Source organism: Shewanella sp. GD03713 (assembly GCF_029843705.1).
In the GTDB taxonomy this organism is placed as follows: Bacteria; Pseudomonadota; Gammaproteobacteria; order Enterobacterales; family Shewanellaceae; genus Shewanella.
Genome location: NZ_JAOCIW010000001.1, coordinates 2,707,885 through 2,938,570, shown reverse-complemented (window position 1 = coordinate 2,938,570; position 230,686 = coordinate 2,707,885). Strand labels below are relative to the sequence as shown.

206 protein-coding genes, 8 tRNA genes and 1 riboswitch (1 of these 215 cut by a window edge) are annotated in these 230,686 nt (G+C 47.6%); of the genes, 130 read left to right on the top strand and 84 right to left on the bottom strand.

From position 1 onward, the window contains the following. Window positions 1–334: 334 nt before the first annotated feature. From N5E87_RS13010 to purM, 4 genes are all read right to left on the bottom strand, one after another. The gene (locus N5E87_RS13010; protein WP_086904703.1) at window positions 335–2,008 is read right to left on the bottom strand and encodes a M28 family metallopeptidase; all 1,674 of its coding nucleotides are present in this window, start codon (window positions 2,006–2,008) and stop codon (window positions 335–337) included. 197 nt (window positions 2,009–2,205) lie between these two features. Further along, window positions 2,206–2,952, bottom strand: coding sequence for an HAD-IIA family hydrolase (locus N5E87_RS13005; RefSeq protein ID WP_011626525.1), 747 nt, complete (start codon window positions 2,950–2,952; stop codon window positions 2,206–2,208). Between the two features lie 140 nt (window positions 2,953–3,092). Then, window positions 3,093–3,737 carry a phosphoribosylglycinamide formyltransferase gene (gene purN, locus N5E87_RS13000; protein ID WP_086904704.1) on the bottom strand — a complete coding sequence of 215 codons (645 nt, stop codon included), beginning with the start codon at window positions 3,735–3,737 and terminating at the stop codon, window positions 3,093–3,095. Continuing rightward, window positions 3,737–4,774, bottom strand: a complete 1,038-nt coding sequence (purM, locus tag N5E87_RS12995) for a phosphoribosylformylglycinamidine cyclo-ligase (RefSeq protein WP_011623139.1) — start codon at window positions 4,772–4,774, stop codon at window positions 3,737–3,739. The genes purN and purM overlap by 1 nt, the downstream gene beginning before the upstream one ends. A gap of 327 nt (window positions 4,775–5,101) precedes the next feature. On the opposite strand from purM, the gene upp reads away from it, so the two are divergent. Together upp and N5E87_RS12985 are read left to right on the top strand one after the other, a co-directional pair. After that, complete coding sequence (upp, locus tag N5E87_RS12990) at window positions 5,102–5,728, top strand: uracil phosphoribosyltransferase (protein WP_011072698.1); 627 nt, start codon at window positions 5,102–5,104, stop codon at window positions 5,726–5,728. Window positions 5,729–5,930: 202 nt separating this feature from the next. Next, the gene (locus N5E87_RS12985) at window positions 5,931–7,337 is read left to right on the top strand and encodes a GGDEF domain-containing protein (protein WP_176370368.1); all 1,407 of its coding nucleotides are present in this window, start codon (window positions 5,931–5,933) and stop codon (window positions 7,335–7,337) included. Window positions 7,338–7,420: 83 nt separating this feature from the next. Here N5E87_RS12985 and N5E87_RS12980 read toward each other — a convergent pair whose 3' ends face one another. Then, window positions 7,421–8,740 (bottom strand): Na+/H+ antiporter family protein, encoded by a 1,320-nt coding sequence (locus tag N5E87_RS12980; RefSeq protein WP_011717451.1) that lies wholly within the window; start codon window positions 8,738–8,740, stop codon window positions 7,421–7,423. A gap of 370 nt (window positions 8,741–9,110) precedes the next feature. Between N5E87_RS12980 and N5E87_RS12975 the strand changes: the two genes are divergently transcribed. Then, window positions 9,111–9,716, top strand: a complete 606-nt coding sequence (locus tag N5E87_RS12975) for a peroxiredoxin C (protein WP_011623136.1) — start codon at window positions 9,111–9,113, stop codon at window positions 9,714–9,716. A gap of 74 nt (window positions 9,717–9,790) precedes the next feature. Here the strand turns inward: N5E87_RS12975 and rnt are convergent, their stop codons facing one another. Continuing rightward, on the bottom strand, window positions 9,791–10,459 hold the full coding sequence (gene rnt, locus N5E87_RS12970; RefSeq protein ID WP_086904705.1) for a ribonuclease T: 669 nt from the start codon (window positions 10,457–10,459) through the stop codon (window positions 9,791–9,793). A 142-nt stretch (window positions 10,460–10,601) separates the two neighbouring features. Between rnt and motY the strand changes: the two genes are divergently transcribed. The 15 genes from motY to N5E87_RS12895 all read left to right on the top strand — a co-directional run bounded on the left by motY (window position 10,602) and on the right by N5E87_RS12895 (window position 22,121). Next, complete coding sequence (gene motY / locus N5E87_RS12965) at window positions 10,602–11,471, top strand: flagellar protein MotY (protein WP_086904706.1); 870 nt, start codon at window positions 10,602–10,604, stop codon at window positions 11,469–11,471. Window positions 11,472–12,508: 1,037 nt separating this feature from the next. Next, the gene (locus N5E87_RS12960) at window positions 12,509–14,689 is read left to right on the top strand and encodes a prolyl oligopeptidase family serine peptidase (protein ID WP_086904824.1); all 2,181 of its coding nucleotides are present in this window, start codon (window positions 12,509–12,511) and stop codon (window positions 14,687–14,689) included. Window positions 14,690–14,859: 170 nt separating this feature from the next. After that, the gene (ybgC, locus tag N5E87_RS12955; RefSeq protein ID WP_086904823.1) at window positions 14,860–15,261 is read left to right on the top strand and encodes a tol-pal system-associated acyl-CoA thioesterase; all 402 of its coding nucleotides are present in this window, start codon (window positions 14,860–14,862) and stop codon (window positions 15,259–15,261) included. Next, a complete protein-coding gene (tolQ, locus tag N5E87_RS12950; RefSeq protein WP_011623131.1) occupies window positions 15,251–15,937 on the top strand; it encodes a protein TolQ in 687 nt (228 codons plus the stop codon). Before ybgC ends, tolQ begins: the two co-directional genes overlap by 11 nt. Further along, a complete protein-coding gene (tolR, locus tag N5E87_RS12945) occupies window positions 15,937–16,371 on the top strand; it encodes a protein TolR (RefSeq protein WP_011623130.1) in 435 nt (144 codons plus the stop codon). Before tolQ ends, tolR begins: the two co-directional genes overlap by 1 nt. Then, complete coding sequence (gene tolA / locus N5E87_RS12940; protein WP_011717445.1) at window positions 16,372–17,394, top strand: cell envelope integrity protein TolA; 1,023 nt, start codon at window positions 16,372–16,374, stop codon at window positions 17,392–17,394. A 9-nt stretch (window positions 17,395–17,403) separates the two neighbouring features. After that, window positions 17,404–18,732, top strand: coding sequence for a Tol-Pal system beta propeller repeat protein TolB (gene tolB / locus N5E87_RS12935; RefSeq protein ID WP_011623128.1), 1,329 nt, complete (start codon window positions 17,404–17,406; stop codon window positions 18,730–18,732). 46 nt (window positions 18,733–18,778) lie between these two features. Next, complete coding sequence (gene pal, locus N5E87_RS12930) at window positions 18,779–19,315, top strand: peptidoglycan-associated lipoprotein Pal (protein WP_086904822.1); 537 nt, start codon at window positions 18,779–18,781, stop codon at window positions 19,313–19,315. 24 nt (window positions 19,316–19,339) lie between these two features. Beyond that, window positions 19,340–20,092, top strand: coding sequence for a tol-pal system protein YbgF (gene ybgF, locus N5E87_RS12925; RefSeq protein ID WP_055648393.1), 753 nt, complete (start codon window positions 19,340–19,342; stop codon window positions 20,090–20,092). Between the two features lie 142 nt (window positions 20,093–20,234). Continuing rightward, window positions 20,235–20,310: transfer RNA gene (locus tag N5E87_RS12920), tRNA-Lys, on the top strand. Window positions 20,311–20,364: 54 nt separating this feature from the next. Further along, window positions 20,365–20,440, top strand: a tRNA-Lys gene (locus N5E87_RS12915). A gap of 35 nt (window positions 20,441–20,475) precedes the next feature. After that, window positions 20,476–20,551: transfer RNA gene (locus N5E87_RS12910), tRNA-Lys, on the top strand. A 37-nt stretch (window positions 20,552–20,588) separates the two neighbouring features. Further along, window positions 20,589–20,676, top strand: a tRNA-Lys gene (locus tag N5E87_RS12905). Window positions 20,677–20,714: 38 nt separating this feature from the next. After that, a tRNA-Lys gene (locus N5E87_RS12900) sits at window positions 20,715–20,790 on the top strand. A gap of 167 nt (window positions 20,791–20,957) precedes the next feature. After that, window positions 20,958–22,121 carry a DcaP family trimeric outer membrane transporter gene (locus N5E87_RS12895; RefSeq protein WP_086902148.1) on the top strand — a complete coding sequence of 388 codons (1,164 nt, stop codon included), beginning with the start codon at window positions 20,958–20,960 and terminating at the stop codon, window positions 22,119–22,121. Window positions 22,122–22,179: 58 nt separating this feature from the next. Here the strand turns inward: N5E87_RS12895 and N5E87_RS12890 are convergent, their stop codons facing one another. The 3 genes from N5E87_RS12890 to acs all read right to left on the bottom strand — a co-directional run bounded on the left by N5E87_RS12890 (window position 22,180) and on the right by acs (window position 26,452). Continuing rightward, complete coding sequence (locus N5E87_RS12890) at window positions 22,180–22,440, bottom strand: GrxA family glutaredoxin (protein WP_011072684.1); 261 nt, start codon at window positions 22,438–22,440, stop codon at window positions 22,180–22,182. Between the two features lie 60 nt (window positions 22,441–22,500). Beyond that, the gene (locus tag N5E87_RS12885) at window positions 22,501–24,273 is read right to left on the bottom strand and encodes a DEAD/DEAH box helicase (protein WP_086902147.1); all 1,773 of its coding nucleotides are present in this window, start codon (window positions 24,271–24,273) and stop codon (window positions 22,501–22,503) included. 226 nt (window positions 24,274–24,499) lie between these two features. After that, window positions 24,500–26,452 carry an acetate--CoA ligase gene (gene acs / locus N5E87_RS12880; RefSeq protein WP_086902146.1) on the bottom strand — a complete coding sequence of 651 codons (1,953 nt, stop codon included), beginning with the start codon at window positions 26,450–26,452 and terminating at the stop codon, window positions 24,500–24,502. 175 nt (window positions 26,453–26,627) lie between these two features. Between acs and N5E87_RS12875 the strand changes: the two genes are divergently transcribed. Next, window positions 26,628–30,068: a NahK/ErcS family hybrid sensor histidine kinase/response regulator gene (locus N5E87_RS12875; protein WP_126511525.1), complete on the top strand. Its 3,441-nt coding sequence runs from the start codon at window positions 26,628–26,630 to the stop codon at window positions 30,066–30,068. Between the two features lie 18 nt (window positions 30,069–30,086). On the opposite strand, the gene bioA is transcribed toward N5E87_RS12875, so the two are convergent. Next, complete coding sequence (bioA, locus tag N5E87_RS12870) at window positions 30,087–31,445, bottom strand: adenosylmethionine--8-amino-7-oxononanoate transaminase (protein WP_279775355.1); 1,359 nt, start codon at window positions 31,443–31,445, stop codon at window positions 30,087–30,089. Window positions 31,446–31,567: 122 nt separating this feature from the next. On the opposite strand from bioA, the gene bioB reads away from it, so the two are divergent. The 4 genes from bioB to bioD all read left to right on the top strand — a co-directional run bounded on the left by bioB (window position 31,568) and on the right by bioD (window position 35,815). Then, window positions 31,568–32,620 (top strand): biotin synthase BioB, encoded by a 1,053-nt coding sequence (gene bioB, locus N5E87_RS12865; protein WP_011623120.1) that lies wholly within the window; start codon window positions 31,568–31,570, stop codon window positions 32,618–32,620. A gap of 216 nt (window positions 32,621–32,836) precedes the next feature. Next, the gene (locus N5E87_RS12860) at window positions 32,837–34,057 is read left to right on the top strand and encodes an 8-amino-7-oxononanoate synthase (protein ID WP_126511523.1); all 1,221 of its coding nucleotides are present in this window, start codon (window positions 32,837–32,839) and stop codon (window positions 34,055–34,057) included. A 133-nt stretch (window positions 34,058–34,190) separates the two neighbouring features. After that, a complete protein-coding gene (gene bioC / locus N5E87_RS12855; RefSeq protein WP_086902141.1) occupies window positions 34,191–35,066 on the top strand; it encodes a malonyl-ACP O-methyltransferase BioC in 876 nt (291 codons plus the stop codon). A gap of 53 nt (window positions 35,067–35,119) precedes the next feature. After that, window positions 35,120–35,815: a dethiobiotin synthase gene (gene bioD / locus N5E87_RS12850; protein ID WP_086902140.1), complete on the top strand. Its 696-nt coding sequence runs from the start codon at window positions 35,120–35,122 to the stop codon at window positions 35,813–35,815. 82 nt (window positions 35,816–35,897) lie between these two features. Here bioD and N5E87_RS12845 read toward each other — a convergent pair whose 3' ends face one another. The 3 genes from N5E87_RS12845 to pepE all read right to left on the bottom strand — a co-directional run bounded on the left by N5E87_RS12845 (window position 35,898) and on the right by pepE (window position 40,246). Continuing rightward, window positions 35,898–36,866 carry a DUF3187 family protein gene (locus tag N5E87_RS12845; RefSeq protein WP_086902139.1) on the bottom strand — a complete coding sequence of 323 codons (969 nt, stop codon included), beginning with the start codon at window positions 36,864–36,866 and terminating at the stop codon, window positions 35,898–35,900. A 677-nt stretch (window positions 36,867–37,543) separates the two neighbouring features. Next, complete coding sequence (locus tag N5E87_RS12840) at window positions 37,544–39,127, bottom strand: glucan biosynthesis protein G (RefSeq protein ID WP_086902138.1); 1,584 nt, start codon at window positions 39,125–39,127, stop codon at window positions 37,544–37,546. A gap of 408 nt (window positions 39,128–39,535) precedes the next feature. Beyond that, complete coding sequence (pepE, locus tag N5E87_RS12835; protein WP_086902137.1) at window positions 39,536–40,246, bottom strand: dipeptidase PepE; 711 nt, start codon at window positions 40,244–40,246, stop codon at window positions 39,536–39,538. Between the two features lie 287 nt (window positions 40,247–40,533). Here pepE and htpX point away from each other — a divergent pair, with 287 nt between their 5' ends. Both htpX and N5E87_RS12825 read left to right on the top strand, forming a co-directional pair. Further along, on the top strand, window positions 40,534–41,397 hold the full coding sequence (gene htpX / locus N5E87_RS12830; protein ID WP_011717429.1) for a protease HtpX: 864 nt from the start codon (window positions 40,534–40,536) through the stop codon (window positions 41,395–41,397). Between the two features lie 324 nt (window positions 41,398–41,721). Continuing rightward, window positions 41,722–42,072, top strand: coding sequence for a cytochrome c3 family protein (locus N5E87_RS12825; protein ID WP_086902136.1), 351 nt, complete (start codon window positions 41,722–41,724; stop codon window positions 42,070–42,072). A gap of 71 nt (window positions 42,073–42,143) precedes the next feature. On the opposite strand, the gene N5E87_RS12820 is transcribed toward N5E87_RS12825, so the two are convergent. Further along, complete coding sequence (locus tag N5E87_RS12820) at window positions 42,144–42,890, bottom strand: cytochrome b/b6 domain-containing protein (protein WP_086902135.1); 747 nt, start codon at window positions 42,888–42,890, stop codon at window positions 42,144–42,146. Between the two features lie 295 nt (window positions 42,891–43,185). On the opposite strand from N5E87_RS12820, the gene N5E87_RS12815 reads away from it, so the two are divergent. After that, on the top strand, window positions 43,186–43,821 hold the full coding sequence (locus tag N5E87_RS12815; protein ID WP_011717426.1) for a LuxR C-terminal-related transcriptional regulator: 636 nt from the start codon (window positions 43,186–43,188) through the stop codon (window positions 43,819–43,821). A 169-nt stretch (window positions 43,822–43,990) separates the two neighbouring features. Here N5E87_RS12815 and N5E87_RS12810 read toward each other — a convergent pair whose 3' ends face one another. After that, the gene (locus N5E87_RS12810) at window positions 43,991–45,757 is read right to left on the bottom strand and encodes a PDZ domain-containing protein (RefSeq protein WP_086902134.1); all 1,767 of its coding nucleotides are present in this window, start codon (window positions 45,755–45,757) and stop codon (window positions 43,991–43,993) included. A 145-nt stretch (window positions 45,758–45,902) separates the two neighbouring features. Here N5E87_RS12810 and hinT point away from each other — a divergent pair, with 145 nt between their 5' ends. From hinT to N5E87_RS12750, 12 genes are all read left to right on the top strand, one after another. Then, a complete protein-coding gene (gene hinT / locus N5E87_RS12805; RefSeq protein WP_011623075.1) occupies window positions 45,903–46,259 on the top strand; it encodes a purine nucleoside phosphoramidase in 357 nt (118 codons plus the stop codon). Continuing rightward, window positions 46,256–46,783 (top strand): PaaI family thioesterase, encoded by a 528-nt coding sequence (locus N5E87_RS12800; protein WP_011623074.1) that lies wholly within the window; start codon window positions 46,256–46,258, stop codon window positions 46,781–46,783. The genes hinT and N5E87_RS12800 overlap by 4 nt, the downstream gene beginning before the upstream one ends. Continuing rightward, window positions 46,770–47,234, top strand: coding sequence for a PaaI family thioesterase (locus tag N5E87_RS12795; RefSeq protein WP_011623073.1), 465 nt, complete (start codon window positions 46,770–46,772; stop codon window positions 47,232–47,234). The genes N5E87_RS12800 and N5E87_RS12795 overlap by 14 nt, the downstream gene beginning before the upstream one ends. A 113-nt stretch (window positions 47,235–47,347) precedes the next feature. Further along, on the top strand, window positions 47,348–47,740 hold the full coding sequence (locus N5E87_RS12790; protein WP_011626478.1) for a YcfL family protein: 393 nt from the start codon (window positions 47,348–47,350) through the stop codon (window positions 47,738–47,740). Window positions 47,741–47,911: 171 nt separating this feature from the next. Continuing rightward, window positions 47,912–48,022, top strand: a riboswitch (TPP riboswitch). 53 nt (window positions 48,023–48,075) lie between these two features. Then, window positions 48,076–50,274, top strand: a complete 2,199-nt coding sequence (locus N5E87_RS12785; RefSeq protein ID WP_086902133.1) for a TonB-dependent receptor — start codon at window positions 48,076–48,078, stop codon at window positions 50,272–50,274. A gap of 95 nt (window positions 50,275–50,369) precedes the next feature. Then, window positions 50,370–50,630, top strand: a complete 261-nt coding sequence (locus N5E87_RS12780) for a YkoF family thiamine/hydroxymethylpyrimidine-binding protein (protein WP_086902132.1) — start codon at window positions 50,370–50,372, stop codon at window positions 50,628–50,630. Between the two features lie 68 nt (window positions 50,631–50,698). Further along, window positions 50,699–51,364: a nicotinamide riboside transporter PnuC gene (gene pnuC / locus N5E87_RS12775; protein WP_086902131.1), complete on the top strand. Its 666-nt coding sequence runs from the start codon at window positions 50,699–50,701 to the stop codon at window positions 51,362–51,364. Window positions 51,365–51,454: 90 nt separating this feature from the next. After that, window positions 51,455–52,711, top strand: a complete 1,257-nt coding sequence (locus N5E87_RS12770) for a phosphotransferase (RefSeq protein ID WP_086902130.1) — start codon at window positions 51,455–51,457, stop codon at window positions 52,709–52,711. A 110-nt stretch (window positions 52,712–52,821) separates the two neighbouring features. Then, the gene (locus tag N5E87_RS12765; protein ID WP_086902129.1) at window positions 52,822–53,694 is read left to right on the top strand and encodes a DUF6279 family lipoprotein; all 873 of its coding nucleotides are present in this window, start codon (window positions 52,822–52,824) and stop codon (window positions 53,692–53,694) included. 50 nt (window positions 53,695–53,744) lie between these two features. After that, entirely contained in the window at window positions 53,745–54,338 is a 594-nt protein-coding gene (locus N5E87_RS12760; protein WP_086902128.1) for a DoxX family protein, read from the top strand. A gap of 128 nt (window positions 54,339–54,466) precedes the next feature. Next, the gene (locus tag N5E87_RS12755) at window positions 54,467–55,015 is read left to right on the top strand and encodes an NAD(P)H nitroreductase (protein WP_011626471.1); all 549 of its coding nucleotides are present in this window, start codon (window positions 54,467–54,469) and stop codon (window positions 55,013–55,015) included. A gap of 34 nt (window positions 55,016–55,049) precedes the next feature. Beyond that, a complete protein-coding gene (locus tag N5E87_RS12750; RefSeq protein WP_011623064.1) occupies window positions 55,050–55,547 on the top strand; it encodes a GNAT family N-acetyltransferase in 498 nt (165 codons plus the stop codon). A gap of 97 nt (window positions 55,548–55,644) precedes the next feature. Here the strand turns inward: N5E87_RS12750 and N5E87_RS12745 are convergent, their stop codons facing one another. After that, window positions 55,645–57,873: a M3 family metallopeptidase gene (locus N5E87_RS12745; RefSeq protein ID WP_086902127.1), complete on the bottom strand. Its 2,229-nt coding sequence runs from the start codon at window positions 57,871–57,873 to the stop codon at window positions 55,645–55,647. A gap of 273 nt (window positions 57,874–58,146) precedes the next feature. Here N5E87_RS12745 and N5E87_RS12740 point away from each other — a divergent pair, with 273 nt between their 5' ends. Beyond that, window positions 58,147–59,748, top strand: coding sequence for a dipeptidase (locus N5E87_RS12740; protein ID WP_086902126.1), 1,602 nt, complete (start codon window positions 58,147–58,149; stop codon window positions 59,746–59,748). A gap of 526 nt (window positions 59,749–60,274) precedes the next feature. Here N5E87_RS12740 and N5E87_RS12735 read toward each other — a convergent pair. Next, window positions 60,275–61,888: an IS1634 family transposase gene (locus N5E87_RS12735; protein ID WP_218558478.1), complete on the bottom strand. Its 1,614-nt coding sequence runs from the start codon at window positions 61,886–61,888 to the stop codon at window positions 60,275–60,277. A gap of 172 nt (window positions 61,889–62,060) precedes the next feature. On the opposite strand from N5E87_RS12735, the gene N5E87_RS12730 reads away from it, so the two are divergent. From N5E87_RS12730 to N5E87_RS12715, 4 genes are all read left to right on the top strand, one after another. Continuing rightward, window positions 62,061–62,525: a hypothetical protein gene (locus tag N5E87_RS12730; RefSeq protein ID WP_086904952.1), complete on the top strand. Its 465-nt coding sequence runs from the start codon at window positions 62,061–62,063 to the stop codon at window positions 62,523–62,525. Window positions 62,526–62,621: 96 nt separating this feature from the next. Continuing rightward, window positions 62,622–63,077: a hypothetical protein gene (locus tag N5E87_RS12725; RefSeq protein ID WP_086904951.1), complete on the top strand. Its 456-nt coding sequence runs from the start codon at window positions 62,622–62,624 to the stop codon at window positions 63,075–63,077. Window positions 63,078–63,163: 86 nt separating this feature from the next. Then, window positions 63,164–64,275, top strand: a protein-coding gene (locus N5E87_RS12720; RefSeq protein WP_279775354.1) for an IS3 family transposase whose coding sequence is annotated in 2 segments (ribosomal slippage) — window positions 63,164–63,416 and window positions 63,416–64,275 — 1,113 coding nt in all. Because the reading frame shifts where the segments join, the coding sequence is not laid out codon by codon here. Between the two features lie 16 nt (window positions 64,276–64,291). Continuing rightward, entirely contained in the window at window positions 64,292–64,807 is a 516-nt protein-coding gene (locus N5E87_RS12715; RefSeq protein ID WP_086904398.1) for a ClbS/DfsB family four-helix bundle protein, read from the top strand. A 378-nt stretch (window positions 64,808–65,185) separates the two neighbouring features. Here N5E87_RS12715 and N5E87_RS12710 read toward each other — a convergent pair whose 3' ends face one another. After that, window positions 65,186–65,395: a hypothetical protein gene (locus N5E87_RS12710; protein WP_086904402.1), complete on the bottom strand. Its 210-nt coding sequence runs from the start codon at window positions 65,393–65,395 to the stop codon at window positions 65,186–65,188. Window positions 65,396–65,752: 357 nt separating this feature from the next. Here N5E87_RS12710 and N5E87_RS12705 point away from each other — a divergent pair, with 357 nt between their 5' ends. Both N5E87_RS12705 and N5E87_RS12700 read left to right on the top strand, forming a co-directional pair. Continuing rightward, window positions 65,753–67,219: a TonB-dependent receptor gene (locus N5E87_RS12705; protein ID WP_279775353.1), complete on the top strand. Its 1,467-nt coding sequence runs from the start codon at window positions 65,753–65,755 to the stop codon at window positions 67,217–67,219. Next, window positions 67,161–67,838: a TonB-dependent receptor gene (locus N5E87_RS12700; RefSeq protein ID WP_347881491.1), complete on the top strand. Its 678-nt coding sequence runs from the start codon at window positions 67,161–67,163 to the stop codon at window positions 67,836–67,838. The genes N5E87_RS12705 and N5E87_RS12700 overlap by 59 nt, the downstream gene beginning before the upstream one ends. A 265-nt stretch (window positions 67,839–68,103) precedes the next feature. Here N5E87_RS12700 and ggt read toward each other — a convergent pair whose 3' ends face one another. After that, window positions 68,104–69,843 (bottom strand): gamma-glutamyltransferase, encoded by a 1,740-nt coding sequence (ggt, locus tag N5E87_RS12695; protein WP_086904397.1) that lies wholly within the window; start codon window positions 69,841–69,843, stop codon window positions 68,104–68,106. Window positions 69,844–69,952: 109 nt separating this feature from the next. Here ggt and N5E87_RS12690 point away from each other — a divergent pair, with 109 nt between their 5' ends. Then, a complete protein-coding gene (locus N5E87_RS12690; RefSeq protein ID WP_086904396.1) occupies window positions 69,953–71,218 on the top strand; it encodes a GNAT family N-acetyltransferase in 1,266 nt (421 codons plus the stop codon). 112 nt (window positions 71,219–71,330) lie between these two features. Here the strand turns inward: N5E87_RS12690 and N5E87_RS12685 are convergent, their stop codons facing one another. Further along, window positions 71,331–71,954 (bottom strand): LysE family translocator, encoded by a 624-nt coding sequence (locus N5E87_RS12685; protein ID WP_011626464.1) that lies wholly within the window; start codon window positions 71,952–71,954, stop codon window positions 71,331–71,333. 324 nt (window positions 71,955–72,278) lie between these two features. Here N5E87_RS12685 and N5E87_RS12680 point away from each other — a divergent pair, with 324 nt between their 5' ends. Further along, window positions 72,279–72,842, top strand: a complete 564-nt coding sequence (locus tag N5E87_RS12680; protein WP_086904395.1) for a sugar O-acetyltransferase — start codon at window positions 72,279–72,281, stop codon at window positions 72,840–72,842. A gap of 180 nt (window positions 72,843–73,022) precedes the next feature. After that, the gene (locus N5E87_RS12675; protein WP_086904394.1) at window positions 73,023–74,426 is read left to right on the top strand and encodes a diguanylate cyclase; all 1,404 of its coding nucleotides are present in this window, start codon (window positions 73,023–73,025) and stop codon (window positions 74,424–74,426) included. Between the two features lie 187 nt (window positions 74,427–74,613). Here the strand turns inward: N5E87_RS12675 and hppD are convergent, their stop codons facing one another. Continuing rightward, window positions 74,614–75,654, bottom strand: a complete 1,041-nt coding sequence (hppD, locus tag N5E87_RS12670) for a 4-hydroxyphenylpyruvate dioxygenase (protein ID WP_037425350.1) — start codon at window positions 75,652–75,654, stop codon at window positions 74,614–74,616. A 115-nt stretch (window positions 75,655–75,769) separates the two neighbouring features. Further along, window positions 75,770–76,930: a homogentisate 1,2-dioxygenase gene (locus N5E87_RS12665; RefSeq protein ID WP_086904393.1), complete on the bottom strand. Its 1,161-nt coding sequence runs from the start codon at window positions 76,928–76,930 to the stop codon at window positions 75,770–75,772. Between the two features lie 216 nt (window positions 76,931–77,146). Here N5E87_RS12665 and N5E87_RS12660 point away from each other — a divergent pair, with 216 nt between their 5' ends. Both N5E87_RS12660 and N5E87_RS12655 read left to right on the top strand, forming a co-directional pair. Beyond that, the gene (locus N5E87_RS12660; RefSeq protein ID WP_086904392.1) at window positions 77,147–78,061 is read left to right on the top strand and encodes a LysR family transcriptional regulator; all 915 of its coding nucleotides are present in this window, start codon (window positions 77,147–77,149) and stop codon (window positions 78,059–78,061) included. A gap of 148 nt (window positions 78,062–78,209) precedes the next feature. Beyond that, on the top strand, window positions 78,210–79,004 hold the full coding sequence (locus tag N5E87_RS12655; RefSeq protein WP_086904391.1) for a TIGR00266 family protein: 795 nt from the start codon (window positions 78,210–78,212) through the stop codon (window positions 79,002–79,004). A gap of 66 nt (window positions 79,005–79,070) precedes the next feature. Here the strand turns inward: N5E87_RS12655 and N5E87_RS12650 are convergent, their stop codons facing one another. Both N5E87_RS12650 and N5E87_RS12645 read right to left on the bottom strand, forming a co-directional pair. After that, window positions 79,071–79,403 (bottom strand): hypothetical protein, encoded by a 333-nt coding sequence (locus N5E87_RS12650; protein ID WP_011623049.1) that lies wholly within the window; start codon window positions 79,401–79,403, stop codon window positions 79,071–79,073. A gap of 80 nt (window positions 79,404–79,483) precedes the next feature. Continuing rightward, window positions 79,484–79,945: an EVE domain-containing protein gene (locus tag N5E87_RS12645; RefSeq protein WP_011623048.1), complete on the bottom strand. Its 462-nt coding sequence runs from the start codon at window positions 79,943–79,945 to the stop codon at window positions 79,484–79,486. A 315-nt stretch (window positions 79,946–80,260) separates the two neighbouring features. Between N5E87_RS12645 and N5E87_RS12640 the strand changes: the two genes are divergently transcribed. Both N5E87_RS12640 and N5E87_RS12635 read left to right on the top strand, forming a co-directional pair. Continuing rightward, window positions 80,261–80,626, top strand: coding sequence for a DUF6508 domain-containing protein (locus N5E87_RS12640; protein ID WP_086904390.1), 366 nt, complete (start codon window positions 80,261–80,263; stop codon window positions 80,624–80,626). Between the two features lie 128 nt (window positions 80,627–80,754). Further along, window positions 80,755–82,467 carry an AMP-binding protein gene (locus tag N5E87_RS12635; protein WP_086904389.1) on the top strand — a complete coding sequence of 571 codons (1,713 nt, stop codon included), beginning with the start codon at window positions 80,755–80,757 and terminating at the stop codon, window positions 82,465–82,467. 230 nt (window positions 82,468–82,697) lie between these two features. Here the strand turns inward: N5E87_RS12635 and N5E87_RS12630 are convergent, their stop codons facing one another. Continuing rightward, on the bottom strand, window positions 82,698–82,964 hold the full coding sequence (locus tag N5E87_RS12630; RefSeq protein WP_086904388.1) for a PGPGW domain-containing protein: 267 nt from the start codon (window positions 82,962–82,964) through the stop codon (window positions 82,698–82,700). Between the two features lie 264 nt (window positions 82,965–83,228). On the opposite strand from N5E87_RS12630, the gene N5E87_RS12625 reads away from it, so the two are divergent. From N5E87_RS12625 to N5E87_RS12615, 3 genes are all read left to right on the top strand, one after another. Continuing rightward, window positions 83,229–83,981, top strand: coding sequence for an ABC transporter substrate-binding protein (locus N5E87_RS12625; protein WP_086904387.1), 753 nt, complete (start codon window positions 83,229–83,231; stop codon window positions 83,979–83,981). A 106-nt stretch (window positions 83,982–84,087) separates the two neighbouring features. Further along, the gene (locus tag N5E87_RS12620) at window positions 84,088–85,113 is read left to right on the top strand and encodes a M14 family metallopeptidase (RefSeq protein ID WP_086904386.1); all 1,026 of its coding nucleotides are present in this window, start codon (window positions 84,088–84,090) and stop codon (window positions 85,111–85,113) included. Continuing rightward, the gene (locus tag N5E87_RS12615; protein ID WP_086904385.1) at window positions 85,113–85,982 is read left to right on the top strand and encodes an alpha/beta hydrolase; all 870 of its coding nucleotides are present in this window, start codon (window positions 85,113–85,115) and stop codon (window positions 85,980–85,982) included. The genes N5E87_RS12620 and N5E87_RS12615 overlap by 1 nt, the downstream gene beginning before the upstream one ends. 62 nt (window positions 85,983–86,044) lie before the next feature. On the opposite strand, the gene N5E87_RS12610 is transcribed toward N5E87_RS12615, so the two are convergent. Next, window positions 86,045–86,452, bottom strand: a complete 408-nt coding sequence (locus N5E87_RS12610; RefSeq protein WP_011626453.1) for a YccF domain-containing protein — start codon at window positions 86,450–86,452, stop codon at window positions 86,045–86,047. Between the two features lie 284 nt (window positions 86,453–86,736). On the opposite strand from N5E87_RS12610, the gene N5E87_RS12605 reads away from it, so the two are divergent. Next, window positions 86,737–87,684 carry a 1-aminocyclopropane-1-carboxylate deaminase/D-cysteine desulfhydrase gene (locus N5E87_RS12605; RefSeq protein ID WP_086904401.1) on the top strand — a complete coding sequence of 316 codons (948 nt, stop codon included), beginning with the start codon at window positions 86,737–86,739 and terminating at the stop codon, window positions 87,682–87,684. A 3-nt stretch (window positions 87,685–87,687) separates the two neighbouring features. Here N5E87_RS12605 and N5E87_RS12600 read toward each other — a convergent pair whose 3' ends face one another. From N5E87_RS12600 to N5E87_RS12580, 5 genes are all read right to left on the bottom strand, one after another. Further along, the gene (locus tag N5E87_RS12600) at window positions 87,688–87,948 is read right to left on the bottom strand and encodes a hypothetical protein (protein WP_011717391.1); all 261 of its coding nucleotides are present in this window, start codon (window positions 87,946–87,948) and stop codon (window positions 87,688–87,690) included. Between the two features lie 277 nt (window positions 87,949–88,225). Further along, window positions 88,226–88,399 (bottom strand): hypothetical protein, encoded by a 174-nt coding sequence (locus N5E87_RS12595; protein ID WP_023265706.1) that lies wholly within the window; start codon window positions 88,397–88,399, stop codon window positions 88,226–88,228. 534 nt (window positions 88,400–88,933) lie between these two features. Continuing rightward, on the bottom strand, window positions 88,934–89,629 hold the full coding sequence (locus tag N5E87_RS12590; protein WP_086904384.1) for a ChrR family anti-sigma-E factor: 696 nt from the start codon (window positions 89,627–89,629) through the stop codon (window positions 88,934–88,936). Next, on the bottom strand, window positions 89,622–90,290 hold the full coding sequence (locus N5E87_RS12585; RefSeq protein ID WP_164717867.1) for a sigma-70 family RNA polymerase sigma factor: 669 nt from the start codon (window positions 90,288–90,290) through the stop codon (window positions 89,622–89,624). Before N5E87_RS12585 ends, N5E87_RS12590 begins: the two co-directional genes overlap by 8 nt. Window positions 90,291–90,406: 116 nt before the next feature. Continuing rightward, window positions 90,407–90,964, bottom strand: a complete 558-nt coding sequence (locus tag N5E87_RS12580) for an LON peptidase substrate-binding domain-containing protein (RefSeq protein WP_086904383.1) — start codon at window positions 90,962–90,964, stop codon at window positions 90,407–90,409. A 96-nt stretch (window positions 90,965–91,060) separates the two neighbouring features. On the opposite strand from N5E87_RS12580, the gene N5E87_RS12575 reads away from it, so the two are divergent. Together N5E87_RS12575 and N5E87_RS12570 are read left to right on the top strand one after the other, a co-directional pair. After that, a complete protein-coding gene (locus N5E87_RS12575; RefSeq protein ID WP_086904382.1) occupies window positions 91,061–91,675 on the top strand; it encodes a class I SAM-dependent methyltransferase in 615 nt (204 codons plus the stop codon). Window positions 91,676–91,876: 201 nt separating this feature from the next. After that, the gene (locus tag N5E87_RS12570) at window positions 91,877–92,821 is read left to right on the top strand and encodes a chemotaxis protein CheV (RefSeq protein WP_011717385.1); all 945 of its coding nucleotides are present in this window, start codon (window positions 91,877–91,879) and stop codon (window positions 92,819–92,821) included. Between the two features lie 185 nt (window positions 92,822–93,006). On the opposite strand, the gene N5E87_RS12565 is transcribed toward N5E87_RS12570, so the two are convergent. Next, on the bottom strand, window positions 93,007–93,648 hold the full coding sequence (locus N5E87_RS12565; protein WP_086904381.1) for a hypothetical protein: 642 nt from the start codon (window positions 93,646–93,648) through the stop codon (window positions 93,007–93,009). A gap of 57 nt (window positions 93,649–93,705) precedes the next feature. After that, the gene (locus N5E87_RS12560) at window positions 93,706–94,065 is read right to left on the bottom strand and encodes a DUF2750 domain-containing protein (protein ID WP_011072081.1); all 360 of its coding nucleotides are present in this window, start codon (window positions 94,063–94,065) and stop codon (window positions 93,706–93,708) included. Between the two features lie 406 nt (window positions 94,066–94,471). Here N5E87_RS12560 and N5E87_RS12555 point away from each other — a divergent pair, with 406 nt between their 5' ends. The 3 genes from N5E87_RS12555 (at window position 94,472) to N5E87_RS12545 (ending at window position 97,838) form a co-directional block, all read left to right on the top strand. Next, complete coding sequence (locus N5E87_RS12555) at window positions 94,472–95,764, top strand: lytic murein transglycosylase (protein WP_232015299.1); 1,293 nt, start codon at window positions 94,472–94,474, stop codon at window positions 95,762–95,764. 208 nt (window positions 95,765–95,972) lie between these two features. Continuing rightward, a complete protein-coding gene (locus N5E87_RS12550) occupies window positions 95,973–96,461 on the top strand; it encodes a peptidylprolyl isomerase (RefSeq protein WP_109285728.1) in 489 nt (162 codons plus the stop codon). 148 nt (window positions 96,462–96,609) lie between these two features. Next, window positions 96,610–97,838 (top strand): IS3-like element ISShes2 family transposase gene (locus N5E87_RS12545; protein WP_279775352.1). Its coding sequence is split into 2 segments (ribosomal slippage): window positions 96,610–96,961 and window positions 96,961–97,838, totalling 1,230 coding nucleotides; the frame shifts between segments, so codons are not numbered across the junction. A gap of 212 nt (window positions 97,839–98,050) precedes the next feature. Here N5E87_RS12545 and N5E87_RS12540 read toward each other — a convergent pair. After that, on the bottom strand, window positions 98,051–99,979 hold the full coding sequence (locus N5E87_RS12540) for a M1 family metallopeptidase (RefSeq protein WP_126511505.1): 1,929 nt from the start codon (window positions 99,977–99,979) through the stop codon (window positions 98,051–98,053). 386 nt (window positions 99,980–100,365) lie between these two features. Between N5E87_RS12540 and N5E87_RS12535 the strand changes: the two genes are divergently transcribed. The 3 genes from N5E87_RS12535 (at window position 100,366) to ushA (ending at window position 103,427) form a co-directional block, all read left to right on the top strand. Continuing rightward, entirely contained in the window at window positions 100,366–100,593 is a 228-nt protein-coding gene (locus N5E87_RS12535) for a DUF3389 domain-containing protein (RefSeq protein ID WP_086904880.1), read from the top strand. 52 nt (window positions 100,594–100,645) lie between these two features. After that, window positions 100,646–101,311, top strand: a complete 666-nt coding sequence (locus tag N5E87_RS12530) for an alpha/beta hydrolase-fold protein (RefSeq protein WP_086904881.1) — start codon at window positions 100,646–100,648, stop codon at window positions 101,309–101,311. Between the two features lie 364 nt (window positions 101,312–101,675). After that, window positions 101,676–103,427, top strand: coding sequence for a bifunctional UDP-sugar hydrolase/5'-nucleotidase UshA (gene ushA / locus N5E87_RS12525; protein ID WP_086904882.1), 1,752 nt, complete (start codon window positions 101,676–101,678; stop codon window positions 103,425–103,427). A 126-nt stretch (window positions 103,428–103,553) separates the two neighbouring features. Here the strand turns inward: ushA and N5E87_RS12520 are convergent, their stop codons facing one another. Continuing rightward, window positions 103,554–103,913, bottom strand: coding sequence for a TraR/DksA C4-type zinc finger protein (locus N5E87_RS12520; protein WP_011717378.1), 360 nt, complete (start codon window positions 103,911–103,913; stop codon window positions 103,554–103,556). A gap of 239 nt (window positions 103,914–104,152) precedes the next feature. Here N5E87_RS12520 and N5E87_RS12515 point away from each other — a divergent pair, with 239 nt between their 5' ends. Next, window positions 104,153–105,766 carry an IS1634 family transposase gene (locus tag N5E87_RS12515; protein ID WP_218558478.1) on the top strand — a complete coding sequence of 538 codons (1,614 nt, stop codon included), beginning with the start codon at window positions 104,153–104,155 and terminating at the stop codon, window positions 105,764–105,766. A gap of 38 nt (window positions 105,767–105,804) precedes the next feature. Here the strand turns inward: N5E87_RS12515 and N5E87_RS12510 are convergent, their stop codons facing one another. Beyond that, window positions 105,805–106,752 carry a tRNA-dihydrouridine synthase gene (locus N5E87_RS12510; RefSeq protein ID WP_086904623.1) on the bottom strand — a complete coding sequence of 316 codons (948 nt, stop codon included), beginning with the start codon at window positions 106,750–106,752 and terminating at the stop codon, window positions 105,805–105,807. A 259-nt stretch (window positions 106,753–107,011) separates the two neighbouring features. Here N5E87_RS12510 and N5E87_RS12505 point away from each other — a divergent pair, with 259 nt between their 5' ends. From N5E87_RS12505 to nadE, 15 genes are all read left to right on the top strand, one after another. Next, a complete protein-coding gene (locus tag N5E87_RS12505; RefSeq protein WP_086904622.1) occupies window positions 107,012–107,443 on the top strand; it encodes a hypothetical protein in 432 nt (143 codons plus the stop codon). 134 nt (window positions 107,444–107,577) lie between these two features. Continuing rightward, on the top strand, window positions 107,578–108,417 hold the full coding sequence (locus tag N5E87_RS12500; protein ID WP_011626438.1) for a DUF692 domain-containing protein: 840 nt from the start codon (window positions 107,578–107,580) through the stop codon (window positions 108,415–108,417). Next, on the top strand, window positions 108,417–109,157 hold the full coding sequence (locus tag N5E87_RS12495) for a putative DNA-binding domain-containing protein (RefSeq protein WP_086904621.1): 741 nt from the start codon (window positions 108,417–108,419) through the stop codon (window positions 109,155–109,157). The genes N5E87_RS12500 and N5E87_RS12495 overlap by 1 nt, the downstream gene beginning before the upstream one ends. A gap of 156 nt (window positions 109,158–109,313) precedes the next feature. Beyond that, window positions 109,314–109,436 carry a hypothetical protein gene (locus tag N5E87_RS12490; protein WP_011623018.1) on the top strand — a complete coding sequence of 41 codons (123 nt, stop codon included), beginning with the start codon at window positions 109,314–109,316 and terminating at the stop codon, window positions 109,434–109,436. A 100-nt stretch (window positions 109,437–109,536) separates the two neighbouring features. Next, window positions 109,537–109,905 carry a YbaN family protein gene (locus N5E87_RS12485; protein ID WP_011626436.1) on the top strand — a complete coding sequence of 123 codons (369 nt, stop codon included), beginning with the start codon at window positions 109,537–109,539 and terminating at the stop codon, window positions 109,903–109,905. 181 nt (window positions 109,906–110,086) lie between these two features. After that, on the top strand, window positions 110,087–110,638 hold the full coding sequence (apt, locus tag N5E87_RS12480; protein ID WP_011623016.1) for an adenine phosphoribosyltransferase: 552 nt from the start codon (window positions 110,087–110,089) through the stop codon (window positions 110,636–110,638). A 129-nt stretch (window positions 110,639–110,767) separates the two neighbouring features. Further along, window positions 110,768–113,884 carry a DNA polymerase III subunit gamma/tau gene (dnaX, locus tag N5E87_RS12475; protein ID WP_086904620.1) on the top strand — a complete coding sequence of 1,039 codons (3,117 nt, stop codon included), beginning with the start codon at window positions 110,768–110,770 and terminating at the stop codon, window positions 113,882–113,884. Between the two features lie 169 nt (window positions 113,885–114,053). Then, complete coding sequence (locus N5E87_RS12470) at window positions 114,054–114,383, top strand: YbaB/EbfC family nucleoid-associated protein (RefSeq protein ID WP_047540411.1); 330 nt, start codon at window positions 114,054–114,056, stop codon at window positions 114,381–114,383. A gap of 12 nt (window positions 114,384–114,395) precedes the next feature. After that, entirely contained in the window at window positions 114,396–114,995 is a 600-nt protein-coding gene (gene recR / locus N5E87_RS12465; protein ID WP_023265729.1) for a recombination mediator RecR, read from the top strand. A 314-nt stretch (window positions 114,996–115,309) separates the two neighbouring features. After that, on the top strand, window positions 115,310–117,223 hold the full coding sequence (gene htpG, locus N5E87_RS12460) for a molecular chaperone HtpG (protein ID WP_086904619.1): 1,914 nt from the start codon (window positions 115,310–115,312) through the stop codon (window positions 117,221–117,223). Window positions 117,224–117,340: 117 nt separating this feature from the next. Beyond that, on the top strand, window positions 117,341–118,204 hold the full coding sequence (locus N5E87_RS12455; RefSeq protein ID WP_086904618.1) for a tetratricopeptide repeat protein: 864 nt from the start codon (window positions 117,341–117,343) through the stop codon (window positions 118,202–118,204). 141 nt (window positions 118,205–118,345) lie between these two features. Then, window positions 118,346–118,990 carry an adenylate kinase gene (gene adk, locus N5E87_RS12450; RefSeq protein WP_011623010.1) on the top strand — a complete coding sequence of 215 codons (645 nt, stop codon included), beginning with the start codon at window positions 118,346–118,348 and terminating at the stop codon, window positions 118,988–118,990. Window positions 118,991–119,069: 79 nt separating this feature from the next. Beyond that, entirely contained in the window at window positions 119,070–120,116 is a 1,047-nt protein-coding gene (hemH, locus tag N5E87_RS12445) for a ferrochelatase (RefSeq protein ID WP_176370366.1), read from the top strand. A gap of 190 nt (window positions 120,117–120,306) precedes the next feature. Next, entirely contained in the window at window positions 120,307–121,611 is a 1,305-nt protein-coding gene (locus tag N5E87_RS12440; protein WP_086904617.1) for an inosine/guanosine kinase, read from the top strand. Window positions 121,612–121,821: 210 nt separating this feature from the next. Continuing rightward, window positions 121,822–122,652 carry an ammonia-dependent NAD(+) synthetase gene (nadE, locus tag N5E87_RS12435; RefSeq protein WP_041413069.1) on the top strand — a complete coding sequence of 277 codons (831 nt, stop codon included), beginning with the start codon at window positions 121,822–121,824 and terminating at the stop codon, window positions 122,650–122,652. A gap of 180 nt (window positions 122,653–122,832) precedes the next feature. On the opposite strand, the gene N5E87_RS12430 is transcribed toward nadE, so the two are convergent. Beyond that, a complete protein-coding gene (locus N5E87_RS12430; RefSeq protein ID WP_086904835.1) occupies window positions 122,833–123,354 on the bottom strand; it encodes a hypothetical protein in 522 nt (173 codons plus the stop codon). 164 nt (window positions 123,355–123,518) lie between these two features. Between N5E87_RS12430 and N5E87_RS12425 the strand changes: the two genes are divergently transcribed. Beyond that, window positions 123,519–124,985 carry an alpha/beta fold hydrolase gene (locus N5E87_RS12425; protein ID WP_086904836.1) on the top strand — a complete coding sequence of 489 codons (1,467 nt, stop codon included), beginning with the start codon at window positions 123,519–123,521 and terminating at the stop codon, window positions 124,983–124,985. Here N5E87_RS12425 and N5E87_RS12420 read toward each other — a convergent pair. After that, window positions 124,982–127,162: a diguanylate cyclase gene (locus N5E87_RS12420; protein ID WP_086904837.1), complete on the bottom strand. Its 2,181-nt coding sequence runs from the start codon at window positions 127,160–127,162 to the stop codon at window positions 124,982–124,984. The genes N5E87_RS12425 and N5E87_RS12420 overlap by 4 nt on opposite strands. A gap of 361 nt (window positions 127,163–127,523) precedes the next feature. Here N5E87_RS12420 and N5E87_RS12415 point away from each other — a divergent pair. Continuing rightward, window positions 127,524–127,600 (top strand) — tRNA-Pro (locus N5E87_RS12415). A 384-nt stretch (window positions 127,601–127,984) separates the two neighbouring features. On the opposite strand, the gene N5E87_RS12410 is transcribed toward N5E87_RS12415, so the two are convergent. The 4 genes from N5E87_RS12410 to N5E87_RS12395 all read right to left on the bottom strand — a co-directional run bounded on the left by N5E87_RS12410 (window position 127,985) and on the right by N5E87_RS12395 (window position 129,565). Further along, window positions 127,985–128,395, bottom strand: coding sequence for a hypothetical protein (locus N5E87_RS12410; RefSeq protein WP_086904838.1), 411 nt, complete (start codon window positions 128,393–128,395; stop codon window positions 127,985–127,987). 99 nt (window positions 128,396–128,494) lie between these two features. After that, window positions 128,495–128,914: a hypothetical protein gene (locus tag N5E87_RS12405; RefSeq protein WP_086904839.1), complete on the bottom strand. Its 420-nt coding sequence runs from the start codon at window positions 128,912–128,914 to the stop codon at window positions 128,495–128,497. 81 nt (window positions 128,915–128,995) lie between these two features. After that, complete coding sequence (locus N5E87_RS12400; protein WP_086904840.1) at window positions 128,996–129,295, bottom strand: type II toxin-antitoxin system RelE/ParE family toxin; 300 nt, start codon at window positions 129,293–129,295, stop codon at window positions 128,996–128,998. Beyond that, a complete protein-coding gene (locus N5E87_RS12395; protein ID WP_086904841.1) occupies window positions 129,296–129,565 on the bottom strand; it encodes a type II toxin-antitoxin system Phd/YefM family antitoxin in 270 nt (89 codons plus the stop codon). A 483-nt stretch (window positions 129,566–130,048) separates the two neighbouring features. Between N5E87_RS12395 and N5E87_RS12390 the strand changes: the two genes are divergently transcribed. Then, entirely contained in the window at window positions 130,049–130,213 is a 165-nt protein-coding gene (locus tag N5E87_RS12390; protein WP_218558506.1) for a hypothetical protein, read from the top strand. Window positions 130,214–130,717: 504 nt separating this feature from the next. Here the strand turns inward: N5E87_RS12390 and N5E87_RS12385 are convergent. Together N5E87_RS12385 and N5E87_RS12380 are read right to left on the bottom strand one after the other, a co-directional pair. Further along, the gene (locus tag N5E87_RS12385) at window positions 130,718–131,620 is read right to left on the bottom strand and encodes a GGDEF domain-containing protein (RefSeq protein WP_256657284.1); all 903 of its coding nucleotides are present in this window, start codon (window positions 131,618–131,620) and stop codon (window positions 130,718–130,720) included. A gap of 195 nt (window positions 131,621–131,815) precedes the next feature. Beyond that, entirely contained in the window at window positions 131,816–132,682 is an 867-nt protein-coding gene (locus N5E87_RS12380) for a LysR family transcriptional regulator (RefSeq protein ID WP_086904932.1), read from the bottom strand. A gap of 100 nt (window positions 132,683–132,782) precedes the next feature. On the opposite strand from N5E87_RS12380, the gene N5E87_RS12375 reads away from it, so the two are divergent. Then, on the top strand, window positions 132,783–133,895 hold the full coding sequence (locus N5E87_RS12375; protein ID WP_086904217.1) for an NADH:flavin oxidoreductase/NADH oxidase: 1,113 nt from the start codon (window positions 132,783–132,785) through the stop codon (window positions 133,893–133,895). Between the two features lie 135 nt (window positions 133,896–134,030). On the opposite strand, the gene N5E87_RS12370 is transcribed toward N5E87_RS12375, so the two are convergent. Both N5E87_RS12370 and N5E87_RS12365 read right to left on the bottom strand, forming a co-directional pair. Further along, window positions 134,031–135,821 carry a DUF3413 domain-containing protein gene (locus N5E87_RS12370; RefSeq protein ID WP_011717356.1) on the bottom strand — a complete coding sequence of 597 codons (1,791 nt, stop codon included), beginning with the start codon at window positions 135,819–135,821 and terminating at the stop codon, window positions 134,031–134,033. A 66-nt stretch (window positions 135,822–135,887) separates the two neighbouring features. After that, the gene (locus N5E87_RS12365) at window positions 135,888–136,106 is read right to left on the bottom strand and encodes a YejL family protein (protein WP_011622981.1); all 219 of its coding nucleotides are present in this window, start codon (window positions 136,104–136,106) and stop codon (window positions 135,888–135,890) included. A 77-nt stretch (window positions 136,107–136,183) separates the two neighbouring features. Between N5E87_RS12365 and yejK the strand changes: the two genes are divergently transcribed. After that, window positions 136,184–137,212, top strand: a complete 1,029-nt coding sequence (gene yejK / locus N5E87_RS12360; protein WP_011622980.1) for a nucleoid-associated protein YejK — start codon at window positions 136,184–136,186, stop codon at window positions 137,210–137,212. A gap of 137 nt (window positions 137,213–137,349) precedes the next feature. On the opposite strand, the gene N5E87_RS12355 is transcribed toward yejK, so the two are convergent. Then, a complete protein-coding gene (locus N5E87_RS12355; protein WP_086904216.1) occupies window positions 137,350–138,351 on the bottom strand; it encodes a cytochrome-c peroxidase in 1,002 nt (333 codons plus the stop codon). A gap of 583 nt (window positions 138,352–138,934) precedes the next feature. On the opposite strand from N5E87_RS12355, the gene N5E87_RS12350 reads away from it, so the two are divergent. After that, window positions 138,935–139,810 (top strand): 6-carboxytetrahydropterin synthase, encoded by an 876-nt coding sequence (locus N5E87_RS12350; protein ID WP_086904215.1) that lies wholly within the window; start codon window positions 138,935–138,937, stop codon window positions 139,808–139,810. Between the two features lie 68 nt (window positions 139,811–139,878). Next, window positions 139,879–140,790, top strand: coding sequence for a M23 family metallopeptidase (locus N5E87_RS12345; RefSeq protein ID WP_176370353.1), 912 nt, complete (start codon window positions 139,879–139,881; stop codon window positions 140,788–140,790). A gap of 70 nt (window positions 140,791–140,860) precedes the next feature. Here N5E87_RS12345 and N5E87_RS12340 read toward each other — a convergent pair whose 3' ends face one another. The 3 genes from N5E87_RS12340 to N5E87_RS12330 all read right to left on the bottom strand — a co-directional run bounded on the left by N5E87_RS12340 (window position 140,861) and on the right by N5E87_RS12330 (window position 142,565). Next, on the bottom strand, window positions 140,861–141,121 hold the full coding sequence (locus tag N5E87_RS12340) for a DUF5062 family protein (protein WP_011626406.1): 261 nt from the start codon (window positions 141,119–141,121) through the stop codon (window positions 140,861–140,863). Window positions 141,122–141,357: 236 nt separating this feature from the next. Beyond that, entirely contained in the window at window positions 141,358–141,966 is a 609-nt protein-coding gene (locus tag N5E87_RS12335; protein WP_086904214.1) for a VOC family protein, read from the bottom strand. An 83-nt stretch (window positions 141,967–142,049) separates the two neighbouring features. Further along, a complete protein-coding gene (locus tag N5E87_RS12330; protein WP_086904218.1) occupies window positions 142,050–142,565 on the bottom strand; it encodes a L,D-transpeptidase family protein in 516 nt (171 codons plus the stop codon). Window positions 142,566–142,722: 157 nt separating this feature from the next. Here N5E87_RS12330 and N5E87_RS12325 point away from each other — a divergent pair, with 157 nt between their 5' ends. After that, on the top strand, window positions 142,723–143,592 hold the full coding sequence (locus N5E87_RS12325) for an ion transporter (protein ID WP_086904213.1): 870 nt from the start codon (window positions 142,723–142,725) through the stop codon (window positions 143,590–143,592). 79 nt (window positions 143,593–143,671) lie between these two features. Here the strand turns inward: N5E87_RS12325 and ppx are convergent, their stop codons facing one another. Together ppx and ppk1 are read right to left on the bottom strand one after the other, a co-directional pair. Continuing rightward, window positions 143,672–145,228, bottom strand: a complete 1,557-nt coding sequence (ppx, locus tag N5E87_RS12320) for an exopolyphosphatase (RefSeq protein WP_086904212.1) — start codon at window positions 145,226–145,228, stop codon at window positions 143,672–143,674. A 42-nt stretch (window positions 145,229–145,270) separates the two neighbouring features. Next, entirely contained in the window at window positions 145,271–147,433 is a 2,163-nt protein-coding gene (gene ppk1, locus N5E87_RS12315; RefSeq protein WP_086904211.1) for a polyphosphate kinase 1, read from the bottom strand. A gap of 324 nt (window positions 147,434–147,757) precedes the next feature. Here ppk1 and yegD point away from each other — a divergent pair, with 324 nt between their 5' ends. Beyond that, on the top strand, window positions 147,758–149,212 hold the full coding sequence (gene yegD, locus N5E87_RS12310; protein ID WP_086904210.1) for a molecular chaperone: 1,455 nt from the start codon (window positions 147,758–147,760) through the stop codon (window positions 149,210–149,212). 27 nt (window positions 149,213–149,239) lie between these two features. Next, window positions 149,240–149,737, top strand: a complete 498-nt coding sequence (locus N5E87_RS12305) for a CreA family protein (protein ID WP_083757983.1) — start codon at window positions 149,240–149,242, stop codon at window positions 149,735–149,737. A 111-nt stretch (window positions 149,738–149,848) separates the two neighbouring features. On the opposite strand, the gene N5E87_RS12300 is transcribed toward N5E87_RS12305, so the two are convergent. The 3 genes from N5E87_RS12300 to pdsR all read right to left on the bottom strand — a co-directional run bounded on the left by N5E87_RS12300 (window position 149,849) and on the right by pdsR (window position 154,057). Then, a complete protein-coding gene (locus N5E87_RS12300) occupies window positions 149,849–151,048 on the bottom strand; it encodes a cystathionine beta-lyase (RefSeq protein ID WP_086904209.1) in 1,200 nt (399 codons plus the stop codon). Window positions 151,049–151,172: 124 nt separating this feature from the next. After that, window positions 151,173–153,332 carry a proteobacterial dedicated sortase system histidine kinase gene (gene pdsS, locus N5E87_RS12295; RefSeq protein WP_086904208.1) on the bottom strand — a complete coding sequence of 720 codons (2,160 nt, stop codon included), beginning with the start codon at window positions 153,330–153,332 and terminating at the stop codon, window positions 151,173–151,175. A gap of 32 nt (window positions 153,333–153,364) precedes the next feature. Next, a complete protein-coding gene (pdsR, locus tag N5E87_RS12290) occupies window positions 153,365–154,057 on the bottom strand; it encodes a proteobacterial dedicated sortase system response regulator (RefSeq protein ID WP_011622965.1) in 693 nt (230 codons plus the stop codon). Between the two features lie 245 nt (window positions 154,058–154,302). On the opposite strand from pdsR, the gene pdsO reads away from it, so the two are divergent. From pdsO to N5E87_RS12275, 3 genes are read left to right on the top strand one after another with little or no spacing between them, the layout of a single operon-like run. Then, a complete protein-coding gene (gene pdsO, locus N5E87_RS12285) occupies window positions 154,303–155,097 on the top strand; it encodes a sortase-associated OmpA-like protein PdsO (RefSeq protein ID WP_086904207.1) in 795 nt (264 codons plus the stop codon). Between the two features lie 45 nt (window positions 155,098–155,142). Further along, complete coding sequence (locus N5E87_RS12280) at window positions 155,143–157,407, top strand: marine proteobacterial sortase target protein (RefSeq protein ID WP_086904206.1); 2,265 nt, start codon at window positions 155,143–155,145, stop codon at window positions 157,405–157,407. 9 nt (window positions 157,408–157,416) lie between these two features. Then, on the top strand, window positions 157,417–158,100 hold the full coding sequence (locus N5E87_RS12275) for a class GN sortase (RefSeq protein ID WP_086904205.1): 684 nt from the start codon (window positions 157,417–157,419) through the stop codon (window positions 158,098–158,100). Window positions 158,101–158,233: 133 nt separating this feature from the next. Here the strand turns inward: N5E87_RS12275 and N5E87_RS12270 are convergent, their stop codons facing one another. After that, complete coding sequence (locus N5E87_RS12270) at window positions 158,234–159,259, bottom strand: GGDEF domain-containing protein (protein ID WP_086904204.1); 1,026 nt, start codon at window positions 159,257–159,259, stop codon at window positions 158,234–158,236. A 160-nt stretch (window positions 159,260–159,419) separates the two neighbouring features. On the opposite strand from N5E87_RS12270, the gene N5E87_RS12265 reads away from it, so the two are divergent. Further along, entirely contained in the window at window positions 159,420–161,045 is a 1,626-nt protein-coding gene (locus N5E87_RS12265; protein WP_176370352.1) for a M28 family metallopeptidase, read from the top strand. Window positions 161,046–161,105: 60 nt separating this feature from the next. Here N5E87_RS12265 and N5E87_RS12260 read toward each other — a convergent pair whose 3' ends face one another. From N5E87_RS12260 to N5E87_RS12250, 3 genes are all read right to left on the bottom strand, one after another. Beyond that, window positions 161,106–161,969 (bottom strand): DUF481 domain-containing protein, encoded by an 864-nt coding sequence (locus N5E87_RS12260; protein WP_041413063.1) that lies wholly within the window; start codon window positions 161,967–161,969, stop codon window positions 161,106–161,108. A 299-nt stretch (window positions 161,970–162,268) separates the two neighbouring features. Then, the gene (locus N5E87_RS12255; protein ID WP_086904202.1) at window positions 162,269–163,285 is read right to left on the bottom strand and encodes a RimK family alpha-L-glutamate ligase; all 1,017 of its coding nucleotides are present in this window, start codon (window positions 163,283–163,285) and stop codon (window positions 162,269–162,271) included. 20 nt (window positions 163,286–163,305) lie between these two features. Further along, entirely contained in the window at window positions 163,306–163,758 is a 453-nt protein-coding gene (locus N5E87_RS12250) for a DUF413 domain-containing protein (RefSeq protein WP_086904201.1), read from the bottom strand. 108 nt (window positions 163,759–163,866) lie between these two features. On the opposite strand from N5E87_RS12250, the gene hdfR reads away from it, so the two are divergent. After that, entirely contained in the window at window positions 163,867–164,724 is an 858-nt protein-coding gene (gene hdfR, locus N5E87_RS12245; RefSeq protein WP_086904200.1) for an HTH-type transcriptional regulator HdfR, read from the top strand. Between the two features lie 167 nt (window positions 164,725–164,891). Here the strand turns inward: hdfR and N5E87_RS12240 are convergent, their stop codons facing one another. After that, complete coding sequence (locus tag N5E87_RS12240) at window positions 164,892–165,263, bottom strand: diacylglycerol kinase (protein ID WP_086904199.1); 372 nt, start codon at window positions 165,261–165,263, stop codon at window positions 164,892–164,894. 252 nt (window positions 165,264–165,515) lie between these two features. Between N5E87_RS12240 and N5E87_RS12235 the strand changes: the two genes are divergently transcribed. The 6 genes from N5E87_RS12235 to N5E87_RS12210 all read left to right on the top strand — a co-directional run bounded on the left by N5E87_RS12235 (window position 165,516) and on the right by N5E87_RS12210 (window position 174,960). Continuing rightward, window positions 165,516–166,430 carry a DNA ligase gene (locus N5E87_RS12235; protein ID WP_086904198.1) on the top strand — a complete coding sequence of 305 codons (915 nt, stop codon included), beginning with the start codon at window positions 165,516–165,518 and terminating at the stop codon, window positions 166,428–166,430. A 101-nt stretch (window positions 166,431–166,531) separates the two neighbouring features. Beyond that, window positions 166,532–167,554: a hypothetical protein gene (locus N5E87_RS12230; protein WP_086904197.1), complete on the top strand. Its 1,023-nt coding sequence runs from the start codon at window positions 166,532–166,534 to the stop codon at window positions 167,552–167,554. A gap of 71 nt (window positions 167,555–167,625) precedes the next feature. Continuing rightward, window positions 167,626–168,075: a low molecular weight protein-tyrosine-phosphatase gene (locus N5E87_RS12225; RefSeq protein ID WP_164717958.1), complete on the top strand. Its 450-nt coding sequence runs from the start codon at window positions 167,626–167,628 to the stop codon at window positions 168,073–168,075. An 820-nt stretch (window positions 168,076–168,895) separates the two neighbouring features. After that, on the top strand, window positions 168,896–169,918 hold the full coding sequence (locus tag N5E87_RS12220) for an IS110 family transposase (RefSeq protein WP_279775347.1): 1,023 nt from the start codon (window positions 168,896–168,898) through the stop codon (window positions 169,916–169,918). A gap of 303 nt (window positions 169,919–170,221) precedes the next feature. Continuing rightward, window positions 170,222–173,044 carry an AAA family ATPase gene (locus N5E87_RS12215; RefSeq protein WP_086904868.1) on the top strand — a complete coding sequence of 941 codons (2,823 nt, stop codon included), beginning with the start codon at window positions 170,222–170,224 and terminating at the stop codon, window positions 173,042–173,044. A 14-nt stretch (window positions 173,045–173,058) separates the two neighbouring features. Next, window positions 173,059–174,960, top strand: coding sequence for a hypothetical protein (locus N5E87_RS12210; RefSeq protein ID WP_256657286.1), 1,902 nt, complete (start codon window positions 173,059–173,061; stop codon window positions 174,958–174,960). A gap of 412 nt (window positions 174,961–175,372) precedes the next feature. Here N5E87_RS12210 and N5E87_RS12205 read toward each other — a convergent pair. The 6 genes from N5E87_RS12205 to N5E87_RS12180 all read right to left on the bottom strand — a co-directional run bounded on the left by N5E87_RS12205 (window position 175,373) and on the right by N5E87_RS12180 (window position 182,283). Beyond that, a protein-coding gene (locus tag N5E87_RS12205; RefSeq protein ID WP_086937296.1) for an IS3-like element ISSpu6 family transposase occupies window positions 175,373–176,928 on the bottom strand; the annotation gives its coding sequence in 2 pieces (ribosomal slippage) (window positions 175,373–176,466 and window positions 176,466–176,928; 1,557 coding nt in all). Window positions 176,929–177,154: 226 nt separating this feature from the next. Then, window positions 177,155–177,565 carry an ion channel gene (locus N5E87_RS12200; RefSeq protein ID WP_086904866.1) on the bottom strand — a complete coding sequence of 137 codons (411 nt, stop codon included), beginning with the start codon at window positions 177,563–177,565 and terminating at the stop codon, window positions 177,155–177,157. Between the two features lies 1 nt (window position 177,566). Further along, a complete protein-coding gene (locus N5E87_RS12195; RefSeq protein ID WP_086904867.1) occupies window positions 177,567–178,592 on the bottom strand; it encodes a DUF2955 domain-containing protein in 1,026 nt (341 codons plus the stop codon). A gap of 8 nt (window positions 178,593–178,600) precedes the next feature. After that, the gene (locus N5E87_RS12190; protein ID WP_086904103.1) at window positions 178,601–179,695 is read right to left on the bottom strand and encodes an HlyD family secretion protein; all 1,095 of its coding nucleotides are present in this window, start codon (window positions 179,693–179,695) and stop codon (window positions 178,601–178,603) included. Next, window positions 179,688–181,241, bottom strand: a complete 1,554-nt coding sequence (locus N5E87_RS12185; protein WP_086904104.1) for an efflux transporter outer membrane subunit — start codon at window positions 181,239–181,241, stop codon at window positions 179,688–179,690. The genes N5E87_RS12190 and N5E87_RS12185 overlap by 8 nt, the downstream gene beginning before the upstream one ends. Next, on the bottom strand, window positions 181,231–182,283 hold the full coding sequence (locus N5E87_RS12180; RefSeq protein WP_256657287.1) for an AI-2E family transporter: 1,053 nt from the start codon (window positions 182,281–182,283) through the stop codon (window positions 181,231–181,233). Before N5E87_RS12180 ends, N5E87_RS12185 begins: the two co-directional genes overlap by 11 nt. A 672-nt stretch (window positions 182,284–182,955) precedes the next feature. Here N5E87_RS12180 and N5E87_RS12175 point away from each other — a divergent pair. Next, the gene (locus tag N5E87_RS12175) at window positions 182,956–183,396 is read left to right on the top strand and encodes a hypothetical protein (RefSeq protein WP_086904106.1); all 441 of its coding nucleotides are present in this window, start codon (window positions 182,956–182,958) and stop codon (window positions 183,394–183,396) included. A 298-nt stretch (window positions 183,397–183,694) separates the two neighbouring features. On the opposite strand, the gene ylqF is transcribed toward N5E87_RS12175, so the two are convergent. Next, a complete protein-coding gene (gene ylqF / locus N5E87_RS12170) occupies window positions 183,695–184,636 on the bottom strand; it encodes a ribosome biogenesis GTPase YlqF (protein ID WP_086904107.1) in 942 nt (313 codons plus the stop codon). 135 nt (window positions 184,637–184,771) lie between these two features. Next, complete coding sequence (locus N5E87_RS12165; RefSeq protein WP_086904108.1) at window positions 184,772–185,611, bottom strand: 2OG-Fe(II) oxygenase family protein; 840 nt, start codon at window positions 185,609–185,611, stop codon at window positions 184,772–184,774. A 377-nt stretch (window positions 185,612–185,988) separates the two neighbouring features. Between N5E87_RS12165 and N5E87_RS12160 the strand changes: the two genes are divergently transcribed. Then, window positions 185,989–186,894: a bifunctional methionine sulfoxide reductase B/A protein gene (locus N5E87_RS12160; protein WP_086904109.1), complete on the top strand. Its 906-nt coding sequence runs from the start codon at window positions 185,989–185,991 to the stop codon at window positions 186,892–186,894. 84 nt (window positions 186,895–186,978) lie between these two features. Here the strand turns inward: N5E87_RS12160 and hemB are convergent, their stop codons facing one another. Beyond that, window positions 186,979–187,977, bottom strand: a complete 999-nt coding sequence (gene hemB / locus N5E87_RS12155; RefSeq protein ID WP_086904110.1) for a porphobilinogen synthase — start codon at window positions 187,975–187,977, stop codon at window positions 186,979–186,981. Window positions 187,978–188,367: 390 nt separating this feature from the next. Here hemB and tsaB point away from each other — a divergent pair, with 390 nt between their 5' ends. The 7 genes from tsaB to rnd all read left to right on the top strand — a co-directional run bounded on the left by tsaB (window position 188,368) and on the right by rnd (window position 195,116). Continuing rightward, window positions 188,368–189,078 carry a tRNA (adenosine(37)-N6)-threonylcarbamoyltransferase complex dimerization subunit type 1 TsaB gene (gene tsaB, locus N5E87_RS12150; protein ID WP_069454863.1) on the top strand — a complete coding sequence of 237 codons (711 nt, stop codon included), beginning with the start codon at window positions 188,368–188,370 and terminating at the stop codon, window positions 189,076–189,078. 143 nt (window positions 189,079–189,221) lie between these two features. Beyond that, on the top strand, window positions 189,222–189,530 hold the full coding sequence (locus N5E87_RS12145) for a hypothetical protein (protein WP_086904111.1): 309 nt from the start codon (window positions 189,222–189,224) through the stop codon (window positions 189,528–189,530). Then, window positions 189,523–190,230 carry a M50 family metallopeptidase gene (locus N5E87_RS12140; protein WP_086904112.1) on the top strand — a complete coding sequence of 236 codons (708 nt, stop codon included), beginning with the start codon at window positions 189,523–189,525 and terminating at the stop codon, window positions 190,228–190,230. The genes N5E87_RS12145 and N5E87_RS12140 overlap by 8 nt, the downstream gene beginning before the upstream one ends. 131 nt (window positions 190,231–190,361) lie before the next feature. Beyond that, the gene (locus N5E87_RS12135; RefSeq protein WP_011717317.1) at window positions 190,362–191,174 is read left to right on the top strand and encodes a class I SAM-dependent methyltransferase; all 813 of its coding nucleotides are present in this window, start codon (window positions 190,362–190,364) and stop codon (window positions 191,172–191,174) included. A 21-nt stretch (window positions 191,175–191,195) separates the two neighbouring features. After that, window positions 191,196–192,062 (top strand): alpha/beta hydrolase, encoded by an 867-nt coding sequence (locus N5E87_RS12130; protein ID WP_086904113.1) that lies wholly within the window; start codon window positions 191,196–191,198, stop codon window positions 192,060–192,062. 199 nt (window positions 192,063–192,261) lie between these two features. Then, entirely contained in the window at window positions 192,262–193,935 is a 1,674-nt protein-coding gene (gene fadD / locus N5E87_RS12125; protein ID WP_086904114.1) for a long-chain-fatty-acid--CoA ligase FadD, read from the top strand. Window positions 193,936–194,006: 71 nt separating this feature from the next. Then, on the top strand, window positions 194,007–195,116 hold the full coding sequence (gene rnd / locus N5E87_RS12120; protein ID WP_176370349.1) for a ribonuclease D: 1,110 nt from the start codon (window positions 194,007–194,009) through the stop codon (window positions 195,114–195,116). A gap of 160 nt (window positions 195,117–195,276) precedes the next feature. On the opposite strand, the gene minE is transcribed toward rnd, so the two are convergent. Genes minE through minC form a run of 3 tightly spaced genes read right to left on the bottom strand, consistent with a single transcriptional unit; the run spans window position 195,277 to window position 197,039 of the window. After that, window positions 195,277–195,534: a cell division topological specificity factor MinE gene (gene minE / locus N5E87_RS12115; protein WP_011622938.1), complete on the bottom strand. Its 258-nt coding sequence runs from the start codon at window positions 195,532–195,534 to the stop codon at window positions 195,277–195,279. Window positions 195,535–195,536: 2 nt separating this feature from the next. Then, window positions 195,537–196,346 (bottom strand): septum site-determining protein MinD, encoded by an 810-nt coding sequence (gene minD, locus N5E87_RS12110; protein ID WP_011717313.1) that lies wholly within the window; start codon window positions 196,344–196,346, stop codon window positions 195,537–195,539. 27 nt (window positions 196,347–196,373) lie between these two features. After that, window positions 196,374–197,039, bottom strand: coding sequence for a septum site-determining protein MinC (minC, locus tag N5E87_RS12105; protein WP_011717312.1), 666 nt, complete (start codon window positions 197,037–197,039; stop codon window positions 196,374–196,376). Window positions 197,040–197,162: 123 nt separating this feature from the next. Between minC and N5E87_RS12100 the strand changes: the two genes are divergently transcribed. Genes N5E87_RS12100 through N5E87_RS12090 form a run of 3 tightly spaced genes read left to right on the top strand, consistent with a single transcriptional unit; the run spans window position 197,163 to window position 198,965 of the window. Further along, on the top strand, window positions 197,163–197,441 hold the full coding sequence (locus tag N5E87_RS12100) for a YcgL domain-containing protein (RefSeq protein WP_011717311.1): 279 nt from the start codon (window positions 197,163–197,165) through the stop codon (window positions 197,439–197,441). A 24-nt stretch (window positions 197,442–197,465) separates the two neighbouring features. Further along, window positions 197,466–198,467 (top strand): lytic murein transglycosylase, encoded by a 1,002-nt coding sequence (locus tag N5E87_RS12095; RefSeq protein ID WP_086904115.1) that lies wholly within the window; start codon window positions 197,466–197,468, stop codon window positions 198,465–198,467. Between the two features lie 57 nt (window positions 198,468–198,524). Then, the gene (locus N5E87_RS12090; protein ID WP_086904116.1) at window positions 198,525–198,965 is read left to right on the top strand and encodes a YcgN family cysteine cluster protein; all 441 of its coding nucleotides are present in this window, start codon (window positions 198,525–198,527) and stop codon (window positions 198,963–198,965) included. Window positions 198,966–199,210: 245 nt separating this feature from the next. On the opposite strand, the gene N5E87_RS12085 is transcribed toward N5E87_RS12090, so the two are convergent. Both N5E87_RS12085 and N5E87_RS12080 read right to left on the bottom strand, forming a co-directional pair. After that, on the bottom strand, window positions 199,211–199,711 hold the full coding sequence (locus tag N5E87_RS12085) for a peptidylprolyl isomerase (protein ID WP_086904117.1): 501 nt from the start codon (window positions 199,709–199,711) through the stop codon (window positions 199,211–199,213). A gap of 45 nt (window positions 199,712–199,756) precedes the next feature. Further along, a complete protein-coding gene (locus N5E87_RS12080; protein ID WP_086904118.1) occupies window positions 199,757–201,232 on the bottom strand; it encodes a DEAD/DEAH box helicase in 1,476 nt (491 codons plus the stop codon). 311 nt (window positions 201,233–201,543) lie between these two features. Here N5E87_RS12080 and N5E87_RS12075 point away from each other — a divergent pair, with 311 nt between their 5' ends. Further along, entirely contained in the window at window positions 201,544–203,334 is a 1,791-nt protein-coding gene (locus tag N5E87_RS12075) for a DUF885 domain-containing protein (protein WP_086904119.1), read from the top strand. 201 nt (window positions 203,335–203,535) lie between these two features. Here N5E87_RS12075 and N5E87_RS12070 read toward each other — a convergent pair whose 3' ends face one another. Beyond that, window positions 203,536–203,856, bottom strand: a complete 321-nt coding sequence (locus tag N5E87_RS12070) for a hypothetical protein (protein WP_086904120.1) — start codon at window positions 203,854–203,856, stop codon at window positions 203,536–203,538. A 219-nt stretch (window positions 203,857–204,075) separates the two neighbouring features. On the opposite strand from N5E87_RS12070, the gene N5E87_RS12065 reads away from it, so the two are divergent. From N5E87_RS12065 to N5E87_RS12055, 3 genes are read left to right on the top strand one after another with little or no spacing between them, the layout of a single operon-like run. Continuing rightward, window positions 204,076–204,570, top strand: coding sequence for a putative 4-hydroxy-4-methyl-2-oxoglutarate aldolase (locus N5E87_RS12065; protein WP_086904121.1), 495 nt, complete (start codon window positions 204,076–204,078; stop codon window positions 204,568–204,570). Between the two features lie 42 nt (window positions 204,571–204,612). Beyond that, window positions 204,613–206,433 carry an AsmA family protein gene (locus tag N5E87_RS12060; protein WP_086904122.1) on the top strand — a complete coding sequence of 607 codons (1,821 nt, stop codon included), beginning with the start codon at window positions 204,613–204,615 and terminating at the stop codon, window positions 206,431–206,433. Window positions 206,434–206,435: 2 nt separating this feature from the next. Further along, complete coding sequence (locus N5E87_RS12055; RefSeq protein WP_086904123.1) at window positions 206,436–207,095, top strand: BsuPI-related putative proteinase inhibitor; 660 nt, start codon at window positions 206,436–206,438, stop codon at window positions 207,093–207,095. Between the two features lie 263 nt (window positions 207,096–207,358). Here N5E87_RS12055 and N5E87_RS12050 read toward each other — a convergent pair whose 3' ends face one another. Further along, window positions 207,359–208,906 (bottom strand): LysM peptidoglycan-binding domain-containing protein, encoded by a 1,548-nt coding sequence (locus N5E87_RS12050; protein WP_011717301.1) that lies wholly within the window; start codon window positions 208,904–208,906, stop codon window positions 207,359–207,361. A 252-nt stretch (window positions 208,907–209,158) separates the two neighbouring features. Further along, window positions 209,159–209,962 (bottom strand): hydroxyacylglutathione hydrolase, encoded by an 804-nt coding sequence (gene gloB / locus N5E87_RS12045; protein WP_011717300.1) that lies wholly within the window; start codon window positions 209,960–209,962, stop codon window positions 209,159–209,161. Window positions 209,963–210,137: 175 nt separating this feature from the next. Between gloB and N5E87_RS12040 the strand changes: the two genes are divergently transcribed. Both N5E87_RS12040 and N5E87_RS12035 read left to right on the top strand, forming a co-directional pair. Beyond that, window positions 210,138–210,872 carry a class I SAM-dependent methyltransferase gene (locus N5E87_RS12040; RefSeq protein WP_011717299.1) on the top strand — a complete coding sequence of 245 codons (735 nt, stop codon included), beginning with the start codon at window positions 210,138–210,140 and terminating at the stop codon, window positions 210,870–210,872. Between the two features lie 23 nt (window positions 210,873–210,895). Beyond that, complete coding sequence (locus N5E87_RS12035; protein WP_011717298.1) at window positions 210,896–211,795, top strand: LysR substrate-binding domain-containing protein; 900 nt, start codon at window positions 210,896–210,898, stop codon at window positions 211,793–211,795. Between the two features lie 36 nt (window positions 211,796–211,831). Here N5E87_RS12035 and rnhA read toward each other — a convergent pair whose 3' ends face one another. Then, complete coding sequence (gene rnhA / locus N5E87_RS12030) at window positions 211,832–212,308, bottom strand: ribonuclease HI (RefSeq protein ID WP_011717297.1); 477 nt, start codon at window positions 212,306–212,308, stop codon at window positions 211,832–211,834. 70 nt (window positions 212,309–212,378) lie between these two features. Between rnhA and dnaQ the strand changes: the two genes are divergently transcribed. The 5 genes from dnaQ (at window position 212,379) to N5E87_RS12005 (ending at window position 217,362) form a co-directional block, all read left to right on the top strand. Then, window positions 212,379–213,107 carry a DNA polymerase III subunit epsilon gene (gene dnaQ / locus N5E87_RS12025; RefSeq protein ID WP_011717296.1) on the top strand — a complete coding sequence of 243 codons (729 nt, stop codon included), beginning with the start codon at window positions 212,379–212,381 and terminating at the stop codon, window positions 213,105–213,107. Window positions 213,108–213,117: 10 nt separating this feature from the next. Continuing rightward, window positions 213,118–214,686: a TIGR03503 family protein gene (locus N5E87_RS12020; protein WP_086904124.1), complete on the top strand. Its 1,569-nt coding sequence runs from the start codon at window positions 213,118–213,120 to the stop codon at window positions 214,684–214,686. A 167-nt stretch (window positions 214,687–214,853) separates the two neighbouring features. Then, a tRNA-Asp gene (locus tag N5E87_RS12015) sits at window positions 214,854–214,930 on the top strand. Window positions 214,931–214,986: 56 nt separating this feature from the next. Continuing rightward, window positions 214,987–215,063: transfer RNA gene (locus tag N5E87_RS12010), tRNA-Asp, on the top strand. A gap of 286 nt (window positions 215,064–215,349) precedes the next feature. Then, complete coding sequence (locus N5E87_RS12005) at window positions 215,350–217,362, top strand: sodium:proton antiporter (RefSeq protein WP_086904125.1); 2,013 nt, start codon at window positions 215,350–215,352, stop codon at window positions 217,360–217,362. Between the two features lie 139 nt (window positions 217,363–217,501). Here N5E87_RS12005 and fadE read toward each other — a convergent pair whose 3' ends face one another. Continuing rightward, window positions 217,502–219,949 carry an acyl-CoA dehydrogenase FadE gene (gene fadE / locus N5E87_RS12000; protein ID WP_086904126.1) on the bottom strand — a complete coding sequence of 816 codons (2,448 nt, stop codon included), beginning with the start codon at window positions 219,947–219,949 and terminating at the stop codon, window positions 217,502–217,504. A 243-nt stretch (window positions 219,950–220,192) separates the two neighbouring features. Here fadE and N5E87_RS11995 point away from each other — a divergent pair, with 243 nt between their 5' ends. Next, window positions 220,193–220,972: a class II glutamine amidotransferase gene (locus tag N5E87_RS11995; protein ID WP_086904127.1), complete on the top strand. Its 780-nt coding sequence runs from the start codon at window positions 220,193–220,195 to the stop codon at window positions 220,970–220,972. Window positions 220,973–221,129: 157 nt separating this feature from the next. Here the strand turns inward: N5E87_RS11995 and N5E87_RS11990 are convergent, their stop codons facing one another. Next, the gene (locus tag N5E87_RS11990) at window positions 221,130–221,942 is read right to left on the bottom strand and encodes a DUF3108 domain-containing protein (protein ID WP_086904128.1); all 813 of its coding nucleotides are present in this window, start codon (window positions 221,940–221,942) and stop codon (window positions 221,130–221,132) included. A 129-nt stretch (window positions 221,943–222,071) separates the two neighbouring features. After that, window positions 222,072–222,512, bottom strand: coding sequence for an MGMT family protein (locus N5E87_RS11985; protein ID WP_167373698.1), 441 nt, complete (start codon window positions 222,510–222,512; stop codon window positions 222,072–222,074). Between the two features lie 210 nt (window positions 222,513–222,722). On the opposite strand from N5E87_RS11985, the gene def reads away from it, so the two are divergent. From def to N5E87_RS11960, 5 genes are all read left to right on the top strand, one after another. Further along, a complete protein-coding gene (gene def / locus N5E87_RS11980; protein ID WP_011626351.1) occupies window positions 222,723–223,214 on the top strand; it encodes a peptide deformylase in 492 nt (163 codons plus the stop codon). Window positions 223,215–223,424: 210 nt separating this feature from the next. Further along, window positions 223,425–224,273, top strand: a complete 849-nt coding sequence (gene rhlP / locus N5E87_RS11975) for a rhombotarget lipoprotein (protein ID WP_086904032.1) — start codon at window positions 223,425–223,427, stop codon at window positions 224,271–224,273. A gap of 125 nt (window positions 224,274–224,398) precedes the next feature. Then, entirely contained in the window at window positions 224,399–224,839 is a 441-nt protein-coding gene (locus N5E87_RS11970; protein WP_086904031.1) for a DUF4274 domain-containing protein, read from the top strand. Between the two features lie 434 nt (window positions 224,840–225,273). Beyond that, entirely contained in the window at window positions 225,274–226,038 is a 765-nt protein-coding gene (locus N5E87_RS11965) for a hypothetical protein (protein ID WP_086904030.1), read from the top strand. Between the two features lie 387 nt (window positions 226,039–226,425). After that, window positions 226,426–228,039, top strand: a complete 1,614-nt coding sequence (locus N5E87_RS11960; RefSeq protein ID WP_218558478.1) for an IS1634 family transposase — start codon at window positions 226,426–226,428, stop codon at window positions 228,037–228,039. 167 nt (window positions 228,040–228,206) lie between these two features. Here the strand turns inward: N5E87_RS11960 and N5E87_RS11955 are convergent, their stop codons facing one another. The 3 genes from N5E87_RS11955 to N5E87_RS11945 all read right to left on the bottom strand — a co-directional run. Beyond that, window positions 228,207–228,416 (bottom strand): hypothetical protein, encoded by a 210-nt coding sequence (locus N5E87_RS11955; RefSeq protein ID WP_089067671.1) that lies wholly within the window; start codon window positions 228,414–228,416, stop codon window positions 228,207–228,209. Window positions 228,417–228,625: 209 nt separating this feature from the next. Beyond that, window positions 228,626–229,009, bottom strand: a complete 384-nt coding sequence (locus tag N5E87_RS11950; RefSeq protein WP_086903983.1) for a VOC family protein — start codon at window positions 229,007–229,009, stop codon at window positions 228,626–228,628. Between the two features lie 117 nt (window positions 229,010–229,126). Beyond that, on the bottom strand, window positions 229,127–230,686 hold the 3' portion of the coding sequence (locus N5E87_RS11945; RefSeq protein WP_089067672.1) for an alpha-amylase family protein. It continues 570 nt past the right edge of the window; only the last 1,560 of its 2,130 coding nucleotides appear in the window; the start codon falls outside the window, past its right edge; it ends in the stop codon at window positions 229,127–229,129.

The window sequence follows — 230,686 nt, the reverse complement described above, 5'->3', positions numbered from 1 at the left end:
TGCATGTAAAATGGTTATGGCTGATGGTTGTTTAATTTATCGTGCATTTTTATGAATAAAATGTTTTTGGTTATTGGTTGCGAAGCGGGATATTGGCAAATACATAATGTTCACTCAATAAAATCCGTTTTTGGCAAAATCATGATAAATGTGAGCAAGATAGTGATCCAATCACAAATATTGCTGATTTAATGAACAGTTTGTCGGCGGTCATTGCACGTGTTGTCACAGCCAAGGTCAAACTGTGAGTCTAAAGTGGGGCGGCTGATAAAATAATAAGGCACCTCTCAAGGTGCCTTATGGGATGTTTCAGCGATGAATCGTTTTCAAGTGTTTACTTTGCGGCCGTGGCAAGTTCCGTTTTGGCAGGACGCAGGCTGTTGAACTCAGTGCCTTGATAATAGCCAGGCCAATCTTGGCTGTTACCTAAGGTGCGAGTCACTTGATAGTAAACTTCGAGATCTTGAATCGCACCGCTCAGATCCCAGTCTTCATGGTATTCATCGCAGACATTGTGGTAGCAGCCCTTCATGGTCGCTTGCATTTGAGTCTTATAGCTTGCGGTTGCAGCATCTATGGGTTCGCTTCCTCCACCGGCAAAGACCGCAGGCACGCCAAGTTTGGCAAAGCTGAAGTGATCAGAGCGGAAGAATCCGCCCGACGCAGGATTCTTTTCACCCAAAGCAATACGGTTTTGCTGTTTGGCGGCATCGACTAAGTAGTTTTCAAGCTCGGACTTGCCTTTACCGACGATAGTGAAGTCCTTGGTTTTTCCATAAATATTGGTGCTATCTAAGTTGAGTACTGCCACTGTTTTATCAATGGGGTAGATTGGGTTGGCAGCGTAATAGCGTGAGCCGAGTAAACCTTGCTCTTCACCTGTCGTCGCGATAAAGGTCACCGAGCGCGCTAAGCCGTGGCCCTGTTTGGCGTTATCGGCCAGTTGTCTGGCGATTTCTAAAATGCCCGCAATGCCCGATGCGTTATCCATGGCACCGTTGTAAATCTTATCGCCTTCTTTACTGTCATCTTTGCCAATATGGTCCCAGTGGCCGGTAAATAGGATTTGCTCATCGGCTTGCTGAGTGCCGGGAAGGGTGGCGACAACGTTATAGCTGTTGGCGTATTCGGCTTTGTTTTTAAAGGCGATATTGGCCATTTGCTCAAGGGGTAAGTTAATTGGACTATCGGCGGCGCGCGCCATCAGCGTTGGTAGGGATAAACCCGCTTTTTCAAATAATTGTGTAGCAGCATCTAAGGTTAACCAGCCTTCGACTTGCACGCGGCTGTCTTGCTCGGCTTTGCTGAGGACTAAATCTTGCTGCGCGCCAGTCCAGCTGTTTTCAACCACGGACCAAGGGTAAGAAGCAGGCTCGGTATCGTGAATGATCAACGCCCCGAGTGCGCCTTGACGGCTGGCTTCTTCAAATTTGTAACTCCAGCGACCATAGTAGGTCATATCTTTACCGTTAAACTTACCAGAGTCAGGGCGGGCAAAGCCGGGATCGTTCACAAGGATCACCGCAATTTTGCCTTTCATATCCACATCTTGGTAATCGTTCCAGCCATATTCCGGCGCATTTACACCGTAGCCAACAAACACTAAGGGGGCGTTTTCGATATTGACGCCGCCATTATCGTGACGACTGTTTAAGACGATATCTTTGCGATAGGTTAACGGCAATCCTGCCAAGCTGATTTGCTGCACATCGTAGGCGGTATAACTCACCATAGGTACAGGTTGTAAAAAACTGCCTTGATAGGCGCCTTTGAGTCCCATTTCGGCAAAGGCCTTAGACAGGTAGTCTAAGGTGAGCTTTTCACCGTGGGTAGTGGGGGCGCGGCCTTCAAACTCATCGGAGGAAAGGTTTTTAATGTCGTTTCTAAAGCGTGCTTCATTCATTTGCACGGGTTTCAGTGCTGCACTGCTGTTGGCATCGGGCTGGGCCGAATTAGGGCTGCAGGCGCTGAGCATGGCTAGCGCGCAGACAGGATACAAACGTCGCATAGGTTAATCCTACTGTTGTTTTTAGGGCGTATTTCACGCATATATCAAAGGGGTATGTCGTGCCTTATCATGAAGCAAGCGCTATTGGGGGACAAGGGAGAGCCAAGGGGAAAAATGTTACTTAATGTTGCTTTACCGTATCGAGTCTGTTGTGGTTCTCAGCACGCTAAGGTGCTGAGAATCGGGCGATTTAAGGATTAAACTACATCAATATCGCCGGCGCAGGCGAATACATGATTTGGGCGGAAAGGCTCTTTATCGATATCTTCAAGCTTACTCACGCCGCTGGTGACCAGAATAGTCTCAAGCCCTGCTTGAAAACCCGCCAGAATATCGGTGCGCATATTGTCGCCAATAATCACGGTATTTTCGGAATGACCGTCGATATGGTTGAGCGCTGAGCGGATAATCCACGAGCTGGGTTTGCCCACATAAAAGGGCTTTTTACCGGTAATGCGCTCTATTGGTGAACACAGGGCGCCGCAGGCCGGACTGTAAGCGGGGCCGTGAGTGTCGGGATTGGTGGCGATAAAACGGGCACCGCGGGCGACGAATCCGGCGGCCTTATGGATCATATCCCAGTTATAGGAGCGGGTTTCACCGACAATCACGAAGTCGGGATTAATGTCAGTAATGGTAAAGCCAGCCTTGTAGAGCTCATGGGTGAGGGCGCCTTCGCCAATCACAAAAGCTTTACTGCCTTCCTGATGCTTTAAAAAATCGGCGGTGGCCATGGCCGAGGTGTAAAAACATTCTTCTGGTACGTCTATCCCGGCGGCGCTGAGGCGGTTTTGCAGATCTTTACCCGTTTGTACTGGGTAATTGGTCAGAATAACGAGGGGATTGCCTTGGTCGAGAACGCGGTGGATAAATTTATCACTGCCGGGGATCAGCTTATTGTCGTGCAGGAGTACACCATCGATATCGCAGATAATATTTTTCATCTAATAGTCTCTTGTATGCCGAACAAAATCACTTTTCGTTAGCTTATCTAATGCCACATTAGGCGAGAAAACAATGATTTTGTATTACAAGGCGAAAAAAAAGAGACCCTTAAGGTCTCTTTTTTTTCGCGAGGCAGTGTTTAATCGGGGGCGTAGCCGTTAGGTCCGATTAAGGTGCCATCGAGATAGGCTTGGCCGTCCTGCATCTTGAGGCGTTGATGGCTGAACCATTTCACCACCAAAGGATAAATCGCATGCTCTTGCTCATGGACACGAGCGGCGAGCATCTCAGCAGTATCATCCTCATAAACAGGGACTTTTGCCTGTAAAATCACTGGGCCAGCATCCAGCTCTGGGGTGACAAAATGCACACTGGCGCCATGTTCAGTGTCTTTCGCATCAATGGCGCGCTGGTGGGTGTTTAATCCGGTATATTTAGGCAGCAACGAAGGGTGGATATTGATCATGCGTCCTAAGTAACGATTCACAAAATCGTTGGTCAGAATACGCATAAATCCGGCCAACACAATCAAATCGGGTTGGTACTTTTCAATTGTTGCCATTAACCGTGCATCGTACTCAGAGCGAGATTCACCTGAATGAGCAATCACGCAGCTGGTATCAATTTCACTATGATGGGCGCGAATTAAACCGTAGGCATCGGGTTTATTACTGATCACTCCGACAACTTCGGCCTGCAGATTATCGTCACAACCGTCGATAACGGCTTGCAGGTTACTGCCATTTCCGGAAATTAATACAACTACACGACAGCTTTGGGGCATTACAGGATCTCCACTTGCTCTTCATTGCCTTCGCGAGCAGCGATAGCACCGATTAGCCAAGCTTGTTCGCCTTCGGCGGCGAGCAGTGCCAGTGCGGCATCGACCTTATCGGCTGGCAGCGCAACGATCATGCCGACACCACAGTTAAAGGTGCGGTACATTTCATATTCTGCAATGTTACCGTTTTCCATTAACCAATTGAAAACGGCAGGCCATTGCCATGAATCACCTTGGATAACGGCTTTGCAGTTTTCAGGCAGTACGCGGGGGATATTTTCCCAGAAACCGCCGCCAGTGATGTGCGCCATTGCGTGCACGTCCGATGCTTCGATCAGCTTGAGCAATGATTTAACGTAAATTTTGGTTGGTTCTAACAGATGTTGGATCAATGGCTTGCCATTGAGATCCTGTTGAGGATCCGCTTGGCTGACTTCTAATACTTTACGCACTAATGAGTAGCCATTTGAATGAGGACCGCTTGAGGCTAAGGCGATTAAGGCATCACCCGCAGCCACTTTACTCCCGTCAATGATGTCAGCCTTTTCAACCACGCCCACACAGAAACCTGCGAGGTCGTAATCTTCGCCTTCATACATGCCTGGCATTTCAGCGGTTTCACCGCCGATTAACGCACAACCAGATTGGAAACAACCTTCGCCGATGCCGTTAACAACCGAGGTTGCGGTTTCTACATCGAGCTTGCCTGTTGCGTAGTAATCGAGGAAAAACAACGGCTCAGCGCCTTGAACGATCAAGTCGTTCACACACATAGCCACTAAGTCGATACCGACTGTGTCGTGTTTTTTGTAATCGATAGCTAAACGCAATTTAGTACCAACACCGTCGGTGCCTGACACTAAAACAGGTTGCTTGTATTTAGTGGGTAATTCACACAATGCGCCAAAACCACCTAAGTTGCCCATTACCTCTGGACGACGGGTACGTTTAACAGCCGCTTTAATGTTACTTACCAGTGCATTACCAGCATCAATATCAACGCCAGCGTCTTTATAGCTCAGTGGGGTAGGAGTGCTCACGGAGGATCCTCTCGGGTACATCGTTATTGGATTTTTATGCGGCGGTATTCTACCAGCTTGTGCTAGGGGTCGAAAGCCATGATTTGGATTTATCGACTTGCGGGGAGTATTTTTAGCTTCACAGGGGGATATTTCACATTTTCTATCCTGCGATTGGTCATAAAATAGTAGATGAATGGGTGTATCTTAAGCGATAGGCAATAATTCTTGGGATATTGCTCACGATTAGCTCGAATGGCAAAACTTTATGTTTTACCCAATAAACAAATCATCTAAAATCTGAAAAATTTGCCTAAGATATTTCGCGAACAACAGTAGGAGAGAAAAATGAAAGTTGTCGAGGTTAAACACCCGTTAGTGCGTCACAAAATCGGCCTGATGCGTGAAGGTGACATTAGCACTAAACGTTTCCGTGAGCTAGCCGCCGAAGTGGGCAGCTTGTTAACCTATGAAGCTACCGCAGATTTCGAAACCGAAACTGTTACGATTGAAGGCTGGAATGGTCCAGTGGATGTGGACCAGATCAAGGGCAAAAAAGTGACTGTTGTGCCGATCCTGCGTGCGGGTTTAGGCATGATGGACGGCGTGCTTGAGCATATTCCAAGTGCGCGTATTTCGGTTGTGGGTATTTACCGCGACGAAGAAACCTTAGAGCCAGTGCCATATTTTGAAAAGCTGGCCAGCGACATGAACGAGCGTATCGCACTGATTGTTGACCCTATGCTGGCAACTGGCGGCTCTATGATTGCGACTATCGACCTGCTGAAAAAACGTGGTTGTACGTCGATTAAAGCCCTAGTGTTAGTTGCCGCGCCTGAAGGGATTAAAGCCCTTGAAGCGGCTCACCCTGATGTAGAGCTGTATACTGCGGCTATCGACAGATGCTTAAACGAGAAGGGCTACATTCTGCCTGGTTTAGGCGATGCCGGTGATAAAATCTTCGGTACTAAATAAAAACGAGATGACTTAACCGTCATTAAGATTCGATAGGGGAGCTTAGGCTCCCTTTTGTTTTTGGCGTTCGCAATACAATATTCATCGCCCCTTCCCGGTGCTTGAACTAGAGTTAACAATAAGATTTATTTCAATTTAATACTTGAACAATACAATTGTTCGTTATATTCAATTCATTTTAAGTAAGATGATGGCAGGGATTATGATTAGTACAAAACTCAGTTGGGCACTGGTTCGTCAATCCTGTTCACTGGCAACATTGATATTTGTTGTCCTGCTGCTGATCCTCTTACCCTTCAAAATCGACAAGGAACATAAGGCTTTCGTTCATTTCCTGAGGGCAAAACACACTGTGCCAAGTTATGTGGAGCTGCTAGGAAAAGGCTTATCGTTACACGATATTATTGATTTCGATAGCGCGCTGCTTGCGCCTTTTAAGCTCGACCCTTCGCGCTTATTATTGCCTCCCGGGAGCCATTTGCTACCGGAAGAAGAGCAAATCATTCGTTATTTTGACTACCTCTATTCGAGTCGCAAGAATGCGGTTCGCGGGGCTTTTGTCTATATCGGCTTATATAAAAGCAATGCCTTGTATGTGGCATCCCCAATTCCGGAAGAAGTGAAAAACCGATTAATTCACGATCACATTTTGACCAATGAGTTTTGTCAGCGGCTGCATTATTGCAGTAAGGACGCGTCGGCGGAGTCCTTGGCGGACGGTATCGTGTTATCGATTCCTTACGTCGATGAAATTACAGGAAATGTTATTTTCTCTATGGCGGCGCCGATTTCATCTTCCCACGATCCTGCGCATATGTGGGGGGATGTGATTGCCGATACGGCATTTATGGCATCGGGATTTATGCGGGGTAAAGACTATGAGTCGGTGATGACCCCTTATGGCACCGATATAGTGATCACTGGCGACAGCCTCTGGACGCGTATTACGCCCGAGTTCTTGTTTTATCCCATGAGTAATCATCTGGATAACCTCACCACATTAACCTATAAAGTCAGTGTATTACGCTTTGTGGTTCAGTATGTTCCCCTATGGTTCTTGTTGTGCGTGTTAACTGTTATCTTCCAACTCAGGTATATGCGCCTTAAACAGCTGCGAGCAGAACGTCAACGATTCGGCGAGGCGATGCTGCAGGATCCTTTTACTAAAACCTACAATAAGAAGGTCTATGAGACGCTGACATTTAAGTCGGCGACTGAGGGCCTGTATGCGGTGATCTGTATCGATGGCGATAAAATCAAAACCATTAACGATACCTACGGTCATAAACTGGGCGATATGGCAATTCTGCAAATTGTTGAAGCCATGCGAGCGGTATTTCGGGAGAATGACTTGTTTATCCGCACTGGTGGGGATGAATTTGTGGTGATCCTCAGTAATTGCTCCCAGGATAAAGCGTTACAACTTGCTCATAAGCTTAAAGAGAATGTTGAGCAGCGCCAGTTCTTAAGCATGCTAACGGTATCGTGCGGGGTGGCTGATTCGAGCGGCTATCCATCCTTTGACTCAGTGTTACAGGCGGCGGATAAGGCTTTATACGTGGATAAGGCCAAAAAGGGTGAGCATGTGTCCGATAATAGCCTGCGCTGAGTTCCTTTTACTGAGCTAGCTAGACATTAAAAATTAGGCATAAAAAAGCGTGGTCTTGCCACGCTTTTTTATTACTATCTGCCTTAGAGTACCATGGCGGCAATCCAACCAAAGACCAGTAAAGGGATATTGTAATGGATAAAGGTTGGGATCACACTGTCGCGAATATGGTCGTGCTGACCATCGGCATTTAAACCCGAGGTCGGGCCTAATGTTGAATCAGATGCAGGTGAACCAGCATCGCCCAAGGCCGCAGCGGTGCCGACTAACGCGATAGTTGCAGGCACTGAAAAACCAAAGCTTAAGGCTAAGGGCACGTAAATCGTCGCGATAATCGGAATGGTCGAGAAGGACGAGCCAATGCCCATGGTGATCAAAAGGCCGACCAGTAACATCAAAAAGGCGGCAAGGGCTTTATTATCCCCAATCAATGAACTCAATGACGAGACAAGTGTGCCGACTTCGCCGGTTTCTTTGACTACCGCAGCAAAACCTGCGGCGGAGATCATGATAAAGCCGATATTGGCCATCATGCGCACGCCTTGGGTGAAAATATCTTGATCGGCAACGTGCTTGAGCGCGCCCGAAAAACTGAAGATCATAAAGCCGACTAAGGCGCCGAAGATCATCGAATCGGTTTCAAGTTGCACAAACAGAGTCGCCAGAATCGCAAACGCAGCGATAACGATATTGCGTTTATTGAGGCTTTCTTCAGGCTCGGCGGTCAGTACCTTAGCTTCATCGTAAACCCTAGGTTTGCGGTAACTGAAAAATACTGCGATCAACAAGCCAACCACCATACCGGCGGCGGGGATCAGCATTGCGGGGGGAATTTGATCGCGTACGGCGACCAACCCATTGCCCGTCAGGTTAGAGAGCAAAATATCATTCAAGAAAATCCCGCCAAAGCCCACGGGTAAAATCATGTAGGTGGTCACAAGTCCAAAGGTCAGCACGCAGGCGACAAGACGGCGGTCGATATTTAGCTTGGTCATCACATGCAGTAGCGGCGGCACGAGTATCGGAATAAAGGCAATATGGATCGGCAGGATATTTTGCGATGCCATCGACATAGCGAGCAGGGATAACAACAATAACCAGCGGACCCAGTTGGTGTTGGTAGCATTGGGATCTTTGCCAAGGCTTTTAATGATGGAGTTGGAGATCAGTGTCGTTAAGCCCGAATGGGATAGTGCCACAGCAAACGCACCAAGTAAGGCATAACTGAGGGCGATTTGTGCGCCGCCACCTAATCCCGTATTGAAGGCATCAATCGTTTGATGCAGATCCATTCCCCCGACCAAACCGGCAACGAGGGCACTGATAGTGAGTGCAATCACCACATTCACCCTCGCCAAACTGAGGGCTAACATTAAACACACTGCAATAACGACTGCATTCATAGACAATATCTTAATTCTGTAAACCAAAGGGACTATTTTTGACTGCAAAGGCCGTGTCTGTCCAGTTTACGGCGGCTTAATCTGAAAAATATCTGAAAATGTGAATTGGGTGGGTTTTTACTGTTAGACGAATGTGTTCTCGAACGCTTACCACTCGCCCAGATTGCTCTATCCTTAAGCAGTAGTGTCAAAATGCCCTTGAAAAATGTGATATTGGTCTTAAATAGGTTGTAAGGCAAAACGCACGACTTATAATGCCTAAAGATTTGATTGGTAAGCTCCCTCAAAGACACTCGTGCAAATCAGCGCAAGCGTGTTTAAGGGATGTTTTACTTTAATAGTTAGTTCAACTCATAGATGGAGATATAAAATGAGCGTATTAGTAGGCCGTCCGGCTCCTGATTTTACTGCTGCAGCTGTATTAGGTTCTGGCGAAATCGTAGATAGCTTTAACTTAACTGCGGCCATCAAAGGTAAGCCAGCGGTTGTTTTTTTCTATCCACTTGACTTCACTTTCGTTTGTCCATCAGAGTTGATCGCTTTCGATCACCGCATGGAAGAGTTCACTAAGCGTGGTGTTGAAGTGATCGGTGTATCTATCGATTCTCAATTCACTCACAACGCATGGCGCAACACCCCAGTAGAAAAAGGTGGTATTGGCCAAGTGAAATACACTTTAGTTGCTGACGTTAAACACGACATCTGCAAAGCATACGATGTTGAGCACCCAGAAGCTGGCGTGGCCTTCCGTGGTTCATTCCTGATCGACAAAGAAGGTATGGTACGTCACCAAGTGGTTAACGATCTACCATTAGGCCGTAACGTTGACGAAATGCTGCGTATGATCGACGCTCTGCAATTCCACGAAGAGCACGGTGATGTATGCCCAGCGGGTTGGGAAAAAGGCGACAAAGGTATGAACGCAAGCACTGAAGGTGTTGCGGCTTACTTAGCAGAAAACGCAAGCTCTCTGTAATTTGCGGATTTTCGCGTAATAAAAAAGCTGCCCTTGGGCAGCTTTTTTATTGGACGGTCGATAAGCATTAACGCTTATTCCTCACCATCTGCATCCTCTGACTCACCCGCGGCTAATAATGGCCAACCGCCTAAATGCTTCCAGCGGTTGACGATATGGCAAAACAGCTCTGCGGTGCGCTCGGTATCGTAAAGTGCTGAGTGAGCCTCTTTATTATCGAAGGGGATCCCCGCCATAATGCAGGCTTTGGCCAGCACGGTATGGCCAATCGCTAAGCCCGCGAGTGTTGCAGTATCAAAGGTGGCAAAAGGGTGGAAGGGGGAGCGTTTTAAGTCACAGCGCTCAATCGCTTTACTCACAAAGCCATGATCAAAGGCGGCATTGTGCGCCACGATAATACTGCGGTGACAATCTGAGGCCTTCTGCGCCTTTTTAACGGCTTTAAAAATCTCTAAGAAGGCTTCTTTTTCGCTTACGGCGCCGCGTAATGGGTTGGTGGGATCAATACCATTAAAGGCCAGCGCCTCAGGTTCTAAGTTGGCGCCTTCAAAGGGCTCAATATTGAAATGCAGGGTTTTATCAATGCCGAGCAAGCCTTCATCATCCATTTTTAACAGCGTGACGGCTATTTCCAGCAACGCATCGGTTTGAGAGTTGAAGCCCGCGGTTTCGACATCTATCACTACCGGAAAGTAGCCTCGAAATCGGTGTTTCAATTTGTTTGCGTCGCTAATATCGCTCATTAAAGTACCCAAGAAAAATGATAGGGCGCTATTATGCTAAATGTACTAGGATGTGTCATGTTTGATTGGTGGTTTTATGAGCTAAAGGAACTAAAAAGTTTGCCGATAAAACTTCGTAACCGAATAAACACGAGTAAGGGCTATGTGGCGAAAACTGATATTAGTATCAATTTTATGCGTTCCAGCAACTGCAATGGCAGAGTTGCGCCACTATGTGGCCTCTTTGGGCGAATCCCAATGGCGAGTCAGTCAAAACAGCCCCATCGTATGCCGTCTTGAGCATGATATTCCATCTTACGGTAAGGCAATTTTCACCAGCGAAGCGGGTAAACAGTTAAATCTTAACTTTACCTTGGACATGTGGGTGAAACCGGACCAAGTCACACAGGCGACCTTGATGAGTCGCGCCCCCCAGTGGCGTCCTGGTGTTGTATCGAAAGAAATCACTTCACTACGTTACCAAAAGTATTTTAATGGTGAAGTACCAAAGCGTGCCGCTTGGTCGATGTTGAGCGAACTGAGCCGTGGCATGGAGCCGACGTTTTATTATGCCGATTGGTATAACGAATCGAATAAAATTGCGGTAGGGCTGTCGGCGGCGAACTTTGGCCGTAAATATGCTGAGTTTAAGTCGTGCCTATCACACTTATTGCCATACAGTTTCGAGGATATCGCCTTTACCGTACTGAATTACGAAGAAGGCGGCACCGATTTAACCCGTTTCTCACAGCAGCTTTCCCGCATTCAGGAATACTTGTCCTACGATCCGGATGTGGAACTGGTGTTAGTCGATGCTTATACCGACAGTTACGGTGGTCGCTCCGTTAACCAAAAAGTCTCGGATAAGCGCGCAGAATCGGTAAAAGATTTCTTTGTCGCCAGCGGTATTCCTCAGGATAGAATTGTCACCGTCGGCCATGGTGAGCGCCGTCATGTGGCGTCGAATGATGATATTGAGGAGCGAGCACTCAACCGCCGCGTCGTTATCCGGATCAGTAAGCCGCTGATGTGATATTTGGCTCTAAGTTCTAGTTTCGTTCAGTTTAAATACACCTCATTTAAACCAACAATGCCAAGTATTCGGACTTGGCATTGTCATTTCTGAAGCGTGCATCTCGTGAACGCATGAATGTTACTCCAATCTCAGTCATTCAAGCTTATGGCTTATTATACCAATCGTATTAAATATCTGTTCATTCAGCGGGAGTTAAACGGGCTTTAGACAAGGCGAAGGCTTGAAGGCATAGTGGCGCTCTGTCGAAAGCCTTAAACACAGTATAAAGCCCATTCAACCCCGCCCTTCGGGAGCCTCACAGGCATCTCACTCCCGTGTTACATTGACTTAAAAGGGAATAACCATTTCTTCGTCAATGCGCCTTGGATTGAGAGGCCTGTGAGGCTCTGAACTGATTAGATATTTAATGTGATTGGTATTAAAAGTGCGGCAATGCTAAGAGTGACGTCAAGGCATAAGTTTATTGCTGCGTTTTTAGGGAAGAGGATTAGATTTTTATGTAACAAAAAACGACTGAAAATCGCTAGAATTTCGCGGTGTGTTTGAATCGAGATAAAAAAAAGCCCGCTTAATCTAAGCGGGCCGCAAAAAATGCATTTGCAATCAACAAATTGAAGGAAGGAAGTCAAGCATAAGAACCAGGGATGAACTGACATCTTAAAAAGACACCAGTTTAAAAGTTCTTTGTTTTCCATATCCGCTAGCGGATATCTCCTGAAAACAAGCACATTCTAGTGCGTCCCAAGGGCTCAAGCAAACGAGAAAAATTGCCTAGACACATTAGTAAAACTAATGACTAATTAAGTGATTTAGCTCACTTAAGTCACTATTTAGCTTGATTAACAGCTTGTCAGTCAGAATTAATGCATAAAAATACACTTCAATAAACTCATCATTGCTACCACTTTGTTAAATCTTGCCTCTTAGCGAGAAAAGCTCATCTTTTGCTGCGGCATTGCCATGAAAAATTTTGCTTGTATAGTACTTGCTGCAAAAGAGCGTTAAGCCGGATATCACTAAAAGGACGATAAAAGATGGCATTAAGATTTCGCCTTGCCCAGCAAGGTTTATTAGTGGCCACATTGGGCATGGCGTTGGCCGCCTGCCAGAGTGGCAATACGCCAGAAGAGGCCGCACAGCAGGTCAGCGCCAACAAATTGGTTTACCCAGAAACCCGAAAAGACAACTTAGTCGAGACGATTCACGGTGTTGCAGTGGCGGACCCTTACCGTCACCTTGAAGAAAACACGCCAGAAACCGAAAGCTGGGTCAAAGAACAACAGGCCTTTGGTCAAGCATACCTAGCGAAGATCCCCAACAAACAAGCCGTGGTTGACCGTATCACAGAGCTGTGGAACTACGAGAAAATCTCTGCTCCTTTCGAGAATGGCGATAACCAGTTTTATTACCGTAACGATGGTTTACAAGCGCAATCTGTACTCTATGTAAAAGGCAAAGATGGCGTTGAGAAACCTGTACTGGATCCAAATGGTTTTTCAGCCGATGGGACTGTGGCGCTTTCCGGCGTATCAGTCAGTAATGACGGCAAGATTTTAGCCTATGGAGTGTCTAAGTCAGGCTCTGACTGGCAGCAGTGGCAGTTTATCGATATTGCCACGGGTAAAAAGCTTAAAGATGAACTCAACTGGATTAAATTCTCCAGCGCAGTGTGGGATAAGGAAAACCAAGGTGTTTTCTATGCCCGTTACGATGCACCCGCGGGCGGTGATTTACTGGCTGATGTGAATTTTAATCAAAAAGTGTATTACCACAAGTTAGGCACAGATCAGCGCCAAGATTTATTGATTTACGAACGCCCACAAAATAAAGACTGGGGCTTCGGCATCGATGTGTCTGAGCAGGGCGAATATTTACTGTTGTCAATTTCCCAAGGCACAGACAAACGGAATCGTTTCTTCTATAAATCACTGTTTGAACCTAAAGCGCAGGTGGTGGAATTAATCCTTAACCTCGAGGCGGAATATGAGTTTTTAGGCAATGATGGCGCCGTATTTTATTTCAAGACCGATTTAGATGCGCCAAACGGTAAAGTGATTGCCATCGATACCCGTAATAGTGATAAATCCCAGTGGCAAACCATTATTCCAGAATCGAAAGATCCTATTAATAAAGTGGCCATTATTAATGACCATTTAGTCGTGAGTTATTTGCACGATGTATTGGGACAGTTATCGATTTTCAGCATGGGCGGACAAAAGCGTCAGGATGTCACTTTACCTGGTAAAGGTAATGTTGCCGGACCTTTCGGCAAGGCGAGCAAAGACTATTTCTACTATGTCTTTAACAGCTATATTCAACCCGAAACTACCTATAAGTTCGATTTTAAAACGGCAGAGTCGACAGTGGTTGCTAAGCCGCAGGTGTCGTTCAATCCCGATGACTATGTGTCTGAGCAAGTATTTTACACCAGCAAGGACGGTACTCGCGTCCCTATGATGGTGTCCTACAAGAAGGGGCTGGTGAAGAATGGTCAAAACCCAACGCTACTCTATGCCTATGGTGGTTTTGCGATTTCAATGACTCCGCGTTTTAGTCCTGCCAACATCGCTTGGTTAGATATGGGCGGCATTTACGCCGTACCAAGCCTACGTGGCGGCGCCGATTACGGTGAAAGCTGGCACCAAGCTGGGATGTTCGATAAAAAGCAAAATGTGTTTGATGACTATTTTGCGGCGGCCGAATACCTAATCAACGAAAAATACACTAACAGTACTAAGTTAGGTGCTTATGGTCGCAGTAACGGTGGTTTGTTGATGGGCGCTGCTGTCACTCAACGTCCTGAACTGTTTGCCGCCGTGTTACCGGCCGTGGGGGTGCTGGATATGTTGCGCTTCCACAAGTTCACCATTGGTTGGGCTTGGACCAGTGAATACGGCAGTGCCGACAACGCTGAGCAATTCCCTGCCTTATTGGCTTACTCGCCTTACCATAACGTTAAAGTCCAGGCCTATCCTGCGACTATGGTGATGACGGCCGATCACGATGACCGCGTAGTTCCGCTACACAGCTTTAAGTTTGCTGCCATGATGCAAGAGAAGCAGCAGGGCGATAAACCCGTCATTATACGCATTGAGTCTAATGCAGGGCACGGTGCCGGCAAACCAACAGCGATGAAGATCGACGAGTTTGCCGACATTTACAGCTTCCTGTGGCAAAGCTTCGGGCTGACATTGCCGCAAACTCTCGCAAAATAGCGAACTATGTTAATGAAATGGGGTCGTTTGACCCCATTGTTATTTACAAATCCCTCAATTGCGCTGAAACCCGCGCTATCCCTATCTATATCTTCGTCGGGTCATTCACAAGTCTTGTTTCCCTAGGTATAGTAAGCGTCAATTTTTCAACCAAAATTTGCTGATTTCAAATGACGTTTAATTGGCCCATTTCAGTCTATTACGAAGACACCGACGCAGGCGGCGTTGTCTATCATTCGAACTATCTCAATTTTTTTGAGCGGGCGCGAACCGAGTGGTTAAGAGCCTTAGGCGTAAGCCAGACTGCACTGTTAGCCGATGATACGGCGTTTGTGGTTAAGCGGGCGGAATTGGATTTTAAAAAAGCCGCGCGTTTTGAACAGAACCTTATTGTAGAAACTAAGGTCATAGAGTTGAAAAAGGCCTCGTTGGTATTTCATCAACGTTTGGTTGATCATCTGGGAGACTGTTATTGTGAAGGTACAGTGCTAGTGGCCTGTGTTGCCTTATCACGAATGCGTCCCCGAGCTATTCCCTTAAATATTGTGCAGGAGTTTGACAGTGCAAGCTGATATGTCGATTGTTGGGTTATTTTTACAAGCCAGTTTATTAGTGAAATTTGTGATGTTCACTTTACTTTGCTTGTCTGTAATGTCTTGGACGGTGATTTTACAACGCCGTAGCTTATTGACATCTGCAAAAAGTAAATCGGCAAAATTTGAAGATAAATTTTGGTCAGGCGTTGATTTAAATCGTCTGTATAAAGAATTATCGGCTCGTCCAGATAATACTGGCTTAGAGTCATTATTTGTGACGGGTTTTAAAGAATATTCACGTCTAAATAAATTAAATAACAAAGTGCCCGATGCGGTGATGGATGGGACTTCACGTGCCATGCGCGTCACCTTATCTCGTGAATTAGAAAAGTTAGAAGCCAACTTACCTTTATTGGCAACTATTGGTTCGACTAGCCCTTATATCGGTTTGTTTGGTACGGTATGGGGTATTATGAATTCATTTATCGCTATCGGCTCAATGGAAAACGCGACGCTCGCCATGGTGGCGCCAGGTATTGCAGAAGCACTGATTGCAACCGCAATGGGTCTGTTTGCGGCCATTCCAGCCGTTATCGCTTATAACCGTTTTGCGACTCAAGTTGAAAAGCTGGAAATCGGTTACGCTAACTTTATGGAAGAGTTTTCTAGCATCCTGCATCGCCAAGCATACAGTGAGAAGGAAGGCGTATAATGCAAGTCGGTTATCAGCGTAAACGTCGTCGCCCCGTTGCCGAAATCAACGTGGTGCCTTATATCGACGTCATGCTCGTGCTGCTGATTATTTTTATGGTAACAGCGCCGATTGTGACCCAAGGGGTGAAAGTGGAGCTGCCTCAAGGGGCGGCCGAGGTTCTGCCAGCGGACAGTAAGCCGCCAGTGGTCGCGTCTATCGATGCTGACGGTGCTTATTTCCTCAATCAGGGCGGTTCTAATAACGAAGAGATGGAATTGGATGAGTTAGCCACCGCCGTCGCGGCGATCATGGTGACAGAGCCTGAACGCCCAGTGGTGGTGAAAGCCGATAGAAATATTCCTTACGATAACGTGATCCAATTGATGGTGACCCTGCAGCAAGCAGGCGTTCCCTCAGTCGGTTTGATGACGGATTCACCCAAGGAGAAATAGGTGGCGGATAATTCAAATGTTGCATTACCTCTGTCAATTTCAGCAGGTATTCATATTGGCGTGATAATTATTCTGGCCATTGGCATAGATTTCACCCATAAACCTGAACCTGTGCAACAAGTTAGCGCCCCTGCAGTAAAAGCTGTTATGGTTGATCAGCAAAAAGTGGCTAATCAAGTTGAAAAGCTTAAGCAGGAAAAGCGCGATGCTGAGCGCCGCGAACGTGAGCGCCAAGCCGAACTTGAACGCAAAGCACAGGAAGCAAAGCAAGCCCGTGAGCGTGAACAAGCACAGTTGAAGAAACTGGCGGAAGAACGTAAGCAGCAGGAAATTGAGACCCAAAAGGCCAATGATGCCGCGAAAGCCGCGCAGGTGAAGCAGCAGCAGGAAAAGGAAAAAGCGCAGAAAGCTGAAGCCGACCGCAAGCAGAAGGAGCAAGAACGTAAACTTGCTGAAGATGCAGCTCAAAAAGCGGCGGAAAAACGCAAAGTAGAAGAGGCCGCAGCCGCGAAAGCCGAGGCAGACCGTAAGCAGAAGGAAGCCGAAGCCAAGGCGAAAGCAGAGGCAGACGCTAAGGCCAAAGCGGAGGCAAAAGCCAAGGCAGATGCTGAAGCGAAAGCAAAAGCCGAAGCTAAGGCAAAAGCGGATGCAGAAGCTAAAGCGCGTGCCCAGCAAGAGCAGGAAATGGCTGATGCGTTAGCCGCCGAACAGGCTGCATTATCGCAAACCATGAATAAGCAAATGCAGACGGAAGTGGGTAAATACACCGCGATGATTAAATCGACGATTCAACGCAACCTGGTGGTTGACGAGTCGATGCGTGGTAAAACCTGTACTGTTTCTGTGCGTTTAGCCAACGATGGTTTTGTGATCAGCAGTCAGACACAGGGTGGCGATCCTAACGTTTGCCGTGCAGCAAAAGCGGCGATCTTAAAAGCGGGCAAGTTACCAGTGTCTCCGGATCCTGCGGTTTATAACTTGATGAAAGAAATTAACTTAATCGTTGAACCAACGTTTAATTAAAGGAGTCCCATGAAAATTTTGGCAAAATGGTTAGCATTGGCGGTTCTGCTTTGCACTATGCCGGCAAAAGCGGCGCTGGATATTGTGATCACTGAGGGTGTGGATGCGGCGCGTCCAATCGCAGTGATGCCATTCCAATGGCAAGGAGCGGGTGCACCACCTCAGGCGATCGCCGATGTGGTGATGTCAGATTTAATACGTAGCGGTACCTTCAAACCATTAGATGAATTAGGGTTACCACAACGTGGTATCGGTGCTTTAGCCCAGTTTGACGCGAGTGCGTGGGCCAATGTGGGTGCCGAAGCCGTTGTTGTAGGATCGGTAAAACCCTATGGCACAGATCAGTTTTTGGTGAGCTTTGACCTTATCGATTTGGTTAAAGCGCAAAACCAAGCGCTAAAAGGGCCTACCAGTGCGACAGAGTTTTTGATGGATAGTCGCCAAACGGTGATTTCTGCGGCGCAGTTCCGTCAATATGGCCACCGTATCAGCGATATCGTCTATGAGAAGCTGACGGGTATTCGTGGTGCTTTCTTAACCCGTATTTCCTACGTGGTGGTTAACCACAGCCAGAAAGCGGCTTATTCACTGATGATCGCCGACTATGACGGTTACAACGAGCAGATGTTGCTGCGCTCTCCAGAGCCGCTGATGTCTCCTTCTTGGTCACCCGATGGCCGTCGTTTAGCTTATGTCAGCTTTGAAAACAAAAAGGCTGAGATTTTTGTTCAGGATCTTTACACCCAAGTACGTACTAAGGTGAGTAGCTTCCCTGGCATTAACGGTGCACCGACATTCTCGCCCGATGGTAAATCCTTAGCTGTGACCCTCTCAAAGGATGGTCAACCTGAGATTTACGTTATCGATATCGCCACAAAGGCTGCAAAACGTATTACCAACCACTATTCCATCGATACTGAGCCATCTTGGTATCCCGATGGCAAGTCATTGTTGTTTACCTCCGAGCGCGGTGGTAGACCACAGTTATATCGTGTAGATTTAAATTCAGGCAAAGTGACCCGTGAAACCTTTGAAGGTGAATGGAATTTAGGTGGTTCAATTACCCCTGATGGTCGCAGCATGATTTTTGTGAATCGCACAAACGGTAAATTTAATATTGCACGTATGGATTTAAGTACGCGCTTTATGCAGGTGCTGACATCGACACGTTTGGACGAATCTCCAAGTGTGGCCCCTAATGGTACTATGGTGATTTATGGCACTACGTATCAAGGCAAGCAAGTTTTAGCAGCTGTTTCTACGGACGGACGCTTTAAAGCGAGATTACCGGTAGGTCAGGGCGAGGTAAAATCACCTTCTTGGTCTCCGTTTCTCTAATGTATTAGCTAGATTTATTCACATTTAATTTTATAAGGAACAGATAATGGATCTGAACAAGTTGTTAAAAGCTATGTTGGTAGCACTTCCAATTATGGCTATTAGTGCGTGTAGCTCAACTTCTGAATCAGAAACTGATGCAATGGGCTCTACAAGCGGTTCTGGTAGCGAACTGAATGGTGGTGGCGTTCAAACTGGCGGTATTGGTGGAATGTTGTCACCTGAAGAGCAACAACGTCAGCAACTCGAGCAGTTGAGAAAAGAACACATCATTTACTTCGATTTCGACCGCAGTGAAGTTCAAACTGAATATGCCGCTGTACTCGAAGCACACGGTACTTATTTAGTTGAGCACCCAAGCGTACGCGTATTGATTGAAGGTCATGCCGATGAGCGTGGCACACCAGAATACAACATCGCACTGGGTGAGCGTCGTGCTAAAGCTGTTGCTAAATACTTACAAGGCATGGGTGTACAACCTAGCCAAATGAGCATCGTAAGCTATGGCGAAGAGAAGCCACTTGACTTCACTCGTACCGATGAAGGTTTTGCTAAAAACCGTCGTGCAGTTTTAGTTTACTAAGATTGAATTACGGAGAGTAACTAGATGAAACGTGCCGTCTTAATTACGGCAATGTTCTTCGGCGCAGGAGCTGCAGTGGCAGCTCCTGCTCCTGTTGAAGATATTGCTGGTGGTTCAGGTGATGACAGACTTGCTCGTTTAGAGCGCATTGTAAAATCGAGACAACAAAGCGAAATTGATATGCAGCGCCGTCTGGATACTTTGCAGCAAGAAGTTCTCGACTTACGTGGTTTGACCGAACAACAGAATTATCAAATAGAGCAGATGCAACAACGTCAGCGTCAGCTTTACGATGAAATTGCCAATTTATCCTCCAAAGCCGCTGCCGCGCCAGCTGCTTCTACCCCTGCAACGCCCGCTGCTGCCGCAGCAACCGCTAATGCCGCCGCCAGTAGCTTAAGTGAAACGGCCAGCTACGAAGGTGCGGTGAACTTAGTGCTGAAAGAGCGCAAGTATGACGATGCTATCCCAGCGTTTCGCGCCTTCATTAAACAGTATCCGGATTCAGTTTATGCTGCCAATGCCAACTATTGGTTAGGACAGTTACTGTTTAACAAGAGTGAATTTGCTGAAGCCAAACAAGCCTTCAATACCGTCGTGACCCGTTTTAGTGATTCCAACAAACGTGGTGACAGTTTAGTGAAGCTTGGCATGATCGCAGAGAAAACCGGTGATAAAGCCGGTGCGACTCAATACTACCAACAAGTGGTAAAAGACTACGCCAACAGCGCTGCAGCACGCATTGCCCAACAACAATTGGCTGCAATTAAAGCATAATTAACTAAAAAACATACTCTTAGTCTGTTTTTCATGCAAACGACAAAAAATTGGGAATTTACGCTTGCATGGGAAAATGAAAAAGGTATTATAGGCGCCCTCGGAACGGCGAGGTCGTTCGGGGCGCAAAATACCAGTAAATGGGTCGTTAGCTCAGTCGGTAGAGCAGTTGGCTTTTAACCAATTGGTCGAAGGTTCGAATCCTTCACGACCCACCACTTACTCTAGTAAATAGAATAAGTTAGCGGTATTTGAAGTGTTGTAAATAAGATGGGTCGTTAGCTCAGTCGGTAGAGCAGTTGGCTTTTAACCAATTGGTCGAAGGTTCGAATCCTTCACGACCCACCACTTTTCTGACAGTGTAAAATTCAGAATCCTTAGATGGGTCGTTAGCTCAGTCGGTAGAGCAGTTGGCTTTTAACCAATTGGTCGAAGGTTCGAATCCTTCACGACCCACCACTTTACTGAAAGTGAATAAATCAGTGCAAAAACAAATGGGTCGTTAGCTCAGTCGCTTATTTTATAAAGCTAGGGCAGTTGGCTTTTAACCAATCAGTCGAATGGTTTAAATCCTTCACGATTCAGCACTTTTCTGACAGTGTAAAATTCAGAGTCCTTAGATGGGTCGTTAGCTCAGTCGGTAGAGCAGTTGGCTTTTAACCAATTGGTCGAAGGTTCGAATCCTTCACGACCCACCACTCTTAAATTCCCTAGTAAACTCTTCCTCAGCCTGTAATCACAAAGCATTTTCGCTTTATTTTTAGCATTTTCTACTTTTGTCTCATAGACTTATTGCCAATGTTGCTCGCTTGTTAAATTGTCCATATTGGCTGCGGACAAATAATAACAACTGGGGAAACATAAAATGAAACAAGCAAAACTTAGCTTGCTTTACTCTGCAACCTTATTGGCATTTATGGGCTCTGCCAATGCGGCTTCTTTAAAAAATACTGACGTTGAATTTGGTGGCTATATCAAGGCTGATGTAATGTTCAGTGATTATGGCAATGGGGCGCCTGATTCAGGGGATTTATCCCGTCAGTTTTATGTTCCGGGTACCATTTACGGTAAAGAAGGCAATGGTAACCAAGTGGTGGATTTCCAAGCCCGTGAGACGCGATTCAATTTTAAGGCGGTAACGGATCTTGATGGCCATAGCTTATCGGGCTTTATTGAGCTGGATTTTATGACCCACACAGATGGCAATGAGCGGGTGTCTAACAGCTATTCACCACGTATCCGCCATGCCTATGTGTCCTATGATAATTGGACCGTAGGTCAAACCTGGACCACATTCCAAAACCCTGCGGCCTTGCCCGAAAACCTCGACTTTGTGGGTGCCGCAGATGGTACGCCCTTTGTGCGCCAATCCTTACTGCGTTATACCCATGGTAATTTCCAATTTGCGATAGAAAACCCTGAAACAACGGTAACACCGAACCAAGGTGGTGCACGCATCACCAGCGGAAATGGTGTCGTGCCTGATGTGGTGGCTCGATACAATCTCAAGACGGACGGCGGCGCTTCATTCTCGTTTGCAGGTATTGCTCGGCAACTCAATTTAGAAACCAAAATCGGTACGACTCAAATCGATAGTTCGAGCTTCGGTTACGGCGCCAGTGTGGCGGGGATTATTCCAATTGGTAAAGATGATCTGCGCTTTACCGCAACCTATGGTGACGGTTTAGGGCGTTATATGGCGCTTAACTATATTAATGCCGGCGTGTTAGATGCGAGCGGCGATATTGAATCCATTCGTACCTTCGGCGGCTTTGTGTCTTACCGTCATTGGTGGAACGAACAGTGGCGCACCAGTGTGACATTCTCAGGCATGCAAGCAGATAATGATGTGGCCTTAACGGGCACAGGGGTGAATAAGGATGCTTATTCTGGCTATATCAACCTGTTGTATTCCCCTAGCAAACCACTGACCTTTGGGGTGGAATATATGTATGCCCAGAATAGTAAAGAGAATGGTGATGATGGTGATTTAAGCCGGATCATCTTCTCGGCGAAGTATGTGCTCTAAGGTTTTATAGAGATAAATAAAAAGGAGACCTCAGGTCTCCTTTTACATCACATTAGGATTAACCTAACAGATTGTTATCGCGAACATATTGTTCGAAATCGGTGCAACCACCTACGTGTTTTTCATCAACGAAAATCTGTGGCACAGTTTCGACTGGCTTGCCGACAGTCTTCTCGAGATCCGCTTTAGAAATCCCTTCGGCGTGAATATCCACGTATCTAAATTTAAAGTCATCACGTTTTTCAACGAGTTGCTCTGACAGTTGTACTGCTCGCACGCAATAAGGACAGCCAGGACGGCCAAAAATAACAACGTACATAATAGCTCCTTAGGATTACTTTAAGCGTTTTATACCATAGCGCTAACCGAATTGATAATGTCAGATGTGTTTATTTTCAGTTTGATAGCGCCCTTGGTAATCGAAATAGCTTTCGAGCAGATCCCAGCCTTTTTTATGCTTTTTCAGCAGTAACAGATCTGGCATCCGAAAGGAGGCACTATCGGCAATGAGCTCAGACACTTTTTTGTATTGCTTAGGTTTTAGGCCCAGCGTGCGACTATGGGGGAAAATAAATAGCGCATACAAGGCACGCCATTGGGCGGGCGTTTGCAGTTTAAAGCGTCGATTAAACTCATTTCCCTCAATGTCCAGATATTGCACCTTAAGATCGCCCGCATCATCCATTAACGTCATATGCTGGCAGCGGAACAGATGATGGTGTTGTTTATTCAATACTTGCTTAAGACGTTTATCGGGGTCGATTAAGGTCGACTGGCAATGCTGGCAAATACGCGCTGCTATGTCGTTCTCTTGTCCGCAATCTGGACAGGATTTAGATCTAAATCGAAAGTCACATTGCTGCTTTTGCCCATGATGCTCGACTATGCCCTGACAGCGACGGCCAAAGTGTTCGATAATATCGCCATCATTGCCGGTTAATCCCCAAAAGATATTGGCAAACTGGCAGACAGGGCAGTGCACTTGTACCGGAACCGACTTGCTATTGGGTTTGGCTTGACCTACTTCTGGAAAATACAAATCATAGCCATTGGCAGCGTAATCAATCACTAAACAATCTTTTTTACCTTCACAGATCCTAAGACCGCGGCCAATCATTTGCTGAAACAAACTCACCGATGCGGTGGGGCGTAAAATCGCAATCAAATCGACATGGGGCGCATCGAATCCGGTGGTCAATACCGCGACGTTGACAAGGAACTTAAGCTCCCTCGCTTTAAAGCGCTCGATAAGTTCATCACGTTCGTTATCTGGCGTTTGCGCCGTGACGATTGCCGTTTGCTCGCCGTGCTCCTTGTTAAGCTGGCTGACAATTTCCTCAGCATGGCGCACTGTTGCCGCAAAAATAATGATCCCTTGGCGATGGTGACTCAGTTCAATCAGTTGCTTCACAATCGCCGTTGTCGCGCGTCCAGCGTGGTTCAGCAGCGCATTGACTTGGGTTTCGGGATATTCGCCATTGTCATTGGGCTTGATTTGGCTGAAGTCATATTGGGCGCTTAAACCATCAAATAAAGTGGGCGCGGTTAAATAGCCTTGTTTAATCAGCGGACGGATGGGGAGCTCGAAAATACACTGCTCGAAGATCCCAAGTTCAGGCGAGCCGACTTTGCCGTGGTAGTGGTGTTTGTAAATCCAACCTGTCCCGAGCCGATAGGGAGTGGCTGTGAGGCCTAATAATTTGAGCTTGGGATTACGCTCTTGTAAATGACTTAAGAGCTGCTGGTATTGGCTGGTTTTTTCGAGGCTGACTCTATGGCACTCATCGATAATCACCAGCGAGAAGGGCTCATCGAATTGAGTTAAGGCGCGCGCGGCGGATTGGATACTGGCCACGACGGTTTTGCCGTCAGTCGATTTTTGATTTAACCCAGCGGAGTAAATGCTGGCCTCAGTCGTCAGTAATCCGACCTTTTGCGCGTTTTGGGCAACCAGTTCCTTCACATGGGTTAAAACCAGCACTCGTCCTCTGGCGATGCGGGCCAGCTCGGCAATAACGATACTTTTTCCTGCACCCGTTGGTAGCACTAACACGGCGGAATCGGTGCTTTTTTTGAAATGCTCGATGGCGGCATCGACGGCTTGTTGCTGATAATCCCTGAGGGTAACGCTTGGGCTGGAATTAACTGACACGCTATTAGATATTCTTGGTCGACTGAGTTTGGTGCCAAGCTTAACACAGAACCAAAAAAATGCCCCTTGGTTGGAGGGGCAACTAAGAGAAAGGGGCAATCAGGCACTTTCTCAACAGGGTTTGCTTCATTTAAAGGAACCAGTACTCGATGGAGTCAGGTTCAAACGTACAGGAGCTAAAGCAGCGCTTAACCGTGATAAATCACGATTAAGCGCGGGATAACGATTACTCGTTACGATTCAAGCGAGTTTCAATCAAGGTCTCAATCACGGCTGGATCGGCCAGTGTTGATGCATCACCTAAGTTGGTCACTTCGTTCGCGGCAATCTTACGCAGGAAGCGGCGCATGATTTTGCCTGAACGGGTCTTAGGTAATCCTGTTGCCCACTGGATAAGATCCGGTGTGGCTAGGGCACCAATTTCTTTGCGAACCCATTGGCGCAGCTCTTGGCGAAGTTCTTCACTCTCTTCTGTTCCGCGGGTTAAGGTCACATAGGCGTAAATACCTTGGCCTTTAATATCATGGGGATAGCCCACAACAGCGGCTTCAGCGACCAGTTCGTGTGATACCAGTGCACTTTCTACTTCAGCGGTACCTAATCTGTGGCCGGAGACGTTAATCACATCGTCCACACGGCCGGTGATCCAGTAGTAACCGTCTTCATCGCGGCGCGCGCCGTCACCGGTAAAGTACATGCCACGGAAGGTTTTGAAGTAGGTCAGTACGAAGCGTTCATGGTCGCCATAAACGGTACGCATTTGGCCTGGCCATGAGTCGAGCAGTACCAAGTTACCTTCGGTTGCGCCTTCTAAAATGTTACCCATGTTGTCCACGAGCGCCGGTTGTACTCCAAAGAAAGGGCGAGTTGCCGAGCCGGGTTTGGTATCGGTTGCGCCGGGTAATGGCGTAATTAAGATGCCGCCGGTTTCGGTTTGCCACCAGGTATCGACAATCGGGCAATGTTCATGGCCGATGACCTCGTGGTACCAGCGCCAAGCTTCAGGGTTGATAGGTTCACCCACTGAGCCCATGATGCGCAGCGAGCTGCCATCGTACTTATCAAAATGCTGTTTACCTTCGGCCATCAAAGCACGGATAAGTGTCGGTGCGGTGTAGAGAATATTCACCTTGTGGCGGTCAATCATCTCGCCTAAACGCGCAGGGCTTGGGTAATTAGGGATCCCTTCGTGGATTAGCACGGTCGCACCGTTCGCCAGTGGGCCGTACACCATGTAGGAATGACCCGTGATCCAACCCACATCTGCGGTACACCAGTAAATCTCACCGGGTTTGTAATCGAACACATACTCGTGGGTCATTGAGGCATAGACCATATAACCGCCAGTGGTGTGCAATACGCCCTTAGGATTACCGGTTGAGCCTGAGGTATAAAGTAAGAAGAGCGGATCTTCGGCGCCCATTTCTTCAATGGCGCAGTGCTCGGATGCGGTTTCAACCAGAGAGTGCCACCACACATCGCGGCCTTCTACCCAATCAACCTTGCCGCCAGTACGTTTAAGTACGATTACCTTCTCAACGCTGGTGACATCGGGATGCTTGAGCGCATCGTCGATGTTGCGCTTGAGTGGGATCGCACGGCCACCACGCATACCTTCATCGGCGGTGATAACCACTTTAGATTTACCGTCGATGACCCGTGAAGCGATCGAATCGGGTGAGAAGCCACCAAAGACGACCGAGTGCACGGCACCGATGCGGGCACAGGCCAGCATAGCCACCGCCGCTTCTGGCACCATTGGCATATAAATGGTCACAATATCGCCACGACGCACGCCTTGGCTGCGTAGGGCGTTGGCAAACTTACACACTTGAGTGTGCAGCTCACCGTAGGTGATTTTACGTTGTTCGCTGGCGTTATCGCCTTCCCAAATGATGGCAACGCGGTCGCTGTGCTCTGCTAGATGGCGATCTAAGCAGTTGGCTGAGGCGTTAAGGGTGCCGTCGTAGAACCAGTTAATCGATAAGTTATGATCGTCAAAAGTGGTTTTTTTGATTTTAGTGTATGGCTTTATCCAATCGATCCGTTTGCCGTGCTCTCTCCAGAAACCCTCTGGATTGACAATCGACTCTTGGTACATTTTTTTATATTGATCGTTATTTACAAGTGCATTGGCAGCGATATTGCCGGAGACTTTGTAGAGAGACTGCGAGCTCATAGGGCTTCCCTTTCTAAAAATTGCGTAGTCTGAGTATGGTATGCAAGGGGCTGGCAACTCCATTAGACCTTGGTCTAGTTTTAAAATTTCCTTTATATTTAGGCTGTTGCACTCGAAAATCTGGCTAGATTTCAGCCATTATTTATCGCACAATAATGGAAAAAAGAGCAAAAATATGAATCTAACCTTAGTCGTCGCCGTTATTGCTATTTGTTATGTCTCACTTTTATTCCTTTTAGCCTGGGGCGCGGAGCGTTGGTTTAGCGGCGTGACCAAGAAGCTGCAGGTCGGCATTTATGGCTTAAGTCTGGCGGTTTATTGTTCTTCTTGGAGCTTCTTAGGCACAGTAGGGCAGTCGGCTAATGATTTTTGGTCCTTCATCCCAATTTTTATCGGCCCAATTATTATTTTCACCTTAGGTTTTGGCATGCTGCGCAAGATGGTGCTCGTGTCTAAGGCGCAAAATATTACCTCGGTCGCCGACTTTATCGCCGCCCGTTACGGTAAGTCACAAACCTTAGCGGCCATTGTTACCCTCATCGCGCTATTTGGCATCATGCCCTACATTGCCCTGCAACTTAAGGCGATGGTGTTTAGCCTTAACTTGTTTCAGCCAGCAGACGATCCTTTAAACGGCATTACTATTCCTTTACTTATCACAGCGTTGCTGGCGATTTTTGCCATTTTATTTGGGACGCGTAAGCTCGACGCCACCGAGCATAACCCCGGTATGATGCTGGCGATTGCCTTTGAATCGTTAGTCAAACTGGCGGCATTTTTGTTGGTGGGGATTGTGATTAGCTTTGGCGTGTTCGATGGTTTTGGTGATATCTGGCAGCAGGCGAGCGAAAAAGCATTAATTAATTACCCAAATCCTCGAATCGAAGCCTTAATGCCTGAGCTGCTCGTCGGCATGGCGGCATTTTTATGTATGCCGCGGCAATTCCACGTGATGGTGGTGGAGTGTGCCGATGAATCGGTGTTGTCCAAGGGGCGCTGGTTATTCCCGCTGTATTTGGCCTTATTTGGCTTATTCGTTGGGCCACTGGCTTTAGCGGGTAAAGTGATCCTCGGTGATAGCGTTGCCGCCGATACTTATGTGATCAATTTACCGCTTGCCTTAGATCATCCACTGCTTGCCGTCATTGCGCTGTTAGGCACTTTATCTGCGGCAACCGGCATGGTGATTGTGGCGGTAGTGACGATAAGCGTGATGGTGAGTAACGAGTGGTTGGTGCCAGTGATGCTGCGCACGGGCAATATCCGTGAGAAAAACTTCAGCCAGTTTTCGCAGATGCTGTTAAATGCGCGCCGCCTTGCCATCGTTATCATCCTTGGTTTGGGTTATGGCAGTTATCTGGCGCTCGCCGACAGCGACTCGCTATCGCACCTTGGGATGTTATCCTTCGGGGCGTTTGCCCAGCTTGCTCCCGCGCTGGTGGGCGGGCTCTATTGGAAACACGGTAATCGTGCCGGGGTGTTTTTAGGCTTGAGTGTGGGTTTTGGTCTGTGGTTTTACATCATGCTAAGCGGCATGAATGATGGCCAAAATGTGGCGACCTTATTGTCGAGTAATATCGATCTGTTAGATGCCATTACCCCCAATGTGCGCGATGCCCTCACAGCCTTGTTCGCCAATATTGCCTGCTATATCTTAGGCTCGATTTGGTTTAGGGCAGGGGTGGCCGAGCGTATTCAGGCTAGCGCTTTTGTCAGCCCGGGTAAGCTTAAAAATAATGCCAATAAGAAAAATGGCCCTATCTCTCAGCAGGATTTGCTGATCTTAGCCAGCCGCTTTGTTAGCCCAACCCGCGCCTATGAAAGCTTTAGCCGATTCTCCACCGAGGCGGTTAAGAGTGATAGCTGGCACAAGGCTGCGACACCTGAGCTTATCGCCCACACCGAACGTTTACTGGCCGGTGTGCTTGGCGCTTCCAGTGCCTCCTTGGTGATGGACTCGGTTTTACAGGGGCGCGACTTGGCCTTGGATGAAGTCTTTAGCCTAGTGGATGAAGCCTCATCCAAAATCATGCTCAGCCAAGATATGCTGCGCGGGGCTATCGAGCATGCCTATGAAGGGATGAGCGTTATCGACAGCGATCTCAACTTGGTGGCATGGAACTACAAATACGTCGAGCTGTATCAATATCCTGAAGGATTTTTACAGCAAGGCATGCCGATTGGCGAAGTGATCCGCTTTAACGCGGCGCGGGGATATTGCGGCGAGGGGGATATTGAGTCGCAGGTCGAAAAACGCGTGCAGCATATGCGCAATGGCACGCCGCATACCTCAGAGCGGCAACGTAAAGACGGCAAAGTGATTAAAATTCAAGGTAATCCTATGCCCGATGGCGGCTTTGTGATGACCTTTACCGACATTACTCAATACCGTGAGCAGGAGCGCGCTTTGCTTGAGGCCAATGAAACCCTCGAATCGCGCGTCAAAGAGCGAACCTACGAGTTAGCCATGCTAAACAGTGAGTTACTTGAGGCCAAAGCGCAAGAAGAAATGGCGAACGCTTCTAAGAGTCGTTTCTTAGCGGCGGTAGGGCACGACTTAATGCAACCCTTGAATGCGGCAAGATTGTTTACCGCATCTTTGTCCCAGTATCCTAATTTGGACCGTGAGGCGCGCACCACCTTATCTCATGTGAATAGCTCGCTCAAAACCGCTGGCGAGTTACTCACCGACTTATTGGATATTTCGAAGCTGGATTCCGGCATGGTGGAAGTTAATCGCCGCGATTTTGCCATATCCGAGCTGCTCAATGGTCTGTCGGTCGAATTCGAGGCGATGGCGGCGGACAATCAAATTCGCTTTAAGATGATCCCCTGTAGCGCGACGGTTAACTCCGATCCTTCGCTACTGCGGCGCGTGTTGCAAAACTTCTTAACCAATGCTTACCGTTATGCCCGCGGTGGACGGGTGCTGTTTGGCTGTCGCCATCGCGGCAGTGAATTAGAGATCCAAGTATTGGATACGGGCTGCGGGATTGATGAGCACGAAACCCGCGAAATTTTCAAAGAGTTTAAGCGCTTAAATAATCCACGTAGTAAAAGTGTCAGCGGCCTCGGCCTCGGGCTGGCGATTGCCGATAGGATCAGCCGAGTGCTGAATCACGGGATCCAAGTGTCGTCGCAATTGGGTCGAGGCTCAGTGTTTTCTATCTGCGTGCCCCTAGGGGAAACCGTGCGTCAGCCGCAGGTGAAAGCATTGCCATCCTTATTGCAACCTTTGTCAGGGATTAAAGTTCTGTGTATCGACAACGAAGAAGCCATTTTAGCCGGGCTTGAGAGTCTACTCAGCCGTTGGCAGTGCGAGGTGATATGCGCCAAAGACTTGTCCGATGCGCGAATAAAATTAGGCCTAAAAGGGGTTGCGCCGGACATAGTGTTAGCGGATTTCCACTTGGACGATGGCCAAAACGGCGTCGATGCGATGGACGGGATCCGCGCGCTCTATGGCAAAGAGTTACCGGGGATTTTAATCACCGCCAATACTCGTAAAGAACTGGTGGAGGATGTGCAGCGCCGCGGTTATCACTACATGGCGAAAATGATTAAACCGGCGGCGCTGCGAGCCTTGATCTCAAGTCTTGTCAAAAAGGCTCAGTGACCAATGTGTTAGCCACATTTAACCGTGACTGATGGTGATGCTTTCATTCGCAAGCGCCTCGGTTTGAGCGGCCTGTGGCGGCGTAATCGTCGCTGCCACTTGCTTCATCGCCCGAGTCAGTTGTGTCAGCTGCTCGGGGCTTATCACATAAGGCGGCATAATATAAATCAGGTTGGCAAAGGGGCGAACCCATACGCCTAAGTCGACAAATTGCTGCTGCAGCGCCGCGGTATTGACCGCTTGGTGCATTTCAAGCACGCCGACCGCGCCGAGCACGCGCACCTCTTTCACGCTGGGAATATTGATGGCATCGGCAAGCTCGCGCTGCATTTGCTGTTCGATGGCGGCAACCTGCGCTGGCCACTCCTGTTGATTGATCAGATCTAAACTTGCGCAGGCGGCAGCGCAGGCGAGGGGATTGCCCATAAATGTCGGGCCATGCATAAAGACACCTGCGGGCGATTGGCTAATGCCTTGGGCGACGTTATCCGTGCATAAGGTGGCGGCAAGGCTGATATAACCCCCCGTTAAGGCTTTGCCTAGGCAGAGAATGTCGGGCGTGATGTCGGCATGTTCATAGGCAAATAACTTACCGGTTCGGCCAAAACCCGTGGCAATTTCATCGAGGATAAGCAGCACATTATATTCATCACACAGGGCACGCAGGCCGCGTAAATATTCGCTGCTGTAGAAGCGCATGCCCCCTGCGCCCTGCATAATCGGTTCGATAATCACGGCAGCAATGTCTTGATGTTGCTCGCGCAATATACGCTGCATGGGTGCTAAATCGTCTTGGTGTAACGATTCTCCAAAGGGCGTTTGCGGCGCGTCGACAAAACATTGTTTCGTTACGGCCTCGCCAAACATGGTATGCATGCCCCCTTCGGGATCGCAGACACTCATGGCGGCAAAGGTATCGCCATGGTATCCCTTTTTCACCGTGAGAATGCGCTGTTTTTGGGCCTTTTGCGCTAAAGGCAAATCTTGCCCCTGCCAATATTGCAGCGCCATTTTGATGGCAACTTCAACGGCAATTGAGCCCGAGTCGCACAGAAAGACTTTAGTAAGGGGCTCGCAGGTCATCGCCAGCAGTTTTTTACAGAGTGTAATGGCGGGCTTGTGGGTAATGCCGCCAAACATGACATGGCTGAGTTGGTGCAGTTGCTGCTCCATCGCCGCTAATATCGCCGGGTGTCCATAACCATGTACGCAGGCCCACCATGAGCTGGTGCCATCGATAAGCTTACGGCCATCGACCAATTCCAGCTCGCAGCCTTGGGCACTGTGTACCCCAAAAACAGGAAGTGCGCGGGTCATGGAAGTATAAGGATGCCAAATATGGGCGCTATCAAAATCAAAATCGAGTAAATTGCGCATAAAAGCTCACAGTGTTGATTGAAAGTTAATCAGTGGTAAACCTGTATCACTGGTTGGCGTTGACAGTTTAAGGGCTGAGGTTATCCTAGCCAAGGTAAAATACAAAAATAAAAGGGTGTTCAATGTCGCAGTTGCAAGTTCGTCATGATTGGAAGCGGGAAGAAATCGAAGCCTTATTTGCGCTGCCGATGAATGACTTATTATTTAAAGCACACAGTATCCACCGTGAAGTGTACGATCCTAACGAAGTGCAGATCAGCCGCTTATTGTCGATCAAAACCGGTGCTTGTCCTGAGGATTGTAAATATTGTCCGCAGAGTGCGCGTTACGACACAGGCCTTGAAAAAGAGCGTCTCTTAGCGATGGAAACCGTATTGACCGAAGCGCGCAGTGCTAAAGCTGCGGGCGCTTCACGTTTCTGTATGGGCGCCGCTTGGCGTAACCCGAAAGATAAAGACATGCCATACCTCAAGCAAATGGTGCAAGAGGTGAAAGCCCTCGGCATGGAAACCTGTATGACCTTAGGGATGTTAAGCGCCGAGCAAGCCAATGAGCTGGCCGATGCCGGCCTTGATTATTACAACCACAATTTAGATACCTCGCCTGAATACTACGGCGATGTGATCACCACCCGTACCTATCAAAACCGTTTAGATACCTTAAGCCACGTACGTGCATCTGGCATGAAAGTCTGCTCTGGCGGTATTGTTGGTATGGGCGAAAAGGCCACAGATCGAGCGGGTTTATTGCAACAACTGGCGAATTTGCCTCAGCATCCTGATTCTGTGCCCATTAACATGCTGGTCAAAGTAGCGGGCACCCCCTTCGAAAAACTCGATGATTTAGATCCGCTAGAGTTTGTCCGTACCATCGCTGTGGCGCGTATTTTAATGCCTAAGTCCCGTGTGCGTTTATCCGCGGGCCGTGAAAACATGACTGACGAATTGCAGGCCATGTGTTTCTTTGCGGGCGCTAACTCGATTTTCTACGGCTGCAAGTTACTGACGACGCCAAACCCTGAAGAAAGTGATGATATGGGCCTGTTCCGCCGTCTGGGCTTACGTCCTGAGCAGGGCGCTGCCGCGACTATCGATGATGAGCAAGCAGTCTTAGCCAAAGCTGCAGCGCACCAAGATAAAGCCTCGGCACCTTTTTATGATGCGGCGGCGCTGTAACCAAGACTTATCGCCTCAGTAAAACTCGCTTCTTTGGACTTGCGCTTCGTTAAGGCGAAGCGCTGGCCCCAAAGAGGATGCGGACGGTGAGACTCTGCGAGCATTTAGCCGTCGTTATGCCAGAGGCTAAGCGAAAAAGAGTTAAGACTCCGAGTAAATCAGCAAAGTAAAATGCAGAGCAAGACAAGTTGAGCAAGAAAAGTTGAGTAAGAAAAAATGAGTTCACCACTCACTTCAAAACTGGGTGCAAAAATCCTCGCCCGTCAGCAGGCGTTAGCCGAGCAAGGCTTACTTAGGCAGCGTCAGGCACTGTCGTGCGCGGCAGCACTCAGTGAGGATGGCCCTCAGTTTGACTTAGCGGATCGGCACTATCTTAACTTCAGCAGCAATGATTACTTAGGGCTATCCCGTGCTCCCGAATTGGCCGAGGCGCTGCACCTTGGCGCTAAGCAATATGGCGTTGGTAGCGGCGCATCACCGCTGGTGACGGGCTACAGCGAGGCGCATTTGGCGCTAGAAACTAAGCTGTGCCAGATGACGGGATTTGAGGCGGCACTACTCTTTAGCTCAGGGTTTAGCGCCAATACCACCTTGTGTAAGACCTTATTCGATAAGCAGGATGTGGTGCTGGCCGATAAACTGGTCCATGCATCGATTATCGATGGATTGCGCGACAGCGGTGCGGATTTTAAGCGTTTTTTGCATAACGCCACCGATAGCGCCGAGCGCCTATTAGCGAAAAACGCCGTTTCAGCCTTGATCACTGAGAGTGTGTTCAGCATGGATGGCGATATCGCGCCGATTCCGGCGTTATCCGCACTTTGCCGAGCACATAAGGCTTGGTTAATTGTCGATGATGCCCATGGTTTTGGCGTGGTGGATGCTGTGAGTGCTCAAGTTGAGTCGACTTTAGCTTCCAACCTTATCGATATCCAGATAGTGACCTTTGGTAAGGCGTTAGGTTGTCAGGGAGCCGCGATCCTCGGGAGTCGGCAGTTGATTGAATTTCTCGTAAGCAATGCGCGGGAATATATCTATTCCACCGCCTTGTCGCCCGCCAATGCGGCCCTTGCCTTGGCCGCTGTTGAATACGCAGAGGCCCATCCTGAGCTTAAGCAAAAATTGCAGAGCAATATCTTATTGTTCAAGCAGTTGTGCCAAGATGCTGACATTCCACTCTTAGGTAGCGACACTGCGATTCAACCTTTGATAATTGGCGATGCGGCGCAAACCTTGCTGGTGGCGGAAAAGCTTAAAGCATTAGGCATTTGGGTCGGCGCCATTCGTCCACCCACAGTGCCCGTCGGCTCGGCAAGATTGCGCATTACCTTAAGTGCATCCCATAGCGAGGCTGCAATACGGCGCTGCGTCAATGGGATTGCCACTGTGCTGGCCGAGTGCGTACTGCCGAGGGTATCTGAGCGGCCTGAACGGTAAGCCAGTGTTTGATTCAGAATATCCGGTGAATGGCAGGGCACTTCAATGCTCGAGTATTGAGAGCTTGATGATAAGAGCTTGAACGTAAAAGCTTATAAGTAACAGTTTGATGTTAAAGTGAGAATAATCTGTGATGTCTATGCCGCTTGGCGTGAGTGTTAATTCCCATCAATCTGCCAGTCAGGTCGAGCATATTGCCGATCGGTTTTCTGCTGCTGCTAAGCACTATCAAGAGCATAACTGTTTACAGCGTTTAAGCGGCGCGAGTTTGTTGCAGGGATTTGCTGCCAAGGGCGCAATTCTTGATATTGGCGCAGGGCCGGGAACCGATTTCGCCAACCTAGCAATGGGCAACAAGGAGATGAGGGTTTATGCCCTTGATATCGCCCTAGGGATGCTGCAACAACTTAAAGCGACTTTTGCTAGTTACCTATGCGTGTGCGGTAATGCTGAGCAATTACCCTTTGCCGATGGCAGTATCGATAGTATTTACTCCAATTTAGCCCTGCAGTGGTGCCAAGATTTTTCGGCTGCGACCAGTGAAATGGCTAGAGTCTTAAAATCCGGTGGAGAAGCGCATCTGAGTATCGTGGCCGAAGGCAGTCTGGCGCAGTTATCCCATCTTGGTTTGAGGGTGAACGATTTTCTCTCCCTTGAAAGCTTAAAAGCGGCCTTTGATACCTCTGATTGGCAACTGTTTGATGTCCAACTTGTGCCAATGACCGTCTATTTTCAAGATCTTAAAACCTTGCTCTATTCCATTAAAGGTGTGGGCGCATCGGTACAATCCTTTGCCCAATCATCTGTACAGTCATCAATGCCTGAAGAGCAGGGGAGTGATATGTCTTCATCTGACTCTCACTCCCACTCCCACTTAAGCAAATTGCGTGGCCGCCGCGATTGGCAGGCTTTACAGCAACGTGCTGAGCAGTTTCGTGAAACACAAGGCCTGCCTTTAACTTATCAAATTGCCCAATTTCGTGTACGTCGCCAAGGCGGCTCGGTATAAGACGCTAGGCCATGACTTGGCGCGTTATTGGTACAGCTTTACAAGGAAAAATCATGTTTTTTGTAACGGGAACAGATACCGACAGCGGTAAAACCTTAGTGTCGACGGCGCTTTTAACCGCATTCAATCGTGAAGCGGCTCGTACAGGCGCTGCATACTTAAGCCTTGGGGTAAAACCTGTGGCCTCGGGTTGTGAAACCACAGAGCTGGGTTTACGTAACAGTGATGCGTTGAAACTGATGTCGGCCTCATCTTTAAAGCTTAGCTATGAGAAGGTCAACCCAGTGAGTTTTGAGCCTGCCATCGCACCGCATATAGCCGCAAAACAGCAGGGGATTAACATATCGCCAGAGGCGATTTTGGCAAAACTCGACAGACAAGCCTTTGAACAGGCTGATTTTTGCTTGATAGAAGGTGCGGGCGGCTGGCGTTTACCCTTAGGGGACGGACGCTATTTATCGGAATTAGTGCAGCAGCTTAATTTAGAGGTGATCTTGGTCGTGGGGATGAAACTTGGCTGCCTAAATCATGCCTTATTAACCCAAGAGGCGATAATAGCCGATGGTTTAACCGTTGCGGGTTGGGTGGCAAACTGTGTCGATCCCAATATGAGCGTGTTCGATGAAAACTTAGCATCGCTCAAAGAGATGATGACAGCACCATTCCTTGGTTGCATTCCTCATCTTACACAAGCGGATGCGGAACATGCCGCCAACTTTATCGATATCCAGCCCTTATTGCTGAAATAAGCTTATTCAAATAATAAGTTTGATATAAAAACAGAGGCTATATCGCCTCTGTTTTTGTTAGCATAGCTTTAAAATATTGTGATTATAATTTAACGCGATACCCAATATTAAAGGCAATGTCAGTGCTGTTATCCATATTGAAATAATTTTCAACGATGGCGAACTCTATTGCACTATTGTCTAAGTAATAGCGGTAGCCGAGTAATATCTCATTTGAGGCTTTTGAAAAATCATTTTCGGTTTCGAGTAACCCTTGGTAATGATGCAGTTCAATTAACCAGCCATGGCGCCCCGTGATATATTCATAGCCTAAATTAACGGTATAAGCATGATTATCGTAGCGGATCCCAGACAGCACCTCATTCCCCTGCCTAAAACTGACTGCGGCAGTGGAGTGAAAATAATGATTGGCATAGCGGAAACTGTAATTAAGCTGCAGTGCCTGTTCAAAGGCCTCATTTTCAAAGGGGCCAGTGTCGACATAGTTATAATATAAACTGCCGCCAAGAGATAAGCCGTGGTGTGAGTTTTCAAATAATTGATAGCCAAGATAAAGCGTTATCGCATTATTTAAGGTTTCCCCCGAAATGTTTTGCTGATTAATTCCATCCTTGGAGAAGATTTGATTCTGATGTTTAGCGGCATCTTCGCGGCCATTTTGGCTAAATCCAAATGCATCATGGAACCACATAGTCACTGAGTCTAAGTGATTATCACCACTAAAGCGCCAGTGATAGCTTGTGTCTAACAGCCATTTATCGTTGATTTGCCAGGAGAGCCCGCCTTCGAGGGTGTTATGGTAATAATCGGCAAAGTAATCATCGGTTTCAGCCCAGACGCTGGCGGCACTGGCGGAGAGGTGTAACTCTTTTTGTCCTTCGGGTAAGGAGAATCCCGAGCGTAACATTGGGGTCAAACTGCCCGCTTGGGTCGGGGATTGCGCATAGCTGCGTAGTGGGCCGTAATCGTGATAATCGACAGTGTTAGCAAAGGCATTAGGCACTAGCAACAACGAAAGTGCGAGTGTTGGTTTTAGAGGTAACAATGGCATAGCGTAAATATCCACCCACTTTATTAAAAATAGAGTCGGTTCGATGGTTGATGAAACTGAATATTGCGAGCAAAGAAAGTGCGCACGCAATAGAAATAAAAATGTTAACTATTGCGGCGGAATTAACATTTTAATTTCATTTAAAGCAGTGTGTAGCAAAGTAATACGATCGCAAGCCAAATAACACGCCCCAGCATGGGGAGTGAATAGAGTGCGAGTAATACACTCATAATTAACAATATTGTTGTTGGCTTACGCAAATATGCAGCCGTTAATATGGGTAACTTCATTTTATCTCTGACATATTCATGATGCGAAATATAACAAAAACTGAATATGGTGAGCGCAATAGATAAATATCTTGGGAAAACGTGCTTTGTGCGAGTATTCAGTTGCTTTGAGGGGCTAATATAACGCCGTAGGATTGGGGAGTAAATCTTATGAGCCGTGAAATAGGATTCAAAAACTGGAACTGAAAATCCCTATTTTTGTTAGATAAAAATAATCCTATTTATTCCGCAAAATACTGTGATAAGTCAGCGGAAATATTATACCGCTTAACTGTAAGGTTATTAACCTGAGTATTGCAATATCAATTTTACCCATAAAAAACGCCGGACTTCCGGCGTTTTTTTATGGTGTTAAGTAAAGCGATAATCGAGTGTTAGCTTATTGGCCTAGGGCCAATCATCACTGTTCCAGCGATACAACCAAGTAGCGGCAAGGGGTTTTTCATCTTTACGCAGTTGAATTCTGAGCTCTGCCACATTGGTGCTTTCAGGTTCAAAGGTCACGAAAACGCGAGCACCATTGATATCGGGATGAGCCACTATGCGGGAAGACAGAATTTTGCCTTTGCTGATACTGGCATCAATGGCAATTTTTTCAATCTCTTGCGGCTTGATATTGCTGTAATCGATCAGCAATTCTTTACCTTTCGCTTGTTTTTGTCCCTTAGAGCTGCGAACCACTCGCGCCTTAGTGTTGGCACTGGGGCTATCGTTAGATGCCGTGATGCGATAGGAATAACGATAGGGCTCGCCTTGCTTTAAGCCGCCCTGAGGCTCCCAGTAGGTGACGATATTGTCGTTGGTTTCGGCGCTCGATGGGATTTCCAGCAGCACTAACTGGCCTTTACCCCAATCGTTTAGCGGTTCAATCCAAGCGGAAGGACGTTGCTGATAGTTTGCGCTCAGATCTTCATAGTAATCGAAGTTACGATGACGTTGGATTAAGCCAAAACCTTTGATGTCTTCGTCGCCAAAGGCGCTGATCTGCAATTTATTTGGGTTATTAAGTGGGCGCCATAAGCGCTCGCCATTTCCGCGATCGATTTGTAATCCTTCGGAGTTATGTACCGCAGGACGATAGTCTGGCTTATCTGAAGTATCTAACCCGCCATAGAGGAACATAGAGGTCAGCGGGGCGAGACCCACATGGGCGATGTCTCGGCGTGGGAATAGCGTGACATCCACTTCGACCCGCGTTGGCGCGCCTGGGTAAATACCAAAGCGGTAGGCCCCAGTAACGCTCTGACTGTCTAACAGCGCATGCACCACAATGGCGGTTTGATACTTAGAGGGGCGCTCTACCCAAAAACGCTTGAATAATGGGTATTCTTCACCTTTGGGCTGGGCCACATCAATAGCCAGTCCACGGTTGGATAAGCCATAAATTTGTCCTTTAGACAGCGCTCTAAAATAGCTCGCGCCTTGGAACATGATGAACTCCTCTTTCACCTCATCGTCATTGATAGGGTAGTGCAGGCGCACGCCCGCATATTGGCCAACTTGAGTGAGTAATTTTTCAATGGCGCCATTAGGGACACTAAAGGAAGACTCAGTTAGCTCGATGGGCAAGGCTTGGCTGTTTTCAACCACATCGATATCCACGAGGTTTTTGTATAAAAAACCGGGGGCAAAGAGTTGTACCGAAAACTTAGTGGGGGTGCCGCCCCAAATCGCGGCGTTTTCTTGATAATTGATTTTGCCGTAGGTGGCGTAATCTAGATCAATGAGCTCTTTGGGGGCTTTTCTTGCTTCTTTAAACGGTTTTTGAGCCAGTTGCTGAGCCAGTTCAATGACAGTGTCATGGGAGAAGGCCTTGGCTTTTTTCTCTGGGGTCGAGTCGGCGCCATAGGCTGGGACTAAACTGCTGATGCCCATCAAACAAGCGAGTAAGGAACCGAGAAAAAACCGCGGTTGGTTCGTTTTTCGCTGTGTGATAGGGGCTAAATGATTGATTGTTGGATGCAGTCGCAAAATAGGTACTCCTCACTTCAATGGGCTAAGGTGCAAGATTGGCACCCGTAACGTGCCCAAAACTCCCGATTTATAAATCACTTAGAATGCATTAGTTCGGGAAGTGTTTAGGGGTGGATAAAAATTTAATCTTGTTAATCAAAGTGTTCGACAACGAAATTAGAGCAGTTACTTAAGTGGTGCAAGTATTTTCTCCCGCAGGATAAGTGCTGATCTTATCGGTTAAAGCATCAGGTAGCTTGGGTGTTAACTTGGGATATTACTGCTATCCTGTTTCACCGCACGAGGTATAGAGGCCTCTTTTATATGATATTTTGCGGCATTTTATCGGCCAGCAAGTCTGATGACAAACTCACACTCGGTGGCCGATATTAGCAGATTAGCTGAGGCAATGCCGCCGAATAGATCTTATTTCAGTAAATGGGATAAATCGCTTCCTACAGGGATAGGGATCTCTTGCTGCTCACCACTGAATAAATAGGCTGGGTTGTCACCGAGCAGGGATAAAGTGTCTCCTTGACGCCAGAGTGCGCTGCCTTCGACGATACCAACAACTGGGGTGATAGGATCGACACGGGTGAATTCGAGTAAGCGTTGGGCGCGGGTTTCGCCGTTATGCCCAGGAGCGCGGTAGTTCGAATAATGTGGATTTAACTGAAATGGCACTATATTTAACGCGGTAAACGACGGCGGCTCGATAATCGGCATATCGTTGGTGGTGCGAATGCTCAATCCCGAGACGTTAGAGCCCGCGCTCCAACCAATATATGGTTTACCATTCAGTACTTCTTCACGGATCAGATGCACTAAATCGTACTTATAGAGCTCGTGTAGTAAATGGAAGGTGTTGCCGCCACCGATCAAAATGCCGTCGGCATCTTTAATCGCTTGGCGCGGATCAGGATGTTGATGAATGCCGCTGATATCGAGCCTGAGTTCGCTTAATCCCGCCACGACTGAGGCCAAATAAGTGTCGTAACTCATGCTGACACCGGCATAGGGGATAAAGATCCATTTTTGGGCGTTAGCGGTGAGCGGTTTGATAAAGGGAATCGCATGGGAAAGGTAAGGCGTATCACCGACGCGAGAACTGCTCAGTAGTAGGGCATTAACTGTCATTTTTTTATCCTGAAATCTCGGAATGTGCTGGCATGTTAACAAAGTTTAATCGCGATAAACATAGATAAACACACATGAATTTGGCTGTAATGCTGACAGAGCCTAGATTTAAGCTTGGATTAATATACTGTCCCTAGACTCACGAGCCATGAAAGGCAATGTCTAAATTGAGAGAAAAATTAGCGAGTAGAAAAACTCTTATCTTTACCCCTTGAATTTCGATTAATTGGACATATTATGTCTTTGAGCAAAGTTAAATGGCATGTGTTTGCCGTAAAGGAGCTGAAATGAAGCGTATTTTTTTATTGATTGCGACTAACCTAGCCGTGTTGCTGGTAGCCTCAATTGTGATGTCTATTCTGGGCGTGAATACGTCTACTATGGGTGGACTACTTGTGTTCGCTGCGATTTTTGGATTCGGCGGAGCCTTCATCAGCTTAGCCATTTCAAAATGGATGGCGAAAAAGACTATGGGCTGTGAAGTGATCACCACGCCACGTGATAGCACCGAGCGTTGGTTGTTAGACACTGTTGCACGCCAAGCGCAGCAAGCAGGGATTAAAATGCCAGAAGTGGCAATTTACCAATCGCCAGAGATGAACGCTTTTGCCACTGGCCCAAGTAAAGACAACTCATTAGTTGCCGTGAGTACCGGTCTGTTGTACGGCATGAGCCAAGATGAAGTTGAAGGGGTACTTGCCCACGAAGTGAGCCACGTTGCTAACGGCGATATGGTGACACTGACCTTAATTCAAGGCGTGGTGAACACCTTTGTTATCTTTGCTGCGCGTGTTGTTGCGGGCATTATCAACAACTTCGTCTCGAGCAACGACGAAGAAGGTGAAGGTTTAGGCATGTTCGCTTATATGGCGGTCGTGTTTGTCCTCGACATGTTGTTTGGTATCTTGGCCTCGATTATCGTGGCTTACTTCTCACGTATCCGTGAATACCGTGCAGACGAAGGCGCAGCACGTTTAGCGGGTAAGCATAAGATGATTGCAGCGCTTGAGCGTTTACGCCAAGGCCCTGAAAGCTCAGCAATGCCTGCGCAAATGTCTGCCTTCGGTATTAACGGCAAGCGTTCAATGGCAGAGCTGATGATGAGCCACCCGCCATTAGAGAAGCGTATCGCCGCTTTACAGACCCGTTAATCGAGGCTGTAAGATCAAAAAAGGAGACCTAGTGTCTCCTTTTTTATTGGGGCTTTTCTTTTTCTACGGATTAGGCTAGGGCCGTTTTTAGTTGTGAGCGATAGGTTAAGTCAATGTAAAACTCTTATATAAGCATGTGGTTACATGATGCAGCGCACATTTTACCCCTTGGTATATTGATAAAGTTACTTTGCATTAAGATTGGGTTGCTTATTGCTCAATCCTTAGCTAAGTTAAATCGAGTCGTGCTATTTACATTGGTTGCGAGATGGAAGTCACCCTGACAAGAATTTCCACTGTCAATCGCCATTGGAGGATACAATTGTGAGCAAAAAACTATTAAGTGCGCTTTTCGGGGCAAGTCTTGCAGCGCTGGCGCTGTCACCAACCGCATTTGCCGCGGATCAAAAATTATCAGACTTCCATGCTGAGTCAGGTGGTTGTGAAAGCTGTCATAAGGATGGTACGCCTTCTGCTGATGGTGCTTTCGAATTTGAACAATGTCAAAGCTGCCACGGCTCTTTGGCTGAAATGGACGCAGTACATAAGCCACACGATGGCAACTTAGTTTGTGCTGACTGCCACGCTCCACATGATATGAACGTAGGTCAAAAACCTACCTGTGAAAGCTGCCATGATGATGGTCGTACTCCAGACTCTATCCTGAAGAAGTAATCCCTACTTCGGTATAAGCTTGATAAAAAATGCCAGCAATTGCTGGCGTTTTTTTATATACATGATTTATCTCACTCGTCCTTGGGTTGCCCTTGGATCAGTTTTTTACCGGAAAACATGGCCGAAATGATCCCTGGTTGACGTTTGATTTCGGTATAGACCACCGCAAACACATGCAGCACGATAAGAAGCATTAATAAATACACTGCGTATACGTGGACTTCACCGGCCAGCCCCTTCATGGGCTTGATTGCATTGGCTTTATCGGTATCTACGCCCGTGGCATCGTAGGGTTTTAAACTACTCGGGTCGACATTCGCTGCCGCTAAATACTGTTGTACTGTGCTGCCGAGCGGTGGATAGTAAATATCAGTGCCGGCGCGAATCAGGCCTGTCGCCATTATGGTGACCAATAGGAGCATGATGGCGAGCACTGCGAATTTCCCCTTAGGATTGTGGCCTAGGTATTGGGGGTTTTTACCCGCGGCAAGCTCTGCTTTATAGGTTTGTAACTCGGCCTTACTATTGGCATTGGGGAACATATGGCTAAAGCGGGCGTATTTATTGCCCATAAACCCCCACACTATGCGGGTAAGTAAATTAATCGCAAAAGCATAGCCAATGATGACATGCAGGGTTTTAAGCCCGATTTTGCCGGAGAGTTCGGTTATGCCTAAGTCGCTGCGAAACATCATCATGCCACCCACAATCAGTAGGGCGAGCACGAGGAGCAGATTGATCCAATGAAACAGGCGGGTCGGTCTGTCCCATACCCGATATGATTTCATTTCGACTGGGATTGGTGGTTGATTGGACATAATATTTCCTTATTATTTGTGTTGATTTATCTTACGCCTTTCAATCATGAATAGCGCATTATTTTCAGTTTAGATTCAGCCTTCTGATTGACAATACTCAATGCTAAAGTTGCAGAAGTTTTTGATTTGCGTACGGTAAATATTTTTATCGTAAGTCTTTTGAATCTGTTTTATCTAATGCTAATATCGTGTGCACGGTAGACTTGGAAGTCTATTGAACGGATGTTGAAGTGGTATTGAGAGATGTTTCTCCTCTCAAAATGAATAATCGTTAACCAGACAGGGAGTGAGCAGGATGTTCAAAATATTACATTGGATTGTAGTGTCAAGATCGCAAGTTTTGATGGAATTACTGGCCGGACGCTGGCCGCAGGAGTTTCTCGTTAAGCTGTCCCAAGTCAGCCCAGACGAGATGTGCGATCAAATCAAAGATAACCAAGCCTCTATGGTGGTGATTGACCTTTCCACCGTCGATCTTCAAAAAGCCTATCAATTTCAACGCTTGCTTGCCCGCGAACACCCGAGTGTGCGAGTCGTTTATATCCAGTTCCCTAAACAGGTTGATGCCCGTTTCTTAATGCAAGCCTCGACTACGGCAGGGGTGTTTTATCTGGATGCAGGACTGACTGAAATCAGCCTTGGCCTCTCCAACATCCTGCGTGGGCACAGAGTGATCCCTATCCAATTGGTGAACGGGGTGAATGATGACTTTGGACTGTTCGAAGATACCGAGCCATTAACTATCCGTGAGCGCGAAGTGTTACAAGCCCTGCTGTCTGGCAGCACTAACCTCGATATCGCCAATCAATTGTTTGTGAGTGAAAGCACCATTAAGACTCACTTGTACCGTGTCTTCCGTAAGATTGGTGTGTCGAGCCGTGGTCAAGCCATCGCGTGGGCGCAAACCTATTTACACGATGTGGTGGTGTAACCCATTGTTGATGGGTCGCTAAGCTAATATTCAATTGCACAAACAAAGAAACAAATAGAAAGGGGCAATCGTCGATACGATTGCCCCTTTTGTGCTTTATGGATTAAGACTAATGCACTAAAAACTAGTGCATTAAAGACTATTGCATTAAATATAAATGCATTAAAAATTAGCGACCTAGCCAAGCCTGCAGTTTGTCTTTATCTGTGATGCTTAAGGCAACCGTATCTTTTGGCGCCTCGGCAATAATCAGTTCTCCCGTCATCAATTCATCGCGTCTAAACCAATGCAGGGTTAAGTGTTGTCCGAGTGGATATTGCTGAAGCTGCGCTTCAAATTGACCTGTCACCTGCAGATTATCCGCCGCAATTAAGATATCTCCGGCGCTTAAGCCCGCAAGATGTGCAGGGCTGCCTTGGGCGACCGTGGTCACTTTAAGGCCGATTGGTGCGGCTTGCGTCTTAGCCCCAAAGGCAATCTCATACCCTTTGGCCGAGCCACCGCCGACATCCTGCGCGCCTTGGCTCGCTCTCTGGGTCAATTCAACGCCAAACTCGGCCAGTAGCGGTGCCAGCGGGATATCGTCGGTATTGTCTAAATAGGCGAAGAGATCTTGGCAATCGCGCCCCAATAAGCGTTCAACAATCCTTTGATGACATTCATCTGTGGTGCCGCGATTTTGCAGGGCATATTCCTGCCACAGAATGGTCATTAGATCGTCGAGGTTGTATTTTCCTTGAGTCTCGCTTCTGAGGGTTAAATCCAGATACAGGGCAAACAGGGCGCCCTTAGTGTAATAACTGATAATGGCGTTTTGGGCGTTCTCATCCTGTTTGTAGAACTTAGTCCAAGCGTTAAAGCTCGAGTCCTTAATGCTTTGTTTAAAGCGGCCTTGACTGCGGTATACCCGGGTAAAGGTTTCGCTCAGCATATCTAAGTAGCTTTGCTCATCGACTAAGCCTGCGCGATAGGTGAGGAAATCATCATAATAGGAGGTGATGCCCTCATAGGCCCACAGCTGCGGCGTATAGGTTTCCGCCTCAAGTTGATAGGGTAAGAAGCATTCTGGCTTGATGCGCTTGACGTTCCAGCTGTGGAAATATTCATGGCTACAGAGCGATAAATAGGTGCGGTAGTCATTATTAATCGGCGCATCCATCGATAGCGGTAAATCCTTGCGCGAGCACATGAGTGCTGTCGATGCCCTATGTTCCAAACCTCCAAAGCCATTGTCGAGTACTGTTGTCATAAACAGATAACGTTCAAAGGGCGCTGGCGTACCAAACAGCTTGATTTGATACTCGCAAATTGCCTTTAAATCTAGGCAGAGTCTCGGCATATGAGCGCGGTGGCGACCGTTTAGTACGATATCGTGTCTTACGCCGCAGGCTTCAAAACTGGCGTGGGTGAATAGCCCCATCTCAACTGGATGATCGATAAGTTCGTCATAGTTTTGCGCGCAAAACTCACCAAAGGCAAATTCATCACCGCTTTGACGTGTCATGCTAGTAGCGAGTCGCCATTCGTTTAGGCTTGGCTCGGTCGGCGCCGCCATTGTTACTGTGTGTAAACCTGCCTCAAAGCCGTGGGCGGCTAAAAACACACTGCTGCCGTTAAAGAAACCGTGGGTCATATCGAGGTGCGCGGTGCGTACCGACAAGTCCCAAGCATATACTTGATAGGTTAAGGTGAGTTGGGTGCTTTGATGTTCGACCGACCAGGTTTGTTTATCCAGCTGAGTGAGCTTAAGCGGCTCGCCGTTATCGCCTGTGGCTTTAAGATCGATAATATTCTTGGCAAAATCCCGCACCATATAACTGCCGGGAAGCCACGCGGGCAGGCTAAAAACTTGCTTAGGGTGAGGCTTTTGTACCGTCATGGTGACGGCGAACAAGTGCGCCTTGGGATCGACGGGAATGATGTGATAGTGGAGCATAATTTATCCTGTAAAACCGATGCGTTTTAATGGGCGTCATGCTGCCAAAAATGCGCACAACAGGCAAATGAAACGCAAAATATCTGGAGACACAAAGCGTTGAATTGCTAGTATACTATCCCAATTAACCCAAGGAGGACTCCCCATGGCCGAAGAAACCATTTTCAGCAAAATTATCCGCCGCGAAATTCCCGCCGACATTCTGTACCAAGACGAGCTGGTGACCGCATTTAGAGACATCTCACCAAAGGCGCCAACCCATATTCTGATTGTGCCGAATCATTTGATCCCAACTGCAAATGATATGAAAGCCTCGGATGAGCCTGCACTCGGCCGGATGATGACAGTGGCGGCCAAATTGGCGGCAGAGGCGGGGATTGCCAAAGATGGTTATCGTTTGATCATGAACTGCAACAAACATGGCGGACAGGAAGTGTACCATATCCATATTCATCTCGTTGGCGGAGAGCCATTGGGACCCATGCTGAGCCAAGGTCAATGAAGGTAAATCCTGATTTTTTTCCGCTGACTCAAATGGCGCAGCGATTTGTCGATCAGCTCGCCCAGTGCCGTCGCTTAGGGTTAACCGTGCTCGAAGCCAGTGAGCACCATGTATTGATTGAGTTGCCCTATAGCACTGAGTTAATTGGTTATCCCGATACGGGCGTTATCCACGGCGGGGTGATCACTACCCTGATGGACACGGCCTGTGGCAGTGCGGTGGTGAGTGCGATTTTTCAAAAATATCAATCCTTAGAGATTTCGCCCACCCTCGACTTACGGGTCGATTATATGAAGCCCGCGCAGCCCCATAAGCCGGTGTATGGTTTTGCCGAGTGCTATAAGTTGTCATCTAATATCGCCTTTACCCGCGCCATCGCCTATCAGGACAGCATCGATGATCCTATCGCCCATGCGGTGGGCTCTTTTATGCGTATCAGCCCTGAAATGGTGGGCGATGCCTTTAGACAAGCCTTGATGGGAGAAGCCGTGCCGCCCTTAGGAGAGACTGATGAACTCAAATAAGCCGACCGAGCAGAAAACCCTCGATGTGCAGGGAATTGTAAAACGCGCCACCGAGCTGAACGACTTTGGTCATCTACTCGAACATGTTCCTTATGCTAAGTTTATTGGCATGAAGGTCGAGCGCTTTGGCGACGAGCTGATTTTCAAACTCCCCGCTAAGGACGACAATATCGGTAATCCCATCCTGCCCGCGATTCATGGTGGCGTGATTGCTGGTTTTATGGAAATGTCGGCCATAGTGCAATTAATGGTGTTTATGCAAACGGCAAAAGTGCCAAAAGTCGTTGATTTCTCGATTGATTACCTGCGAGCAGGCCTGCATAAGGACAGCTTTGCAGAATGTCGTATCACCCGTCAGGGGCGACGGGTCGCCAACGTGAATATCAATTGTTGGCAAACCAATCGTAAGCAGTTGATCGCTACCGCAAGGGCGCACTTTTTGATCGATTAATCGCGAGGGTGGGGCAAGATGAGTACGTTAAGCATAAGTTCAGCTGGCGTCGCGTAGTGTCATTGCCCATCCGTTGTTCGGCACCTAGGTTTTTGTGAGTGAGGGAAAACAAAATGAAAGCAATTTACAGTGGAGTAATCTTGGCTGCAGCACTGACACTCGGTGCCTGCACTAATACGGCGGGCATTTCGGTGAACTCACTGGGAGAAACCCGCGTCGATAACAACAGCTTCGCCCGTGATATCAGTGTTGAAGGGGTTGAGGCGCGCCGCGTTGGCGATCTGATCCAAGGTTCGGCGTTGATCGTCAGCAAGTCCTCAAGCGATATGCGAGTGCAATATAAGTTTACTTGGTACGACGCCAGCGGCTTTACCATCGAAGATGAAGCCACCAGTTGGAAATCGGTGAAATTACACGGCAAACAACAGCTGCAAGTGTCGGCCGTGGCCCCAAATGCGCAAGTGGCGAAATTCGATGTTTATGTGCGCGAGACTTATTCAAACTAACGTTTTGCGAGTGTTAGTGTGAATGTGAGTGTGGGCTAAAGAATACCGCGGTATTTCGTTACGCTAACACCTAGTCGATATCGATTAAACGGCCATTAAGCCAAAAAATGCCAGCAATGCTGGCATTTTTCATTTCAAAGTGTCGTTCTTTCCTGCTTGTCATGTATACTAAGCGCCGCCAAGGGGTGTTTGCCAACAAAGTGGCAGACTGAGATGTCATCAGACGAACCCTTAGAACCTGATCCGGCTAATACCGGCGTAGGAATGGGCCAATCAACAGCACACTTCTGAATCGCTTATTCGTTGCCGGATCTCAAACATGTATTTGAGGTCCTATGTCTAACAAAAAGTCTACCAAGAGTTCCACCTTCTCCTTATCGTTAACGCGTGCGCCATTGGCGCTGGCCATTTCGGCTGCGTTAAGCACGGCCGCATGGGCGCAAACCGATGCTATCGATAAACCTGAGCCTAGCAATGATATGGAAATCATGGTGGTGACTGCAGATTTTCGCAGTGCCAGCTTAGAAAAAATGCCATCGAGCATTACCGTTATCGATGCCCAGCAAATCCAAGATGAAAGCGCCCAACACTTTGAAGACGTGATGAATTCCATCGCTAACTTTAACTGGTCGGGTGGCAGCTCACGTCCTAAGTATTTCCAGATCCGTGGCGTAGGGGAGCAGGAGCAATATCAAGGTGCACCTAACTCATCTGTGGGTTATATCATTGATGATATTGATTTATCTGGTATTGGCATGGTGTCGAGTATGTACGATCTGCAGCAGGTCGAAGTGTTACGCGGCCCGCAGGGTACCCGCTATGGCGCCAATGCGTTAGCGGGCTTGATTTACCTTAAGAGTAATGACCCGACCGATGTGTTTGAACATGGCGCCGAGGTCTCTTTAGGCAATGACGATTTACAAACCTTTAGCGGTTTTAGCTCAGGGCCGTTAACCGATTCGGGTAAATTGTTGTACCGCGTGTCGCTGCAGCAACATCAACAAAACGGTTATCGCGATAATCTGTATTTAAATAAAGAAGATACCAATGGTCGTGATGAATTTACTGGTCGCGCTAAATTACGCTGGTATGTCACCGACAATCTGCAACTCGATTTAACTCTGCTGCATGCCGATTTTGATAACGGCTACGATGCCTGGAGCTTAACCAACGATCCTAAACATACTATTTCGGATCAGCCGGGTGTCGATAGCCAGCGCACCACGGGCGCAGGATTTAAAGCAACTTACTCGGGCGCTGAGTCGTTTGAGTTAACCTCGCTGACTTCATTTGCCAATACCGATCACCATTATAGTTACGATGGCGATTGGGCGAACCCTGAATATTGGGCCTCCAAGCAATGTGAGGATGAGGGCAATCTCGCCCCTTGTCAGTACGATTACTTCTGGGACAAAACCGGTCAGCGTAAGACCTTATCCCAAGAGTTCCGCTTAAGCTCGACCGACCAAGGGCGTATTTTTGCCGGCTCAACCGACTGGTTACTTGGGGTTTATGCGATGAGCCTTAAAGAAGATAACCAACTGTATTCTGAATATAATACTTGGCCCGATGAGGTGTTAGATTCTGAATATGAAGCAACCAATTACGCCGTATTTGGTCAGCTGGATACGGATTTAGGCGCCGATTATGCCTTGTCTGTGGGGCTGCGTGTTGAGCGTCGCAATAGCCACTACTCAGACACCAATAATGATAATTTTGACCCGAGCGAAACCATGTGGGGCGGCCATATTGCGCTGAGCAAAGTGCTGAATGAATCCCATAATGTGTACGCCCGTGTGGCGCGCGGTTACAAGGCGGGCGGTTTCAACATGACCTTGCCAGTCGAACTCAATGATAAAAAAGAGTTTGATACCGAAACCCTATACAACTACGAAATCGGTCTTAAATCCCATTGGTTTGAAGGGCTTATCGATACGAATCTGGCGCTGTTCTATATGGACAGACAGGATCAGCAAGTGGCCGCATCCCAGCAAGATCCTAACAAGCCACAACGCTTTATCCTCTACACTGAAAATGCGGGTAGCTCACACAACTACGGTGCCGAGTTGGACGCCACTTGGTATGCCACCGATAATCTCCAGTTTTACTCAAGCCTAGGTTGGTTAGAGACGGCGTACGGCGATTACCAGTACCAAGATAAATACGGTAGCGATGTGGATTTAACTGGCCGCGATTTGGCCCATTCACCACAGTTAACCTACAGCTTAGGCGGCACCTATCGTGCGAACTCGGGTTGGTTTGCCAACGTCAACATGAGTGGTAAGAGTGAGTTTTACTACTCAGACAGCAACGACTCGCGCTCTGAGCCATACACCATTGTGAATGCGCGCTTAGGTTATGAGGCGAGTGCTTGGTCGGCATATTTATGGGGCCGCAACCTGTTCGATGAAGAATATGGTGTGCGTGGTTTCTATTTTGGCAATGAGCCGGATAACGGCTGGGCGGAAAAGCAATATATCCGCTACGGCGATCCACGCCAAATTGGGGTCACACTAAGCGTTAAGTTTATGTAATCCCTTAAGAATGATACATCAGATGTCAGGCTGTGCTCGCTCATTGCGTCACCGCCTGACGATTGCATTATTAGCATTTGACCCAAGGAGTGAAGATGAAACTCACCGCCGAAATTAGCATGTATCCCTTTAATGAAAATTATCTCGATCCGATCAAATGGTTTATCCATCGCTTGGACAATTACCCCACGATTCAACGTGTTACCAATGCCATGGCGACGCAAGTCTGTGGCGACTATCAAGACGTGATGGCCATGCTCGCGACCGAGATGCAAGCCGCCCATGAGAAATGGGGCAAAGCGGTGTTTGTATGTAAGTTTATTGGTGGTGAGCTGAATTTAGCCCACAGCGAGTAACGCCCTGAGTTAACTTGAACGCTAAAGCTAAGTGGTTCAAGCAAGCGATATAGAGTGAGAGTAAGGCAATGACAGAATTATGGTTAACGCTGGCCAATAGTGTTAATGCGGCCCTAGGGGAAGTCCATGTGATGACCGCATGGGAAGCCTTAGCCGTGGTATTGGCCATGGCCTATTTGCTACTGGCCATGAAGGCAAGCGTTTGGTGCTGGGCGGCGGCATTTACCAGCACGGCCATTTACACTGTCTTGTTTTGGAAAGTGGCACTGCTGATGGAGTCGGTGCTGAATATTTATTATATGGCCATGGCACTCTATGGATACTGGCTCTGGACCCAAGGCGGCGACAAACATCAAGGGGTGAAAGTGACTACTTGGCCGCTGAAAACCCATTTAAAGCTGATTGTCGCGACTGGTATTGTCTCCCTTGGTGTTGGGCATGGGATGGCAACCTTTACCCAGGCTTCCTTTCCTTACCTCGATGCGGCGACCACTTGTTTTGCAGTGATGACAACCTATTTAGTCGCCAAAAAAGTATTGGAGAATTGGCTGTATTGGGTGGTTATCGATCTGGTATCGATTTACCTTTACCTCAGCAAGGGACTGATGCTGACCTCCTTATTATTTGTGCTCTATGTTGGCCTGGCAGTTGTCGGCTATTTCCTGTGGCGCGCTGCCCTTGCCGATAGCCGCAATCCCCATCTGGAGTCGAGCGCCGCAAAACTACTCGGCTAACGGTGGCAGATATCAATAGATGATGGCCAATACACAAGGGCTGCAAATGCCTAATACGCTATTTAACACGATTGTTGTGGTAAGCCGCTAATGCCGCCGATTATTGGACAGCACAAGGATACGCTGCTTGCGGTATTAGCACAGGCAGGCCTTACTGATATCAGCCAAATCCAGCCGTTAGCGGATGGATTAAGTAACCACAACTATCATATCGAGACGCCGACGGCCCATTATGTCTTGCGTGAAAACGCCGATGCCGCCGACAGCTTTTGTTCGCGGGAGCAAGAGTTGTTCTATTGGCGCCATCTTGCCAAGGCAAAGCTTGCCCCCGAGTTGCTGTGGGTGAGTGGCGATCAGCGTTATTACCTAAGCGAGTTTATCTTTGCGCAATCTCTCCCAAGCCTTCCTATAGCATCTCAGTTTGCGCCGCTGATGGAGGATGTTGAGGGCAGGGCAAATCTGCTTACCGAAGAGCCTATTGCGGCAAGTGGTATTGATCGACTTGATAACCTAGTGTCACGCGAGCCAAGTATGGCATCAGGTTATCAAGAACTGAGCCTGCCAAACTTAAGCCGGCCAAACTTAAGCTCGAATGAATTAAGCTGGAAAGAACTAGAGTCTCAATGCTGTGCGGCGACCTTTTGCCTAGGTGAAGCGCATATTGAGGCTTGGTTGCAATCTCATGCCGATATCAAGGGTGCAGCAGACAAGCAGGCTTGGTATCCGTCCGAACGGCTCGCCGTATTGGAAGCCATAACACCGAATCGCGCCCACAGCCTGTTACTGCAATTGCTGCAACAGCTTCGCGAGCAAGCGACTGGGCCGTACCACATCAGTATCACTGAGCAATGGCAGGAATATCACGCGCAGTTGTTAGACTTTGCCGCAGCGGATAAGGGCGAGGCTTGGCAGAGCCGATTGGCGCAATTGCTCAGCATACAAAGGCAGATCCATGGTTGGATGGCAACCTTAGCCGATTGTTTAGTCAAACCGCAGTTTTGCCATCGCGACTTAAATCCCCATAATCTGCTGCTTAAAGATAACCAGTTGTATTGCATAGATTTTGAGTATACAACCGCTTCCCATCCACTGTGTGAACTGGCCGTTGTGCTCGCCACGCACCAATTAACACCTGCGCAGCGGCATCTGTTAGTGCGACAGTATCTGGCAGGACACCCCGGCTTAACCTCGGATGCCATCAAGGCGATACCCGCTGCCATCGAGATGTATTGGGTGTTTGCCGTGTATTGGGCATTATTGATGGCGGCGCACACCCATGGCGAGCGGCAGCAGGAATACTTCGACTGGTTCGATCTTTTTTGGCCACTTATCAGCCACGCATCCTAAGTATTTTGTTTCTCACCGCCACGGCTTGGTTAAGGTTGTTGTGTTAAAAAAATAAACTTTCTATTAACCTCAGTGTCATAGGATGACCAAGGCTGAACGGATGCAAATTGATGAAAAAAGGTGTGTTGTTACTGGTGTTGCTGTTTGGCTTAACGGCCTGCTCGACCAAATTTAGTTATCATTTTCTCGACTGGGCCATAGGTTGGGAGCTGGATGACTATGTCAGCCTTGATAAAAACCAGCAAAAGGTCGTTGATGGGCTTATCGACAAGTTTGTACTTTGGCACCAATCCGAAGAACTCGGCCATTATGTGGCGCAGCTAACCGAAGTTGAGCAGCAGATCCAAACCAATACCTTAACTCCCGCATTGTGGGCCGAGCACGTCACACTCGCCAAACGGCATTGGTTTCGGTTATTTGAGTTTGCACTGCCAGAAATGTTGCCGATCATCTCATCATTAACCGATGAACAGGTGAAGCAAATTCTTGCCCAGTCGCGAAAAGACGAGCAGGAATTGATTAAGGAATTTGCCGGTAAAACCCCCGAGCAGTTACAGCAAGAGGCCGATGAGAATCTTATTGAGCAATTTGATGACTGGCTGGGTAGCGTAACGGATGAGCAAAAAACGCTTATTCATCAATATAACCAGCAGCGACTGTCGACCTTAGATATGTGGCTCGATTACCGCCACGAATGGCTGCGCCAATTTGAGGTTGCCCTTGGGCAGCGCAGCGATATTCCGCTGCTGACCGAACGATTGACCCTGCTGATGACGCGCCCTGACGAGCTTAAGTCGGAAAAACATCGCGCCATTTTAAGGCAAAACACCGAAGCCTTCGGTGGCTTGTTACTCACGATCAATGCTAGTCTGTCAGCGAAGCAGTCCAAGCATTTTTATAAAAAGCTGAATAAGCTTATTCAGGATCTTCGTGAATTAAATCAAGAGGGGATCGAAAAAGTGGCAAAAGTCGCGAAAGATTAATCTCTAAGCCAAGGTCTATTGGGCAACTCCATCTAATGTTGAGATTGCCCATGTCCCTTGTGAATATTTATCAAAAACTCCTCAATGCGAGCCGTTATGCTGAGGGGCTTGCCCCCTTAGCCCTTAGGCTCTATCTCGCGCTAGTGCTAATGCAAGCTGGCTATAACAAACTCGTGCACTTTGAAGACACAGCGGCTTGGTTTGCTAATCCCGATTGGGGATTGGGTTTGCCTATGCCGACGTTAATGGCTGCCTTGGCGGCGGGCACTGAGTTTTTTGGCGCATTTTTATTACTCGTTGGCTTAGCGACGCGGCTGATTTCTATCCCTTTGATGATAACCATGCTGGTGGCGGCGTTTACTGTGCATTGGCCTAATGGTTGGCTGGCGATTGCCGATGGCAGTTCATGGCTCGCCAATGAACGGGTGCTTGAGGCGGGTGATAAGCTGGATAAGGCCAAATCCCTGTTGCAGGAATACGGCAATTACGATTGGTTGACCAGCTCGGGTAACTTGGTGGTGCTAAATAATGGTATTGAGTTCGCAGCGACCTATTTTATTATGCTGCTGGCACTCTTTAGCCTTGGAGGCGGGCGTTATACCAGTCTCGATTACTTTATCGCGAAGCGTTATAACGTAAAGTAAGCCAAGTGACTTTGCTTTTAACACTTTCAATCCCACCTTTGCGTGGGATTTTTTGTACCTCTTTAGCCGCAATTTGCTATGCTTGAGCCAATTTACACGCACCTATTTTTCAGAACAGGGATAATCACTTGGACGCTATCGAACTTTTACTCACCCGCCAATCCACTCCAAGATTAACCGCGCCAGCGCCCAACGAGCATGAGCTTAAAATCATTTTAGATGCGGCGATTCGAGTGCCAGATCATGGCGCCTTAGCACCGTGGGAATTTATTATTGCCACAGGCCAAGGGTTAGATACCTTAGCAGATATCTATGTTAACGCGGCTAAAGCCAGCGGTGCCGATGAAGATTTTATCAATAAAGCCAAAGGGATGCCGATGCGCGCTCCTATGGTGATTACCGTTGTGGCGAAAACCCAACAGCACCCCAAAGTGCCAGTACTTGAGCAGCAAATCGCAGCGGGCTGCGCCACGATGGCGATGCAGCAAGCGGCATTCGCGCTAGGATTAGGTGCAGTGTGGCGCACTGGGGATTTTGCCTTCGACGCCAACGTGAATGCGGCATTAGGCTTAGCGCCAGAGGATCAAATCGTCGGCTTTTTATATGTGGGCACCCCAGCGGTAGCCGCACCGAAAAAACCGCAAAAGGATGGCAGCCAGTACGCCCGCTACCTATAACCTAGTTTATCCCCTCTGAATGGGAGTCCTTAGTATGCAAGTTGCCCAAACCCCAAGATTGCTGCTGCGGCAGTTAACGCCCGATGATGCGTCATTTATTTTGGTCTTACTCAACACCCAAGGATTTATCGACAATATCGGTGATAAGGGTGTGCGTAGTTTGCAAGATGCCAAGGACTATATCGCCAATGGACCCGCGATTAGCTATCGCGAGCATGGTTTTGGCTTGTTTGCCGTGGTGCTGGCCGAAAATGGTTTTCCGATTGGCATTTGTGGCCTGATTAAACGGCCGACGCTGGCGGATGTGGACTTAGGCTATGCCTTTTTGCCGCAGTATTGGGGTAAAGGTTATGCGTTTGAAGCAGCTAAGGCCTCACTGGAATTCGGTAAAACCCTAGGGATTGAACGGATTGTCGCGATCGTTAGCCCGCATAATCAGGCCTCTAAGTCGCTGCTGAATAAATTAGGCATGTCGTTTGAAACCCTGTTGCAGCTTACTCCTAACGATGCGCCGGTGGAGTTATTTAGCTAAGCAGTGGTTTTATGTGCGGTGAGTGCGTTTACGCGCAATAAAATGGGGAGCTTAGCTCCCCATTTTTATCTGTTCGCTTTTCCCCATAGGGATGCGATTACTCCGCTAACAGACCACGGCTACGCAGCAGCGGCTCAATGCCAGCTTCTTTACCACGGAAGTTTTTATACATCAGCATAGGGTCGTCACTGCCACCCTTAGATAAGATGTTGTTACGGAAGGCATCGGCCGTCGCTTTATCGAAAATGCCATTTTCTTTAAAGGCTTCGAAGGCATCGGCACCTAAAATATCTGACCAGAGGTAGCTGTAGTAACCGGCTGAATAACCGCCCGCGAAGATATGCGAGAAGTAAGTGCTGCGGTAACGTGGGCTGATCTCATTAATCAATCCCATGGCAGCTAAGGAGTCAGCCTCAAACTTGGCGGCATCCTTAGGCGTGGTATCGGTTAGGGTGTGCCAATCTAAATCGAGCTTAGTGGCGGCCATATATTCAACGGTCGCAAAGCCTTGGTTGAATTTGCTGGCGGCTTGGATTTTTTTCACCAGTTCCTGCGGGATCACTTCACCAGTTTTGTAGTGTTTAGCAAATTGCGCGAGCACTTCAGGCTGAGTCATCCAGTTTTCGTTGACCTGTGAAGGGAACTCCACATAGTCGCGAGGAACTGCCGTTCCGCCTTGTGAGCGATATTCGACATTGGATAACATGCCGTGCAGCGCATGGCCAAACTCATGGAACAGGGTGCTGGCTTCATCGAAGGTGAGCAACGCAGGCTCATTACCCGCAGGACGAGGGTAGTTCAACACGTTGACAATAATGGGTTTTGAATCGACACCGTTCATATGGTATTGCTTGCGGAACGAGTTCATCCAAGCGCCGCCGCGTTTGCTATCACGGGTAAAATAGTCGCCCATAAAGATGGCCATAAGTTTGCCGTCTTTATCGTACACTTCCCAAGTACGTACTTCTGGGTTGTATTTAGGTAAGTCGGTACGTTCTTTAAAGGTTAAGCCATAGAGGCGATTGGCCGTATAGAACACGCCTTTTAGGGTGCTGTCGAGGGAGAAGTAAGGGCGAGTTTGCTGCTCGTTAAAGCTGTACTTCGCGACACGGATTTTATCGGCATAGTAATCCCAATCCCAAGCTTGCAGCTTAAACTTGCCGCCTTGGCTGTCGATTAACGCCTGCATATCCACGACTTCGGCCTTGGCTTGGGCAAGGGCTGCTGGCCAAACTTTATTGAGTAAGCCATAGACATTTTCAGGCGTCTTGGCGGTGCGCTCTTCTAACACAAAATCCGCATGGGTTTTATAGCCCATGAGCTGTGCACGTTCGGCGCGCAGTGCGGCAATTTTTGCCAGAATGACTTTGTTATCATTGGCATTATTGTTGTTACCGCGCTCGATATAACCCTTATAGAGCTTTTCGCGTAGTTCGCGATTATCGGCATAGGTTAAAAACGGCGTGATAGATGGGCGTGAGGTGGTAAATACCCATTTGCCTTCATGGCCACGCTTTTTCGCGGTTTCGGCGGCAGTGGCAATCACATCGGCGGGTAAACCAGACAAGTCAGCTTGCTTATCAATCACTAGTTCGAAGGCATTGGTTTCGGCTAACAGATTGTCACCAAAGGCTAAGTTAAGCTTGCCGATTTGTTCATTCAGGGCGCGCAGCTTGGTTTTATCCTGCTCGCTGAGGTTAGCACCGCCACGGGTGAACGATTTATAGGTGTCTTCGAGTAATTTGGCCTGCGCCGTGTTGAGCTTTAGGCTGTCTTTGCTGTCGTAAACGGCTTTAACACGTTGAAACAGTTTATCGTTCAATAAGATATCGTCTTCGGCAGACGATAACATCGGCGAGACTTCCTTAGAAATCGCTTGCAGCTCAGGAGTAGTATCAGCGCCAGTTAAGTTAAAGAAAACGTTGGATACGCGGGTGACGAGATCGCCCGAAAACTCCATCGCTTCGATGGTATTGGCAAAGGTAGGCTTGTCTTTGCTATCGACAATCGCTTGAATTTCTTCGTGTTGCTGGGCGATACTCGCCTTAAATGCAGGGAGGAAATGCTCTGGCTTAATCTTGTCGAAGGCCGGAATTTCCATAAATGTATCATAGGGTTTAAAGAATGGGTTGCTGGCATTTTGGCTGATGATTTGCGCCGACATCGCATTCGGTGCGACTGTCGCCTGCGCCGCAGTATCGCTGTGCTGTGCGCTGCAGCCACTTAAGGCGAGGGCGAGTGTGATGGCGCTAAAGGTCAGTTTAATAGCGCGTGGTTTGAGTGTGCGCGCGTTAAGGGCCTGTGATTTTAGGCTTAGTCCCTTCATGTCAATTCCCCGTTAGGTGATTATTATTCTGTTGGATTAATGGTACTGCAGACCATTAATGTTATTTTAAGGTGACTGTTTAGCATGTATCCGACTAAGGGTTCCATCGATTTTGTGTTTTGTTTGTAACAAATGGTTAGCTTGCGGTTTTTAACGGAAGAACTATGGCAAACTGAGGCCCGCACTAAAGCAATATTAGGTAAAGGATAAAGCCATTGCTTGGATGCGTTTCAATGTAAGTCCCTAATCATACAAATAATAAATAGGACCTCTATGGAATTGCCTCAGTTTAACTATACGAGCCTTTGTCGTCGTTTTTCTTATTCCCTATTAGCCGCTGCGCTGTGGACATCGACGCAAGCTGCAGCATCGCCAATCACGCTTAGCCAAGATGCGCTTAAGGTGGCCGATTATGCGGTGAGCACCTATGACGCGCAGATGGTCGAGAGTCTGGCGCATTTAATCAGTTTTAATACCCAAGCGGTGGAAGGGCAAACGCCCGATACCAACCCTGCCTTTATTGGTTTTAAGTCGAGTTTAAAAAGCTTGAGCCAAGAACTCGGGCTCGATTATGCCGACCATGGTTATGTGGTGCTGATTGGCCTCGATGCCAATGTTGTCGATGCCCAACGCTCACAGGTTGAGAAATTGGGCATCGTCACCCACGGCGATGTGCAACCCGCCAATCCCGCGCTCTGGGCCAAGAGCCCCTATGTGCTGGATACCGAGTCTGAACCTGGCAAGCTGATAGGTCGTGGCACCGAAGATGATAAAGGCGCGATTGTCACCGCCATGTATGCGATGAAGGCCATCAAAGATAAACAACTCAAACGGGAAAAACGCATTGAGCTGTTGGTGTATTTAGCCGAAGAGTCCGATTGGGATCCGCTAAAGGCCTTTTTAGCCCATTACACCCCAGCGCAGATGAATATCACCATAGATGCTGAGTATCCTGTGGTTACCGCCGAAAAGGGTTGGAGTAAGATTGGGTTTACTGTACCGAATCTCGAGCCAACGCAGGAGCAGGGCGCGGCAGCGAATGTCCCGAGCCTAACGGCATTCTCAGGCGGTTATTTTGCTAGCCAAGTACCACAGCAAGCCGAGGCTAAAATTCATGCCATCACCCCAAGCTTATTGGCACAGTTACAGTCGAGCGCGGCCAACCAACAGGGGATGAAGTATCGATTCGAGCGAACTTGCGAGCAGGCCGTGTGCGACTTGCATATTTTTGCCGACGGTAAGGCGGCCCATTCCTCCACACCAGAAGATGGGGTGAATGCCGTGACGCATTTGGCCGCGTTACTGCAGCCATATACTTGGCCTAAAACCACGGCGGCTTTAACCGTCGCCGCCATGAATGAGTTAGTGGGGTTGGGGATTTATGCAGAGCAGTTTGGCGAGCTGGCCTATAAAGATGATTTTATGGGCGCGTTAACGCTGGCTCCCACAGTCGTTGCGCAAACGAGTAAAGGGACGGAAGTCACCATTAATCTACGTCGCCCAGTGGGCAAAACGCCTGAGTTACTCTCCGCCCAAGCCAAGGATGCACTGAACAAATGGCAAGTTGAGCATCAAGTGACACTCATCGACGTAGAAAGTTATTGGGGCGAGCCTATGGTGATGAAGGATGCACCGCATCAGCAGACCTTACTCGATGTATTTGCCCACTTTACCGGCATAGCATCTCCCAAACCTGTTGCTATTGGCGGCTCAACCAACAGTAAGTTATTCCCCAACGCCTTAAGTTTTGGCCCAGCCATGCCGGGCGTGGAATACACTGGCCACACGGAGAAAGAATTTATTACCCATAAACAGTTTATGCTGAATCTGAAAATGTACACCGCCGCCTTTATTGAGTTAACCGCTGCAAAATAGTGCGTTTTTTAATGTGATTAATTGAAGTTATGAGTGAAATACACAAGAAGGTGAAAGGCGCTGAGTTCACGCCAAGACTCATCGGTTTATAAGATAATGGCGGCTAATCCGAAATAGCCGCCATTACTATTTAATCGTTAAAACAAGATAAAAACAGTTCATCTGGCTAAAAGCTTTTTGCCCCATTCTGTGTTTCGGCTCGTTAGCTCAACCGAAAATTCCCACTCCTGCAGCCATAAATATTCTTATCTATTTGCCTATGTTTGGCCTTACCAGAAATCGGCTAACAATGTATGGGTATACAGTCGTATTTAAACTTAGGTGTTTTGGTATAATTTTCAGACAAAATCAGTGCGCACTAATTCCATCCGAAATAAATAAAACTCTATAAAATCAGGTGAATATAGTAACTGAATTTTAGTTAATAGGTTTGGAAAACGCGCATGCGCGTTTTTCCAGATGGTGTATTTGGCAGAAAGCTGATAAGTTCTTTGCATACAGATAGTTCCGACATTCCGCACCTGATTTAGGAATAAATTTGCCGATAGCGTTCACCTAACACGTCGAGAATGATCTGCTGGTCGGCCGTTAGCCCCGTGACCTGAGGTGGCGCCTCTCCTAACTGGTACTCGTGTACCCCGCCAAAGCGTAAAAAGATCCAGCGCGCAGTTGGTTTTTGCGTGGGTTTCTTTTTCATGTCCGCCACACTGCGATTCTGCTCTACTAAGCCCTGCCGGATACGGTGCTCCAGCGCCGCATAAATCATCAGGCTACAGGTCATCACCATCAGTAATGCTTCGATACGTTCTGGTTTTTTAAGATACAACGACGAGGTTAAAAATTCGGGACTTTTCAGAAAGCGAAACCCACGCTCGACGTTCTGCTGGGCTTTATAGATTGCCAACAGCTCAGCCATGGTGAGCGTTTCACTGTGATCATTGGTCGCGAGGATGAACACCCCAGTCTGGTTGCGTGCCTCTGCTACCCGCGCCAAGCTACTTGCGGCTAACCCCTTGATGTGAAATTGGTAGCTCACCGGCACTTCACCCTTTTGCGGCCTTCCGCGCCCAGCATAGAGAGGTTCACTCACGACCTCTGCTTCCAGTTGCAGCAGATTTAAGTTGGCTGCAAAACGGGCTAATTCAGCCTGCGCATCGGCCTCGCAGGCAAAACGCTGAGCACATAATTTGCCAAAGGCTTTCAGCTCACGCGTGCTGTCTTTCAGTAGGTTTTTGGCTAATGTTTGCTGCTCACGGTGGCTAGCCTGTTCGCTGCGCACCAGCAACCAACGCTGCGCGACGTCGGCATAATTGGCGCTTTGCCAACAGCCATGATAGCCATTGCCCAGCGCAACCAGCGACTGGGTGCCAATGGTTGCCACGGCTCGCTTGGCCTCATTGAGGGTGACAGGCACACGAGTCACGAACAACTGTTGCTGTTGTGCCAGTAGTTGCAAGGTGTCGGTGCAATACAGCGCCGCATCGCCGACCAGATAACGACTCTCCTGCGCGGCCTTGAGACTGCTCAAGTGGCGCCGTACGGTCTGGGCAAAGGCCTTGGTATCATTACTATTGCCACTCAAGGCTTGCATATAAATGGGCAGGCCGGCTTGATTTTCGCAGATAAGTTCCAGGATAACCTGGTTTAGCTCTGGCCGGTGGTCGCGGCTGTAGCCCCGTACCAATTGCAACTTACCGAGCTGTTCGCCATCGACTTGGTCATAGGCACCATCGACGTGGAAACTGGTGATATCGAGGTGTACTGCGGTACTTTTGAGCTCCAATCGCTCGACGACCTGTTCCGCCATCACCTGATAAAGCGTGCTGACATCGGCCTCAAAGAGGGCATCAAGGCAGCGGCCGAGCACGTCATCATTTAGGTCATCGGCACAGATCCCAGGGCCAATCAGACGCTCTACAGGCTTGTTGGCAAAGAATTGCGGGAACATGTGCAAGGTGGAGCTATGAAAGCCAAGACCATTCAGAATCATCGCCACCAAGGCTTCACCATGTGAAACTTTGTAGGGCGGCGTTTTGGGGAGCACCGCATCAATCATGCGAGCAATGCCGAGTTCTTGGCAGAGTGCAGCGACCAAACCAAGGTGGTCGAGGTTACGAATAGCGATAGCGGGAGTGGCCATAATGATCTACCTGCAAAAAGTAGTAATAGATCAGAATGGCCGATCGCCGTCAAGTTTTTTTAAATCGAAAATTAGGTGCGGAATGACGGATAGTTAACTATGCGCGTTTTCACTGGTCAAACGAGGTAAACGCGCATACGCACGAATAAAATGTTAAAAGCCTCTAGGAACTATGGCTCGAAGAAATGAATTAGGAAGTATAGCTAGTGGATTAATCGGTTCTTTCAATAGCCGAAATAATGATGTGGATGGCTATTGGGGAATTGGGAAGCTACATAAGTTTGTCGAGAATGCTTCTAAAAAGGAAGTGTCAATCGAACTGCTATCAGGAAGCATCAAGCCTGAAACCAATGAGTTTGACTCGCTTATCAAGTTTTATCGAAATAGGCTAGAGGCTCACTTGAAGGCTAGGTCAATTCCCAGATCTTGGATAGTTGCAGTAGAGTTTACCGCGTTATTCGAGACTGAATATGAAAAGAAGCACCACTATTGGCGCTCCGGTTTAGGTAAGCCTTACAAGTTAAAGTGCGATATCCTAGATGACAATGGTAGGCACCATATTGCATATGCATACAATAATAGTCGGCCACATGACCCTAAAAGAGAGACAAGGAGCTGTCGTGAAGTCGGCTTTTAACAAGCAGCAGCAACGAACTGTCAAGCCTGTCACTCAAATTGCTGCGCAATTACGTGCCAGCTTTGCTAGCTGCTATGTTGGGCGTTAGGTGGTGCAATGAAATCAAACCGATGTTTACCTCTAATTTTTGGGGCCCTCATACCAATAACTGTGAATGCACAAACTCGCGGTGGCACTTGTCAGAGAGATATCTGTGAATTTACAGGGGAATTTATCGGCTTAGCTTTACTTGTGATAATTCTTCTTTCTCTTTCTGCATCGATAGCTAAACACGGTTTTTGGAAAGGGATTTTTGAGCATACAGCAGTGCGTATCCTGATTGTATATTGTGCAATGATTGCTGGGTTAATTTTTGCGATGTTGTTAGCTGTTGAAGTATTTGGAAAAATGGGGGGCGTTTTATTGTTCCTCGCCATTGCTTTCATGCCTAAGTCTTGGATAAAAGGCATTAAAGAAGATGATAAAAAGCACCTAACAATCGCTATCAAAAACGCGCCCGTTGGGCGCTCGACTCGCAACAAGTTGCTCGCGTTTGTGACGGGCGTTTTGTGAATAGGAAAATAATGTGGTAATCATCCCGTAAATTAACTGGCGTCAAAAGTAGAATTTTCTCATAACATAAACGCAGGAGATTCTGCATGAAAACATCAAAATTTAGCGACAGCCAAATTCTGGCTATTTTAAAACAAGCCGAAGCGGGTGCGCCGGTTCCACAGCTGTGTCGTGAGCACGGCATCAGTTCGGCCACGTTCTACAAGTGGCGAGCAAAATTTGGCGGTATGGATGCCTCCATGATGGCACGGTTAAAAGAGCTGGAAACAGAAAATGCCCGGCTCAAAAAAATGTATGCCGAGGAGCGGCTCAAAGCCGAAATACTCAAAGAGGCTATCGAAAAAAAGTGGTAAAGCCGTCGTGCCGACGGGAGTTAGCGCAAAAGGCGGTGCGGGAGAAATCCATTTCGGTCAAATTGGCCTGTGCGGTGTTTCGTATCAGCGAAACCTGCTACCGCTATCAGACCAAACTGAATGACGAGAACGCAGAAATTGCGGACTGGCTGCTGCGCTTAACCACGACTTACCGGAATTGGGGCTTTGGCATGTGCTTCTACTACCTGCGCAATGTAAAACGTTGTGGCTGGAACCATAAGCGTGTGCTGCGCATTTACCGCGAGCTGGAGCTGAATTTAAGGATAAAACCCAAGAAACGGCTGACACGTGAAAAGCCTGAGCCTTTGGCGGTGCCACAGATGAAGAACCAGTGCTGGTCGATGGATTTTATGCATGACCAACTGGAAGATGGCCGCAGTTTCCGGCTGCTCAATATCATTGATGACTTTAACCGGGAAGGCTTGGCGATAGAGGTCGACTTCTCGCTGCCAGCTGAGCGTGTTGTCCGCACGCTTAATCACGTGATTGAATGGCGTGGCAAGCCCAAGGAAATCAGAAGCGACAATGGTCCTGAGTACATTGGCTCTGTCCTCAAAAGCTGGGCAGAAGCCAACGGTGTGACACTGAAGTTTATTCAGCCAGGCAATCCACAGCAAAATGCCTATGTGGAGCGCTACAACCGTACAGTTCGCTACGAGTGGCTAAACCAATATTTATTCAGCAGTATTGCCGAGGTTCAGGAGTATGCGACAGAATGGCTGTGGTTTTACAACAATGAACGACCAAACAAAGCCTTGGGTGGGATGCCACCCAAGTTTAAAGATAACTTAATAACTCAGACTTCTACTTCTGGCGTCCATTAAAAATGGGATGATTACCATGTCTTCAGTTCCTGAATCAAAAGATGAGTTGCTCACAGCTATAAATTCTATATTCCTGAAACTTATGGACGATTATCTGAGTGTTCCTGCATCAATGGCACGTAAGTGTGAAATTGAAGGTAACGTAAAAGGAACACAAATTAGCGTTTGTGACACTGTCGCTTATCTTATTGGTTGGGGAGACTTGGTTTTAAAATGGCACAGTTTGAAGTCGCAAGGCTTGTCAGTCGATTTTCCTGACACGGGTTATAAATGGAATCAGCTTGGATTGTTGGCGGTCAGTTTTCACGAACAGTACCGTGACTGGCAATATGAGGATTTACTTAAGGTGTTAGACTCAACAATAAACGAGCTTATCTTGTTGGTTGAAAGCTTAAGTAATAAAGAATTGTATGAAACGACGTGGTATGAAAAATGGACATTAGGTCGAATGATCCAGTTCAACACGTCATCACCAATGAAAAATATGCGAGCCAAAGTTAGGCGATTTAACAAAAACAACATGCTTCGGTAAGCAATTCACATAACAAACGCCTCAAGAGGGACTGTCAACGCGCGGCGTTTGCAGTCTCATTGAGCAGCAGTGGTGGTTACGTTGTTGTGTTTCAGTTTAATGGTATGCGTTGCCAGCCCCTTAGGCGGGCGTTATCTCCATATAAATTTTTATCCGAAATTCACCTGATACAGCCGATGTCTTGACACGCTTTTGTCCCAAAGCGAGCAGGTATCTTCTTTAAAAACGACATCCGAAATGACAGTTGGAATCAACACAAACCCAACTGTCTCTTGAAGCGTTCTTCTGGCTAAAAACTCTTTGCGACTATATGGCCGGACTAAATTAAGTGTGGAATAAATTCAGGTAGGTTAACCGCATTTTAGCTAGAGCAGGCTATTATCCTTGGGTCATGCTTGGGGTTGTGATGTCGGCTTTTAGCACTAAGACAATCAAGAAAATAACACCTAATAACGGAAACAATCCCAATACTGCGCCTAGCATCCCTGTGAGTTTAGGATTCGTGGTCTTTTTTCGGCCGAGTGAATAACTCAACATGCCGAAAAACATCATGCTAGCTAAGAGCAACAGCAAAATCAGCAAGAACATTGCCACAATAAATTCCTTTTTAATTCATATGTTAGAGCTGGACAATAAAGAGCGAGTTAAAGCTGAGTCAATCTTATTTATCAGGACTGAGCGCTATGGCGGTGGGTTGAAGGTGAGTTTCATTTTTGCAGCGTAAATCCTAATCTCCATAAAGCAGATGATATCGAATAAATTCTAGATGGCGATGCTACTTAGACATTCAACATGGACCCAAATTGAGGGCTCGCCTACAGCATGTGATGTTCCCAGCATTTTACGAATGTTAGAGTGTAAATGTAATGAGAATTGTTATCATTTTTATGTATTGATAATTATTTTCAATTAAAATGCATCTCTCAAAAACAATGATGGGGAATCATGATGCAAAAAACGCTGTTAGCGACACTCATTGCGAGTTTTTTATTCGTACCAAGCACCTACGCCAGTGAAGACAAGTCCGCGACCAATATTGAGGTCATTAGTATCAAGGGGAGTCGATTAGACAAGGCTGCAACGGCAACAGGTTTACCCTTAACTCTTAGGGAAACTCCGCAATCCGTAACCATTATCGATCAAGAGTTTATTCAAAGTTTCTCACTCAATAGTGTCGCGGACTTAATGTTTTTAACCCCTGGCATTTATGCTCAAAAAGCCGAAACTAATCGCTATTTCTTTAGTTCCCGCGGAAATCCCATTACCAATTTTCAGTTTGATGGCGTGCCCGTTAACTATTCGAGTTTCTTTAATGACGCTTCAACCGACACCATATTATTCGATCGCGTAGAGGTTGTTCGTGGCGCAACCGGACTCTTAACAGGGGCGGGTGAACCATCAGCGGCAATTAACCTCATTCGCAAACGTCCTAAATCTGCGCCTAGTGGTTATGTCAGCGCCAAAGTCGGTTCATGGGATAGTTACCGTGTTGAAGGCGATGCCTCTATTGATGTGACGGATAGTGGTGCTGTGCAGGCTCGTTTTGCTGCTGCCTATGAAAAATCAGATAGTTATATTGATCTTGCCGAAGATGAAAATCTTCAAATTTATGGTGTGGTAACGGCAAGACTCAGTGACAATACCTTATTTACCCTAGGTGCTGATTACAGTGACCGCGATCCTAAAGGCTCCACTTGGGGTGGTATCCCGCTATTTTATGCGGATGGCAGCTTAGCCAATGATCTACCTCGCTCGACCACAACTGCAGCCTCTTGGTCAAGTTGGCAACGTAACGGCGAGAATGTCTTTGCCACGCTTGAACATGATTTTGATAATAATTGGGACCTTAAATTTGACGTCGAACATCGTGAAGATGAGATGGACGGACACTTGCTGTATCTCTATGGCGCGCCGGATAAAACGACTGGCTTAGGTATGAAATCATCGGCGATGATCTATCAATCGACCCGTAAACAAGATGCCGCACGACTATTTGCATCAGGCCCATTTGAGCTCTTTGGCCGCGAGCATAAATTGACTGCGGGTTTATTATATTCTAAGCAAGACACAACTGCAGACTCCTATTACCCATTGAATAGTTTAAGTATTGGTAACTTCTTCGAATGGGATGGCTCAATTACCGAACCTAATTATCCGTCGACGCCAATCTATCAAGAAGGAGAGGAAACTCAAAAGGGAGCCTATCTCGCGACCCAAATTAATTTACATGAACAATGGATGTTGTTACTGGGTGGCCGTATTAGCCAATATAAATTTGAATCAAACGCGGCTGATGACTACAACAATAGCGATGTTTTTACACCTTATGCTGGCCTTATATTCAACCTGAACGATTTACACCAGTTATACCGAAATTTTCCAGCCACAGGATGCAAAAGACGCGAACAATAAGCGCTTAGATCCAATGACCGGAAATAATATAGAACTGGGTGCGAAAGGGGATTTCTTCGATGAGAAACTGACCGCCAGCGTTGCCGTATTTAAAGTGCAAAAAGAAAATGTGGCAGAACGTGACCCAAATTACCCGACACCTCTACCCGATGGTAGCTATCCAATGCGTGGAGTGGACGGAACCAGTAACCAAGGTTACGAAGTTGAGCTAAACGGTAAACCAACAGAAAATTGGGACCTGTTTTTCAGCTATACCTATAGCAAATCAGAAGATCAGGATGGAGCAGCTTTTAGCACTCACTTACCTAAAGATCTGGTTCGTTTATCTTCACTTTATCACTTTGATGGTGCACTCGCGGATTTAACCGTTGGCGGTAACTTAAGCTGGCAGAGTAAAATTTACAAAGATGACGCAGGTCCGAATGGTGAGCGTTCTGAGCAAGACAGCTATTATCTAGTCAATCTGATGACAAGCTATCAACTGACAGATGATGCTAAAGTTCAGCTAAATATCAATAACTTATTTGATAAAAAATATTACTCTAGTATTGATTTTTACAATCAAGGTTTCTTCGGTGAACCTCGAAGGATTGAGTTAAACCTAAGCTACAACTTTTAAAAAATTTTCCCTGTAAGCTAGAGCTGTGAATGCTGTGTCTATTAAGACACTGCATTCACATCACTAAGTGATAGGGGATTAGTGAATGAAAAAACCGACATTTACTAATAATAACCTGCTTTTGTCGTTTGCTGACTCTTGCTGAGAGAGTCATTATCGCGGCTTAGCTTGAATGCTGAATATCGAGCAGCTTTGCGTTGAGCCTTATCACTCCAATCCATGGCTTCCTTACCTTTATACATATCGCTAGTATGCCAATCAGTGATTAGTAACCGACGGCTTCGCTACCCGAATGGCGTGGGTCTGAGGCACCAAAAATCCCTTGGTCTGTCACCATGATGGATTGTGTGCTGCCCATGGCCGATTGCACTTTCACTTTATGGCCTTTGGCTTCGAGTAACGAAATAGTATCGCGGTTCAGGCTGCTTTCGACTCGCAGTTCATCGGGTTGCCATTGGTGGTGTACTCGCGCGGCATTGCTGGCTTCGGCAATGTTTAAGCCGTGATCAATCACATTCATAATGATTTGCAGCGTGGTGGTAATGATGCGTGAACCGCCAGGGCTGCCCGTGACTAAGAAGGGTTTGCCATCTTTCATCACTATGGTGGGGCTCATTGAACTTAAAGGACGTTTATTACCTTCCACCGCGTTGGCATCGCCACCCACTAGGCCATAACCGTTAGGCGTGCCGGGTTTTGCGGAGAAATCATCCATTTCGTTATTGAGTAAAATGCCTGTGCCTTTGGCGACTAAACCCGAGCCGTAGCTGAAGTTTAAAGTGTAAGTGTTAGACACCGCATTGCCCCATTTATCGACTACCGAGAAGTGGGTGGTTTGGTCACTCTCATAGGGCGCTAGATTGCCGGGTTTGATTTCGGTACTGGGCGTGGTTTTGTTTAGCGCAATTTGGCTGGCGATTTTTTGGGCGTAGTCCTTATTGGTTAACTGCTTGACCGGCACCTTATAAAAATCGGGATCGCCTAAGTATTCGCTGCGATCGGCGTAGGCATGCTTCATGGTTTCGGCCATCACATGAATGGTTTGCGCTGTGTTATGGCCAAATTGATCGATAGGGAACTGCTGCAGTACATTGAGCATCTCGATAATGTGCACGCCGCCCGAGGATGGTGGTGGCATAGAAACCACCTCATATCCACGATATTGACCGCGAACCGGTTCACGCTCGACGGCCTTATAGTGTTGTAAATCCGTTAAGGTCATGATGCCGCCAGCGTCTTGCACGGCCTTAACCAGTTTTTCTGCGGTTTCACCTTCATAGAACCCTTTAGTGCCTTTCTCGGCGATAAGTTGCAGAGAGTGGGCGAGTTCAGGCTGTTTTAAAATATCATCCACTTGGTAGTCGCTACCGTCGGCCTTATAGAAGATGGCTGCCGTGCTTGGCCATTGGCTCATACGGCGCTTTAAGCCTGCAAGGGATACCGCAAGATCTGGGGTCACGCTAATGCCTTCCTGCGCCATTTTGATGGCGGGCGCCGTGACTTGCGCCATGGTCATAGTGCCATATTTTTCAAGGGCTAAACTCATGCCCATCACAGTGCCTGGGACGCCGACAGCCAGACCATGTTCACGGCTTAATTTAGTCACTGCATCGCCATTCTCATCGAGGAATATGTCTTTTTTCGCCTTTGATGGCGCCATTTCACGGTAATCGATGGCGATGGTTTTGTTTTCTTTGGCCAGATGGACAAGCATAAAGCCACCGCCACCAATATTGCCCGCGCGGGGTAGCGTGACGGCTAAACTGAATGCGACCGCCACCGCAGCATCGACGGCATTACCGCCTTGCTTCAAAATCTCGATGCCAGTGCGGCTGGCCAGCGCTTCTTGGCTGGCGACCATACCATGTTTTGCCCATACGGGTTGTGCCGTGGCCATTTGGCTGAAAATTGAAGGCTCTTCGGCATGGAGAGTGGGCGAAGACAACAAAGGCAGTGCCATGGCGATGGCGAGAATAAGAGGTCTAAAAGTTCCTGCGCGGCGCATATTCAATCCTGAATTTATTTTCATTTTGGCTATGCAATGTGCCGAGAATTAGGCTTAATTGCAACCTTGGATCTTTGCTTAGTGTGTTTAACGGATAAGAATTCAACGAATGAGACAACTGATATTGGCCTTTGCCAGCGCAGCGCAGAGTATTGACGCTAGCAGCTGGGACCGATTGATGGGGACGGACAATCCCTTCTGCCAGCATGCCTATTTACTCAGCTTAGAGCAGAGCTTGTCGGCCTGTGCCACGACGGGCTGGCGGCCACATCATTTAGGTGTGTTCGACGCCACAGGCAGTGAATTAGCGCACCAATTAGCGCCAGATGCCGTCATTATTAGCCAAAAAGATGCCGCAGATTTTATGGATTTACCCCTGCTGGCAGTGATGCCGCTTTATCAAAAATCCCACTCCTACGGCGAATATGTGTTTGATTGGGCATGGGCGCAGGCCTATGAGCGTCATGGTTTTGAATATTATCCTAAATTGTTAAATGCCATCCCATTTACACCAGTGCAGGGGCGGCGGTTGGGGCTATCGCCTACGCTTTCGGCTGCGGAGGTCAAGCTGCTAAGCCGCGCCGTATTTACGTGCTTAAATGAGCAATTAGTGAACGTGGATGCGCCAATGTCCTCTTGGCATTGCTTATTTGTCTCGCCTTCGCAGCAAACGCTATTTGCTGAGGCATCCAATCCCACTTCCCTTAAGCGTTTAAGCACCCAGTTCCATTGGCATAATCGTGGCTATGCAGATTTTGACGCCTTTTTAGCGGCGCTCACCTCCCGTAAGCGTAAAAACATCCTTAAGGAGCGTGCCCAGCTAGAGCCCTCTGGTTTGCACTATGAGTTTGTCGCGGGAGCGGATATTAGCCGTGAGCAATGGCAGCATTTTATTGAATGTTATCAATTAACCTACCTTAAGCGCTCCGGCCATCGTGGCTATTTAACCCCAACATTTTTTAACATGATTGCCGAGCGGTTGGCTGAGCAAATTGTCTTGCTCGTCGTAAGTGATGCGAAAGGGCAGATGTTAGCGGGCGCGCTGTATTTTACGGGCCGCAACGAGCAAGGGCAGACATGTCTATTTGGTCGTTATTGGGGCAGCATTGTCGAGCTTGAGGGATTACACTTTGAGGCCTGTTATTATCAGGGCATTGAATACTGTATCGCCCATGGGATTGATATCTTTGATGCTGGCGCTCAGGGCGAACATAAAGTGCTGCGCGGCTTCGAGCCTGTGGCGCTTTATTCCTACCACAATATTGCTCATCCCGACTTTAAGCGAGCCATAGCGCATTTTACCGAGGAGGAAGCTGCACAAATGGAAGTGTATATGCAGCAGATGCGTGAGGTGTTGCCCTATAAAAAGGGCTAATAACCACCATAAACGTAGAGCGTCGCGTCAACAAATACGCTGGCGCGACGCGAATGGGTTTACACAAAAGAGTGATGTACTAAACACATATCACTCAAGACAGCATGTTTAACTAGCTCACCGCTAACCAGATGCCAACGCCAATCATAAGGCTGCCGGCGATACGATTTAGCCAACGAATATTATCGCCACGACTTAAAAATATCCTCAGACTCTTACCGCCACTGGCGTAGGCCAACATAGAAGTAAACTCTGTCACCATAATAATGCTAAGTAGGGCTAGGAGTTGCGGCGCAACCTCGCGCTCGGCATTAATAAATGGCGGTAGGAGTGACACCATAAACGCCCAACCCTTAGGGTTAGCAATGGCGGTAATAAAGCCCTGTGAAATCAGCGTAAAGTTACTGGCTCTTGGGTTAGTGTCATCATCGCTAAGCATGGCCATCTTGCCTCGGGCGCGCCACATCTGCACGCCGATATAGCCTAAGTAAATGCCACCAACCCATTTAAATACCTGAAAAACCTCAGGGTAGTTAAGCATAATACTCGCCACTCCCATGACCGCTGCGGTAGCGACCAAGGCAACCCCAACAAGCTCACCGAGCATCATCCACAGGGTACGGCGCACACCAATGCTCATCCCGAGCGTCATGGCAAGCGTCATACACATCCCTGGGGTGATAGAAACAAAGAAAAAGGTCGGGATAAACACAGCGAGTAAGGCAAAATCTGGCATGGTCTAAGCGGTCTACTAGAAGAGTGAAGGAACGCTAGTGTAATGAAAATGAGAGAGTTAGCCAATCGGCTAAATCGCACTCTGGCAAAATCGAACTCTGGCAAAATCGCTGACTTGCCCTAGCATCCTGTCAAATCGGCCTGAATGAGCGGGGCTAATTTTCATCGTGTTTCAAGGCATTGTTTGCTGACGTTAGCTTGGCTGGATGTAAAACCGTACAACAATTGATGCAAAAAAAGCATCGGATTTGTTGTTGCGCTTGAATTATTGATAGTCGATTGTTAGGGTTGCGTCATTATAACAAGGGTTAAATGTTGAACTTAGATGACAGAAAAGCAAAAAATGTTGGCGGGGGAAGCCTATCAAGCCTCGGATGAAACCTTAGTCGCCGAAAGAATGCGAGCTAAATTACTCTGTCATCGATTTAATCATGCCGATCCCACCCAGCTTGAAGCGCGCATGGCCCATTTGTGCGAGCTACTCAATGTGCCTAGTTGTGCCCATATCGAACCTAACTTCTTTTGTGATTACGGCTATAACATCCAAATTGGCCAGCAATTTTATGCGAATCACAACCTAACCATACTCGACGTTTGTCAGGTCACGATTGGCAACCATGTGATGTTTGGGCCTAATGTACTGATTTCTACTGCGACCCATCCTATTGAACCCATTGCTCGTCTTACAACAGAATTTGGTAAGCCTATTCATATTGGTCACCATGTGTGGCTCGGCGGTAATGTCAGTGTGTTGCCCGGTGTCACCATTGGCGATAATTGTGTGATTGGCGCGGGCAGTGTGGTGAATAAAGATATTCCAGCCAATAGTGTGGCTGTGGGTAATCCTTGCAGGGTGATTAAGCAAATCACTGCACCTAATGCGGACTGAAGATCAATCGTACTGGTTTTTTTAGGCCGCAGGGCTTTTGGTCGCTGAGGTTAAAGCCGCCACAAAGTTTATATATAAACTTGGTTGTACTGCCATTTAATGCACATGGCATAAGCTTTAATAGCGACCCAATAAACCGTTTAATTTTATGCGTTAGCGCTCTTTGAGGTTGATTACCGATTGAAGACACTTTTTTCGCCATTACTGCCAGCAAGACAAAGCCATATCGCACTGCTGTGCGCAGGCATTATCTATTGGCTAACCGGCGCCTTAGGCCAAACGTTATTTAGCTTACAACCTGAGAATATCACCCTGATTTGGCTGCCCTCCGGCATTGCCTTGGTGATGTTACTTATGTGGGGGCGTAAGGCATTGCTGCTGATATTCCTCGGCAGTTTTACCTTGAATTTTCAAGGCATGTTGCAACAGGATTCCCTCGGTCTTTCGCTGCTGCATACTTCGATTGCTGCGTTAAGCGATATGCTCGCGCCTGCGATGTCGATGTTGTTACTCAGACGCTTCTTGCCACAGGGTACGGGAAGTGCGAATGACTTGATGAAGTTTGTGGTGGTCGCAGGCATCATCCCCATTTTCGGCTCCAGCGCATTGTTATCCGCTAACTTAGTGCTTGGCGGTTATATTTTACCCAGCGCCTTTTGGAGTATGGGGCAAATGTTTTTCTTTGCCGATATTCTGGGCATAGTGTTGGTGTATCAGCTGTATGCAGGATGGGTGGAACCCAATGCGCTGAGCATAGCCAAAACCCGCCATATCCTTCTGCCCTTGATTGGCTTGCCACTGTTTTGTTTGGTGGGGGTTAAGTTCGATCTGGGCTGGTTGTTTTATGTGATCCCGCCGCTATTGGTTGTGCTCTCCTTTGAGGTCACGCGCTTTTATCTCGCACTGTTTAGCAGCGCCTCCATGCTGTTTATGATTTTAGCGACAGCTCAGGGTTATGGTCCGTTTATCAATGCCACGCCGTATCAAACCAATGCGGAGATGATGGCTTTTGTGTTGTCATCGGCATTAACCATTTTTGGGGTGTCGTTACAGCGGGCACAGCTGCGCCGAACCGAGAGAGATAAGCAGACCGCGGTGCAAGAGGCACTCTATGATCCCTTGTCGGGGCTACTGAATCGCCGTGGTTTTATGCCACAGCTGACAAATCTTAACGGCCCGACGGTGCGTTATTCGGTCGCTATGTTGGATCTCGATAACTTTAAGATGATTAACGACACCTATGGTCACAGTGTGGGCGATAGGGTAATCCAGCTGTTGGCGCAGTTGATACACAATCATAGCCGTAGCCAAGATATTGCCGCGCGCCTAGGCGGTGAAGAGTTCGCCCTTGTGCTTAGGGATATTGATGCTGAGCAGGTGTATCCCGTGCTTGAGCGTATTCGAAAATCCTTTGCTGAGATGTCGATAGCGGCCGAGGAGCACACGATTTACTGCACTGTGAGCATTGGTTGGGTGGAGTATCAACAAGGTATCACTGGCGAGTCGTTGCTGCATTTGGCGGACAAGGCTCTGTATCAAGCCAAGGCAAAGGGCAAAAACACGATTGTAAAGTATCACGCTTAAGGACCACACCAAGAAGCTTTGTTCGAAAATGCGATGCTCAAGTGGATTATTTCTAAGGGAATACTCTAAAGGCAATAATCGAAAGGCTAGGCCATACGCGAAGCGTGACAAACAACGGGTCACTATAGGGCATAAAAAAACGGTACGCAGTGCGTACCGTTTTTTCTTATAACATTTATGGCTGCGATTACAGTACGCCGCGGCGCATTTGATCGCGTTCAATAGATTGGAACAGGGCAGTAAAGTTACCTTCACCAAAACCTAAGTTGTTCTTACGTTGAATGATTTCGATAAAGATTGGGCCGAACAGGTTCTTAGTGAAGATCTGCAATAAATAGCCTGATTCGTCACCGTCCACCAGAATTTGGTGATGCTTGATACGTTCACGGTTTTCGGTCACTTGCGGGACTTTATCGAAAATGGTGTCGTAATATTCGGGAATAATATCCAAGCATTGAATCGAGCTACCTTCCATTGCATCCAGAGATTTAACGATATCGCGGCTTCTAAAGGCTAAGTGTTGTACACCTGGACCATTGTATTCCTTCAGGTATTCATCGATTTGGTTCTTATCGTTGCCTTTACCTTCGTTAATCGGAATACAGAAACTGCCATCGGGTGAACGCAGGGCGTAGGACACCAGTGCGGTTTGTACGCCGCTGATGTCGAAGTAACGTACTTCAGTAAACCCAAAGATGTTTTTGTAGAAGTTCGCCCAATGCTCCATGGTGCCTTTATAGACGTTATTGGTTAAGTGATCGACTTCGATAAAGCCTTTCTCTTGGGTGATGACTTGCTCGCTTAAGTCTTCAAAGTCAGTGGCATAGATATTGTTGTCGGCACCAAAGGTGTCGATAAAATAAATTAAGCTATCGCCAATACCATAAATCGCCGGATAGGGCAGATCTTTAGCCGAATCATCGGCCGCTTTGGCGCCGCGCTCCACCGCTACGCGGTGAGCAAAGCTTGCATCTTCCACACGCCAGCCCATAGAGCAAATAGCAGGACCGTGGGATTTGGCAAATTCTGCCGAAAACCCTTCGCGCTCCTTATTGAGCAGGAAGTTAATATCATTTTGTTTATAGTACAAAATATCTTTATTCTTGGCTTTTTTCAGCAGTGAAAAACCAAAATCGATAAACACTTTGTGCATAAAATCGCTGTCGGGGCTGGCGAATTCGGTAAATTCGATACCGAGTAGGCCCAATGGATTAAGTTCGCTTGCCATGATCTGTTCCTCTTGATTAATTCAACACGCAGTCACTCTTTTTGCCTTGTTTACGGTGGTGACTTACGGCTAGTTGCTTAGTTAATAAACCCTTCACTAGTTCTGCTGTGCAGATTTAGTTTTCTAGCCAGGAGCGGTTGTAGTCTTTACTCATGCAATTTTGCACATGTTCGGTTAGTTTCAGTGGGGCGAAGGTGTCCACCATCACTGCATATTCATAGGTTTCTTTTTTGCCAATCGAGGCTTCGGTGCGGCCGGGCTGCGGGCCGTGCGCTACGCCTTTTTGGTGTAGGGTGATGTAGCCAGCTTCAATCCCGGTGCGGCTCATAAAGTCGCCATCAACGTAGTACAGCACTTCGTCACTATCGATGTTGTTGTGGTAGTAAGGCGCGGGAATGGCGCGCTCGTGGAAATCGTAGGGGCGCGGCACAAAGTTACACACCACAAAGTTGTGGGCGGTAAACACTAAGTGATCTGAAGGGGGTAAGTGAATTTTGCCGACCTTTGGCGCGTATTCGGTGATGTTAAATGCCCAAGGGTAAACACAACCGTCCCAACCTACAAGGTCAAAGGGATGCCATTCTAGCGTTGTCAGTTGGTACTTATCGCCAAATTTACACACCAGCGGGAAGGCGCCGCGTTCAACTACGGCATCTTGCAATACGGGCGTGCGTAGATCGCGCTCACAGTAGGGCGCTGATTCGAGTAACTGGCCGTATTCATTACGGAAATGCTTAGGCACTTCCACCATTGAAAAGGCTTCAATTACAAACAAACGTACATTGTTGTAATCGTTAAATTTGAGCTGATGTGTGGTGCCGCGTGGGATCACTAAGTAGTCCCATTTTTTAATCTCTAGGGTGCCATATTCACTGTAGAGCGTGCCTTCACCTTCGTGTACAAACACTACTTCATCGGCGTAGGCATTACGGTAAAACTCCGGCGTGTCTTGGGTGACTTTTGCGGTGTAAAGGGCCACATCATTGTTATAGAAGATTTTGTTGCGGGCGCTAAAGAAGTTGCCTTCACGATCGGCTGTACGCGAATCCAGTTTATAGTTTTGGACTAATGAATCTTCCCATTGGGCACCGTGACCGAGGTGGTAGGGCGCGACTTCAAATGCCTTCGTCGGCATATTGTGGTGATATTTATTCGAGTAAATATTGGAAAAACCATAGGTTGAAAACAGCTCCTCACGGTATAGCTCGCCGTTTTCCTTCTCAAATGCGATATGGCGCTTATGGGGTACTTGGCCTTGTTTCACATAAAATGGCATGGTGGATCCTTGAGTTTTATGCGCTGTGAGCTGTGCCTACAGTGCTTATTGTTATGTTGCAAGTTGCATTACTGTGATCTTCTTATCAATTTAGTTGCTTAGATGAACAAAAAAAAGAATAATAAATCTGTCATCTCAATCTAAAAAATAGATGGTATTAACTACTTTACGCTTCGTAGCGATTGCGTGACATTTTTATTCGGCTAAGGAGTCCCCATGCGCATCGATATTGATGCTTTTAATGTGCTGCAAGTGCTGGTGGAAGAGGGTAGTTTTGCTAAGGCTGCCGAGCGTTTGCATAAGGCGCAATCGGCGGTGAGCTATCAGGTTAAAAAGCTAGAGGAACATTTAGGTGTGCAGCTTTTTAGCCGTGACCAATACCGCGCCGAATTAACAAGTGAAGGGCGGGTGATCTTGGCTGAAGGTCAAAGATTGCTGCAACACCTTGCCAATATTGAACATCTAGCCAGTCGTTTTAGTGAAGGTTGGGAACCTAAGCTTGAGTTAGTGATCGATGGCGCCTTGCCGATGGAGCCGATTATGACGGCGCTGAAACGAATGGCTGAGCATCAAATCCCGACAAAAATTCAGCTTAATATGGAGTTTTTGGGTGGTGTGCAGCACAGATTCGAGCGTGACAATGCAGATCTGATGTTGGTTAAAGACTACCGCACAGGCCCCTATTATCACCCACAGCCACTCCCTGCGATAACCAGTGTACTGGTGACGAGTGCTTTACATCCCTTAGCTCAACAAAAACACATCAGTTTGCCCGAGTTACAGCAGCACGTTGAGTTGACTATCGAAGATTCCTCTCCCAATAAAACCTATCGAGATGAGCTGCAATTCGGCGGCGATAAAGTGTTTTATCTTTCTGGTTTTATTATGAAAAAGAATGCGTTATTAAAAGGACTCGGCTTTGGCTGGCTGCCAGACTTTTTAGTGCAAGAGGAACTTTTGAGCGGTGAGTTGGTGGAGGTCGACTTTGTCGGTGGCAGTCGTTATACCTTTATCCCCCAATTAGTGTCGACCCTTGAGCGGCCCCTAGGGCGTGCGGGTAAGCTATTTACGGAGTTGATTTTAGAGGAATTTGCTAAAGCAGAGCAGTTTAATGGCGTTGGATTAGGATAAACCTCATATTACGAAATGATTTGAAACAACGAGAACAATAAAAATAATCGCCTTTTGACATTTTATGTCATAAAGTAACTCACAGAAGTGGGCGATGTGGATGTAGTACGCCCAGTCAATAAGGACCGACAGAATAAAGGGGAATCGTATGTCTAGACGTTGTCATGAAGTGGATTATGAAATCATCGGCCACAGTATGCAGTTGGTTGAGGTAGAACTTGATCCCAACGAAACCGTAATAGCCGAAGCGGGGGCAATGAATTATCTGGAGCAGGACATTAGCTTCGAGGCTAAGATGGGCGATGGCTCCGAGCCAGAGTCAGGCTTTTTTGGCAAATTAATGGGTGCGGGTAAGCGGGCGTTGAGTGGGGAGAGCATCTTTATGACGCACTTTACGAACCTCGGACATCAAAAACGCAAAGTCGCCTTTGCCGCGCCTTATCCTGGTACGATTTTGGCGATAGATCTCGCCCAATATGGTGGCGAGCTGGTTTGTCAGAAAGACAGTTTTCTTGCCGCCGCACTCGGAACTCGCGTTAGCATGAAGTTTAACCGCCGCTTAGGTACAGGCTTTTTTGGTGGTGAAGGGTTTATTTTGCAGAGTTTACAAGGCGATGGCATGGCGTTTATCCATGCGGGTGGCACGCTGATTAAAAAGGAACTAAAAGGTGAGACCTTAAGGGTCGATACCGGTTGTCTCGTCGGTTTTACCCCAGGCATTGACTATGATATTGAGCGTGCAGGCTCATTAAAATCGATGTTTTTTGGTGGCGAGGGGTTATTTTTAGCGACCTTAAAGGGCCATGGCACGGTATGGTTGCAGAGCCTGCCGTTCTCGCGGATGGCCGATCGTATTATTGCTCACGCCCCTTCTGCTGGCGGTAGCGACCGCGGTGAAGGTTCAGTCCTCGGCGGACTTGGCCGCATGCTCGACGGGCGTTAACCCTAAAAGCAAAATGCGCACACTTAACGGGTTAAGTGTGCGCAGGAAGCTGTTTGTAAATTCAGATCAATAGGTGACCACATTGATGATATCGAGGATCTTACGGCTCTTTTCATCGAGCTTGATGATGGAGCCTTCGACTTCAATGCTGATTCTGCCGTCTCTGTCTATGGGGACGACAACGCGGCCGCGGTCATAAATATCGTAATCTAGGATATCGCCACGACGCAGTTTTTTCTGCCATCCAGGGGGAAGAGGCTGCCCCTTGTCGACTTTCTTTTGTAGTCCAGGGGGCAGATCTTTGTCCTTCTTATCATTATCGTGCTTTGCAAAAGCCGCTATCGGGGCGACCAGACTGAGTACGACTCCACCTATCAGTGTTGCTGTTAATTTATTCATACTAGCTCCCTTAGGGAATAATGAGGTTGTTGTGTGTCACTCTAGTTTAGCTTAAATGAACTTTAGCTGAATATCTGCCCTTAGCGGGCGAGCATAAGCACGGCTTGCCATTGTTCTTCGGTAACAGGTTGAATGCTCAGCCTAGAACCTTTAGAGACTAAGTACATATCGGCCAGTTGCGGCAAACTTTTGATCAAACTTAAGGGGATGATTTCCTTAAATTGTTTGACGAAACGAATATCTACCCTTAACCATCGTGGCTGCTGTGGATCGGACTTAGGATCAAAATACTTTGATTCGGGGTCAAAGGCCGAGCTGTCAGGATAGGCATTGGTCACGACTTCGGCAATGCCGACGATGCCGGGGACTTTGCAACTTGAGTGGTAAAAGAAGACTTGATCGCCAATTTGCATCGCATCTCGCATAAAGTTACGTGCTTGGTAGTTACGGATCCCAAACCAGGCTTCGGTTTGATTAGGGCAAGCCTTAAGATCGTCGATACTAAATTCGTCGGGTTCCGATTTCATAAGCCAGTAGTTCATCTTTTATCCTTTACTGAAATAGCCGTCTCATCGCGTTAATGCGTTGAGTTTATCCTAGTTTTTGTTTGCCTCACAGTTAACCGTTCTCTGATCCCCTGACGTTAAGCATTATCCGGCGCGTTAAGTCAGTGTTCAGTTAACCCAGCTTACTCTGTCGTCACTATCGAGTCTGGTATGCCTTATGCAGTTGGTGCTATGACGCCGCAAATCGATGCAAAGTTGGCAGCTTTAGGTCCCAATCCAAGCTTTATTTCAATACCCGACTTCTTATATGAGTGATGTTGAAACAGTGAGGTGTGTTATGAAACTTCAGCAATGACCACAGACAGTGGCCTATACACTAAATACCTTAAAGATTTTACCGCAGGGGATGTGAGCCTGCACCGCGAACGCATGTTGGAATTCATCAGCGATTTAACCACTCAGGGCTGGTTACTGGCTAATTTCACCTGGGATTACTGGTATAACAACAGTTACTTAGTCGATAAACCCGCTTATATCCGTGATGCCAGTGTCGCTCAATGCCGCCTGTTATTAACCGCGATGACTCGCCTCGAAGTGTTCAGCCCTGGGGTGTTAGAGAATATGCGTCGCCAAGGGGTATTGCTGGCGATTATGGAACGTTTACAGCGTTTAGAGGTTTTAACCACTGATAAACAGGTGGCGTTTATTAGCCGTTAATTCAGGTTTTCGAGTAACAGAATATCCTTACTCTTTAGTCTAATACCGTGCTTTTTTACTTGTGAGATGTTCCGAGGATTGGTTAGTTTGGACCATGCTAACCATAATAAAAAAGCACGGAGGCCTTAATGTCTGTTTCAACGACTCAAGCAACAAACCCACTTAAATACAGTGAGTTCCGGGGTCCTAATTCCCCGGAGCTTGTTGAAAAAACCATAGGACAGTACCTTAACGATATCGCTAACACTTATCCCGAACAGTTAGCCGTTGTCGTGAATCATCAAGATATCCGTTGGAATTACCGCCAATACCTTGCACAAATCGATGCCTTGGCCACAGGCTTACTCAAACTGGGCATAGGTCCAGGGGATCGCGTGGGCATTTGGTCGCCCAATAATATTGAGTGGTGTCTAACCCAATTCGCCACCGCCAAAATTGGCGCCATCATGGTGTGCATCAACCCCGCTTATCGCCCTGAAGAATTACAATATGCCTTGACTAACGTGGGTTGTAGGGCGGTGATTTGCGCCGATAAATTCAAGTCCAGTAACTATTTACAGATGCTATATGAGTTAGCGCCAGAGCTTAAGGTGTGCGCCGCAGGGCAATTACAGGCCAAAGCGTTGCCCGAGTTACAATTTGTGATCCGCATGGGGGCGGAGCAGTCTCCCGGCATGTTGAACTTTGATGATTTATTGCTTGAGGTGACGGCCGATGACAAGGCGGCGCTCGAGCAAATCGCCGAATCACTTAGCCCTTATGACGCCATTAATATTCAATTTACCTCTGGCACCACTGGTAGCCCAAAGGGGGCGACCTTATCGCACCACAACATCCTGAATAATGGCTACTTAGTGGCCGAGGCGATGAAGTTTACCTGTGAAGATAAGCTCTGTATTCCAGTGCCTTTATACCATTGTTTTGGCATGGTGCTGGGTAACCTTGTGTGCCTTGCTAAGGGCGCCGCGGCGGTCTTTCCTGGGGATTCCTTCGATCCGCTGACCACCCTAGAGGTGGTTGAGCGTGAACGCTGCACCGCTCTGCACGGTGTACCCACCATGTTTATTGCCGAGTTAGAGCACCCCGAATTTAAACGCTTTGACTTAAGCTCGCTGCGTACCGGTGTTATGGCGGGAGCGACTTGCCCAGAAGAAGTGATGCGCCGGGTACAAAACCTGATGTATATGCAGGAAGTGTTAATTGGGTATGGGCAAACCGAGTGCAGCCCGCTGAACCACATTACTGAAATCGACTCACCAGTTGAGAAACGTGTGCTTACCGTTGGCCGTGCTTTACCCCATACCGAAGTGAAAATCGTCGATGAATTTGGTGAAGTGCTGCCAATCAATACGCCCGGTGAAGTCTGTAGCCGTGGCTATTGCATCATGCAGTGTTACTGGAATGATCCCGAAAAAACGGCGGCAACTATCGACAGTGAAGGCTGGCTACATTCTGGCGATATTGGGCAAATGGATGAGCAAGGTTATGTGCAAATCGTTGGCCGTATTAAAGATATGATTATTCGCGGTGGCGAGAATATCTATCCCCGTGAAATTGAAGAGAAACTCTATACTCATAAAGATGTGCAAGATGCAGCAGTGTTTGGGGTTCATAGTGATAAATATGGTGAGGAAGTGTGCGCGTGGATCAAGATTCGCAGTGGCGCCACGATTTCAGAGGAGGATATTCGTCATTTCCTCACCGAAAAGTTCGCCTATTTTAAAGTACCTCGCTACATCAAGTTTGTGGAGCAATACCCCATGACTGTCACGGGCAAAATCCAGAAATTTAAAATGCGTGAGCTGATGTATCAAGAGTTATATGAGGATATTAATGCCTAGGGCGTGATTACGTTTTGAGATGAAATCCTTAGGGCAGCGTTTAGCTAGCGTTTCTGCAGCGTTATCATCCGTTTATGTAGAATCACTACACAGCACGGACTCTGTCTTTCATAAATGTCAGCCATATCGCTGCAAAAATCCCCCTAAAACATCATTACGCCCAAGGGCATATTAAGATAAATCAACCCAAGTTCGAGAGCTTGGGTTGATGTTTAGGTGGAGACTCAAGATTATCGGCGGTGGCGCCGAATTTGATTGTCGAGCCAAGCCGCACTCTTACTTAATTGTCGCTGGCTTAGGCGCAGCCAACGTTTTGCCCAAGGATACTGGGTACTCAAGAGGGTTAGTCCTATCAGGATAAAGAGCAGTCCCGGTCCGGGTAAGAGTAAAAATATCCCTCCGACTAAGGTAAAACATGCTCCTATCACGGTAATGACGGTTTGAGTCATCGCGGGATGCATAAAATTCAACTTACTGTCTTTGAAAGAAATTGGCATATCGCGTCCCCCATGTTGACCTCATCAGGTTGGCCTCATCTTCCACTTTAGCCGCAAGAATGACGAGCAGTGAATATCGATGCAAATTCAGTCTACTCCTATCATTTCTGCTTAAGCTAGGTTCCCGCCTGTTAAATATGTAACAAATATTCACTGTACCTTGAGGGATGGCTGATTATACTGAAAAGAGTTTAACCGATGAGCATGTGATGAATTGTTTGTTTTTCAATCTATTAAAACAGATGATCCTTTGAGGGAGGTGTTATGATCCGCTGGTGCCCACTGATGCTCTGTTGCCTTGTCACTATGGCCAATGGAGCATTTGCCGACACGCTTAAGCTCACCTCATTACTCTGGCCGCCTTATTCCGGTCAGCAGTTGGCACAACAGGGGGCAAGTGTCGCGGTCGCTCAAGCCGCCTTCGAACGCATGGAGCAACAACTTGTTGTCGATTTTTATCCTTGGAGCCGAGCGATAAAATTGGCTGCCATGCCCAGCTCCGATTACATTGGCTATTTTCCAGAATATTATTTTGAAACGGACAAATTTGTTTTTTCAAAACCAATAGGGATCAGCCCATTAGGCATTGTTGAGCAAAAATCTCATCCCATTAGCTGGCATTATTTAGCCGATTTGAACCGTTATACCTTAGGGGTTGTGAAGGACTATGTGAATACCGACTCGCTGGATTTGATGATTGCTTCTGGTACGCAGCCCGTCGAGGCCGTGACCTCCGATGAACAAAACATCAAGAAAGTGGCAGCTGGTCGCATCGATGGCGCAGTGATTGATGTCAACGTACTCTATTTCCTGTTAAAGCAGCCTCATTTGCAGCCATTGGCGGATAAATTACAGGTGAATAAACAACTGCTTGCCAATAAACAGCTCTATGTTGCGTTTCGTAATACTGAGGAGGGGCGCCATTGGCGGGATGTTTTCGACCAGGGCTTAGCTCAACTGGATATTGAAAGCATTATGGGGGAGTTGCTTTTTCAGGAGGAAGTCACACGCCACTAAAGTGAGCTTGGCTTTGGCTTAATCTATTGTCATAAATTTGTCGTGGTTCGCCATTAATATCGTCCTAAGGCTATGAGTCTATGCTCATTTCACTTTCTAGGATGATATGAATAACATTCCCTTCGAGTTAGATACACTATCACAACTCATTGATACTCATCATCTTAAGCTAAAATATCAAATTCTTGCGGACATCCCATTTCGGCATCAACATTTTCCGCTCTACAGCGTCGAGTTAGGCGTGACCGAACGCCCATGTCCGACCGTATTATTCGTTGGTGGCGTGCATGGGGTGGAGCGGATTGGCTCCCAGGTGATTTTAGCTTTGCTTAACAGCCTGTTGCAGCGCCTTGCGTGGGACAAACACCTACAACAGTTATTAACGGACATCCGCTTAGCCTTTGTCCCTGTGGTGAATCCCGTCGGGTTACTGCTGGGCTGTCGCGGTAATGGCAATCAGGTCGACTTGATGCGCAACGCGCCGATAGAGTCCCGGGAAAAAGTGTCTTTTATGGTTGGAGGGCAGCGGCTCTCTTCCAAGCTGCCTTGGTTTCGTGGCCTTGGCGGCATGGAGCTTGAAACTGCCGGATTGGTGGCTTATGTGCAACAACTGCTTAGACAAAGCACCAGTCTTATTTCCCTCGATGCGCATTCTGGCTTTGGTTTGACGGATCATATCTGGTTTCCCTATGCCCACACGCGTGCATCCTTTGAAAATGCCCACTTCATTTATCACTTAAAACAGTTATTTGAGGCGAGCTATCCCCATCATGGTCATTATCGGCTTGCACCCCAGAGCCAGTTTTATCGCACCCATGGTGATATTTGGGATTACTTATACCGCCAGCATCATACCCAGGATCCTCAAGCCAATATTCCATTCTTACCTTTGACCTTAGAGATGGGCTCATGGGCATGGATTAAGAAAAATCCAAGGCAAATATTCAATTTTGCGGGCTTCTTTAATCCGCAAAAAACACACAGGCACCACAGGATTTTACGCCGGCACACCGTTCTGATGCAGTTCTTGATGGAGGCGGCGTACGCACGGGAGTTAGAAGGACTGACGCCCGAACATCTCACACAACTGGCGCAGAGTGCGCAGCAGTTTTGGTATCGGGAGCGTTTTTGATGACAACGTGGGTATTACTCAGGGGCTTAATGCGCGATCAACGCCATTGGAATGGCTTTGATCAGAGATTAAGGCAAAGGGGCTGCACCGTTTTTACCCCTGACTTGCCTGGCAATGGGATCCTCACTCACCAAGTCAGCCCTTTAACTATCCCTGAATATGCCAGCTCGATATGGCAACAATTGGATGAGCATTTAGCGGGACAAGCCTTTTATCTGCTGGGCTTATCAATGGGCGGCATGCTCGCCATGGAAATGGCTAAGCAGCGCCCCGAGCAGATAAAACACGCATTTGTGCTGAATAGTAGCGCGGCTAACTTATCGCCTTGGTATCAGCGATTTAATGGATTAAATGCCCTGAGTGCTTGGCTCAAACGTTGCCGTGGTCGACAGCTTAATCCTATCGAATCGACGATAGTGCGCTTAACCAGCTATCGCCATCGGCGCGATATCGCCTTGATTGCACGTTGGAGCCAATATCGCCACGAGTCGACACCGCATTTTAGCAATGCGTGTCGTCAGTTGTGGGCGGCGTTTCGTTATCGCTGCCCAGCGTTTTTGCCTGTTCCAGTCAGTATTTTATCGGGTGATCGTGATGCCTTAGTGAATATTCAAACCAGTAAGGCATTAGCACAACATTTTAACGTCGACTTAGTTGTCTTGGCCTATTGTGGTCATGACATCACCATAGATGCGCCAGCCAAACTGGCGCATTATCTATTCGAAATGATAAGTCTAGAACAAGGGGAAGTGAGTGAGCCATTTGCTGATTACACTGATTTACTCGATGAAGAAAGGGACTATCACGAAGCAAGATTAGTGCAATCACTGACTAACTATTTATCAGCACTACCCAGTGATGCAGAGTAGTGCTGAGTGATCCGACTTAGGCTTTAGCTACTGTGATTATTAGGCTTTCGCTACTGTGGTTATTACGCTTTCGCTACTATGGTTTGCCCAATCGGTGTCAGGCTTAATAGCGCCAGCTTGATATGTTGGATCCCAAAGGGGATACCAATAATCGTCACAAAGCAGGCGAGGGCATGGGCCAAATGGCCTATGGCCAACCAAATTCCAAACAGCAAGAACCAAATAATATTGCCCACCATGCCAAAGGCGCCTGTGCCTAAATCTTCACGTCCGGTTAAGTGACGACGATTCATTTGCTCTTGTCCAAAGGGCCAGAAAGTCAACTCGCCAATGACAAAGCAGGCGCGGCCGAAGGGAATACCGATAATACTGATAAAACACAAAATCCCCGCGAGCCACCAGGCGAGTCCCATCACAAATCCACCAAGGACAAACCAAGCAATATTGAAAATTAACCGTAAAAGTGACATTGAATACTCCTTAACTCATTTTAAATCTGTGTTGGAATTACCTTGGCCAACACACAGAATCATTAATTGATACTTAAATGGAGTAAGCGAGAATTGTGCCAAAATATTTTTCCTTATTTATCAGTGGAATATTTATCTTGGCGACGGTATGGCGTTGTAAAAAATGCTAGATTTTCGCGAAAATGCTTAATAATTACGGACGATGTAGGCAAGCTCGCGGTACACTAACGGCCTTGTTTCCTTCGAGTGTATCTATGTTAGCCAAAAGCCTGCTGACTCAGCGTCTGCTCTCTGACAGTCCTGTAGAGTCTTTTTCCTTTGCCGGACGCGAGATATTTCTCAAACGAGACGATTTATTGCATCCTGCGTTTAGTGGCAATAAAGCGCGTAAGTTTGCCTATTTTCTAGACCATGATTTTGCTGACGTGACTAAGCTGATTGGTTATGGCTCCGCGCAGGCTAACTCGTTGTATTCACTGTCGGCGCTCGCCAAGCTGAAGGGCTGGCAGTGCGATTTTTATGTGGATCATATTGCCAGCCATATCCGCACCTTGCCGACGGGCAATTATGCCGCTGCCATCGCCAATGGTACGCGTGTCATTGATTTATCAAGCCTGATTGCAACCAATCCTTTTCTCCACCGTGAGCCTAATTGGACTTGCAATGACTTTATTGAGCAGCAAGTCTTGCCGGCTGAGCCTAACGCTTTGTTTATTCCCGAAGGCGGGCGCTGCCTGTATGCGCAATATGGCGTCAGTCAGTTAGCCACCGAAATAGCTGCTTGGGCCGAGTCACAGCAAATTTCCGATCTCAAGGTGTTTTTACCTGCAGGTACAGGAACAACGGCACTCTTTTTAAATCAGTATTTTGTGCGTCAGCAATTGAATATTCGCGTGCTTACCTGCGCCGTTGTCGGCGGCGATGAGTATTTAACGCAGCAGTTTTATGAGTTAAATCCCAACTCTGCTGAACATCCACAGATTTTGAATGTGGGGAAGAAATACCATTTTGGGAAACTCTATCCTGAGTTTTATGCCATGTGGCAACGACTCTGTGCCAGCGGTGTGCAATTTGAATTACTCTACGATCCCTTAGGCTTTATTGTGTTAGAGGATTATTTACGGCGCGAGCAACATGCCTCCATCCTCTATATTCATCAGGGGGGGCTATTAGGAAATCAAACCATGTTGCCAAGATATAGACGAAAATACGGTGAGGGCGATGCAGGATAGCGTTTAGCCAACTAACTTATTACGTTTTAATATTTTGTGGGTGCGTGTGGCTATCTTTTCAAGATGTTTAAGATCTTTCAATCCCGGCGTATCGGTTGAATATTGCCAATAGCTTATTTCAGCATCCAACATTTCCAGCATTTTTTTAGAACAGCCTAAACACTCACCTTGGCACATTTGTGCTTCATCTAAGTTGAGCGGAATAACCTGTTTAATCTGGGTTATTAAGGTCAGCATAGCCGTTTTAGTATCGGGTTTTGACATAGAAAATACATTCACAAATTGTGTGAGTGATTATATTAGCAGGGGCAAATACTGATTAATTTGATCTAGATTATCGGAATACACATTTGGTTCGGCACGTATCTGTGTGAGCTAGATACCGCCTGAACCAAACGAGTTCGTCATTCGACGTAAAGGGATAGCAAATCGTGATATTGGGCTATCTATTTCGGTCATTAGGCTTCGGTATGGCGAGGAAAATGGGAACCGAATAAACCTAAACACCGTTTTTGGTACTCTAAGGAGTATACAATCAGACTTATTTATTTGCCGACAATAGCCATTTCATAAAGTTTAAGGCTTCGGTACGCTTTGAAAAAGTCTGCTTGTTTTTACCTTGTCTATCGGTAAAAGCAATGGATGTTTTGTTAACTGAAATAGAGTCTACAGGGAAGTTCACTGTGATTTCATGTCCGTTAATTTTGTATGACATAGGCCACACTCCTTTTAATTCAATTCACCCTTAGGTGAGTAAGTTGTAACAATAAAATATCCTTAGCATAATTGCGAAAGATGATACCAATGAGTCTTGAGGTTACCCATTCCATGATCATTAATCAAGAGATGCCTTATTGATAACTAATGCATATCAGCGATTATGTCAATGGAATATCTCAATTAGCCCAGTTGACCATAGCAAAGTGACAATACTATGACATGGGTTTAATTAAATAGTTCACTGTTTTTGAGTCGATGCAGAAAATCACTAACTCATTATTTTTGTGGGACTTACTTGTAGTAGGCTTTCTTCGTGAGGATCGTGTTTGTCATTGCTTACGCGAATGTACAAACCGATATAAAAAGGATAACGACAAGATACTTCTCAAAACGGCGGGCAGTATAACAGCAAAATTCCCGATGGCAAGTTTATTTTTTACTCAGCGGGAAAAAGGCTTGTTGGTATTTTGTTGTAAATTTGCGTTTATCGGTTATTCACTCTGCCAGCTTATTTTAAATGTCAGCGAGATTAATAAATCAGCTCACCAATGGGATTCAATAATTTACTGAGCCCTTTGGTAAAATATAACGGCGCATCTAAAACTGTGTAGCAGAGGCAGCCTGACTGGGTCTTAGGTGAATGATGTGTGTTGCCATCTAAGATGATGAAATCGCCGGGAACATACTGCCCGTTGAGGTCCGAAAATTCCCCCGCCAGTAATAGGGTCAGCTCGTATCCCTTATGGGTGTGCTGCGGGATTTCACCTAAGGCGTCGATATGCAATAGGCTGGCGCGGGTATGGCTTTCATCCACATCGAAACGCATTCGGCTGACTTTACCAATCTGCTGCCATGGATGAGCAATATGTTGGCGAAATACTGTCGGGATCTCATAGCGAACATGCTTATGATTAAGGGAAACCGTCGCTTTGGCGGGATAGTCGCTTTCAGCTGGCGTTGCTTCGGGCAAGTCCATAATATGCGACAACATTTGCTGCCAAGCGTCGTCTTGTGCTGAATCGGTTTCGTTGATTAAAGCTTGTTCAGTGATGTTGCTCGGCGCTAAAAAGGCCTGTTCTGCAGCTTGTTCAGTAAAGCGGCTAACTTGCGATTGGCATTCGTGGCAAAGGGCACAATGGGCCGCAATGGCAATTGACATAGACAACGGCAGCTCGCCTTGAGCATGGGCTAACAGCAAATCGGTATGGGGATGATGTTTAATCATGTTGCGTCTCCAAAAAGCTTTTCAGCTTTTCTAACCCCAATCTGAGTCGCGATTTTATCGTACCAATCGGGACTTTTAAGGCATCGGCTAATTCTTGTTGCGTGAGTTCTTGCATATAGATCCCTTGAACCACTTGGCGTTGAGGCAGGGGCAAAGCATCTAAGTGCGCGAGTAGCTTGGCGGTGAGTTTATGATCTGGGCCGCCTTCTAGACTGACGGCCACATCGTAAATAGGCCAAATATCATCTCCGAAGGCATCTTCACGGTTATGTTGGATGCGCCTAAGCATGTCGAAACACTGGTTGCGCATAATGGTAAATACCCAAGTCGCCACCGAGCCTTTGTCGGCATTGTACAAATGGGCTTTGGTCCACACTAAGGACATGGTTTCTTGCACCAGATCCATGGCCAGCCCTTGCTGATTTAAGCGTTGCAGACCGAATGCACGAATTTTGGGCATAAAATGGCTGAACAATTCTGCAAAGGCGGCTTTATCCCGTTGATTTGCGACTCTTATAATGGCGCGCGTCAAAGGATCCGCATCTGTGATTGGCTCATTAGCAGTTGAAATAGTGCTATCGTTTTCCATAGCCATATCGATAGGGGATGATAACTGCCTATCATAGCGATTTTGCGCTAAATGTGATTGAAAATTATCCATTATTGAGCTCTTTACTTAAGGTTCAATCCAGTCTGAACATCACAAAAGATGGTACGTCAGGGCCGACATTCGATAAGCATACAGAGCAATACGTGGCGCGCGGGAAGTTGGATCACTCAAGCGGATTGAATGACAGTATGTAATAAATCCTGTGTCAGTTGATGATCTAACGCATTGATGCAAGAGTATTTCTCTGCTGCTTGCACCGGCAGGATTTCTAACCAGCGTTGGCACACCCAAGCGATATCTTCAAATTGTTCCACCTGATAATGTTGCAGGTGCTGCGGGAACTCCTTAAGAATGTTTTGCAGCATCTCACTCAAGTAACGCTCATCGTCTTCAATCGGTGTACTCGGCCAATTATCGATAAGCTTCACCTCGGCGCGTTTTAATCCGTCCGACTCTATGCTGATATCGCCGAATGTGAAGCGTTGTTTTCCTTGAATGCTGATTCCGAGCATTCCATCGGGTAAGGTTTCAAAATCGATGATATGCACCAGCGTGCCGATGGGATAAAGGGTTTTGCCATCTTCCGATGTCATACACAGGCCAAAGCCATCCGCCGATTTTAGCGATTCAGCGACTAAGCGTTTATACCTAGGTTCAAAAATGCGCAACTGAGTATATCCCTCTGGTAATAAACAGATTGGCAAAGGAAAAAGAGGTAATTTCATAGTGGCCTCAAGTGAACTTATGTCTATATCATTACGTACCATATACAGAATTTGATCAGTGTACCAAGCAATAACCGATTCATTTAAGGGGATGAGATGAAGTTAAATCCATTCGAGAAAAAGTTAGTCCAGCATCCGCTGCGTTTTTGGTTGCAAAACCATGTTGAAGCGCCATTACTGACTTCTATGATGCCCAAACCCCTTCCTTATCTACGTCACGCTCTCGAAATTGGTTGTGGTTTTGGTAACGGAGTTCAGCTGATCCGCGATCATTTTGGGGCCGAGCAAGTGACGGCCGTCGATCTTGATCCTGAGATGGTCGCAGCTGCTAAAGCGCGCTGGCATGATTCACCCCATGGGTTAAGTCAATTGGCATTCAGTGTTGCCGATGCTACTGCATTGCCTTTTGCAAATGCCCAGTTTGATGTGGTGTTCAATTTCGCCGTGTTTCACCATATTCCCGATTGGCAAACGGCTGTTGCCGAGGTGGCAAGGGTGCTAAAACCCAAGGGTTACTTTGTGGTGGAAGATTTATACCGCGCCGCCATTTGCAATCCCTTGAGTCGACGGTTGTTTGAGCATCCACAACAGAATCGATTTAACCATCAAGAATGGTTAACAGGACTGCGCCAAGGGGGATTTGAGATCCTCTGCCAGAGAAATCTTCTCAATCTTTCGGGCATGCTGTTGGCCCAAAAACGCATGGCATAAAGGGGATAAATTGCGGCGATAGCCGTAAGCGAATCATTTATTTATTGGGGCGCTTGCGAAGGATAAAGGATTGCCGAGTGATTGTAATTTTTAGATAAAATCGACTTATCGCATGGTTCTCATGGTGAGTTTACCGCTATAATTTAGCTTAATCCGTCACTGGTGAGGAAAGCTGTTCCTCCAACGTAGAGAAGTCGCATTATGGCAAACGTGCTTGCAACCGTAGATCAACGAACCAAACTCGTCGGTGAAAATCGGCTCGAACTGCTGCTGTTTCGAATTAACTCTACCCAGTTATTTGCGATTAACGTCTTTAAAGTCAAAGAAGTCGTCAAGTTACCGCCATTAAATTCTATGCCCGGTAGTCATCCCCATATTTTTGGGGTGGCGAATATTCGCGGCATGTCGATTCCCGTGATTGATTTGCGTTCGGCTATCGGTTTTAAGCCTGTGCCTCCGGGAGATGATGCCAATATGATCATCACCGAATATAACCGCAGTGTGCAGGGCTTCTTAGTCGGTAAGGTCGAGCACATTATCAACATGACCTGGAGCGATATTATGCCGCCGCCTAAAACGGCTGGGCGAAATAATTACCTCACGGCCATTACTCGCATCGAATATCAAGGCCAGTCGCAACTGGTGTCGATTATCGATGTCGAGAAAGTATTAGCGGAAATCGTCCATTACGATATTCGTCTCTCCGAAGGGGTGTTAGATGAGAGCCTGTTAGACAAGATGCCCGGTAAGAAGGTGTTGATTGTCGATGACTCTTCAACCGCAAGGCGCCAAGTGCGCGAGACCTTAGGCCAACTCGGGATTGAAATCATCGAAGCCTCAGATGGCTTGCAGGCATTGCATTTACTGCAAAAATGGCGCGATGAAGGCAAGAATGTCGCCCAAGAGCTTTTGATGATGATAACCGATGCCGAAATGCCGGAGATGGACGGCTACAAACTGACCTATGAAGTGCGTAACGATAAGGCCATGTCGGACTTATTTATCACCTTAAATACTTCACTCAGTGGCAGCTTTAATAATGCAATGGTCGAAAAGGTAGGCTGCGACAGGTTTATTTCTAAGTTCCAGCCCGACTTGTTGGTAGAAGTGGTGCAGGACAGATTAAAACAAGTTATTGGCAAATAACGCCACTGATTTAACCGATTGTTCAATAACAGGGTTGAAACCCATAGGCCGCCCTAGCAACCTGCGATTGGCGGCCTCGTTATTTTAGCGCTCGATTTGAGTATTTTACTTGTGACTTGTGACTTGTACTAGTGGTCGTAACTCGGGCTATTTGCTGTGATATAGACGATTTACCGCGATACGGTTTATTGGCTGAGTTCGGCTTTAACATCGGCAAGGACTTGGCGCTTCATCTCTTTGGCGGCGGCGATATGGATCCGCGCAAGCCTAAGGGCGTAGTTAAATCTCTGCCTGCCGACAAATCGGATAAGCTCGGCAAAAAATACTGGATCCAAGCAGAATTGTTGGCTGTAGTAGTGAATCGCCGCGGGTAAAGAGGTGTAAGTTACCCCATCAAACTCAAAGCGGGTACTGTCTAACTGGCATTCGAGTTCGACCCCTTCAAGTTGTATCGGCCAGCCCGGATAGTTAATCCTGTCGCGGGCAATTTGATACATCATCCAAGCGCTTTTTTTAAAACCTTCAAATACTTTGCAGGAAAATTCAGACTCGGCGAGCTCTTCCTCCGTCCAATTAATCCCAATGGCTAAGTGCTTGGCATAAATGCTCATTAGGGCATCTTTAACCGCCACACGGCAATCCCAGATAGAGGTTAAGGTATGTTTTTGGGCCAATTTTAAGCATTCAGCGCAGCAAGGGACGGCTAATGCTGGGTGGGGCGTGTGTGACTCTGCTTGATAATCCAATCGGTCTTTGCAGGGCTCGCCGCAAAACCAACAGAGGTGACGTTTATCGAAGGGAATGTCGATACAAGGGAAAGCGGACATCAAGAGCTTAATACCTCAGCCCTTGATGCCTTAAACATGCTGTTTGGGTTGATGGAATTAAACCTCTTCAACATCAACTAAATCTTTCGCCAGAACGATAGGATCTAACTCTAAGCAGTCTTCATCGCTTTGCCAATCAACACCAATCAACACGCCATCATCGTTAAGATCCGATACCCAGTACTCGAGGAATTCTTCGAGGCTAATGGCCACCGCTTGGTAATCTTTCCATTCTTCGGTGCAGTGAGACTTCGCCTGCGCTTCACTCGACCATAAAGGCATAACATCAGTGTCTTCGAACTCGCCCGAGTCACAAACGACCCAGCCTTCGCCAGTTTCATCCATCAAACCCCAGAGTGTTTGATGTTCTTTTACGTTTTCGATAAAGCCAGCCAACGCCGCGTTGATTTCAGTCATGATAGGTCTCTTTGAAGTATGCTGTTAACTTGCCCATTATACGGCAACGGATAGATAGTCCAAGGGATTCTTTGCTAAGATTTTTTCGCTGTTGGTTAACTGAGCAATAAGTGAATTTATCTGGCGATTGGTGGTGATAAGCATTGTGTTAGCGGGCGCTATGGGTCAGGATGTGCCGAGCAGAGGCACCGATAATGTTTACTGATTGTTGGTGAGTATCTGGCTCGATTTTCTGGGGGAGAAAATAGTTTCGTGGATGTTTAGCCGTTGCCCTGTTTGTTGTCCCATCAACACAGCGGCAACCTGTTTATGGCTAAATATCGTATCTCTCTTGGCTTGGGGTTATTCACCTCTTGCCTCGCTCAGCTAAGATAAACTCTTAGCACTGACTGTAGGAGTAATTGATTTGATCAAACTGAAAGGAATGTCCTATCTTGCCGCCAGTATCGCCGCGTGTGTGAGCTTAAGTGCGTGCTCGAGCGCGCCAACCTCGAGCGGTAATAGTCAAACCGCGATCGCCGAGACGCAGGCCGCCGTGCAAGAAATGCCACTCAGTGACACCATCGCCGTCCATGCCGCGGCATTTCCGACCTGTGTGGCTAACCTACAGGAGCGCGCACGTACCGAAGGCTTATCCGAAGTCACCATCCAAGACACAGTTGCTAGTTTGCAGTTTGTGCCTAAAGTGATTGAGCTTGACCAAGCTCAGCCCGAATTTAGCCAAACCTTCAACAATTATTTTACTAAGCGGGCGACCGATTGGCGGGTGAATGAAGGCCGCCGTTTACTGAAAAAACACCGCGCGCTGCTCGATAAATTGGCGCAGGAATACGGTGTGCCACCACAATATATTCTGTCTTTCTGGGGACTTGAGACTAACTACGGTTCCTACAAAGGCAAAATGTCCGTGTTAGATTCTCTTGCTACCTTGGCCTGTGAGCCGCGTCGCAGTGGCTATTTTACGACTGAACTGATGCAAGCGCTTAAGTTAAAAGAAAAATACGGCTTTGATAAGAGCACTATGGTGGGCTCTTGGGCCGGCGCCATGGGGCACACCCAGTTTATGCCCTCGGCCTATGCAAAATATGCCATCGATGGGGATGGCGACGGTAAGGCCGATTTGTGGAATAGCACCGAAGATGCACTCACCTCGGCGGCGAACTTTTTGCAACACTTAGGCTGGCAACGCAATGAGCGTTGGGGGCGTGAAGTGATATTGCCGCGTAATTTCAGCTATGAAAACCTTGGCGCCAAACAGGCGCAGCCACTATCCCAATGGGCGGCGCAATCCGTAGTGCAAAGTAATGGTCAGCCTTTACCCGCTATCGATATGAAGGCGGCGCTGTATTTACCCTCGGGTCATACTGGTCCCGCGTTTTTAGGCTATGAAAACTTCAATGTGATCATGCGTTGGAACCGCTCTGAATTTTACGCCATTACCGTTGGTCATTTGGCCGATAGAATTAATGGCGGCGAACCATTAAAAGTGGCGCCGCCCGAGCAGCCACGTTTGAGTCGCGAGCAAATCAAACAGTTACAAACCAAGCTGAATGAATCAGGCTTCGATGTCGGTAAACCCGATGGCGTACTTGGGCGTAACTCTTCGGCGGGGATCCAAGCATTCCAGCGCAGTAAGAATATGATTGCTGACGGTTTTCCAAGCCCTGAAGTCTTTAGCGCATTGGGGATTTCACTCTAAAGTCTTTACGTAGTGTCGTACTGCCTGCGAATATTGCCACAAGTGGCATGTGGTTTACTCAACCCATGCCACTTCAGGTGTGGGGCTTACAGATCCGCAGCCGCTTAAGCTTTGGTGATGTATCGCAGGGATAAAACAGTGGAGTGCAAAGGCCAGTTTTGTTAAGCTCGGCCGACATTTGAAATCGAAGCAAATCAAAGGATATTCGATGAGCATTAAAGACGATATGGTTGTGCAGTTTAACTACACTCTGCGCGACGAAAAAGGCGAAGTGATCGAGACGAACGAAGGTCGCGAGCCGATTGCTTACTTACACGGCCATGACAACATGATGCCAGGTGTTGAGAATGCGATTAATGGTAAAGCAATTGGTGAAAAGTTCACTGTTACTCTGCCATGCACTGAAACCTATGGTCAACGTATCGAAGGTGAAGCGGCGCAGCAACGTGTGTCTGTGAAGCACCTGTTAGGCGCTAACGTGTGGAAGCCAGGCATGACGGCTGTGGTTCACACTGATCAGGGTCAACGTCAAGTGACTATCGTCAAAGTGGGTAAGTTTATGGCGACTGTGGATGTTAACCATCCATTAGCGGGCCGTGACTTAACCTTCGATATCGAAGTGGTTGGTGCCCGTGATGCGACCGATGAAGAAATCGCCCACGGTCATGCCCACGGTGTAGGCGGTCACCACCACTAATCTGTGTGGTTCTCCCATCAATACTCTGCTACAGCAGGGGGCTCGGGAGTAATGACCAGATAAGTAACCAAAAGCCCAAACCTAGGTTTGGGCTTTTTTGTGCACTATGTCCCGTCCTGAAATACGTTGACATAAAGAGGATTTCTTTATGACAACATTAATTAACTCAAGCCGTAAGCGCACACAACGAGATTACACCTTAGCCTTTAAATTAGGCGTTGTAGAGCGTGTTGAAAAAGGCGAAATGACGTACAAACAAGCCCAAGCCCATTTTGGTATTCAAGGCCGTTCAACGGTACTCGTCTGGCTTAGAAAACATGGTAGACTCGATTGGTCGAAACCTTTTCAGCATCCCCTTATGACTAAGTCAAAAGAAACACCTGCCGAAACGATCAAGCGCCTTGAACGTGAGTTAGCAGAAGAGAAACTGCGTAACCAAATCCTCAATGGCATGGTTGATATCATGGACAATGAATATGGAGCAGGCCTCAGAAAAAAGTACTTATCCGGTACGTCTGGCAAGCAAAAGGCAACGGAGAAATAAACCTCGCTGCCGCATGTCGTGCTGCGGGTATGTCGAGGCAAGGTATTTATCAGGCAGTTGCTCGAATGGAAAGTCGTAGAGCTGAGCTATCGGTTATCAAAGACTGGGTCCAGTACTGGCGTAAATATATGCCAAGGTTAGGGGCCCGTAAGCTCTACACGTTGATAAAATCCAAGCTGGTTGAGCACGATATTAAGCTCGGGCGAGATGGGTTCTTTACCTATTTGAGAAGTGAAGGTTTACTGGTTAAACCGAAGAAAAGCTACACAAAAACCACGTTCAGCAAACACTGGATGAAGAAGCATCCTAATCTGCTGAAAGAGGAGGGACTGCACGATGCAGGGCATGTACTGGTCAGCGATATCACCTATCTTGAGTCAGACCAAGGTGTGCACTACCTGTCACTGATCACCGATGCCAGTTCTCGTAAAATAGTCGGTCATCACGTGAGTAAAGACATGAAAGCCGAGAGTGTGGTGAAAGCGTTAAAAATGGCCATCAAAGATAAGCGCTATATCGGCAACGCGGTGCATCACTCAGACAGAGGCTTACAGTACTGCTCAGCCGTTTATCAGAATGCGCTTCAGGCGAGCCAAATCCAGCCGTCAATGACGGATGGTTATGATTGCTACCAAAATGCATTAGCAGAAAGAGTAAATGGCATACTGAAGCAGGAGTTTTTACTGCACCGATGTAGGACATTTGCGGAGCTGAAGATACTTGTTAGAGAATCGATAGCAATATACAACAATATGAGACCGCATCTGAGCTTGAATATGGACTCCCCTAATCAGGTGCACAATAGAAAAGGCCAGCTACTGGAGCTGGCCTAAAAACTGTCAACCTATCTTAGGACGAGACACTAATACTTTGGTTTGCAATCCATGTTTGTAATCAAAGTCTCGCAACCACAGTTTCGTAATCAAAATCTCTCAATCAAGGTCGTGGCTTTTGTGTATAGGATTCACCGCTAAACTTATGCCCACTTTTCGTGGCGAGGCTTGAGCACAGGCTATCCTGCACCCAATCCCAACAAGCGACTCACTTAATGGACATGCTCCATCGGTTTATCACTAAACATCATATCGAGACTCGCTTGGGTCTGTGGGTGGTAACCACTGCGGGCCGCCAAGTAAACGGTTTTTGCCCAGTCATAGTGCTCGCTGCTCGCCAGTTTTTGATACAAAGGCACAATCAGTCTGCGGCGGCCAATATCGGTTAAATGTTGTTTCAGTGCCGGTAAGACACTGTAGTAACCGTTATCGAGGGCGAGGGCATACCAAGCAAAGGCGATTTCATTATTGTGGGTGCCAGTAAAATGAAAGGCCTTATCTAACTCGGCTAATTGCTGCTCAGTGAGATTTAGCCTCGGCATTTCATTAATAAAGCGTAGCCATTGATGCACTGTCCAGCCCTGAGTGTTCAGAGCGCTGGCGTCACGTTTGCCTTCTAACCATGCTTGGCGCTGGGCATCGATATCATCGAAGGCGTGTGAGTTGGGTGGCACTAAAAAGCTGGGTAAACCTTGTCCCTCCACCCAAGTATCCACTTCGGACTCGCTGACGATATTGGGATATTTTTGCAATAACTGCTGCGTGAGGTAATTGCGGAACTGCTCCGTGGTAATGCTTTGAAACGCAAAGTGATCGAAGTAGCTTTTCACAAAGGTGTCGAACCGCTCACGGCCAAATTTTTGCTCGAGGAAGCGCAAAAATAATTGTCCTTTCACATAGGGGACGCCGCTAAAGGCATCGTCGGGATCGCGCTCGCCTAAGTCAATGTGCAGTACAGAATCACTGGCGGGCAACTCGGCTAATTCGGCCAATAGCTCAGAGTAACCAATGGTTTGCTCCATCAGGGCGCGGTCGCGGCCATAGAGATCTTCCATAATGCGGTTTTCCACATAAGTGGTAAAACCTTCGTTAAGCCAGAGATCGCGCCAGGTGGCGTTAGTAACTAAATTGCCCGACCAAGAATGGGCCAACTCGTGGGCGATTAAACTCACTAGGCTTTTATCTCCCGCGATGACTGTGGGAGTAATAAAGGATAATCGCGGATTTTCCATCCCGCCGAAGGGAAAACTTGGCGGAAGGATCAGTAAATCGTATCTACCCCAACGGTAATCGCCGTAGCGTTTGGCGGCGATGGCAATCATCTCCGGCGTATCGGCAAATTCTTTGCTGGCCTTGGCAAGCATTTCGGGCTCGGCCCAAATGCCAGAGGTGTCGTCTAAGGCGGCAAATTGCAGGTGACCCGCGGCAATGGCAATCAAGTAAGCTGGAATCGCCTGCGGCATAGTGAATTGGGTTTGCGTTGCAGACACGCTCTCTCGGTCGGCACTCATCACGACACTAATGCCTTGCTTGGCTGTGACGGTGGCGCTGTAAGTTTGGCGCACTGCGGGCGTATCTTGCAGCGGGATCCAGCTTCTGGCATGGATGGCTTGGCTCTGACTAAACATAAATGGCCATTGCTTACCTTGGGTTTGCTCTGGAGTAAGCCATTGAATGCCTGATGGATTATTGGATGTATGGTAATTAACTTTGACTTTGGCGACTCGCTCTTGAGGCAGATTGATGGTGAGTGCGGCGCCTTTGACCTTATCGGTCGCACCTAAACTAAAGGGCACGGATTGCCATTGGCCATTTGCATTTAACATGCTGACACTGTTAATCGTCAGGTCACGGGTATCGAGCACGAGTAGTTTTCCGGCCTGATGCCAATCCAGCTCGAGAATCGCATCCCCCGCGAGTTGCTGCTGCGCAAAATCTACCTTTAATGCCAATGCGATGTGATGAATGCTCACTTGCTGGTAATTGGCAAAGGTCAGCTCATCGGTGACAGAGTGCATTTGGCTTGCAGTGGTGCTTGCCAGGCTGGTATTCGGTAAGGTATTGGCCGCATTGGCATACTGTACTAATGGCAGCAGCATTAAGAGTGCGCTGCTAATGAGGGTACGACGGGATAAAAACATATAACCACCCAGTGTTGTGATTCTTGTTATGGTGTAAAACGCGTTAGCCGTGAGCGGGCTGTCATCGCTGATGCGGGATTTTACTCGAACTGCTCTGGTTTGGGGCAATTTAGCTGACACTAAAATGTAATTAAACTTTATCTAGACTCTCGGATTGCCTTGCTAAAACGCAGGGTTAACAGCCTATGCCGAGTGCGCAGGACTTGAGGTAAGCGCACTCAATACCGAGCGATGTAGATTTGCTGTCGATGTGTAAATCTAAGCTTTTTCAACCTATGGCGTGTCTGTCATCAGCGGTAATGCGAGTTTAAAAGTTCATCCTTAGCGATATAACTTTGCTATTATGGCGCGTTTTAAGAGTGGTTCATCACGAGAGCGGAATTGCTATGCTAGTGGAATTTTCTCAGGGTAAGTTGATTGCCACTGAATTTGAAGTGCAGATCCGGCTGAACATGGCCAATGTGGTGCTTCAAGCCGCGGCCGAAGACATCAGCCTTAGGCTGGAGCCGCCGATGATCATCGCCAATGGCGGCGGCGTGCGTTGGAGCATTAAATTAGATAACACCAACCAGCTCGACGCATTGCAAGCCCACCTTGGTATTGATTATCTGTAAAACGCTCGCAGGGCGAGCATAATAACTTTTGATTTATAAGGGATTTGTCAGTATGACACTTGAACGTATTGTGATTGAGCCTCAAGTTGAGGCGACGGCTGCGGTGATTTGGTTGCACGGTTTAGGGGACTCGGGCGCAGGGTTTGCACCTGTTGTTCCAGCATTAGGCTTGCCAGCGGGACACAGCATTCGCTTTATCTTCCCACACGCGCCAGAGCAAGCGGTGACCATCAACGGCGGCTACATTATGCGCGCTTGGTATGACATTAAAAGCATGGATTTGCACGATAGAGCCGATATGCAGGGCGTGATGGCCTCGGAGCTGAGTGTACAGTCCTTGATTGACGAACAAATCGACGCGGGGATCCCCAGTGAGCGCATCGTCTTAGCCGGATTTAGCCAAGGCGGGGTGATGAGCCTATTTACCGGATTACGTTATCCCCAAAAACTCGCTGGCATTATGGCGCTGTCCTGTTATTTACCGACGGGTGATGTATTACCCAGCCAATTAAGTGCAGCCAATGCGAAAACGCCTATTTTACATCAGCACGGTGAACAGGATGATGTGGTGCCATTATCCGCAGGTTTATTAGCGAAAGACGCGTTAATGGCCGGAGGATATTCGGTGCAATGGCAAACCTACCCGATGCCGCATTCGGTTATCCCGGTACAATTAAAAGCAATAAGCACTTGGTTACAACAGTGTTTTGAAATGTAGAAAAATCTAAATGCTGATAAAAACATCATGCGGTAAATTGAAATTTGGCTGCATGGTGTTTTATATAGAGAACAATCCATTATATTGCCAACGCTATCTAAGTTGCTTAAATTAAAGCGTTAAATCTTTTCTTTTTAAATGCCTTCCCCATTAAATTGTGAAATATAAAATAAGTCGTTCAGCTTATTTTTTATTTGAAACAAATCTGTCTTAAAACTCATTAAAGATCCCACATTAAAGTCACGTTTATTAATAAAAATGACACAATTCGTCTTTATTCTTTGTTATTATGCGTGGCGCGAGAGTCGATGGTACTCGCACAATCTATCTATGATAAAATAATTAAAATCAAGGGGTTGATGTAATGACAAATAAGCTTATTAAAGGATTAATTGCGACTGCAGTGCTTGCTGCGCTAGCAGGTTGTAATAGTGATGATGATAATACTAAAGTACCAACAACCTGTGCCGAAGCGGGCAGCGCTTGTAAAACATTTACCGTATTACACACCAACGATAACCATGGCCGTTTCTGGGAAAACAGTGATGGCGAATATGGTATGGCGGCTCGTAAAGCTCTAGTCGATCAAATTCGTGCTGAAGTAAAAAGTAAAGGCGGTGAAGTTCTATTACTCTCTGGTGGTGATATAAACACCGGTGTACCAGAGTCGGATATGCAAAATGCCGTGCCCGATTTCATTGGTATGAATTTAATTGGTTACGACGCAATGGCAGTCGGTAACCATGAGTTTGATAAAAGTTTAAATGTGCTAGATATGCAATCAAAACTAGCTAACTTCCCGATGCTGGCTGCGAATATTTATATCAAAGATAAAGATGGCCAGATTACGGATAAGCGCCTGTTTGATGCTTATCATGTTTTTGATGTAAATGGTCTCAAAGTAGCTGTTATTGGTTTAACGACCAAAGACACTGCACATTTGGTCAACCCTGAAAATATTTCAACCATACATTTCGCCGACCCACAGGAAGAAATTCAAAAAACGCTTAAAGAAATTGAAGCCAACGAAAAAGTCGATCTAGTCTTTGCAACCACTCACATGGGGCATTATGCAGATGGTAATCATGGTTCTGAAGCGCCTGGCGATGTGTTGTTAGCACGTTCAGTGGCAAAAGGTAAATTACAAGCGATTATTGGCGGGCACTCACAAAATCCTGTCTGTATGGAGCCTGGTAGCGACAATAAAGCTTACGCTAGCTTCAAACCTGGTGATGATTGTGCGCCTGATCAACAAAATGGCACTTGGATTATGCAAGCTCACGAATGGGGTAAGTATGTTGGTCGTGCCGATTTCGAGTATTTTAACGGTGAATTACATCTCGCTAGCTATGATTTAATTCCTATTAATTTATTAACCAGAGATGATAAAGGTAATTTGGTTAAAGATGAAAAAGGTAATTACATATTAGTTGATAAATTAATCAGCGCAGATCCAGTTGTAAAATCTATTCTCTATCCGTATCAACAAAAAGGTCAAGAATTACTGGACGTTGTTATTTCGTATACTGATGGTCTGCTTCAAGGGAATCGTGATATCGTTCGTACCCAGCAAACCAATTTAGGTCAACTCTTAGGTGAAGCTTATCGAACTTATAGTTTAGTGAATGCGGACTTTGGGGTAATGAACTCTGGAGGTATACGTGATTCCATCGCTATTGGTGATGTGAGCTATCGTGATGTTTTGAAGGTGCAACCATTTGGAAACTTTGTAGCCAAAGCGACGATGACCGGTAATGAAGTTGCTGAATATTTAGGGAAGGTAGGCACTAAAACTGGTGGCGGTTATGCGCAGTTAAGCAATATTAGTGTTACCATCGATTGTGATACTGCTACAGCCGATATCAGTGATATTAATAATCGAGGGTTTTCACCAACTGAGGAATACACCTTCTCAATTATTAGTTTTAGTGCTGCTGGTGGTGACGATTATCCTAAAATAGATGTGTTAAATACTCAGCAAACTGACGCAGCAGTTTTACGTGAGTTTTTTGAAAAAAATCCAATGATTAAAGCTGCTGATTATGAGCCAGTTGACGGAAAAGTTGTTCACTTAAAAAATGGTGTTGTAGTTTCTAACTGTGGGCAAAAACTGTAAATAGCTATAGCAGTAATTTTAGTATTGCAGGTGAACTTGGCTTGTAAATACGCAAAAAAATGCCACTCATTTGAGTGGCATTTTTATTGGTGAACTGACTGAGTGAACAGATAAAGTCTAAAACTGTTAATGGCTTAGCCTAAGTTCATGGCGATGCTCATGCTGATAATGCTCGGCGCAGCTACTGCAACGTTGCTCAGTGGGATCTTGAGTTAGGCGCTCGGCTTCGATTTCAGTTTCGCAATCTGAGCATAGGCCGTATAAGCCTAAGTCGAGTTGACAGAAGGCGGCATCGAGGCGGTTTAAACGACAAAATAGCGGATGTTCTGCGAGGTGACTCTGTGCTAGGCGATCAATTAACTCGCCTAAGCTGAGATTGGCATAATGCGCCCCAAGTATTTCAATAAACTGAGGGAGCGCGCCGATTTCCTTCCTTAGATTAGCTTCAAGCTCTGACAATTCTTGTCTGATATGGGTGGTGCTCACGTAAAATCGCCTGTTTTATCTGACTCTGGACATTCAGTCTAATAGTTCCACTATCAACGACTATGATAAAGATCAAGTATCTGTCCGATTTGCAGGGATTTAGTGGTGTTTTAAATAAAATTTCACCACTTTCTCATGGGATTATCCTATCCGTCATTCCGCACCTAATTTTCGATTTAAAAAAACTTGACGGCGATCGGCCATTCTGATCTATTACTACTTTTTGCAGGTAGATCATTATGGCCACTCCCGCTATCGCTATTCGTAACCTCGACCACCTTGGTTTGGTCGCTGCACTCTGCCAAGAACTCGGCATTGCTCGCATGATTGATGCGGTGCTCCCCAAAACGCCGCCCTACAAAGTTTCACATGGTGAAGCCTTGGTGGCGATGATTCTGAATGGTCTTGGCTTTCATAGCTCCACCTTGCACATGTTCCCGCAATTCTTTGCCAACAAGCCTGTAGAGCGTCTGATTGGCCCTGGGATCTGTGCCGATGACCTAAATGATGACGTGCTCGGCCGCTGCCTTGATGCCCTCTTTGAGGCCGATGTCAGCACGCTTTATCAGGTGATGGCGGAACAGGTCGTCGAGCGATTGGAGCTCAAAAGTACCGCAGTACACCTCGATATCACCAGTTTCCACGTCGATGGTGCCTATGACCAAGTCGATGGCGAACAGCTCGGTAAGTTGCAATTGGTACGGGGCTACAGCCGCGACCACCGGCCAGAGCTAAACCAGGTTATCCTGGAACTTATCTGCGAAAATCAAGCCGGCCTGCCCATTTATATGCAAGCCTTGAGTGGCAATAGTAATGATACCAAGGCCTTTGCCCAGACCGTACGGCGCCACTTGAGCAGTCTCAAGGCCGCGCAGGAGAGTCGTTATCTGGTCGGCGATGCGGCGCTGTATTGCACCGACACCTTGCAACTACTGGCACAACAGCAACAGTTGTTCGTGACTCGTGTGCCTGTCACCCTCAATGAGGCCAAGCGAGCCGTGGCAACCATTGGCACCCAGTCGCTGGTTGCGCTGGGCAATGGCTATCATGGCTGTTGGCAAAGCGCCAATTATGCCGACGTCGCGCAGCGTTGGTTGCTGGTGCGCAGCGAACAGGCTAGCCACCGTGAGCAGCAAACATTAGCCAAAAACCTACTGAAAGACAGCACGCGTGAGCTGAAAGCCTTTGGCAAATTATGTGCTCAGCGTTTTGCCTGCGAGGCCGATGCGCAGGCTGAATTAGCCCGTTTTGCAGCCAACTTAAATCTGCTGCAACTGGAAGCAGAGGTCGTGAGTGAACCTCTCTATGCTGGGCGCGGAAGGCCGCAAAAGGGTGAAGTGCCGGTGAGCTACCAATTTCACATCAAGGGGTTAGCCGCAAGTAGCTTGGCGCGGGTAGCAGAGGCACGCAACCAGACTGGGGTGTTCATCCTCGCGACCAATGATCACAGTGAAACGCTCACCATGGCTGAGCTGTTGGCAATCTATAAAGCCCAGCAGAACGTCGAGCGTGGGTTTCGCTTTCTGAAAAGTCCCGAATTTTTAACCTCGTCGTTGTATCTTAAAAAACCAGAACGTATCGAAGCATTACTGATGGTGATGACCTGTAGCCTGATGATTTATGCGGCGCTGGAGCACCGTATCCGGCAGGGCTTAGTAGAGCAGAATCGCAGTGTGGCGGACATGAAAAAGAAACCCACGCAAAAACCAACTGCGCGCTGGATCTTTTTACGCTTTGGCGGGGTACACGAGTACCAGTTAGGAGAGGCGCCACCTCAGGTCACGGGGCTAACGGCCGACCAGCAGATCATTCTCGACGTGTTAGGTGAACGCTATCGGCAAATTTATTCCTAAATCAGGTGCGGAATGTCGGTCCTATGCGTTATCAGTGGCTATTCGCCTAGGTGCTGCTGCGCCTCTTCCAGCACTCGCACAATTTCCTCTGTGGTTTTATAGATGCGCAGCTCCCTAAACAGGGTGTCCGCCTCGGGGTATTGGCGATTCAAATAACTAAACCACTGCTTAATTCGCGCCGGATAATAATCACTTTTACGGCCGCTTAGCTCGCGTTGGGTGTAGCTTAGCATCAGGCCTAAGGTGTCGGCCCAGCTGTAAGGCGCCGCGCCAGTCTTAATGGTATCGGCAAGATTGGGCAGCGAAATCGCGCCGCGACCTATCATAATGCTGTCGCAGCCCGTCACCGCCATGCAACGCTCGGCATCTTCGCGGTTCCAAATCTCACCATTAGCAATCACAGGAATGGGCAAACGCTCGCGCACTTCGGTGATGTATTCCCAGTAGGCGGGCGGTTTGTAACCATCGACCTTACTGCGGGCATGGATAGCCAGCTCAGTCGCACCCGCTTCATAAACGGCCAGCGCATTTTCCATAAACAGGGATTTGTCTTCGTAGCCTAAACGAATTTTTGCCGTCACTGGATGCTCGGCGGGCACGGCTTGGCGCATGGCACGCACAATGTCGTGAATCGTATTAGGGTATTGCAGCAACACCGCGCCGCCATTACTGCGGTTCACCATCTTAGCGGGGCAACCAAAGTTTGCATCAACGCCGTGGGAACCAAGCTCAATCGCGCGCATCGCGTTTTCGGCCATGCAGTTGGGCTCTTGCCCTAAAAGCTGTACACGAACCGGTGTGCCTGAGGGGGTAAAGCCGCCATTGAGCAGTTCGGGGCAGAGTTTAAGAAACACTTTTTCGGGTAAGAGTTGGTCAACCACGCGCACAAATTCGGTGACGAGCAAATCGTAGGGGTTAATTGAAGACAAAATATCCCGCATTAAGTCGTCAACCACGCCTTCCATCGGAGCCAAAATTACGCGCACTGCAACAAACCCATATCCAGTTTCAAAGGGCGTGCATTCTATCCTATTGGACTGTGGTTACAAAGCATTGCGAGGGAAGGGTAAGAGCTGTTTTTGGGGATTTTTACGACTAAATTCTGTTTCCTATCAGCATATTTTGATTATTTCTGTGATTTGGTGATATTTTTTGAAATGAAACCGAGATGGGGCGGGTCTTTTGCAGTAAGCCAGCTACAACACTGTTGTTGGCCACCATTCATCAAATAAAAGGAAGAAATATATGAAGTCAGTTAAGCAAACAGCCGTTGCAGTTGCGTTAGGTACAGTGGTGGTCGGTTCTGCGTTCGCCGTGAATGCGCAAACCAACCCATTCGGATTTGAAACCATGGAAGCGGGTTATCAAATCGTCGGTTCAGAAGGTAAATGCGGCGAAGGTAAATGTGGTGGCGATATGAAAAAAGCCGCAGCTGAAAAAGCCAAAGAAGGTAAATGTGGCGAAGCCAAATGTGGCGCTGATATGAAAAAAGCCGCAGCCGATAAAGCCCACGAAGGTAAATGCGGTGAAGCTAAATGTGGCGCCGACATGAAAAAAGCCGCAGCCGATAAAGCCCACGAAGGTAAATGTGGTGAAGCTAAATGCGGTGGCGATATGAAGAAAACCGCTGAAAAAGTCGAAGCTAAGGCCGACGCAGTCAAAAAAGAAATGAAATAAGCGCGAGTCGATACTATCGAGCTTCAGCTCTACACTTGGCCAGCCTCAGCTGGCCTTTGTTTAGCAGCATTCAAGTGTGGGCTTGCCAGAACGAAAAGGTAATCTCGACAAGCCCTAGGTAAGAGGTGAAAGCAATGCAAGAGAGTGGATTGGTTGGATTAGGCTTACGGCGTGAAATGCTCAGTGAGTTTTGCCAAGCGCTGCCAACGGCTATCGATTTTTTAGAGGTCGCCCCTGAAAACTGGATGACGCTCGGTGGAAAATACGGCAAGCAATTTAGGCAGCTTACTGAGCAACATACTTTTTTCTGCCATGGTCTATCACTCTCTATCGGCAGTCCAGCCCCCTTAGATTTGGAATTTGTCCGCCAAGTGAAGGCGTTTATGGATCTGCACCAAATCGACGTCTATTCGGAGCATTTAAGTTATTGCTCGGGTGGTGGTCATTTATACGATCTCATGCCCATTCCCTTTACCGATGACGCCGTTAAGCATGTGGCGAGGCGGGTAAAACAGGTGGAGGATATTTTAGAGCGGCCTTTGATCCTCGAGAATATTTCCTTTTATGCCGCGCCGAGCGCGCAGATGAGTGAGCAGGCGTTTTTGACCGCAGTGTTAGAAGAGGCCGACTGTAAGCTGCTGTTAGATGTGAATAATATCTATGTGAACTCGGTAAATCATCAATACGATGCCGAGGCTTATTTAAAGGCCATGCCAACGGAGCGCATCGCCTATTTGCATATCGCAGGGCATTACCAACAGTCTGAAACCTTGCTGATCGACACCCATGGCAGCGACATCAACGATCCGGTTTGGGCACTGTTGGATAAGTGCTATGCCCAGCATGGCGTCTTGCCGACACTGCTCGAGCGTGACTTTAATCTGCCTGAAACGGTGCAGTTATTGGATGAGATTAATCAAATCCATGCCTATCAAGCGCGGGCGAAAAATCGTTTAGACAAGAGGATTGCCTGATGGATTTTACGCAAGTACAACAGTCTTTTATCGATTATATTCGCGATCCCCAAAATCCTGTGCCGAGCGGTGTGCCCTTTGAGCGGATGCAGGTTTATCGAGAGCTATTCTTTAATAATGTGATGGGCTTTGTGTCTAATGCCTTTCCTGTTCTTAAAAGTCTTTATAGCGATGCACAGTGGCAAGCCTTAGTGCAGGCTTTTTTCAGTCAACATGATTGTAAGTCCCCAATTTTTATTGATATTGCCGGAGAGTTTTTACAATTCCTGCAATTTGAATATTCACCAGCAGAAAGTGATCCGCCTTTTATGTTGGAGCTGGCGCACTATGAATGGCTTGAGCTGCAAGTGGCAACGGCGCAACAAGTTGACCAGCAAGAGAGCCTGTCCAGCGCAGATATTTTGCAGCGTAATTTGTGTTTAGCGGCAACGGCGAGTGTGGCCCAGTACCAATATCCGGTGCAGCAGATCCGCCAAGATTATCGCCCGACAGCGCCGCTGCCGCAGCCGGTGTTTTTTTGCCTCTATCAGGATGAGGCGGGCGAGGTGGGCTTCTTACAATTAACGCCGTTAAGTGCGCAAGTGCTGGGATATTTGGCAGAACAAAAGCAGAGTCGCCTCGATGACATACTGAACTGGCTGCAAGGGATTTATCCGCAAATGCAACCGGAGATCTTAACCCAGGGCTGTATTCAGTTACTCGAACAACTTGCCGTTAAAGGGATAGTGCGCGGGATTTAAGCTGCATGTTGCTAAAATCAGCAAAATAAATGCAATAACCTTACATAAAAAGGGTTTTTGTTGATTTGACAAACCGCTACAATGGCGCCCGTTTTGTGATCTTAATCACTGTACGATTCCTGCGCACTTATCTTTGCACACATTTGAGGAGCTGTAATGAGCAGTCAGCCATTTAAAGACCCATTTAACTTTATGTATTTTATTGGTTTTATTTTAGTCTTACTGTTGCCGACGCTACCAGCAAGCCTGACTTGGTTAAAGCAATTAGGCTTAATTTAAGCAGGTTTTAATCTCAAATTGAGTATACTACTGGCCACTCTTAGAGTGGCTTTTGTTTTTCAGGTTTGAGGCATCTACATACTATGATCATTTACAAACTATGATATTGAAACGCGGTTTGTTTTTATTGATAGGTTGCTTGGCGTTGGGCCTTGGACTGCTAGGTATTGTATTGCCTCTGTTGCCGACAGTGCCGTTTATTCTATTGGCGGCTTTTTGTTTTGCCCGCTCAAGCGAGCGCTTACACCAGTGGTTGATGACACACCCTTGGTTTGCCGATGCGCTGACCCAATGGCAACAACACAGGGCGATGCGCCCCGGCCTTAAACGCCGAGCGATGTTGCTCACGGGACTCAGTTTTAGCGTTAGCATCCTAGTTGTCCCGATTGTATGGGTGAAGTTGCTGCTGCTCACCATGGCTTGCGGATTACTTTGGTATCTTAAAACCATTCCTGAAATCGAATCCTAAGCACATTTGATCTAAGGCACAAATTGGTAACCAATTCGTCACTTGAATACGCTGCTTATTGCAACTCAAACCAAAGCGGCATAAGCTTTGTGCGAATTATTAAAGCTCGTCCACACTCGCTGTGGACGTTTTGTTTTTACCGCCGGCAGTTACGCGTGGCGAAACGATTAAGTTAAATTAAATGGCTATGAATACAGAAACCTTATCCTTGATAAAGCAAAGCATTAAAACGATTCCTAATTATCCTAAGGAAGGGATTCTATTTCGCGATGTGACCAGTCTGCTGGAAAATGCCGCGGCCTATAAAGCGACTATCGATTTATTAGTTGAGCAATATCGCAATAAAGGCTTTACCAAGATTGTGGGCACCGAAGCCCGTGGTTTCTTGTTTGGTGCGCCTTTAGCGCTGGAATTAGGCATTGGTTTTGTGCCTGTACGTAAGCCAGGTAAGTTACCACGTGCGACCATTAGCCAAAGCTATGAGCTGGAATATGGCCACGATAGCCTTGAAATCCATACCGATGCGATTACCGCGAATGACAAAGTATTAGTGGTTGACGATTTGCTGGCCACTGGCGGCACTATCGAAGCCACAGTCAAACTTATCCGCCAACTGGGTGGTGAAGTGCAAGATGCGGCCTTTGTGATTTCATTACCCGATCTCGGTGGCGAAGCCCGTTTAACGGCCTTAGGTCTTGAGTTGGTTAAACTTTGTGAGTTTGAAGGCGAATAATTCTTCAGCCAAAGGCGCCTAGGGATAGTTTAATGGCATGTCGTTAATTGACATGTTATCTTGCAACTATCTCGGGGCGCGATCCCCTTTTTTGTACCAACATTCTTGTCATGCACATTGGGGAGTTCCATGTCATATCAGGTGTTAGCCAGAAAATGGCGCCCTGCCACATTCGAACAGATGGTCGGCCAAAGCCACGTGTTGCACGCGCTCACGAATGCGTTAACACAACAACGTTTACACCATGCTTATCTTTTTACGGGTACTCGCGGTGTGGGCAAGACCAGTTTGGCGCGCCTGTTCGCCAAAGGCCTCAATTGTGAAAAGGGCGTAACGGCTTCCCCCTGTGGTGTGTGTGGCAGCTGTGTCGAAATTGCCCAAGGCCGCTTTGTTGACTTGATCGAAGTCGATGCCGCCTCGCGTACTAAAGTCGATGACACCCGTGAACTCTTAGATAATGTGCAATATCGTCCGACCCGTGGCCGTTTTAAGGTCTACCTGATTGACGAAGTACACATGCTCTCCCGCAGCAGTTTTAATGCGCTGCTAAAAACCCTTGAGGAACCGCCAGAGCATGTGAAGTTTTTGCTGGCGACGACGGATCCGCAAAAGCTGCCGGTGACTGTGTTATCCCGCTGCCTGCAATTTAACTTAAAGAGTTTAACTCAGCAGGAAATTGGCACTCAGCTACAGCATATTTTAACCCAAGAGCAATTACCCTTTGAGCACGAAGCCTTAACTCTGCTCGCCAAAGCGGCCAATGGCAGTATGCGTGATGCCTTAAGTTTGACCGATCAGGCCATTGCCTTTGGTGGTGGCACGGTAATGCTCAACCAAGTGCAATCTATGCTGGGCAGCATCGATGAGCAGCATGTGCTGCGTTTACTCAAAGCCTTAACCGATGCCGATATTGGCGTCTTGATGCAAAGCTGCGCACAGGTGCTCGCCTATGGCGCGGACGCCCAAGAAGTGCTGCGCAGTTTACTGGAATTATTGCATCAAATTACCCTGACTCAATTTGCACCTGCCGCGGCGCAGCAATCCCTTTATAGCACGCAAATTCAAGCCTTTGCCGAGCAGTTAGCGCCGGAACAAGTGCAGCTGTATTACCAGATTTTGCTGACTGGCCGTAAAGACTTACCCCATGCGCCGGATCCTAAATCGGGCCTTGAAATGGCGTTGCTACGGGCAGTGGCTTTTGTTCCCGAAAAGCCCGTGAAACGTTGGCAGGTCGAAGTTGCTGCAAAGGTGAGCTTGCCAGCTCAGCAGCCAATGTCAGCGACGCCCACACCAAATATGCCCGCGGCGGAACCAGCTGTAAATCAAGCAGTGGCTGAAAAAAAAACTCCGCTAACTGCTGAGCGTGACTCACAGGCTCTGCCACAATCTGCAATCTCTGAGTCTATAGCTCAATCTCTGGAATCTTCAGCTTCTCAAGCCGAAGCCGCAGAGCAAGCTGTACCCGAGGATGCTGTAGTCGGCGAGGATGCACTTGATGAAGAGTCTACACTCAACGCGGCATTGATTGCTGAGCAGCAAGTGATCTTAAGCCAAGCCCAAAGCCAAGGCTTTGGCGCAAGTACCGAGGCGGTATCGCGTACTGAGGCCGTCTCACTTTCAGAATCAAGCCCTGAATCGAACTCAGTATCTACGCCAGTATCGAATCTTGATGCTGAGCATAATCAAGCGGCGATGGTGAATTCCGAAAGCTCTGGCGAGAAGCCTTCTCCTGCTGTGTTAACAGAACCTGTAGCCTTATCTCTTGATGATATCGAGGACGATACTCAAGCGAGTGTTAATCAGAGTGCAGACGCGCTAGCGCCAGATGAATATTCTGCAGAGGATTACGGACAATACGATTATGCCGCCGCGCCACTCGATGCCTATCAGGATGATTATTCGCAATTTATGGCTGAGGAGCAGGGCGGGTTCTCTGGCATGGAAGATAGTTCGTTGATGAGCGACAGTGCTCAGTCTATCGACCACTCGGATGTTGTGCATGAGTCCGCCGCTGACCCCCAATCGCCGTCTTTTGCCGAAAGTTCAACTATAACAACTCCTCCGGTTTCAACAGCTACAGTATCCCTCGAGGATGACGATATTTTATCGGCGGTATTAGCAGCGCGCGACTCCTTACTCTCCGATCTCGATGCGCTCAGCACCAAGGATGGTGATGGAAAAAAGCAGGCAGCGGAAGTTAAGCTTAAAACCCCGGGCCAGAGTGCGCATACCGCGCCAGTCTCTAACGCGACTTCACATAACACGTCTTCAGTTGATGCATCTAACGAGCCGCAAGTCGCTAAAAACGCGTCTGATAACGACTTTGAGCTGCCCTTTGACGATGATTTCGAGGCCGAGCTCCATCTTGAGTCACAGTCAAATGTTACGCCAACTCCGCCGCTTGATCCGAACGATCGCCCGCCTTGGGAAGAGGCGCCCGTCGCGGCAATGGATGATGCCAATGCGTCCGCTGCAAGTGTTAACCTACAGACTGAAACCCCTGTCGCATCGCAAACAGCTGTTGAGGATTTAGGCGCTGCGCCCGTTGCCGCTCAAACATTGCCAACGGATAACGAGCCGACACGGGTTGTGCAAGCGTTAGAGCAAGCGGCAGTACAAGACAGCGAGCCTGCTAAGCAAAGCCTTGAGCCGAATACGCCGCCTCAGGCGCAGGAACTTACACAACCAAAAACTCAACCACAAACTCAGCAGCTAACTCAGCAACCAGCATCGTTGCAGTCACCATCAAGCGAGACGGTTTCTCCTGCGTCATCCACCGCATTAACGCTGGCGCAATCGATTACCGGTCATCCCTTAGACTTGCACTGGTATAAGCTCATGGCGATCCTAGAGATTGGCGGCCGTGTGCGTCAGTTGGCGGTAAACTCGATTTGTCAGCTGCAGGCTAACCCTTTGCCATTGCTGCTTAAACCCGACCAAAAACACTTGGCGGCGCCTGTGGCGATTGAGCAGCTCGAGCAGGCATTGACAGCCGCATTGGGGAACCCGAGGCAGGTTGAGGTGGTCATAGGAAGCGATCCTTCGCGGGAAACGCCCTTAGAGATGCGCAAACGTTTTCACCAAGAGCTACTGCAACAGGCACGTCAATCGCTAATGATGGACGATAATGTGCAATGGCTGATTAACCGTTTTGGCGCCGAGCTGGATCAGGATACCTTACTTTATCCTCCAGAATTGTTAGCTCAGCGTAGTGGGCTCATTCCCGCGCTGCCTGAGCCCGAGTAATATTTCCTCTGTGCATATGCTGCGTGGAGTGGCAGAGTTTGTTAAAAACTCGCTATCAAGATCATAAGTTTAGTGATGGGATATCGGCATTGATTGCCAATCCCATTTATTTCAGTAAGATTAGCCAGCTTAAAAGCTTGCGACTAACCCTAATAGAAGAGAAATGACTATGTTTGGAAAAGGCGGTATGGGCAATCTGATGAAACAAGCCCAGATGATGCAAGAAAGAATGGCAAAAATGCAGGAAGAAATTGCCCGCATGGAAATGGTCGGTGAATCGGGTGCGGGTCTGGTTAAAGTGACCATGACTGGCTCACACACAGTACGTAAAGTCGAAATCGATCCAAGCTTGATGGAAGACGATAAAGAGATGTTAGAAGATTTGATTGCCGCAGCGTGTAACGATGCCGCGCGTCGTATCGAAGAAAACCAAAAAGCCAAAATGGCCGAAGTGACTGGCGGTATGCAATTACCACCAGGCATGAAAATGCCATTTTAATTGAGATAGACAATGAAATTTAGTCCCCTGCTTGACGAGTTAATTCAGTCCCTGCGCTGTTTGCCAGGGGTTGGGCCTAAATCGGCTCAACGTATGGCGTTTCAATTGCTTGAGCGCGATAGAAAAGCTGGGCTTAAATTAGCCTCGGCGCTGTCGAGTGCCATGAGCGATATCGGTCATTGTCAGTCTTGCCGAACCTACACTGAAGAAAGCCTCTGTCCGATTTGTGCTAGCCATAAACGCGGCTCCTCGTCGACGATTTGTGTGGTCGAAACGCCGGCCGATGTGTTAGCCATTGAAGCGGGTGGACATTTTACCGGTCGCTACTTTGTATTGCTGGGCCATTTATCACCACTCGATGGGGTGGGGCCTGAGGAGTTAGGTTTGGCGCTATTAGAGCGTCACTTAGCCTCGGGCGATGTTGCTGAGCTTATCCTCGCGACCAATCCAACGGTAGAAGGTGAGGCCACCGCCCACTTTATTGCCGATATGGCACGGCGCCATAAGGTGGTGATCAGCCGTATCGCCCACGGCGTCCCCGTGGGTGGTGAGCTGGAATATGTCGACAGCACCACCTTAGCACTGTCCTTCAATGGGCGTATCCCGCTGTAGCGTGTGATGGCCTAAAGAGAAAACCCGCCAGTCCTGTGCTCGCGGGTTTTTATTTTATGGGCGCAGGATGATGTGAATAAAGAGTATTGAGCAGATGCTCTTACGTGTTGTTGTTCGCCGCGTTAGCCTCACTTGTTTAAGACTAACTGCCCAAATACTCGGCCATTTGCCGTGTTTTGGCCCCAAATTGCCTTATTTTTCGCCATTTGATCTGTGATTTTATCTCCCCCCTTGAAAAGTGGATTTACAGCCCCATTTTATTAATCACTAAGCGTTTGCTTTAACCAAATTGCGTAACAAATAAGGAAAATTTCATGTCACAACAAGAAACTCATGGTTTTCAAACTGAAGTCAAACAGCTGTTGCATTTGATGATCCATTCTTTGTATTCCAACAAAGAAATTTTCTTGCGTGAACTGGTCTCCAACGCTGCGGATGCGGCCGATAAGCTGCGTTACCTTGCCTTGACCAACGACGCACTATATGAAGGTGACGGTGAGCTACGTGTGCGCATCAGCGCAGACAAAGAAAAAGGCACTGTGACCATCGAAGACAACGGCGTAGGTATGACCCGCGATGGCGTGATTGAGCATTTAGGCACGATCGCCAAATCGGGCACCGCCGAATTCTTCAAAAACCTCTCTGGCGAAGCCTCAAAGGATTCGCAGCTGATCGGTCAATTCGGTGTGGGCTTCTATTCCGCCTTTATCGTGGCGAAAAAAGTTACAGTACGCACCCGTGCTGCCGGCCATAAGGCCAATGAAGCCGTATTGTGGGAATCGGAAGGTGAGGGCAGTTTCACCGTCGATACTATCACTAAGGCGAGCCGTGGTACTGAGATCACTCTGCATCTGCGTGATGAAGAGAAAGAGTTTGCCGATGAGTGGCGCCTACGTTCCATCATCACAAAATACTCAGATCATATCTCTGTACCCGTTGAAATGTGGCAGGAAGGCACCCCTGAGCGCGATGGCCCTGACGGTGAAAAAATCCCCGCAACCGAAGGTTACTGGAAGGTCATGAACAAGGCGACTGCGCTGTGGATGCGCAATAAGTCTGAGATCAGTGACGAAGAGTACCAAGAATTTTATAAGCACATTTCCCACGACTACACAGACGCACTGCTGTGGAGCCATAACCGCGTTGAAGGTAAACAGGAATACACTAACCTGTTGTATATCCCTTCAAAAGCGCCATGGGATCTGTGGAACCGCGACCGTAAGCATGGCCTGAAGCTCTTTGTTCAGCGCGTGTTTATCATGGATGATGCCGAGCAGTTTATGCCATCTTACCTGCGCTTTGTGCAGGGGTTAATTGACTCAAACGATCTGCCGCTGAACGTGTCTCGCGAGATTTTGCAGGACAACCACATCACCAAGGCGATGCGCACCGGTATCACTAAGCGCGTGTTGGGTATGTTGGAAAAACTGGCAAAAGACGATGCGGAAAAATACCAACAATTCTGGGCCGAATTTGGTCAAGTGTTGAAGGAAGGTCCAGCGGAAGACTTTGCAAACCGTGAACGTATTGCTGGCTTACTGCGTTTTGCGTCTACCCATACTGGCAGCGCGGCCCCAACAGTGTCACTCGATGACTACTTAAGCCGCATGAAGGAAGGCCAAAACAAGATTTACTATATCGTTGCCGACAGCCACGAAGCCGCGGCTAACAGCCCACACTTAGAACTGCTGCGTAAGAAAGGCATCGAAGTGTTGCTGATGTCAGAACGTATCGACGAGTGGTTAATCAATCACTTAACCGAATACAAAGAGAAGCAACTGCACTCAGTCACCCGTGGCGAGCTGGAATTAGGTGAGCTGGAAGATGCGGCCGAGAAGGAAGCGCAAGAGAAACTCGCCGAAGAGTCTGCACCTTTGGTTGAACGCATTAAAGCGGCATTAGGCGCTAGCGTGGCCGATGTGAAAGTCACTTCACGCTTAACCGATACCCCAGCCTGTGTGGTGACGGGTGAAGGTGAGATGTCGAGCCAGATGATCAAACTGATGCAGGCTGCGGGTCAGCCAGTGCCAGAGGTCAAGCCGACGTTTGAGATCAACCCAGCGCACCCATTAGTGTCGCGCTTAAACGATCTACAAGATGAAGCCGCCTTCGCCGATTGGTCGAATCTGTTATTGCAACAGGCGCAATTGTCGGAGAAGGGCAGCCTAGCGGATCCATCGGCCTTTATTAAGCTGATGAACCAAATGCTATTGGCGAGCCTGAAGTAAGACATTCGGGGCACTTGAGTCGAGACACAAGTGCCCCGATTCCGTTTTAGGCAGCGCGAGTCGCATTATCCTAGGGCATTTCCCCGTAGAGGTGCCAGTTTGGGAGTAAGGAAAACCATGGACAATATCCTCGATCTAACGAAAGACAATATTCAGCAAGTGGTTGATGCTTCGATGCAGCAACTGGTGGTGATGGTGTTTTGGGCCCAGCCACAGCCGCAGAGTGTTGCCATGGTGCAAACACTCGAGCAACTTGCCGCGCAACATGCTGGCCGTTTTGTGCTGGCGAAAGTGAACTGCGAAACCGAGCTGGAAATCGCTAACTATTTCCGCATTCAAGCACTGCCGACCACCTTAGTGCTCGATAAGGGCCAGCCAATTGATGGCTTTGTGGGCATGCAAGAGGCGGCGCAGATTAATGCTATGCTGGAGAAACACTTGCCACCCTTATGGCAATTACAGCTTGAGCAAGCCAAAGCCCTGTTAGCCTTAAGCCAAGTGTCGGCGGAGGATTTATCCACGGCGGTCGTGTTACTGAAAGACGCCTACAGCGCCTCCAATCAGGCGGCCGAGGTGAGTTTAGTGCTTGCCGATGTGTATTTGATGCAGGGTGAACTCGTCCAAGCGCAGCTGCTACTCGAGCAGATTGGCCTTGCCGACCAAGATGGTTATTACCAGAGCTTAAAGGCGAAATTAACCCTTGCCTTGGATGCGGCGGACACGCCAGAAATTCGTGATTTGCAGCAGAAGTTCGAGCATAATCCGCAGGATTTAGTGTTATTACTCGAACTTTGTAAGGCCTTGCATTCGGCCCACCGAGACGAAGAAGCGCTCGCACATTTATACAGTGTGTTATCTAAGGATTTAACCGCTGAAAATGGCAAGGTAAAACAAGTCTTTATGGAGATTTTAACGGCGCTTGGGCAAGGCAATAGTCTGGCGAATCAGTACCGCCGTAAGCTCTATACCTTGCTCTATTAAGGATTAAATTGGCCGCAAAACTGCGATTTATTTACGGTTTCTGAGGCTAAAGTCGAAGCTAAAAGCCTTCTCAATGGCGGCCAGATGTGCGAAGATCGCCGCCCTAAGAAGAATATCAATGCGAAAAAGAGGACTCTTGAGATGCGCATTATCCTATTGGGCGCCCCAGGTGCCGGTAAAGGTACCCAGGCCCAGTTCATTATGGAACAGTATGGTATCCCACAAATTTCTACTGGCGACATGTTACGTGCTGCCGTTAAAGCCGGTACTCCGCTGGGTTTAGAAGCGAAGAAAGTGATGGATGCAGGCCAACTGGTTTCTGATGATCTGATCATTGGACTGGTTAAAGAGCGTATCGCACAGGACGACTGTGTTAAAGGTTTCCTGTTAGACGGTTTCCCACGCACTATCCCACAAGCGGATGCGATGGCGGCAAACGGTATCAGCATTGATCACGTGATCGAAATCGATGTGCCAGACGAGGAAATCGTTAAGCGCATGAGCGGTCGTCGCGTTCACCCAGGTTCTGGCCGTGTTTACCACGTGGTATTCAATCCACCTAAAGTGGAAGGCAAGGATGATGTAACAGGCGAAGACTTAGCGATTCGTCCAGATGACGAAGAAGCCACAGTGCGTAAGCGTTTAGGCATTTACCACGAGCAAACTAAGCCATTGGTTGAATACTATGGCAAAGTGGCTGCGGCGGGTAACACTCAATACCACAAGTTTGATGGTACTCAGTCGGTAGCGGCTGTGAGTGCACAATTAGCCAGTGTGCTGAAATAAGCATCATTGCTAAATTCGAGAACAAGTTCTCATATTAAGAAAAAGCCTGCTATTGCAGGCTTTTTTTATTGGCAACTGAATGTTAGCCTGCCGTGGTATTTGGCTAATAAAAGGTAACACATTGACTTCTCCCTCTCCTGCGTTTGGCGTGTTATTGGTCAATCTCGGCACGCCCGATGAACCCACTCCCAAAGCGGTTAAGCGATTCCTCAAACAGTTTTTAAGTGATCCTCGGGTCGTCGATTTGTCCCCATGGCTGTGGCAGCCGATTTTGCAGGGGATAATCCTTAATACCCGTCCCGCCAAGGTGGCCAAACTTTATCAGAGCGTATGGACGGAGCAGGGCTCACCGCTGATGGTGATAAGCGAGCAGCAGGCGCAAAAGTTAGCTACGGATCTGAGTGCGACCTTTAATCAAACCATTCCGGTGGAACTGGGCATGAGCTATGGCAATCCTTCGATTGATAGCGGCTTTGCCAAACTTAAGGCCCAAGGCGCCGAACGTATCGTGGTACTGCCGCTGTATCCGCAATATTCCTGCTCAACCGTCGCCAGTGTGTTCGATGCGGTGGCGCAGTATTTTACCCAAGTGCGTGACATTCCTGAGCTGCGTTTTAGCAAGCAGTATTTTGACCATGAAGCCTATATCGCGGCTTTAGCGCATTCGGTTAAGCGCCATTGGAAAACCCATGGGCAGGCTGATAAGTTGATTTTATCCTTCCACGGTATTCCGCTGCGTTATGCCACCGAAGGCGATCCCTATCCTGAGCAGTGCCGCTCGACGGCCAAGTTACTGGCGCAGGCGCTGGAATTAACCGACGGACAATGGCAGGTGTGTTTCCAATCCCGCTTCGGTAAAGAAGAGTGGTTAACCCCCTATGCCGATGAGCTGCTGGCCGATTTACCCCGCCAAGGCGTAAAAAGTGTCGATGTGATTTGCCCAGCCTTTGCCACCGATTGCCTTGAAACCTTAGAAGAAATTTCCATTGGCGGTAAAGAGACTTTCCTGCATGCGGGCGGCGAGGCCTATCACTTTATTCCCTGTTTAAATGATGATGAGCTCCATATCGAGCTGCTCAGGCAACTGGTGCAAGAACAAGCTCAACCTTGGATACGCGCAGAGTGACGGTAAATTTCTCCCGTTGAAACCGAAACACGGCCTAGTTTCATGCTGATTTTATGGTAGAATCTGCGCCCTTTGTGGCTCGGGAGTGGATTTTTTATCTCTCTAGCCTAGACTCATTATTTTTAGGACACGATGAGCCAACGCTCGTTGTAATGCCCATTAGCATGGATGCCAGGAAAAGAGAGCCACTATGAAGTTTCCCGGTCAGCGCAAATCGAAACATTATTTCCCGGTCAAAACCCGTGACCCACTGCTTGAGCAATTAACCCAGCAACCTCAACCCTTTGCGACTTATGTCAGCGGTATCGATCAAACCCTAGTGGATATCGAAGCCAAGGTAGAGGATGAGTTGCTCAGCCGTTATGGTTTACCTAAGGGCAATTCGACTCTGATCAATGACGAGCAAGCGCACGCCCTGTATACCGAGCTGAAACAACAAGGTTTGATCAGCGATGAGTTTGCGGGCGGCACTATTGGTAACACAGTGCACAATTATTCTATTTTGGCCGATGACCGCTCAGTGCTGTTTGGGGTGATGAGCCAAAATATCGAAGTTGGTAGTTACGCCTACCGTTATCTTTGTAACACTTCCTCTAAGGTTGACCTTAACTTCCTGCAACCCGTCGATGGTCCTATCGGCCGTTGTTTTACGCTGATTTCCGATTGTGGTGAGCGTACCTTTGCGATCAGCAAAGGGGCGATGGACAAGTTAACCCCAGAATACATTGATAAAGACGTAGTACAGGGCAGCTCTGCCTTGGTATTAACCGCCTATTTAATGCGTGCCAGCGGCGGCGACAGGATCACCGATGCGGCCATGTGCGCGATTGAATATGCCAAAGCCGCCGAAGTCCCCGTGGTATTGACCTTAGGCACACGCTTCTTAATCGAAGAAGATCCGGTTTGGTGGCAAAACTTTATCCAAGAGCATGTGACCATTTTGGCGATGAACGAAGATGAAGGCGAGGCCTTAACCGGATTTCGCGATCCGCTGCTTGCCAGCGAAAAAGCCCTCGAGTGGTGTGATATGGTGTTAACCACCGCAGGCCCCATCGGGCTTTATACCGCAGGTTATACCGATGATGCCGAAAAGCGTGAAACCAGCCATACACTGCTGCCCGGTGCTATCCCCGAATTTAACCGTTATGAGTTCTCGCGTCCTAAGCTGAAACGTGACTGCGAAAACCCGATTAAAGTGTTTGCCCATATTTCGCCTTACATGGGCGGCCCCGAGAAAATCGGCAACACTAACGGCGCCGGTGATGGTGCGTTATCGGCGTTATTGCACGATTTGGCGGCCAATACCTTCCACAAGACCAATGTGCCAGGCTCAAGCAAGCACAAGCGTGATGGTTTGTGTTATTCGTCATTCTCGCAAATTTGTAAGTACGCTAACCGCGTGGCTTACGAGGTGTTGGCGCAGCATAGTCCGCGTCTCTCCCGCGGTTTACCTGAGCGTGAAGACAGCTTAGAAGAATCCTACTGGGAAAGATAAGTCAGTACTGGCTTGAGTAAATAAGGGCAATAGCGGCAAACCGTTATTGCCCTTGTTGTTTTTGGGGATAGACGAAAACTTGAGCCAATGACGTTTTCTCAACAATTAACCCTGTGAATGTTAATTTTTGCTACAGGCAGACCCGAATAAATGATAACGTTAGCCCAATCACTGCTCCCAATAACAGCGAATATTAAGGTGGAATTTTCGGTGAAAGCGCAGATCTTAACAGAAATGAAGGTACTCAAGACCATCGATCCTGAGTTCGAAGTGCAGCGCCGTGTGGCGTTTATTAAATCTAAACTGCAAGCTGCCCGCAGCAAAGCCTTGGTCCTTGGGATCAGCGGTGGTGTGGATTCTTCCACGGCGGGACGTTTATGTCAGTTGGCCGTTGATAGCCTCAATAGCGAGCATACTGACGGCGGTTATCAGTTTATTGCGGTGCGCTTACCCTATCAAATTCAAAAAGATGAGCATGAAGCTCAGCAAGCTTGCCAGTTTATTCAGCCGACCAAATTAGTCACCATCAATGTGCACCAAGGGGTCGATGGTGTGCATCAGGCTACCTTAACGGCCTTTGTCGAAGCGGGATTGCATTCACCGGATGCGGCAAAAGTTGATTTTATTAAAGGTAACGTGAAAGCGCGCATGCGCATGATTGCCCAGTATGAGTTAGCCGGTTTAGTGGGAGGGCTTGTGGTTGGGACAGACCACAGCGCCGAGAATATCACCGGTTTTTATACCAAATGGGGCGATGGCGCCTGCGATCTTGCGCCTTTATTTGGCCTTAACAAACGCCAAGTACGTCAAGTTGCGGCATATTTAGGCGCGCCAGAGTCCTTAGTCTATAAAGCGCCAACCGCGGATTTGGAAGACAATCAACCGCTACTGGAAGATGAAGTGGCGCTTGGACTGACCTACGAGCAAATCGATGATTTCCTTGAAGGGAAAGAAGTCGGCAAGGATGTTGAAGAAAAACTTATCAATATCTACAAGGCCACGCAGCATAAGCGTCAACCTATACCCACTATTTACGATTAATTTAAGACGGTTACCGTCTGAGACATAACGAAAAAGCACCCTAGTGGGTGCTTTTTTATGCGCGAAAGCTTAATGCTATCTCGCCAAGTTGAATCGAGCATTATTCACATAGTGCGTAGTCGCATTGAGCTTAGTTGCATGGAGCTTAGTTGCATTGATATTGAGCTCAGCCGCATTCCTTTAGCTTTGCTTCGCTTTGAGATGGTTACGCGTCAGGGCAATCAAAGCGTTTGAGTATTGGCGATAGTCTAAATAAGGCGTGAGTAGTACACAGCTTGAGAGTGGAGACTGTGACAGCATCATTGCCGTGACGTCTTGCAGTTTAGCCTGTGAGTCTTGCATTAATTGCTGTTTGGTTGTTTGCAACGCGTCAGTAGCGATATGGCTATCGACTGCAATCCCTAATGCCATGGCGGCGGCTTGCCCACAGACAATATGAATATTGGCATGTGGTGAGAGGGCATTGGCACCTATTAGCAGCATTTGCTGCTGTTTGAGTAATAAGTTGTCGCGATAATCGCGCCAATCCTCACTGGGAGCGCAAATTTTTGCCATAATTGTGAAGATCTTACGCCAGTGATTGCCGTTTAAGGCGATGAGTTCTGCTATCGCGTTATCCTGCTCCCAATGCCAATCTTCAGGCATGAGTGGGGGATTGGGGAGATAAAACGCATAGGTCGCTGCGGTTGGGCCAATATGCATAACAGTCGAATATGGGGGTCAAAGTAGGGCGGATTTTACCCTAACTTAGGCGCACAGCCGAAACTAAATTGCCGCGAGATCAAATCTTAAACATGAAAGTTGAGGTTTTTTTTTATCTAACCTTATAATCTGATTGCGCATTTTACGGGATCCAAGGGACGAGAATGAAAGCCATCATCATAGGCTCAACCAAACATTTATTTTTCGCGGCATTTTATGCCTGTTTGGGGATCGCCGTCGCCCTATTGGTGACAGGCATACATTTTCTCAATGCCAGACCCGATCTCTCCCTTTGGCACATTACTGAACTTAAAAACGAGTTTCGCTACAACACTAAATTAGACAAATTCAGTGATTACATCGCCTTAGAAGATAAGTTATTTGCCGAAGTGGACAATAAAGTCCTTAAAAAAGTGTCGGCGACGGATGCTTCACCCGTGAATCGCTACGTTAAAAACAGTCTGTCGGATCCTGCCCGTTGGCCCCATAACTGGAACCGCACCTTCGAGTGGCCTAAGGCCAATGCGCCCTTTGGCGTATTGTTGCTCCATGGTATGTCCGATTCGCCCTATGCTATGTCAAATGTGGCGGCACATTTTAAGGGTAAAGCCCATGTGCTCGGATTAAGACTCCCAGGCCATGGCACCATTCCGAGTGGTTTGACGAGCCTCTACTGGCAGGACTTAGCCGCGGCGGTGAACTTGGCTACGGCGCATATGAAACAAGAGCTTAAAGGTAAACCTCTGTTTGTGATTGGCTTTTCAACGGGCGCCGCGGTAGCGCTAAACCATGAGTTAGAGCTTATTAATCAGGAGAAAGATCCTGATTATGCGGGAATGATTTTTATGTCGCCTGCCATTGGGCTTGCTCCGATTGCGGCTGCGGCCCGTTGGCAGAGTTGGATTGGCCGTTTACTCGATTTAGATAAATTGCAGTGGAACAGTATTCAGATGGAATACGATCCCTTTAAATACACCTCTTTTGCGGTGAACGCGGGCGATGTGGTCTATCAACTAGCGCTACGTAATCAAAGCTTATTGAGTGGGTTAACACCTGCACAACGTGAGCATATTCCTGACATATTAACCTTTCAATCCGTTGCAGATGCGACGGTTTCAAGTGCCGCGGTAGTGAACCTGCTTTACCAAGTGCTGCCCGAGAAAGGCCATGAGTTAGTGTTGTTTGATATGAACCGCACCGTGATCAACAGTAAATTGATGGCAAATGATCCGCTGCTCGCGTTATTACCAGCATCCTCCGACACTATCCATTACCGTGGCACCTTGATTGAAAATCAGGATAGCGAGACGACTCAGGTTCAAGCGCGGGAGTTTGGTCTTATGCCTCAAGATAATAGTGTGCCAGCGCTGGAAAGCTTATCTTTGCATTGGCCTGCGGGGGTGTATTCTCTGTCCCATGTGGCCTTACCCTTTAATGAAGATGATGGATTATACGGCATTAAAACCAATGAAAAATTACACCGGATCCAAATTGGCGCGGCTGCATCCCGTGGCGAGCGTGGGGTGTATAGCGTGCCCGCCTCGGAAATGTTACGCCAAAAATGGAATCCGTTTTTCCCCTACATGCTAACGCGGATTGACCAGTATCGCGCTGCGCACATGCCGAACTAAGCACTGATAAGGGTGCAAACCACGCAGTTGCGCCCTTGCTCTTTGGCCTTATACAGGTTCTCATCCGCCTGCTTTAACCAGACTTCAAGCGTTGAGCTGTAGGCGGCATCGGCAATGATGGCGCCTATGCTTACAGTGACGCTAAAGGTTACTTGATCGGCCGGGTTAGTAATCACCACGCTAGCGAGTTTTTCGCGGAAGCCATTTAGATGTTGCTCAACTTTCAAGGTATTACACATAGGTAATATCAAGACAAACTCTTCACCGCCATAACGACACAGCAAATCGACATCACGCTTAAAGTGACTCGTTAACACTTCTGCCATCACCCGTAGGCATTCATCGCCCGCCAGATGGCCGTAGGTGTCATTCACTTTTTTAAAGAAGTCGAGGTCGAGTAATACCACGGCAATGGCATCTTGGCCTCGCTCACACAAGTCTTGAATTTTCAGGAATTGCTTTTCGGTATAACGCCGATTGTACAAATTGGTGAGGGAATCCCGCTCGGCCATATCTTTGAGTTTGCGGTTAGCGATTTCCAAATCCATAGTGCGCTGTGCCACTTTATCTTCTAACTCGAGTTGATGGCTAAGCAGCGCTTGCTGATTGGCTTCTAAGCTCTCGTACAGGCTATAGATTTCCTTTGGGGTACTGTTATCGAGCAGCTCGTGTTCAAATTTTTCCTCATTGATACTGCCGTCTTTCTTTTGGCTAAAATGTTGCGCCAGTAAGGCGAGGGGAGTAGTCGTTAAACGGCTGATTGCTTTGGCGATAATAATGGCGCCGACCATGCTGAGTAACAGTAGCACTATGGTCTTAGTATATTGCTCTTGGGCTAAGGTCAGCAGGGGGACAAACGGCTCAACCACATACAAATGCCAACCATTTTTGAGTTTATGGTGGGCGTAAATATACTCAGGCGTTTCAGTATCCTCCTGATTGATATTCATCAGCTGTAATCGCGTGCGATACTCAGTGCTACCCGTGACATAGTTGAAAGGGGTTAAGGGTTGTAGACCGAGTCTTTCCGAGGCGTAAACAATATTTTTCTTCTCATCCAATAAGATAATGGATTGCGTCTCATGGTGTTGATTTTGCTTATCAATATTGGAGAAGTAACTTAAATCGAGACTGCCCTCAACAATGCCAATCGCAGTTTTAGACTCTTCTTTAAAGATTGGGGCACTGATGGCGATGATGATGTCCTTGCCGAGCCCACGGCCAATAAATACCGGCGAGACAAAGGTGTTATGGTGAATAAAAGCTTGGATAAAGTAATCCCTATCCAGCACATTCACCTTTTGTGGTAACAGCTTAACTTGGTTAAGTTTCTCAAGTGGGCTGCCCGCCACTATGTCGCCATCTTCATTGGCGATAAACATAGTCGTAAAACTGGGCGTTAAACCCTGAACACTATCGAGGACGGGTTGCCATTGTTCGAAAGGCAAACCCGATACGCTGATAAATTTACCTATGCTGGCAATAGTACGGGTGTTAGTGCTGATATAAGTTTCGGTGGCGTGGCCAAGGGAGATCCCTGTGTCATTGAGGTTTTGATTAATCAACACCTGTTGTTTATCCATAAAATAATGATTAAACACGAGGGATGAGGTCAGTAAGCTGATGGTGGTAATCAAAATAAACAGATAGCTAAGCTGCGCACTCATGGTTCGGCGAGTATGGTTTACCAGCTTATCTTTTAAGTGCCACAAACTTGGGAGTGCCACCACGCAAAGCTCACCTAAGGTAGTGTAGAAAATGCCATTAAAAGCTTGTTTTACCGTGGTAAAGGGAATGTGGTAAGTCGGCATTCCCGTGATTAACCAAAGGTATAAGCCCATTAATGGCAAGCCTAACAACAGCCAATAACAAATGCTGGCGTAGAGTATGGGGAAATCTCTGCGCCGCGCAAACCCCAACCACAGCGCCTCAAGCAAAAACACCAGATACACGTGGGCACTAGACCAAGCCAACATCAAACCCGTTGCCGTAAATAGGGCCGTAAACAGGGCATACCAAGGCCCGAGTAAGATGGCAACAATCACCACCGCCGCGTTGCCTAAAATAAGCTGGACGTTGGCAAAAAGTGGAATAGGGTAGATGTTGAGCACTAAACCCACTAGGCCGAGAAAGGTGGCTAACTTTAGATGGGCAATATTCAGAGCTGATACACGCAAAGATAAGTCCCTTTAGTCAAAATTGTGCTTAAAAAGCAATCGATTGCACTGAAACTATAAATTATATCTAGCTTAGCAGAAGTTTCTTAATTTGATATTGAACAGGTGGTTTAAGTTTGGTCTTAGCTCACAGTCTGGCATTCACCATGGTTTTACCTGCTAGCGGCTATGTGGTTTCTGGCAAAAATTCGCCATACAGACCAGAAACTAAGCAGTTGATCAAACTCATCTCACTAAGCACTTGCACAGAGGCGAGGCAATTGCTAAAGTCTGGCTCACTTAAGGTGAACCCCACTCAATAGCATCTTAAGTAACAAGTGCTTAAGCTTATCTAAGATAATTTATTTAAGCACGACATTTTCGGTATGTAGCGCAGCCCGGTAGCGCACTGTCATGGGGTGTCAGGGGTCGGAGGTTCGAATCCTCTCATACCGACCAAATTCATAAACAATAAAGCCTGCAATCTTAATCAGTTGCGGGCTTTTTTGTGTCTGTGATTTGCATTGAAGTGATGTCTTTACGTTTTGTATATGGGGAATACAACCGAGTTATTAATAACTTAGGGAGTTTTTCGTTGGTATGGCTTATGGCAATCAATGGCATGTCAAATAGCGGACGGTCGCCTCGCTCATCACCACGGCTTACCTGTTTAGCATCGGTTTAGCCTGTAGGTTTAAAGAAATGCTAAGCAGTTTTGGGACAAAAATGAGTTAGGTTATTAACTCTAACTCGTCATTTTCGGATGAAAATCTCTATGGGCTAACGCTTCAAGCAGCGGCGCGTTAGCGCGTCCAGCCCGCAGGGCGATGCTGCCTTGACTTGTTATACACCATTTTTGACTAAGTGCTCCGCTAACCTTGATTTAACTAATTCAGGCGAAGTGAACAAATCCGCACCAAACAAAACTCGCTCACCAAAATTTTCTATGGCAATGGCAGCTTGGTAGCACGCATTAAGGTCGCTATTGATGAGCGTTCGAATGACCTTCAAATAAACGGGATGAAACTGTCGGTCGTGTGACTTACCCAGAACAAAAATTGCAGTTCCCAGAGCTTCAGCATCAGCGACCGTGTTCTCATTGATGTATTTCAGCGCAGCTTGTTCAAACTCTTCAGCAGAAAGCTGATTAAACAGCGTAACTTCATCACCCCATAGTAGTTCGGTGTTATCTACGTTGGTTCTACAATGCTCAATCTTCAGCATTGCAATTCTAAAAAAGTCTTCCGGCTTCATGTCGATGCACTTAGTATATAACGTTTTGCTAAGGGGCTGGCGCCACGCGCCAGTCCCACGGAGCCAGCATTAGCTGGCGTAGTAAACTTGAGCAACTGGTTATGTAGCAATTGTAGCCACCACATTATTTTCAGAATCTAAGATTTGAACATCTTCTTTTGTGAAAACTGAAACGCAGGCATCCAAACCAATAATTAAATACTCTTTATAAATATGGGACGAATGCTGCATTAGGAAGCCCTCTCTTTGTGACTCTTGCTCAAACCAGCCACCGGAAGAAACTTTATACACCCAACCTTGAGACATATTTATCTCAGACCAGTTTTCGCTAAGGTCGGCTTCATCGAGTAGCCTTAAAGCGCAAGGACCAAATTCGTTGTTAAATTTAACCTTGATTTCTTTATTTTCAGACGGACAAAAAATATCTATTACAGCCTCATCGAAGTTCCAGTTTAAGTTTGTAACTTCAACATTTAATCCGGTAAACGGTATGTCGGTAACAGCTAATGCTTGAATCATAATATTGCTACATAACGCCCGCCATCACCGGTGACAAAGCCGTAGCGAAGCGAAGGGTTTGGCATCCGGTGCATGGCTTGGTTATGTTTCGTTTGCAGGTAATTCAAGCTGCCTCTCACTTCGCCAGACTCGTATGAGCACAACCTCTTTAGCTTGCCTGAGATAGACAACTCGAAATGGCGCGTGAATCAATTCGCGAATATGATCCAGGTTGAATTCAGGAACAATACGGCCAGCATCAGGGTGGAGCTGAAGCATTTCGCTATGCTCCAAGATCGCAGCCACGAAATCATCACCGATATGTGGAACATCCTGCTCTTTGTAATACTCTTGAATAGCCTGTAAGTCCTCAAGAGCGGACTGTGCGATGCGTAATTCCATTTACTTGATGCCCAACGTTTTCTTGGCGTCCTCCAACGATACGGTGTTGCCCTCGCGAACATCCATAAGCCCCTGCGCCACCGCTTTCACAAACCGCAATTCCTCTGCACTTTTCTCATAATCCTCGAGCCCCTGCACAACCGCTACGCCGCGGCCACGGCTGGTAAGCAGGATTGGGCGATGCGTGTCCTGTGCTCGACCAACCACCTTTCCGGGATTGATCTTCAGGTCTGATAGAGGAATGACATCCTCGGAAAATTTCACTTGCATAGTGGTTACCTAGCCAACAATTTAGTGCTATTAATAGCACCATTTAACAGGTGCGGTCAAGAAACATAACATTTTATTAGTGCGCATGCGCGTTTATCACGTTAGACCAGTAAAAATGCGCACAGTTAACTATCTGTTTATGCAGAAGTTATCAGCTTTTTATAAAATACACCATCTGGAAAAACGCGCATGCGCGTTTTCCAAACCTATTAACTAAAATTCAGTTACTATATTCACCTGATTTTAAAGAGTTTTATTTATTTTGGATGGAATTAGTGCGCACTGATATTGTCTTAAAATCACTCCAAAGTATCTAAATTTAAATATGACTGTATAGCCATACATTATTAGCCGTTTCGCGGTAGGGGCAAACATAGGTAACTAGATAAGAATTTGTATGGCAACCAGAGTAGGAATTTTCGATTGAGCTAACGAGCCGAAACATGGATCGGGGCAAAAAGCTTTTAGCCAATGAACAGTTCAATGATCGTAAAGATTGCCATTGTTGCAACTGTGACCGTTGGCGGCATGGATGCCGCCGTCGAGCCCTCAGGGATGAGTTTATGGCGTGTCACAGGGGAAACAATGACAATTCGTCTTGCACACCTGACGACAAACTTATCTCGTTTTGGGGCAAAAAGCTTTTAGCCAATGAACAGTTCAATGGTCGTTAAGATTGGCATTGTTGCAACAGTGACCGTTGGCGGCATGGATGCCGCCGTCGAGCCTATAGGGACATATTCACGGCGTGTCACTGGGGAAACAATGACAATTCATCCTGAACACCTGACGACAAACTTATCTCGTTTTGGGGCATTAGCTTTTTAGCAAGGTGAACAGTTCAATGGTCGTAAAGATTGTCATTGTTGCAACTGTGACCGTTGGCGGCATGGATGCCGCCGTCGAGCCTATAGAGACATATTCACGGCGTGTCACTGGGGAAACAATGACAATTCATCCTGCACACCTGAGGACAAACTTATCTCGTTTTGGGGCAAAGGTATTTAGCTGCACGAATAGTTATACAGTCAGTTCGGATTGGCATTGTTGCTATCTCATCACAAGTCTTATACCAATCATAAATGGACTAACTTTATTTGTATTGTTAGGCCGCATCACAGACTTGATTTCTACCTGCGCGCTTGGCTTGCATCATGGCCTGATCGGCATTATTGAATAGGGTTCCAAGAGGGCTTGTGCCTCATCGGGATGATTAATTGGAGGCAAGATTAAGGATGATATGCCAAAGCTTGCGGTGCAGTGGATGCTGTGGCCGTCAAGCTGTAGTGGCTGCGTATCAAACCCGTGGCGAATCGACTCTGCCACTTGCCATGCTTGCTCATGGTGAGTGTTGGGTAAAATCAGCCCAAACTCTTCGCCGCCGAGACGAGCAAGAATATCATTCGTTCTCAGTTTGGTTTGCGTCAATCTTGCGATATGGATAAGCGCCGCATCTCCCATCGCATGGCCCCAGCGGTCGTTAATCCGCTTAAAGTGATCAATATCGAACATGATAAAGGCTAGTGGTTGTGCTGTTTGCTGCGCGACTTGGCGACCTAAATTGAAGAAAGCCCGGCGATTATAGAGTTGGGTCAGTTCATCAGTATCGGCAAGGCGCTCGGCCGTGGATTTTGCCTCTATCAGCGCTTGCTCCATTTGTTTGCGTTCGGTGATATCGGTGGCGATTTCGATTCTAACTAATCGGCCATCGGTCCAATGAATGGCTTGATCGCGACATTGGTACCAACGGCCATTTTGGGTATTTTGAAACTCCCACACATGGACACCTGCAGGATTTCCCTTTTCATCCAATAGTTTAGGGTTAGTACAAAATTGACAAGGCGAGTGTTGTGCCGATTGCAGCACTTGATAGCACTTTTTACCTTTTGCCTCACCCCAAACCGATACACCGTAGTCATTGAGATAGAGTAAATCATAGGTATCTAAATCAGAGACATAAACCAGCGCATCGAGACTATTTAAAATAGTATCAATGGCCTGACTATGGCTGGTATCGGAACCCGTTTCGGCGTGTTGTGGGGCAGTTTTTGTCATTGTTCGCAGCCGTGCAATTAAAGGGAGTACTAACAACATGGAGTACTATTTATAGATGCTAATATAACCTATAAATATAAATCTGTCCGATATTCAATTAATTATGTTGTTCTAAAATCGCTAGATTTCTATTACTAGGCATTCACTTTGCCGTTTAACGCCTTTCGCCGCAGCATTTTTACCTGTCGGTTTAGGTTAAATTTGACTTTTTAAGTAAGCGATGGCCGTTTGTGCTCGGCGGGACAAAGGCCACTCGGCTCTGTGGATCAGCCAAATGGTGTCCACGACTTGGCTGCCACACTCAACCACATAGATTTCCTCTTGCCGTTCAAAGGCCTTACGGGCATAGCGTGGGATCACGGTAAAGCCGAGTCCCTTGGCGACGGGTTCGAGGATTAAGCTTATCTGATTGATAAAGCCTTTACAGGGGATCTCTTGGATGCCAGGACTCCCTGGATATTTGCGGCTCAATAAACGGGTGGCCATGGCTTCGCCATCGGGGTGGGAGATAAATCCGAGGCGTTGCAAATCTTGCCAACTGGTAATGTTATGCCCCGCAGGCACAACCAGCTCGAGGGGCTCTTCGGTAAAATGGCTGCTGCAAATACTGGGATCCGACGGCTTAAACGTCACCATCCCCAGCTCATGTTGATTCGCGAGAATGGCGGAGAGGATTTCATTATCGGGGGCAAAACGATGATGAATTTTTAGCTGCGAAAACGCCGTTTGTAGCTGTAAAAGCAAGGGGTAGAGCGTTAAGCCAATACTGCCAGGCGTGATAAGGCTAATTTCGCCAATATGGGCATCGTCTTGAATGAGTTTTTGCTGTAATCGCTTCTCGGCGCAGTCTATATCGTTGACGTAACTCAACAAATGCTCACCAATGGGAGTGATTTCGAGTTGGCGGCTACGGCGCAAAAATAGGGTGCCGTATTGTTCTTCTAAGCGACTGATATGCTGACTGACCGCGGCTTGGGTGATACCTATGGCTTCGGCCGTGCGGGTAAAATTTCCCTTTTCCACCAACACTGCAAAGGTATTGAGCCATTGTGGGTTTATCATAATAAAATCTTATAGAACCTATAATATGGTGATGCTTTTAATTATGGCACGTTCGTTTTAGTCTGTCCTCATCTAGTTAACCCATGGTTAGGACTGTCAGATGACCCAGCTATTTTCTCCTTTCAGATTAAAAGATATCACGCTTAAAAACCGTATTGCCGTGGCACCTATGTGTCAGTATCAGGCTCACGACGGGCTGAGTAACGATTGGCACCAAGTGCATTACACTAGCCTAGCTCGCGGCGGTGCAGGCTTGGTTGTGGTTGAGGCGACCGCCGTATCGCCAGAGGGTCGGATTACCCCGCGCTGCTTAGGATTGTGGAATGAGGAACAAGCGGCTGGTTTAGCTAACATCGCCTCGGCGATTAAAGGGGCTGGCGCGGTGGCGGGGATCCAAATCGCCCATGCTGGTCGCAAAGCCAGTGCCAACATTCCTTGGGAAGGGGATGACCATATTGAGGGTGAGCAAGGCTGGCAAACATTGTCGCCATCGGCCGTGGCATTTGGTGCTAACCTGGGCAAAGTACCGACAGCCATGACGATTGACGATATTCAACGTGTGAAAGCCGATTTTGTGGCGGCGGCCAAGCGGGCGCTCGCCGCTGGGTTTGAATGGTTAGAGTTGCACTTTGCCCACGGCTATTTAGCGCAAAGCTTCTTCTCGACCTATGCCAACCAAAGAACCGATGAATACGGTGGTGATGCACAAGGGCGAGGCCGTTTTCTTATCGAGACGGTTGAGGCGGTGAGGGCGGTTTGGCCTGAACATTTGCCATTAACGGCGCGCTTTGGTGTGATTGAATTTGATGATAAAGACGAGCAAACCCTGAGTGAATCCATCGCCTTGGTGAAGCAATTTAAGCGCGCAGGCCTCGATATGCTTAACGTCAGTATTTGTTTTTCAACACCCACGGCCAATATTCCTTGGCGCCCGGCCTTTTTGGCGCCTATTGCCGAGCGAGTACGTCGTGAAGTGGGTTTCCCGGTGGCAACTTCTTGGGGCATGGATAATCCCCACCACGCAGAGCAAGCGATTCAAGATCAGCAAATGGATTTAGTCATGATAGGTAAAGCGTTCTTGGCTAACCCTCACTGGCCCTATCAAGCCGCGCAAACCTTAAAGGTTTCGCGTCCATCTTGGGTGTTACCTTCCTCTTACGCCCATTGGTTAGAGCGTTATTCCACCGTGAAAGTGGAATCATCCATAGATTGAGCTAGTTCTTAGCCAAATAAAAAGCCCCGCGATGAAGTGGGGCTTTTTATTTATTGTTTATTTTTCTCGTTTAAACCCAAGCATTACTGGGAGCTATAACGGCCTGAACGATTTGCTCGCTTATTGACTCTCTGCTTAGTGATTGTAGAGGCGACGGCCTTCTCGCATCACTTGGATAAGCTCGGGCGCACTCATCTTCTTATGCAGTCTGTGCTCAAAGTTTTCATCGTAAATGCGGTATTTACCATGGCGGTCGATGACGGTGATTTCCGACTGTTGGTAGATAGCAAAAATGCGACTGTCACCGATGTAAATCCAAGTTTCTTGGCTCGGTTGCAGCAGGCTACGGCCCGCACTGTAGTCCGTGGTGTTATTGGTGCAACCTAAGATATGGGTCATCAAGGTAGGCACTACGCCATAGTGACTCGTGCGATATTTAACCTTACTGGCACCGACATTCGGCCAATGAATGACCATAGGCACTCTGACACTCTCGGGAGACAAATTGCGCTGGGCTTCATCGCTGTTGCTGGTGAATATCTTGCCGTTGACACCAGTGATCACCACTAAGGTGTCGCTCGGCAACTCACTCACTATCGCTTGGATTTGTTTATCAATAAAATTCAACGATTGGCGATATTGGTTAAACAGCACCTTTTGGGCCGGTTTCAAATTCGCATCGGCCTTGACGGTTTCGATACCGAGGAAGCCGACTGGGGTATCAAAATTCTCTGGCGCCTTCAGGTTAACGAGGGCGAACCATGGGCTCTGTTGCTCGCTTTGCCATTGCTTAAAGTGGCCTACGCTGCGTAAATCCGCATCGGCACTGCCATTGGTTTCTTTGGCGATGACGGGAGTAAAGTCATTAAACATGGCCTGCGCCGAGCGTAAATTCAGATTGGTTTCGGGAATAAATAAGCCAAGTTGGTAACCCGCCTGTCTAAAGCTTTGGGTCATGATGGGGCTAGTGCTATTGAAGATGCGCGCATCGCCATAGCTGCCTTGCAGGCCATAGAGCAGGGAGAACATGCCGGTTCTAAATTGATTGCCGCCACTGTAATGCTGAGTAAAGCTCTGATTCTGCTCAGTATACTGATGCAAAAACGGCATGGTTTTAGCGTCCACCATGTCGGCACGCAGGCTGTCGATGGTCAGCATTAACACATTGGGTTTGCTGTCGGCTTGGCATTGTAGTGGCTGCGTGGGGTAACTGAGCGTGCTGGTCGCATGATTGGCTTCATCATCGGATTGTGAAGAGCCATCAATCCCATGACTTTCCATAAAGGAGCGCGCAGTGGCAGGGTACGACAGCGGATAAGTATCATCGAAACGGGTAATTTCGGTGATATCGGCCGCGTCGGCCCAAATATGGATCAAATGGCTGCTGACAAAACACACCCCAATCAGGGTAATAACCTTATTGCCAAGATTCAGCTTTTGGATTTTCTCAATCCGTTTCCACAGGAAGTTAGCCGCCGTTAGCTCAATCACCAAAATGGCAATCGGCGTCACAATATAAGAGGTACCGTGGAGCAGGGCATTTAAATCGGCCCAGGCTAGGTCAAAGGCGAAGGGGCTCAAGTGCATGCCATAATCGGCATACACTATGGTGTCATACAATAAGATACACAGGCTTAAGGTGGCGATAACTGCCGCTAAACCCCTTAAAATCTTGGAATAAGGCAAGATTAAGGTTAGCGGGAATAGGCAGATCAAGTAGGCGATAAAAGCAAGAAAACTGAACTGGCCAATGGTGCTGACGGCGAGGTAGCCCCAGCCAAACCAGGTTTCGGGATAACCCACACTGCTCAGATAGCGTGTGCCGACAATCATGGCCAACAGGCCATTAAAGAAGGCGAACCAATGTCCCCAGTTGATGAGTCGTGACACGCGATCGCGGCTCATTTGCTTTTTTCGCTCGACCATAGTGATCCGCTTATTCCTAAAAGACGTTGTATCTTATGTTGTTTTAACGATTGTTACTCGACTAACTTAATTGGATTTCACCGATTGTGCGAGTGCTTTTGCAAATTGTTCAGCGACCGCTTGGCGAGATTCGCTTGGCACTTTGCGCTCGAGCAGGTGAGTGACACAGTTGCCCAGCGCCATCAGGCTTAAGTCAGTAGGGGCTTTGTGCTTTTCGAGTACCGCTAAAATCTCGGCGATTAATGATTCAACTTGTGCGTTTGAGTATTTCGATTGGATTGCCATAATCAAAAAATGTTTCACTTTGGAATGGATTAGCGGCATATAATAGCGGATTTATTCCAGCATCACTATCAGGGCTTATGAGTATTAACATCGAACAAGCAATTATTCACGAGATTTCCCAGGACAGTCAGGGGCAATTACGCTGCCGTTTACGTCCTCAACCTCTGCTGAACAGTCAGGCTGTCGAGATGATGCTGGAAGAATTGCATCAGACCTATACCAGCAAATCCGGCAAAGGATTTGGCTATTTTGGTATCCATGGTGATGACGGTGAAGCCAATCCTGCTTTTTCGAATGCGTTGCAGGAATACCGTGCAGGGGATTTAGGCTTCGTCGAATTTACCGGCCAAGCCAGTAAGTTGTTGCAGGAAGAGTTGGCAAAATATGATTTTAGCCAAGGCGGATTCCTGTTGATGTCCTGCTATACCAGCATGGCGAGTGACTTTTTGTTTGTGGCGCTGCTCAGTGCCAAATCATCGATGACGGTTCTCGATGATATGGAACTGTCGCAAAACAACCACTTAGATTTAAGCAATATTCAATTAGCGGCGCGTATCGATCTTACCGAATGGCAGGCCGATAAGGACTCCCGCAAATACATCTCTTTTATCCGTGGTCGAGCAGGCCGTAAGGTGGCGGACTTTTTCCTCGACTTTATGGGCTGTGTCGAAGGCGTAAATACCAAGGCGCAAAATAAGACCCTAATGAATGCGGTGGAAGATTTTGTTGCCAGCAGCGATCTGACCAAAGAAGAACGTCAGCAATGCCGTAACAAAGTGTTTGAGTATTGCTCCGAGCGTTTCGATGAAGGCGCTGACATTGAGATCAAAGATTTAGCCGATGAACTCGCCGACCAAGGTATGGAGTCGTTTTATGACTTTGCCCGTGGCGGTAGCTATGAGCTGGATGAAGAATTCCCCGCCGATAAATCGACCTTAAGACAATTGAAGAAGTTTTCGGGTACCGGTGGCGGCGTCACTATTAGTTTCGACGGTGGCCATTTAGGTCAGCGGGTGATTTACGATCCGATTTCCGACACGCTCTTGATTAAAGGCGTGCCCGCTAACTTAAAAGATCAGTTAGATAGACGTCTTAAGGGCGAATAAGCCGCCTTGGATAATATCGCCTAAGCTTTAAGCGTTAGTTTTTTAGCATCAAGCTTTAAACAAAAAGGCCGAGGATGAATCCTCGGCCTTTAACTTTTGCGCGTAAGCGACTTATCTGAAGCGTCGCTTAGCTCGACCTATTTGGAAGCTGCCGCAAATGGCACAGGACGTGGCGTCGCTTTATTCGATGGTGGCAGGATTGGTAGGGCGATCTGCGGCTGTTCACCCGTGAGCGAATTTAAGAAGGCCACCATCTCCTTAGTTTCTTTGTCGGTGAGCTTTTGGCCTAACTGAATATCCGCCATGGTATTTACCGCTTCTTCGAGCGTCCAAACACTGCCATCGTGGAAGTAGGGATAAGTGAGCTCGATATTACGCAGCGTCGGTACTTTAAACACGTATTTATCGGCTTCTTTGCCTGTCACGCCTTTACGCCCTTCGGCAGGGTTATTGGTGTGGAATGGTTTGATGAGGCCCATCTTCATAAACATAGTGCCACCAACCGCAGGGCCGTTATGGCAGCTGACGCAGCCTTTGTCCTTAAACAGTTGGTAACCGGCTTTGGCTTCGCTACTAATCGCATCCTGTTTACCTAATAGATATTGATCGAATGGGCTATTCGGCGTGACTAAGGTTTTTTCGAAGGCGGCAATGGCATCGGTTAAACGGTCAATATCGACTTTTTCATCGCCATAAACCTTAGCGAAGCGCGCACGGTATGCGGGCATGGAGGCAATGGTTTCGGTAGCAAGTTCATGGGTAAAGCCCATTTCCTTTGGATTGGCAATCGGGCCTGCGGCTTGTTCTTTTAAGTCGCTGGCACGGCCATCCCAGAATTGCGCCAGCATAAAGTCGGCGTTCAGCACGGTTGGGGAGTTAATTGGACCTTCTTGCCAATGGTGGCCAATCGATGTGGGCAGGGCATCCACGCCGCCAGTAGAAAGATTGTGGCAAGAGTTACAGGAGATAAAGCCTGATTTCGACAGTCTGGGTTCGAAAAAGAGCATCTTACCCAGCTCGACTTTTTCTGGCTCGGTGATTTTAGCTGGGGTAATTACTTCAATCGGTTCGGCAGCAACAGCGTAGTGTCCGCCTAACATGGCCATAATACTGATCGCGATAGCGGTGAGTTTTATCATCTGGTCTCTCCCTTATTAACCTTGCTTTATGTATGGTTTATAGGGCGATACTAACGGCTTAATCGCCTTAGGGATAACGCCTTGTTTCGATTGGGTCTATCGCAGTTGTGGATTAGGTTTTTGTGAGCTAATTCGCTGTTTTTGTTTGATTATCTCGGTAGGGTGAATGGTGTTTCGTTTAGCAATTTATCTGCTAATCGCGAGTATCTATTAACCAGCTTGGATTTACGCTTGTCTATTCATCGCTATTAGCTCAGTGATGGCATCCTTGACGCCTTTATCGAGATTTTTCCGCGTTGTTGGGCGGGGCGAGTGACATAAGTGCATTTTGCGTTTTGCTCGCTCAGTCATTGAATTAGCCAGCGAATTGACTAACTCATGTGCGATGCTTGTGCATTTGTTGTGTCATCCAGATAAAAAGCGCCTAACAGCGGATTCATTTGTCGCGGGGCGAGGCAGAATTGATTAGAATCCTTATTTACTGTTTGGGTAAGCTTGGTATAAGGCCAAGTGAGCGTGCTCGGCCATCGCTAAGTGGCGCAATCCCTATTAAGGCGGACTGTTTTTCTGCCGAGGAGAGTCAATGCAACTGTTTGTAAAAGATTTAACCGTGATCGATTTTTCCTATCTTTGCCCCAAGCGTGGCATGGTAGGGGAAAGCTGGATTGTCGATGTGGTATTAGAAGGCGGCCTAGACGAGCAAAATATGGTGCTCGATTTCGCTAAAGTGAAACGAACCATCAAGCAGACAATTGATGCGGTGGCCGATCATCGTTTATTGGTACCGACCGCCTACAGTGGTGTGCGTTGGCAGCAACAGGGCGATCGGGTATGGATGGATTTCGATAGCGCGCTCGGTGAGATCCACTTAGCTTGTCCTTCTCAAGCCTTTGCACTCGTTCCATCTGAACAGATTGATATTCCAAGCGTTAACGCCTTTTTACAAAAAGCACTGCGGGAAACTCTGCCCGATAATGTTGAAGGTATTAGCCTCACCTTAAGGCATGAGATCCTCAATTCGCCTTACTATCATTACAGCCATGGTTTACGTAAACACGATGGCAATTGCCAGCGGATTGCCCATGGTCATCGCAGCCCGGTTCAAGTGTTTGAAAACGGTATTCCGGCACCGAAATGGGATGAATATTGGGCCAAGCGTTGGCACGATATCTACCTCGGTAGCGAGGAGGATTTAGTGTCAGTGAAGACCTTAAACCTATCGCCACAAACGCGGATCAGTGATGACAGCCATTATGGTTTCCACTATCAAGCGCCGCAGGGGGATTTCCAACTGGCCATGCCCAAGGAATGTTGTGATTTGATCCCGCACGATACCACGGTTGAATTGCTGGCCGACTATATGGCGACCACGTTAGTAGCAAAAGTGCCATCGAGCCAATTTACTGTGATTGCCTACGAAGGTGTGGGTAAAGGTGCCATAGTGAGCAAAGGCAATTAACCCTGTCGATTTTTTTATAACGCCCTAATCTTTAGGGCGTTATTGTTTGAATAAGGATTTTTGAGAAGATGCTGAACGCCGTACCCAATGCCCTACCTAAGTTGTTAAAAACTTTACCGAATACACCATCGCTTAGTTGTAAGGCGGCAGTCTTGTCGCTCTTAAGCCTGTTTAGCTTATCGGCTCAGGCGCAGGTGAGCTTTGAAGGGCAATTTGAGCAGGGCGCGTTAATTCGTGGTAAAGCGCCGGCGGGCACGCAGATAAGTCTTAACGGTGAGGCTTTAAAAGTAACGCCAGACGGCCATTTTGCCTTTGGTTTTGATAGGGATGCGCAGCTGAGCCAAGAACTACGCTTGGTCTATCCCGATGGCTTAACCGAAGTCAAACCGCTCAGTGTCACTAAGCGCGAATACAATATTCAGAGCGTTAAGGGCATCAGCAATAAGATCATGAAGCCCGATCCAGTGGCGCAGGAGCGAGCGGCTAAAGATACGGCGCAGGTGAAAGCGGCCCGTGGCACTTTTAGCGAGCAAACGGCATTTCTACAGTCGTTTATTTGGCCATTAACCGGCAGGATCTCGGGTGTCTATGGTAGTCAGCGGATTTATAACGATGTGCCTGGCAACCCACATTTTGGTGTGGATGTCGCTGCGAAAACCGGTACTGTGGTCGTCGCGCCTGCCGATGGCGTGATCAGCCTGTCGGTTCCCGATATGTTTTACTCGGGCGGCACTATGATCATCGATCATGGCTATGGCGTGAGTTCAAGCTTTTTGCACTTAAGCAAACTCTATGTCAATGCGGGCGAAACCGTTAAGCAAGGCCAAGCCGTGGCAGAAGTCGGCGCGACAGGCCGAGCGAATGGCCCACATTTAGATTGGCGTGTGAACTGGTTTCAAATGCGCCTCGATCCGACAACCATAGTGCCATCTATGGCGACTGTACTGGCGGCGCAAAAAGCGCAAAAAGTCGCCAAGTAACTCCCGCGTCTATCTCTTATTTCCACACAGGGCGCCCAATCATTGGCGCCCTGTTTTTATGTTTGAGCGCTTATTGCAATAACGGGTGATCAGTCGGCAGATGGCGGATGATCCACAGAACCAGCTTGTGCTTCATATTTGGGCCATCCTCCTTATCTTTGGCTAAGGGTTGGATCAAATTATCGGTCACTAACAGCCGATAAATACATTCCACTTTATCCTTGGGTGACACACCCTTGTCAAAGTCATCAAAACCGCGTTTTTTGGCGTAGCCGATACCAATTTCCAAAGCGAGTTTGAGTAGCTGTGCTTCATGCTTGTGGGGTTTCATGCGCTGCGTCCTTATGGATATCACGGGAAGCCTGCTGGCATTCCCGTGGTCGATAACACAAAACTCGATAAAACCTAGTGGTGAATCAAAGCGTTAATAGTCATAAACTAGACTATTTTCCCCTTTATTGTTGCTGACTTTTTCTCAAACTGCCTGTTTTATGCAAGCGATTGTCAGTATTTGATATGGGGCTCACACTCCCTGCGAGAAGGAGCGCACATAGATTGCTGTTTCCTTTAGTCCTGTTCGCTGGCGATAACTGCTTTAATGCTGTGCGGGTGAATTTTGATACAGACATCCGCTTGTTTAAAGGCAATGGTGGGGTTGGCTAAGCGTTCTTTATCACCCTTGGGCGAGCTGAATTTCACTTTAATCGGCGCTGCGGTTGAGGGTGCTGCTTGCCCTTGGAGTAAGGGCACAAGTGATGGACTCAACTGAGCCAGTTCTTGGCTTAGGCCGTCGCAGTCCTGTGCCGTCGATGGTAGTACCAGTTCGATATGTTCCCAGCCTTCTTGTGGATAGAGGGTATCGCTGGGATAGGGCAGTTCGACACAATCAATGTTAAAGCTACCTAATATTAAGGGCTTATCCAGTTCGATGATAAGAATCGTGCGGCCATTAATTTGATTATCCGAGATGATCCGCCCGCGTGCGCTAAAGGTCTGCTTGAGCGCGTCGGCAGCTGCGATGCTGTTCACTCTCAGGGCAACATGATCGCAATGCAGCGCCTTGTCCGCTAAGCCTAATTTGCCAAGAAACGTGAGGATCTTCGCCTCAAACTCTGGCCATGTCTGTTCTAAGGTGGCGTAGCCGAATACCGCAGCCTCTGTCGTGATTGTTGACATAAAACATCCTTAAAGCGGGGAATACAAATAAAAACGCCCATTTGACTGGGCGTTGAGTCGCATAGGCTAATCAAGCTTAGCGCTTAGGGCCAAATCTCGATGGGCGTGCCTTCATCGACGGCTTTCCACACTTCATCCATCTCGGCGTTGGTAATGGCGATACAACCGTCGGTCCAGTTGTATTGCTGTGCCTGCTCGGGCGAGAGAGGTGAACGTGGGTTCTGGCCGTGGATCATGATCATGCCGCCCGGGCGGATCCCCAGCGCCTTGGCTCTTAACTTATCTTCTTCATTGGGATAAGAAATATGGATCGACTTGTAATAGGCGCTATCGGATTTTTTATAGTCCAGAATATAACGGCCCTGCGGCGTACGTTGGTCGCCTTCAGTTAACTTGTGGCCCGTCGGCAAGTCACCCATGGCAATACGATATTGCTTGAGGATTTTGCCGTCCCTTAACAGCGCCATATTGGACTCAGACTTAGTGATCACCACTAAATCGACTTTACCTATACCCGATGAGGCGAGCACTTGGGGTGAAATCAGTGCGGCGAGAGTCATGGCCACAGTAATTGTTTTAGTGAGTAGGGGTACGCGCATGTCTTCCTCTAAAAATGACGCAGATATAGGTTTTTCGCGCATCATACCGCAATTTTATGTCTATGTGAGTAGATAATTTTGAGCTAGTGGCAATTGCATGGCAGACTTTGGGGATTTGGAAAAGATAACGCTTTTTATCGCAAGGAAGTTTTCCCTTATGTCAGATCTGTCGCCTGAAAAACCAGACACCGAAAGCCCATTAAAACGCCAGCTACGCACTATTATTTTTGGCACAGATACGCCCGCAGGGCGCTACTTCGATATCGGCTTAATGGTCTGTATTGTGCTGAGTGTTGCGCTGGTGTTTCTCGATACGGTCGAAGCGGTTCACCAAGATTATGGGCACATCATTCGCGTTTTTGAGTGGGTGTTTACACTGATTTTTACCATTGAATATGGTTTAAGGTTGTACTGCGCGACCCATCCTGTGTTGTATGCCCGCAGTTTTTACGGTTTAGTGGATTTATTGTCAGTATTGCCGAGTTATCTGGCACTGTTTATTCCTGGGGCGAATTTCACCTTAGTGATCAGGGTGCTGCGCCTCTTTAGGATCTTTAGGGTACTGAAATTACTACGCTATTTAAGCGAAGGTAATCTGCTGCTCAAGGCCATGTTGCAGTCGAGCCGCAAGGTGTTTCTGTTTTTCTTCTCGGTGAGTTTAATCATCATGGTGTTAAGCGCCGTGATGTATGTGGTCGAAGGCCCTGAGAATGGCTTTAGCTCTATTCCCAAATCCGTCTATTGGACAATTGTGACAATCACCACTGTGGGTTACGGCGATATCACGCCGAAAACCGAATTAGGTCAAGCGATTGCGGCTTTTACTATGTTGCTGGGTTATTCGATTATTGCGATCCCAACGGGGATTTTAACCGCGGAAATCTCCCAAGAAGTGGGCCGGCACAGAGATCTGCGCTCCTGCAATCAATGTCATAAGATGGGCCACGATCTCGATGCCACCTATTGTAATCGTTGCGGTTGTGAACTGGATAAGCTCGAAGCGCACCACGGGAAAGGGGATAAGTAATTGGAGAGTCTTTCATTCCTTAGTGCGTTAACGGCACTAAGGGATGAAGGATTAGAAGGGATGAGAAAGGACGAACAGATTAGCTGGCGACGGCGTTCAGTGTGTCGTCTTTTTCCTCGAGATTTTTATCCTGATTCAGCCCAAGGCTAGAGACTAAACGCAGCTGCATCCCTAAAGCCGCCATCTGTTTTTGTTCACGCTGCAAATCTTTCATAAACAAACTGATTTTACGTTTATGGCTGGGTAGCACTAGCATGAGGCCATCTGGAACCACTTGGATTTTCTCAAGCACTAGGGCTTTGGCAATTCGACCTAAATGCACTAACACCGCCAAACGCAGCAGACAGGCGAGACGAATGAGGGTGAGTTTGTGGCCAGGTTCTAATTCGGCCAGTAGTAATTCATTGGGTTTCTTACGGTGGTTGGCAATCAGTCTGGCTAAATCCTGTTGCAGCGCCTCGCTAAAGCCGGGTAAGTCGCTGTTGCTAATGATATAAGCGCCGTGTTTATGCAATGCCTTTGAGTTAATGTGCAGCCCTATCTCATGCAAGGTGGCGGCGTAGGACAGCAAACGTGCATGGGGCCTTAATCCCCATTCATCGGCGACTTGCTCAAACAGCGCCATGGCGGTGTCCCGCACTTTGGCCGCATGGGGCATATCCACATGGTAAAGCTGGGCGATGCTTTCAACTGTTCGGTGGCGAATATCTTGATATTGGCCGATTTTTGCTAATTCGTAGAGTACGCCTTCACGCAGGGCGCCCGGGCTAAACTCCAATTGCTCAATGGGTAAGCGCCTAAAAAAGCTGATTAATATTGCAAGACCTGCGGGTACGAGTGGCGTGCGTTTATCATCGACATTAGCAAATTGCACTTGGCTGATGTGTCCGCACTTAATCAGTTTCAGCTTTAATTGTTTGAGACGGGCGAGTGTGACGATTTCATCGCCATGATCTTCCTGAATCGCTTCGCAAATGGCTTTGACTGTGCCTGAGCTACCAAGCACTAAGTCCCACTCGCCGCTGAAATATTCCTTTGAGAGCGAGGCAAATTGTTTATCGGCGGCGCTTTGGGCTCCGCGAAATGAGGCTGGCGTGATTTGGCCATCGATAAAAAACCGCTCGTTAAAACTCACGCAGCCACAGCGCAGGCTCGATAAATGGGTGGGGGTATTTTTTTGCCCGAGAACCACTTCGGTCGAGCCGCCACCAATGTCGATCACTATATTGCGTTTACCAAGCACTTGGCTTTGGGCAATGCCGTTATAGATAAGGCGCGCTTCTTCGTGGCCAGAAATCACCTCCACCGGATAGGGCATTATGCTGAGCGCCGCTTCAATAAACTGCTCACGGTTTTTGGCCACCCTTAGGGTGTGAGTGGCGACTAAACGTACCTGAGCTTGATCGAGGTTGGAAAAACGCTGATTAAAGTCCCGCAGGCAATTGAGGCCGCGCTCGATAGCATCCACGCTGAGGATGTTCTGCGCATTGAGGCCTGTCGCTAACTGAACTTGTTGTTTTTCTTTGTGCAATATTTGCAAGCTGCCGTCTTGCTCACGGGCGATAACCAGATGAAAACTGTTCGAGCCCATGTCGATAGCGACAAAGTGTCGCGGTTGTGAATGTGTGGCAACCAATCGGATTATCCTTAGGCAATCGAGACGATGATAAAGCCAGCATTAGCTGGCTTTGGCCTGTAATTCGGGATTGTGGGCAAGTTCCTGCGCTTGCTCAGCTTCAAGCTTTGCGGCTTCGCGCTGGGCGCTAAATTCTTGCTGCAACCGCTTCTCATAATTAATCAGATATTGATAAATGGCAATTTGAGAACGCACTTTACGTTTATTACCGCGGTTACGATAAGGATTGCTCTGCTCCTTATTGATGATGCGCGCCTTAGTGTTGTCATTGAACTGTAACGATAAAATATCCATCACCATTTGTTTTAGACGCGGATCATAAATAGGCACACTCACTTCGACGCGGTTATCTATGTTGCGGCTCATCCAATCGGCGGAGCTGATAAATAATTTATTTTCACCACCGGCGTGAAACAGCATCACCCGCGAATGTTCTAAAAATCGGTCTACAATACTGTAGATCTCGATGTTGTCGCTGATCCCCGGAATTTGTGGAATAAGCGAGCACATACCGCGGATCAACAGTTTGATTTTGACTCCCGCAGCCGAGGCCTCGTAAAGCTTTTGGACTAAGGACTCATCGAGCAGGTTATTCAATTTTAAGGTAATCGCCGCCTTAATATGGCTCTGGGCATTAACGATTTCGTTATCGATCAAATGGGTTAGTTTTTGTCTCGCATCATAGGGCGACACAATCAAATGCTGGAAGTTATCGCGGCGGTAAGGATGTTCAATTAGGTCGAACACTTGCTCTACTTCGCGGGCGATTTCCTGATTGGCGGTAAATAGCGATAAGTCGGTATAGACCCGCGCCGTGCCTTCATTAAAGTTGCCTGAACCCACGTGGCAATAGAGTTTCATCTCGCCTTGCTCTTCGCGGCCAATCAAACACAACTTAGAGTGCACTTTTAAGCTGGTGATCCCATGGTGGACCTTCACCCCCGCCTCGGCGAGCACCCGCGTCCACTCAATATTGGATTGTTCGTCAAAGCGCGCTCGCAGCTCAATCACGGCGGTAACTTGTTTGCCATTTTTCACCGCATCGATAAGCGATTGCATCACATGGGATTTTTTCGCAACACGGTAAAGGTTGATCCGAATAAAACGCACCGCAGGATCGTAGGCGGCCTGACGCACCATTTCGGTAAAGTGGGAGAACTTATGGTACGGGTAGTTGACCATAATATCGCCCATCTTGATCGCATCGAAACTGTTGGCGCTGCGGCCAAAGCCCGAGCTATTGAGCGCGGGCAATTTTTCGTTTTCGAGGTAATCACGGCTAGGGTTAGGGAAGCCGATAAAGTCCTTAAAGCTGTGGTAACGCCCGCCGGGGATCAAACACTCAGTCGAGCTAATGTTTAAATTTTCTTTTAGCATTTCGAGCATGTGCTCGGGCATTTCTTTGTCGTACACCAAACGCACGGGTTCGGCGGTCAGGCGTTTTTTCAAACCCTTAGTCATTTTCTCGAGCTGGGTTTGTTCAAGTTCGTCGGTAATATCGAACTCGGCATCGCGGGTCAGCTTCATCGAATAGACTTCAATGGCTTCGTACTCGAAGAAGGGACCAAATAGGTCGTCCACACAGTGGCGAATAATGTTATCCAGCAGGATCAAGTATTTTTTCGCCTTCGATTTTTCGGCGGGTAACTCGATGAAACGCGGCACATTTTTAGTGGGCACTTCCACGAGGGCATATTGTCTGCGGGATTTAGTGAATAAACACACGCACAGATAGGTGGCGTCGTCGTTGATATGCTTCACTAGGTCGCGATTGTTGTTGACGATAAGCGGCGCGATATGGCGTTTAAAGTGATCGCGAAAATGTTTTTTAAGCCAGTTACTGTGGAACTCGCTTAATTGTTTTTCGTTGATTAACAAAATATTGCGACGGACTAACTCACGCATCAGCTCGACGTAAATGCTGTCGAAACGTTCCTGCAATGCCATGACTTTGGTCTGAATTTTGGCCATTAGATGGCGGCTATTGCTGCGACCTTCCTGCAGCGCAGAGAGCAGAATTGATCGTCTGACCGCGGCCACCCGCACCCGGAAGAACTCATCCATATTATTGGAGAATATGCCTAAAAAGCGCACCCGCTCCACGATAGGCACATTGGGATCACAGGCCTCCTGCAGCACCCGCTCGTTGAATGACAACCAAGAGATTTCTTTATCGATCGACAGTTTATCGGTATTCGGGGACACTGCACAGCTCCTTTAAGCAAGCGTCATGGCGCAATATACAATAGCATTCATCCATCGGAGTGCAATCAGATTTGCTACTGAAAAATGAAGGGATTTACAGACCATTTCCCCTTCAGGCGAAAGTGATATGCGCTCAAAGATACGAGCTGAATATGTCAGATTGATGACAAGTGTGACAGAAATGTGACTTTAAAATGAACTTGCATTTAGCCGCAAATTTACAAGGTAAAGCAGGGGAACTGTGCGGGGCTTCCTTTGGGATTGGGGCAAACTGTGTTACCTTGCTCGGCTTTTTGATTGTGGTTTGACTGTAGGGGTAAGCGGATGTTTGTCGGATTTGATTATGGCAGTGCCAACTGTGCCGTTGGGATCATGCAGGGAGATGAAGTTTCACTGTTACCCTTATCGAGCGATTCAGCCTATTTACCTTCCACTGTGTATGCAATGGATAGAGAGCTTATTGCCGAGGCCGTTTACCGTGGCTTGCCGCAGGCGTTGAAAGCGGATTATGCCAAGAAGCGCGCCGCGCAATTGAGCCGCGCCCGTATGGTGCGTCATGAATTAGATCTCGATGCCGAAACCCAAGCGGTATTTGTAGGTGAGCAGGCCGTGGCAGCTTATCTTGAAATGCCGGAAGAAGGTTTTTATGTCCGTTCGCCAAAATCCTTCTTAGGGGCAACGGGCCTGAGACCCGAACAAGTCGCCCTGTTTGAAGACATAGTCACCTTAATGATGCAGCACATTAAAGTGCGTGCCGAAGCCGTACTCGCTGAAAAGGGCGTCGCATCAGAGGGAGAGACAAGCATTACCCATGCGGTGATTGGTCGCCCTGTGAACTTTCAAGGCATTGGTGGTGAAGAGAGCAACCGCCAAGCCGAGGCCATTTTAACCTTAGCCGCGAAACGGGCGGGGTTTGTCGATGTGGCATTTCTGTTCGAACCACTGGCTGCGGGGATGGACTATGAGGCGAGTCTCAGTGCCGACCAAACCGTGCTGGTGGTCGACGTGGGTGGCGGTACGACCGACTGCTCCGTGGTCAAAATGGGGCCAAAGCATCAGGCAAGTTTCGATCGCAGTGCCGATTGCCTCGGCCACAGCGGCCAGCGGATTGGCGGGAATGATTTGGATATTGCGCTGGCGATGAATGCCTTTATGCCGCACTTTGGTTTAGGTTCGCTAATGAGCAACGGTAAGCCAATGCCGAGCAATCCCTTTTGGAATGCCGTCGCCGTCAACGATATTAGCGCTCAGCGTGAGTTTGCCACCCTAAGCACTCGCAAGCTGATTGATGAACTCATTAAAGAGGCCGAGCAGCCGCAGCTGCTAAAAAGATTGCTCAAAGTGCAGCAACAACAGTTAAGCTACCAAATTGTACGACTAGCCGAGCGCGCCAAAATTGCCCTGTCTGAGGCGCAAACGACGCAGAGTGCGCTGGACTTTATTGAAGCATCACTTCAGGCAGAAGTGAGCCGCACGGGGTTTGAAACGGCGATTGAGCCTTCGCTCACCAAGGTTGAGGCGTTGATGCACCAAGCGCTGACTCAGGCGGCAAAGAGTCTTGCGGGCAATGGTTTAGCGCCAGAGGAGTTGTCCGTGGATGCCGATAGTCTAGAGTGCAAACCCGATGTGATTTATGTGACGGGCGGCACCGCGCGCAGCCCCGCGATTTACGCTAAAATCACTAGCCTTTATCCCGAAACCCCAGTGGTCGTCGGTGACCACTTTGGTTCGGTGACGGCGGGATTAACGCGCTGGGCACAAAAGTGTTTTGCTCAATAGGGAAGGATGATGAATAAGGATAAACAGATGAAAAGAGTCAATAAGGCTTTAATGTCTTTGCTGGCCGTGACGCTGGCGGGGACGCTACTCACAGGCTGCGGCGATGACGTAGGTAAAGTGAGCCTTGGGTTATTTACTACTAAAGATGTGATTATCGATGCCAAGCAGGATCCTAAAATCCCTGGGGTCACTTGCCATATTAGCCGTATTGAAGCGAACCTCGATTTTGCCGATCCTTCGGATATGGGCATTAGTTGTCGTCAAACGGGGCCGATTTCCGCCGCCGATATTGCTAACATCGATAAGAGCAAACACGGTGAAGTGGTCTTTACCGAATCCTTAAGTATCTTATTTAAGAGCTTAAAAGTGCGCCGAATTTACGATGCGCCCAATCAAACCCTGCTGTATTTATCCTATTCGACCAAAGAGACCAATGGCAGCCACAAACATGCCTTATCGACCGTGCCTTTGTATGGTTCTCAGGCGTGGATTGACCCCGCAATAAGTGCGGCGCAGCCCAAATAGCAAAGGTGAATTGAAGCCGAAGTAATACGATAGTGGGACACAACTAAGGCGGGGCAAAATAAAGGCGAGTAAGCTCCCGCCTTCGTTGTTTTCACATAATTTGTTTAAGCTTTATTTAGCCTTGGCGGCGAGTACGGCATTAAAGCGATCGAAGCTTGCGCTGAGATCGGCAATTAAATCATCGGGATCTTCTAGGCCAATATGCACACGGATCAATGGCTTGCTTGCATCCCACTGAGTGGCACTGCGGATTTTTTCAATCCCGAAAATCCCTAGGATCAGACTCTCATAACCGCCCCAAGAAAACCCCATTTTAAAATGCTGCATATTTTCAACGAGCGCGGTCACCGCCTCCTGATCCCCTTGCTTTAACACGAAGGAGAACAGACCGTTGGCTGCGCTAAAGTCGCGTTTAAAGAACTCATGTCCCGGGCAGGTATCGAAGGCGGGGTGACGTAAATGGTCAACCTCGGGGCGAGTTTTCAACCAGTTAGCCACTTTAAGAGCATTTTTCTCATGTTGCGCCATGCGCACGCCAAGGGTGCGTAATCCGCGCGTAGCGAGATACACATCGTCGGGGGAAGTCGTTTGCCCCAATAAATAACTGCGCTCACGCAGCTGCGGCCAGTGCTTTTCGTTAGCGGTCGCGGTGCCAATCATCACATCAGAGTGACCGACGATATATTTGGTCGCGGCTTGAATCGACACATCGACACCCATCTCAAAGGGCTTGCTATTGATTGGTGAGGCCCAAGTGTTGTCGAGAATGGTCACCATTCCATGTTCATGGGCGATACGGCATAGGGTCGGGACGTCCTGCACTTCCATGGTGATGGAGCCGGGAGACTCTAAAAACAGCACCTTAGTATTGGGGCGAATAAGCGCGCGAATACCTTCACCAATCAGGGGATCGTAATAGGTGGTCTCAATATTAAAGCCCGCCAGAATATGGCTACAGAGATCGCGGGTTGGCTCGTACACACTGTCGACCATCAGCAGGTGATCGCCCGCCTGTAAAAACGATAACAAAGCCGCGCTAATCGCCGCCGCACCCGAGGGATACAGCGCCGTACCTGCGCCACCTTCGAGCTCACTGATCGCCGCCTGAAACGCAAAATGGGTTGGGGTACCGCGGCGGCCATAAAACATTTCGCCATTGGTTTTGTTTTTGGCGGCGTGACGCATGTCTTCCATTGTGTCGAATACTATGGTCGATGCGCGAAATACGGGCGGGTTAATCACGCCCTTGGTCCATTTTTTATCTCGACCGACGCTGACGATTTGGGTGGCTAGCTGATGTTTATCTGTCATAGGGCTTACCTTGGCGAGTCAGTTTTTATGTTGTTATCCATTGTGATGGCCGTCATCTTAGCATCTGCCCGTGAAAATGGCAGGAGGCAAACAGATGAGTTTGCCTCAAGTTGCAGAGCGTGGATTAGCTCAGCGGTAGGGTGACCAGAATATCGACCCCATCGTTTTCGCTGCGGTTGCGGGCCAAAATTTTACCCTGATGGAACTCGGTCACGAGCCGTGCAATATACAAACCTAAGCCTAGGTGAGGTTTGTCTTGGGCTTGATTGATCCGCACCGAAACCATGGAGTCGAAGATCTGCTCCGACATATCCACTGGCAACTGTGGTCCTAAGTTACTGATAAGCAAAGTGGCTTGTTTGCCAACTTGGGTGAGGGTGACTTCTATCGCACTACCTTGATGGCAAAACTCGATGGCATTGGCGATAAGTTTGTCCATCAATTGGGCGATGTATTCAGGCACGCCCTGCATCATCAAAGGTTGCTCGGGCACTTTGACGCTAAATTGCTGCTCAGGGTAGGTCATTTGATAGCCCTGCATACAGCCGCTCACCACTTGGGACAGTGGGAATTTAGCCACATCGGCCTGAGTAAGGCTCTGCTCAAGGCGCGTCGCCTCACTCATGTTGTTTAAAATCATGCTTAATCGGCTCACCCCTTCTTGGGCGCGGTCGACGTACTTTTGGGTGTCCTTATCTAAGGTTTGCAGATTTAAGTGCTCTAAAGAGGAGCGCACCACGGCCACCGGCGTACGTAACTCATGGGACAGGCGCGACGACATATTCTCTAAATAATGGGTGTATTGGCCCAAACGGCCGACAATGCTGGCAAAACTACGGGATAAGTCGCCAATCTCGTCCCGCGCCTTGGAGGCTTTTAAATGGTTCCGCACGCGGCCTTGGCTGTCGATGGCATTCTCGGCTTCATCGCGCAGTTTGCGGATACGATTGGAAATACTCGAGGCGAAGAAAAACAATGCTAAGGTGCCCATGCTCATAATGGTCAGGATCACGTTAAACAGTTTTTCCAGCGCACGGTTACGCAGGGTGCGAATACCGTGGGTGGTTTCTTCGGCCACCACGGCGCCCATCACATTGTTATCAATCCAAATGGGGCTGGCGGCCGCCAGCACCACTGCTTTATTGTCCGGCGTAAGCCGCCAGGTCGAGCTTTGTTGTCCCGCGAGCGCCTTTTGAATATGGCTGCCGTCGAGTTCGGTTGAGTCTTGCAGGGAATCGATAAAATCCTTCGGTGGTTTGGTAAGGATTTTATAGTAGAGCGGGTGCAGGTAGTCGCGCTGAAAACGTTGCCACATCGAGTTACTGTTTTCATCATCGAGGGTGCGCGTCCACACACTGTTGCTGTCACGGATATCGCCAGACTTCGCGAGCACGCGACCGTGTTTATCGACCACCCAAATTCGTGAACTGTAGTGGCTCATGCCTTTGATAATATTTTCAATTTCGGGTGATGGCACTAGGACTGTACCGAGTTTGTCGACGGTATCTAAGGCGGAGGTGCCGACAACCGCTGTCACATCGCGGTATTTGCTGTCATTGACATCGGAAATCGCAAATCCCAGTTTGCTGCCCACCATATCTAAGGGGATACGCAGCTCGATATTGTAGCCCACATCCGTGGTGGCCCATTGTCCTTGAATCCGGACTTCGGGTGTTACGGGCACGGTTTGCTTAGGGTTAGCGGGCAGCTCGAAGGCACTGATCCAGCCGGGCTGAGTTGTGGCCACGATATAGCGTTTAAATTTATTGTCGGGGGCAAGAGTCGCAATCGACAGGTGATCGTTTCTATCAACGCTTAAGGCATTCTTGCCGCGAAACACCACATTGGGATCGACCACCTGAAAAAAGGCATACAGATAACCATCGTACTGACCCACCATATGGGTAAAACTCAAGGTGAGCGGCGTGCTGGGATCGGCGCGCATGATGAGATTGGCCTCACCGTACTGAATAAATCTGTGCTGATATTCCTGCCATTCATTGAGTTTGCCATCGAGCAGAATCGCGCCCGCTAAGGGGTAAGCATAGAGATCGCGACTCTTTTCAACCTGCTTTAAAAAGCTGGCTTGACCGTCGAACAGCTTGGGGCGCTCGTGCAAGGCGGTCGCTAAGGCTTGGGTGGTGCCCTCTAAGGTGCGTTCCTGACCGTGGCGCAGGTATTTTTCCATCTCCCACACATATTGGTACCCCAGCCAAGGTAGGCAGAGTAAAAACAGGCTGAGGCCAATAACTTTAGTGCGAAGACCGAAGGGAAAACGTGTCATAGAATGCTGGCTAATCTGCTACTTGGCATGGTTTAGGCTAGGCTATCCCAGCGATAGCCCATGCCATAAACGGTATCAATACAATCAAATTCGGGCGCGGCGGCCATAAACTTCTTACGTATGCGCTTCACATGGGAAGTAATAGTGCTGTCATCGACAAAAATCTTCGCCTCCTGCATCAGCTCATGGCGGCTACGGACGTGCCCTGGGTGCTTAGCAAGGGCGTGCACCATCCAAAATTCGGTGACTGTGAGTTCAATCGGGATCTGGTTCCAAGAAACCTGCATCCGATTGGCGTCGATAGTAAGCGGTCCGCGCTCCAGTAAATTTTCCTGCGGCGTTTGGCTGGTGGCTAGCTCTGAGCGGCGAAACAGCGCGGCTAAACGCGCGGTCAAATGGGGGAAGCTCACTTCTTTGCTCAGGTAATCATCGGCGCCTAAACGCAGGCCGCACACAGTATCAAAATCGCTATCCCGCGCGGTTAAGAAGATGATTGGCAATGTGTTCGACATGGCACGCAGGGACTGACACAGCATAAAACCGCCGTCAATCTCATTGCCAAGGCCAATATCGATAATGGCTAAATCTGGCAGACGGGTATTAAACGCCAACATGGCAGATGGCCTGTCGGCATAGGTTTGCACACTGTAACCGTGTTGCTGCAACACATCCTTGTAATTTTCGCGAATGGCCGCTTCATCTTCCACAATGGCGATACGTTTCATTAGCCATCTTCCTATTGACTGCTGGGACTAAGTGTCTGGGGATAAGTTTTCGTGACTATACAGGAATTTATTTCTGAGAAAAGCTCCCAAATGCAATTGCCATTTTGTTGCCACAATTGATAGTCGCATTGCCATTTTCCATCCCCGCTTATGCCATGGCGCTTGTGTTTAATAAGCTCATTCCGTTTTACCCGCCGCGCTAATGACTTAGGCGGGTAAGCGCTGCACAAATCAAAAGGAATGAGATGATGAAAAAGACGCTGATTAATATCTTGGTACTGAGTGTACTCGCCGCGCCCATCGCTAGCGTATCGGCAAGGGTTTCCTTGCAAAATCAACCTGTGCTCTCAGAGCCACAGACTGAGATGCTTGAGCAAGATGAGGATGATGGCGAAGCGCTTATCGGTCTTGGCGGCGGAGCGTTACTTGGCGCCCTAGTAGGTGGCCCCGTTGGCGCCATTATCGGTGGATTTACCGGTACCTTAATTGGCCAATCGGTCTCCGATACCGACACGGTTAAAACCCAGCAACAGCATATTGCCCTGCAGCGCCAACAACTGGCGAGCATATCGGCCAAACAACAGGCCAGCGAGCAACGCGCCGCCGAATACGCCTCAACCCAAAAGCAACTGGATGAACTGCTCGCCGAGCAACAACAACTGTTAAGTGAGTTGGCGCTGGGTATGAATGTGCAGTTTCGTACTGGCTCGTCGGAGCTTGAAAGCCATTTTTTGCCCCAATTAGACAATGTCGCCAAGGTGATGAAGCGCTCGAGCGAGTCCAATCTCGAGCTGAAAGGTTATGCCGACCGTCGCGGTGATCTGGCCTACAACCAAGCGCTCTCGGAGCAACGTTTGTTAGAAGTGCGGGGATATTTGATTAAGCAAGGCGTAGCCCCTGAGCGGATCACCACCCAAGCCTTCGGCGCCAGAATGCCACTCAATGATCAGCAAGATAGTGAATCCGATGTGTTCGATCGTCGAGTCACTCTGACCATGCAGCCTAACCAAGGGCTGATGGCGAGCCGTGTGACCGAATAATTCAACAATATCAATCGTATTCAATCAAGATCAGGAGCCTTTGTGATGATCACAGGGAAAAGGGTAAAAGAAGTTTGTCAAACACTGGCGATGCTAGTGATCGGCGCCTCTATTTGTTGGGGGCTACCATTTGCGGTGTTAGCCTCACCGAACAGTGTGGGTACCTTATCGGCGCCACAAAATATTGCCGCGACCTTCGATGAACACACAGCGAGCACATTGCCAGCGTTTAGTTTCGACGATGTCACCCAAGGGATGCTGGTGTATCAAACCGCCAGCGGCCGTTTAATGCCGTCATTACCCGTGGACACGCAAGTGTCGATGCAGGTCTCGGGGCTGACCAATAGGGTGAGCGTAAAGCAGGTTTTCAGTAACCAAACGGGATTTGTCCTCAATGGCCGTTATCTGTTCCCTTTACCCAATGAGGCGGCGGTGGACTCACTGCGTTTGCACATTGGAGAGCGGATCATCGAAGGTCAAATTCACCCAAAGCAGCAAGCAAAACAGATTTTTGAGCAGGCCAAAGCCGAAGGGAAACGCGCCAGTCTAGTCAGCCAAGAACGGCCCAATATGTTCACGACCGAAGTCACCAACCTCGCTCCCGATGAGGAGTTGGTGGTCGAAATCAGCTATCAAGAAACCATTCATTATGAAGATGGTCTCTTTAGCCTACGTTTTCCGCTGGTGGTTGCGCCGCGCTATATCCCAGGCTTAACGCTAGGCGGAAACAATGGTGAGCGCGTGACCAGCAGCCAAGTCTTCGATGCCGACCGGATTATTGCCCCAATCCGCGATGCCGATAGCGAGGCGGATCCCGTTCTCAAGGCCGATATTAAGGTCAAGCTCGGTGAAGGTGTGGACAAATCCGCCGTGGTGAGTCCGTATCATCCCATTACGATTGATGAAAAACAGGGCCAACTGACGGCGGCCGTGGCTAATCGCGTGCCCGCCAATCGTGACTTTGTGCTGCAATGGCGTCTTAAGCAGGGCAGTAGTCCCGTGGCTTGGGTATTTAACCAAGCGGGCAAAACCCATGTGTCGCAGGACGATAATGCGAGTGCAGATAGTGGTTCAACTGCCAGTATTAATGACAGTAGCAATACAGATAACTACAGCTTAGTGATGGTCCTGCCGCCCAAAGTCGAGGCCAGTGAACAACTGAACTTGCCCCGTGAGCTTATTTTAGTGATTGATACTTCGGGGTCGATGGCGGGAGATTCCATCATTCAGGCAAAAAATGCCCTGCGTTATGCGCTGCGTGGTTTAAGGCCACAGGACAGTTTTAACATTATCGAATTTAACTCTGATGTGTCTTTACTGTCGCCAACACTACTGCCCGCGACTGCGACTAATCTCGCCATGGCACGTCAGTTTGTGAATCGTTTGCAGGCCGATGGCGGCACTGAAATGGCGCAGGCCTTAAATGCCGCGCTGCCAAGACAGGCGTTTAATACCGCTTCGGGTGAGGATAAGTCGCTAAGACAAGTGATCTTTATGACTGATGGCTCCGTCGGCAATGAGTCGGCGCTATTTGAGTTAATCCGCAATCAAATCGGCGACAACCGTCTTTTCACCGTCGGCATTGGCTCGGCGCCAAACTCGCATTTTATGCAGCGTGCGGCTGAACTTGGGCGCGGTACTTTTACTTACATTGGTGATGTGGATGAAGTGGAGCAAAAGATCAGCCAGTTGTTAGCCAAAATCCAGTATCCGGTACTGACCGATTTGCAGGTGCGCTTTGACGATGGTTCTGTGCCTGATTACTGGCCCTCACCTATACCCGATCTTTACCGTGGTGAGCCGGTATTGATCAGCCTAAAGCGCCACCCTCGTGAGCCTCAGGAACTGGTGATCTCCGGTCGTCAGGGCCATAAAAACTGGCAACAGTCGTTATCTTTGCAAGCCAATGTCGCAACTGATGTAGCGCAATCCTCAGCGGGACTCGATTTACTCTGGGCGCGCAAACAGATTGCGGCCTTAGAGCTGAGTAAAAACGGCGCTAACGATGACAAGGTCAAACAACAGGTCACGGCGCTGTCTCTCAACTATCACTTAGTCAGCCCCTATACCAGCTTGGTCGCGGTGGATTTAACCCCCATCACCAGCAATGCCATGAGCCGCGATGCGGTGGTGCGCCAGCATTTACCCTTGGGTTGGCAGCCAATGGGCGTTTTGCCACAAACATCGACCTCGAGCCGTTTCGACATGCTCTTAGGGGGCAGCGTGTTACTGCTTGCCTTGATGTTGGCGCTGTCGATTCGTCGCCAGCAGCGGCAGCAACGCGCGCTGTCATTAGCGCTGAACGGTTGAGTCATGTCCATGAGTAGGCGCATGACTCAACAGATACAAAAAGGGTTGCTGGTGGGATCGGTATTACTCGGCATCACGTTGTTTGGAAAAGGATTCTATATGCAAGCGAAAGCACACTTTGCCCAATATTTGATTGAACAAGCCTGGGCTAAAACCTTAATCGATGGTCAGTCCCATAAACCTTGGTCCTGGGCTGATACCTATCCCGTGGCTAAGCTCTCCATTGAGCAGGCTAAAAGACCGAAGCACTTCGATGGTCCGGCATCCAACGACAGCTTATATGTGTTGGCGGGCGCATCAGGCCGTAATTTGGCCTTCGGGCCAGCTTTAGTGCTATCGAGTGCGCCCGCAGGCGCGCAAGGCAACACTGTGATTGCAGGGCACAGGGATACGCATTTTGCGATGTTAAATGGCATCAGTATTGGACGCCGCTTGGCGCTGCAAACCGCGACGGGCAAAGAAATTGTTTACCAAGTGGTGGCGACCGAAGTGGTGCATGAATCGCAAACTGAGTTGATGGCGCCAAGTGAGGATAATCGTTTAACCCTGATCACTTGCTATCCCTTCGATGCGCTGCAAGGCGGGGCTGAACTGCGTTTTGTGGTGCAGGCTATTCCGATAGAACCCGAGCCCGCTGCAGTACAATCCGCTGAAACGATGGCCACTCAGGCGATGGTTCAAAAGGTGGCCTAGCGGCAACGCTCTTATCCAAAAACTTATAAAAGCGTTGAGTTAACAGCTTTGTGTAAGTTCTATGAAGATAAGCATGATAACCATGGCGTGATGAACAAAAAGGCAGAACCAGAGTTCTGCCTTTTTGTTCGAGCTAGTTGCTCATCGGCATCACCCGATTTCGACCTAAGCGTTTGGCTTCGTAAAGTAGCATATCCGCTCTTTCGATGAGGTGAATAGCCACTTGTTTTTCCTGCCACTGGGCGACACCGAAGGAGGCGGTGATATTGTCGATACGTTGATCTTTGCGCCTATCCTTGAGGCTGAGTTTCTCGAGCCCACGTCGCATGGCCTCAGCCAGTTGCCGCGCAATACGCAGTTGGCTTTTCGGCACGATAATCGCAAACTCCTCGCCGCCGAAGCGATACAACTTACAACCATCCCGACAGGCTTCCTGCAAACGCTTTGAGACTGCCCTTAATACTTGATCGCCCAGCTGGTGGCCATAGTTGTCGTTAAAGGCTTTAAAGTGATCGATATCGACCAAGATAAGACAGGTGCCCTCGGGTGCCTGTGCCAACATGCCTGCAAGGTCAGCGTCGAAGGCGCGGCGGTTTAAACAGCCCGTGAGCGCATCGTAAAGTACATCTTTCTCTGATTTTTCAAGCTGTTGTTTTAACGCATCAATCTCAGTCTGTGCTTTTTGTAACTGGGCAGTGAAATACTCTGTGCTCGAGCGAATATTCTCGGACTCTTTCACCAAATTACGCACTAAATCCAGCACTTGCTCGACGCTGAGCGCACCTTCTTCGATGCCATTGAGTTTGGCAAAGTTGGTGTTAATACAGGTCTGAAACTCAGTCGCATCGAGATTGGTATCCCGAATCGATTGCGACAGCTCAGTAGCCATGGCCTCAAGGTTGAGCCGCATATCGCGAACATCCAACTCAACCGGATCGGCGACATACTGGCGAAACAACAACTCGCTACTGACTGGCGGGCAAGTGTTGTAGTGGGCGATAACCGTATCAAGCTGTGCGTTTAACGCTGGGTTTTGTTCGCCCACGTAGGTATACCACAGGGCATAATTGATTGGAGTGGTGGGAATTTGATGCTTGAGCATTAAGGGAACCGCTTTTTTAAGATTTAAGGCTGCGGTTTGTAATAAATCTCGTGACATGGATACATCCCAATAAAAATAACTCGATAAACTTGGTATACCACATTTGGGTAAACAGTTTTGCTCGTTAAATCCCGTTACAACTAATGCCCAAATGCAGGCTGAATTACCTGCCAAAAGCGTTGGGGGATATGATAGAGTTTATCGCTAAAATTAAATAATGATAATAACTTGGGAGAAAGTCTTGAAAAATTTCATCCTTGCCGGTGCCCTAGGTTCCTTACTGTCACTGCCTGCTATGGCCGCATCTTCCTTCAGTAACAGCTTGGATCTCGGCCAGTATCGCACCGACGTTAAAACCTTAGCCAGTGATGCCTTCGGCGGTCGCGCGCCCTTATCTGAAGGCGAGCAGCTGACGATTGATTACCTTGAGAAAGCCTTTAAAGAGATGGGGCTTAAGCCTGGGTTTGGCGACAGCTATTTGCAGGCGGTACCGCTAGCGAAAATCACCGCCGATCAAAACATGCAACTCGATATCGGCGGACTCAAGTTTGCCAATGGCAGTGAATTTACGGCTAGAACCCAGAGAATTAGCGATAAAGTCAACCTCAGTAATAGCGATGTGGTGTTTGTCGGTTATGGCATTAATGCGCCTGAATATGGTTGGAATGACTATCAGGGCCTAGATGTCAAAGGCAAAACCGTGATTGTGCTCGTCAATGACCCAGGTTTTGCTACTCAAGATCCCAAGGTATTTAAAGGCAATGCCATGACCTACTATGGTCGCTGGACTTACAAATACGAAGAGGCCGCGCGTCAAGGCGCCGAAGCGGTATTTATCGTCCATGAGACGGCACCTGCCGCCTATGGCTGGGGCGTGGTGCAAAACTCCAATACCGGCACTAAATTCACCTTGATCGATGCCAATAATAATCAAGGGCAGGTGGGCGTGATGGGCTGGGTGCAACATGATGTCGCCAATAAGATTTTTGCTAAGGCCGGCATGGACTTCGATACCTTAAAGCAACAAGCCGCCAAGCCAAACTTTAAGGCCATTCCCTTAAAGTTAAAGGCGAATGTGAGTTTAAATAATACGATTGAGCGCGCCGAATCCCACAATGTGGCGGCACTGTTGCCCGGCAAGAGTCGCCCCGATGAAGTGGTGATGATGCATGCCCATTGGGATCATCTGGGTACAGTCATTGAAGATGGTAAGCCTGAGATCATCAATGGCGCCGTGGATAACGCCAGTGGCGTGGCGGGTGTGTTGGCGCTGGCACGTTACTTTGCCAAACAAGCGCAAAGTGCGCCGCTTGAGCGTTCGATTCTGTTTAGTGCTTTTACTGCAGAGGAAACCGGCTTGATTGGCGCCCAGCACTTTGCCCAGCATCCGAGTGTGCCGACCAAAAATATCGTGTCGTTTTTGAATATCGACGGCATGAATATGAACCAAGGTGTGGATTATATTCTGCGCTACGGTGAGGGTGTATCTGAGTTAGAAACCTATTTGGACAAGGCTGCTAAGGCGCAGGGACGGGTGGTGAAGGGCGATCCAAGACCACAAAATGGTTTGATGTTTAGATCGGACCACTTCGCGCTGGCCCAGCAAGGCGTGCCCGGCTTGTTATTTATGAGTCTTGGGGATACGGATCCTGACTATATTGCCCACAAATACCACAAGGGCGCCGATGATTATGATCCTAACTGGACCCTCGAAGGGGTGAAGCAGGATTTAGAGCTGATGGCGAGCATGCTAACCACCTTAGCCAATGGCACCGATTGGCCACATTGGTTAGAGGCATCAGACTTTAAGACCAAGCGTGAGCAAGACGGTCGTAAAAAGTAATCATATTAAACAAAAGCAAAAAAGGACGCCTAGGCGTCCTTTTTTATGCTTATCAATCTATTAGAAGGTATAGCTGACCGAAAGCATCGGGCCGATAAAACTGTAGTAAATATTGTAGTCGGCGATTTGAGTATCTTTATTCGGTGATTTTTGGGCGATATCCACATCGACCTTGTAGTAGTTGTAGGCCACGCTCATGCGCCAGTTATCGGTGATATTGGCATCGATGCCGAGTTTAACATCTACCAGTTCGCCTTTTACATCATTGAGTTTGATGTAGAAATACTGGGCATGGGTCGTCAGCTTCCAGCCGGGGATAAATTCATAGTTGGCATAGACGCCAAAATCAGGCAAAGGTGCAGTGACATTTTCATCGACGATGCGGGGGATGGCTTGGCTGCCACAAACATTGTTCAGCAGCTCAGAGGCATGGCAGACGCCGATGACGCCTTCAAAGCCGGTCTTGATAAACATAGTGTGCAAACCAAGGGAAATGCCCACATCGTAGTCGCTGCCTTGGATGGCATCGTAACCGTAACCGAGACGCAGAATATCAATATTTAAGGTGGAGTTGAGCTTGCCGCCAGCCTTAATGTCGTAAATGGTGTCGTTTATTTCGATTTGAAAGGGTTTGGATAAGGCTTGGGTTTCGGCGCTGCGGTGAAGTTGTTTCCAGTCGAGGTAAATATTATGGCGCTCGTTAAAGTGATAATTGACTTCAACAAAGGGTAAAAACTCATTCTCGGCCAGTTGCAGATCGGATTCATAGTCTAAGGTGAAGTTATTACCCGTGGTCGGGTTCGTCACCTCCATATTGGTATCAGACTGTGAATAAAATCCCCCTAACTCAAGGCTCAATTCCCCCGCCAGCACAGGACTGCTGCCGAGTAGAGCGATCAATAGGGGTGTTAGACGAGTAGAAATCAACGTTACTCCAGTATTCTTCTTATTATATCCAGCGATAACATCAGACTTTTGTGCCATAAGCCATGGACATTTGGAGTGTAACAGCAAATTTCAAAATGTGAATAAAATGTTTTATAAATTGCCGTGTTTTGTGATTTAAAACAAAAGTAGTACGGCTAATAAGCTTGGTATGATGAGCTTGTGGGGCGGATCACGGTAATTTGCATCCCAGTGATTTGTGACGAAAATGTACAATCAGGCCAAAAAATGCGGCCCAGTAAAGACTGGGCCGCAGATAAGAGCTTAAGGATGCAGCATCACTTGCTATGCGTGTTAGCGGCAGGTGTCGAGGCGCAGGTATTCGTCGCGGTGCTCACTTCTGGCGCTGCCATTTGAGCGGGTGTTGACTCGCTGCTTTTCTCGTCCTTGTTAAACATGCCTAAACGGATGCGGATAAAATGCAGGATTTGTGCAGCAATATCCACGTTTAAGCAGGATTCTAGACCCTCGAAACCAGGGGATGAGTTGGCTTCACAGATTTTGTAGTGGCCGTTATCGAATAACAAATCGATACCCGCAACATCTAAATCCAGAATATTAGCGGTTTGTGTCGCCAGCCATTCGATTTCAGGTGTGATCTCGAAGGGGCGCGCCGAACCTCCCGCGCTGACATTGGCTTTAAAGCTGTCTTCTTGCCCACGGCGCTCATAGCAGCCGGCTACGCGTCCACCAATGGTAAATACCCTGAGATCGCGGCCGTGGCTGTTGGCGATAAACTCCTGCAAAATAATGTTGGCGTTTTTATTGGTCGCTTCGATTAATTGCATTAAATCATCAAATTCGCGGGCCTTATGGGACAAAAATACGCCGCTACCCTGAGAGCCCGAGAGGGTTTTAATCACCACGGGAAAACCTAAATGGCGTTCAACCAGTTCGATATCGACGGGGAACTTCACCAACATGGTTTTGGGCGTGGGTAAATTCTTCTCGGCCAGTAATTGCTGGGAAAAGAGTTTATCTTTAACGATTTCAATGGCTTTTGATGGATTTAAGCAGTACACCCCTAAGCGTTCTAAATGGCGAATGATCGCCAACGCAAAGTAAGTGGTGCCGGAGCCCATTCTCGGGATGATAAAATCGGGTAATTCAACGGGTTGACCGTTTAACAAAATACTCTTGTTGTCTTCTCTCGTCACGGTGAGATCGAACTCATCCGGAGCATACACTTCTAACTCAATATTGTCGGCCTTGGCTGCTGCCAATAGACGTTCAATTTCATACAATTCAGGTTTTAGCTGAGTCGCGGTTTCTTTATATAAAATCCACCCACGCATTTAATCGCAAACCTTCATTTTCATTCTTTATCCTCGGGTTCAGCTTCATCCTGAACATCATCGTCAATTTCGACATCCACATCGAATGCCGCTTCGGGCTCGGCCTCAGGCTTTGTGGGGGGCAAATGTACTGTGCCAACCACGGCATAAAAGGGTTTACCTAGGGCGAGTTTGCGGTACTTTAACCAGATCTGCTCTAACAAGCTACTGGGAGCGATGTTTCCTTTGATGACTTCGACAAATTGCGCTTCATCGGCGGTGACGGGGAGTGTCTTGCCTTCGTCGAGATTTTTCATGGCATGACCATGTATTTCAAGTAGTTCGGCTTCTTTACTGGTGAAGTCGCCACTGCGCTTAAAACCTTTCGGGAAATTTGTATCATCATAAAAACGTTTATGGGATACAAAGCTGGCAGCTGAGCCGTTCACCGTCTCAGAACCCTTGTTAGCGTTTGAAAAAGACTGTTCAGACATGGCTGTTACCTTCTAGTTTTTGATATACAAAGATTTGCAACTGGAGTATTGGCTAGTATTATTGATTTATAAATCAAAAAAATTTGCCAATGTTGGTCAAGAATTTTTATGGATACCGATTTACTTAAGACCTTTTTGGAAGTCTCCCGTACCCGTCATTTTGGCAAGGCCGCGGAAAATCTATACCTTACCCGCAGTGCGGTGAGCTTTCGGGTCAAGCAGCTTGAAAGCATTCTTGGCGTCGCCTTGTTTGAGCGCCAACGCAACAATATTCAGCCCACGCCAGCGGGCGAACGTATGCTTGGGCATGCTGAAGCGGTATTAACCGCTTGGGAGCGCGCCAAGCAAGATGTCTCCCTCAGTCAGTTACAATCGACTCAACTCGCCATTGGCGCAGGCCCCAATATCTGGGATGCCTATTTGCAAGGGCATTTACAGCATTTGCATGTGGGATTACCCGGCGTAGCTCTGCGGACCGAAGTGTTGCCATTAACTGTGATGACACGGCAATTGATGGACCGCACCCTTGATTTGGCGATTTCCTTCGATCCACCCAAACTGGACCAATTCGAGCTGGTGCAATTAGGCCAAATTAATCTTCTGTTGGTGTCCAAGACCATGGATGTGGCGGTGAATGCGGTGCAGGCCGGCCAATATGTCAAAGTGGATTGGGGCACGGCCTTTAATATCCTGCATGCGCAGGAATACGCCGCCTTACCCGTGCCGACCTTACATACCAGTTCGGCCCGTATCGCCTTGGATTTTATCTTGAATAACGGTGGCTGCGCGTTTTTACCCGAGCATTTGGTTCAGCCATTGTTGAATCGCGGCGAGTTACATTTAGTTTCGGGAGCGAGCCCCATTTCACGCAGCGTATATGTTGCCTATTGGGCCGAGAATGACCGCTTAGAGCAAATCAAACAAGCGATTGGCTTTTTAGCCGATAAGTCAGCGGAAATACGCTAATCAGTTAAAGCGATACATAAAAAATGCCGCATAAAAAACGCCTTTAGATGTTAATCCAAAGGCGTTTTTTACAGCAGAACAAACGACTAAGAAGTGATACTTGGCTTTGCCAGATAAAAGCGCTCGTTAAAGACTGCGCTACATAACAGGCATTAATCAACAGCGTATTAAATAAATAGCGGTAGCAGTACGACAAGCCAAGTAATACCGCAGAGCGCTAGACTCATAAATACAGCGGCGGAGGCGATATCTTTTGCTTGACCACTGAGGTGGTGGATTTCGCTGCCAACACGGTCAACCACGGCTTCAATCGCCGAGTTCAATAACTCCACAATCAACACGATAAACAAGGTTAAGATCAGCATCAGCCGTTCCATGGTGCTGATATCGACCAACAGGGCGATTGGCAGCATGACCACGGCCAGCATCAATTCCTGTCTAAAAGCGGCTTCGTGGATCCATGCGGCTTTTAAGCCCTTCATCGAAAATCCTGTCGCTCTAAAGATGCGTTTAATACCGTGGTTGTTTGCTGGTTTCATAATAATTCCATCGACTTGGGCGATTGTTCGCGAAGCTTTTACCCGTTCAAATCACCTACGACTCGCGTGTTAACATTTGAACGAGCTTAAAAAAGAGGCCGCAGTATAGCCCGATAACCCCAGCGTATAAATAGCTAAGCCGACAAATTCGCTGTCCTGCTAAGGTGTTAGTGGGGCATTGGAGGATTCGCCGTCGCTCAGGCTTACGGCTAAGCTTGAAATTCCACACTGCTTTATTGAAGAGGCAAAGGAATGACTCTTACAACTCGCTTACCTTTTTTAACATTTGCATTTGTGCTGCATTTCGCTGTTTTATTCGGATTGTACAGCGGAATTTGCGGTTTATTCATGGCCGTGAGTTACGCCAATCCCCAAGCGCCGAATATTCAATTAGCGACTGAGTTTTCAAAGGAGAATAGTGCCCATATCAGTGATTTTCTCGTCAGCGAAAAACTCGATGGTGTGCGCGGTTACTGGGATGGAAAACGTTTAGTGACTCGTCAGGGTAATCCCATCTTAGCGCCAAGTTGGTTTACTGCAGATTTTCCGACCAGCCCAATGGACGGTGAATTATGGGTCGGGCGAGGGCGATTTGAAGCCATATCTGGCCTTATCCGCCAAGTATCAGCGAATGAGAGCGAGTGGCAGAATGTGCGTTTTATGGTGTTTGATTTACCCAAAGCGAAAGGAGGCTTTGAAGCGCGGTATCAGCAGATGCAAACCTTGCTTGCAGGTAAATCGGTTTACCTGCAAGTGATTAAGCAAGTGAGCGTAGAAAGTGTCGAGGCGCTCTACCAGACATTAGACATTATAGTGGCGCAAGGCGGTGAAGGCTTAATCTTGCATCGACGCACGGCGTTATATACGCCGGGTCGTAATCCTAACGTGATGAAGTTAAAGCCCTATTTAGATGCCGAGGCCAAGGTGATTGGGCATATTGCGGGTAAAGGGCAATTTGCCGGGCAACTAGGGTCATTGAGAGTGCAAACCGCAGATGGCCGTGTCTTTAGCATTGGCACAGGTTTTAGCTTGGCCGAGCGTCAGCATCCGCCCGCAATTGGCACGCTTATCACCTACAAATATCTTGGATTAACCGTCAATGGCTTACCGCGCTTTGCGAGCTTCTTGCGGATAAGAAGTGACATACCGCCAGAGGATAAAGAATAGGTTGCGAAATTGTTGAATTTTGATAAAGATCGAACGCTTAACAATCGTTTTGCCGAGTATCGTATTGATTATTAATGGGCAATCATATCAAGGAGTGAGTTTTGGTCGACAGTCAACATGGATTAACCCTTTGGAAGCAGCGTGTGCAGCAAGCCTTGACTGTGCCTAAATGGCTTAAACATCCATTCGTGACACTTAAGCAATTTTGGCTGAGCTTAAATCTTGCCCAGCGTTGTTATCTGTTAGCGTTACTGGCGTTAATGCTATTCCAGCCCGAAATTTGGATAGCCGCCATCATCACCGCTGTTGCCTTGATTATTGAGTTTTGGCCCAGATTTGCCATGGCTTGGCATACGCTAGCGGGCAAAGCTATTTTCCTGCTGTTTTATGCGGTTATTGCAAACTTCGCCCTCGCGGCCAGCGGCAGTGTCGTGAACGAAATCACCGGTGTATCGGCCTCGCATTTGTCCTACACCCATAACTTTGCCATTCTGCTGTATCTGCCGATTTGGTTTGTGTGTATCTCCATCCTTGCCTTACTCCTGCTGCAATTGGTGATCCCTTGCTATTTGTTTTTCCATATCGGATTGCGGATTTTAGGACTCGAAGCCAAGCAGCAAGGCAGTAAAAAACGATTTGTGGTGACAACCGCGCTGGTGCGGATGATTCTGTCTGTGGTGTTGTTATTAAACCTAGTTGCGATTACCGATGGTGAAAACTGGGTAGGGGATTTAGCTAAGAAAACCCAAGCGTTAAAACATGATTCGCTCGATAAACGGGTGGTTAATGAAGGCGAAACTATTCTCAAAGCCGAGGATAGTATTGAACAAGCGGGAACTGAACTCTCGCAGCAACCCAATCAAACCGACACCACCGAGACACTTAAGGCCTTTGGTCATAGTTATTACAAAGGGATCCGAGATTTAATTGCCTTATTTGCCTATAAATTTGAAGCCGATGGTCGCAGTCGTTGTGATAAATTGGCCGACTCAGTGGTGATTGAGCTAAATGACTATGAAATATTGGAAATCACCGAGTCTGCCCATGAGCAGTATGGTTACCATTTTGAAGTCAAAAAATGTATTTCCCCCGCCTTTGGACAGATGGCATCAACAGCTAAGTAGTAACACGAGAGGATGTTAAGTTGTTAGAAGATAAAGCGTTAGCAAAAGAGCAGCATGTACGACGTATCTTAATGGTCTGCATGGGCAATATTTGTCGTTCGCCCACCGCCGAGGCCGTTTGCCGCGCTAAAATTCGCGAACGCCGTCTTAATATCGAAGTCGATTCGGCGGGTACTATTGGTTATCACCAAGGGGATAACCCCGACAGTCGCTCGATGGCGGCAGGTAAAAAACGCGGTTTGAGTTTCGACGGCATGCGCGCAAGACAAGTGATTGATGCCGATTTTGAGCATTTCGATCTTATTTTAGCGGCAGATAATAGCAACCTCGCGGATTTACGCCGCCGTTGCCCACCCGAATATCAATACAAATTAAAGCTGATGTTGTCCTACGGTGATTGCGACACGGATGAAGTACCGGATCCCTATTACGGTGGTACGCAAGGATTCGAATTAGTCCTCGATCTACTCGAACAGAGTATGGATGCCTTATTAGATCAGTTAGCTGGAAAAACAAATTAGCCAGCAACAAATGCGTTGGGACGGATTTAAGGCTTAAGTACGGTTGGATGTGGTGTAATTAATCGAAGCCAGAAAGCGTAATTCTTTATCGTGTGATAGGCATGGGCAGAGTTAACCCTGTGACACGCCATAAACTCATCCTTGAGGGCTCGACGGCGGCATCTGCACTTCATGGACGTGTAAATGCCGCGTTCACATGGCGAATGATGTTCCCGACATTATATTGTCATTTCCTATATCCCTATGGGTCAGATGTGAAAGAGCGGCCATTGTTGCAACAGTGGCAATCTTAACGACCATTGAACTGCTCATCTGGTTAAAATTTATGCTTCAGAGCAAGATTGTATTCTCGTTAGGTGTGCAGGATGAATTGCCATTGCTTCCCCAGTGGCACGCCGTGAATATGTCCCTATAGGCTCGGCGGCGGCATCCATGCCGCCAACGGTCACTGTTGTAACAATGGCAACCTTTACGACCATTGAACTGTTTATTTGGCTAAAGGCTGGATAGGCATACAGTCATATTTGAAAAATGATAATTTTTATCCTAACTTTGTGCGCGTTTTCACATTTGACTATAAATAAATTTTTTTAAAATCATGCATATATAAACAGCATGGATTAGATAATAGGTTTGGAAAATGCGCATGCGCGTTTTCCAGATGGAATATTGGGTAGAAAGCTGATAAGTTCTTTGCATACAGATAGTTAACTGTGCGCGTTTTCACTGGTCTAACGTGATAAACGCGCATGCGCACGAATAAAATAATGAAATGGACACCCCTTCTATACTGAGGAAGTCAGTTTAAAAGGAGACCGCCATGAGTGATATTTATACAATCGGAATTGATCTAGCAAAGTCTGTTTTTCAATTATGTGCGTTTGATAAGACAGGGAAAAAACTGATTAATAGATCACTAAGAAGAAATCAAGTCATTAAATTTTTGAGCAATATTGCTCCTTGTCTGATTGGAATGGAAGCCTGTTCTAGTTCTCATTATTGGGCACGAGAAATAAAAAAGCTGGGTCATGAAGTCAAACTCATGCCACCTCAGTATGTTAAGCCTTATGTAAAAACAAATAAGAACGATATGGCTGATGCTGAAGCGATTTGCGAAGCGGTTCGTCGCCCCACGATGCGATTTGTTTCTGTTAAAAGTGAAGAGCAACAAGCTTTGTTGCTGCTTCATCGAGAAAGAGAAGGCGTAATCAGAGACCGTACCGCATTAATCAATAGAATCAGGGCAAGCCTTCAAGAATTTGGTGTTAGTGTTCCTGCAGGAAGATTTCAGCTAAGAAAATGGTTTAGAGAAGGTTTTAGCTTGGTCGAGCATAAGTTGCCAAAGCTGCTAGTTGAGCACATTAGTTTAATGCAAACACGTTTGAGGGAGCTCGAACAGTATGCAGAATATTTGGATAAGCAGATAGATCTCACGAGTGAAGTCAGTGATGAGTGTCAGAAAGTAAGACAGATCCCAGGTGTTGGTCGATTAACATCATCCGCATTAATTGCCAGTATTGGTGATGCAAAAGCGTTTTCATCAGGGCGTCAGTTATCCGCTTGGATGGGGTTAGTACCAAGCCAGCACTCTAGCGGAGGTAAGTCACTACTGCTAGGTGTCAGTAAGCGAGGAGATACCTACTTAAGACGCATGTTTATCCATGGTGCTAGAGCGGTGATTAGGCATTTAAAAGAAGGAAAACCGTTCTTTGAATGGGTAACCTCGTTGCTCAAGAGAATGCATAAAAACAAAGTGATAGTGGCATTAGCAAATAAACTGGTTCGTATCTCTTGGGCCATATTAGCCAAAGAAGAAAGTTTTAGCGTAGGACGAACCTATTAAGTAAATAAAAGTACATCCAGTTTTGCTAAGTGAAAGCAAGTGATGACAAGACAGGTTAGACCGTGACTTGGAAACTCTGTGCCTAACATCGTTTCTTAGAAAACGATAAAATGATTAGAGCCAAGTCAGCGAAGTTCATCGGGGATCAAGAGCGAGTCTCTTACAAGGAATCCGAATAGATGGCTGCAAAATCACATTTGTTATCGGTTGATTTTTCTTGCAAAAAATGGGGTGTCCATAGATGTTACATGTCTACCCTGCGTTTAGCGCAGTATGAAATTAAAGAGAAAGGAGTTAAGAAAATTGCAGTCAAACAACTTCCTATCATTGCAGAATCGCTGGCCTCAACTATATGAACATGCCAATTTCGCTGAGAAATATGCACATACTGATCCTCACACTGCAATTGTCAAATTACGCTGCTTTGCTGAACAGTTAGTAGGGATTCTCTATAGAGAACTAAATTTACCTTGCGAGCGAAGTGATGGGTTCTTCGAAAAACTAAAATCCAATATTTTCATCGAAGTAATCGATGAAAATATTGTGGAAAAGCTGCACGCAATCCGGATGTTAGGAAATAAAGCGGCACATGGCCGAAGCGTACATTCAGATGATGCGTTAGCACTACTGAGAGATGCATATTTGATCGGTCAGTGGATGTTCAAAACATATAGCGGATCAACATATGAAAGTTACCCAGCATATATAGAACCCTGCCACCCTGATATAGGGCTAAACGCGCTAAGCCAGAGTAACAAAGAGCTTGAAGAGCAATTAGAAAAAGTAAAAGAAGAGCTCTTGAAACTCGAAGAATCAGAACAAATCGCTCAAAACCAGGCACTCGAACTCAAAAAAGAACTAGACCAAGTTAAACTAGCCGATTTCAAGGAAGCATCATCAAGGGCTGTATCAACATTCGACCTGGCACCCGAAAACACTCGAGAGCTAATTAAACTTCACGACGCTTTCTCTGAATACAATTTAACTGATGGACAAAGTTTATTAGTTGATAAGCTTGATTCGTTTCTCAGCAATAAGGAAGAAAGCGTATTCCTATTAAAAGGTTACGCCGGAACAGGTAAGACATTTATAACTAAAGGCCTAACAGAGTACTTTAGGGCTATTGGAAGAAACTATGTCCTAGCCGCGCCTACTGGAAAGGCATCAAAAGTAATTGCTAAAAAAACACAATCCCCCGCTTACACGATTCACAAGACAATCTATTCATTCAAAGATATTTCTGAGTATAAAGAAGACAACCTTGATGGGTCTGAGACATTTAAGTTCTATGCTCAACTGGCTGTTAATGAAATGTCTGCTGATACTGTCTACATTGTTGATGAATCTTCAATGATTGCAGATGTATATCATGAGGAAGAATTCTTTAGATTCGGTACTGGCTACTTGCTCAGAGACTTTTTCAAGTTTGTAAATCTAGACCATAATGACCACAGAAAAAAAGTAATTTTTATTGGCGATGATGCCCAGCTCCCACCTGTCGGGATGAATTTCTCTCCTGCTCTTGACCAGAAGTATCTATCTAGAGAGCACAATATCAAAAGCACTCTGTTTGAATTGACTGAAGTTGTTCGTCAAAAGTCAGGTAGCGGAGTCATGCTAAACTCTATAAACCTTCGTAAATCTTTAAAGAACGGGGTATTTAACCAGCTATCAATAGACTCAAGCTTCCCAGACATCATCAACGTAAGCCATGTAGACTTGCTAGATGTATATCTTGAATCCTGCAATAGAAAAATTAATGCAGAGTCTATAGTCCTTGCGCACTCTAATTCTGATGTCGCTGCTTACAATCGAAAAATAAGACAGCATTTTTTCCCAGATAACCCAGAGGTTTCTGCGGGCGATAAAGTGATGGCTGTAAGCAACAGCAATGCTTATGGGTTCTTTATATCAAATGGTGACTTCGGCCTGGTTAGAGAGATTTTAAGCCCAACCGAACGCAGACAAATAACCTTGCGCAGAAAGAACTCAGAAACGAACGAAGTTGAAGAGATTTCAGTTTCGCTAGCTTTTAAAGACGTCATTATTGGCTTTAAAGACTTAGAAGGAACCCCACATTTCTTCAACGCAAAAATTCTAGAAGACTTACTTTACAGCGAACATCCAGGTCTTAGTTCGGATGAGAGCAAAGCCTTGTATTTGGATTTTTGCATCCGTCATCCACATTTAAAGCGCGGAAGTTTGGAATTTAAAGAAACCCTGCGATCAGATTCATACTTCAATGCTTTGAGACTTAAGTTTGGCTATGCCATTACTTGCCATAAAGCACAGGGCAGTGAATGGAATCATGTGTTTGTAAAATGTAAAACACATCAGAGTCAGCTATCCGCTGATTACTTTCGCTGGCTCTATACGGCAATCACCAGAACATCGAAAAACCTATACCTTTTAGATCCGCCAAACATAAAGATTGGTGCTGGCATCAAAGCAGTTAAATCTCCAAACATTTTAAGCCCTAAGGTAAGCGGCCAGGATACTTCAAAGGCAAGCCATCAAGATTTAAACGCCAGTGACAACCCCATTTTCACAGAAGAAGACAATAACTTCGGCATTCCATCTCATGCACACTTTTCACTTGAGGTATTAGGACGAGTTCGAAGACTATTAAAGGGCTCCGACGTAAAAATCCAAGATGTCAGCCAAGGTCAGTACCTAGAAATTTATTTTTTTGAAGTAAATGATGAGATAGCGCGAATAGATATCGGCTATAACGGCAAGGGAAAAGTTACGAGAATTACCGCCCCCACTCAATCAGACCTTGGCCTTAGATTACTGGACATCCTTTCTCCTATTAATGGAATACTCATTGTTCCAGAGACCTCAGGTTTTGACTCTGAATTCACGTTCAATGAAGAGTTTCTGAACGAGTTTCATTCAAGACTTACACCTCTTGTGAGTGAGCGAGGAATCAAGATCAACAATGTTGAATCAATGGATTGGAAACAGCGCTACACATTTACCCAATCTGGAGAGTGTGCAGTGATTGATATTTTTTATAACGGTAAGAATCAATTCACCAAGTACGCACCGGTCAATAATTTCTGCACATCAGACACATTAGTTTCTGAAATTCAGACCGTTATAACGGAAGGGCTAAGCTCGTGATCACTAGCAGGGATGTGTTCTCTATCCGCAAGGAGGGCAAGCTTGATGACGCCTACAAAATGGCGATTGAGCTGATAAACAAACCAGATAACGATGAATGGGATATAAAAGCTTTTGCGTGGTGCGTAATCGATTTAATAAAAAGAGACGCACAATCTGCTAGAAGCGAAAATCTTCCTCACTACGCTGATCAACTTCGAAACTTGAACATTGACGCATCAGACAAAATACTAACGGACCAAAGAGAGTATGCGCTCAGGCTTTGCAATCCCAATGGCCAAGAAATTCTCAAAGCAAAATCTCTAAGCAAGCAAGGCGATCATCATGGAGCATTAAATCTATACAAACGTATATACAATAACGGAGATCAATCTATTGATATTCAAACCGGCTTAGCATGGGAGCTATACCGTGTCGCAAAAGGCATGACAGAACAAACGCCGGCTAATTTAAATGGCGCCAAAAGATTCATTAATGACTACCTCAAACTAAATACGGAAAAACCATCTCTGTTGCACACTTGCATTCTTCAACTAGCAGACAAAATAGCTAAAGAAGGCAAGTTAAATATGGGATCTTTTGCTCGCATATGGGGTTTAGAAAATCTTCGACCGGAGGACTATGACCCATATATATCTGATGATGGTAATTCATATCCGTCTCTAGCAGAACGTGTCATTCAACACGCCAGTAAAGACGCTTTCACAAACGATTCCCACGAGCAGCTTATCTATATACTTCCCTATATCAATGATTGCATTGACAGATATCCAGATAATATTTGGCTTAAACTTAGCAAAGCCAGAACATTAATGGCAACCAAGCAAAGTAATGAAGCTTTTTCCTATGGTCTAGAAGTTGTTAAAAACAAGGTTAACGATTATTGGGCATGGGAGCTTCTCGGAGACATCCATCAAACAAGCTCTAACGATCTGGCAATTTCTTGCTACTGCAAGGCTTTACTTTGCGCAAACGACATTAATTTTGTCGGCAAAGTTAAAATCAAGCTTGCTGAGCTCCTTTCAAAAAATGGCCTAACTTCAGAAGCCAAATTAGAAGTTGATCAACTTTTTAATTATCGATCAGAGCACAACCAAAAGATCCCTGAATCAGCCGAGATGCTCATGCGCAGCTCTTGGTATCAAGGCACTATCAGCAGTAAATCAAATCATCAGCTTTATCTGCAGAAAGCGCCATATGCAGAGGAGCTTTTATACAGCAATTTACCTTGGATTAATGCGGTGCTAGGTGACGCATTTTTAATTGAAGGAAAAAAGGATAAGGCCAAGCGTAAACTTTACGTTCAATCAAGTTCATTACCGATGGAAGTCTTAATTCCTGAATCAAAACTAACTTTTGATGCTGGCAAACCAGGGGCCGCTTTAAAGATCAAGGGCGAGCTCGATAGAGAAAACCGATTCCAAGTGTATGCCATTGAGCATCGCGCCTCAAATGAGGACTGGGATATTTTCGAAGAGCAAATTGGAATTGTAGACCATGTAAATACAAATAAGCGACTCATTCATTTTATGATTAGCCGAGTAATTGATGGCGTTATTAATTTCTCGGATCTTCCAGAAGAGTTCAAAGAAGGTGATGCCATTTCACTGCGTTTGGCCAAGTACACAAGCAGGCAAGGAACCCGTTACAGGGTGCTCACATCTTCTAGAACAACAAAACCCATTCCAAGCAGTATCTTGAAACCTTTTAGTGATGATGTTCGAGAAGAAAATGGTATGGGGTTCACCGATGATGGAATATTCATTCCACCGCCTCTGATAAGAGTCAATAGCATTAGTGATGGAGACTTTGTCACCGGCCATGCAGTTCTAAATTATAATAAGAAAAGGTCCGAATGGGGCTGGAAGGCAATTAGTGTCGAGAGTGTAAGCAGAAACGATGAACATGACATGTAACAAGTTGCTGCACACGGATAAATTACTCGCTTCGCTCCTAATTTACCGGTGAGCAAGGTGTTAGCCATAGATATTTTTATCTGAAACAAACGCGTTTGAGTTAAGGCTTTAACTCGAAAAAGTCCCCAAACGAGTTCTATATCTTCTTTAAAATGTACTGATTACGCAGGTGCTAAAAAGGTGAACCATGGTGCTTCATGAGTTGATCGTCCGCCCTATGGCTGCTTCGTGGCATTTATGCCATCGCGACTTTTGTTAATCTGTACAGAAAAATGGGCTGTCGAGCGTAAATCATTCGCCGATAAGTTTGCGTAAAGCCACAGTGTTAAAGCGTTCCTGAAAGTGAATGATTGAACTTGAGGTCACTGTGGATCGGTGTTTTTCAAGATAGTTGTCACTCTTTGTTTAAATATTAAGCTGCATTTATTACGCCTTCTTCTGGTGCCTTATCTGGGTTGAGTGTTACAGCGCCAACCGCTTCACAATTTCTGATCTCTGTAGACCAACGCATCGGTTTTCTTTCCTTCGCCGCCTCAAGCACTTTCTTGCGCTTCGCTAAAATAGCGCCATCTTGCAGTGCATGACGTTGCCCTGGTGAGACAAAATTTAGCTGGCTGTGTTTATGCTCATCGTTGTACCAGGTTACAAACTTTTCCACCCATTCTCTTGCTGTTGCTAAGCAGCTAAAACCTGATGCCGGCCACTGTGGGCGGTATTTCAACGTTTTAAATAACGACTCTGAAAAGGGGTTGTCATTACTCACCCGCGGCCGACTTAATGATGCCGTAATACCAAGCTCTTCCAGCTTGGCTTTCATGGTCAGTGACTTCATCGGCGCCCCATTATCAGAATGCAGCACTAATGGCGTGTTAAAGCATTGCTCGCGTAACAGACAGCGTTGGATTAGCGCAGCGGCATATTCCCCACTTTCTTGCTCATGAACTTCGTAACCCACTATTTTTCTACTGTAAATATCTTCAAACAGGTACAAATAGTAGAACTGGCCTTTGACGATTGAGGCTAAATAAGTGATGTCCCATGACCACACTTGATTCGGCCCATCTGCCCGATAACTCAACGGTTTGCTTCGATTGACCGCAGCCTGAGTGCGGCCACGATGGTTAAGTTGACCATGAGCATTTAACACTCTGTAGAAGCTGGATTCCGAGGCGATATAAATCCCGTTATCTAATAATGTTGGCACAATTTGCGACGGGGGTAAGCTGGCGTACTCCGCTTGATTGCACACACTTAATATCTGTTGTCGCTCATGTTCTTCGAGTTTATTTGCTGGCTCTGGTCGAGCTGCTGTTGGCCTTAAATCAGCTTGCACTTGACCTTCTCGATACCAACGTCGATAGGTACGCTTACTGAGGCCCGTTTCAGCACAAGCCTTATAAAGGCGAGCACCATTGGTATAGGCCTCTTGGATTAAGGCAATCAATGCTATGCGCTCAGGCAAGGGGGTTAGCTCTCCTCGCTGTCGTCCCCCCAGAGCGCATTGAGCTTTTTTCTGAGCACCAGTAACGCAGCAGCTTCAGCCAGCGCTTTCTCCTTATAGCGCAATTCCCGTTGCAGCGATTTGATTTCGGCTTTGTCAGCCTTAGCCTGCTGTTTAATGGTTTTAGTTTGTACTTCTGAGGTTTGAAAACCAGCTAAACAATCCTGTTTCCACTGCTGTACTTGCTCGCGGAACAAGCCCTTTTCACGGCAATACTGGTTTATCTCCGCTTCCGACAGCGGCGCTGTTTCAATAATCACGGCAAGTTTTGCTTCAGCCGACCAATCATCGGCTGTTAATGTTTTACCTGGCACGGGGCGACCTTCTTTTCTGGCAATATCTCGCCAATGATACAAGGTTTGCACCGCGATGCCTTCTTCCCGAGCGACCTCTGCGACCGTTAAGTTGTGAGGAGGTAATAATTTTTTAAGGATCGCTTCTTTACGTTCTGGTGAATACCGAGCCATATCGTTCTCTTTTGCCGCACCCTGTCTTTAAACATAATGATTATTTAGGGGTGACAACAATCCTGACACAGGGGGGGATTTGAGGCTCATTAAGGTGAGCTAACCAAGGGAATGCGGGTTGTTAATTTTGCGGGTGAGGGCGATACAAAGTCTCTTGCGCGTAAAAAATCCTACCTAAGCACTTGAATTGGGATGACAAAGGGGCTCTACCAAGCGCCCCTTTGTGTTATTTTTTCTGCACGTATTGCTGTAATACTGCCAGCATAGAAGCACCTGATAAACCTATCATTAGCGCGCCATTCACGGCTTCGATTGGCCCCAGTAGTTTCCATTTTTCGCTCATCACAATATCGCCATACCCTAAGGTGGCGAAGTTAACTCCTGAGTGATAAATGGCATCGTGCAGATTATCGAACTCGCCTAAAAAAACAAACAAGCCGCCCCAGGTCACTATCTGTAACAGATTGCCCAGTATCACAATGGTGGTAATGCCAAATAGGCCTAAAACCCCTGCGACTAAGCTATCGCGGTCCAATACCCGCTTGTTGTAGAAGCGGATACACCACATGGTAGCGAGCGATTGCAACAACATATTGATTAGGATGATGGGTAAGCCAACCACTAATGCTGATAACATTTTATTCTCCAACCGGGGTTTCTGATGCGGGCCGACCCGCGGGCCAGCGCTGCTCGAGTACCATAAAACACAACCAACCATAGCCCGCGACTAATAAATACAGGCTACAACGCATCGCGGCGGCTAGCCACACATCCTTACCATTCGCACTGTCGGCAATGGCTGGGCCAAATAGGATGAGGGCAGTGATCCAACTATTGCTCCAAAACGAGGGTGGAAAGCGCGTAGGCACGACTTGAATCAGCCGTTGTGCCAGCCATATCGTCATTAGCGTCAGCAGCAATACCAACATCAAGAGCGAGGGCCAAATACTTAACCCCATCCATAGGGCGAATGCCAACAGGGCGCCCATAAGGGTCGAGAGCACCAGTTCTTTGCCCGCTTGTTTGGCATTGAGTAGCGTACTTTGCTGCGCGAGCATCACCGTTTTCATCACGGCGGGAATGTAAAATGATGGATCGCTCAGTGCCAGTAGCCACACAGGGATAACAATAATGGTGGCGCGAAGGGCCAAGCGCTTTGGACGTTCAGGCGGTAATAGTGTTGGTTGCTCTGCGGCGGCGATGGGTGAGGGCGGAAACAACGCGTGGGCGATGCCATTGACTAACGTGCCAATCAACACTCCGATGGCAATCAACTGGGCGATGGCCAGCGCCAATGCTTGTTCGATTAATCCCGCCACCGGGATCAGGGTAATCGCCATTGTCAGCAACATGGCTAACACGCCTTTGCCTGTGACCGACATCAGCATCAAGATATAGAGAAACAACACGACCAGCAGCACGGCCGCAAAGGTGTAATAGTTCAATAGCGGGACTAACAATACGCCGGCGGTCATAATGAGCGATAACATCACGCCACCGATAATGCCCTTTTTTAAACTCAACGCCTCACCGGGGCGACATAGGATGACCCACGCCATGATACAGCCAAGGTGCGGCATCGGTAGTGCGAGACCAAAACACACGAACACCGCAAGAGCAGTGCCAAGGCCAATTCTGAATACTGTGCTATCGGCGTGATGCATGTCTGGCCTCAATACAGGTATGAGAAGAGACTCATGATCCGAATATAGAGGGCGCCGAGCGGGTTCATCAGGCTGTGTTCTTCGGTATACACTAAGATATCCGCCTGACCACCCACCCGTAAGTTGGCCGCGGGTGGCATATCATCCGCAGAGAACGACACTTTGACTGGAAAGCGCTGCGCCTGTCTTAACCAATCGCGATTATTGCTGACGGTGGGGAGTGACCCAACTGCCTGTTTTTTACCATCGTCCACCCCGTAGCCGACACTGCGTATTTGTCCGCTAAAGAGCCGCCCTGGCATGCTGTCGAGTAAGATAGCGACGCGGTCACCTACTTGAATATTGCCGAGGTTGTTTTCAGTGAGATCTGCCGAAATCCACACATCGTGAATGGCGATGAGGGTCATCGCCGGGGCGCCCGCATTGATAAATTGCCCTACATCAGTATGTAAATCCGTGATAACCCCACGGCTAGGAGCAACAACATGGGTATTTTGTCTGTCGCGCTCGGCTTTATTCACTGCCGAACGGGCGCTTAATAGCTGTGAGTTATTTTCACCATTTACGCCAGCAGCCTCAATGGCGCGTCTAACATCGGCTTCGGCGGCGGTGACTTGGCTGCTGGCGGTTTCCCGTGATGCCTGAGCAATTTCGAGTCGACGCACTGAAATGGCGCCTGGGTCTTGGCGATAGAGGCGCTCTTGCCGTTCGGCATCTTTTACCGAATTACTGTAAGACGCCCGCATGGCTTGTAGTTTCGCCTCGGCCGCTTTTACGCCCTCGTTATTAGCTTTGACGCTATTGAGCATGGTTTCATAATCAGACTTGGCTTTGGCGAGCGCAATATCATAGGGCTCAGGGTCGATATCGAATAGGGGAGAGCCCTCAGTCACATCCTGATTATCCTGTACATAGACCTTCAAAATCTGCCCCGTGACTTCGGCGGCTATCGGCACGACAAAGGCTTGAACCCTTGCCTGTGAGCTATAGGGCGTCATTCTGTCGGCCAACAGATACCAGAACAGTAAGATAACGATGAGTGCCAGCAGGCCAAGCGTGGCATATTTGCTGGCCTTTCCTGGTGTGGGTGTACTGTCAGTCATTCACAATTCCCTTTTGAGTAGTCGTTGGTGGCTGGGGAGTTGGTGCTGTGCCGGCTTGGGGCGGGTTCGCATCCAATAGCGGCACCCATTCATCACGGGCGCGAAGCTTTTTATCTACCTCGGGGCTCACGAGTGGGCGTTGTCGGCCTTGCTCCCATCCGCCTCCCAAGGCTTTGTAGAGGGTGATGAGGTTGCCGATATGGGCGCCACGACTGTTAACCAGACGTTCTTGTTGGCTGAAGAGGGCGCGTTGAGAGTCGAGTACCCGTTGGAAATCTGCCATGCCTTCACGGTATTGAGTGTTGGCTATCTCAAGTGAGCGACTCGCGGCTTCACCAGTTTGTGTCAGTAAGGTGATTTCCGTCGCGCTGTTGGCGTAGGCAATGGCGGCATCATCGACTTCACGCGCCGCTTTGAACACGGTTTCACGGTAGACTTCGTGTAATTGCTCAAAGCGTGCATCTTGCACTAGGATTTGATTGCTCAACCGACCGCTGTCGAGGATATTCCAGCTAATCGATGGCCCCATACCCCAAGAGAAAATACTGTGGCCGCTGCCCGTGGCATTTAATCCCAGAGTCCCAGCCAAAGTGATAGAGGGATACAAATCGCTCTCGGCAATGCCAATCTGCCCTGATTGGGTCGCAAGCTGGCGCTCGGCGGTGCGTACATCAGGGCGCCGACGTAATAAATCGGCAGGCATCTCAGTGACTAAGGTTAATTGCCCTTCTGGGATCACGCCGGTATTGCTTGCCATTTCGGCTAAGGGGCCGGGCGCTCTGGCCAGCAGAGTACTAAGGGCATTTTGGCTTTGGCGCAGATTCGTCTCTAAGGTTGGAATGGTTGACAGCGTGCTCAAGTACTGGGTTTTGGCTTGTTGCACATCGAGCTCAGCCGTATTGCCGCTGTGAAACTGGTGCTGGGTGATTTCTAAACTGCGTTTTTGGATTTGCGCATTCTCATGGGCAATTTGGAGCCTAGCCTCCAAGGTGCGAATGGTGACATACAGCTGCGCCACTTGAGCAATCATCAACACTTGCACATCATCGTATTGGGCGATAGTGGCAAAGTAATTGGCATCGGCAGACTCGATACTGCGCTGAAATTTACCCCAAAAATCGAGTTCCCAGCCCAGATTAAATGCCGCGCCGTAACTGCTGCCCGAGGTGCTGTTGCCGCTTTGGGTTTGGCCCGCACCGAGCCACTGGGCCGTGGCTTGGGTTAATTGGGGATTACGCAGGCTTTCGGCGATACCAAGCTGTGCTTGCGCTTCGAGTATCCGCAAGCCTGCGATCCGCACATCCGGATTTTTCAGCAAGGCTTCGTCAATCAAACGGCTGAGCACGGGATCGTTAAGCTTGGACCACCATTGCCGATAATCGCTAGCAGCAGGAACCGTGCTAAACAGCTTCGAACTGGCGCTTTGCCATGTTTGGATTTCTGGCACGTCGGGCCGTTGATAGTCAGGGCCAAGCACAGTACAACCGCCGAGCAGAGCGCAAACCCCGCCCAAGATTAAGCGGGGAATGAAATGGTCAATTGTCATCTTGCTCTCTCAACGGCTCTTCGAGACCTTCATCCACCCATGCCATAAAGATACGGTAGCCGATCGATAAGAGTGTGGCGCCAATAAACATTCCCAGAATACCGCTGGTGGCCATGCCGCCTAACGCGCCTATCAGTACCACAGGCATTGGGGCATCGACTCCTCGACCTAGGAAAATAGGTTTGAGCACGTTATCCACCGCACCCGCAAGAATCAGCAACACTGTATAGATAATGCTGCCTACCGTGCCGTTGTCGCCAGTCATCCAGATATAAGCTATCGCTGGAAGAGTCACTAATAGCGCGGGAACTTGTGCAATCCCTAATACCAAGACCAAGATAAAGAAGATACCCACCAAAGGGATACCCGCAAGGGTCATAACAATACCGATCAGCAATGCCTGAATAAAGGCTACACCTATAACTCCAAGCGCCACTGCACGAATGGTAGAAGAGCAGATATTGACCAATTTTGCGCCGCGTTCAGGGCCTGCTATTCGAGTGGCAATACGAGTCGAACTTTGTTCACCGGCGCGGCCATACGCCATCATGATGCCTGCGATGATAAAGGAAAACATACTCATCAACAGACTGCCACTGATGCTTGCCAATGCATGAATGACTTGCTTTGTTACTTCGCCTAAGTGCGGTTGTAAACTTTTGACTAACGAGGGCAAATCGGTCGATGCTTTCTGCCAAACGTCATAAATTTTTGCTCCAACAAAGGGAATATTGGCAATGCTTTCCTTTGGTGCAGGGACTTCAAGGGTGTTTTGATTAACACTTTCTACTAGGCTGCCCATATTATCGGTCATGGAACTGACCATCATAATAGTTGGTAACACCAGTAGCATTAATCCTAAAACAATCAACAGAGTGGCGGCGCGGCCTTGTTTATCATTGAGCCGCTTAGCAATTCGCTGGTGAAAGGGGTAAATCACAACCGCGAGGATCACGGCCCAGAGCATGATATTTAAAAATGGGGAGAAGATGGTATAGCAGAAGGATGCTAGCGCGAGGAGCATGCCAAATTTAATGAACATGTCCAAAAACTTAGTGACGATACGATTTTCAACCGCGATTAATTCGTTGTTTTCGATTCCGTTGTTACCTCAACGAGTTATAAGCCGATAACTTGAATCACCTGCATGAATACAGAACGGCAGATCCCTAATGTTACAGTGTTGGTTAGGAGGGTAACTACTTCATCGCGACAGGATAGCCGACACCTTATTTAATGTTTGAGGCATTCGCTTTCCCTGTGTTGACTCCCATTCCTGCCATTATGCATGTTACATATTAGTTCAACTTTATGAAGAATTTGAGTTTATTTCATTATTAAAGTGTGAGGGTTATAGCATTAATCAAAAGTTCACTGAGTCAGAAGATAACCGCGGCCTAACGTAAGTTGCACAATAAAGGCACTCAATCGCAGGCAAGTTTCCTAACGTGGAACACGTTAATCCAAGGGCTTTTGTTCGGATTAAGGCTGCGCTTTATGGTTCTACCGAGTTTGTTGGAGAGGCGCAATTAACAACATGCGTGATGTCAGACGGATAAATCGGCTGCGGATAGATGTCGCTGTATCGGGAGATGTTTTAATTTTTTATCCCAACTATTTCCACTTTTAGTATTTCATCCCTAGGTGGTATGGGCACCAACGGGGTTTATCCGTATCTTGCCATGGACATTTGGCCCATTCTAAGGGAGGTATTATGGCCGAAATTAATGCAATATCTGAGGAAATACACAAAGAACTCGAACACTTAGCCGAAAAAGGACTCGCATTACTCAGTTTGACGGAGACGACTCCGCCGCAGGAGATAGTTGCTGCCATTACGGAATTGACGCGTGACTATCGGGCAAATCAACGAATGATGGATGATGATGTACTGTACGCACTCGGTACCTTGCTTGGCTGGCAATATGTGAGAGGGCTCAACTGGCACTGGGGCTCAGTTGTTTGGGACTTTGATGAAGCCAACGGCGCCATTGGGGTATTAAATCAGGATAACTCCTTGTTCAATAATCCGATTGGCTGGATGGATAATATTATGGCCTCGGAGGGGGGAGTACCATTTATGTTGAGTTACAACATGATAGCGGCGGGCCAAGCCCCAGTGTTCGAAGCCAATAGTGCTTCTGGTTTGTACTGATGGAATCGCCCCTAAGCATAAATCGCTTAAGGCTTATATTGTCGCGAATCGATGAATGCCTACGTCGCAGTTAATTTTGCTGTAGATTGAGTGAGATTGTTCAGCCAACCATGAATACGTGGGAGCAAATAAAAAGCCAGCGCTGAGATGGCGCTGGCTGATACATCAAACTGAGGGCTGTGAATACATTCTGCTGTGCGATAATTATTAATATAAATAATGACTTTTAATCTAAATCATCACTTTAATGAGCCACTTTAGCCCGCTATTGACGGGGTAAAGTGATTAAAAACAGCGCTTAAACGTTATGTCGTTTACCTGAGCGTTTCAGTTTTTCCGCTTCTAGCTTAGCGGCTTTCTCGGCGGCTTTTTCAGCCAGAATGCGTTCCACTTCGGCTTTCTCGATTTCGGCCATCGCTGGCGTTTCGAGGGATAATAGGCCAATTCGACCAGAGCGATAGTCGTGTAACACGACTTCCGAAGCTTTATGTAAATCGATGCGACCACCGGGACGCAGGGCACCGCGTTTACGACCGATTTCTTCGAGTAGCGCCATATCATCCTGAGGTAATTCACTGATGTTATAACGCTCGCAAATTTCCTTCGGGTACGCCTTTAAGAAATAACCTGCGGCAAACAGTGCCACATCTTCGTATTCCATGGCGGTATCTTTAATGGCACCCGTGACGGCGAGGCGATAGCTACTGGCTTCGTTATCGACTTTAGGCCATAAAATCCCTGGCGTGTCCGAGAGCACTATGCCATTACGTAGGTTAATACGTTGCTGGCTTTTAGTGACGGCGGGTTCGTTACCGGTTTTGGCGATAACACGACCGGCTAAGGTATTGATAATGGTGGACTTACCCACGTTAGGGATCCCCATGATCATAGTGCGAATGTCTTTTTCGGTCTTATCGCGACTCGGCACTAACTTACGGCAAAGATCCGGCAGCATTTTCAACATACCCGGTTGCAGTGTGGTAATCGCAGTGGCTTTTACCCCTTGTTCACGTTCAAGGTATTCAATCCATTGGGCGGTGATCTCAGGATCGGCTAAGTCGGATTTATTCAGTAGCTTAATACAAGGTTTGTCGCCGCGAAGCTTTGACACCATGGGGTTTTCACTACTGTAGGGAATACGGGCGTCCAGCACCTCAATCACCAGATCGACCTGAGGCATAGCCTCTTCGATCTCTTTGCGTGCCTTGTGCATGTGCCCCGGATACCATTGAATTGCCATGATAGCGCCTTGTTCTTAATGACCTAAAGACGGCTATTCTACCTTGAAGGCGACGAATGTCATAAAAAAAGCGCCCGAAGGCGCTTAATTGCTTAATCTTGATGCGAATTTGAGCATCTATTACTTGGGGCTGAGTTAAAGTACGCCCAGTTCGCGCAATCTTTCCATTAAGTAGCTGTCGGCGGTATAACGCTCAGACAGCACGACCGAAGGATTCGGGTGTAAGAATAAGGGCAGTGAAATGCGCGACTTAGTCTTATCCGTGCCTTCTGGGTTAATCACACGGTGTGAGGTCGATGGGAAATAACCGCCCGAGGCTTCCTGCAACATATCACCAATGTTGATGATAATGTTGCCAAAATCGCTTGGCACATCTAACCAAGAGCCGTCTTTGGCTTTGACTTGCAGCCCTGGCTCGTTGGCCGCGGGCAGCACTGTGATAAGGTTAATATCTTCGTGGGCCGCAGCGCGGATAGCGCCCATTTCTTCATCGCCCGTCATCGGTGGGTAATGCAGAATGCGCAGCAGGGTTTTGTGGCTGTCGGCAATCATTTCTGGCAGCGGGATAGAGAATTTGGCTTTAACCTCGTCTGGCGAGTAGGTTTCAATCCACTCTAACAGTTCAGAGGCCAGCGCATTGGCTTTTTCATAGTAGGCCAGAATATTGGCACGCAAAGAATCAGGAATACGACCCCAAGGGTACACGTGGTAATACTCTTTGATGTCTTTAACCGTGTGACCTTTTGCGGTTTCAGAAATCGACGCTGGGAAGAAGCCATCGTGGGTTTCACGATTGAACATAAACTCGTTCTTAGCGTCAGAATTGAAAAAGGCTTGCCACTCAGCGTAAATGCTTTCGACCAGCTCTTTATCGATAGGGTGGTTAGAGAGCACACCAAAGCCCGTTTCACGTAGGGATTCGACAAAGCGTTTGGCGCTATCGGCTGCGCGATAATCAATGGTTTCTAATTTCATATTGTTTCTACTTGTTATATATGGTTATTAACCAAACACTTTCTAAGGATAAAGGTAAGGAGTCATTGCCACTTATCTCATTATCGGTATGGTGCGCTAAGCCCTAGTGCAAAGCGGCCAAAATAGAAAGCATTTGGGTAGAGAATTGACCCGCAGCAAGTGTAGCTTTGCACTCTGCTTGGTGCAAACACTCAAGACGATGGACTGAGATTACTGCTGAATTTTCCTCCAGTTATTTAAGCAATGGCTCAATCAACAGGATTTTATTGACTAAAGCGGCTACTATGCCAAAAAGCCAATTCAGGCCGAGGCGCAATAAACCTAAGGAATAAACGGTCTTATGCAGGCGAATACCTTAGGAGCTAAAGGAGACTTTTATGAACAAACTGACTGATTTTGAACGCTATGTCATAGAAGAAAAGGGCACTGAACGTCCCTTTAGCGGTGAGTACTATAAACATGACGCTAAAGGCGTGTATTTATGCAAAAAATGCCATGCGCCTTTGTATCGCTCAGAAGATAAGTTTAATGCCCACTGTGGTTGGCCAGCCTTCGATGATGAAATTCCGGGGGCGGTGAGTCGCCATGTCGACGCCGATGGTCGTCGTACCGAAATCGTTTGTAGCCAGTGTGGCGGCCATTTAGGCCATGTGTTTGAAGGGGAATATTTAACGCCGAAGAATATTCGTCACTGCGTTAATTCTGTCTCTATGATGTTTCAAGCGTCCGATGAAGTGACGACATCGACGCATAAAACAGCCTTTGCGACCTTTGGTGCGGGTTGTTTTTGGTGTGTTGAAGCGATTTTTAAGAGCCTTAAGGGCGTGCTGAATGTCAGCTCCGGTTACTCGGGCGGCGAGGCAAGCGATGCCGATTATAAATCGGTGTGTTCGGGATTAACTGGGCATGCAGAAGTGGTGCACATTGAGTTTGACCCCGCGCAAATCAGCTTTACAACGCTACTGCAGGTGTTATTTGAGAGTCACGATCCCACTACGCTTAATCGCCAAGGCAACGATAAAGGGCCGCAGTATCGCTCCGTCGTCTTTGCCCACGATGCGGCGCAGATTGAAGAGACTAACGCCATGATTACAAAGTTAACCGAGGCAAGGGTATTTGATGCGCCGATCGTCACCCAAGTGGTGGCCTTTGAGTCTTTTTATCCCGCTGAGGATTACCACAATGATTACTTCGCCCTGCATGGCGAGCAGCCCTATTGCCAAATTGTGGTGCGGCCAAAGGTTGAAAAGGTAAGAGCCCTCTTTGCCGAGCTACAAGCATAGGCTTAATGTGCGGTAAATTGATGGATAAAAAACGCCACCGATAGGGTGGCGTTTTCGTTAATGCTTGGCTGAAGACTCAGCGAGTTAGCGGGACTGCGCTAACCACTCGGCATATTGTTTCGCGTAATAGCTGACAATTAAATCGGCGCCCGCACGCTTTAATCCGATAAAGGTCTCGGTGACGACGGCGCGCTCATCGAGGGCGCCCGCCAGTGCGGCAAACTTAATGCCGGCATATTCGCCGCCAACCTGATAAGCCGCTAAGGGAAGGTGGGTTTCCTGTCTTAGGCGACTTAGCACATCCAAATAAGGCGTGCCGGGTTTCACCATCAAAATATCCGCGCCTTCCTCTTCATCGAGCAGTGCTTCGAGCAAGGCTTGGCGACCATTGGCGTAATCGAGCTGATAGCCTTTACGGTTTCCGCTAAGCTCACAATCCACCGCGGCCCTAAAAGGCCCGTAGAAGGAAGAGGCGAACTTGGCTGCATGGGCCAAAATGGCAATGTGCTCAAAGCCTGCTTCATCAAGCCCTTGACGAATGGCTTTAATTTGGCCGTCCATCATGGCCGATGGTGCCAGCATATCGGCTCCGGCTTTGGCGGCGGTAATGGATTGTTTAACTAAGTTAGCCACGGTTTCATCGTTACAGACTTCGTCATGGTGCAATACGCCGCAGTGTCCGTGGTCGGTATATTCGCAAAAACAAATATCGGGGATCACCATCATCTCTGGCGCGGCGGTTTTGATGGTGCGGATCATTCGCGCGAGTAAGCCATTGTCATCCCAAGTGTCGCTGCCCTGTGCATCTTTGGTGTGGGAAATACCAAAGGGCATCACATAACGGATCCCTAGGGCGTAAAGCCTTTGAATTTCATCGGCAAGCGCACTCTCGGGCAGACGGCAGATCCCCGGCAAGGTTGAAATGGGTACGGCTTGGCTGATGTGTTCTTCGATGAAAAGTGGGTGAACCAAGTCGCTTAGGGAAATCTGGGTTTCACGCACTAGGTCACGCATGGCCTCGGTGCGGCGCAGGCGTCTTAAACGGCGCAGGGGGTTAAGGGTATTTTCTTGTGTACTGCTCATTGAATTTCCTTATTTACAGAGTGCAAAGCATCACGCGAAGCTTCGCGTAAGTGGGAGAGAGTAAAAACGATGCTTAGGACCTGCATAGCTAGTATTTTGCAGTTGCATAGAGGTGCTAAGTGACGTGAGACAAAAGCTTCAGCACTGTTTGCTCAGACCCAAAATGGAGGAAAAGTTTCCCAATATTTGGACAAAGGCCTAAGAGGTTTTTGAGTTAGTGATGGCGATCACAAACCCAGCGCTAAGCAAATTGAGTCACTAGCCGCCGCTTTTAAGCCTTTGCTTTCGATTAATTGATGTTATCATTTGCGCCAATTTACACTTGGTATAGTGCAGGACCTAATAAGTCACTTTTCGTCTGTCCAACTATACCCACAGCGCGGTTTTTATATGACAACACCCCAAGACTCTGTTTGTATTCTCGCCCTCGACACTTGTACCGAAGCTTGTTCGGCTGCCCTGTATTATCAAGGACAGGTTTTTGCTGAGTTAGCCGATGCGCCACGGGAGCATAGTCAGCGTTTATTGCCTATGGTGGAAGCCGTATTAAAGCAAGCCAATGTCGGCTTAGATAAACTGGATGCCATTGCTTACGGCCGTGGGCCAGGCAGTTTTACGGGGATCCGTATTTGCACCAGCATGACTCAAGGTTTAGCCCTAGGGTTAGACTTACCCGTTATCGGCATTTCCACCTTAGCGGCCATGGCACAAATGGCGATTGCTGAGCACGCTGCCGAGCAAGTGCTCTGTTGTATCGATGCGCGCATGGGAGAAGTGTACTGGGGTCAATTCGTTGCCGTCGATGGCATTGCCACCTTAGTCGGTAAAGAGGTAGTGAGTGCGCCAGAGCAGGTTGAACTAGCATTCGATCTTAATAAAGCCATTGTCGGCTGTGGCACTGGGTTTGATGCCTATCCCGAGTTATTAGCGTTAGGCAGCGGCATTACCTCCTTAGCGGCGGTGAAGTATCCCGATGCCCGTGCCATGTTAGCGTTAGCCGAAGCGGGTATCAAAGCGGGATTAACCACCAGTGTCGATGAACTCGAACCTGTGTACCTACGTGATACTGTGACATGGAAAAAGTTACCGGGACGTGAATAAACTGTTCATTCTCGCCTATGATACGTTAGAATCTAAACTGTCTGCATGGATTCTCGATGCAGACATTAATTCCTAGTTAGGCACTCGTCACAACCGCCTAACAAGGTTAACCAAGGCTAATAGGATATAAACTGGGCATTTCGATGCAGGTAAATTCGCTTCAAACGAGTTTGACACAAGCGGTTGCGAGTAATCGCCCCGCAGTCATACAGGGAATGTCGCCCACGGAAGCGCCGCGCCCTGTGATTGAGCTCGATGCGGTTTCTGCCTTAGCCTTTGATGATACCGCAGAAGGATCATCACAAAACCTACAATCCAGACTCGGTGCCCAGCTCGAATACGAACAAAGCACCCGAGGTCATCAAGGGGCTATTGCCCAATACCTACAAACGCAACATGCTGCCAAACGTGAAGAAATTCAGCAGATGGTCGGCGTGGATATTTATGCCTGATAGTGCGCCCGTGTCTTCTCAATCCCGTTTTACTCCTCGTCTAACTGGCGGTCTTCCTAGCCGCGGTTTGTTTATCATCGAACTGATGCTGGCACTCATATTGACGCGCATTCCTTATCTGAGCGTGCCTTTTAAGTGGTTAGAGAGCTATTTCCACGAGTTGTCCCATGGGATAGCGACAGTGCTTAGTGGCGGCATAGTGAGCCATATTCAACTCTTCCCCAATGGTGCGGGTTTTTGCTTTAGCCAAGGTGGTTCGCCACTGGTGATTGGATTTGCGGGCTATTTTGGCGCAGCTTGTTGGGGATACCTTATTTATCTGCTGGCAACTTGGCCTAAGGGCATCCGCCTAAGCTTTGCCTTTCTGGGCGGTTTAGTGGTGTTAAGTGGCCTGCTGTGGGGGCGAGATTTACTGACCTTAGCCATATTAGCTGTGCTGACGATAATATTGTTACTGCCGCTAAAACTCAGCAAAAATAAAATTCTCACGCAATTCTTACGTATTATTGGCCTGATGATCATGCTCAATGCGCTGGCAAGCCCGACGGTATTGCTCGGACTCGAAGGGCAGGGCGATGCGGTACTGCTGGCCGAGCGTTCATGGATCCCTGCATGGATTTGGGTCGCCATTTGGCTATTTTGCAGTCTCTTCGCCTTGTTTATGGCTTGGCGCCGGGTGGATTCAGCGCTCTCTCGCTAATCTATGGCGGCATTAATGCCGTGATGACATCACAAATATTTACAGCCTAAATAGTCAACTTGTGCGGCTAATTCTTGGATTTTTTTATATAGACTGCTAGCTTAAGTCTTCGGTATCCAAGGAGAATTATTATGAAAAAAGTCACACTCGTCGCCAGTATGCTGATTGCTGGTTTATGTTCAGGTATGGCCTACGCCGATGAAGGCTTGGATAAGGCCATTAAGAGCGAATTTCGCCAAGCGAAAAACGCCAGTCGCGATATTTATCGTCACCCTGCTGAAACCCTCACATTTTTTGGTATCACCCCCACGCAAACCGTGATTGAACTCTGGCCTGGCAATGGCTGGTACACAGAAATCCTTGCCCCTTATCTTGCGCCTAAGGGGCAGTATATTGCCGCCAGTTTCGAAACTACCCCTAGCACGGACACCCCAGGTAATCGCTATCGCGCCAATGCGGGCGTGAAATTCGATACTTGGATGACGGCCAATAAAGCCTTATTTGGCAATGCGAAAATGGTGGTTCTCGACCCGCCTGCAAAAATGAATTTAGGTGCCGATGGCAGTGCTGACTTGGTATTAACCTTCCGTAACTTACATAACTGGGCCTCAAGCGATCAACTCGAAAACGTGTTTGCCGCCTCCTATAAAGTGCTGAAAGATGGCGGTGTGTTTGGCGTGGTCGAACATAGAGCCAATAAAGGCATGAATATGAGCACGGGTTACATGGACCAAGACGAGATGATCGCGCTGGCCAAAAAGGTGGGTTTTACCTTAGCCGAAAGCTCAGAAATCAACGCCAATCCGAAAGACACTAAGGACTATGCCAAGGGGGTATGGACGCTGCCACCTTCGTTTGCCTTGGGCGATACCGATAAAGAAAAATACCAAGCAATTGGTGAGAGCGATCGCATGACGCTCAAATTTATCAAAAAATCGCGCTAATCACCTGACATTAGAGGCAATATGTGGCAATCTTTCGCCCCCCAAAATCAAGTCGAGTTTGTGTTACCCCATATCAAGCTGAGTGGTCGATTATGGGGAGCGAAAGATAAGCCGTTATTGCTCGCGTTACATGGCTGGTTAGACAATGCGAACAGTTTTGAGCCTCTCGCTGAGTATTTGCCTCATTATCAGATACTTGCCATAGATTGGCCCGGTCATGGCTTTTCAGCGCATCGGCCGGGACATTATCCATTGCATTGGATTGACTATTTATACGATCTCGATGCGTTACTGGCGATGTTGCCGCAAAAGCCGTTGGCCATCATAGGGCATTCGTTAGGGGGCATTATTGCCTCGGCGTACACCGCAACCTTTCCAGAAAAGGTCAACAAACTGATTTTGATTGAGGCGTTAAGCCCATTGTTTGAGTCGGCGATGCAAGCGAAAACACGGCTGCGAAAGAGTTTTTATCAGCACGAGAAATTTTTAGCGCAAAAGCATAAACAGCTAAAAGTCTACGACAACATGGATACCGCAGTAAAAGCAAGAGTGCACTTAACGGGGCTGGCGGAGCCTTGGTGCCGATTGTTACTCGAGCGCAATATGCAACCTACCACCGATGGTGTTGCGTGGCGCAGTGATCCAAGATTAAGGCTCGACTCGCCCATGCGGCTGACCTTTGAGCAGGTCGATGCATTGATGCAGCATATTTCGGTCTCGACCTTATTAATCTGCGGTAAACAGGGCTTTAGCCAGTTGCAGGCGGCGCTGCCTAAGGCGAGGAAATGGTTCACACATTTGTCTGAGCATATGCTCGAGGGCGACCACCATGTGCACATGGATAACGCCAAAGGGGTCGCGCACTTGATCCAGCAGTTTGTCGAATAATCGCTTTTGCTTACATAAAAAAGACGCTAGGTTTTTTGTTTTTTTTATGTGATGATGATCAAAATTAAAACGCCCGTATGATTTATGCGGGTCAATCAATAACAATAAAATGTAAGTCGGTATTTTAACTCGGTATTTGTCGAGTATTGACGGTAGTAGGGATACCGTGTCCGCAGTTGTGGGGATTTAGGAGAAAGTAGTGGATCAGCCTTGGATTAATCATTTGCCAAAAGATGTACCTGCTGAGATTAATGCGGATCAGTATTCATCGCTCGTCGATATGTTCGAGACGGCGGTGGCTAAATATGCAGATCAACCGGCATTTATCAACATGGGTGCCACGCTAACTTACCGTAAACTTGAAGAACGCAGCCGTGCGTTTGCCGCTTATCTGCAAAATGAATTAAAGCTACAAAAGGGTGACCGTGTCGCCCTAATGATGCCGAACCTGCTGCAATATCCCATTGCGCTGTTTGGTATTTTACGTGCGGGCATGGTGGTGGTGAACGTTAATCCGCTTTACACTCCCCGCGAATTAAAGCACCAATTAGTCGACTCTGGCGCTAAGGCCATTGTGGTTGTATCAAACTTTGCCCGTACCTTGGAAGAGGTTGTCGACCAGACGCCAGTTAAAAGCGTGATTATCACCGGGCTTGGGGATCTGCTTAGCGCGCCAAAACGCACCTTAGTTAACTTTGTGGTCAAGTACATCAAAAAACTGGTGCCTAAATACGATTTACCCCATGCACTTTCAATGCGCGAAACCCTCTCAAGAGGGCGCAGAATGCAGTATGTTAAACCCGTTATCACGGGTGATGACTTAGCCTTTTTGCAATACACAGGTGGAACGACAGGGGTGTCAAAGGGCGCCATGTTGACCCACAGAAACGTGGTCGCAAACGTATTACAGGCTAATGGTGCCTATTCACCTGCACTGCGTGATGGCAACGAATTTGTGGTAACAGCCTTGCCGCTTTACCATATTTTTGCCCTAACAGTGAACTGCTTACTGTTCTTACATAAGGGCAGTCAAAACCTGTTAATCACCAATCCGCGTGATATTCCAGGCTTTGTGGCCGAACTAAAAAAATATCCTTTTACGGCACTGACAGGTGTCAACACCCTGTTTAATGCGTTAGTGAACAGCAGCGATTTTGCGGAACTGGATTTTTCTCGCCTAAAATTATCCATTGGTGGCGGGATGGCGGTACAAAAAGCCGTAGCCGATAAATGGCAAAGCATCACGAAAACCCGTTTACTCGAAGGTTACGGTTTAACCGAAGCGTCGCCGCTACTCACGTGCTGCCCCTATAATTTAGATGGCTACAACGGTTCTATCGGTTTCCCTGCGCCATCAACCTTAATCCAAGTGCGTGATGATGCGGGTAATGTGTTGCCACAGGGCGAGACTGGTGAGCTATTTGGTAAAGGTCCACAGATCATGAAAGGCTACTGGCAACGTCCAGAGGAAACGGCCAAAGTGATTGATAAAGACGGCTGGCTTGCCACCGGTGATATCGGCAATATGGATGAACAAGGCTTCTTCTATATCGTCGACCGTAAGAAAGACATGATTTTGGTATCGGGCTTCAACGTCTTCCCCAATGAAGTCGAAGAGGTCGTCGCGTTACACCCTAAAGTGATTGAAGTGGCTGCGGTTGGCGTGCCAAATGACGCCAGCGGTGAATTAGTGAAGGTGTTTGTGGTGGCAAAAGATAAATCTTTAACCGCTGATGACATCATTAAGCATTGCCGTGCGCATTTAACGGGATATAAAGTACCGAAGCTGGTAGAATTTAGGGACGAGTTACCTAAAACCAACGTGGGTAAGATCTTGCGACGAGAACTTCGAGACGAAGTGAAGCGCGCGTAAGATTGAAGCCGGCAATGAGCCGGCTTTTGTTTTTATGGACTGTGCTTAACCCACAGGAACTGGAGAAGAATTTGTCAGTGTTTCAGTATGTGAGCGACGAAGCGAGCCTCAATGCCCTCGTCGCTCAATATCAACAGAGTCCGCTGCTCGTGTTAGATACCGAGTTTGTGCGCACACGTACCTATTACGCTAAGCTTGGCCTCATTCAAGCCTATGATGGTAAAACCTTAGCCTTAATTGACCCTGTCGCGCTGCCAGATCTCAGTGCATTTTGGTCTTTGCTGGATAATCCCAACATCATCAAATTGGTGCATTCGTGCAGCGAGGACTTAGAAGTCTTTGCCCACTATGGTCAGCGTCAACCTACGCCTTTGTTCGATAGCCAAATCGCTGCCTCTTTATGTGGCATGGGCCATGGCCTAGGTTATGCCAAGTTAGTTGAAACCTGCTTAGGTGAAGTGATTGATAAAGGTGAGTCGCGCACCGACTGGATGCGCCGCCCCTTGACTGAGGCGCAGCTGAGCTACGCCGCGAACGATGTGTTGTATCTGTATCAACTCTATCCGCAACTCGCCGACAAGCTTAAGGCGCAAGATCGCTTGGGCTGGCTGTATGAAGAAGGTGAGCGGATGACAGAAGGGCGATTGGCTGTGCCTGATGTGGAGACTGCGTACCTAAGAGTGAAGAATGCCTTTCAGCTTACTGAGCATCAGTTGTCCTACCTTAAAGTATTGGCGAAGTGGCGTTTAGAAAAAGCCTTAGCGCGGGATTTAGCCTTAGGGTTTGTGATTAAAGATCACGGCCTGATCGCGCTTGCGAAGAAGCAGCCTAAGAGCATGGGCGACTTGCTCAAATTGAACGATTTGACCGAGCAAGAGAAACGCATTCACGGTAAAGATATTTTACGGGTGATGCAGACCGCGGATTTAAGCAATCCACCGGAATTAGTGGATGTCTTAGCGCTCAAACCAGGTTACAAATCGGCCTTTAAGAATATTAAAACCTGCTTAACTGAACTGTGTGAGCAGCATGCCATCCCGATGGAGATGCTGGGCTCTAAACGTCATATCCATGAGTATTTACAATGGCGTTGGGATAAACAGCAGGGTGAGTTACCGACGGTCTTAAGTGGCTGGCGTGGACACATTGCCGCCGAGTCGTTGGCAAAGCTTGAAGTCTAATTTGAGCTGATTAATACATAATCTGCAGTAATATTGAGGTCTTGGCGCGTTGTTAAGGCCTTTCTCTCTTATATGAAGGCTTAGCTTATTTCGCCTAAGATTCGACAAACACGCAGCAGAAAGCGTCATCCCCGTGATGAGGATGACGCCAACGCTCGACTTATCTGTCAGGCAATGTGACGTTAAGTTCGAGTACCGACAGGTTATCGTCGTTCTGATCTAACTGCACAGAAACTTGATCATCAGAAATATGCACATATTTGCGGATAACGGCGATAATTTCTTGTTTCATCTGTGGAAAATAATCAGGGGTATCCCGTTGTCCACGTTGATGGGCCACAATAATTTGTAGTCGCTCTTTTGCCATTACCGCAGTGCTAGGCTTTTTCTTGCTTTTGAAATAGTCGAGTAAAGACATAATTAGCTACCAAATATCCGTTGTAAGAAACCTTTTTTCTCTTCCGTAATGAAGCGTACTGGCACATCTTCACCCAGTAAACGCGCGACCGTATCACTGTAAGCCGCACCTGCATCACTCTCTTGATCGATAATCACAGGCACACCCGAGTTAGAGGCCTTGAGTACAGATTGCGATTCAGGGATAACACCAAGTAATTCAATGGCAAGGATTTCTTTTACATCGTCAACACTTAACATTTCGCCCGATTTTACCCGACTCGGCGAATAACGAGTCAGCAGTAAGTACTCTTTTATCGGCTCTAAATTCAGTTCGGCGCGGCGTGACTTGCTCTGCAGCATGCCCAGAATACGGTCAGAGTCGCGAACCGAGCTCACTTCAGGGTTGGTGGTCACAATAGCGATATCGGCAAAATACAGTGCCATCATTGCGCCTTGCTCAATCCCTGCGGGAGAGTCACAAATAATAAAATCAAATTCTTTCGCTAAATCATCGAGCACACGACCCACGCCTTCTTTGGTCAGTGCATCTTTATCGCGGGTTTGCGATGCCGGCAGTACAAACAGTTTTTCACAGCGTTTGTCTTTAATCAGTGCCTGATTTAAATTGGCTTCGCCGTTGATCACATTGACAAAGTCATAGACGACGCGGCGCTCGCAGCCCATGATCAAATCTAAGTTACGTAAACCAATATCGAAATCGATAACAACAGTTTTATGCCCTTGTATTGCAAGTCCAGTTGCAATCGCCGCACTGGATGTGGTTTTACCAACACCACCTTTACCTGAAGTGACAACAATAATTTGTGCCATGTTTCTCTCTATCCTTTTTTATGCCATTTAGAGGGGCAATGATTCAACGATAAGCGACTCGCCATTTAAGCGAATGCAGCCGCTTTTATCTGAGCTATGTTGTTGTAGATTTTCAGCGAGCCAATATTGCCCTGCTATTGAAACTAATTCGGCCTCGAGGGAATGGGCGATGATTACCGCGCTGCTGTCGCCGGCCGCGCCCGCCATGGCTTTTCCTCGTAATGCGCCATAAATATGAATGCTACCATCGGCAATGACTTCAGCGCCATTACCTACGGCACCAAATATGATTAAATCACCATTTTTTGCATAGACCTGCTGGCCTGAGCGGATATTTTGCTTCAAAACCTTCGTTTGACGCGGGGCAGGTGGGGGCGTCACGCTTTGTTTGCCCGCTTTGACGATGGCAAGGCCTAGGGTCTTGGCTTGATTACTAAGAGCGGTCGTTGCTCCGGTGATCCCCACGATAACGAGCTGGCGGGAAAGTAATAACTCTTTTAAGCCATGTAAATTGAAATCGTTATCTTGGATGGCGCTGAGATTGACGACTAAAGGGGCACCCAGAAAAAATTGAGGGGCTTGTGCCAATTTGCTATCTAATTCAGCCATGACAGCATTTAAGTCGCTGCTATTGATATGAAGCACTGAAAGAGTAAAAGAAGCGCCTTTTAACTCTAAGCTAGGTTTTGACATCCCGGCACTATTCTCCAGAAATCATCAGTCGGTTCGCTGATTTTACAATTAAATTACTAGGCGACCATGTTATAGTGTGCCCCATTGACTGGCAAGTTTGAACTATTGGATATTTATACTCTTATGCTATGTGCGGTTTATAAAAGTAGTCGAAAGGCTGACACTTACTTATTTGTGAACAAAAGGGACTGTTTTGATGATGTTCCCCAAGCGTTGTTGGAGATGTTTGGTGTGCCTCAGTTAGTGATGGTGTTCCCCATCGCTAAGCGTGAATCCCTCGGTATCGCCGATATTCAAAAGGTCAGAGCAGCACTCGAGGAAAAGGGTTTTTATTTACAAATTCCGCCACCGCAGGTTAATTTATTGGCCGAACACAGAGAAAGCCTTGGGATTAAAGACTAGCCCATAAACTGCGGACAAAGGTATATGCCAAAGACCCTCCTTCAACGCGTTGCAGCATGTACATTGATTTTCTTGCCCTTGGTAAGCCATAGCGCGCTCGGGCAAGACGCCTCCTTCAACGATTACCTCCTTAAGCTTAAGCAAGAGGCGAGTGCCCAAGGTATTAGCCAAGCGACGATCAATACGGCTTTTCCGCAGATAAAACGCTTTAAAAAAGCCAATGTGGCCGCAGCGCCAAGCCAATCTAAAACCCTTGAAACCTATCTGCCAGAAGTGGTGCCAGAATGGAAGGTGGATACGGCGCGCGTGCTCTTTAACGAGCATGAGGTGCTATTGAGCAATATTGCCGACAAGTATCAAGTGCAGCCGCGGTTTTTAGTGGCGCTCTGGGGCTTAGTGTCTAACTTTGGGGATGCGTCGGGGGATTATCCTGTGCTGTCTGTCATGGCGTCGTTAGCCTTTACTGGCGAAGATACGGCGCGTTACCAGCGGGAGTTTATGGCTGCGCTTTCCATCATGGATAAAGAGCATCTTAAGTTTGATGATCTTAAAAGCAATGACAAAGGCTTTATGGGGCAAACCCAATTGCTACCGAGTGAATATTTAGCCTACGGCAAAGATGGCGACGGTGATGGTAAAAAAGACATTTGGCACAATGTGGCCGATGCGTTTGCCTCTGCCGCGAACCTGCTTAAGCAGCAGGGCTGGAATGGTGAAGATACTTGGGGACGTCAGGTTCAAGCACCGGCGGATCTTAAGGCCGAGTTTATCGGACTCAACCAATCCCAAACCTTAGCCAAGTGGCAACAGCTAGGTGTCAGGCGTTTCGATAATACGGATTTACCGAATCGTGAGGATATTCACGCTTCGCTTATCATGCCCGACGGTGCCAAGGGCCGGAAATATCTGGTCTATGGCAATTACCGCGCCTTAATGCACTGGCAAGCGGTGAATTATTTAGGCGAGGGCGATTATTTTGGCATCTCTGTGGTGCATTTATCGGAGAGAATTAAGACTCCCCAGTAAATTGGTGTAAAATGGCCCGCATTAAGCGGGTTTTTTATTATGAAGATAAGCGTAAACATGGCATTTTGGCAGAATAAAGCGTTAACCGAGTTGACATCGCAGGAGTGGGAGTCCCTCTGCGATGGTTGTGGTAAGTGTTGTTTAAACAAGTTGATCGATGATGAAACTGAGGAGTTGTATTACACCAATGCAGCTTGCCTATTGCTCGATCATCACAGTGCCAGCTGCAAGCATTATAGTGACCGTTTTAGCCATGTTCCCCAATGTACTGTGATCACACCGCAAAACGTCCATGAACTGACGTGGTTACCCGATAGCTGCGCCTATCGTCGTTTAGCAGCCGGTCGAGAATTGCCAAGCTGGCATCCATTACTCACTGGCTCTAAAGAAGCTATGTACCTTGCGGGGATGTCGATTCAAGGCAAAGTGGTGGATGAGCGCAGGGTGAAAGATATAGAAGATCATATCGTGCTGTGGCCGCTGAAAGATCTAGATTAACGCCATTGCAGCAGCGTTTGTCTCTAATAACTGACGTTAATAAACAGTCAGACGTAAATAAACAAAAAGGAGCAACTAACCATTGGTTTGAGTGCTCCTTTTTTCTATCTAGGGTTTAAAACCAAAGTTTTATCTATCGAGGAATTGCGGTGTTATTGCTGGTCACAGCTAAGTAACGCCACACTCTTCCTCGATTAGATAAAGTAACTTATTCAACGATAATGACTATTTTTCAACGATAATCACTATTTTTCAACAATAGTTACTTTTTCGATAATAATCGGCTCACGGGGCACGTCCTCATGGCCTGCAACACGGGTGGTTTTTACGCCTTCAATTTGCAGCACGACCTCGAGTCCCGCGGTGACTTTACCAAATACCGCATAACCCCAACCGTTGTTCGTGGTTGCTGTGTGGTCGAGGAACTCATTGTTGGCCGTATTAATAAAAAACTGCGCGGTCGCCGAGTGCGGTGCATCGGTACGGGCCATAGCGATAGTGCCAAACACATTCGATAGGCCTTTGTTGGCTTCGTTGACAATCGGTTCGTGGGTGGGCTTTTCCTTCATTTTGGCGGTAAAGCCTCCGCCTTGGATCATAAAGCCTTTGATCACTCGATGGAAAATCGTGTGTTCATAAAAACCTTCCTGGCAGTAGCGGATAAAGTTTTTGGCGGTAACGGGCGCGCGCTCCATATCGAGTTCGATACTGATATCACCGAGGTTGGTTGTAAAAATAATCGTCATATTTGCTTCTGCTATTTTGAGTTAATTCGTTAATAAACTGCTAATTCACTTAGTGCTTTTGTGCCAAGGATTTGCCTGGGTGTCGGTATCCCCCTGCGGCTTGATGCTGTTTTGCCATGGATTAGCTTGCAGTGGATTCGCAGGGCGGCTATCTGAGTAAGCACTTGAGTGAGTACCTGAGCGACTATCAGTCCCTGTCTTTGGGGCTTTAGGCGCAGGAGTTGCTTTGGCACTACGATGCTTCTTGGCTTGTGTCGCCTCAAAGGTGCCCGGCTTGCCACTTGAATAGGGGCGGGGTTGAGCACTTGTCTCGGCGAGCTTGTTGGGTTTACGCTCTGTTGTCGATGCCGATTTAGGCACAAAATCGAGTATGGAAATCGGCACGACTTTTTTCGGCTCAAAGCCAGCTATCTCCCTGCGTACGATAACATGACCCAAGCGACGCTCGATCGCGCATAGGTTTCTGAAATCATCCTTAGAAACAAAGGAAATTGCTTCACCTTGGTTACCCGCACGTCCGGTACGGCCAATGCGGTGAATATAGTCGTCGGCTTCATCGGGTAAGTCGTAGTTAATCACCCGCGCTAAGGCATCGATATCAATACCGCGTGAGGCCACACCCGTAGCGACCAAGAAGGAGACTTTCCCCGCTTTAAAATCGATAAGCAGTTGCTCGCGTACCGCTTGGCTACGACCACTGTGAAAAGCCTCCGCAACAATGCCACGCTTTTCTAACTGGCTAACCAATTTGGCGGCGCCGTGTTTGGTTTGGATAAAAATTAATGCCTGTGACCAGTTATTTTCTTGGATCAAATGACTCAGCAGTGCCGACTTTTTATCTTTATCGACCGTGGTCAACCATTGGTCAATATGAGTTGACGCCGCGCTCTTACGACTGATTTCAATTTCGATGGCGTCCGGAATCGCGGATTTCGCCAGCGCCTTAACTTGTTTCGATAAGGTGGCTGAAAATAAGAGGTTTTGTCTCTGCTCGGGCAGCTTTTCGATGATGCTATTAATGTCTTCGATAAAGCCCATATCAAGCATGCGGTCGGCTTCGTCGAGCACCAATACTGAGACTTCATCGAAACGGATGGCCCTTTGGGTATACATGTCGAGTAAACGCCCAGGCGTGGCCACCAGTAAATCGACGCCTTCAATCAGCCGTTTCTTTTGCGGCGCGGCGTCGACACCACCGTACATGGCCATGGCTGTTAAAGGTAAATACTTGGCGTATTGGTTGATATTTTCTTCGACCTGAAGCGCTAACTCACGTGTGGGGGTGAGTATGATGGCGCGCACTCGCTTAGGGCGGATCTTGGGGGCATCGGCGAATCTGTGCAGCAGCGGCAGTACAAAACTGGCGGTTTTACCTGTGCCCGTTTGCGCCGCGGCAAGCACATTCTTGCCCGCTAAAATGCTGGGAATGGCCTTTGTCTGTATCGGCGTGGGGTTCGTGTAACCCAGTTCAGTCACCGCTTTGACAAGCGCGCTGTGTAATCCAAGTTGGGAGAATGGCATTGAGAGTCTCAACTAAATGATTTATTGGCAAACTGTAGGCCTAAGGCGAACAGCGAAGCAGGTCGCTATTATAGCAGTAGCAATAGTGAAATAGGGGATTATCTCACGCAGGTTGATAGTTGAGCGCTATCGGCACTCGGGCTTACAAATTTGTAACTGGGCATGTATTCGCTTGCAACACAGCTGCAATTAGGCGGCTGATATGATTAACTTAAGTCCTTTTATTGGCGTCTGATGAGTTAAGTTTTAGACGCTTACGGTCGCCTCGAGGCACTGGAATTAACGCATAAATATAAAAAGGACGAAAAAGAATGAAGAAAACCGCCATCTCTCTTGCGATCTTGTTATCGCTCACAGGCCTTGCGGGTTGCCAATCGCAATCAACTCAAGCGTCAGCCGATATCGCCAAATCAAGCGCCGTCAGTGCCGATGTGAAGACCAGCGCCTTTGCACAATTTAGCCAGACCTTTATCGATGATTTGTGGCAATTAGCGCCAACCTGGGCGCTCTACAGCGGCAAACATGTTAATGATGGCTATTTAGAAATCCCCAATGAAGCCAGCCGTGTTAAAACCCTTGCCTTTGTAAAAGCCCAGCAGGCAAAGCTGAAACAGTTTGAACTTAAGTCTCTGAACTCTAACGAAACCATCGATTATCACTTGATTGATAACCTGCTAAACAGCATGGCGTGGGAAATCACCGACTTTAAATCTTGGCAATGGGATCCCTCGAGCTATAACGTGGCGGGCGGTTTTGCACAAATCATCAATGAAAACTTTGCGCCACTGGATGACAGATTACGTTCCGTATTGGCCAGAATGGAAAATATCCCAGCTTATTACGCCGCGGCGCGCAGCAATATTCAGCAGCCAACCCTAGAACATACTGAATTGGCTGTGATGCAAAACCAAGGTGCGTTTTCGGTCTTTTCCGATGATTTATTGAAGCAAGTGGCGGATTCTGGTCTGTCAGATGCGGAAAAATCGCTGTTTAAATCCCGTTTCGACACGGCAACGAAAGCAATTAACGAACATATTACTTGGTTAAATGCACAGGTTAGCCAACTGAAAAAAGACGGTGCCCGCAGTTTTAGAATTGGTGAAGAATTATACGAGCAAAAGTTTGCCTTTGATATCCAAGCGGGTATGACAGCAAAACAGCTCTATCAAAAAGCCATGGCAGATAAAGAAAGAGTGCAAGGTGAAATGGCGAAGATCACCGACAAGCTGTGGCCAAAATATTTCACTACGCCAAAACCTGCCGACAATAAAATCGCGATTCGCCAATTGATTGATAAATTATCGACAGAGCACGTTAAGCGTGATGACTTTGTGAGCGAAGTACGTAAACAAATTCCTGAGTTGATTGAATTTGTAAATCAAAAAGACTTAGTGACCTTAGATCCTAAAAAACCATTAGTCGTGCGTGAAACCCCTGAGTATATGCGGGGTTATGCGGGAGCTTCGATTAGTGCGCCTGGTCCTTATGATAAATTAGGCAATACCTATTATAACGTCACGCCACTCGATGGTATGAGTGATGAATCCGCAGAAAGCTATTTACGCGAATATAACCACTGGATATTACAGATTTTAAATATCCATGAGGCGATTCCTGGACACTACACCCAATTAGTTTATTCCAATGAGTCACCAAGCTTAGTGAAAAGCTTATTTGGTAATGGCGCCATGGTCGAAGGTTGGGCCGTTTATACCGAACGCATGATGCTTGAAGAGGGTTATGGTAATTTCGAGCCTGAAATGTGGTTGATGTATTACAAGTGGAATTTACGTGTTATCTGTAACACCATATTAGACTACAGCATTCATGTTAAAGGCATGACTGAAGAGCAAGCCATCAGTCTGATGATGGATGAAGCGTTCCAGCAACGTGCTGAGGCGGAAGGTAAATGGCGCCGTGCCACCCTAAGCCAAGTACAGCTGACCAGTTACTACTCGGGTTACCGCGAAATTTACGATTTCCGCGAAGAATATAAGCAGCTCAAAGGCAAGGATTTTGACCTAAAAGCATTCCATGAGAAGTTTTTAAGTTATGGCAGTGCACCGGTGAAATATATTCGCCAATTAATGTTAGAGCAGTAATCCGTCACCCAGATATAAGGCGCTAACTGAGCGCCTTATATCTGTTCTCTAAACGCCATTCGGTAACATCAGGCATTAATCATGAATGATGTTTAATGACGTCCTTAAGACCGCCGAAATCACTCAAGCAAAAATCTTGTTATTCCGTACTGAATCGAGATGTTCGCAGACAAAGGGAGATGTGCTGATTATCGAAGAGGGTTATTTCTTAGTGCTAGACTCTGCCATGATGGCTAAAACTTCTTCGTAGGAAAGGTTTAATTCGCGAGAGAGGTTGATGATTTTGGTTTTATAGGTTTGAATGTTTTCTTGTTGTGCGAGCTGATGTTTCTTTTCTTCTACTAATTCGTTAACAGTTTCTTGCAATATCAATAATCGACGTAAACTGTAGTCTAGGGATTTGATATATTTCCCCATTTGTTGTTTATTACGGGCTTGCTCAAGATCCGTTGAGGCTTTTTTCTCATATCCATATTCATCGAGCGCGGCAATAGCGCTTTGCAAATCAAGATCTGTTGTCATTTGGTATTCACTTTATTACAAGAAGTTGAGAAGCTAAATAATGAATTAACGTACCCAAGCGGGTGTCATAGGAGGTTAACTATCGCAGATTATCATGTTTATGCCAATGCTCATAAACTATTTAAAGTGCAAACCTCATTAAAAAGTCGAGTTTCGCATTAGGCTTGTAGGGGTCTACAATAATGGTTAGTCTAAACTTTTCACTTCGCGGAGATCCAAATGCTTGATCTATTGCCTGATTTGTTCGATCACTACCCTACAAAACTGTCGCTGTTACCGCTCGATTTTCGCAGTTTTGGTGGTAAGCGTTTGTTTTGGGGTGAAGTTGTAACGGTCAAATGTTTTGAAGATAACTCCAAAGTGAAAGAAGTGCTGGCCCAGCCCGGTCATGGAAAAGTATTGGTCGTTGATGGTGGCGGCTCACCCCGGCGGGCGTTATTAGGGGATTTGATTGCGCAAAGTGCCCTCGATAACGGTTGGCAAGGTGTGGTGATTAATGGCTATGTCCGTGATGTGGCAAGGCTTTCTACTTTTAATCTTGGCGTCTATGCATTAGGGGCAATGCCCATCAAGACCGAAAAATTAAACCAAGGTCAAATCGATGTGCCGATTGAGTTTGGCGCTGTGACAGTAAAACCCGGCATGATGCTTTATGCCGATGAGAATGGCATTGCCGTGAGCGAGGCGTCATTAAATTTTGCCTTTCTAAGTTAAGTGTTATCAAAAATTCAAGATGTTATTGATAAGGATGTTTCTATGAAATTCATTAAGTGGCTTTTAGCTCTTCTGGTGACCTTAGTGGTTGCAGTCACCTTATATCTCACCGTATTTTTCGACCCTAATGATTTTAAACCAGAAATTGTCAACGCCGTTAAAAAGCAGACTGGGCGTGAGCTTGTCATCGGTGATGATTTGTCGTGGACATTTTTCCCGACGGTTGGGATTAATCTAGGGGGGATTTCACTCTCTAATCCCGAGGGATTTACACCCAAATCTATGCTTGAAGTGAATAAAGCTGTGGCAGAAGTTGAGCTTATGCCACTGTTTAGCAAGCAAATTGAAATCGCGCAGCTAAGCCTTGATGGTGCAAAAATCAATCTGGTCACCCGTAAAAATGGCAGTTCGAGCCTCGATGGCTTAACTGGCAAGGGCGCTGAAAAACCAACAACGCCTGCCGAGCCAAGCGCCAAAGCACAATTAACGAGCATTGATGTGGGCGGCGTTTCGATTACCAATACCGAAATCAATTTGATTGATGAAGCCAAGGGACAAACCCAAACCTTAACCTTGAAGCAATTTACGCTGGGGGCATTTTCACTCGATAAATTTGCGCCTATGGCCTACGAATTTGCCGCGACCCTGCCGGATATGACAGTGAGCAGCAAAGGCGAAGGACAAATAAAGTTAAGCCATGATTTTAATCAACTGGTGATTGAGAAGCTGGATATTGAGACTCAAGTTGAAGGCGAGGGGATCCCCAATAAAAAACTGACTGCTGAGGTTAGCCTAAACAGCCAAATCGCATTAGATAAAAAGCAGTTGTCGGCAGACATCAGTAAATTAGCGGCGATGGATATTAATGCAGCGGGTAAGTTGGCGGTGAATTACGGCGGTAAAGTGCCGCAAATTAACGCTGATTTCCAACTGGGTGACATTGACCTCGATGCCTTATTGCCAAAATCTGATACGGCGGAAAAGCAAGCTGCTGCCACGCCTTCACAGGCTCAGGCGGTAGAGCCCGACCTTACCGCGCTCAATGGCTTAGATGCCAAACTGACATTAGCGGTCAAATCCATCAAGGTGGCGAACTTATCAACGCAAAACTGGTTGATGGATTTAGGCATTAAGAATGGTGTGGTTGATCTTAAGCAACTGACGGCGGATCTTTACCAAGGTAAGTTGATGCTGAATGCGCAGGTTGATGCCCGCTCAAAAGTTGCCAGTTACCAATTTGATAAGCAAATTTCGGGTGTTCAGATCCGTCCATTACTAAAAGATGCCGCCGAGCTGGAAATTCTGGCCGGTACAGCCAATTTCAACGTTAAGGGTAAAGGTAAGAGTTTAATTCCAGAGCAGTTGAAGAAAAACCTACTTGCTAATGGCCGTTTTGATATTACCGACGGTGCCCTTTACGGGGTGAATATTCCGCAAATGATCCGTAGCGCTCAGGCCAAGTTAAAGGGGGACATGTCCGCCGACACCAAAGAAGAGCGTAAAACCGACTTCTCTAGCCTGACGGGTAACTTCAGCCTAGAGAACGGTGTGGCGACCAATCCTGATCTTGCCATGTCATCACCGCTATTACGGGTGGCGGGTAAGGGCAGTGCAAACCTGTTGACCGAAGGCTTGGATTACCGATTGACCACGACCTTAGTGAACTCCCTCAAAGGTCAGGGTGGTAGCGAGAAAAATGCCTTGGCTGGCATTGATATTCCACTTGCGATCACCGGCACCTTCCAAAAACCTGAATATGCTTTAGATACCCAAGCGCTGCTGAACAATCAGTTGAAGGAAGAAACGGATAAAGCCAAGGATAAATTAAAGGACTCCCTACTGAAAAAACTCGGTGGTTTTTAGGCATGGGAAAACACACTGCTAAGCAAGTGTCTGGTAGCAAGCTTCAACCTAAGCAGGCATTAACGCGCATTGCGCGCCCGCTTGGGATGGCATTGGTGGCGGGGCAGCTGTTTGGCTGCTTTGCCCCGCAAGCCCAGACTAATGCGCCAAAAACCGATATTCGTACCGAGGCTGCTAAACAACCCGAAGTGGTACAGACCGCCAATTTAGCGGCGAAACTACAGGGAATTGAAGCAAAATCCAGCTTAAAAGTGGAACAGGTATCGAACAAACCGTCTCAGGCTTTGCTCACGGGTACGCTTTCCCTCGATACTTTTGTGGATTTTAAACAACCCCTTAAGGCGACATTAACGGTTCGCAATCCCTCGACTCAGGCGGTTGCACTGCGTTATCACTCGGGTATGACTGCCGATTTGTTACTGACCACACTGCAAGGAAAGCGTCTTTGGGCTTGGTCTGACGATATGATGTTTACTCAAGCCCTGCGTGATACTCAGTTAGCCGCTGGTGAGGAGCTGGTGGTCAGGTTTGCGATCCCGGCAAAAGCCTTGGCTGGGATCCCAAATGAAGGAGCCCATCTTGAGGCGCAATTTGCCGCTAAGGCGCTGGAGAGTGAATTGCCAGCAATGGCGCCCGTGGTGTACTTGCTCACCCTCGAGTAGCGGTTGCTAAACATAGCGCCATTCTTGCAAACTACTGTGTATTTAACATTGCAGATTGAAAGACAGCAGGCTCGAAGTACAAGTCTCGAGGGGATTTTGGACGGATCTTGCGAATAAAAAAGGCAGTAACCAAGTGTTACTGCCTTTTTGTTTGCCCTATTAAAAGGCTTAAGTGTTTAATGCTTGCCGAACCTGCACTGCTTTTGTACAGATTAATGGGCTTAACTCAATATCTAAGCAGCTATGTCGCTAAGTACTAAACATCACGCATTTAAATTGCTTTCATCCACCACCAGCTTTAACACTTGGCCGGGTTGAATGTATTGCGATGAGGTTAAGCTATTCCACTCGAGCAGCTCGGCAACCGTCACTTTAAACTTGCTGGCAATGCGCGCTAAGGAGTCGCCAGATTTCACCTTGTAGCTGACGGTGCGAATCTGCTCCGCTTCCGCTTGGGTTGGCGGCGCAACGATGGTCAGTTTTTGGCCCATCTGCAATTTACTGTCTTTGTTTAAATGGTTCCAAGCGGTGAGCTGTTTCACCGATACCTTATGATTCTGCGCGATTTGCCATAGGGTATCGCCGGATTTCACTTGGTAAGTCAACTTATTGCCAGAGGTTGAAGTTGCCGCTTTTTTAGGTAACTTCTGGCTGGTTGACATGGCATACAGCTGTTTATCGTCGGCAGAGACCGGAATAATTAGGTGTCTACCCGCAACGATATTGTTATTTTTCATACCATTAGCCGCACGGATCGCATTGACTGTGGTATGGTGTTTCTTGGCAATGGCACCGATACTGTCACCGGATTTAATGGTGTATCTGAGCCAACTCACACGGGCTTCACTCTCGGTTTCGGCCAGTGCTTTTTTAAACTCTTCTGACTTATCAATCGGCAATACCAGCGTATGGGGTCCCGTCGGTGCAGTGGCCCAGCGGTTGTATCCAGGATTGAGTTTTAATAGCTCATGGGTCGTCATATTGGCGAGCCCAGCCGCCATGGCCAAGTCAATTTGGCTATCGATATCAACCACTTCAATAGAAGGGCTGTTGTCAATTGGCGCTAGCGTAATGCCGTATTCGTCGGCATGTTTAATCACTTCGGCGAGGGCCAACAATTGTGGCACATAACGCTCAGTCTCTTTTGGCAGATCCAGTGACCAAAAATCGGTTTTAAGGCCTTTATCTTCATTGCGTTTAATCGCATTGAGGACGCGAGACTCGCCCGAGTTGTAAGCTGCAATCGCATAAAGCCAATTATTATTGGTTTTGTCATACAGGTATTCGAGCATGTCCAACGCGGCCACCGTGGAGGCGGGCACATCGCGACGGCCGTCGTACCACCAGTTCATCTCTAACCCAAAATGGCTGGCCATTGGGGTTGTAAATTGCCAAAGCCCTGAGGCGGCACTGGCTGAGGATGCACTGGGATCGAAGGCGCTTTCGATAATCGGCAGCAACGCGATCTCAATGGGGAGATGGCGCTTTTCAAGCTCTTCGACGATCAAATACATGTAAGGCGCCGCACGCTCAGAAATCACTTCGAGGTGTTTGGGGTTCTTGATGTACCAATCGCGATAATAGTTAACTAATTTTTTGTCAGGAACGGGGAGTTGCATTCCTTGACGAATTCGCTCCCATACATCAGTAATTTGCGCCGACTCAGGTTCGGTTGCGAGATAATACTGTGGGACGGTATTTTCAGTTGTGACGGTTTCAGCTTCAGGTTTGGTCACCTGATGGTTGTCTAAAGTCTGACAACCTGTGAGCAGGGCAAATCCCCCTGCTACAACATAAAGTGATACTCTCATGGAAAACGATAGTCCTCTGTTAGTGCATTGCCACTGCACAATCTCATCGAGCCTCATTGAGCTAACAAATTGATTATTATGTAAATAGTGGCAACACAGAGCGCAAAGTATTCACGCAAAAACGAGCCATTCTATGGGATCTTTTTGATCTTGTCCCTAAATTATCGTACATCTTGTAGGGTCACTTTTGATTTACATCATCAAAAGTGGGAAAAACTGTATAAATTTCAGCCATAAATAGATCGTTTTTTACTAAAAAATATCTTTCCACTGCCTGAGTAGGGTAAAACAGGTCAGTTCATCTGCTTTAGTCAGATCTTGATCACAAAACTGATTTTTTATGCTGTTGACTATGGTGGGCGACAAAGGGCGCAGAAAGGGATTAATGGCTCGCTCCAATCCGATCGTGGAGGGAATGGTGGCTTTGCCTTGGGCACGAAGGGTGCTTGCTTCCTCCACATAGGCGTTAAGCGCTTCATTATCAGTATCGACCGTTTGGGCAAACTTCAGATTTGATAAAGTGTATTCATGGGCGCAGTAGACTCGGGTTTCATCGGGCAGCGCCGCGAGCAGACTTAAGGATTGCCACATTTGGCTTGGTGTGCCCTCAAATAAGCGGCCGCAACCTGCGCTAAAGAGGGTATCACCGCAAAATAATGCGTCATCAACCAGATAGGCAATATGCCCAGCCGTATGACCAGGAACGGACAGGATACGCACTGGCGCGTCAATAAAAGGCAGAGTGAGTGAATCACTCAGCGTTGGCTCAATTGGCTGATTGATGCCTTGAATATCTTCACTTTGTGGACCATAAACCGCTAAGTCATGGCCTGTGGTCTGTTTTACGTGGTCCGTTAGGGCGGCGATCCCACCCGTGTGGTCCCTATGGTGATGGGTGATCAAAATACCCGCTAACGAGAGTCGCTGGGCGTGCAAGTAGTCGAGCACGACATTGGCATCACCTGGGTCAACCACATACACGGCTTGCTGGGAGTCTTGTCGCAACACCCAGATATAATTGTCATTAAAGGCATTAATCGCTGTTATAGTGAGCATAGCACCGCCGATCGCTGTATTTCGTTTTGAAGATAAGGTTATTATCCATAAGAGGGGCTCACTTGGCGACTGTTGCGATTGCCCATGACAATTGCTCATGGCAAACGCCAAAGCGGTAATGGGCAAGATGGATGATTTGCATTAAGCACATGGGTAACGGGAAGGGAGGAGACTTGTGTCGTATAACAGTTCTATGCGCAAACCCGAGCAATGGGACGATTTGCCCAATGGTCCTGCACTCCAACAAGCCGTTTCCGATAAGCTTGCCGATTGGTGGCCAAGGGTGTTTGGCTATCATCTACTCAAACTCGGTCCCTTAAGCGCCGATCTCTCGAGCATGGCATCCCCCGTTGCCCACCATTTCTCACTGTGCTCAGAACCCAATGCCTCGTTAATTGGCGATTTTTGCCATTTACCCCTACAGAATGGGGTGATCGATGCGGTGCTGATGAGCCTGCTGCTTGAATTTGAGGCAGATCCTTACCGTATCCTGCGGGAAACCGACAGGGTGCTGATCGCCGGCGGCTACTTATTTATCGTGGGCTTTAATCCCCTAAGCCCAGTGTTTCTCGGTAAGTTATGGCCAAAATTTCAGGACAATCTACCCTGGTGCGGGCGTTTTTTTATGCCCTCTCGAGTGCGAGACTGGTTAGGCTTATTAGGCTATCAAGTGGTCAGCGATGAACGTTTAGTCTACCACCCGTTAATTGGTGAGTTTAATGATGGCCGTTTTATGCAGCAAACCTTGGCCTCATGGCTACCCAGTGCGGGCAGCTTATATTTGATTGTGGCACGTAAATTAGAGTCGCCATTAACGCCCATCCGCGACAAACGTAAAGTATTACAGCCGAATTGGACCACAGCCCCGAGCGCGGGTCGAACCGGGCATTTATCCGAACATACCAAATAATTTCATTCATTAATGAGTCTGTTATGCGAATAACCTTAAGGCAACTTGCGGTATTTGAAGCCGTTGCACGCAGTGGGCAAGTGGCAAAAGCGGCAGAGCAAGTTAATCTATCGCCGCCTGCGACCTCCATGGCCTTGGCCGAATTAGAAAAACAGCTCAATGCCCGTTTATTTGAGCGGATTGGCAATCGATTACAGCTCAACTCCCAAGGGAATTTGTTGTTGCCACTGGCGACGGACTTGTTACATCGAGTCGAGCAAATCGAGCAAGCGTTCACGCGCCAAGACGGTGATTTAGTCGGGCATTTAAGCGTGAGTGCTAGTTCCACTATTGGTAACTATTTGTTAGCAAAAGCGGCGGTGGCCTTTTGTCAGCAACATACGCAGACCCATGTGGATGTGGCCATTACCAATACCCAAGAAGTGATCCAATCGGTCGCGCAATTTCGCGCCGAAATGGGGTTTATCGAAGGACATTGCACCGATAATCGCTTGAATATTGAGCCTTGGCATAAGGACAGGCTACTCGTCTTTTGTCATCCCGCGCATCCCCTTGCGGGGCAGACGGTTAAACCCGCGGCGGTCAAAGGCCAATCCTGGGTATTAAGGGAGGAAGGCTCGGGCACGCGTGAATATTTTGTCAATGCAGCCAATGAATTAGGCATGCAGCCTGAGGCGAAATTCTGCTTTACCACGCCCGATGCCATTAAGCTTGCAGTAAAACAAGGCGCTGGACTGGGCGTGCTCTCGGAGTTGGCGCTGGATAAAGACATCAGCCGAAAAGAGCTGGCACTGGTAACCATTGAAGGCCTAGTGCTAGAGCGACAGTTTTATCGGATTACCCACAAGAGCCGCCAAGCCACGTCATTAGGCCTAGCCTTTGTGCAGTTTTGCGGTAATTTTTTCCATTTATCTCGGGAGTGATCGGCGCAACGTTTAGCGCCGAAATGAGGGCCAGTTTTAGGACTCAGGCTGATAGCCTTCATCGACTTGGGTAGGGCTCGCTTCAGCGGCGGCGCGGGCGAGTTGATCGCAGCGCTCGTTTTCAGGGTGTCCGGCGTGGCCTTTCACCCAACGCCAATCAATTTGATGGAGTTGGGCGGCTTTGTCTAAACGTTTCCAGAGATCAACATTTTTCACTGGCGTACGATTCGAGGTCATCCAGCCTTTTTTCTTCCAGCCATGGATCCAGGTGGTGATCCCTTGGCGCATATATTGGCTATCGCTGGTTAAAATGACCTTGCAAGGCTCTTTTAACGCCTCGAGGGCGACGATGGGGGCTAATAATTCCATGCGATTATTGGTCGTCAAGGCAAAACCATCGGACATCTCCTTTGTATGGCCCTTATAATTCATTACAATGCCATAGCCACCGGGGCCAGGGTTGCCTAAGCAAGAGCCATCGGTGAAGATGTGGATCAGTTTTAGTTCAGTCATCAAATGGTTATCCGCAGCGTAAATACCGGCCGAGTATAACCAAAAAATGTCATAAGAAGCGCATAAAAGTATGAATATTATCTCAAACGCAAGCCGTCAGGTTATTTTGGATACTGAAACCACGGGTATGAACCAAGGCAGTGGTGCAGTGTATTTAGGCCACAGAATTATTGAGATAGGGTGCGTTGAGGTGATCAACCGCCGTTTAACGGGCCGTTATTTCCATCAATATATCAATCCCGGCCAAGCGATTGACCCAGAAGCGATTGCGGTTCACGGCATCACCGATGAGCGCGTTGCCAATGAGCCTAGGTTCCATCAGATAGCGCAGGAATTTATTGATTTTATCAGTGGCGCCGAAATTGTGGCCCATAACGCAAACTTCGACGTGAGCTTTATGGACCATGAATTTTCGCTGTTGCAGCCATTAGGGCCAAAGACCAGTGAAATCTGTGAGATCTTAGACTCCCTCGATATCGCAAAATTTTTACACCCTGGGCAAAAGAACAACTTAGACGCCCTATGTAAGCGCTACGGTATCGATAACTCTCGCCGCCTGTACCACGGGGCATTACTCGACGCCGAGATCTTAGCCGATGTGTATTTGGCGATGACAGGCGGGCAGACCAAGTTCAATCTCTCTAATGATGAAGTCGGTCAAGAGGCTGGGGGCATCCAACGCTTTGATCCGGCATCACTTAATCTTAAAGTGATCAGCGCATCGGCCGATGAACTCGTTATGCATGAAAAGCGTCTTGATTTAGTCGCAAAATCAGGAAAATGCCTCTGGAGAGGATAATTTATTGCCTATGACGATGTCGCTGCGAAAATCCTTACGAAATACCACATTAGTGCTCGGCGGCCTCTGCTTGAGCGCTTCTTTGCTGGCGGCTGATGCCGAACCAGCAACCGCTCAGCCACCCGCCAATATGGCGTCAAAGACTCAAGAGGCGCAGCCAACTGCCGCAAAACCCAATGATGCTCAAGTCAGTCCGTCTAAGGTTAGTGAGCCCAAAGTCAGTGAGGCTAAAACGAGTGCAGATAAACCCGCTGACGTGAAAGCGAGCGCCGAAAAGCCAGTTGATGCCAAGCCGAGTCAAGCCACTCAAGCTAAGCCGACCAAGCCTGCTACTCGAAAAGTGGTGCCCGTCGATACCGCCTCTGAGCTTAAAAATCGCTTTCGGGTGGATCATATGGTCAGCAGCATGACATTGTTGATCCAGCGGGAGTACGGCTCTGCGCCTGTGGTCATCGTATTGCCCGATGGCAGCAAGTGGTACGCCAACCGTCACCCTGAAACGGTTAAATGGGTCGATGGCATTACTGGCGACATTATATATATCGAGTCGCCTCAGCCTGGCCCTTGGCAGCTGGTGGGTAAGGTAGTACCGGGATCGCAACTTAAGCGGGTCTCTAAACTTGAAATTGAAGTGCAACAACTGCCGCAGCCGTTATTCCAAGGTGAAGAAACCAAAGTCGTTGCTCAATTAATGGGTGATGCGGAGCGGGTGCGCATGCCGGGACTCGATTATCTTGTCGAGTGGACCGCGCATTTTGTCAGTAAACATCGCGCTGGGGATGAGAACTTTGCCGCCGGTGACATTATCGTCGGCTCTTACAAAGATAATGGCGAAAAGTTCGATGAAAGACCCGATGATGGCATGTTTACCAGTGATATCAATCTAAAACAGCCCTGGGGCGAGTACGACTTTGTGGTCCAAGCCCGTAATAATGTGTTTGAACGACAGGTTTCTTTTCCCTTTACCTTATCGCCACGCCCAGTGAATGCCGAGGTGATCACCCCAGATGATCCGTTAACGGGGCGATGGAAAATAATGCTGCACGCCGATAGCAGTGTGCTGCAATTGGCTGAAACCCATTTTTCATTCGAGCTTGTTGGACCAGCAGGTTTGCAACTTCCCCTCGTCGTTCATGGGCTTAAAGAGAGCGACACTGAACTGCCAATACCGCCTGTGACTGAGTTTGGCAGTTATCGAATTAAAGGCACTGTGGCGACCACCACACTCACTGGCCGTGAAATCCTGCTCGATTTGCCAGAACTCTTCTTTAACTTAGTGCAGCCACCCGAACCGCCGCCGAGTGCCGAGGAGTTAGCCGCCGTTGCAGCGCAAAAGGCCGCTGAAGAAGAAGCCGTGGCAAAACAGGATGCGCTGTTTTGGATCATTACCATCAATGCTGTGTTACTACTGCTTGGGGTTGTGGGGCTGATAGTTTGGCGTAAGCGTCAAAGTCTCGCGCAGGCACTGGCCGCCGCAGAGCAACGGATGTTAGATGAGGCTGGGCAGAATAAGCCAGAGGCGCCATCGCTCGATGAGATTGATTTGACCATGCCAGATGAGCCGGATCATCGCCGCTAAATCAACGGCCAACAGTCAGGCGTTTTAGACGCCAGTTTGAAGATATTTTGTTCATTTATCATGGGGTTTTGTTTGGTTTGGCGAAATTTTAACTAAACGATGCAAATGAGTGAAAAAAACGGTTGACGCTTCGAACGCTCAACCGTATTATTCACCGCAACTTGAGTGGAGCGGTAGTTCAGTTGGTTAGAATACCGGCCTGTCACGCCGGGGGTCGCGGGTTCGAGTCCCGTCCGCTCCGCCAGTCAAGTTGTTGAAAGTTAACATTATATTGCCCTAGTAGCGGTATAATAAAAGTTTGGAGCGGTAGTTCAGTTGGTTAGAATACCGGCCTGTCACGCCGGGGGTCGCGGGTTCGAGTCCCGTCCGCTCCGCCAAATAGAATAAGCCTCATCGAAAGATGAGGCTTTTTTCTATCTATCTTTTCAGAGTATTTGCCTCTGTATTTCTGCTTAATACCTTTACCTAATGCCTAAGGTATTGTTTCTTTTTATCCCTTTATTTCTACTGAAAGCTGAATATTCGCTGTCAATCGACATATTCGAGTTACAGGACTGCATTTTTTGCTGCTATTGTTATCACCAATAGTTCATTTTTCTGTATGAAAAAAGCGTGTTAGGTTGGGTTAATAAAGACCACTCCATGCCAACTAAAGGAAGTTATATGGTTGAAAAAATCACTGGGATGTTAGCACTTATCGGGGTGCTTTCGTTATTTTGTCAATGGGTTGGTTGGAAGCTTAGGTTACCTGCAATTTTACCGTTATTACTCTGTGGTTTGATGTTAGGCCCAGCATTTGGGGTACTCAATCCCGATGAAATCTTTGGGGATTTATTGTTTCCTATCATTTCACTCGGTGTCGCCGTGATCCTGTTTGAGGGGGCATTGACCCTCAATTTTAAAGAGATTAAAGACCATGGCCGCATGGTGACTCACTTAGTGAGCATCGGCATGGTGATCACCTGGGGCTGTATCAGTGTCGCGACCTTTTATTTGCTCAATTTTAGCTGGGAGGTCGCATTGTTATTTGGCGCCCTCGTGGTGGTCACGGGGCCAACCGTGATTGTCCCTATGCTGCGCAGCGTACGGCCTAAGTCGCAACTGGCGAGTATTTTACGCTGGGAAGGGATTGTGATTGACCCCATTGGTGCGCTACTTGCTGTATTAGTATTTGAATACATTACGGTATCCGGTGACCCCACTAGCCATGTGCTCTATGCACTAGGCTCCATGCTCACGCTTGGCTTAGGCTTAGGCGCGGCGTCAGGTTACCTCATTGGCCAAGTGATCCGCCGCAATTTATTGCCGCATTATTTACGTAATACCGCAGTATTAACCCTTATGCTGGGGATTTTTGTCGGCTCCAACCTACTGCAGGAAGAGTCTGGATTACTCACAGTGACTGTGATGGGGATTTGGCTAGCGAATATGCGCGGTGTGGATATTGCTGAAATCCTTGAATTTAAAGAAACACTGACAGTGCTGTTGATTTCTGCCTTATTTATCCTGTTAGCCGCAAGACTCGATTCGAGTGCCATGATGGATTTAGGCTGGGGCGGCGTAGGAGTGCTCGCCGTGACCATGCTGATTGCTCGGCCGCTCAGTATTTGGGTGTCAGGCATTGGGACGTCACTCTCAAGAGCCGATAAGTGGTTTCTATGTTGGATTGCCCCGCGGGGGATTGTGGCGGCGGCCGTATCTTCCTTATTCGCCATTAAGTTAGAAGCTACCAATGTGCAGGGCGCCGATGCCATCGTACCCTTAGTATTTTTAATCATTATCGGCACTGTCGTTATCCAAAGTTTAACCGCGGGCCGCTGGGCGAAATACCTTGGAGTGACGTCGGGTTCGGCGCAAGGATTATTAATTTTCGGAGCCTCGAAGTTTTCCCGCGAACTGGCAAAAATCTTAAAAAGCAAAGATGTCAAAGTGCTGCTGGCCGACAGCAACTGGGATAACATTCGTCTCGCGCGGATGGATAATATTCCGGTCTATTTTGGTAATCCCGCCTCGGAACATGCAGAAACCTATATGGATTTAACTGGGATTGGCCGAGTGCTGATCATGTCGCCTTATAAGCAGTTAAACCCGCTGGTGACCTTTTATTTTCAAGATGTGTTAGGTTCTAAAAAGGTCTTTGGCCTTAATAATGCCGAGCAGGGTAGCGCGCGCCATCAATTATCTGAGACTTACAAACAGCGATTATGTTTGTTTGGTGATGCGGTGTCCTACGCCAAAATTGCCAGTCAAATGGCGAAAGGGGCGCAGCTTAAAGTCACTAACTTAACTGAAAACTTCACCTTCGAGCATTTCCGCAAACGTTATGGCGAAACGGCATTGCCGTTAGTGTATCTGACCAAAGAGGGCAAAGTCGTGATAGTGTCAGGCAATGACACCCTATTCCCCAATGGCATAGAGTTAATCAGTTTGCTGCCCGTTGAAGCGCTTGAAGAAGCGAAAATCCAACAGGCGATTGCCGAGCAAGAGGCGATAGCTGCACAGGCCAAAGCGGCGGAAGAAGCAGCCCTTGCGAAAGCCAAGGCCGAGGAGGAAGCTGAAGCAGAGCGCCAACAACTTGAGCAGCAAGCGAAAATCAAGGCCGAAGAGCCATCGCAATCTGAGGTTGAAGCACAAGATAACATCAACACCGCGGATGAAACGTTGGCGAAGGGATAATGGCGAGGCCAAGGTTAGCTAAGATGAGCTTGGTATTTGCGAAGAGATAAGCCTGTTAATTGAGGCGATAATAAAAAAGGCACTACTATGTAGTGCCTTTTTGTTTATTAAGATGGACTTAGCTAGTACAGCTTCGCTATTAAGCGGCGCGTTCCTGTGACGTCGTTGCGACGACTTCAGGGCGCAGCTCTGCTGGGTCAAAGTCATCCACATTGATTGACTTCATTCGGCCGATTTCGGCACGTTCCAACAGTTGTACTTCGCTGTCGCTCAATACACCTAAGGCTTTACCTTCAGCGGCGACTTTATCTAACCACATGAAAGGTAAACGCTTGCCACTGGCCTTACAGACTTTGTCGAATAAAGGTTCGGCAGCCAGAATATCCTTAAGCGTTTGCTCTTGGATGCCCACAGCATTGTGCTCTGAGTTAGTCCAGAATTGGCCTTTACCTAAACGATCACGGCTTTCACAAGGTGTTTGCATGATCTTAGCCACTTTATGATCTAACACATCGCTTGGACGTTTCAGAGGACGACCGAATGGGAACATGATGGCGCGTAGTACGCCGCCTAGACCCATAGGGAAGTTATCCAGTAAATCGTCTAATGAAGCCTGTAACTGGTACAGAGCATCTTCAACCGCCCATTGCACCAGTGGCAGATCGTCGGTTTGACGGCCTTCATCTTGGTAACGTTTTAAGGTCGCAGAAGCGAGGTATAACTGGCTTAACAGATCACCTAAGCGGGCAGAAATACGCTCTTTACGTTTTAAGTTACCGCCTAAGGTTGCCATGGCTAAGTCTGAAAGCAGGGCTAGGTTGGCACTGAAACGGTTCATATGTTGATAATAACGCTTGGTTTTATCTGAGTAAGGCGCGTTAGAGAAACGGCTTGATGTCAGACCTAACCAGAAGCTACGGACAAAGTTACTGGTCGCAAAACCAATGTGACCGAAGATGGCCGCATCGAAGTTGGCTAAACCTTGGCCGGACTCAGTGTCAAACGCTGACTCCATTTCGGCCAATACATAAGGATGACAACGGATTGCACCTTGACCATAGATGATCATCGAACGTGTCAGGATGTTTGCGCCTTCAACGGTAATCGCAATCGGAGCCGCTTGATAGCCACGACCTAAGTAGTTGTTAGGGCCTAAACACACACCTTTACCACCGTGGATATCCATGGCGTCGATAACGCATTTCTGCATACGATCGGTCAGGTGATATTTCACGATAGCCGAGATAACCGAAGGTTTTTCACCTAAATCGATACCTGTGGTGGTTAATGAGGTCACTGCATCCATCAGATAGGCGTTACCACCGATGCGTGCCATTGGCTCTTCAATCCCTTCTAACTTACCAATCGGCAGTTTGAATTGACGACGAATACGTGCATAGGCACCCGTTGCAAGTGCTGCTGTTTTTACACCACCGGCAGAGTTTGATGGCAGCGTGATACCACGGCCAACAGACAAACACTCAACCAGCATACGCCAGCCTTGGCCAGCCATTTTCGGACCACCGATGATAAAGCTTAATGGTACGAATACGTCTTTACCGCGAGTAGGACCGTTTTGGAACATACAGTTCAGCGGGAAGTGACGACGGCCTGTTTCAACGCCTTCAACATCAGTTGGGATCAGCGCGCAGGTAATGCCCAGTTCTTCTTTGTCGCCTAATAGGTGTTCAGGGTCACGCAGTTTAAACGCCAGACCTAATACAGTCGCAACTGGCGCTAGGGTGATATAACGCTTGTTCCAGGTTAAGCGCATACCTAAGACTTCTTCGCCTTCCCATTGACCTTTACACACGATACCAAAGTCAGGGATAGAACCCGCGTCGCTACCAGCCTCAGGGCTAGTTAATGCGAAACAAGGGACTTCTAAACCTTTGGCTAAACGTGGCAGGTAATGGTTTTGCTGCTCAGGCGTACCATAGTGTTGTAACAGTTCGCCAGGGCCTAAGGAGTTAGGTACACCTACAGTGGATGCCAGCTCGCTGCTTAAACCCGCAAGCTTTTGCAGCACGCGTGATTGGGCGTAGGCTGAGTACTCTAAACCGCCGTATTTTTTCTTGATGATCATGGCGAAGAAGCCGTGATCTTTCAGGTATTGCCATACTTCAGCAGGCAAATCAGCCAGTTGATGTGATACTTGATGTTGGTTCACCATGCGGCACACTTCTTCAACTGGACCGTCTAAGAAGGCTTGCTCATCGGCACTTAAACGAGCGACAGGGTAATTGTGGAGTTTTTTCCAGTTTGGGTTACCCGCAAACAGATCGGCTTCCCACCAAGTGGTACCAGCTTCAATCGCTTCTTTTTCGGTAGAAGACATTTCGGGCATGATGCCACGGTACATCTTCATCAGTGGGCGACTGATAACATTTTGTCTAAATGCACTGATATTGAGGGGCAGCGCGATCACGAGGAAGATAATCCAAGAGATAGGGCCAACAACATCGAGTGTCCATCCGGCTGTCATCACAACAGCGGCTGCAATAGTGGCAGTGAGCAAAGATACCCGAAGGTAAGCTAGGGCTCCTAGCACTAAGATCATGGCGATGATCCAAAGTAGGGTAGTCACTGTATTTCTCCTTAAGTATGACCGAGTGCCAATCACAGGTCATAACGAGTTTTGTTGATTGCGATCACAATTATAGTTTGTGGTCTGACCTGTGTCGCATAAAAGTTAAACCTAAGGCAGTTTTAATACAAGTATTTTTCAAACAATTGTTTAAATTTTTTGTCACCTTTGATCATTCCACAAATGTCATCAACTAGTTACAATGCAAAACCGTGGATATTTGGATTGAGAAAGGCGAGAAATATGTGTGAGTTACTGGCGATGAGCGCCAATGTGCCGACCGATATTGTGTTTAGTTTTACGGGATTAGCACAGCGTGGTGGCGTCACTGGGCCCCATGTCGACGGTTGGGGGATCACTTTCTATGAAGGCCGTGGCAGCCGTACGTTTAAAGATGCCTGCCCAAGTAGCGAGTCGCACATTGCAAAATTAATCAAATCCTATCCGATTAAAAGCGAGGTGGTGATAAGCCATATTCGTCAGGCCAATCGCGGCTGTGTTTCCCTTGAAAATACTCATCCTTTTACCCGTGAGTTGTGGGGCCGTTATTGGACCTATGCCCATAATGGTCAGTTAAGCGACTATCAGGCGAAGTTTCAGGTGTCCCGTTATCAGAGTGTCGGCGATACCGACAGCGAGCTGGCTTTTTGCTGGATACTGGAGCAAGTCGCGGCCAAGTTTGGTGACCGTCGCCCAGAGGACATGCAAGCGGTGTTTCGATTTGTGGCTACGCTTGCTGAACAAATCCGCGTCCTTGGGGTATTTAATATGATCCTCAGCGATGGCGAATACTTGATGAGCTATTGCAGTAATAATCTGTGTTATATCACCCGCAGGGCACCGTTTGGCAAGGCAAAATTAATTGATACCGATGTTGTGATTGATTTTGATAAAGAAACCACACCACACGATGTAGTGACTGTCATCGCCACTCGGCCGCTCACTGAAAACGAGGACTGGCAAGTGATGCAGCCTGGCAATTGGAAGTTGTTCCGCTTAGGTGAGCTGCTTATCGATTTGTAATTGGGGCGTTGCCATTCTACTTTGACGGCATTAAATCAGAAACAAAAAGGCCAAATGGAGTCACTCACGTTTGGCCTTTTATGTTTTGTGCTGCGTTGTTACTGCATCTTAGAAGCAGCACTCAATTCGTCTTATCAGCCATAAACACTTAACTAATTTAATTAGCGCCTGTGCCTAGGAGTTTAGGTACTCTCTGCTCTATCGGAATTTCGGTTTCAACGGCTGCGGCTTCAACGGTGGCGGGCGTGACTGCAACTGGCACATCGTCGAAATGATAATTCAGCAGTTTGATATCCAGCTGTTTGCTGCCTTTTTCAAAGTGCGTAAGACGAACGGGCAGGTAGGCTAGATCCGGAGCCATCCAAAAGAAGGTTTGGCGTTTGTGATTGTCACGCACAACCTCAATTTTGACTGTATCGTAGCTGCCGCTTTCAATTGTCATCCGTTCCTTACCAATCACATGGAACTTGTATTCATCGATCTCGTTGGATTTAACCATCTTATAATCAAGCACTTCTTTACCTGCGCTGATATCGAGACGAAACTGCAGCTGCACCATCAGAGGGTCGAAAATATCGCCTTCGAAGGGGAATTTACCTTTTTCATCCTTATAACGGGTATGGATCATCCCTTGCGCCTTGGCAAAGGCGGTTTGCTCGATAAAATTCGGGCCGACACCTTGGCGCTCATGCAAATAGCGCAGGGGTAATAATTGATTGCCATCCTGAGCAAACTCACTCAGCACATGGCGCACATCGGTCAGTAATAACAGGCTAAGATCGCTGTCGAAGCGATATTTGTAGATCCCATCCTCCATGGCGGGCAGTTGATACTTGGCCTTACCCAACTCAATATCACCATAATTAACTTGATATTCAGCAGTTTGAGGCGTTAAAGGCGTTGGCGCCGCCATCGCAAATACGCTGTGGGTGAGTGCGAGACTCACGAATAACGTTGGAATTGTGCGCAAGTAATGCTCCTTTATATCGCAAACAGATTGCGGCTAACACCGCTTATCCCATTGGCTGAACTGCCAAGCTTAATTGTTTATAGCTGAGGCCATATCGGGTGTAAACAGTTTATAGATCAATATATTAAACTAGAAGGGGATTGACATCACTAAGGTTGCCATATCCGGTTGCCACTCAAACTCAGACAAGTCTACTTTGCCACAGTTCACTGTAACGCCTTCAATACGCAATAATTCCATCTGTTCCTGAAAGGAGACTGAATGCTTTTCGAAGGAAATTTTACCTTGGCTGTTGAGTACTCTATGCCAAGGAAGTGACAAATGTTCGGGGGCCGATTTGAGCGCCTTCGACACATAGCGGGCACGACCGGGTAAACCGGCAAAATCGGCCACTTTGCCATAACTGCTGACTTTGCCAGGCGGGATCATCGCGACAATATGCCAAATCTTCGCCATCGGCGAGAGGGTGTTTTGTGTCTCTAGTGTGCTGTTCGTTTCGTCTGGCGTAATGGCCTTATCTTGCTCTAAGTAGCGATAAAGTGGGGATTTATCTTTTGCAAACCGCATGATGATGCCAAATAAAACCATGAATGAGGTGAGCCAGTGTAGCGTTAATTTCCGCCTAAGTGAAACAGAGGACGGCTGATACTGCTGCAATTTAAATCTAAAAAATCGATTGTAATGATTTTTATTAAACTATTTAGTTTTGAATATTGAGAAAACACAGGAATAGTTCATAATAGCGCCAAATTTTTTGACTCACTAAGAGATGAAACAGGCATGGCTGTACTCGATATTCTGACAATTCCCGATGAGCGTCTAAAGCGCAAAGCACAACCCGTAAAAGACATTGAAGCGATTCAGGGATTTATCGATGATTTAATCGAAACCATGTACCACACCGACGATGGTATCGGTCTGGCCTCGACCCAAGTGGGCAGCACAGATGCGGTGATTGTGATCGATTTATCCGAAAATCGCGATCAACCCTTAGTGCTGATTAATCCAGAGATTGTTGAAAAATCAGGCGAATACGTAGGTGAAGAAGGCTGTCTTTCTATCCCTGGCTATCGCGCCAAAGTGAGCCGTTTTGAAAAGGTTAAAGTCACCGCCTTAGACAGACAGGGCAAAGCGATTGAAATCGAAACCGATGACTTTTTGGCTATTGTTTTACAACACGAAATCGACCATTTACACGGTAAAGTGTTTATCGAACATTTATCGACCTTAAAGCAGCAAATCGCGTTGAAAAAAGTGCGTAAATACGCCTAAGCAGATGAATTTGCGCGACTGATTGTCGTCTTTATCTAAGTCAAAGCCGCATTCCGATGCGGCTTTGTTGTTTCTAAGCATTTAAAAAGCCAAACAAAAGCGCGATATGTGAAGTTAACGGCTTGTTTTTACAGCAGTGACTCGCTAAGGTAGCGGCAATATGCACGGGTTGCATGGCCTGTGCGCAGTAAGGATACGGTAGGGAAACAAATGAAGACAAAATTCATAGCGCTTGTGGGTGCGCTGGCATCGATTAGCATCTTGCTTGGTGGTTGCAGTGCTTTTTTTAACGGTAACACCACTGAAAAAAACGTAGTTTCCAGCAGTCTGGTTGAATATCTCTATCCTGATGATAAACAACGCGAGGCTCAGCAACCCAGTATTCCGGTATTGCGTCTTCCCATCACGGTTGGCATTGCCTTTTTACCCTCCACCCATTGGCAATCCGAAGCCCTCGATAGCAGCTCGCAAATCGCCTTGCTGGATAAAGTGAAACAGTCATTTGTTAAATATGACTTTATTGACCGTATCGAATTAATCCCCAGCACTTATCTTAAAAATGGCAAAGGTTTTAGCACCTTACAGCAGGTCGCCCGTTTACACGATGTCGATGTGATGGCGCTGGTGTCTTACGATCAACTGTTACAAAGCAGCGAGAATAAGGCTTCACTGCTGTATTGGACCATAGTCGGCATGTATATGGTGCCCGGTAATGAAAACGCGATCCAAACCTTTGTCGATACCGCCGTTTTTGATATGCGCAGCCAAAAAATGTTGTTTAGGGCGCCTGGTATTAACCAACTTACCGACACGTCAACCGCAGTGAGCGTCACCAACGTGCTACGTGAAAAATCCGCTGAAGGCTTTGAGCTGGCGGTAAACGATATGATCACTAATTTAGACGCCGAATTAGCCCGCTTTAAAACCCGCGTGAAAGAAGAACATATTGCGACCATTGAACATAAACAAGGTTATAGCGGCGGTGGCAGTTTATCCCTATTAATCCTTTCGCTACTGGGCATATTTGCAATTCGCCGTTTAACTATTTGTAGAGAATAATTAAACCTATTTATTAGGATGATTTGAGTGAAATGGAGTTTCGATGTTTTGGCTTTTTTTTAAGTAAGCATGCCTCTTTTCTCTATGTTTAATGGGCCGAATAAAGCATTAAGGATCTTATAGTAATGACAGACATTACGGATAGAATTTGTTATGAAATCGAAGATATTCAAGAGGCAGTTAACCTAGTAAAAACTATTTCTTCTGCAGCTGAATTATATGAATTATTAAGGCATTACAATTGGGATGATGGTTATGAGATCCCGATTACGATTGCTGACCACCCATTATGTGAGTTAGCTATTGCAATAAGGATGTTTTGGCTTGCTGAAGCGATGGATTGGTTAGAAATGAATGAACAAAATGAATTAATTCCAGCCAATAACGTTATTGAGCCTTATCAACAGAAAGATTATGATTTCGCAGTCATGCTGACAAATCGAATTTTAACTGGTTACTACCAGATAAGAACAGTTTCTCATACTGAAAAGATATCAAAGACGATGCAATACCTTTTTAAGAAGCGTGGCGTGCCAGAGATTTTATACAAACCAATAGTGGTATGAGTGCAGATGTATAAGATTTAGATAGATTAGGCCGATTTATTGCCGTTTCACCCAAATGAGGGAGATTACTAGACCATAACCGACGGATTAATTTCCAATAAGCCGAGTAGAATTGTATTTTTCACTCAAACAGAGGGCTTCGGACGAGTTTAATTCGTAATCTACAATCACTCAGCTTGATAATGGTGTGCGCGTTTTCACTGGTCTAACAAGGTAAACGCGCATGCGCACGAATAAAATGTTATATTTTAGGAGAAATTATGGCATCACTGGAAGAAGCTTATAGCAATGAGTATCAGGATATTATTGATCCTGAATTAGCATATGACCTTTATTGAGCAGGTATTATAGCTGATAAATCAGCTTTCGAATGTCCTAGTGAAAAATGTAATGCCAAGGTCACTTGTATAAATCTTGATCAGGAAAAACAGGATATGCATCAGTCTCCTCACTTCAGAGGATACAATCATTCTGTCGATTGTGATGCAACATTTGGTCTAGATAGAGTTGCAGGTGTTGAGTCTCCAACAACATCGGCTCAATCGAAATTTGTTAAGAGTGATTCAATATCAGATGTTTTTCATCTTAAACGCCCTAAAAATCAATTCGCGAAGAAAGAACCGAAAGGTATCGACCTTACTAAGGAAAAGAAAATAAGTAATCGACGCGGAAAAAGTGTCACGGGAGAAGAGTTCTTCGGTGGCTCTAAGTATTACTCTGTGCGATCTTTAGTATCTAAGTTTATAAGATACAGAAAAGATAACTCATTATCAGAACATAAAATAAACATACAGGGAAAAGATATTAGCTATAAGTCGCTGTTTAAAGGTATTTATAAACAACTTATTACTGCCCTTCCGGATGAAAATTTAATTTATTGGGGAGTAGCTTTCATCGATTATATTGAAAAAAAGGAATGCTACAAAGTTACTTTCGGTGAAACTCTTGAGCATGGAGGTAATGATATTCGGCCGTCATTTTTTATATCTAGAACAATGATTGCCGAGTATCCTGTGAGAAATCTAGTTGTGAAGAGGTTAGAAAAAATATCAAAGGAAAGTGACAAAAGAGCATTTGTTTTCATTTATTCTAAACCTCATTCGTCAGGAGATAGTTATATTAATTTTGACTTGGAAAGTCTGGACTATTTAGAAATACGATATTTGGACTTGTTTGATGATCTTAAGAAAAAAATATAACAAGGCCAAGCACATCGCCCGCAAAAAGTGCGGGCTGGACCTCGCTACGCTCGGCTCGTGTTGGCGGCGTTAACCCATAGAAGTTTTAATCCGAAATTCACTAATCCGAGCTAAAAGTCTAACGCGAAATTGTCCCAAAGCATGCTGTGTGTTTCTTTAAAACATACAGACTACGCTAATGCTAAACAGGTGAGCCATGGTGATTAGCGATACGACCGTCCGCCCCATGGCCGCTTTTTGGCATCTATGCTATCGCGGTATTTGTGAATCCATTCACATCAGACAGGCGGCCCTACATCCGTCATTCCGCACCTAATTTTCGATTTAAAAAAACTTGACGGCGATCGGCCATTCTGATCTATTACTACTTTTTGCAGGTAGATCATTATGGCCACTCCCGCTATCGCTATTCGTAACCTCGACCACCTTGGTTTGGTCGCTGCACTCTGCCAAGAACTCGGCATTGCTCGCATGATTGATGCGGTGCTCCCCAAAACGCCGCCCTACAAAGTTTCACATGGTGAAGCCTTGGTGGCGATGATTCTGAATGGTCTTGGCTTTCATAGCTCCACCTTGCACATGTTCCCGCAATTCTTTGCCAACAAGCCTGTAGAGCGTCTGATTGGCCCTGGGATCTGTGCCGATGACCTAAATGATGACGTGCTCGGCCGCTGCCTTGATGCCCTCTTTGAGGCCGATGTCAGCACGCTTTATCAGGTGATGGCGGAACAGGTCGTCGAGCGATTGGAGCTCAAAAGTACCGCAGTACACCTCGATATCACCAGTTTCCACGTCGATGGTGCCTATGACCAAGTCGATGGCGAACAGCTCGGTAAGTTGCAATTGGTACGGGGCTACAGCCGCGACCACCGGCCAGAGCTAAACCAGGTTATCCTGGAACTTATCTGCGAAAATCAAGCCGGCCTGCCCATTTATATGCAAGCCTTGAGTGGCAATAGTAATGATACCAAGGCCTTTGCCCAGACCGTACGGCGCCACTTGAGCAGTCTCAAGGCCGCGCAGGAGAGTCGTTATCTGGTCGGCGATGCGGCGCTGTATTGCACCGACACCTTGCAACTACTGGCACAACAGCAACAGTTGTTCGTGACTCGTGTGCCTGTCACCCTCAATGAGGCCAAGCGAGCCGTGGCAACCATTGGCACCCAGTCGCTGGTTGCGCTGGGCAATGGCTATCATGGCTGTTGGCAAAGCGCCAATTATGCCGACGTCGCGCAGCGTTGGTTGCTGGTGCGCAGCGAACAGGCTAGCCACCGTGAGCAGCAAACATTAGCCAAAAACCTACTGAAAGACAGCACGCGTGAGCTGAAAGCCTTTGGCAAATTATGTGCTCAGCGTTTTGCCTGCGAGGCCGATGCGCAGGCTGAATTAGCCCGTTTTGCAGCCAACTTAAATCTGCTGCAACTGGAAGCAGAGGTCGTGAGTGAACCTCTCTATGCTGGGCGCGGAAGGCCGCAAAAGGGTGAAGTGCCGGTGAGCTACCAATTTCACATCAAGGGGTTAGCCGCAAGTAGCTTGGCGCGGGTAGCAGAGGCACGCAACCAGACTGGGGTGTTCATCCTCGCGACCAATGATCACAGTGAAACGCTCACCATGGCTGAGCTGTTGGCAATCTATAAAGCCCAGCAGAACGTCGAGCGTGGGTTTCGCTTTCTGAAAAGTCCCGAATTTTTAACCTCGTCGTTGTATCTTAAAAAACCAGAACGTATCGAAGCATTACTGATGGTGATGACCTGTAGCCTGATGATTTATGCGGCGCTGGAGCACCGTATCCGGCAGGGCTTAGTAGAGCAGAATCGCAGTGTGGCGGACATGAAAAAGAAACCCACGCAAAAACCAACTGCGCGCTGGATCTTTTTACGCTTTGGCGGGGTACACGAGTACCAGTTAGGAGAGGCGCCACCTCAGGTCACGGGGCTAACGGCCGACCAGCAGATCATTCTCGACGTGTTAGGTGAACGCTATCGGCAAATTTATTCCTAAATCAGGTGCGGAATGTCGGCTACATCCACGGATGGACTCGCTGCGGATCTTCGAGCAAATGCTAAGGCTTACTCATTCGTAGGAACAGCATGTTTGCCCGTCACTCAAAAATTTTATCTTTTCTTATCTGAACGTATTCTTAGTTTTTAGAGCTTCATATATTAAAATCATACTCTTACAAAATAGGGGAGTGCGATAAGGGCGATGCCGATGGCGATAAGTAGCGCGAGATTGGTGACAAAATAAGGGTAAATCATTAGGGTGAGGCCGACGGCCAGAGGGATGGGGGCGGCTTGGCGCTTGCCGTAGGTGAAAAAGCCAAGACCAAAGAGGCCAAAGACTAAACTCCATAACAATAATGCTGGATTATCAAACACCTTGAGTTCCTCAATGATTAGCGCTTGGTAAGCGCCGACCTGTTACTGTGTCATATTGGTCAAACGATGGGTTAGGACTGCTCCGCTGAATTGAGTCTACTGCTAAAAATTCCTTGGCGTAATTAAGCTTTATTCATCTTATTCGTTGCGTGAATCCACTATTTTAGTGCACTGTTTTATTTATATTTTTAATACAGTGAGGATTCTGGTTATAGCTCATATAACTCTAAGGGTAAGCCGTCGGGATCGCTAAAGAAGGTGAACTTTTTGCCTGTGTATTCGTCGATGCGGACAGGTTCGACGGCGATATCATGGGCCGTAAGATGCTCGATCGCCGTTTCAATCGATGTGACGCGAAAGGCGAGATGTCTAAGGCCGCATGCCTCTGGATAGCTAGGGCGTTTGGGAGGATTTTCGAAGGAAAACAACTCGATTTGGCTCATATCCGGCAGTTGTAAATCGAGTTTGTAAGACTGGCGCGCCTCACGATAATGCTCTGCAAGCACGCTAAGGCCAAGAATAGTCACATAAAAGTGTTTGGACTTTTGATAGTCACTGCAAATAATCGCTGCATGGTGAATGCCGAGTAACATGGCTTGCCTCTGTACTGTTTAACTGATGTTTACGCTAGTGTGTTTTAAAAAAGCCAGAGTCACAACTAAGTGTGACTCTGGCGCTCACCTAAGATTTTTTCTTACTTCGCTAGCGGGCTAATGGACGAGTTCAAATATCGCGGAGGAGAGAGGTGCAAGCTGCAACTGAACTTGTCCTTCACCTCGCTCGACAATTAACTGCGCCGTATGGTCTTCCAGTAAATCCTTAAGCGAATAGGTTGCATCGGTTAACTGCCATTGCGCAATCAGAGATTGGGGCAGTTTAAGTGAAAATGACTTGGCTTGGGTTTGACTAAAGTTACTGACAATAATCAGCTTTTGACCTTTGTTAGCGGCGGTATTGGCCTCAAAGCGGACAAAGGCAAAGGTTGAGTCATCATAACCCGTTGCGCTGCCATTGTTTGTCTTATTGTTAGCCTTATTGCTAGCCTTTGCAGCCGATACCGCGCTGCGGTTGGCAGCATCTAGCGAGTGATATTTCCCTAAGAGCGCGGGCGCATTTTTCCCCGTGCTCAGGTTCAATAATTTTTGGTAATAGGTACGTAGCGCAACTTCTGCGGCGGTTGATTGGCCACCATCAAATTTACCTTGATTCATCCAGCGCTGATGGGCGGGAACACCCGCATAATCAAAAATACTGGTGCGTGACGCATGGCCAAAGCCTAGGTTTTGCGTCGCCGCTTCTCCCACTTCTTGACCGAAATAAAGCAAGGTGGGTGAGGTACTTAAGGTCGCCGACACCACCATTGCAGGCAGGGCGTAGCGGGGATCGACCGCATCTGTTGAGGTGTTACCAGTTAAGGCGCCTAAAAAGGCGGCATTGGCGACGCGCTGTTCGTCGTGGTTTTCTAAAAAGTGCAGCATATGCGAGTCGATATCTTGCACTTTGGCCTGATCCGCGGCGATCTGTGCGGTACTTTTTTGTCCTGCCATAATGGCTTTGAGGGTGTCGTAAAGATCGACCTTGTCGTAGAGGTAATCCATTTTGCCGAGCTGAATATAGTCGCGATACAGCGCGGGGTTGTAGACCTCAGCTAAGATAAAGGCTTCTGGATGACTATGTTTTATATGACTATTTAAATAGCTCCAAAACTCGACGGGCACCATTTCGGCCATATCGTAACGAAATCCATCGACTCCCATCGTTAACCAATACTGGGCAATTTGATTGAACTTGATCCAAGAGTTAGGTAATTCATGACTATGTTGCTGCCAAAAAGCATAGTGCTGCTCGGCGCCGAGGGTGGCATAGCGTGGCGGCAGTGTAGGGAAATCATGGCTGCCATCGGGGCGGACACCGTAATTGATTTTAACGGTTTCATACCAGTCATTCATATCCGGCTTGGCAAGGCGTGAGCCGTTGCCCGTCCATTTGGCGGGGATCTCTTCAAATTGACCATCACTTAGGGGATGCGACTCGCCGCCTAACGGTTTGAGGCTATCAGGCAAATCTGGCACTTGAAAGCCAGAGGATTGCTTTTTATCAGTCACATAGTAAAAGTTATTATGCTTTTCATATTCAAGGGTTTGATTATCGTCTTCACCAAAATCGCGTACGCCCTCGGGCTTAGTGATGGAATGGTAATTACGCGCCACATGGTTGGGCACTATATCGATAATCACTTTTAAGCCTTGCTTGTGGGTGCGCTCGATCAG

Bases quoted from the DNA above. Each gene is read 5' to 3' on its own strand.
- N5E87_RS13010 (WP_086904703.1), bottom strand. From the start codon at position 2,008: ATGCGACGTTTGTATCCTGTCTGCGCGCTAGCCATGCTCAGCGCCTGC.
- N5E87_RS13005 (WP_011626525.1), bottom strand. From the start codon at position 2,952: ATGAAAAATATTATCTGCGATATCGATGGTGTACTCCTGCACGACAAT.
- purN (WP_086904704.1), bottom strand. From the start codon at position 3,737: ATGCCCCAAAGCTGTCGTGTAGTTGTATTAATTTCCGGAAATGGCAGT.
- upp (WP_011072698.1), top strand. From the start codon at position 5,102: ATGAAAGTTGTCGAGGTTAAACACCCGTTAGTGCGTCACAAAATCGGC.
- N5E87_RS12985 (WP_176370368.1), top strand. From the start codon at position 5,931: ATGATTAGTACAAAACTCAGTTGGGCACTGGTTCGTCAATCCTGTTCA.
- N5E87_RS12980 (WP_011717451.1), bottom strand. From the start codon at position 8,740: ATGAATGCAGTCGTTATTGCAGTGTGTTTAATGTTAGCCCTCAGTTTG.
- N5E87_RS12975 (WP_011623136.1), top strand. From the start codon at position 9,111: ATGAGCGTATTAGTAGGCCGTCCGGCTCCTGATTTTACTGCTGCAGCT.
- rnt (WP_086904705.1), bottom strand. From the start codon at position 10,459: ATGAGCGATATTAGCGACGCAAACAAATTGAAACACCGATTTCGAGGC.
- motY (WP_086904706.1), top strand. From the start codon at position 10,602: ATGTGGCGAAAACTGATATTAGTATCAATTTTATGCGTTCCAGCAACT.
- N5E87_RS12960 (WP_086904824.1), top strand. From the start codon at position 12,509: ATGGCATTAAGATTTCGCCTTGCCCAGCAAGGTTTATTAGTGGCCACA.
- ybgC (WP_086904823.1), top strand. From the start codon at position 14,860: ATGACGTTTAATTGGCCCATTTCAGTCTATTACGAAGACACCGACGCA.
- tolR (WP_011623130.1), top strand. From the start codon at position 15,937: ATGCAAGTCGGTTATCAGCGTAAACGTCGTCGCCCCGTTGCCGAAATC.
- tolB (WP_011623128.1), top strand. From the start codon at position 17,404: ATGAAAATTTTGGCAAAATGGTTAGCATTGGCGGTTCTGCTTTGCACT.
- pal (WP_086904822.1), top strand. From the start codon at position 18,779: ATGGATCTGAACAAGTTGTTAAAAGCTATGTTGGTAGCACTTCCAATT.
- ybgF (WP_055648393.1), top strand. From the start codon at position 19,340: ATGAAACGTGCCGTCTTAATTACGGCAATGTTCTTCGGCGCAGGAGCT.
- N5E87_RS12895 (WP_086902148.1), top strand. From the start codon at position 20,958: ATGAAACAAGCAAAACTTAGCTTGCTTTACTCTGCAACCTTATTGGCA.
- N5E87_RS12890 (WP_011072684.1), bottom strand. From the start codon at position 22,440: ATGTACGTTGTTATTTTTGGCCGTCCTGGCTGTCCTTATTGCGTGCGA.
- acs (WP_086902146.1), bottom strand. From the start codon at position 26,452: ATGAGCTCGCAGTCTCTCTACAAAGTCTCCGGCAATATCGCTGCCAAT.
- N5E87_RS12875 (WP_126511525.1), top strand. From the start codon at position 26,628: ATGAATCTAACCTTAGTCGTCGCCGTTATTGCTATTTGTTATGTCTCA.
- bioA (WP_279775355.1), bottom strand. From the start codon at position 31,445: ATGCGCAATTTACTCGATTTTGATTTTGATAGCGCCCATATTTGGCAT.
- bioB (WP_011623120.1), top strand. From the start codon at position 31,568: ATGTCGCAGTTGCAAGTTCGTCATGATTGGAAGCGGGAAGAAATCGAA.
- N5E87_RS12860 (WP_126511523.1), top strand. From the start codon at position 32,837: ATGAGTTCACCACTCACTTCAAAACTGGGTGCAAAAATCCTCGCCCGT.
- bioC (WP_086902141.1), top strand. From the start codon at position 34,191: ATGTCTATGCCGCTTGGCGTGAGTGTTAATTCCCATCAATCTGCCAGT.
- bioD (WP_086902140.1), top strand. From the start codon at position 35,120: ATGTTTTTTGTAACGGGAACAGATACCGACAGCGGTAAAACCTTAGTG.
- N5E87_RS12845 (WP_086902139.1), bottom strand. From the start codon at position 36,866: ATGCCATTGTTACCTCTAAAACCAACACTCGCACTTTCGTTGTTGCTA.
- pepE (WP_086902137.1), bottom strand. From the start codon at position 40,246: ATGACAGTTAATGCCCTACTACTGAGCAGTTCTCGCGTCGGTGATACG.
- htpX (WP_011717429.1), top strand. From the start codon at position 40,534: ATGAAGCGTATTTTTTTATTGATTGCGACTAACCTAGCCGTGTTGCTG.
- N5E87_RS12820 (WP_086902135.1), bottom strand. From the start codon at position 42,890: ATGTCCAATCAACCACCAATCCCAGTCGAAATGAAATCATATCGGGTA.
- N5E87_RS12815 (WP_011717426.1), top strand. From the start codon at position 43,186: ATGTTCAAAATATTACATTGGATTGTAGTGTCAAGATCGCAAGTTTTG.
- N5E87_RS12810 (WP_086902134.1), bottom strand. From the start codon at position 45,757: ATGCTCCACTATCACATCATTCCCGTCGATCCCAAGGCGCACTTGTTC.
- hinT (WP_011623075.1), top strand. From the start codon at position 45,903: ATGGCCGAAGAAACCATTTTCAGCAAAATTATCCGCCGCGAAATTCCC.
- N5E87_RS12800 (WP_011623074.1), top strand. From the start codon at position 46,256: ATGAAGGTAAATCCTGATTTTTTTCCGCTGACTCAAATGGCGCAGCGA.
- N5E87_RS12795 (WP_011623073.1), top strand. From the start codon at position 46,770: ATGAACTCAAATAAGCCGACCGAGCAGAAAACCCTCGATGTGCAGGGA.
- N5E87_RS12790 (WP_011626478.1), top strand. From the start codon at position 47,348: ATGAAAGCAATTTACAGTGGAGTAATCTTGGCTGCAGCACTGACACTC.
- N5E87_RS12785 (WP_086902133.1), top strand. From the start codon at position 48,076: ATGTCTAACAAAAAGTCTACCAAGAGTTCCACCTTCTCCTTATCGTTA.
- N5E87_RS12780 (WP_086902132.1), top strand. From the start codon at position 50,370: ATGAAACTCACCGCCGAAATTAGCATGTATCCCTTTAATGAAAATTAT.
- pnuC (WP_086902131.1), top strand. From the start codon at position 50,699: ATGACAGAATTATGGTTAACGCTGGCCAATAGTGTTAATGCGGCCCTA.
- N5E87_RS12770 (WP_086902130.1), top strand. From the start codon at position 51,455: ATGCCGCCGATTATTGGACAGCACAAGGATACGCTGCTTGCGGTATTA.
- N5E87_RS12765 (WP_086902129.1), top strand. From the start codon at position 52,822: ATGAAAAAAGGTGTGTTGTTACTGGTGTTGCTGTTTGGCTTAACGGCC.
- N5E87_RS12760 (WP_086902128.1), top strand. From the start codon at position 53,745: ATGTCCCTTGTGAATATTTATCAAAAACTCCTCAATGCGAGCCGTTAT.
- N5E87_RS12750 (WP_011623064.1), top strand. From the start codon at position 55,050: ATGCAAGTTGCCCAAACCCCAAGATTGCTGCTGCGGCAGTTAACGCCC.
- N5E87_RS12745 (WP_086902127.1), bottom strand. From the start codon at position 57,873: ATGAAGGGACTAAGCCTAAAATCACAGGCCCTTAACGCGCGCACACTC.
- N5E87_RS12740 (WP_086902126.1), top strand. From the start codon at position 58,147: ATGGAATTGCCTCAGTTTAACTATACGAGCCTTTGTCGTCGTTTTTCT.
- N5E87_RS12735 (WP_218558478.1), bottom strand. From the start codon at position 61,888: ATGGCCACTCCCGCTATCGCTATTCGTAACCTCGACCACCTTGGTTTG.
- N5E87_RS12730 (WP_086904952.1), top strand. From the start codon at position 62,061: ATGGCTCGAAGAAATGAATTAGGAAGTATAGCTAGTGGATTAATCGGT.
- N5E87_RS12725 (WP_086904951.1), top strand. From the start codon at position 62,622: ATGAAATCAAACCGATGTTTACCTCTAATTTTTGGGGCCCTCATACCA.
- N5E87_RS12715 (WP_086904398.1), top strand. From the start codon at position 64,292: ATGTCTTCAGTTCCTGAATCAAAAGATGAGTTGCTCACAGCTATAAAT.
- N5E87_RS12710 (WP_086904402.1), bottom strand. From the start codon at position 65,395: ATGTTCTTGCTGATTTTGCTGTTGCTCTTAGCTAGCATGATGTTTTTC.
- N5E87_RS12705 (WP_279775353.1), top strand. From the start codon at position 65,753: ATGATGCAAAAAACGCTGTTAGCGACACTCATTGCGAGTTTTTTATTC.
- ggt (WP_086904397.1), bottom strand. From the start codon at position 69,843: ATGCGCCGCGCAGGAACTTTTAGACCTCTTATTCTCGCCATCGCCATG.
- N5E87_RS12690 (WP_086904396.1), top strand. From the start codon at position 69,953: ATGAGACAACTGATATTGGCCTTTGCCAGCGCAGCGCAGAGTATTGAC.
- N5E87_RS12685 (WP_011626464.1), bottom strand. From the start codon at position 71,954: ATGCCAGATTTTGCCTTACTCGCTGTGTTTATCCCGACCTTTTTCTTT.
- N5E87_RS12680 (WP_086904395.1), top strand. From the start codon at position 72,279: ATGACAGAAAAGCAAAAAATGTTGGCGGGGGAAGCCTATCAAGCCTCG.
- hppD (WP_037425350.1), bottom strand. From the start codon at position 75,654: ATGGCAAGCGAACTTAATCCATTGGGCCTACTCGGTATCGAATTTACC.
- N5E87_RS12665 (WP_086904393.1), bottom strand. From the start codon at position 76,930: ATGCCATTTTATGTGAAACAAGGCCAAGTACCCCATAAGCGCCATATC.
- N5E87_RS12660 (WP_086904392.1), top strand. From the start codon at position 77,147: ATGCGCATCGATATTGATGCTTTTAATGTGCTGCAAGTGCTGGTGGAA.
- N5E87_RS12655 (WP_086904391.1), top strand. From the start codon at position 78,210: ATGTCTAGACGTTGTCATGAAGTGGATTATGAAATCATCGGCCACAGT.
- N5E87_RS12650 (WP_011623049.1), bottom strand. From the start codon at position 79,403: ATGAATAAATTAACAGCAACACTGATAGGTGGAGTCGTACTCAGTCTG.
- N5E87_RS12645 (WP_011623048.1), bottom strand. From the start codon at position 79,945: ATGAACTACTGGCTTATGAAATCGGAACCCGACGAATTTAGTATCGAC.
- N5E87_RS12640 (WP_086904390.1), top strand. From the start codon at position 80,261: ATGACCACAGACAGTGGCCTATACACTAAATACCTTAAAGATTTTACC.
- N5E87_RS12635 (WP_086904389.1), top strand. From the start codon at position 80,755: ATGTCTGTTTCAACGACTCAAGCAACAAACCCACTTAAATACAGTGAG.
- N5E87_RS12630 (WP_086904388.1), bottom strand. From the start codon at position 82,964: ATGCCAATTTCTTTCAAAGACAGTAAGTTGAATTTTATGCATCCCGCG.
- N5E87_RS12625 (WP_086904387.1), top strand. From the start codon at position 83,229: ATGATCCGCTGGTGCCCACTGATGCTCTGTTGCCTTGTCACTATGGCC.
- N5E87_RS12620 (WP_086904386.1), top strand. From the start codon at position 84,088: ATGAATAACATTCCCTTCGAGTTAGATACACTATCACAACTCATTGAT.
- N5E87_RS12615 (WP_086904385.1), top strand. From the start codon at position 85,113: ATGACAACGTGGGTATTACTCAGGGGCTTAATGCGCGATCAACGCCAT.
- N5E87_RS12610 (WP_011626453.1), bottom strand. From the start codon at position 86,452: ATGTCACTTTTACGGTTAATTTTCAATATTGCTTGGTTTGTCCTTGGT.
- N5E87_RS12600 (WP_011717391.1), bottom strand. From the start codon at position 87,948: ATGTCAAAACCCGATACTAAAACGGCTATGCTGACCTTAATAACCCAG.
- N5E87_RS12595 (WP_023265706.1), bottom strand. From the start codon at position 88,399: ATGTCATACAAAATTAACGGACATGAAATCACAGTGAACTTCCCTGTA.
- N5E87_RS12590 (WP_086904384.1), bottom strand. From the start codon at position 89,629: ATGATTAAACATCATCCCCATACCGATTTGCTGTTAGCCCATGCTCAA.
- N5E87_RS12585 (WP_164717867.1), bottom strand. From the start codon at position 90,290: ATGGATAATTTTCAATCACATTTAGCGCAAAATCGCTATGATAGGCAG.
- N5E87_RS12580 (WP_086904383.1), bottom strand. From the start codon at position 90,964: ATGAAATTACCTCTTTTTCCTTTGCCAATCTGTTTATTACCAGAGGGA.
- N5E87_RS12575 (WP_086904382.1), top strand. From the start codon at position 91,061: ATGAAGTTAAATCCATTCGAGAAAAAGTTAGTCCAGCATCCGCTGCGT.
- N5E87_RS12570 (WP_011717385.1), top strand. From the start codon at position 91,877: ATGGCAAACGTGCTTGCAACCGTAGATCAACGAACCAAACTCGTCGGT.
- N5E87_RS12565 (WP_086904381.1), bottom strand. From the start codon at position 93,648: ATGTCCGCTTTCCCTTGTATCGACATTCCCTTCGATAAACGTCACCTC.
- N5E87_RS12560 (WP_011072081.1), bottom strand. From the start codon at position 94,065: ATGACTGAAATCAACGCGGCGTTGGCTGGCTTTATCGAAAACGTAAAA.
- N5E87_RS12550 (WP_109285728.1), top strand. From the start codon at position 95,973: ATGAGCATTAAAGACGATATGGTTGTGCAGTTTAACTACACTCTGCGC.
- N5E87_RS12540 (WP_126511505.1), bottom strand. From the start codon at position 99,979: ATGTTTTTATCCCGTCGTACCCTCATTAGCAGCGCACTCTTAATGCTG.
- N5E87_RS12535 (WP_086904880.1), top strand. From the start codon at position 100,366: ATGCTAGTGGAATTTTCTCAGGGTAAGTTGATTGCCACTGAATTTGAA.
- N5E87_RS12530 (WP_086904881.1), top strand. From the start codon at position 100,646: ATGACACTTGAACGTATTGTGATTGAGCCTCAAGTTGAGGCGACGGCT.
- ushA (WP_086904882.1), top strand. From the start codon at position 101,676: ATGACAAATAAGCTTATTAAAGGATTAATTGCGACTGCAGTGCTTGCT.
- N5E87_RS12515 (WP_218558478.1), top strand. From the start codon at position 104,153: ATGGCCACTCCCGCTATCGCTATTCGTAACCTCGACCACCTTGGTTTG.
- N5E87_RS12505 (WP_086904622.1), top strand. From the start codon at position 107,012: ATGAAGTCAGTTAAGCAAACAGCCGTTGCAGTTGCGTTAGGTACAGTG.
- N5E87_RS12500 (WP_011626438.1), top strand. From the start codon at position 107,578: ATGCAAGAGAGTGGATTGGTTGGATTAGGCTTACGGCGTGAAATGCTC.
- N5E87_RS12495 (WP_086904621.1), top strand. From the start codon at position 108,417: ATGGATTTTACGCAAGTACAACAGTCTTTTATCGATTATATTCGCGAT.
- N5E87_RS12490 (WP_011623018.1), top strand. From the start codon at position 109,314: ATGAGCAGTCAGCCATTTAAAGACCCATTTAACTTTATGTATTTTATT.
- N5E87_RS12485 (WP_011626436.1), top strand. From the start codon at position 109,537: ATGATATTGAAACGCGGTTTGTTTTTATTGATAGGTTGCTTGGCGTTG.
- apt (WP_011623016.1), top strand. From the start codon at position 110,087: ATGGCTATGAATACAGAAACCTTATCCTTGATAAAGCAAAGCATTAAA.
- dnaX (WP_086904620.1), top strand. From the start codon at position 110,768: ATGTCATATCAGGTGTTAGCCAGAAAATGGCGCCCTGCCACATTCGAA.
- N5E87_RS12470 (WP_047540411.1), top strand. From the start codon at position 114,054: ATGTTTGGAAAAGGCGGTATGGGCAATCTGATGAAACAAGCCCAGATG.
- recR (WP_023265729.1), top strand. From the start codon at position 114,396: ATGAAATTTAGTCCCCTGCTTGACGAGTTAATTCAGTCCCTGCGCTGT.
- htpG (WP_086904619.1), top strand. From the start codon at position 115,310: ATGTCACAACAAGAAACTCATGGTTTTCAAACTGAAGTCAAACAGCTG.
- N5E87_RS12455 (WP_086904618.1), top strand. From the start codon at position 117,341: ATGGACAATATCCTCGATCTAACGAAAGACAATATTCAGCAAGTGGTT.
- adk (WP_011623010.1), top strand. From the start codon at position 118,346: ATGCGCATTATCCTATTGGGCGCCCCAGGTGCCGGTAAAGGTACCCAG.
- hemH (WP_176370366.1), top strand. From the start codon at position 119,070: ATGTTAGCCTGCCGTGGTATTTGGCTAATAAAAGGTAACACATTGACT.
- N5E87_RS12440 (WP_086904617.1), top strand. From the start codon at position 120,307: ATGAAGTTTCCCGGTCAGCGCAAATCGAAACATTATTTCCCGGTCAAA.
- N5E87_RS12430 (WP_086904835.1), bottom strand. From the start codon at position 123,354: ATGCATATTGGCCCAACCGCAGCGACCTATGCGTTTTATCTCCCCAAT.
- N5E87_RS12425 (WP_086904836.1), top strand. From the start codon at position 123,519: ATGAAAGCCATCATCATAGGCTCAACCAAACATTTATTTTTCGCGGCA.
- N5E87_RS12410 (WP_086904838.1), bottom strand. From the start codon at position 128,395: ATGAAGCCGGAAGACTTTTTTAGAATTGCAATGCTGAAGATTGAGCAT.
- N5E87_RS12405 (WP_086904839.1), bottom strand. From the start codon at position 128,914: ATGATTCAAGCATTAGCTGTTACCGACATACCGTTTACCGGATTAAAT.
- N5E87_RS12400 (WP_086904840.1), bottom strand. From the start codon at position 129,295: ATGGAATTACGCATCGCACAGTCCGCTCTTGAGGACTTACAGGCTATT.
- N5E87_RS12395 (WP_086904841.1), bottom strand. From the start codon at position 129,565: ATGCAAGTGAAATTTTCCGAGGATGTCATTCCTCTATCAGACCTGAAG.
- N5E87_RS12390 (WP_218558506.1), top strand. From the start codon at position 130,049: ATGATCGTAAAGATTGCCATTGTTGCAACTGTGACCGTTGGCGGCATG.
- N5E87_RS12385 (WP_256657284.1), bottom strand. From the start codon at position 131,620: ATGACAAAAACTGCCCCACAACACGCCGAAACGGGTTCCGATACCAGC.
- N5E87_RS12380 (WP_086904932.1), bottom strand. From the start codon at position 132,682: ATGATAAACCCACAATGGCTCAATACCTTTGCAGTGTTGGTGGAAAAG.
- N5E87_RS12375 (WP_086904217.1), top strand. From the start codon at position 132,783: ATGACCCAGCTATTTTCTCCTTTCAGATTAAAAGATATCACGCTTAAA.
- N5E87_RS12370 (WP_011717356.1), bottom strand. From the start codon at position 135,821: ATGGTCGAGCGAAAAAAGCAAATGAGCCGCGATCGCGTGTCACGACTC.
- N5E87_RS12365 (WP_011622981.1), bottom strand. From the start codon at position 136,106: ATGGCAATCCAATCGAAATACTCAAACGCACAAGTTGAATCATTAATC.
- yejK (WP_011622980.1), top strand. From the start codon at position 136,184: ATGAGTATTAACATCGAACAAGCAATTATTCACGAGATTTCCCAGGAC.
- N5E87_RS12355 (WP_086904216.1), bottom strand. From the start codon at position 138,351: ATGATAAAACTCACCGCTATCGCGATCAGTATTATGGCCATGTTAGGC.
- N5E87_RS12350 (WP_086904215.1), top strand. From the start codon at position 138,935: ATGCAACTGTTTGTAAAAGATTTAACCGTGATCGATTTTTCCTATCTT.
- N5E87_RS12345 (WP_176370353.1), top strand. From the start codon at position 139,879: ATGCTGAACGCCGTACCCAATGCCCTACCTAAGTTGTTAAAAACTTTA.
- N5E87_RS12340 (WP_011626406.1), bottom strand. From the start codon at position 141,121: ATGAAACCCCACAAGCATGAAGCACAGCTACTCAAACTCGCTTTGGAA.
- N5E87_RS12335 (WP_086904214.1), bottom strand. From the start codon at position 141,966: ATGTCAACAATCACGACAGAGGCTGCGGTATTCGGCTACGCCACCTTA.
- N5E87_RS12330 (WP_086904218.1), bottom strand. From the start codon at position 142,565: ATGCGCGTACCCCTACTCACTAAAACAATTACTGTGGCCATGACTCTC.
- N5E87_RS12325 (WP_086904213.1), top strand. From the start codon at position 142,723: ATGTCAGATCTGTCGCCTGAAAAACCAGACACCGAAAGCCCATTAAAA.
- yegD (WP_086904210.1), top strand. From the start codon at position 147,758: ATGTTTGTCGGATTTGATTATGGCAGTGCCAACTGTGCCGTTGGGATC.
- N5E87_RS12305 (WP_083757983.1), top strand. From the start codon at position 149,240: ATGAAAAGAGTCAATAAGGCTTTAATGTCTTTGCTGGCCGTGACGCTG.
- N5E87_RS12300 (WP_086904209.1), bottom strand. From the start codon at position 151,048: ATGACAGATAAACATCAGCTAGCCACCCAAATCGTCAGCGTCGGTCGA.
- pdsS (WP_086904208.1), bottom strand. From the start codon at position 153,332: ATGACACGTTTTCCCTTCGGTCTTCGCACTAAAGTTATTGGCCTCAGC.
- pdsR (WP_011622965.1), bottom strand. From the start codon at position 154,057: ATGAAACGTATCGCCATTGTGGAAGATGAAGCGGCCATTCGCGAAAAT.
- pdsO (WP_086904207.1), top strand. From the start codon at position 154,303: ATGATGAAAAAGACGCTGATTAATATCTTGGTACTGAGTGTACTCGCC.
- N5E87_RS12280 (WP_086904206.1), top strand. From the start codon at position 155,143: ATGATCACAGGGAAAAGGGTAAAAGAAGTTTGTCAAACACTGGCGATG.
- N5E87_RS12275 (WP_086904205.1), top strand. From the start codon at position 157,417: ATGAGTAGGCGCATGACTCAACAGATACAAAAAGGGTTGCTGGTGGGA.
- N5E87_RS12270 (WP_086904204.1), bottom strand. From the start codon at position 159,259: ATGTCACGAGATTTATTACAAACCGCAGCCTTAAATCTTAAAAAAGCG.
- N5E87_RS12265 (WP_176370352.1), top strand. From the start codon at position 159,420: ATGATAATAACTTGGGAGAAAGTCTTGAAAAATTTCATCCTTGCCGGT.
- N5E87_RS12255 (WP_086904202.1), bottom strand. From the start codon at position 163,285: ATGCGTGGGTGGATTTTATATAAAGAAACCGCGACTCAGCTAAAACCT.
- N5E87_RS12250 (WP_086904201.1), bottom strand. From the start codon at position 163,758: ATGTCTGAACAGTCTTTTTCAAACGCTAACAAGGGTTCTGAGACGGTG.
- hdfR (WP_086904200.1), top strand. From the start codon at position 163,867: ATGGATACCGATTTACTTAAGACCTTTTTGGAAGTCTCCCGTACCCGT.
- N5E87_RS12240 (WP_086904199.1), bottom strand. From the start codon at position 165,263: ATGAAACCAGCAAACAACCACGGTATTAAACGCATCTTTAGAGCGACA.
- N5E87_RS12235 (WP_086904198.1), top strand. From the start codon at position 165,516: ATGACTCTTACAACTCGCTTACCTTTTTTAACATTTGCATTTGTGCTG.
- N5E87_RS12225 (WP_164717958.1), top strand. From the start codon at position 167,626: ATGGTCTGCATGGGCAATATTTGTCGTTCGCCCACCGCCGAGGCCGTT.
- N5E87_RS12220 (WP_279775347.1), top strand. From the start codon at position 168,896: ATGAGTGATATTTATACAATCGGAATTGATCTAGCAAAGTCTGTTTTT.
- N5E87_RS12200 (WP_086904866.1), bottom strand. From the start codon at position 177,565: ATGTTATCAGCATTAGTGGTTGGCTTACCCATCATCCTAATCAATATG.
- N5E87_RS12195 (WP_086904867.1), bottom strand. From the start codon at position 178,592: ATGCATCACGCCGATAGCACAGTATTCAGAATTGGCCTTGGCACTGCT.
- N5E87_RS12190 (WP_086904103.1), bottom strand. From the start codon at position 179,695: ATGACTGACAGTACACCCACACCAGGAAAGGCCAGCAAATATGCCACG.
- N5E87_RS12185 (WP_086904104.1), bottom strand. From the start codon at position 181,241: ATGACAATTGACCATTTCATTCCCCGCTTAATCTTGGGCGGGGTTTGC.
- N5E87_RS12180 (WP_256657287.1), bottom strand. From the start codon at position 182,283: ATGTTCATTAAATTTGGCATGCTCCTCGCGCTAGCATCCTTCTGCTAT.
- N5E87_RS12175 (WP_086904106.1), top strand. From the start codon at position 182,956: ATGGCCGAAATTAATGCAATATCTGAGGAAATACACAAAGAACTCGAA.
- ylqF (WP_086904107.1), bottom strand. From the start codon at position 184,636: ATGGCAATTCAATGGTATCCGGGGCACATGCACAAGGCACGCAAAGAG.
- N5E87_RS12165 (WP_086904108.1), bottom strand. From the start codon at position 185,611: ATGAAATTAGAAACCATTGATTATCGCGCAGCCGATAGCGCCAAACGC.
- N5E87_RS12160 (WP_086904109.1), top strand. From the start codon at position 185,989: ATGAACAAACTGACTGATTTTGAACGCTATGTCATAGAAGAAAAGGGC.
- hemB (WP_086904110.1), bottom strand. From the start codon at position 187,977: ATGAGCAGTACACAAGAAAATACCCTTAACCCCCTGCGCCGTTTAAGA.
- tsaB (WP_069454863.1), top strand. From the start codon at position 188,368: ATGACAACACCCCAAGACTCTGTTTGTATTCTCGCCCTCGACACTTGT.
- N5E87_RS12145 (WP_086904111.1), top strand. From the start codon at position 189,222: ATGCAGGTAAATTCGCTTCAAACGAGTTTGACACAAGCGGTTGCGAGT.
- N5E87_RS12140 (WP_086904112.1), top strand. From the start codon at position 189,523: ATGCCTGATAGTGCGCCCGTGTCTTCTCAATCCCGTTTTACTCCTCGT.
- N5E87_RS12135 (WP_011717317.1), top strand. From the start codon at position 190,362: ATGAAAAAAGTCACACTCGTCGCCAGTATGCTGATTGCTGGTTTATGT.
- N5E87_RS12130 (WP_086904113.1), top strand. From the start codon at position 191,196: ATGTGGCAATCTTTCGCCCCCCAAAATCAAGTCGAGTTTGTGTTACCC.
- minE (WP_011622938.1), bottom strand. From the start codon at position 195,534: ATGTCTTTACTCGACTATTTCAAAAGCAAGAAAAAGCCTAGCACTGCG.
- minD (WP_011717313.1), bottom strand. From the start codon at position 196,346: ATGGCACAAATTATTGTTGTCACTTCAGGTAAAGGTGGTGTTGGTAAA.
- minC (WP_011717312.1), bottom strand. From the start codon at position 197,039: ATGTCAAAACCTAGCTTAGAGTTAAAAGGCGCTTCTTTTACTCTTTCA.
- N5E87_RS12100 (WP_011717311.1), top strand. From the start codon at position 197,163: ATGCTATGTGCGGTTTATAAAAGTAGTCGAAAGGCTGACACTTACTTA.
- N5E87_RS12095 (WP_086904115.1), top strand. From the start codon at position 197,466: ATGCCAAAGACCCTCCTTCAACGCGTTGCAGCATGTACATTGATTTTC.
- N5E87_RS12090 (WP_086904116.1), top strand. From the start codon at position 198,525: ATGGCATTTTGGCAGAATAAAGCGTTAACCGAGTTGACATCGCAGGAG.
- N5E87_RS12085 (WP_086904117.1), bottom strand. From the start codon at position 199,711: ATGACGATTATTTTTACAACCAACCTCGGTGATATCAGTATCGAACTC.
- N5E87_RS12080 (WP_086904118.1), bottom strand. From the start codon at position 201,232: ATGCCATTCTCCCAACTTGGATTACACAGCGCGCTTGTCAAAGCGGTG.
- N5E87_RS12075 (WP_086904119.1), top strand. From the start codon at position 201,544: ATGAAGAAAACCGCCATCTCTCTTGCGATCTTGTTATCGCTCACAGGC.
- N5E87_RS12070 (WP_086904120.1), bottom strand. From the start codon at position 203,856: ATGACAACAGATCTTGATTTGCAAAGCGCTATTGCCGCGCTCGATGAA.
- N5E87_RS12065 (WP_086904121.1), top strand. From the start codon at position 204,076: ATGCTTGATCTATTGCCTGATTTGTTCGATCACTACCCTACAAAACTG.
- N5E87_RS12060 (WP_086904122.1), top strand. From the start codon at position 204,613: ATGAAATTCATTAAGTGGCTTTTAGCTCTTCTGGTGACCTTAGTGGTT.
- N5E87_RS12055 (WP_086904123.1), top strand. From the start codon at position 206,436: ATGGGAAAACACACTGCTAAGCAAGTGTCTGGTAGCAAGCTTCAACCT.
- N5E87_RS12050 (WP_011717301.1), bottom strand. From the start codon at position 208,906: ATGAGAGTATCACTTTATGTTGTAGCAGGGGGATTTGCCCTGCTCACA.
- gloB (WP_011717300.1), bottom strand. From the start codon at position 209,962: ATGCTCACTATAACAGCGATTAATGCCTTTAATGACAATTATATCTGG.
- N5E87_RS12035 (WP_011717298.1), top strand. From the start codon at position 210,896: ATGCGAATAACCTTAAGGCAACTTGCGGTATTTGAAGCCGTTGCACGC.
- rnhA (WP_011717297.1), bottom strand. From the start codon at position 212,308: ATGACTGAACTAAAACTGATCCACATCTTCACCGATGGCTCTTGCTTA.
- dnaQ (WP_011717296.1), top strand. From the start codon at position 212,379: ATGAATATTATCTCAAACGCAAGCCGTCAGGTTATTTTGGATACTGAA.
- N5E87_RS12020 (WP_086904124.1), top strand. From the start codon at position 213,118: ATGACGATGTCGCTGCGAAAATCCTTACGAAATACCACATTAGTGCTC.
- N5E87_RS12005 (WP_086904125.1), top strand. From the start codon at position 215,350: ATGGTTGAAAAAATCACTGGGATGTTAGCACTTATCGGGGTGCTTTCG.
- N5E87_RS11995 (WP_086904127.1), top strand. From the start codon at position 220,193: ATGTGTGAGTTACTGGCGATGAGCGCCAATGTGCCGACCGATATTGTG.
- def (WP_011626351.1), top strand. From the start codon at position 222,723: ATGGCTGTACTCGATATTCTGACAATTCCCGATGAGCGTCTAAAGCGC.
- rhlP (WP_086904032.1), top strand. From the start codon at position 223,425: ATGAAGACAAAATTCATAGCGCTTGTGGGTGCGCTGGCATCGATTAGC.
- N5E87_RS11970 (WP_086904031.1), top strand. From the start codon at position 224,399: ATGACAGACATTACGGATAGAATTTGTTATGAAATCGAAGATATTCAA.
- N5E87_RS11965 (WP_086904030.1), top strand. From the start codon at position 225,274: ATGCATCAGTCTCCTCACTTCAGAGGATACAATCATTCTGTCGATTGT.
- N5E87_RS11960 (WP_218558478.1), top strand. From the start codon at position 226,426: ATGGCCACTCCCGCTATCGCTATTCGTAACCTCGACCACCTTGGTTTG.
- N5E87_RS11950 (WP_086903983.1), bottom strand. From the start codon at position 229,009: ATGTTACTCGGCATTCACCATGCAGCGATTATTTGCAGTGACTATCAA.